The following is a 230,686-nucleotide window of genomic DNA, read 5'->3' as shown; positions in this document are numbered from 1 at the left end:
GGTGGCCGTCGGCGACAGTGTCGCGGTCGACCAGCCGGTCGCGGAGGTCGAGACGGCCAAGGCGGTCGTCGAGGTGCCCACTCCCTACGCCGGTGTCGTCACCCGGCTCTGCGGCGCGGAGGGCGACACGGTCGGGGTCGGTGCCCCGCTGGTGACCGTCGGCGACGGAACCCCGCCCAAGCCGCCCGCCCGCTCCGGCAACGTCCTCGTGGGGTACGGGACGTCACCCGCACCGCAGCGGCGCAGGGCACGGGTGACCGGCCCGCAGGCCCGTACGGAGAACGCCCCGGCCGAGACACCTCGGGTGATCTCCCCGGTGGTCCGCCGACTGGCCAGGGAACGCGGCGTCGACCTGAGTTCCGTTTCCGGCACGGGACCGCACGGGCTGATCCTGCGGGCGGACGTGGAGCGGGCATCCGAGGAGGGCGTTCGCATTCCGCTGACGGGCCTGCGCCGGACGGTCGCGGACAAGCTGGCCCACAGCCACCGGGAGATCCCCGCCGCGGCCTGCTGGGTCGACGTGGACGCCACGCGGCTCCTTGAGGCGCGGCGGCAGCTGTCCGACCGCGGGGCCGGCGCGCCGCGCATCCCCCTGTTCGCGTTCCTCGCCCGCATCTGCACCGTGGCGCTGCGTCAGTTCCCGGAACTGAACGCCACCGTCGACACCGAACGTCAGGACATCGTCCGGTTCTCCGCGGTCCACCTCGGGTTCGCGGCGCAGACGGACCGCGGCCTGGTGGTGCCCGTCATCAAGGACGCCCACCGGCTGACCCTGGTGGAACTCGCGGCGGAGGCCGGACGGCTCACCACCGCCGCGCGGGAGGGCCGGCTCACCCCGGACGAAGTCACCGGATCGACCTTCACCCTCAACAACTACGGGGTGTTCGGCGTCGACGGCGCGACGCCGCTCCTCAACCACCCCGAGGCGGGGATGCTCGGCGTGGGCCGGATCATCCCCCGGGTGTGGGCGGTCGAGGGCCGGCCGGAGGTCCGCCATGTGGGCCAGTTCTCCTGCACGTTCGACCACAGGGTCTGTGACGGCGGTGCCGCCGCGGGCTTCCTGCGTCGCGTGGCCGACCTGGTCGAAGAGCCGCTGACGCTGCTCGGACACGTATGACGGAAGTGATCCCCGAAGGAAAGGCGAAGCGATGACGACGAGGCTGCTCCTGGTCGGCGGGACCGACTTCGCGGGCCGCGCGGTGGCCGAGACCGCGCGGGACCGCGGTTGGGAGGTCACCGTCTTCCACCGGGGCGAGCACCCGCCGCCGCCCGGTGTGACGGTGCTGAACGGCGACCGCACGGCCGAGGGCGGCCTTGCCGCCCTGGCCGCCGGGGAGTGGGACGCCGCCGTCGACACCTGGTCGGGCGCCCCGGTCGCGGTCCGTGACGTCGCCCGTCTGCTCGCCGGGCGGGTCGGACGGTACGCCTATGTGTCGAGCCGTTCGGTGTACGCCTGGCCCGCTCCGGCGGGCCTCGACGAGGACGGACCCCTCGCCGACGGGGACCCGGACGCCGAGGCAACCGACTTCGCCGCCGGCAAACGCGGCGCCGAACGCGCCGTGCTCAGGGAGTTCGGCGCGCACCGGACACTCCTGGTGCGGCCCGGACTGATCCTCGGGCCGAGGGAGAACGCGGGCCGCCTGCCGTGGTGGCTGCGCCGCATCGCCCGCGGCGGCCCCGTCCTCGCCCCGGGCCCGCGGGACAACCCGCTGCAGTACGTCGACGCACGGGACCTGGCGGCCTGGATCGTCGACGCCCTGACGGCCGGGCTGCACGGCCCGTACAACACGGTGGGGCCGGCGGGCGGGACCACCATGGGCGAACTGCTCGACACCTGCGTCCGCTGCGTCGGCTCCGACGCACAGCTGCTGTGGACCGCCCCGGAGACGATCGCCGACGCGGGCATCGCCGCGTGGACGGATCTCCCGATCTGGGCACCGCCGGGCAGCGAACTGCACGGCGCGGTCCATGGCGGCGACGTGACCAAGGCCCTCGCCACGGGCCTGCGGTGCCGTCCGGTCACCGAGACGGTGGCCGACACCTGGGCCCATCTGCGGTCGCTTCCCGGCGCCGGGGACCCGCCCGAGTCCGGTCTCAGCCCCGAACGTGAGGCCAGAGCGCTGGACCTGCGGCCCCCTGAACCATCCGCGTAACCGACACACACCGCTTCACAAGGCCTTCCGGCCGGCACAGCTCCGTCTCCGCGGCCAAGAACGCGTGAGCGTCCGCTGCCACGGGAAGCGGCCTTCGGTAACCGTGACCGCGGCCACTGGCCCGCACCGAACCGGTGGCCCCGGCCGGACCCCACTGCGGCGACGGCCGGGAACGGTGCGGGCCCGGTCGGGAGGACGGACTTCGGCCTCGGCCGGGCCCCGGGGCAGCCCGGTGACGAAGACGTGCATCACATACTCACCCAGCGGCGTTCGTCGCCTGTGAGCGCGGTGGCTGTGTCGTCCTGCTCGCCATGTCGTCGGGCAGATCCCCTTCGGGGCGACGCACACCCGCAAGGTTCGTGTCGTTCCATGTGACCTCGGCCAGGTATGCGCCTTCCAGGTTCGCTCCGGCCATGTCCACCCCGCTCAAGTCCGCGCCGGTCAGGTCCGCGTCCCGGAGGTCGGCCTGTTCGACGTAGGCGTGCGCCAGATCCGCACCGGCCATGACGGCGTTCTTCAGGTCGGCTTTCGATGCGTTCGCGTGGGAGAGATCTGCCCCGGTCAGATTTGTTCCGTGCAGCACGGCCTGCTCCAGACGCGCACCGGAAAGAACGGCCTTCTCGGCGTTTCCGCCGGAGATGACCGTTTCTCTGAGGTCCGCGTTGGTCAGATTCATCCCTTCGAGCTTGGCCTCTTCGAGGCGGGCGCCTCTGAGGTCGATGACGGCGTTTCCGTCGTGGGAGGGGTTGCGGTTCCCGAGCGCGTAGAGGGCCGCCTGGATGTCCGGGGACTTCTCCGTGGTCTTCAGGTTCTTGGTGGCGCGGTCGCGGATGTACTTGGACAACATGTCGATGACCGCGGGCTGCATTCGAGGAGAGTCCGTCATGATGCTCTGCATGGAGTAGATGGCCCCCCTGCGCACATCCATGGAGTCGTCGACCAGCTTCTCCACGGCGGTGTCGTACCGTTCGGCTATCTGTCCCTGCTCGGATATGGTCAATTCATCCGATACCTGGGCGACGGAAATCCAGGTGAAGATCAGTGCGGCGACCGCTGCCAGTGCGGGGAGCGTCGTTGCGAAGAGGTTCACCCAGTGGTTCAGGCCCGCCGCTTGCTCGGCAGGAGCGCCGACGGCCCGGTGGCCGCTGGATCGTTCGGGCGCCCCCCGCCGGTGTCCCGGGCGATGTGCCCCGAGTGGTGGCCGGAGCCGACCGGGCCCGTCGCGGCGTCCCGACCGGCCTCGGCGGGCGACGATCCGGCGCAGCTGTCGGCTGCGTGCTCCCGCGCGGGGTGTGCCTCTGCTCATGGCTGCTATTTGAGCCGGTGCCCAGCGCAAAGCAAAAGGCGGCTTGCCGGAGCGCCGCCGCAAGCCCGGCCGCCGCTGCGCACATGTCACCGGTGACGGCGTCGGTACGGCCCGGCTCACGCAGGGACCTCAAGCCGCCGGCCGGCCCGAAAAGCTGCCTCTGTCGCGGGGCTTGACTTGAAACCGCCGGTCCCTCACAGTGCTCGTTAATGCGTATTACCTAATACGCATTAACAGCTATGAGGAGGAGCGGCGTGGCCAAGGAAGTCGCGGGACGTGCCCGGCCGGGGCGGGCCCCTGTGCCGCCGGGACGGCGCTCCCGTCCCCGGCAGGCCGAGGTGGCCCAACTGGCCGGTGTGTCGCAGGCGACGGTGTCCCTCGTGCTGTCGGGACGGGACGAGGCGACGGCGCGGCCGATCTCGGCGGAGACCCGCAGAAAGGTCCTCCAGGCCGCGCAGAGCCTCGGCTACGTGCCCGATCCGGCCGCCCGCCGGCTCGCCGCCGCCCGCAACAACCTGCTCGGCGTGTTCAGCTTCACCGCGACCTTCCCGACCGATGTCCGCCACTCGTACTACCCCTTCCTGGTGGGCGTGGAGCAGGAGGCCGCCGCACAGGGCTACGACCTGGTCCTGTTCACCGGCTCCAGCGCGGGCGGCGCCGACGCGGCCGGCGCGGGCGCGCTCAACCGGGTACGGCTGGCGGACGGTTGTCTCTTCCTGGGCCGGCACGCTCCCGCGCAGGAACTCGCGCGGCTCGTGCGGGACGGCTTCCCGGTCGTCCATCTCGGCCGCCGCGAGGACACCGACAAGGTGGCCTGGGTGGGAGCCGACTACGTGAGCGCCAGCCGGGACGTCGTCACCGCCCTCGCCGAGGCCGGCCATCGGCGCGTCGTGCTGGTGCGCGAGGACGACGACGCACCGGCCTCCGCCGACCGCGAGCGCGGCTTCCTGGACGGACTGCGGGCCGCGGGCCTGCCCGCCGGGCCGCGGACCGTCTTCCGCTCGGCCGATCCGGCCTCCGAGGTCACCGCCGCGCGGATTCGCGCCTGGCGCAAGGACGGGGTGACCGCGTTCGTCGCCGAGGAGACCGACACCGGTGACGCCTGGCGCGCCCTGCGCACCGCCGTCGCCGAGGCGGGCCTCAGCTGCCCCGGCGACGTGTCCCTGGCGGTCCTGGGCAGCCCGCCGCCGGACCTGGCGAGCGAGCCCGTACCGATGGGGTTCGACATCCCACGGGCGAGGCTGGGCGCCGAAGCCGTCCGGCTGCTGTCCGCCCTCATCGCGGGCGAGCCGACCGAAAGCACGCTCGTCGCCTGCACGTTCAGGGTCGGCGTCAGCGCCGGTCCGCCGGGCGCCGACTGAGTACCGCCGAGCCACCGAGCGAACCTCGCAACCGACCGGCCGCACCCGGGCCGGTCACCTCGAAGACCAGCAAGGAGAAGCGTGATACCGGAAGCCGACATCCTCATCGTGGGCGGTGGGCTCGGCGGCGTCGCCGCCGCGCTCGCGGCCTGCAGGGCCGGATGCAGCGTCGTGATGACCGAGGAGACGGACTGGATCGGGGGCCAGCTCACCAGCCAGGCCGTGCCCCCGGACGAGCATCCGTGGGTGGAGCAGTTCGGCGTCACCGCCACCTACCGGCAACTGCGCGAGGCGATCCGCGCCTACTACCGCCAGTGGTACCCGCTGCGCGCCGAGGCGCGGGCGGTGGCGGAACTCAACCCCGGTGCCGGTCGGGTGAGCAAGCTGTGCCACGAACCCCGGGTGGCGCTGGCCGTGTTGGAGGGCATGCTCGCCCCGCACCGGGCGGCCGGACGCCTGACCGTCCTGACCGAGCACCGGCCGGTCGCAGCCGAGTCCGACAACGATGTCGTACGGTCGGTCACCGTGCGGGACCTGCGCGACGGCACCCGCCGCACGCTGACCGCCCGTTACGTCCTGGACGCCACCGAGACCGGCGAACTGCTGCATCTCGCCGGCGTCGAACACGCCACCGGCGCCGAGTCACGAGCCGAGTTCGACGAGCCGCACGCTCCGGAGGCCGCGCAGCCCCTCAACCAGCAGGGCATCACCGTCTGCTTCGCGCTCTCCCACCACCAGGGCGAGGACCACACGATCGACCGGCCCGCCGACTACGACTTCTGGCGGGCGTACCGGCCCGAGTTCTGGCCCGGCCCGCTGCTCGGGTTCCAGGCACCCGATCCGCGCACCCTGGAACCCGTCGGACGCACCTTCCGGCCCAACCCCGACATCGACCCGCTCGCCGTCACCGCCGACCAGAGCGCAGACGCGGGCGACAAGGAGCTGTGGGGATTCCGCCGCATCCTGGCCCGGGGCCTGCACGCACCGGGCGCGTTCGAGTCGGACATCACGCTGGTGAACTGGCCGCTCAACGACTACTGGCTCAAGCCCTACATCGGCGAAGAGACCGAAGCCCTCCACGGGGCACGTGAGTTGTCGCTGTCGCTGCTGTACTGGCTGCAGACCGAGGCCCCCCGCCCCGACGGCGGCACCGGCTTCCCCGGGCTGCGGCTGCGCCCCGACGTCACCGGCACCACCGACGGCCTCGCCAAGGCCGCGTACGTGCGCGAGTCGCGGCGCATCAAGGCCGTCACCACCATCACCGAACACGACGTCGCCATCGACCTGGTCGGCCCCCGCGGGGGCACCCGCCACCGCGACTCCGTGGGCGTCGGCGGCTACCGCATCGACCTGCACCCCTCCACCGGCGGCGACTCCTACATCGACATCGGCTCGGTCCCCTTCGAGATCCCGCTCGGCGCGCTCCTGCCGCGCCGCATGCGCAACCTGCTGCCGGCCGGCAAGAACATCGGCACCACCCACATCACCAACGGCTGCTACCGACTGCACCCGGTGGAGTGGAACGTCGGCGAGGTCGCCGGCGCCCTGGCCGGCTACTGCGTCGCCGAGAACGTCGAGCCGCACCAAGTGCAGTCCGAGGACAAGCGGTTGGAGGACTTCGGCCGGCTGCTCGACCGCGCGGGCGTGCAACGTCACTGGCCCGACGTCAGAGGCTACTGAACCACCCCCGCGCGGCCCGGAGTCGGGCGGGGCAGCACCACCTGCCCCGCCCCGCCGCCCGCGTGGACCGACCCAGCACAAGGAGGTGCCCGGACATGACCACCCACCGCATCCGCGTCGGCATCGACGTGGGCGGAACCTTCACCGACGCCGTGGCCGTCGACGCCACGACGCTCCAACTCGTGGGCCAGGTGAAAGTGCCCACGAGTCACCACCACGAGGACGGCGTCGCCCACGGCATCGTCGAAGCGCTCGACCGGCTCCTGCGACAGACCGGCCACGCACCCGCCGATGTCACCTTCCTCGCGCACGGCACGACCCAGGCTACCAACGCCCTGCTGGAGGGCGACGTCGCCACCGTGGGCCTGCTCGGCATCGGTACGGGACCGGCGGCCTTCCTCACCCGCCGCCTCGCCTCCCTAGCCAAGCTCGAACTCACCCCCGGCAAACGGCTTCCCCTGCTGTACGCGCACGTGCCCGACCCCGACGACGAACACGCCGTACACGCGGCGGTCGAGCAGCTGAAGGACGTCGGCGCACAAGCACTCGTGGCCAGCGAGCCGTTCGGCGTGGATCGACCCGAGGGTGAGCAGGCCGTCGCCGCGGCCGGACGCGCCGCCGGGCTGCCGACGACGGCCGCGCACGACATCACCTCCCTGTACGGGCTGCGCAAGCGCACCCGCACCGCCGTCGTCAACGCCGCGATCCTGCCGCGCATGCTGGCCACCGCCGACCTCGTCGACTCCTCCATCACCAAAGCGGGCGTCACCGCGCCGCTGATGGTGATGCGCTGCGACGGGGGCGTGATGTCGCTCGACGAGATGCGCCGCCGCCCCCTGCTGACCGTGCTGTCGGGGCCGGCCGCGGGCGTCGCCGGCGCCCTGATGCAAGAACGCGTCAGCGAGGGCGTGTTCCTGGAGACCGGCGGCACCTCGACCGACATCAGCGTCGTCCGCCGCGGCAAGGTCGCCGTACGGCACGCCACCATCCTCGGCCGCACCTCCTACCTCAACGCCCTGGACGTGCGCACCGTAGGCATCGGAGGCGGCTCCATGGTCCGCCTCGGAGGCGGCCGGATCACCGGGGTCGGCCCGCGCAGTGCCCACATCGCGGGCCTGCCGTACGCCTGCTTCGCCACACCCGACGACCTGCGGGGCGCCACGCTGGCCACGGTGCGCCCGATGCCCGGCGACGCCGCCGACCACGCGGTGCTCGACGCCGCGGGCGGACGGTTCGCGATCACCATGACCTGCGCCGCCAACGCCCTCGGACGGGTACCGGAAGGCGACTTCGCGCACGCCGACCCCGAGGCGGCGTGCGCCGCCCTCGCCCCGCTCGCCGCCGCACTCGGCGTCGACGTGGCCACCGCCGCCACCCGGATCCTGGACGCGGGCACCGCCCAGGTGAAGACCGTGGTGGACACCCTGATGCGCGAGTACCGACTGGACGCGGACGCCGCGGTCCTGGTCGGCGGCGGGGGCGGCGCGGCCTCCGTCACCCCGCACCTGGCCGCGGTCACCGGCATGCGGGGCCGGATCGCCGCGCACAGCGAGGTCATCAGCCCGATCGGCGTCGCCCTCGCCCTGGTCCGCGAACAGGTGGAGCGGATCGTGCCCGGGGCGACCCAGGAACAGATCCTGGCCGTACGCGCGGAAGCCGAGCAGGCCGTCATCGCCCAGGGCGCCGCCGCCGACGGCGTGGAGGTCGAGGTCACCGTGGACGCGCAGACCCATGCCGTGCGCGCCGTCGCCACCGGAGCCACCGAACTGCGCACCCAGGACCGCGCCCACCGGGCCGACGAGAGCGAACGCCTGCGCCTGGCCGCGGCCAGCCTCAAGACCGAACCCTCCCGTGTCCAGGTCCTCGCCGGCACCCCCGCGCACACCGTCTACGGCGCCGACACCCCCCGCCGGTTCCGCCCCGACCGGCATCCGGTGCGGATCGTGGACGCCGACGGCGTCGTACGCCATCACGCCGCCGACGCCACGGTGGCCGCCACCACCGTCGGACAGGCACCCGAGGTCCTGGCCCGCCTGGTCGCCGAGTCGACCTCCTACGGCGACGGCGGAGTGCGCGCCCCCGCCGTCCGCCTGCTGCTGGGCTCGCGCATCGCCGACCTCTCCGGCGTGCTGGACCCGCAGCCGCTGCTCGCCCTCGCCCGCAGCGAACTGCGCTCCAGGGCCGCCGACGAACCCGTCGTCGCCGTCCTGGAGGCACGGGCATGACCGCCCCCGCAGCCGGCCCGGACCTCGCGCGGACCGACGACATCGAGTGGGCCGTACGACTGCTGGCCGCCACCCCCACCCACGAGGGCCGCGACCCCCTGCTGCTGCGCCGCTGGGCCCTGGCCGCCGACGCGTTCGGTTCCGCTCTCACCCCCGTCGCGTGCACCGCCCGCGTCGTCGAACGCGACGGCGGGCTCGCGCAGGGGCTGCTCGCCCGCTACCGCTCACGACCCCCGACGGTCGAGCTGTACACCGACACCCTCGCCCTCGCCGAGCGCGTCGTCGACGAACGCGGCTGGCGCGCCTGGTACCCGCCGGGCTCGGTGCGGGCCGCCGCCCTCGCCCACGAGGCCGTGCACGCCCACCTCCACCACGGCCCGGCACGGGCCGCCCTCAAACGCAGCCTCGGCCACACCGCGCTGCGGCTGGGCCGCTGGCAGGTGCCCGGCCATGTCGCCGGCGCCGAGGAGGTCGCCGCGCACGCCTACGCCCGCACCGTGTGCGGCCTCGGCCGCAGCCCCCTGCTCCTGACCGCCGCGCTGGCCGCCGTGACCGGCGACGACCGTGCCCGCCCCGCAAGAAGAGAGAACTGACCCATGGGTGTCGTCATCCTCGTCGTCATGGCGGCCGGTGTCGCCGCGATGCTCACCCGCAGAATTCCCACGGCCTTCGCCCTGGTGATCCTCGCCGTGGCCATCGCCTTCCTGGCCGGCGCGCCGCTCACCGGCAAGAACAGCGTCCTGGACACGGTGCTCCAGGAGGGCGCACCGGCGCTGGCCGCGACCATGGTCGCGATCATCCTCGGCTCCTGGCTCGGCCGGCTCCTCGACGAGACCGGCATCGCCGGGACCCTCGTCCGCAAGATCGTGGAGTTCGGCGGCGACCGGCCCACCGTCGTCGCCCTCGGCGTCCTCGCCGTCTCCGCGCTCGTCGGCACCGTGACGGGCTCGGCGCCCGCGGCCATGCTCGCCGGCATCATCGGCATCCCCGCGATGATCGCCGTGGGCGTGCCCAAGGTGACCGCCGCGGGCACCGTGCTGATGGGCATCGCCGTCGGCGCCCCCTTCGAACTGCCCGTGTGGCAGTTCTTCTCCACCGCGCTGAACCTGCCGATCCCCACCGTGCGCGGTTTTATGGTGAAACTGTTTCCGTTCGCGCTGGCCGCGGCCCTCGCCTACGTGGTGATCGAAACCCGTCGCCGCGGCACCGAGCACGCCTGGTCCCTGAAGTCGGTGCCTGCGCGCCCCCGTTCACGCCGGGAACAGCTCGGCGACGCCCCCTGGTACGCGCTGCTCGCCCCGCTGGTGCCGCTGGTCCTCGCCCTCGGTCTGGAGGTGGCCATCGTCCCCTCACTGCTGGCGGGCGTCGGCTACGCCCTGGTGACCACGACGAAACCGCAGGAGATGAACAAGCGGCTGCTGCGCACCCTGTACGGCGGCTTCGAGGTGGCCGCGCCGCCGATCACCCTGTTCGTCGCCATCGGCATCCTGCTCGCCGCGGTCAAACTCCCCGGCGCCGTCGACGCACTGCAACCCCTGGTCAAGGCGGTCAGCCCGGACAACCCCGTGCTGTTCGTGCTCGTCTTCACCCTGCTGGTGCCGCTGTGCCTGTACCGCGGACCGCTGAACGTCTTCGGCCTCGGCGCGGGCATCGCCGGCGTCCTCATCGCCACCGGCATCTACCCGGCCGCCGCCGTGCTCGGCATGGCCACCAGCTACAACCAGGTCTTCGGCGTCGCCGACCCGACCAGCACCCAGACCGTGTGGAGCGCCCAGTACGCCGGCGTCACCCCGCAACAGGTCATGCTCCGCACCCTGCCCTACGTATGGGCAGTCGCCCTCGGCGGTCTGTGCGTCACCGCCGCGCTGTACCTCTGACCCGATCCCTTCCGCACCCGATGGAGCCGACATGCACGAGCCGCACCTCGACCGCCGTCTCTTCCTGAAGGGCACCGTCGCCACGGGCGCCACCCTGGCCCTCGGCACCGCCGCCGCACCCACGGCGACGGCCGCACCCGCAGGCTTCCCCGACTACACCTACGTCCGCACCCTGCTGACGCCGTCGAAGCTCTCCTACAACCCCACCGGCGAGATCATCTTCCCCACCGTCCGCGGCGTCTACGACAAGCTGGCCACGCGGCTGGGCCGCTACTACCTCTACTACGCCCCGCACGACGCCCCGGGCGGCATCTGCCTCGCCTACGGCGACTCCCTCGAAGGCCCGTTCACCGAGTACCCGAACAATCCGATCGTCGCCAACAAGTGGCAGCCGCACTACTCCGTCAGCCATGTCTCCTCACCCCACGTGCTGTGGAACGCCGACGCGAAGGAACTGTGGCTGTACTTCCACGGCGAGAACACCACCACCCGCCTCGCCCGCTCGACCGACGGCATCCACTTCACCTACGACAAGGTGGTCCTGTCGACGTCGATGCTGCCCGCGGGCACCACGGAGACGTCGTACGCCCGTGTCTTCCGCCACGACCTGCCCTCCCGGGGCGCCCGCTACGTCATGGTCTTCATGCTCAACAACACCACCAACCACCGTGACATCCACTGGGGTTGGTCCCCCGACGGACGTAACTGGACTTTCGACCAGAAGCCGCTCATCCGGCACGGCGACGTCGGCGCGGTCAACGTCGGCGGCCCGCATCTGCTCCACCGCAACAACTCGACCTACGTCGTCTACAACAAGGACAAGCAGAGCGGCGGGGACATCATGATCACCGAGGTCGGCAACGACTTCACCCTCCGCAACCACCTCGGCGTCTTCTACAACTCCCGTTCCTCGGCCCCGGAGAACGGCCGCGCCGCCGCGCCCAGCTTCGGCACCGACCACGGAGTCCCCTACATGATCTACGAGGCAGGCGAACGCCTCGCCGGCTCCATAGCGCTGGCCCGCGCCTGAACGACCGTCCGGCGATTGCCTGCGCCGCCGACGGGGACGGCCCTCGACCGCGAGCCTGGACGAGGGCCGTCCGCAGGGCTATGGGGGCGCGATCGGGTCAGGGCCTGGCCAGGAAGACGTGCGCGGCGGTCCGCGTGGACAGTTCGGCGGCCCTTGTGCCGCTGCCGACCGTCACGCCGCCGGGCGACGGCGTCACGTTCACCGTCGCGCCGGGCCGCACCCCCGCGTGCCGCAGCGTGTACATCAGCCGGGAGTCGGTCTGGGCCGGCTCCCCGATGCGCCGTACGAACGCGGTCGCGCCGTTCGGACCGGGCCTGAGGTCGCTCACTTCGCGAGCCGGCGCTTGCGCATCACGCGCGTGGCGATGGGGGCGGCCCCGCTCCATCAGTTCAAGGTGCCGGTCGCCCGCGACGTGCAGCGGTCCGTCGCGCTCCGTGCGGGCGACGGTCTGACATGCGGTGCGTCAGGCGGGGGTTTCAGCGGTGGCGGTCAGGACCGCGCGGCCGAGGATGTGGCCGGCCATGGTGCGGCGCCGATGCAGCGGGCCGCGCGGGCGTCGTTGGGTAGTTGGAAGGCGCCCTCGGGCAGGCCCGAGCCGGTGTCGTCGCCGGTGTCCTCGGGCAGTGCGGTGACGGTGGCGGGGAGGTCGGCGACCGCCCAGTGCCAGAACCCGGACCCGGTGGGGGCGTCGGGGTCGTACACGGCGACGGACTCGCCGACCGGCTGCCCAACCGCGGCTTCGCCGTACCGGCCTTCTCCGACCGCCGCCGGCAGGAGGTCGCGGAGGCCCGCCGGACCGTCGAACCAGGCGGAGACCTTCGTCGACACCGTTGAGCACGGGGCGGTCGTCCCGGACGGCATGGGGGGTTACGTCGGCCACCATAGAAGTGGCCTCCTTTATAGGGTCCGCGCATATGCCGTGCCCCGCACCCTTTGCCTAACGTGTGCGCTGCGCGGAGCCAGCCCGGCACAAAACAGAACAAGACAGACAGGGCGGACATGGTGGACAAGGGAGTCCGGAACATGCGGCATGGACGAGGTCATATCGGCTGGTGGCGGCTGATGTTCGCCCTTCTGCTGGCGGTGGTGGCCGGACTACCGGCCGCCGCCGGCACCGCGTCCGCCGCCGCGCCGCCGTCCTACCTCACCCTTGAGGCGAGCTACGGGTCAGGCGTCGTCAAAGGCGGCTGGGAAAGCGTGGAGCGGTATCTCGACACCACCACGGGATTCCGCACCGAGGGCTACCCGTCGGACGGCCGCGGTGACCAGGACGGCCAGCGCGTCACGTACTTCGGCGGCGTCTCCCGCCCGTACTCCGGCCGCTTCCTGCTCTACTCGGCGCCCGGCTGGAACACCGGCACCAGCACCACGCCGATCCTCCTCGTGCACGGCGCGAACGACACCGCGGACCGTGCCTGGGCCAATCCGGGCGAGGCGGGCGGTTACGGCTGCGGCGCCGCCTCCTGCCCGTCCACCGGCCTGATGCAGTACCTGTCCGCGCGCGGCCACCGTGTGTTCGCCGTCGGCTTCGCGCACAAGCAGGGCGACAATCTGATGCAGGCGCAGATCGTCGGCGACGCGATCGCCGTCATCAAGGCGAAGCTGGGCGTCGGCAAGGTCGACCTCGTCGGCTGGAGCAAGGGCGAGATGTCGACCCGCGCATACGTGTCGTCGGTGAAGCCGAGCTGGGGCCGCGCCTACGCCGGTGACGTACGCAAGCTGATCACCGTCGGCGGTCCGAACGGCGGCTACGACTACCCGTACGCCCACGGCTGGGCGCACGACTTCTCCATCTGGCCCGAATGCGGCGGAAAGGTCAACGCCCCCTCCCCGCACTCCCACATGACGTGCTACGGCCTGTACACGGCGCACCCCGAATTCTCGATGACGCCCTCCGGCGGCTACGACAACTACCCCGGTCAACGTCAGATGCTGGCTCGCTGGGACGGGGTGTACGGAGTGGACGGCGCCGCGCAGGACTGGTACACGACGTACTACGGCGGCCAGGGCTTCTACACGGCGGGCAGCGGGATCCAGGCCGCCATCGACGCCGGCTCACTGATCAAGCCGCTGCAGGACGCCGGAGTACCCGCCTCCGTCACGACCTACCTGCTGGCCGGCGGATCCCCGAACGTCCTCGGCATCTTCAACGAGAACCGCGGCCCCAGCGATGGTGTCGTGTTCACCGCCAGCGCGCTCGACACCACCGGCATTCCCACGGTCGGCGGCACCGCCACCGTCGTCGGCGCCAACCACCTCGAACTGGGGTGGAACACCTCGGCCGCCGCCCAGATCGCCACCTGGCTGTCGTGACAAGGACGAAGGGCCGAGGAGACCAAGGACCGCACATGACCACGAGCAGCATCCGCTCCCGCCGCGTACCCACGGAGCGTCTCACCATCCAGATCGAGGAGGTCCGGGACGAGGGCGAACCGGTCGTCCTCGTCCACGGCAACGTCTCCGCCTCCGCGTTCTGGCGCCCCGTTCTCGCCCGGCTCCCGGACCGTTACCGGCCCATCGCGCCGGACCTGCGCGGCTTCGGCGGCACCGACCCGCTGCCCATCGACGCGACACGCGGACTGCGCGACCACACCGACGACCTCGGCGCGCTGCTGGCGGCCCTCGGGATCGACCGGGCGCACCTGGTGGGCTGGTCGATGGGCGGGGGCGTGGTACTGCAGTATCTGCGCGACCACCCGGCCGCGGTGCGCTCGGTGACGCTGGTCAACCCGGTCTCCCCGTACGGCTTCGGCGGCACACACGGGAAGGAGGGAATCCTCAACTCCCAGGACGGTGCGGGCTCCGGCGCGGGCACGGCGAATCCCGAGTTCGTCGCGCGCCTCGCCGAGGGCGACCGCGGCGAGGACTCCCCGCTCTCACCCCGCTCGGTCCTGGCGAACTGCTATGTGAACCCGCCGTGGCGTCCCGAGCACGAGGAGGAGTACGTCACGTCCATGCTGACCACGCGGACCGGCGACGACCACTATCCCGGCGACAGCACCGCGTCCCCCTCCTGGCCGGGTGTCGCACCGGGCACCCGCGGGGTGCTCAACTGCCTTTCCCCGCTTCGTTTCCGCATCGACGACATCCATCTGATCGAGCCCAAGCCGCCGGTGCTGTGGATCCGCGGCGAGAAGGACGTGATCGTCTCGGACACCTCGATGTTCGACCTGGCACACCTGGGCTCGATCGGCGCGGTGCCGGGCTGGGACGGGACCCCCGCCCAGCCGATGGTGACACAGACGCGCCACGTCCTGGACCGCTACGCGGCCGAGGGCGGCACGGTGCGCGAGGTCGCCGTGCCCGGCGCGGGGCACGCGGTGCATCTGGAACGGCCCGAGGAGTTCGGCGCCGCGCTGCTGGAGGTGTTGTCGGCATGACGGTGCGCGGGGCGTGTCCGTACGGCGGCGGACCCACCCGGCTGTGGTGACGCCGCCGCGCGGCCGCGACACCCTACTCGCTGTGCACGATCTGGATCAGGTTGCCGCAGGTGTCGTCGAAGACCGCGGTGGTGACCGTGCCCATTTCCAGCGGCTCCTGGGTGAAGCGCACCCCGAGTGCGCGCAGCCGGTCGTACTCCGCCGGTACGTCGTCCACGGCGAAGGAGGTGGCCGGGATGCCGTCCTGGACGAGAGCCGCCCGGTACGGCCGCACCGCGGGATGGCCGGAGGGCTCAAGCAGCAGTTCGGTCCCGGTGGGGTTTTCCGGTGAGACCACGGTCAGCCACCGGTCCTCGCCCAGCGGGACATCGTGCTTCTTTTCAAAGCCCAGCACGTCGGTGTAGAAACGCAGGGCCTTCTCCTGGTCATCGACGAAAACACTGGACAGGTGGATCTTCATGGGCTGTTCTCCGGTGTGTCGGGCCTGAGCCATCGGGTCACGATGCGCTCCAGCGGCTCGGTGTTCAGGTCGTGGAACTTGTAGCGGCCCTGGCGCCGTGACATGACCAGACCCGCGGATTCCAGTACGGCCAGATGCTGACTGATCGCTTGGCGTGACAGCCCCAAGCCGTGCTTGGCCGCCAGCCGAGCGCATATCTCGAAGAGGGTCTGGCCGTCCCGTTCCACCAGTTCATCAAGGATGCACCGACGGGTGGGGTCGGCCAACGCCTTGAAGACATCGTCCGCCACGACCACGAGCATAGGCAAGTGGTGACTTGCCTATCAAGCCCGTTGCCCCTCCGTGGCGCGGGAACGTGTGAACGGGCCGCGGACGAAGTCGATCAGCGAGGGGCCGCCCCGCAGACACCACAGGGCGATGACGGGATCGCAGATCGCACAGCCCAGGGAGGACGTGTGGGCGAACGGCACGATCGGGTTGCCCTTGAGATGGTGCAGCACGTCCCAGGCGGTGTGCATCAGCCAGGCGATGCCGATGAACGTCCAGGACTCCAGCCCGCGGTAGGCGACATACGTGGCGACGGCGGTGAAAAGGAACTCCCAGCCGCCGAAGCCGCCACCGCTGAGATACGCGGCGCCCGCTCCCGCCACCGTGATCGCGTTGAAGCGGCGCCGGTGCGGTTCACGGATCAGCGACATCAGCAGCGCGTACAGGAGGCCGATCAGGATCGGCATGACGTAGATCATGACTGGGTGGCCTTTTCCGGGTCTTGGCGGGTGGCGCCGGAGCGGTCGAGCAGACGCAGGGCGAGGAGACCGCCGATCCCGGGGATGACGGCGACGGCCTTGGCGGTGGTCGTGGCCTGCCTGAGGCGCCAGGCCGCGATCACGACGAACAGGTAGGCGCAGCCGTGGGTGGGGCCCATCAGGGAGGAGACGGGTTCGAGGTGGGCGGTGGCGATGTTGGCCAGCATGACGACCAGTGAGATCAGTTCCGTGCTTTCGCGGCAGAAATGGCCCGGAATCAGCCGGGATTGGTGGTCGCCAGTTGTGCGAGCAGCAGGACCAGACGGTATGCCTCGGCGAAGTCGGCGGCGGTGAAGGCGACCGTGCGGCCGCCGTCAGCGCGTGACACGCCTGGTACCAGCGTCGCCAGGTCCACCATGAACGGCGCGGACAGGTCGACCTCGACCTCAAGCGGTCCGGCGAGGACCAGCGGCGCCACCCGTGCGCGCCCGCCGACGGCTTCGGCGGCTGCACGGCGCAGCCGGTCCCGCGCCTCCGCGGGATGCAGGGCGACCGCGGCGCCCTGACCGAGGGCCTGCTTGACCGCGACGGTGACCGCGGAGGGAACCAGCGCGCCCAGTTCGGCGCAGGCGCTGTCGTCGCCGCTGAGCAGCACGACCGGCACGCCCAGATGCCCGGCCATGGCGGCGCCGAGACCGATCTCGCCCAGGGAACGCCCGGCCACCCGCACATCGAGGATGCCGTCGTTCATGGTGTGCGCCAGCACGGCCGGGCCGCGACCCGCACGGGCGTGATAGCCGACGAGGAGAAGCGCGTCGGTGTGCTCGTCGAGCCCACCCAGCATCCCCAGCGGTCGGGGCCTGCCGCGAACGAGATGTGCCCGCCGGTCGAGTTCCTCGGGCAGCAGGTTACGGAACGGCCCGTGCGCGTCGGCGACCCTCACCACGGCTGTGGGTTCGGCGTCCAGAACGCCGGCTATCACGCTGTTCGCCTCGGCGGTCATCAACGCGCGACTGCGTTCGTAGTCGTAGCGGTCCGGATTCGTCTCGGAGGGATGCACGATCCCCGAGATGCCTTCCATGTCAACAGAGATCAGCACCTTCATAACTCAGGGAGCCTACGTGCTGTACTGGGCGCCAGGGGCGAGTCGCGTCGTGGTCGGGGAGCGCGGCCGGGCCGGTTCGGGCTGTCGGGCGCACGGCCGGGATCAGTTCGCGGAAAATCTTCCGGTGACGATGTCAAGACCGCGGTGGTGGCTTCGACCATCGGGCGAGGAGGGCCCGGACCGGGCTCGCTGACCATGAGGAGTACGTCATGCAGTTTCTGATCAGCCTGCATATCAACCCTGCCGTGCTGGACGCGTTGACCGACGACGAGAAGGCCGCGATCGGCGAAGGACACGGCAGGTTCATCCAGGCGCTGAAGCAGTCCGGCGAGCTGATCAGCACGCAGGCCCTGGTCGACCCGTCCCAGGCCGCCGTGGTGACCGTGCGGGGCGGCCAGCCGGTGGTCACCGACGGCCCCTTCCTGGAGGCCAAGGAGCACCTGGGCGGCTTCTACCTGCTCGACTGCGAGAACAAGGACCGGGCGATCGAACTGGCCGCCCAGATCCCGGACGCCGCGATCGAAGGTCTGGGCGTCGAGGTGCGGCAGGTGATGTTCGCTGACGGACAATTGGAGGCATGACAGCACCGGACATCGAGGACCTGCTGCGTGAGCTGACGCCGCAGGTCCTCGGCGCGCTGGTACGACGGCACGGGCAGTTCGAGGACTGCGAGGACGCCGTGCAGGAGGCCGTCCTCGCCGCTACCGTGCAGTGGCCGGCCGAGGGAGTACCGAACAATCCGCGCGGCTGGCTGGTGACGGTCGCGTCCCGGCGGCTCATCGACCACGTGCGCAGCGAGCACGCCCGCCGCGAACGGGAGGCCGCGACCGCCACGCAGGCCGCACCCGCCGAGGTGCCGGACACCGACGACACGCTCGTCCTGCTGTTCCTGTGCTGCCATCCGACGCTGACCGCGGCCTCCCAGACCGCCCTGACGCTGCGGGCGGTCGGCGGCCTGAGCACCGCGGAGATCGCCCGCGCGTTCCTGGTGCCGGAGGCCACGATGGCGGCCAGGATCAGCCGGGCCAAGCAACGCATCAAGGCCGCCGGCAGCACGTTCGCCCTGCCGGACGGCGCGGAGCTTGAAGAGCGGTTGCACGTCGTCCTGCATGTGCTCTACCTGATCTTCAACGAGGGCTACACCGCCTCCTCGGGCAGTCGGCTGCACCGGGCCGACCTCGCGCACGAGGCGATCCGGCTGACCAGGACGGTGCATGCACAACTGCCCGAGGACAGCGAGGTGACCGGGCTGCTCGCGCTGATGCTGCTGACCCACGCCCGCCGGGAGGCGCGTACGACCGCGTCCGGCGACCTGGTGCCGCTGGAGGAGCAGGACCGTACGCGATGGGACACCGCGCTGATCGACGAGGGCACCGAACTGGTCAAGGCGGCGCTGGCCGGCCCGGCGCTCGGGCCCTACCAGGTGCAGGCCGCCATCGCCGCCACACACGCCGGCGCGGCCACCGCAGCGGAGACCAACTGGCAGCAGGTACACGCCCTTTACCTGATCCTGGAACGGATCGCGCCCAACCCGATGGTCACCCTCAACCGCGCGATCGCCCTCGCCGAGACCTCGGGCCCTGAGGCCGGGCTGGCCCTGCTGTCCACGTTGGACGGCGATGAGCGGATGGCCGGACACCACCGCCTGCTGGCCGTACGGGGGCATCTGCTGGAGAAGACCGGCGACGCGGCGGGGGCCTACGAGCACTACAGGCGCGCCGCGAAAGCCACCGCCAGCCTCGCCGAGCAACGCTACCTGGAGACCCGGGCAGGCCGGGTGAGACAGCGACGCCCGTGCTCACCCGCCGGCGGCCACGGAACCGAGTATCCCCCGGCTCCGTAGCTCCCCTCAGGCGGTGCGACGGTACGTTGCGATCAGGCCCGCTGCGAGGACCGGGTCCACCACCGGGACGCCGAGGCGCTGTTCCAGGCGTGGGCGGATGCCGATGGACGTCAGACCCGTGCAGGCCAGCAGGAGGGTGTCCGCACCCTGGGCGACCAGGTCCGCCGCCGCGGTCTCTGCGGCGGCGGCGCCCTCCGGCGTGCGCAGTTCCGTGGTGCTGTGCACGCCCTGGGGGCGGATCGAGGCCGTCAAGCGGGTGCCGAGCAGGGCGGCCACGGCGGGCGGGGTCTCGTCCCGAATGCCGAGGACACCGATCCGGCGGCCCAGGGACAGGGCCACGGCGGCCGCGGCCGAACCCGCGCCGATCACGGGGACGCGCACGGCGGCACGGGTGTCGTCCAGGGCCGGGTCGGCCGCACAACTGATGAGGACGGTGTCCACGCCGTCCTCCTCCAGTTCCCGGGCGAGGCGGACGATCTTCGGCTCGGCGCGGCGGTGCGTGGCGTCGTCGTGGATGCCGTGCGGCTGATCGGGGATGCAGCGGGACACCGTGTGCAGGCCGAAGCGCTCGCGGAGCAGATGACCGTGGTCCTCGACCACGGCGAGGTCTTCGCTGGTGAGGACGCGGATGATGCCGACGGTGGGGACGGACACGGGAGACCTCGGTTTCGCTTGGGGGAGTCAGGGGTGGGCGGCCACGACCTCGGCTGCGGCGCGGACGGCCAGCGACCGGGCGAGCAGTACGGGGCGGCCGGCGGCCCGCGCCGCCGTGCGACGCATCTGCTCGGTGTAGCCGATGCAGTCCAGCACCAGCCAGGCCGCTCCGCCGTCGGCCAGTTCCCGGGCCGCCTCGGCGATCTGCCGGTGGGCCTCCTCGGCCGGGGCGTAGGGGTCGGCTCCGGCGGCCGTGACGGATCCGGGAAGCAGTTCGGTCCAGCGCCGGGTGACGTCCGCGACCTGGTCCGGATGCGGGCACACGAGGCCGACCGGGGCGTCACCCACGATCGCGGTCACCGCCCGCTGCACCAGCGGCTCGGCGAAGAGCACCGGCCGTGCGCCGTGGATGGCGGGGAACCGCCCGGTGCACAGCAGCAGGGTCGCCACCGCGCCCTCCGCCTCCGCGCGGGCCACGGCCCGTTGCATCCGGAGGATCAGGGGGCGGTGGCCCAGCACCACCGAACCGCCGTCGCGCAGCCGGGAGACGAGCGGGGCCTCGCCGGGCTCGGGAGCGAGTTCCCGGCGGGTGGCGGCCTCGGTGCCGTGGGTGAAGTCGTCCTCGTCCAGGGCGCCGTGCTCCACGAGGTGTACGCCGGGCAGCAGCGGCTCGGCGTCGGGCCGCAGGTCGGAACGGGGGGCCTGGCCGATGGTGACCAGGCCGAGGGCGGGGCGGCCTGCGGACGGGGGGCCGGCCGGTGCGGCGGGGGCCGGGGGCTGGTTCGGGAACACGGTCACTCCAGCAGATCGGGGCGCACGGGTGCCGGGTGAGGGGCGCCCGAGCGCGGTGGGTGTGGTGGTGCCGGTGGGGCTGAGGGGCCGGCTCGGTGACGCCGGGGCCGGGTGTCACCGAGCCGGCGCCGGCAGCCGCGTGGGGTCAGAGCGCCTTCGTGAGCTTGCTGATGTCGTTGAGCGAGCTGCCCGCGATGAGACCGGCGCCCACCAGGGACATGTCGTTGTCGGACTGCTCGTCGCGGCGGATCCGCTCCGCGGCGGTGCGCACACCCCGGCGGCGCCACCGGGTGTAGCCGTAGCGGACGGCGAGGGCGCCCAGCACCATCCAGCCCGCGTTGGCGGTCGCCACCAGCAGACCCGTGGCGAGCAGGACACCGAGCTGGCGGGAGGAGCCGCCGATGAGCTGGATCAGGGCGCCGGGGATCGCCCACAGCAGCAGGGTGGCCATGGTGTGCGGGTCCAGTCCGGACGTGATGGTGGTGACGTACACCTTGGAGACCGGGGGCACCTTGCCGTCGGTGAAGAAGGTGTGCCAGGCCAGGGCCACCACGCCGAGCGCGACGGCGAAGCCCATCACCTGGGCGATGTACTGCTCACGGCGACCGGACATCTCGTAGGGCTGCCACGGCACGGCGTCCCGGCGCAGCAGCCAGCCCGCCTTGAAGTCGTAGCCGAGGTCGGCGAAGGCCGGTCCGGTGGAGGCGGTGTAGCCGACGAGAAGGGCCAGCGGCACCGTCGGGATGCTGAGGAAGAGGCCCACGATCAGGACGATGAGGGTCACCGCGAAGGCCGGGAACCAGCCCGAGTGCATCGCGGCGAGTCCGACGATCAGCTGATGCACCAGCGCGGCGGCCCCGGCCAGCAGCACCCAGCCGATCAGTCCGGGCACGGTCATCCCACCGATCAGACCGCCGGTGAGGGCGACCACCACCGCTCCCGCGGTGAACAGGACCACGCCCTCCAGCAGGCCGCGCCGCAGCCGGGTCGCGCCGACCGTGCGCGCGGGGGTGCCGTCGTCCTCCGCCTGCGTGGTGCCGGCCTCCTGCGCCGCCCCGGTCTTCCGCCCGCCGCCCCCGCGGCCGCGCATCAGCATCCCGGCCTGGCCCAGGGCGACGAGTCCCGCGCCGATCATCAGGCCGTGCGGGACGAAGGCGCCCGACAGGTCGACATCCAGCAGGGTCGGCGCGTACTGCGCCACCAGCAGACCGATGCCGAACATCAGCAGCGCCCAGACGTTGCCCAGGAAGGCGACCCCGGCCGCGCTGGTCGGGATCTTCATCAGGGCGCCGAGCAGACCGACCACGGCGCTTGCACCCAGGACCACGGCCTTCTTGCCACCGCTGTCGCCGGCCTTGATCGTCTCGGCCGCCGCGATGCCGGCGGGCCAGGCGTTGGTCGCCGGGAGCAGGGTGGAGTCGAAGACCCGGTAAAGGACCCAGCTGTCGACCGCCAGACCGATGGCCGCGCCGCCCAGCATCGGCCACACCAGGTCGGTGCGGCCCAGCGCGAAGGGCACGGCGATCGGCGTCATCAGCGAGTTGGCCGCGGCGAAGGTCGAGCCGGAGACGGCCGACTGTACGAGGTTCTGGCGGTGCAGCGACCGCATCCTGGCCAGGACACCGGCCGGGATGCGTCCGACGAGCATCGCCACCAGGGCGCCGATCACGGCGGTGTTCGGGGACACGCCGAGCGAGGTGATCAGGACGACGCCGATCAGCGCGCCGAGCACGGACAGCAGCACGATGAGGATCGCGGTGACCGGTTCCAGCGCACGGGGGTGCCGTGCGGCGGCCGGTGCGGTCGTGGCTGCGGCGGCGGTCGGCGGGCCGGGTGGACCGGTGGCGGGCGTACGGTGCACGGAGACTCCTGAGGCCGGTTCTCGGGGCGGCGGGAGAGCGGGGACGGACGCCTCGGCTGCCGCAGGGGAGGGGGACGGATGGGGGATGACCACGGACGAATACGGATGAGGGGAGCAGGGGGAGGGCGGTGGATCAGGCGGGCCGGCCCTGCAGGCGCGCCATGGACCCGTACAGCTCGACCAGACGGTCGAACTCCGCGGGGTCGAAGAAGCGGGCTCCGCCCCGGCCGAACTCCTTGGCCGTCTCCAGGGCGAACCGTGCGGCGGCCGCGATGTCGGTCTCGTGACTGGCCCCCGTGGCGCACCCGGCGACCGCCGTACCCGCGGTGATGGCCAGCCCGACCACCGGGGCGCCGGTGGCGACGGCGGGCTGGAGCAGGGAGTTGATGTGGTGGACGTCATTGCCGTACGGGGTGATGTCCTGGGTGGTCACGGGGATGACCCGGGCGGGCTCCCCGGTCACCGTCTCCAGGACCGACAGCAGGTCCTCGCTGACCCGCAGCACCCAGCCCTGCCGAATGGTCGGTGAAAGGGCGATGCCACGGTGGTTGAGCAGCCGGTTCCCCTTGGTCGTGTCGATGGAGACGATCGCGTCCATCTCCTCGCGGACCTCCTCGCGGTTGCACAGCGCGATGTCCACCGGTGAGTCCATGAACGGTACCGGGTCGTGCGGGCGGGTCGGCGCCCAGCCGCAGACATGGGTGGAGAACATCACATCGCCGTCGAGCACATCACCGCGCGCATGCATGTCGAGGAGCTTCGCGGCGGCTGCCAGCGCGGCGACGGCTCCGTCGGCGTCCGAGACCAGGCCGATCCGCTCCGGCCGGGCGCCCACTCCGCCGAGGCGGCCCAGGATGCCCAGGGTCGGGGCGTCACCGCCGGACAGCCGCCCGGACCGGCCGGGAACCGTCACGCTGACGAAGTCGGTGCTGCCCTTGTCGCCCGCGACGGTCCGCACCTCGATGGTGGGCCGGGGGGCTACGGCGTCGGCGTCGGCCGGTACGGCGGCCAGGACCCGCCGGAGGTGGTCGGCGAGCAGGTCGCCGCTGGTCTGCGGACGGTCGAGGAGTTCGATGACGTCGATCACGTGCTTGAGCAAGGGAGCGCCTCTCGGGGTGCCGGGCCGGGGCCGGGGGAACGGCGAACACAGTCGGCCGGGTGGAACGGGTCGTGCGGATACGCGCCGGGCGGGACCGCCGGGTCAGCCGGGTCCGCACGGCCGCGGCGCCCTGTGCCGCGGGCCTCGCCTGAGGCGAGGCCAGGTGGCCGGCGCGCGGGTGGCCTCGGGCCGCCGACGGTGGGGGTGGCCGTCGGTCCTGCCCGGGAACGCGGGCGCCGGATCCGGCGTCGCGGTGCCGGTGGAGTTCCGGCGGTCACAGAGTTCTTCGGAAAGTCGCTGAGCGCAATCATCTCCCGATATCAGAGAAGCGTTACCCTGTGTCTCATGACCGAACATGTTCCGGCAACCTCCGCGGAGACCGCGCGCCCCCCGCTGCAGACCGCGGACCGGCTGCTCAGCGTGCTGCAGTCCTTCGACCGCGAGCATCCCGAGTGGGGTGTCTCCGACATCGCCAAGGAGTTCGGCCTGGACAAGTCGGTGGCCCAGCGGCTGCTGGCCGCGCTCGCCTACCGGGGATTCCTCGTCTCGGACCCGCGCTCCCGCCGCTACCGGCTCGGGCCCGCGGTCTGGCACCTGGCCCATGGCTGGGAACGGGACGGCGGGCTGGCCCGGCTGGTCGGGCCACCGCTCCAGGCGCTGGCCGCCGACACGGGAGTGTCCACCTTGTTCGCGGTGCCCGACGGGATCCATATGCGGTGCGTGGCCTCCGCCGAGGGAGCCGAAGGCCCCCTGCGGGTGGACGGCCTTGCCGGGGAGCTGTACCCCGCGCACGCCGGAGCCACCTCCCGCGCCTACTTCGGCATGCTGACCCCCAGGGACCGCGCCGCGCTGCTCTACACGCGCCCGATGGCCCGCTTCAGCGAGCGGACCGTCGTCGAACCGGCCGCCCTGGAAGAGCGGTTCGCCGAAGTACGCCGCGACGGACACGCGTACTCGGAGGGGGAGTACGATCCTGACACCGCCGCGCTCGCCGTCCCGGTCGCGGTGGGCCGTCGCGCCGTCGGTACCCTCAGCCTCGTCGCTTCCACCGACGCACTGCGCTCCCGGCGCGCGGAACTCGTCGGCCCGCTGCTGCGCGGCGCCGTCGAACTGGGCAGGCTGCTCACCCCCCGCCGCCCCAGCCCGGCCGCCGGAGCCCACTGACCGCCGCCACAGCGGTACGACGTGCTGCCCGGCCGCGCCCGGACCCGGTCGCACCACCACCACCCTCGGAAGGAACCACCGTGAAGCTGCTGCTCCTGTCCAACTCCACCGCCCCCGGCCGCGGTTACCTTGAGCATGCGCTGGACGAGATCCTCGACGCCCTCGGCACGGTCCGCCGGCTGGTCTTCGTGCCGTACGCGCTCGCGGACCACGACGCGTACACCGGCAAAGTGGCCGCCGCCCTGGAACCCCTCGGCATCGAGGTGACGGGTGTCCACACCGCCGCGGATCCGGTGGCCGCCGTGCGCGAGGCCGACGCCGTGTTCGTCGGCGGCGGAAACAGCTTCCGGCTGCTCACGGCACTGCACACGCGCGGCCTCGTCACGGCGATACGGGACCGGGTGGCGGACGGGGCGGTGTATCTGGGCTCAAGCGCCGGGACGAACATGGCCTGCCCGACCGTGCGCACCACCAACGACATGCCGATCGTCCAGCCCCCGACCTTCGAGGCGCTGGGCCTGCTGCCCTTCCAGATCAACCCGCACTACCTGGACGCCTCGCCGGACTCGACACACATGGGCGAGACCCGCGCCGAGCGCCTTGAGCAGTTCCTGGAGGAGAACGACGTCCCTGTGGTCGGTCTGCGCGAGGGCACCTGGCTGCGCCGTGCGGACGACCGCCTCACCCTGGGCGGCACCTCGGCCGGCGCCGTGCTCTTCCGCCGCGGCGAAACCCCCGAGGAGTTGGCGGCGGGCCGCGACCTCAGCCACCTGCTCACCCTCCCCGCCCGCTTCGACCGCCGCTGACCCCTTCGGGGGTACGCCCGCCGCGCGACGGGTCCGGTCCCATTGACACTCTGGAAGCGGCTCACTTACTGTCTACCAGGAATTCGAACAGCATTCGATATATCGAACAGCCCGAAGAGTCGCCTCCCGTACGGCCTGCAAGGGCGCGGCCCGTGCCGCGCCGGCACCGCTCGTCGCACTCACGCACCCGCACCGCACGTATCTCCGGAATGTCATGGTCGCGTCCTCGGCCGGGAGACCGGCGGACCACCTAGCGCCTGTCCGCGGCGCCTGCGGCCGGAGCATCGTGGCTTCCGCTGTTGCCGAGGAGACCGTCATGTCCGAACTCCCGCGCCGCGACGCCCTGCGGCTGACCGCACTCGCCACCGCCATCCCCGCGTTCCAGGCCATGTTCCCGGCGACGGCCGGGGCGGCGACACCCCCGACCGCCGAGACGGCGGCCGGACTCTCCGCGGCCGACGCGGCACAGGCCACCCAACTCCCCACGCCCTCCTCCTGGATCGTCAAGCCGTTCGACAACACACGCGTGACGCTCGCACCGAGCCTCTTCGCCGACAACCGCGACCGGGTGCTGAACTTCCTGCGGGCCTACTCGGCCGACCGCATGCTCGCCGTCTTCCGCACCAACGCGGGACTCGACACCCACGGCGCCCAGCCACCCGGCGGCTGGGAGACCGCGGACGGCAACCTGAGGGGCCACTTCGCCGGGCACTTCCTCAGCGCCCTCAGCCTCGCGTACGCCGGATCCGGCGAGCGGGCCTACAAGGACAAGGCCGACTACATGGTGGGAGCGCTCGGCGAGTGCCAGGACGCACTGGCCGCGCTGGTCGGCACGGACGACCCGGCGGCGCCGAGCCGCGCCGGCTACCTGGCCGCATACCCGGAGACGCAGTACGTCCTGCTGGAGCAGTACGCCACCTATCCGAGCATCTGGGCGCCCTGGTACACCTGCCACATGATCATGCGGGGACTGCTCGACGCCTACCAACACGCGGGCAACGAACAGGCGTTGCGGATCGTCCTCGGGATGGGCGACTGGGCCCACAGCAGGCTCGGCCACCTGCCGAGGACACAGCTCGACCGGATGTGGAAGATCTACATCGCGGGCGAGTACAACGCGATGCCGGTGGTCATGGCCGACCTGTACGCCCTCACCGGCGAGGAGAAGTACCTGACGACCGCGAAGTGCTTCGACAACACCTACCTGTTCGAGGCCGCCGTGGCGAACGAGGACACCCTCGACGGGGAGCACGCCAACCAGCACATCCCGCAGTACCAGGGGTACTTGCAGATATACGAACAGACCGGGGAGCGGCAGTACCTCGCCGCGGCCAGGAACTTCTGGCACATGGTGGTGCCGCACCGCACCTACGTGGACGGCGGCATGGCCGGCTCGGGCGAGATCTTCGGCGCGCGGGACGTCATCGCCGCGACCATCCAGCGGGACAACGCCGAGACCTGCTGCGTCTACAACATGCTCAAACTGAGCCGGAGCCTGTTCTTCCACACCGCCGACCCGAAGTACATGCAGTACTACGAGCGGACCCTGTACGGCCAGATCCTCGGCTCACGGCGCAACACATCGAGCGACACCAACCCGTTGCTCACCTACTTCGTGCCCGTGAATCCGGGCGCCCACCGGTCGTACGGCAACATCGGCACCTGTTGCGGCGGTACCGGTCTCGAAACCCACGCCAAGTTCCAGGACTCCGTCTACTTCAGCTCCACGGACGGCTCGACCCTCTATGTGAACCTCTATCTCCCGTCCGCTCTCGACTGGCCGGAGCGCGGGCTGACCATCACCCAGTCCACCGACTATCCGACCGACCCGGCCGGTACCAGCACCCTGACCATCACCGGGAACGCACACCTCGACCTCAGGCTGCGCGTCCCCTACTGGGCCGAGCGCGGTTTCACCGTCCACGTCAACGGGGTCCGGCAGCGGGTGGCCGCCACGCCCGGCAGCTATGTCTCCCTGAGCCGACGCTGGCGGACGGGCGACCGGGTGGACATCGCCGCGCCGTTCACCCTGCGCATCGAACGTGCTCTGGATGACCCGGCCACCCAGGCGGTCGCCTACGGTCCCGTGCCCCTCGTGATCCGGAGTTCCGCGACGGACTACCAGAACCTGACCCTGTACCGGGATTACCCCCTCAGCCGTGATCTGAGCCGGGTGATCCGTCCGACGGGGGAGCCGATGACCTTCACCGTCGGCGGTCTGACCCTGGCGCCCTTCTACATCAACACCACCGACGGCTATCACATGTACTTCAAGCGCGCCGAACCCGAGATCGTCTTCGGCGCCACCGGCACCGGCATCGAGAACCGGGCCGATGCCGCGGGGCTGACGTTCCTCGACGAGGTCTGGGACCGGGGCCCGTTCCGGAACAGAGGCGATCTGGTGCGGGCGGTCGCCGAGGTCGCCGAAGACCGCACCGTCGCAGGGGACTTGACGCCCCGTCAGCGCCGGGTGCTGATCGAGGCGGCAGCCCGAGCAAAGCTGCCTTCCTGAGCCCTGACCGTGGCAAACGCCACGCACACCCACGCCGGGGACACATCGTCGTCGACGCCCCCGCCGCTGTGCTCCGCCGACGTTGTACGCGACGTCGGCGGAGCAGCCTCGGCGAGGCGTCCGGCGTCCGGCGTCCGGCGTCAGGCGTCGGGGCCCGACGGCAGGACCCGGGCGAGCCAGTCGGTGCGGGTCCGGCGGGCCGTCGCCGAGATGTCCGCCTGCGGGTACAGCGCGTCGAATCCGTGGAAGCCGCCCGCCCAGACGTGGAGTTCGGCCTGGCCGCCGGCCGCCCAGATACGGGTGGCGTAGTCGGTGTCCTCGTCGCGGAAGACCTCGGCGGAGCCGGTGTCGAGGTAGGTGGTCGGCAGGCCGGAGAGGTCGTCGGCCAGGGCGGGCGAGACATGGGCGGGCACCTCGTCGTCGGTGAGGTCGCCGAGCACGGCGCGCCATCCGAACGCGTTCATCTCGCGGGTCCACACGCCGGGCTCGCCGGAGTACTGCCGGCTGGAGGTGGTGGTGTTGCGGTGGTCGAGCATGGGGCAGATGAGCACCTGTGCGGCGAGCGCCGGGGCGCCGAGGTCGCGGGCCAGCAGGGTGACGCCGGCGGCGAGGCCGCCGCCCGCGCTGGCGCCCGCGACGACGATCCGGGAGGGGTCGATGCCCAGTTCGGCGGCGTGTTCGGCGACCCAGAGCAGCCCCTGGTAGCAGTCCTCGACCAGCGTGGTGCCGGTGACCTCGGGTGCGAGCCGGTAGTCGACGGAGACCACCACCGCGCCCAACTCGTCGAGCCACTCCAGCGGGATGTCGATCTGGGAGAAGCGGTCGCCCATGACCATCCCGCCGCCGTGCATCCAGTAGACGCAGGGCGCGGCCGCGGTACGGTCCTGGTCCGCAGGGCTGAAGACCGACAGGGGGATGGGGGTGCCGTCCTCGGCGGGCACGGTCACCTCGCGCCGGTCGACCCGCCGGTCGGCGAGCAAGGTGTCGACGGGCGTCGGCGGGAACGCGCGCAGCTGGGCGAGCACTTCCGGGCTGAGTTCGGACATGAGGGGCATGTCGGCCAGCAGCTCGCGCAGTTCGGGGTCGAGGGCGGGTCGCGGCGTGGTCATGATGGCTGCCTTTCGCGGGGTGGTGCCGTGGGGCGGGGAAGGGGCCGCCCCGCCAGGTGCGAGGCGGCGGGACGGTGGGCGCGTTCGGTGGGTCAGAAGGCGGCCTTGCCGCGGACCGGGACGTAGTCGGTGTACTCGGACTCCTTGGCCAGCAGCGGGTCGATCCGCGCCACGATGGCCTGGGCGGCTTCGCCGGCGAAGACGCGGTGGTGGTCCTCCTCGCTGGTCCAGCCTTCGGTGACGTGGACGACGTCCGGGTCGGAGGCGGAGCGGGAGACGAGGTAGACGAGGCAGTGTTCGCTCGCGCCGGGGCTGCCGTCGTCCAGACCGGTCAGCAGCAGGTCGACGAGCTGGTCGCCCAGTCCGGGCCAGGCGGTCAGCGTGGCGTTGAAGCCGTATCCGGCGATCATGGAATCCTTCTTCCCTGCGGTGGAGTGCGGTGATTCCATTCAACCGGTCTGACCTGCGAAAACATTAGAACGATGCTCGCTTGGGCTTGCACGATCCTCGCGGTCACGGGAGTCACGGCCGGGGGCGGTGGTGCAATGGACGCATGAGCCTCGACGAGTTCCGCACCCTGCTGACCCGGCATGCCCGGCCCAACTGGACCACCGCCATCGACGGCGTCCTCATCTCCAGGGTCGACCGTCCTGACCCGCCGGCACCTTCCATGTCCGGGACGGTCCTGGCGGTCATCGCCCAGGGCGCCAAACGCCTCGCCCTCGGCGACCGGGTCTACGAGTACGGGCCCGGGCAGTACCTGGTCGCATCCGTCGACCTGCCCGTGACCGGGCAGTTCACCCGGGCCGATGCCAAGGAGCCGGCGCTGGGATTCGGTCTCACGCTGGAACCGTCCGCCGTCGCCGAACTGCTGCTGCAGGCCGGTCCCGGCGACACCCCCCGCGCCGGCGGGGGCACGCCCTCGGGGATCGCCGTCAGCGACGCCTCGCCCGCCCTGCTCGACGCGGTGGTCCGGCTGCTGCGCCTGCTCGACGAGCCCCGCGACCGCGCCGTGCTCGCCCCCCTCGTCAAACGCGAGATCCTGTGGCGGGTGATCACCGGCGAGCAGGGTGCGACGGTGCGTCAGCTCGGACTCGCCGACAGCAGCCTCAGCCATGTCTCCCGGGCCGTGCGCTGGATCCGCGAGCACTACGCGCAGCCCTTCCGGGTCGAGGACGTGGCGCGGCGGTCCGGCATGAGCGTCTCCGCCTTCTATCGCAACTTCCAGGCGGTGACCGCGATGAGCCCCATCCAGTTCCAGAAGCAGATCCGGCTCCAGGAGGCCCGACTGCTGCTCGCCACCCACCCGGGCGACGTCACCGGAGTCGGCCATCGCGTCGGCTACGACAACCCGTCACAGTTCAGCCGCGAGTACCGCCGCCAGTTCGGCGCGCCCCCGAGCCGGGACGCCGCCCGGCTGCGCCAGGCCGTGCGCACCCCCACGGGTGTGCTGCCCTGAATGACGGCTGGAGGACGGAGGAGGATCGTGCAACAGCGAGCGAGGATACTGCGCACACCGTGTGCGGGCGTTCTGCCCGACTCGGACCGGATCCGCGTCGTCGGACTCGACGTGACCGATCCCGAGAGCATCACCTCCGCGTTCGAGGCGGCGGGGCCCATCGACGTCCTGGTCAACAACGCCGGCGTGCCGTCGATCGGCGTGATCCACGTCCGGGACTCCAGAAACATCATCATCCTTGGCCCGGGCCCCGGCGCGGGAGTGGCTCGGCACCTTCTACACCGACGCGGCCGGCTACTGGCAGGTCAGCGGCAACATCTACGACAACGTCAGATGGTCGAGCCCCGGCAGCGAGAACAACCCGGCCGGCCCCGACCCCCAGTCCAACACCACCGTCGGCATCCCCTACGCCTACAGCCTCGAACCGGCCGGCTGCGTGCCGGGCGTCGTGAGCGCCACGGCCGGCGCCGACAAGGGACTGAAGGTGTCGGACGGCAGCTGCTCCCCGCAGACTCCGTCGCCGACGCCGACGCCGACGCCGACCGGCTCCACGCCCACGCCCACACCGACCGGCCCGACGCCGACGCAGCCGAGCGGGACCAATCTCAGCCTGGGGGCGGGCTCGGACGGGTCGAGCAAGGCCTCCGGCACGAGTTACGGCAATGTCCTGGACGGCGACCCGAGCACCTACTGGTCGCCCGCCGGCTCGACCGGCTCCCTCTCGGTCAAGTGGGGCTCCGCCACCTCGGTGTCCATGATCAACATGCGCGAGACGGCGGGCAGTGCGGGCAGCATCGGCTCCTGGCGGGTCGTCAACCACGACACCGGAGCCGTCCTCACCTCCGGCAGCGGCGCGGGCGTCATCCGCTTCCCCCAGACCTCACTCCGCAAGATCACCTTCGAGATCACCGGCTCGACGGGCACCCCGCAGGTCGCCGAGTTCGAAACCTAGGCCTGATACGCAACGGCAGGGGCCCCGCCGCCCGGCGGAACCGGACACCCCGATCCCGCCGGACAGCGAGGGCCCCGGACCGCCCGTCAACTCGGGCGCCTTGCCGGCGATTCAACGGGTGTCTTCGGCACCGCCGTCTCACGCACCGCGAGGGTCCGGTTCCGGCTTGGTGACGACCGTGGTCACTCCTTGGCCGCGCAGATCCTCAAGGATGCCCGGGTCGGCGGTGTCGTCCGTGACCAGGGTCCAGCCCTCCGGGAGGGTGGTCCAGGCATGGAAGGGGCGCCGGCCCAGCTTGGCCGCGTGCGCGAGGACGTACACCTGGTCGGCCCGTCGGGCCATCAGCTCCTTGAGCCGGGTCTGGCGCAGATCGGCCTCGCAGATGCCGTGGTGCGGCGAGATGCCGTCCGTGCCGAGGAAGACCCGGTCGAACGTCATGCGTTCCAGGGCCGCTTCGGTGAGCGGTCCGACGAAGCCCTGGCTGAGCGGGCGCAGGGTGCCGCCGAGGCATTCGACGTGGATCGTCTCCACATCGGAGAGCGCCTGAAGCGTGGTCAGCCCGGTCGTGGCGACCGTGATGTCCTTGGCGGTGCGCAGTTCATGGGCGAGCGCCCCGACCGTCGAGCCGGCGTCCAGCAGCAGCGTCTCGCCCGGCCGTACCTGCCCCGCCGCCCAGCGCGCGATGGCCTGCTTGGCCTCGAACGCCTCGCCCGTCCGCTGCCGCAGCGATGCCTCGGGGTGCGCGGAGAGCGCCATCGCACCGCCGTAGGTACGGGCGAGCCGCCCGTCCGTGGTGAGCTTCGCCAGGTCACGGCGGATGGTGGACGCCGTCACGCCGAACAGCTGGGAGAGTTCGTCGACGCTTGCCAGACCGGTGGTGGTGGCGAGCCGGACGATCCGGTCGCGCCGGTCCTTGGAGCCGATCGCAGACATGTGTCCTCTGTCCTGTGGTGTCCAGTGGTGCCTGGAGTTGCCTGTGCTAGGGGCGGTTCGAGGTGCCGCGGGCGCGCACAGCCTGTGGTCAACGGGCGGCCGGAGCGGTCGACATCTCGGCGGCCTGGCGCAGGGCCTCGACCATGCTACCGGCCTCGGCCCGCCCGGTCCCCGCGATGTCGAAGGCGGTGCCGTGGTCGACGGAGGTGCGGATCACCGGCAGTCCGACGGTGAGATTGACGCCCGCCTCGATGCCCAGCACCTTCACCGGGCCGTGCCCCTGGTCGTGGTACATGGCCACGATCAGGTCGTAGTCGCCGCGCGAGGCGAGGAAGAACGCGGTGTCGGCGGGGAGCGGGCCCCGCGCGTCGATGCCGTCGGCGCGCAGCACCTCAAGAGCCGGGACGATCTTGGTTTCCTCTTCGCCGTGGCCGAACAGGCCGTTCTCACCCGCGTGCGGGTTGATGCCGCACACGCCGATGACTGGTGCGGCGACGCCGGCCCGCACCATCGCCTCGTGGCCGCGGCGCACGGTGCGCTCGACGAGTCCGGGCTCGATGCGGTGGACGGCGTCGATCAGCCCGATGTGGGTGGTCACATGGATGACCTTCACCTTGGGCGTGGACAGCATCATCGAAACCTCCTCGACGCCCGTGAAATGGGCGAGGAGTTCGGTGTGACCGGGGTAGAGGTGACCCGCCGCGTGCAGGGCCTCCTTGTTGAGCGGCGCCGTGCAGATGCCCTGCACGTCGCCGCGCAGGGCCAGATCGGCGGCGACGCGTACGTAGTGGTAGGCGGCGTCGCCCGCCACGGCGGACAGTTTGCCCCAGGGCAGGTCGGCCGGGAGCAGGCCGAGGTCGATGACGTTGATGCGGCCGGGCGTGAAGTCGGCCTGCGAGGGGTGCTTGACGGGCACCACCGTGCACTCGACGCCCAGGATGCGGGCCGCCTCGCGCAGTCGTGCGGCGTCGCCGACGACCACGGGGTGGCACACGCGCAGGGTGTCGGGGTGGAGCAGCGCCGGGACGACGACCTCGGGTCCGATGCCTGCTCCGTCGCCCATGGTCACCGCGATGACCGGGAGCGCACGGGTGGCGCCGGTCTGCTCGGCGAGGTGGGCGGCGGCGGGTGCTGCGTTCACGGGATTTCTCCTAGGGGGGTGGATGGCGGGAGCGGTGAAGTGGGTGAAGAGCCGGGGGCGCAGCGCGCGGGCGATGCGCAGCAGGGAGTCGGCCTCGCCGAAGCTGCCGGGCCGGGTGACGACGCGTCGGCCGTCGGGGGTGCGGGAGTGCACGGCGCCGTGCTGGATCTGCCCGACGGGGCACAGGAGGGTGACGCCGAGCGCGTCGAGGACGCGGCGCGCGGTCTCGCCTCCGGTGAGCACGAGATCGCTGTCGCGCGCGACCTCGGCGACCGCCCGAGCGAGCCCGGCGACCAGCCGGCGGCCCGAGCCGGGGGCGACGGGACCGTCGTCGGCGATGCTCACGACGGTGACGGAACCCGGTGCGAGGCCCGCGGGGAGCCACGCCGTGGGGTCGACCGGAGCGAGAGGGGCATCCGCGGGACGCCCCAGATGTGCCACGGGCAGGGCGACATGATGCGCGCCAACGGCCACGAGTTGCGCGATCTGCGCAATCGCTCCGGGCTCGGCGGTGCCGACGACGACCAGCAGCGGCCTGATCCCCGTGGGTCCTGGGCTTGGTGACGGAACGGGAGCCAGGTCCGCCGCGCATCCCGCACGGTCCGGTGGCCGAGCGTCGCCGGCGCGGAGCCCGCGCCCGAGGGCGGCGGCGAGGCCGCCCGCGCCCAACAGCCTCACCTGGGGCCCCAGTTCGAGGGCCGCTTCGGCTATCGCGTCGAGATCCGCGTCCGTTTCCGCGTCGCACACCGGATGCAGGCCGCTCGCGATCAGCTCGCGCAGCCGCCCGGGCAGCGCACCGCGTACCACGGCGAGGGGCACCGGGGCGGTCGGCACGTCCCCGAGCGCGGCGGCGACGGACCGGGGCGCGGCCCGTGACTCCGCCCGCCACGCCTGCGTCGCGTGCAGCGGCACACCGCGCAGGTGGACCACGCCGTTGCGCACGGTGCGCCCGGCGACCGGAAGCGCCGGTGCGATCACCACGCCCACGGCGCCGCCCGCATAGGCGGCGGTCTCGGCGGCGAGGTTGCCCCGCAGCAGCGAGTCGACCTTCTTGAACAGCACGCAGCCGTCGGCCGTCGACACCGCGGTCCGTACGGCCCGCGCCGCCGCGTCCGCCGGCAGGTGCCTGGTGTCGAGGTCGAGCACCGTCGCCTCGCCCGGCGCGGGCGCCGCCGCGGCGCCGGGGCGCAGCAGGATCCGGCCGGTCGGGCGCAGCGCCACCGCGGTCTCGGCGGCGCCGGACAGGTCGTCCGCGAGGGCGAGCACACGACGCGCCGGGCTGGGGCGGCTCAGGACCTGGCCGCCGCGGCTGGTGAGGGACACGGATACCTCCTCGGGCCGGCCCGGACGGGCGGCCTCGGGCACCGATGATGACATGGTGTGCGCGATCTGCGCGAGACCTCTTGCGCGAATTACGCAATCGTGCCACCTTTTCCGGCGCGACACCTGTTCGTCACCACCGGCCCGGTTCCCCGACCGGACCCGGTACGACAGCCGGACCTCCGTGAACCGGTCCGGGCGAGAACAGCCAGAGCCGGTCGCCACCCGGAACGCGAGAAGGTCGACGATGACCCCAACTCCTCACAGCGCACCCTCCGAAAGTCCCCCGCGCGGGCCCCTCAGCCGCCGCACCCTGCTGCGCTTCGGCGCCCTCGGCGGAGCCGCCATCGCCCTCAGCCCGCTGGCCGCCTGCGCGGGCCCCACCGGAGCCCCCGGCCCCGGGACCCTCACCCTCGGCCTGAACCGCTCCCTGGTCAGCCTGGACAACAAGCTCAACCAGTTCGACGCGGCGGTCACCGTGCAACGCGCGGTGCGCCAGGCCCTCACCCGCATCGGCCCGCGCATGCGGCCGCAACTCGTGCTCGCCGACCGCTTCGAGATGACCGAACCGACCGCCTGGACGGTCCGGCTGCGCGACGGCGTCCGGTACTCGGACGGCAGCCCGGTCACCGTCGAGGACGTCGCCACGGCCCTGCGCATGTACGGCCAGGTCACCGGCTCCTTCCTGCTGGGCCTCTTCCCGGAACTGCCCACGGTCGAGCCGACCGGCGAGCGCACCTTCCGGCTGCGCACCCAGCACCCGGTGCCCGTCCTTGACCGGCTGATGGCGAACATCCACATCACCCCGGCCGCCGCCAACCGCCCCGAGGAACTGCAGAGCGGCCTCGGCTCGGGCCCCTACCGGGTGCTGAAGGCGAACAGCGGGGCCGGTGAGTACACCCTGGCCCGCAACACCAGGTACTGGGGGCCGCGCCCGCACGTCGACACCGTCCGCGTGCGGTTCGTGCCCGAGGAGTCCAGCCGCGTCATCGCCCTGCGCAGCGGCGAACTGGACGTCGTCGACACCCTCACCCCCGACTCCGCCGACCAGCTCACCGGCCTGCCCGGCGTCACCGTGGAGCACACCTCGGGCGTACGCATGTGCCAGCTCTTCTACAACTTCCGCAAGCCCAAGGGGCATCCGCTCGCCGACGCCCGGGTACGAAAGGCCCTCACCCATGCGATCGACGGCGAGGCACTGATCCGGGACGTCCTGACCGACTCGGCCGACGAGGCCCGGGGAGTCGTTCCGCTCGCCCTCGACGGCGCGGTGCCCACCGGCGAGTACACCTACGACCCGCGCAAGGCGAAGGCGCTCCTCGCCTCGCTCGGCGCACACGACCTGCGGATCAAAATCATCTGGGAGTCGGGGGAGTTCGCCGCCGACACCTCCGTCATGGAGGCCGTCATCGACATGCTCCAGGCCGTCGGCGTACGCGCCTCACTCCAGCAGTTCGAACCCGGCGGAGACATCCTGAAATGGCGTCAGGGCCGGGCCGGCGACTGGGACGTCATCGGCAACGGCTACGGCAGCCCCACCGGACAGGCCCTCACCGTGCTCCAGGGCATGTACGGCGGCACGGCCGAGAAGGACCGCACCGGCGACGCCTTCATGGGATATGTCGTCCCCCCCATCGAACGCGCCCTGTCGGCCGCCGCGATGGAGGTCGACGCCACCCGGCGCAACGCACAACTGGCCGCCGTACAGCGCGACATCTGGAACACCTGGCCCAGCCTGTGGGCCTTCGCGCCCAAAACCCTGCTCGCCCGCCGCGACCGCGTCCGCGACCTGCGGCTGCTGACCATCAACTCCTACGACCTGTCCGCCGTACGGCTGGAGGGCTGAGCCGTGCCGACCTATCTCGCCCGCCGTATCGGCCAGAGCCTGCTGACCGTCTTCCTCACCCTGACCACCGTCTTCCTGCTGGTCCGCCTCGCCCCCGGTGATCCGGCCTCCGCCTACGCCTCGCCCAACGCGACCAGCGCCGATCTGGACGCCATCCGCGCCAAGTTCGGTCTCGACGAACCCCTGGTCAACCAGTACGGGATCTTCCTGCGCGACCTGTTCACCGGGAACCTCGGCACCAGCTATTCCTTCCACGAGCCCGCCTTCGACGTGGTGATGTCCCGGATGCCGTACACGATCACCCTCGCCGTCTCGGCCATCGCCGTGACCGCGCTGGTCGCGGTGCCGCTGGGCGTCTGGATGGCCCGCCGGGCCGACACCAAACGCGAGCTGGGCGCCAACGTGCTGACCATCGCCGGCCAGTCGATGCCGGACTTCTGGACCGGCGTGATGCTGCTGACCGTGTTCGCCGTGCTGCTGCCGGTGCTGCCCGCCTCCGGGTTCACCTCCTGGAGCGGCCTCGTACTGCCGACCGTCACCGTGGCCGTGCTCCAACTCGCCCTCGTCTCCCGCCTCGTACGCCGCGAGATGACCACCGCGCTCGCCGCCCCGTACACCACGGTGGCCCGCTCCCGCGGCGTCGCCGAACGGGCCCTGGCCTGGCGCTACGGCCTGCGGAACTCCGCCGTGCCGCTGCTCACCGCCCTCGGCACCCGCTTCGCGGCCCTCCTCAACGGCGTCGTCGTGGTCGAGGTCGTCTTCGGCTGGCCAGGCGTCGGCTCCCTCGTCGTACGCGCCCTCGCCACCCGCGACTACCCGCTCATCCAGGCCACCGTCCTGGTCACCGCGACCCTCGCGATCCTCGTCCAACTCCTCGTCGACCTCGCCTACCCGCTGCTCGACCCGCGGGTGCGTCTCGGAAAGGCGGCCTGAACCATGACCACTACGGTCGTCCCCGCCGAGCGGCCCAGCGCCGTCACCGCCCGCGACCTGGCCCGCGCCACCGCGACCCGGCAGCAGCGCAGCGCCCGCGTCAAACTGTGGGCCGGTGCCGTGTGCACGGCACTCGTCGTGCTGCCGGTGGCCCTCGCGGGACTGCTGCCGCTGCCCGGCGCCAATGAGCAGGACCTGTCCCGGCGCAGGCTGCCACCGCTGAGCGAGGGCCACCTCTTCGGCACCGACCAACTCGGCCGCGACCTGCTCTCCCGCATCCTGCACGGCGGCCAGGTGTCGCTGTCCGTCGGTGTGCTCGCCGTCCTGGTCTCCGGAGTCATCGGCATCGTCGCCGGTTCGGCGGCCGGGTTCTTCGGCGGCTGGATCGACGCACTCGTCTCCCGCTTCCTGGAAGCCCAGCTCGCGCTGCCGCTGCTGATGATGCTGCTCCTCGTGGTCGCCCTGTTCGGGCCCTCCGTCACCGTCATCACCTGCGTGATCGCCGTCGCCCAGTGGCCGGAGGTGGCCCGGCTGACCCGCTCACTGGTCCTGGTGGAACGGGAGAAACCGTACGTCGCCGCCGCCCGGGTCCTCGGACTGCGCGGCTGGGCGGTGCTCGTGCGCCATGTCATCCCCAACGTGGTCCGCCCGGCCAGCCTGGTCGTCCTGCTCCTGCTGGCACAGGCCGTGCTGCTGGAGAGCGCGCTGAGCTTCCTCGGCGCCGGACCGCAGCGGCCGTTCGCCACCTGGGGACGGATCATCTCCGACGGCCAGGCCTACATCACCACCTCCTGGTGGCTGGTCACCCTGCCGGGCCTGGTCATCGCCGTGCTGGTGGTCGGGGTCAACCTGCTGGGCGACGGGCTGCGGGACCGCACCCGCCGCCGGAAGGGAGCCTGAACCATGACCGAGCACAGCACACCGCTGCTCGACGTCACCGATCTGCAGGTCGAACTCATCACCGCACGCGGCGTCGTACGCGCCGTCGACGGGGTGAGCTTCACCGTCCACCGGGGCGAGACCGTCACCCTCATCGGGGAGTCCGGCTCCGGCAAGTCCACCACCGCCATGGGTGTCCTGCGACTGCTGCCGGACGGGCTCGCCGTGCTGTCGGGCAGTGTCCGCATCGCCGGGCGGGACGTCCTCGCCGACCCGGGCGCCGCGCACGCGGTACGCGGCCGCACGGTCTCCCTGATCCCGCAGGACCCCATGACCGCGCTCAGCCCGGTGCACACCATCGGCCGTCAACTCGGCGACGCGCTCCGGCTGCGCCACCCCGAACTGTCCCGGACCCAGGCCCGCGACCGGGGCGTGGAACTCCTCGCCCAGGTGCACATCAGCAAGCCGGAGACCCGCTGGCGGGCCTATCCGCACCAGTTCTCCGGCGGCATGCTCCAGCGCATCCTCATCGCCATCGCCCTGGCCGGCGAACCCGAACTCCTGGTCGCCGACGAGCCGACCTCCGCCCTCGACGCCACCGTTCAGGCCAGCATCCTCGACCTGCTCATGGAACTCCAGGAACGCACCGGCATCGGCATGCTGATGATCACCCACGACCTGGGGGTGGCGCGGCTCGTCTCCGACCGCATCCACGTCATGAAGGAAGGACGGTTCGTGGAGTCAGGACCGGCCGAGCAGATCGTCACGCGGCCCGTCGCACCGTACACCCGTGAACTCCTCGCCGCCGTCCCCCGGCTGGGCGCCTGGGACGAGGGCGAGCCCGTCATACAGGGAGCAGCCACATGAGCGACCACCCGCGTCCGGCCGCCGGCCGGACGTCCCGCGGCCCGGGCGGGCCGGCCCCGGCCCCCGGTCACCCGCTGCTGTCCGTCGAGGACCTGGTGGTCGAGTACCCGACCGCGGACGGACCGTTCCGCGCCGTCGACGGGGTGAACCTCCAACTGGCGCGCGGCGGCTGCCTCGCCGTCGTCGGGGAGTCCGGCTGCGGCAAGTCGACCCTGGCACGCGCGCTGGTACGGCTGCTCAAACCCCACTCGGGCCGCATCGTCCTGGACGGCACGGACATCGCGAGCCTGCCCGAGCGGCGGCTGCGTCCGCTGCGCCGCCGGGTGCAGATGGTCTTCCAGGACCCCTACGGCTCCCTCGACCCGCACCTCACGGCCCAGCAGATCGTCGCCGAACCGCTGCGCCTGGCCGGCGTCTTCGACCGGGCCGAACGGGCGCGGCGCGCCGCCGAGCTGATCGACCAGGTCGGACTGCCCTCCTCCGCCCTCGACCGCCGCCCCGCCGACTTCTCCGGCGGCCAGCGACAGCGCATCGGTATCGCCCGCGCGCTCGCCTCCCGTCCCGACGTCCTGGTCTGCGACGAGGCGACCAGCGCCCTCGACGTCTCCGTACAGGCCCAAGTCCTCACCCTGCTGAAGGAGTTGCAGGCCGAGACCGGGACCGCCTATCTCGTCATCGCGCACAACCTGGGCGTCGTCCGCGAGATCAGCACCGACGTGGTCGTGATGCGGGCCGGGCGGGTCGTCGAGACCGGCCGGACCGCCGCCGTCCTCGCCTCGCCCGCCGAGCCCTACACACGTGCCCTGCGCCGCGCCGCCCTCGACCCCTCCGTCATCCAGGGCGTCAAGCCCCGCCGGCTGGTCACCCCCGTGGCCGCCGCCCTGTCCGCCGCCACCTCCGCCACGGAAGGAACTTCTTCGTGACCTCCGGTACCGACCTGCCGAACATCCCCGTACCGCTCTCCCGGCTGGTGCTCGGCACCATGACGTTCGGCGACACCGTCGACCGCGAGGGCGCCGCGGCCATGCTCGACGCGGCGCTGGACGCGGGCCTCACCGGCGTCGACACGGCCAACGGCTACGCGGGCGGCGACAGCGAACGCCTGCTCGGCGAACTGCTGCCGGGCCGCCGCGACCGGATCGTGCTGGCCACCAAGGCCGGCATCCCCCACCCCGACCAGGGCGAGCACGCCCCGCTGTCCGCCGCCGGACTGCGCGCCGCCCTGGAGGGCAGCCTCAAGCGGCTCGGCACCGACCACGTCGACCTCTTCTACCTTCACCAGCCCGACCGCTCGACCCCGCTCGCCGAAACACTCGCCACCGTCGCCGAGTTCGCCGCCGAAGGGAAGATCCGCGCACTGGGCGTCTCCAACTACGCGGCCTGGCAGATCGCCGAACTCGTCCGCACCGCCGATGAGACGGGCGCCCCGCGCCCCGTCGTCGCCCAGCAGCTGCACAACCTCCTCGCACGCCGCATAGAAGAGGAGTACGTGGAGTACGCCGCCGTCAGCGGCCTGCGCACCATGGTCTACAACCCGCTCGGCGGCGGCCTGCTGACGGGCCGTCACCACTTCGGCCAGACCCCCGGGCAGGGCCGGTTCGGCGACTCGCGGCTGGCCGCCATGTACCGGCAGCGGTACTGGGACGAGCGGCTGTTCACCGCCGTCGACCGACTCACCGCCGTCGCCGACGGTGCGGGCATCCCGCTGACCGAACTCGCCCTGCGCTGGCTCCTGGACCGGCCCTCCACGGACGCGCTCCTGCTCGGCGGTTCGCGGACCGCCCACCTGCTCGCCAACATCGCCGCCGCCCAGGCCGGCCCGCTGCCCGCCGACGTGAGCGCGGCCTGCGACGAGGTCGGCGCGCGACTGCGCGGCCCGATGCCCGCCTACAACCGCTGACCACCCACCCCCGACACGTCCCGGATCCCTGACCGGAGCCCGCGACCACGTCCGCGACCACGCCCGTGACCCCGTCCGGAAGGAGCCCCCTTTCATGACCGCCGCTCCCGGTACGCCCGCCGCCTTCGCCGCCGCGCTGCGCGCCCGCGAACAACTCGTCGGCTACTGGTCCGTCCTCGACTCCCCGGTCTCCACCGAACGGATCGCCCGCCTCGGCTACGACTACGTCGCCCTCGACGCCCAGCACGGCCTCATCGAGTACTCGGGTGTCCTCGCCTCCCTCACCGCGATCGACACCAAGGGGTCGACGGCGGTCGGCCTGGTGCGCGTCGAGGCCAACGACCCCTCGCCGATCGGCAAGGCCCTCGACGCAGGCGCGGCCGGAGTGATCGTCCCGCTCATCGACACCGCCCAGGACGCGGCCGACGCGGTCGCGGCCGTACGCTACCCGCCGCTCGGCCGCCGCTCGTACGGTCCGATGCGCGCCGGGCTGCGCATCGGGCCCGACCCGGCCGACGCCCATGAGCAGACCGTGGTCCTCGCGATGATCGAAACCGCCGAAGGACTCGCCAACGTCACCGGCATCTGCGCCACCGACGGCCTCGACGGCGTCTACATCGGCCCCTCCGACCTGCGCATCGCCATCGGCGGCGCCACCTCGACGGACCCGGCGGTGACCGCGGAGTTCGAGGCCGCGCTGGTGACGGTGCGGCAGGCGGCGGCAGCGGCGGGCATCGCGGCGGGCATCCACAACGCGGACGGCGCGAGCGCCGCCAAGCGGCTCGCCGAGGGGTTCACCTTCGCGACCGTCTCCAGCGACCTGGTCCATCTGCAGCAGGCGGCGGCGGCACATCTGGCCGCGGCACGTGCGACGGAGGACAGCCGATGACGACCGGGGCACAGCGGGCGGCGGGGGAGGGGCACGGCGGGGCGCAGCCCGCTACCGATGTGTCCCGGCCCCGCCCGGCGGACCCCGGCGCCGCCGACGGCGTCCTGCGTCCCGCCCCCGGGCGGCCCGGCCGCGCCGAAGCCCATCTGGCCGCGCCCGCCGTGCAGAACCACGCAGCCAACCTCACCGTGCTGCCCGGCGGCGAACTGGGCTGCGTATGGTTCGCGGGCACACTGGAGGGCGTCGCCGACATCTCGGTGTGGTTCTCCCGGCTGGCCCCGGGGGCGGACACCTGGTCCACCCCGGTGCGGCTCTCCGACGACGCCGGACGCTCCGAGCAGAACCCGCTCCTGTTCCCCGCCCCGACCGGTGAGCTGTGGCTGCTGCACACCGCCCAACTCGGCGGCCGGCAGGAAACCGCCGAGGTCCGGCTGCGCGTCAGCGACGACGGCGGCGCGACCTGGGGGCCTCCGCGCACCCTCTTCGAGTCAGGCGTCTTCGTCCGCCAACCCGTCGTCGAACTCCCGGACAGCGGACGGCTGCTGCTGCCCGTCTTCCGCTGCACCACCCCACCGGGAACGCCCTGGACCGGTGACCGTGACACCAGCGCCGTGCTGATCAGCGACGACGGCGGGCGGACCTGGCACGAGCATCCGGTGCCGGGCTCCACCGGCCTCGTCCATATGAACATCCGGCCGCTGCCGGACGGTTCACTGCTCGCCCTCTTCCGCAGCCGGCGCGCCGACGCCGTGCACCGCAGCACGTCGTACGACGGCGGCCGGACCTGGAGCGTGCCCGAGCCGACGGACCTGCCGAACAACAACTCCTCGATCCAGTACGCCGTGCTGGCCGACGGACGGCTGGCCCTCGCGTACAACCACAGCAGCGCGGCGGACGCCACGGAGCGCCGCCGCTCGCTCTACGACGACATCGACGACGCGGAGCCGAGCGGTACCGGCCGAGCGGTACCGGCCGCGGCACCCTCGGGCGACGCCTTCTGGGGCGCGCCCCGTGCCCCGCTCAGCCTCGCCGTCTCCCGCGACGGCGGCCACACCTGGCCGTGGCGCCACGACCTGGAGACCGGCGACGGCCACTGCCTCACCAACAACTCCCGTGACGGCCTCAACCGCGAACTGTCCTACCCGAGCCTGGCCCAGACCCCCGACGGCGCCCTGCACATCGCGTACACCCACCATCGCCGCACCATCAAACACATCCGGCTGAGTCCGGGCTGGACCGCCGAAGCGTTCCCCGTGTGACCACGACACGACGACGGCCTGCGCAACCCCGACGGTGGTCGCACAGGCCGTGGCTACCACCAGGCAGGACAACACCCTGCCTGAAAACGGGCCACATGCGGAGTGGCAGGAAGACGTCACGACGCGCATGCGTGATGTCGATGGCCGAGGCCGTCGGATGATCCGATCCCGGGCTGTCCTTAATTCGACGGTTCCGGTTACATGCCTTCTGCCGGCGCGGAATCGACTACGAACCTCGGTGCCCGCGCCGATCCCGCGACCGGGCCGGAACGGGTTGGGTCACAGCAGGGCGTCCAAGGTGATCGGGAGTTCGCGGATGCGCTTTCCGGTCGCGTGGTACACGGCGTTGGCGATCGCGGGCGCGATGCCGACCAGGCCGACCTCGCCGACGCCCTTGGTGCCGGTCGGGGTGCCGCGGTCGGGCTCGCCGACGAAGACGACGTCCAGTTCCGGGACATCGGCGTTGACCGCGACCAGGTAGTCCCCGAACGTGCCGTTGGCGATGCGCCCGGTGCGCGGGTCGGTGACCGTGTCCTCGAACAGGGCCATGCCGATGCCGCCGACCGTCCCGCCGATGATCTGGCTGCGCGCCGTCTTCTCGTTGAGGATGCGGCCACCGTCGATCACGGAGACCACCCGCGCGACCCGGATGAGACCGAGGTCCGTGTCGACCCGGACCTCCACGAACTTCGCGCCGTACGCGCCGGCGAGGGACATGCCCAGCTCGCCGTCGGCCGGCGGGGCGCTGCTTCCGTTCGCCGTCAGCTCGGACAGCCCGTGCGCTGCGAGGATGTCCACGTAGGACTCCCCGAGGTCCGCCCGCCCCGCGGGATGGATGCGCCCCCCGCTGCACTCCACATCGCTCGGGCGGACGCCCCGCAGGGGCGAGGCGGCGTCGGTCGAGGCGAGTTCGGTGAAGGAGCGCACCAGCCGTCGGCAGGCGTCGTGCACGGCGTTGCCCAGTGCGCCGGTCAGACCGGAACCGCCCGCCATCGGCGAGTTGGGCATGTCGGAGTCGCCCAGGTCGAAGCGGACCCGGTCCAGGGGCAGGCCCAGTTCCTCGGCGGCCAGCTGGGCCATCACGGTGTAGGTACCGGTGCCGATGTCGGTCGCCGCGCTGCGCACCAGTGCGCTGCCGTCGCCGCGGACGGTGGCCTGCGCGGCGCAGGGCTGCGCGAAATAGGGGAAGAGCGCGCCGGCCATGCCGTAGCCGACGAGCCAGTTGCCGTCGCGCATGGAGCGCGGCTCGGGGTTCCGCTCGGCCCAGCCGAAGCGCCGCGCGCCGACCTCGTAACACTCCAGGAGCGCCTTGCCCGACCACGGCAGCCCGTTGCGCGGATCGACGTCGGTATGGTTGCGCAGCCGCAGCTCCAGCGGGTCCGTGCCCAGCAGGCAGGCCAGCTCGTCGAGCGCCGACTCCAGCGCGAAGTTGCCCTGCGCCTCGGCCGGGGCGCGCATCGACGTCGGAACGGCGATGTTGATCCGGGCCTGCCGGTCCCGTGTGATCACATGGGGGCACCGGTAGGCGAAGGCGGTCGCCGCGGCGAAGGGCTCGTAGTCGTTGTCCTCCATGCTCAGGGAGGTGAGGCTGCGGTGGTCGAGGGCGACCAGTTCGCCGTCGCGCCGGGCGCCGATCCTCAGCCGCTGCACCCCGCTGGGCCGGTGCCCGACGGAGGTGAACATCTGCGGCCTGGTCAGGACCAGCTTGACCGGCCGTTTGAGCACCCGGGCCGCCATGGCGGTCAGGATCACATGCGGCCACGCGCGCAGCCCGGCCCCGAAACCCCCGCCCACATAGGGGACCAGGACCCGCACGGAACTCTCGGGGATGCCGAAGGTCATCGCCAGGCTGGCGCGCACCATCGACGGCCACTGGCTGGTGTCGTGCACGGTGAGGGTGTCGCCCTCCCAGGCGGCCAGGGTGGCGAACAGCCCGAGCGGGTTGTTGGTGTTGTCCGCCGTGGTGTAGGTGGCCTGCAGGGTCACGTCGGCGGACTCCAGTGCCGCGCCGGTGTCGCCGCGTGAGGTGTCCATCCCCCACGGGTCGGCGAGCTGTTCGGCCCGCGGGTCCCGGAGGTCCAGCAGCGGCTCGGTGGCCTCGTAGTCGGCCTGTACCAGGCGTGCCGCCGCGCCGGCCTGCTCCGGGGTGTCAGCCACCACGAAGGCGATGTGCTGCCCGTGGTGGAGGATCCGGTCGTCCCGCAGCGGGACGGGCGGCGACGCCCCGAGCACCGTCACCGGTCCCGTCCTCACCCGCGGCGCGTTCTCGTGGGTGAGGACGCCGATCACTCCCGGGGCACGCTCGGCGGCCTCGGTGTGCATGCGGACGATCCGGCCCGCGGCGATGGTGCTCTGCACCAGGGCGCCGTAGGCCTGGCCGGGCACGCTGAAGTCCATCGGGTACGGGGCGGTGCCGGTGACCTTGCGCGGGCCGTCGACCCGGTTGACGCCCGCGCCGACCAGCGGCTTCCTCCTGCTCTCGACGGTGCTCATGCGGTCACTCCCGAAACTGTCTGCAACGCGCGCACCAAGGTGCGTCGGGCGAGCGGCACCTTGAACGCGGTGCCCGGGACGGTCCAGGCGTCGCGCATGGTCGCCTCGGCGGCCTCCCGGAACGTGTCCGTCGTGGCGGACGCGCCGGTCAGCACATGTTCGGCCTCATGGGCCCGCCACGGTTTCGTCCCCACACCCCCGAGGCCGACCCGGGCCGCACCGATCGTGCCGTCCGCCACGACGAGCAGCACCGCGGCCGAGGCGAGGGCGAACTCGTACGATGCGCGGTCGCGGACCTTGAGGTAGCCCGACCGGGCGGACGGTGGCGGCAGCGGGATCTCCACCTCGGTGATCAGCTCGGCGTGCTCCAGGACGTTCTCGCGCTGGGGGCTCTCGTCGGCGGTCAGGTAGAACTCCGTGAGCGGTACGGTGCGGGCGCGTGCGGGCCCCTGGATGTGCACGACCGCGTCGAGGGCCACCAGGGCGACGGCGAGGTCGGACGCGTGCAGTGCGATGCACCGCTCGCTCGCGCCGAGCACCGCGTGCATGCGTGCCGCGCCCCGCACCGCGGCGCAGCCGGAACCCGGCGTGCGTTTGTTGCATTCGGCGACGGTGGGGTCGCGGAAGTAGCGGCAGCGCGTGCGCTGCAGCAGATTGCCCCCGATGGTGGCCATGTTCCGCAGCTGCACCGAGGCGCCCCGCAGCAGGGCCTCGCGCACCAGGGGCAGCCGCGCGGCGACCGTGGTGTCGGCGGCCAGCTCCTCCATGGTGGTCAGGGCCCCCACATGGAGGGCATCGCCGCGGCGTTCGATGCGGTGCAGCGGGAGGCGGGTGATGTCGATCAGCCGCGGCGGCTCCAGGACCCCGTCCTTCATCAGGTCGAGCTGGGTGGTACCGCCCGCCAGGCAGGAGGCCGCCGGGTCGTCCGCGAGCAACCGCACCGCCTCACGGGTGTCGGTGGCCCGGACGTACTCAAACGTCCGCATCGTGACCTCCTCCGGACGCCGCCTCGCGTATCGCCGCCACGATGTTGGGATAGGCGCCGCACCGGCACAGATTGCCGCTCATGAACTCCCGGATCTCCTCGTCGGAGCCGGCCCGGCCCTCGGCCATGAGCGCCACCGCGGACATGATCTGGCCCGGCGTACAGAAGCCGCACTGGAACCCGTCGTGCTCCATGAACGCCCGCTGCACCGGATGTGTCCCCTCGGCGCCGGAGACACCCTCGATGGTGGTGATGGCGCGGCCCTCGGCCTGGGCGGCCAGGGTCAGGCAGGCCAGCACTCGCCTGCCGTCCAGATGGACCGTGCACGCGCCACAGGCGCCCTGGTCACAGCCCTTCTTCGTACCCACCAGGCCCAGCCGGTCACGCAGCGCGTCCAGCAAGGTGACCCGGGTGTCCAGACGCAGGGTGTGCGGGCGGCCGTTCACCGTGAGTGTCACGACCCGCTCGCAGATCACGGGACGCTCGTCCACGTCCCGCCTGCTCGCCATGTCCGTCATCGCGTCCTCCTCCGGACGGGTGAGGGCACAGGACTCAAGCCGCTCCTGGGACGGACCCAGCGAAGGCAATGATGCGCCAATGCGGCATTTTGCCCATGTTCGTCCCACTGTAAGGGAGTTCATCGTGAAGGCACCACGCAAGCAGACGGGACGCCGAGGCCCGCGGTGTTCGTCCTCGCCCGCGGGCGGCTGACCCGGGTGTAGCGCGGGCCACAGTGACGGCGATGGGGGAGCGGGGGGATCCTCAAGCATGCCGCGACGTTCTACGCGGCGTCCGGGGCGAGGTCCGTGGTGACGAGTGCGTATTTTTCCTCTGACGTATCTACCAATAGAACGTGGCATGTGACATGGTACTGCCCATGCAGAGCGCAGACGTCGTCATCGTGGGGGCCGGTATCGTCGGCGCCGCCGTAGCCCGGCGGCTGGCCCTGGGCGGGTTCCGGGTCACCGTGCTGGATCGTGGCGCCACCGCCGGAGGGACGTCGTCCAGCGGTGAGGGCAACATCCTCGTCTCCGACAAGGGCCCCGGTGCCGAACTCGACCTTGCGGTGCTCTCCGGCCGCCGCTGGACCGAACTCGCCCCCGAGCTTTCCGCGGAGCTGGGCCCCGGATTCCCCGATCTTGAGTTCGAGGCCAAGGGCGGCCTGGTGGTGGCGACGACCGCGACGGGCGCGGACGCGCTGGTCGCCTTCGCGTCCACGCAACGCGGCGCGGGTGTCGACGCCCGCCCGGTGAGCGCCGCGGAGGCCGCCGAACTGGAGCCCGACCTCACACCGCATGTCGCCGCGGCCGTGCTTTATCCCGACGACGCCCAGGTGCAGCCGGCCGTCGCGACGGAGGCCCTGCTCGCGTCGGCCCGCCGGCACGGCGCACGGGTGCGACAGGGCGTCACCGTGGTCGGCGGCATCGTCTCCAAAGGACGGATCGTCGGCGTGGAGACCACCGCCGGGACCTTCGGCGCCGAGCATACGGTCGTGGCCGCCGGACCCTGGTCGGCCGAGGTCGCCGGGAGCCTCGGTGTTCGTCTTCCGGTGCTGCCCAGACGGGGGACCGTGCTGGTCACCGCACGGATGCCGCACCGCATCCGGCACAAGGTGTACGACGCCGACTACGTCGGTGCCGTCGAGTCGGGGTCGGCCGCCCTGCAGACGTCCAGCGTCGTCGAGTCGACGGCGGCCGGCACCGTGCTCATCGGCTCGTCGCGAGAACGACGCGGCTTCGACGAGCGGATCGAGGCCGCGGTGGTCGGCGAACTGGCCGGCAAGGCCATGCATCTCTTTCCTTTCCTGGCCGGCGTTCCGGTCATGCGGGCCTACGGCGGGTTCCGGCCCTACGTGCCCGATCACCTCCCGGTCATCGGGCCCGATCCCCGACTGCCGGGCCTGTGGCACGCGACCGGGCACGAGGGGGCGGGCATCGGGCTGGCGCCGGGTACGGCGGACCTGCTCGCGGCGCTGATGACCGGGGCGGAGCCCGAGATCCCGGCCGCCCCCTACGCCGTGACCCGTCCATCCCTGAAGGAGGAAACGACCGGATGAAGATCTGCGTGACCGTGGACGGCGAACGGCTGCGCGCCACGCAAGGGCAGACCGTTGCCGGGCTGCTCCTATCGCGTGGCCGGGTCTCCTGGCGCACGACCGCCCAAAACGGCCGGCCTCGCGGCCTGTTCTGCGGCATCGGCGTCTGCTTCGACTGCCTGGTGACGGTGAACGGGCTCAGCGATGTGCGTGCCTGTCAGCGCCTGGTGGCCGACGGCGACGTCGTCGAGACAGCCGAGACGGGGGTGGCCGATGAGACGCGTTGACGTGCTGGTGATCGGAGCCGGACCGGCCGGGCTGGCCGCGGCTCGGGCCGCCCGGCGGGCCCACGCCCGGGTCGTACTGCTCGACGCGTCCGGCGTGCTGGGCGGTCAGTTCTGGCGCCATCCGCCGGCCGGGAGCCCGGACGCGGACAGCCACGCGCTCCAGCACAAGTGGGCCCGGTTCACCGCCCTGCGGCAGGCGCTGACGGATGATGCGGACTGCGAGATCATCACCGGCGCACAGGTCTGGGCGGTGGACCGCCGTGACAGCCTGCCGCCTGTCGTGCACGCGCTGGCCGGCCCGGCCGACGGCGGTGATCGTCGGCGCCTGGTCTTCGAGCCACGCGCCCTCGTGCTCGCCACCGGTGCGCACGAGCGCACGCTGCCGTTCCCGGGCTGGGACCTGCCGGGTGTCTACACGGCCGGCGCGGCACAGGCGATGGCCAAGGGCGAGCGTGTCGCCGTCGGCAAGCGCGTCCTGGTCGCCGGCACCGGGCCGTTCCTGCTTCCGGTCGCCGCCGGCCTGATCCACGTGGGCGCGACCGTGGTCGGTGTCGCGGAGGCGAGCGGCTGGGGGCGGATCGCCCGGGGCTGGCTGTCGCGCCCCCATCAGCTGAGGCCGCGGGACCTGATGCCCAAGTCGGCCGAACTCGGCGGGTATCTCCGTGTGTTGGCCGCGCGTCGGGTGCCCTTTCGCACCGGCGCGGCCGTGCTGGCCGCGCACGGCGAGGACCGGGTGACCGCGGTCACCGTGGCCCGGATCGACGGCGACTGGCGGCCCCTGGCGGGCACCGAGCGGCGGGTCGAGGTCGACGCGGTGTGCGTCGGTCACGGTTTCGTCCCGCGCACGGAGATCGCCATCTCCGCGGGCTGCGCGCTCGCCGCCGACGGGAGCGTGCGCGTCGACGACGAGCAGCGCACCTCGGTGCCCGGCGTCTACGCGGCCGGCGAGATCACCGGTATCGGCGGCGCCGACCTCGCCCTCGCCGAGGGTGAGGCAGCCGGCCGGGCCGCGGCGGGCCGGTCCGGTGGCACCGCCGAGGTGACCCGCCACCGTGCCTTCGCCGACCGTATGCACCGCGCGCACGGCATCAGGCCCGGCTGGAAGTCCTGGGTCGGCGACAGCACGATCGTGTGCCGCTGCGAGGAAGTGACCGCCGGGCAGCTGCGCGCAGCGCTCACCGCGACCGAGACATGCGGCCTGCGCTCCCTCAAGCTCAGCTCGCGCGCCGGTCTCGGCATCTGCCAGGGCCGCACCTGCGGCCGGAACGTAGAAGACCTTCTCCCCGACACCCCGTTGGATCCGGGACGCATGGCGAAACGCGCGATCGTCGTCCCGGTCCGGCTCGGTGAGATCGCCACGACCCCACTGAATGACACGTCCCCCACTGAATGAGAGGCAGATCATGACCAGCAAGCGATTCGATCTCGGCGGCGTCATCGTCGCGACGGCGCTGCCCTACAAGGCCGACAGCTCCGCCCCCGCAGGGCTCGCCGTCGACTACGACCGCTACGCCGAGCACTGCGACTGGCTGATCGCCAACGGCTGCCGTGGCGTCGGGCCGAACGGCTCGCTCGGCGAGTACTCGTCGCTGACCGACGAGGAGCGGCGCCGCGTGGTGCAGGTGGCCGTCGAGGCGGTGGGCGGGCGCGGCCTCGTGGTGGCCGGCGTGCACGGCGCGGGCTGGCACCAGGCCAAGCACTGGGCCGAGCTGGCCAAGGCGGACGGCGCCGACGGCGTGCTCGCCCTGCCGCCGACCCTCTACCGGGCCAGCGACGAGCAGGTGGTCGACCACTATCAACACATCGCCGAGGCCGGCCTGCCCATGATGATCTACAACAACCCGTTCGACACCAAGGTCGACCTTGCGCCGCGGCTGGTCGCGGAGCTTGCCGAGATCGAAGAGGTGGTGGCGATCAAGGAGTTCAGCGGGGACGTCCGGCGCGCCTTCGAGATCCGCGAGCTGTGCGACATCGACGTCATCGCGGGCGCCGACGATGTGCTCTTCGAGCTGATGGTGGACGGCGCGGTCGGCTGGTTCGCCGGTTTCCCCAACACGTTTCCGGCCGAGTCGGTCGCCATCTACGAGCACATGGTGGCCGGCCGGTACGAGCAGGCCCGTGAGCTGTACAAGCAGCTGGTCGCGGTGTTCCGCTGGGACTCGCGCACGGAGTTCGTACAGGCCATCAAGCTGGGCATGGACATGGTCGGCCGATACGGCGGTCCGTGCCGTCCGCCGCGCGGTCCGCTCACCCCGGCCCACGAGAAGCAGGTGCGCGCCGACATGGAACGCGCCATCTCCGGGGTCGCCGCGCTGTCCGCGGAAGCGGTCTGACATGCGGGCCGAGCGGCTGTTCTCGGCGGTCGACTCGCACACCGAGGGAATGCCCACCCGGGTGGTCACCGGCGGGATGGGCGTCATCCCCGGCGCGACGATGAACGAACGCCGGCTGTACTTCATGGAGCATCTGGACGATGTGCGCCGGCTGTTGATGAACGAGCCACGCGGGCACGCCGCGATGAGCGGGGCGATCCTTCAGCCGCCGACCCGGCCGGACGCCGATTTCGGCGTGCTGTTCATCGAGGTGTCCGGCTGTCTGCCGATGTGCGGTCATGGCACCATCGGCGTGGCCACGGTACTGGTCGAGACCGGCATGGTCGCGGTCAGCGAGCCGGTCACCACCATCCGGCTGGACACCCCGGCCGGGCTGGTGGTGGCGACGGTCCAGGTCAGCGACGGGCACGCCGACGCGGTGACGCTGGAGAACGTGCCGGCGTACAGCGACCGGCTGGACGCGGAGATCGAGGTGCCGGGGCTCGGGCGGGTGCCGTACAGCCTGGCCTTCGGCGGCAACTTCTACGCGATGGTCGACCTCGACGCGGTCGGGCTGCCCTTCGACCGGGCCCGCAAGAACGAGATCCTCACCGCGGGTCTTGCCATCATGGAGGCGATCAACACCCAGGCGCCGCCGAAGCACCCGGACATCGCCGGCCTTGACCACTGCCACCACGTGGAGTTCATCGCACCCGGTTCGACCGCCCGGCACTCCCGGCACGCCATGGCGATCTTCCCCGGCTGGTTCGACCGGTCGCCGTGCGGCACGGGAACCTCGGCGCGCATGGCCGAGCTGTGGGCCCGCGGCGAACTGGAGATCGGTGCCGACTTCGTCAACGAGTCGTTCATCGGCAGCCGGTTCACCGGGCGGCTGGTGGCGCAGACGACGGTGGGCCCGCACGCCGCCGTCGTGCCGACCATCACCGGCCGCGCCTGGGTCACCGGGCTCGGGCAGTACATGCTGGACCGCTCCGACCCGTACCCGGCCGGCTTCGAGTTCTGAGGACGACACATGGACCTGACCGAGACCTCGCCTGCCGAGCGGGCGGCCGTGCTCAATGCGATCGGGGACGAGCTGACCGCGGCGGCCGGGGAACTGATACCGCAGGCCATGGCGGAGACCGGGCTGGCCGAGCCACGGCTGGCCGGAGAGCTGAAACGCACGGTCGTCCAGCTGCGGATGTTCGCCGACGTCTGCGCCGAGGGCGAGTTCCTCGATGTGCGGATCGACGAGGCCGACCCGGAATTCGTCCTCGGCCCTCGTCCCGACCTGCGGCGGTTCAACCTGCCGGTGGGTCCGGTGCTGGTGTTCGCCGCGAGCAACTTCCCGTTCGCGTTCTCGGTCGCCGGCGGTGACACGGCCTCCGCGCTGGCCGCCGGCTGTCCGGTGATCCTCAAGGCGCACCCCGGCCATCCGCGCCTTTCGGCGCTGACCGCCGAGAAGGTGCGGTCCGCGCTGGTCAAGGCCGGCCGGCCCGCGGACACCTTCGAGGTGGTCTTCGACCAGGACGCCGCGGTACGGCTGCTGCGCGACGACCGGATCGCCGCGGCGGCGTTCACCGGCTCGTACACGGTGGGTCGCCTCCTCGCGGGGATCGCCGCCGCGCGCGAGCGCCCGATCCCGTTCTACGGCGAACTGGGCAGTGTGAACCCGGTCGTGGTGACGCCGGGCGCGCTGGCCGAACGGGCCGACGCGATCGCGTCCGGCTTCGTGGCCAGCGTGTCCGGTTCGGCCGGGCAACTGTGCACCAAGCCCGGCTTCCTGTTTCTGCCGGAGGGCCATGGCCTCGGCCCGGGGCTCGGCGCGGCGGCGGAGGCGGTGCCGGGCCATCCGCTGCTGCACGAGGGCATTGCCGCCGCCTACACCGGGCGCAGGGCCGCCGTGCTCGCCGCCCCGGGTGTGTCCGTGCTGGCCGAGGGGTTCGTCGAGGTCGGCCCGGACGGTTGGAGCCGGGCCGCACCGACCCTGGTGGAGGTGGGCCTGGACGATCTGCTGACACAGCGCGGCGCTCTGCTGGACGAAGCCTTCGGGCCGCTGTCCATCGTCGTGCGCTATGCCCCGGACCGGCCCGAGGCGTTGGTGGACGCCCTCGCCGAACTGTTCCCGGGCGCCCTGACGGCCACCGTGCACCGCGGCGCCGGGGAGCACCACGACTGGCTGCGCGGGCTCGTCGCGGTGCTGAGGGAACGCGTGGGCCGGTTGCTGTTCGACGGCTGGCCGACAGGTGTCGCGGTGACTCCCGCGATGCAGCACGGGGGGCCTTATCCGGCCACCACAGCCCCTGCGACGACCTCGGTGGGTACGGCTGCGATCCAACGCTTCCTACGCCCGGTGACCTTCCAGAACTGTCCGCCTGAGCTGCTGCCTGCGGCCTTGCGCGACGACAACCCCTGGCGCGTTCCCCAGCGCCGTGCCGCCGCCGGCGCATCGCTGAACTGGGGAAACCACTCCGCCTGACCCGGCTGGCCGAAACAGAGTTGTTACTGTCGGCCTCTTTCCCGATGAGTGCGGTGTGACATATTACTACGCCATAGCAATCAACCGGAGGCTCTCCTATGAACAGTTTGCGCATCTCCGGCACTGTGGCCCTGACCGCCACCGCCCTCCTGCTCACCGCCTGCGGAGCCGCCGACTCGGCCGGCTCCAACGGCGACACCCTCAAGGTCGCCGTGCTCGCGGCCTCCAGCCAGAACGGGTACAACCAAGCCGTCTACAAGGGCGTCCAGCAGGCCGCCGCCGCATCGGGCAAGAAGATCAGCCTGAAGCTCCTCGACGGCCAGTTCGACTCGAACACTCAGCTCTCGCAGCTCCAGAACGTCACCAGCACCGGCAACTACGACGGCGTCGTCGTGGTACCCAACGACGGTGTCGGCCTCGCGGCCGCGTTCCCGCTGTCCCGGAAGATCCCCGTCGCGACGGTGCTCAACCCCGTCGGACCGGACATCAACAAGATGGAACCGCAGGTCGACGGCGTGGTCACCACCGTCGGCGTGCCTCCCACCACGGCCGCGCAGAAGCAGGCCGAGGGCGTGGTCGGCTACTGCGCCCGCATCAATCCCTGCAAGGTCGTGCTGCTGGTCGGCAATCTGTCGACGCCGCTCGACGTGGCCCGCCGTGACGCCTACAAGAAGGTCCTCGGCCCCCACTCCAACATCAAGGTGGTCAGCACCGTCGAGGGCCAGTACGACCGGGACACCTCGCTCAAGGCGATCAGCAACGTGCTCCAGGCCCACAAGGACGTCAACGTCATCCTGTCCAACGCCGACCAGGAGGCCGCCGGCGCCCAGATCGCCCTGCAGAACGCGGGCATCAAGCCGAGCAGCATCTACCTGACCGGCGCCGGCGGCACCAAGGACGCCGTGGCCGCCGTCCGCGCCGGCACCTGGAAGGCGGCCTACGTCAACTTCCCGGTGAGCATGGGCAAGGCCGCGATGGAGCAGCTGATCAAGGCCATGGACGGGGGCACGGCGAAGGCCGTCGTCAACGCGGACGACGTCGGCGCGACCGAGCCGTACGCGACCAAGGAGACGCTGTCCAAGACCCCGGACTTCACCGGCGAGTGGAACGGCTGACGCCGATGGCCACCGCCCAGCCGGTCATCGAACTCACCGGCATCACGAAGCGATTCGGCGGAACAGTGGCCCTGGACGACATCGACCTGGCGGTGCACGCGGGCAGCGTGCACGCCCTGGTCGGGGAGAACGGGGCGGGGAAGTCCACCCTCGGCAAGATCGCAGCCGGCGTCTACACGCCCGACTCGGGGCGCATCCGCGTCGACGGGCAGCCGGCCGGGCGCTGGGACACGGTACGGGCACAGCGCCGCGGGATCGTGATGATCGCGCAGGAACTGTCGCTCGTACCGGACCTGACGGTGGCACAGAACGTGTTCCTCGGCATCGAGCAGAACAGGTTCGGCGTCCTGCGCCGCGACGGCGGCCGCCGGTTCGCCGAACTCGATGAGGTCGCGGGGTTCGGCCTCGACCCGGAGGCGCGGGTGGGCGATCTGCGCATCGCCGACCAGCAGAAGGTGGAGATCCTGCGCGCCCTGGCCCGACAGGCCAAGGTGATCGTGATGGACGAGCCGACGTCGTCGCTGACCGCGCACGAGACCCAGCGGCTGCACGAGGTGATCCGCCTGCTCACGCGGCAGGGCCGGGCCGTCGTCTACGTGTCGCACTTCCTCGACTCCGTGCTCGAAGTCAGCGACACCGTCACGGTGATGCGTGACGGCCGTAAGATCCGTACCGCGCCCGCGGCGGAGCAGACCAAGGCGTCCCTGGTGGAGGCGATGCTCGGCCGGGAGCTTGCCGTCTCGTTCCCGCCGCTGCCGCCCGCCCCCGGCCGGGACGTCGAACCACTGCTCAAGGTGGAGGCACTGGCCAGCGACGGGGGCGTGCAGCGGGCCTCGTTCGAGGTACGGCCGGGCGAGATCGTCGGGCTGCTGGGGCTGGTCGGCTCCGGGCGCACGGAGATCGCCCGCGCCTTGATCGGCGCGGACCGGGTCACCGCGGGAAGCGTCACGCTGGCCGGCCGCACGCTCGGCCGGATGACCCCACGGCACAGCCGCGACGCGGGCCTGGTGCTGGTCCCCGAGGACCGGCACGGGCAGGGCCTCGTCCTGCAGCGCAGCGTCACCGAGAACATGACGCTCGCCTCACTGGGCCGCTTCTCCCGGCTCGGCGTGATCGACCGAAGGGCGGTCGGCAAGCAGGTGGACGAGCTGGTCCGCCGCCTGGAGCTGCGCCCGGCCAGGCCGGAGCTGCCGGTCCAGAGTTTCTCCGGCGGCAACCAGCAGAAGGCACTGATCGCCAAGTGGCTGGTCGGCGACCCGAAGCTGGTGATTCTCGACGAGCCGACCCGTGGTGTCGACGTCGGCGCGAAGCTCGCCATCTATGAACTCATCGCCGACCTGGCGGCCCGCGGCATCGGAGTGCTGCTGATCTCCTCGGAACACGAGGAAGTGCTCGGTCTCGCCCACCGGGCCCACCTGGTCAGCCGAGGCGAGGTGCTCGACGAGGTGGACCCGCGCGGTCTGGCCGTCGAAGACGTCCTCCGGCGGCTGTTCGATGTCGCCGACACGGCCGGTACCGGCGAAGCAGGAAAGGCAAAGGAGTCCGTCCAATGACCGCCACCGAAACCGCGCCCGAGGCCGGCGCAGGTGCCGCCGTGCTCGGCGGCACCCCGATCGGCCCGCGCGTCATCGCCTTCGCCCGGGACTACGCCGCGCTGATCCTGCTGGTCGCGATCTTCGTGACACTGTCGATCATCTCGTCGTCGTTCCTGTCCTTCACCAACGTCATGAACATCCTCAACCAGAACGCGCCGCTCGCGATCATCGCCGTGGCCGGCACGTTCGTCATCGTCTCGGGGGCGTTCGACCTGTCCACGGCGGCGATGTACGCGGTGGCCAGCGTGGTCGCCGCGTCGATCGCCACATCGGCCGGCAGCACATGGCCGGCCCTGCTCTCCGCGCCGGTGCTCGGCCTGGTGATGGGCGCGCTCAACGGGCTCGCCGTGACCCGGCTGAGGGTGCACTCCTTCCTCGCCACACTCGCCTCCAGCCTCGTCTACAAGGCCATCGCCGTGCTGGTCACCGGCGGCTCCCTGATCACCGTGACCACGAGCGGCTTCTCCGATCTCGGACGCGGCCAGGTCGCCGGGATCTTCTACTCGGTGCTCATCCTGCTGGCCGTCTTCGCCCTCGCCTGGCTGCTGCTCAACGGCACGGTCTTCGGCCGGCATGTGTTCGCCGTCGGCGGCAACTCGGACGCGGCCCATCTCTCCGGTGTGCGCGTGGACCGGGTCAAGGTCATCGTGTTCGCGCTCAGCGGCCTGGCCGCCGGTATCGCCGCCGCGATCGGAGTCTCCCGCCTCGCGTCCGGTCAGCCGCAGGCCGGCAGCGGCCTCGAACTGCAGGCCATCGCGGCGATCATCCTCGGCGGCACCAGCATCTACGGAGGTGTCGGCGCGGTCTGGCGCTCGCTCGTCGGTGTCTATCTGATCGCCCTGATCGGCAACGGCTTCGACATCCTCAACGTCAATCCGCAGATGAAAGACCTGGTCACGGGCGTCATCATCCTCGCCGCGGTGGCGCTCGCCGCCGCCGACCGCCGTCGGCGCTGACCGGTCCCCTGAACGCAGAAAGGTTCGACATGGCTGAAGTACGCGTCGCCATCGATGTCGGCGGCACCTTCACCGATGTGGTGAAACTCGTCCCGCACACCGGGGAGTTGCGGTTCGAGAAGGTGGCCACCACCCCCGCCGAACCCACCAAGGGGGTACTGGCGGCCTTCGCCGCCGCCGAGGCCTCGCTGAGCGAGGTGACCACCTTCAACCATGGCTCCACGCTCGGCCTCAACTCGCTGCTGACGCGCACCGGAGCCAAGGTGGCGGTGGTGGCCACCGCGGGCTTCCGCGACGTGTATCTGCTCGGACGCACCGACCGGCGACCGATGTACGCGCTCACCTACCGCAAGCCGGAAGCCCTGCTGAAGCGGCGGGACACCTTCGAAGTGGTCGAGCGTTCGCTGTTCGACGGCGGCGTCGCGACACCGTTCGACGAGGCCGGCGCACGCTCGGTCGCCGCCGAGATCGCCGCCGGCGGCTATCAGGCGGTCGCGGTCGCCTTCCTGCACTCGTACGCGAACCCGGCACACGAACTCGCCATGCGCGAGGTGCTGCACGAGGTCGCACCCGGCGTCGAAGTGACTCTCTCGCACGAACTGTCCGGCGAATACCGGGAGTACGAGCGGACCTCGACGGCCGTACTGGACGCGTACATCAAACCGATCATGCGGACCTATCTCGAAGCCCTGACCAGGCGGCTGGACGAGGGCGGCTTCACCGGCCGGTTCCTCATGTCGCGTTCCGGCGGCGGCGCGATGACCGCGACCGCGGCGACCCGGCAGCCGGTCAACCTGATCCTGTCCGGACCGGCCGGCGGTGTCGTGGGCGCCGCCTCACTGGCCGAGGCGATCGGCATCCCCAACATGATCACCATCGACATGGGCGGCACCAGCCTGGACGCCTCGCTGGTGCTCGACGGCGAGCCGGTGCTGCACCAGGGCGCCGAGTTCGAGGGCCTGCCCATCAACACCACGTCCCTGAACATCCACACCATCGGCGCGGGCGGTGGCTCGATCGCCTGGCTGGACGCGGCCGGCGCGCTCCAGGTCGGCCCGCAGAGCGCCGGGGCCTCCCCGGGACCGGCCGCGTACGGGCGGGGCGGCATCCAGCCCACCTTCACCGACGCCGCCCTGGTCCTCGGCTACATGGGCAGCGATGTGCCGCTCGGCGGCTCGCTGGTGCTCGACCACGACCTCGCCGCCAAGTCGTTGCAGCCGATCGCCGACCGGCTCGGGATGAGCCTGCATACGGTGGCCCGCGGCATCGTGCGGATCTCGACCACCAAGATCGTCGGCGCGGTCCGGGCGATCACCGTCGAACTCGGCCGCGACCCCAAGGACTTCGCGCTGCTCTCGTTCGGCGGTGGCGGCGGCCTGGTCGCCGTGGACGTGGCCCGCGAACTCGGCATCCCGACCGTCATCGTGCCGCCCGGACAGGGCGCGTTCTCCGCGCTGGGCATGCTCATGGCCGACGTACAGCACGACTATGCGCGCACCGACGTGCTCCCCTTGGCCTCCACCCCGGACGCGTACTTCGAAGAGGCGTTCACCGCGATGGAGGCCGAGGCCGACACCGCCCTCGGCGAAGAGGGCTTCGCCCCCGAGAACCGCGCCCTGCACCGCTCGGTCGATCTGCGCTACGCCGGCCAGGAACACGCGGCGACCGTGCCCTACCCGGCCGAGAACGTCGCCGACGGCCTCGCGGAGAGCTTCCGCGCGCTGCACGAACGGCTCTACGGCCACGTCATGGACGACCCGGTCGAGATCGTGACGCTGCGGCTGCGCGCCGTCGGCCTGGTCGACAAGCCCGCCTGGCCCGTGCACCCCGAGCGCACCGCAGGCGAGCCGCCGGAGCTGGGCCGGCGCCAGGTCTTCGCCCACTCGGACACAGGTGTGCCCTACCGCCTGGTCACCCGGGAATCGCTGCTGGTCGGCGACGTGATCGACGGCCCCGCCGTGGTCGCCGAGCACACCGCCACCACCGTGTTGCACGCCGGCGACCGGCTGCGCGTGGCCGAACACGGCGAACTCGTCATCAGCGTCAAGGCCGAGGAGAAGGACCAGTGACCGACGCGATCACCCTTGAGGTCATCCGGCACGCCCTGCTCGCCACCGCCGAGGAGATGGCCCGCAACCTGTGCCGGACGGCGTACAACACCGTGGTCTACGAGATCCACGACTACGGCATCGGGGTGCACGACGCGAACGGCGACGTGGTCGCCGACGCCCCCGGCATCGCGATCTTCACTCGGGGCAACGACCACGGCATCCACCGGGCGATCGAGCACCTCGGCGCCGAGAACATGGCCCCCGGCGATGTGTTTCTGCTGAACTATCCCTACTGGTCGTCGGCGCACACCCTGGACACCCTCGTCTTCGCGCCGATCCACGCCGACGAGCAGCTGATCGGCTTCGCCTCGTGCCGTATCCATGTGCTCGACCTGAAGCAGAAGAACCCCGGGTACGTGCTCGACTCGACCGACATGTATGAGGAAGGCATGTTCTTCCCGGGCTCGCGCCTCTACCGCGCGGGCACGCCCAACCAGGAGATCTTCGACATCATCCGGTTCAACTCGCGGATGCCCGAGCGGACCATCGGAGACCTGCAGGCCCAGGTGTCGGCCTGTGTGACGGGAGTGCGGCGCACCCAGGAACTGGCCGCCAAGCACGGCGCCGACGTCCTGGTCTCCGCGATGCGGTCGATCAACGACCACGGCGAGCGGCTGGCCCGGCTGGCCCTCGCCCAACTGCCGCGCGGCACCTGGAGCGCCACCGACATCGTCGACTCCGACGGCGTCGACACCGACCGCGAGATTCTGCTCAAGGCCACGGTCACCATCACCGAGGACGAGTTCGTCGTCGACTGGACCGGAAGCGAACGCGACGTACGCGGCCCCATCAACCTGCCGGTGGGCCAGACGATCGCGCTCTCCAGCCTTGTGTTCAAGGCTCTGACCACGCCGGACACCCCGGTGGTGGCCGGCAACTTCGCCCCGCTGCGGGTGATCACCGACCCCGGCAGCGTCATGCACGCCGTGCCGCCCATGCCCACGTTCACCCTGTGGACCGGTCTGCTCGCCGGCGAAGTGATCCTCAAGGCGCTGGCCCAGGGCATGCCGGAGCGCATTCCGGCCTGCTCCGGCGGCGACGTCTCCTCCATGATGGGCCTCGGAACGAACCCGCGAACGGGCCGGTCCTGGCTCGAAGCGACCAACGAGGCCGTCGGCTTCGGCGGACACGCGGGCGGCGACGGAGAAGACGGCATCATGCACATGTCCGAACCGGGCTGCCGCAACAACCCGGTCGAGGTGCTGGAACAGAAGTCGCCCATGTTCATCGAACACTACGGATATGTGCCGGACACGGCAGGCCCGGGCAGGCATCGCGGCGGCGTCGGCGTCCAGCGCGTCTACCGGTTCACCGCGCCCTCCACCGGTATCGCGCTGGTCTACCGCACCAAGTCGGCACCCTGGCCGATCGCCGGCGGCGAACCCGCGACCCCCGCCCGCATCGTGCTCAACCCGGGCACCGACCGGGAGGTCGTCACCCGCGGCAGCTACAACTCGCTCGCGGCGGGGGACGTGCTCGCCAACGTCACCGGCGGCGGGGGCGGCTACGGGCCGGCCTTCGAACGCGAGCCCGCGAAGGTGCTGGAGGACGTGATCGACGGCCTCGTGTCCGTCGAGGCGGCCCGGTCCGCCTACGGCGTCGTGATCACCGAGCAGCCGTGGGCCGTCGACGAGCCGGCCACGGCACGGCTGCGGGCGGCCCGATGAGCACCGTCGACCTCGTCATCACCGACGCGTTGCTGCACGAGGGCGAGCCCGTCGAAGCCGACGTCGTCGTCCACGACGGGCGGATCGTGGCCGTCGGCCCCGGCGCGGGCCGTGGCCACACGGCCGCGCGGACCCTCGCCGCCGCCGGCGCGTCGCTCCTGCCGGGTCTCATCGACGCGCATTTCCACGCCTACGCGACCAGCCTCGACGCCTGGCGGCTGGAGAACGCACCCCTCAGCTTTGTGGCGCTGGCGGGCGCCCGCAGGCTGAGCCGGGCGCTGCGCCGCGGGTTCACCACGGTCCGTGACGTCGCCGGCGGCGACGCGGGCCTGGACCGGGCGATCACCGCGGGACTGATCGAGTCCCCCCGATACCTGTGGACCGGCCCGGCCATGAGCCAGACCGGCGGTCACGGCGACCCGCGCTCCGCCGACACCGACATCTGCTTCCACTCCGGGCCCATGAACCAGGTCGTCGACGGAGTGGACGACCTGCGGGTCGCGGCGCGCGACCGGTTCCGCCGCGGCGCGCACGCCCTCAAGATCATGACCTCCGGCGGTGTGGTGTCGCCCACCGACCCGATCCGGGTGCCCCAGTACTCGGCCGAGGAGATCGAGGCGGTCACCGGGGAGGCCCGGCGCCGCGGCAGCTACGTCGCCGCCCACGCCTACTCACCCGAGGCGATCCGGCACTCCATCGCGAACGGGGTGCGCTCCATCGAGCACGGCAACCTGCTGGACGAGGACACGGCCACCGCGATGGCCGAGGCGCGGGCCTTCCTGGTGCCGACCCTCGTGGCCTACGACGCGATGGCCCGGCGCTGGCAGGAAGTGGCCCTGAGCCCGGTGCAGCGCGCCAAGAACGCCGAGGTGCTGGACTCCGGCCTCAGGGCGGTGCAACGGGCCCAGGCGGCCGGGGTGCGCGTCGGATTCGGGACCGACCTGATGGCCGACCTGGAAGACGATCAACTGCGCGGACTGGAACTGCAGGCCGAAGCCATCGGCTGGCAGGCGGCCCTGCGCTCGGCGACCCGGGTGAACGCGGACCTGATCGACCGGCCCGACCTGGGCCGTGTCGAGGCGGGCGCGACCGCGGACCTGCTCCTGCTGGACGGCCCGCTCACCGACGACGAGAGGCTGCTGTGGGACGGGACAAGGAACCGCACCGTGATTCAGGCAGGTGTGCCGAAGTGACTGTTCCCGCACTGTCCTGTCTGATCCTGCCCGACCAGGCACCGGCGGAGTTCATCGCCCGGGTCCGCGACGCGGAGCAGGCTGGCGCGCGTACGGTCTGGACGTACGACCACCTGTCCTGGCGCGACCTGGCCGACGGCCCCTGGTTCGGCACGGTGCCGCTGCTCGCGGCGGCGGCCTCGGCGACCTCCACCGTGCGTCTCGGCGCACAGGTGGCGACGCCCAACTTCCGGCATCCGGTGCCCTTCGCGAAGGAGGTCTTGACCCTCGACCATGTCGCCGCGGGACGGCTGGACCTTGGCATAGGAGCGGGCGCGGAGGACGCGGACGCACGCGTGCTCGGCCGGCCGCCGGCGTCCCGCAAGGAGCGCGCCGACCGGTTCGAGGAGTGGGCGACGCTGCTCGCCACCCTGCTGGAGCAGGACCGCACGGATTTCCATGGCTCCTTCTACAGCGCCGAGGACGCCCGCATGATCCCCGGCTGTGTGCAACAGCCCCGGGTGCCGCTGACCGTCGCCGCGACGGGCCCGCGGAGCATGCGACTGGCGGCACGCCTGGGCGCGGCCTGGGTGACGTACGGGCCGTATCGCCAATCCCCCGCGCCGCGGGAGTGGCTGGCGGCGATCGCGGAGCAGAGCACGCATCTGGACGCGGCGATCGCCGCAGTGGCGCCGGGCAGAGGGATCCGCCGCATCGCGCAGGTGGCGCTCGACGAAGCCCGCCCGTTCCAGGACGCCGACACCTATCGGCAGTTCGCTAAGGACGTGGCGGCGGCGGGATTCGACGAACTCACCGTGCACTGGCCCCGCACCGACGGCCGGGGCGTGCCGGCCGCCGCCCTCGACATGGTGGTCGCCACCCATACCGGATCCCCGGTATGTCACGGAACGTGATGCCTCGGACACGCCGCCTCGCGGAAAAGGACAGGCCCCGACGGTGCAAGTGACGCGATCGGTAAGATGTGCCATTGCACTGGGGGACAGAGTTCGGCCGTTGATTGGTGATGGGGATATTCATGGTGACCGCGGACAGTGACTCTCTGGCTCCGCTCGCGCCCGCCAGCAGCCTGCGTGAGCGGGTCGAGGAGGCGATCGCCGCGGCCATCGTCTCGGGTCAGATGCCTGCCGGGGAGGTGTTCTCCGCCCCGACCCTGGCCGCGCGCTTCGGTGTCTCGGCCACACCGGTCCGAGAGGCGATGCTCAACCTGGCCAAGCGCGGCATGGTCGACATCGTCCGCAACAAGGGCTTCCGCATCACCGCGGTGAGCGAGGAGGAACTGCGCGCGATCGTCGACGTACGCCAACTGCTGGAAGCGCCGGCGGTCAGGCGGCTCGCGGGAGGACTCGCCGAGGCCGACCTGACCCGCCTGCGCGGCCTGGCCGAGGAGATCGTGCGGGGCGCCCGCGATGCCGACCTGACCCACTACCTTCAGGCCGACACGGCCTTCCACCTCACGCTGTTGAAACTGGCCGGCAACCCGAGGCTGCACGACATCGTTGCCGACCTGCGTGCCCAGACGCGTCTGACGGGTCTGGCGAATCTGGTGGCGACGGAGGAACTCCAGGCGTCGGCTCGCGAGCACCTGGACCTGCTGAACCTCCTGGAGGCGGGGGAAGCCGAGGAGTGCGAGCGGCTGATGGTCCGGCACATCGGCCACGTCCTGGGCTGGTGGGCCGGCCACAAGGAGGCGTGACATCCCGCCGTTCGACGCGCCGTCGCCGCAGCGCCGGTCGACCCGGCCTGCGGCGCCGCCCGTCGCCGCGGCGGGGCGCTCTGATGCCGCACTCGCCGCCCGCCAGGACGCACTGCGGCAGGTCGACGCGGACGCGCCGGCCGCGGCCTGCCGCGGGATGCTTCCCCCTTCCCGGTTCACCGGCGTCCTCGTCGGCCCCACCACCGCCCCGGACTCCGTCGGACCCTGGCGGCTGGAGCCGGGCCAAGGCGCGTCACCGGCCGGCGGGTTGTCGACACCTCAGACATAGCGCGGGATCAAGGTGCCGCGGTCCACAGCCGCGGACACACGGCGGGATCCGCGTAGCCGGGGGTGCCGCCGGGCCTGACCGGGCCGAACGACATGCGGTCACGCGATCGTTGCCCGGTCGCGTGGAGGGGCGGCGTGCACAGAGATCGTGACGTTACCGCCCCGGCGCAGGGTGTTGTAGATGGGGCAGCTGTCGGCGAAGAGCCCGGCCAGTGTCTCGGCCTCCTCCTGGGTCACTCCGCTCAGCCGGAGGCCGATGCGGATGGCCGCGTAGCGGGTGGGGTCCTGCGGGTCTCGTTCGTAGCTGACGTGGGCGTGCCCGTCGGTCAGGCCGGACCCACGCTCCTCGGCGTGGAGCTGGATGTTGCTGAGGGAACAGGAGGCCAGGGAGGACAGCAGCAGCTCTCCGGCCTGGACGGCCTCGGCCGGTCCGGTACGGGCGTCGGACACGAAGTGGTTGCTTCTGGCAGCCACCAGGAAACGGCCCACGGTGTCCGTGGTCCTGCCGGTGATGCTCACGGTGTCGACTGCGGTCGTCATCGGGTTGTCGTCCTCATGGTCGTCGGCGGCGGACGGACGGGCGCGGCGGTGTGCGGCCCCGGTCGGCGGGTGCTCAGGCACCGAAGCGGCGGCTGTGCCAGGCTCCGGCCTCCGGGCGTGCCAGGCCCAGGTTGTCGCGCAGGGTCGTGCCCTCGTACTCGGTGCGGAAGACACCGCGACGCTGCAACTCGGGAACCACCTGGCGGACGAAGTCCTCGAACGCACCCGGAGCGTGGACGGCGCCGATGGTGAATCCGTCGCAGGCGCCCTCCGAGTACCACCGCTCCATGCCGTCCGCCACCTCCGCGGCCGTGCCGACGAAGGCACCCTCGGTGCGGCCACCGTAGCGCTTTCCCAGCTCACGCAGGGTCAGTCCGTCGCGCCGCGTCATCTCCACGACCTCCTTGTAGTGGCCCTGTACGCCCGGCGCGTCCACGTCGGGCAGCGGCTCGTCGAGGGGGAGGCCGGCCAGGTCGACGTCCAGGTGATAGGCGAGCGTCGACAGGCCGGCCAGCGGCGGCACCAGGTCTTCCAGCCGCTTCTGGGTCTCGCGGGCCGCCTCGGTGGTCGGGCCGATGACGGGAGTCGCCATGGGCAGGATCCTGATGTCCTCGGCGCGGCGACCGTGACGCACGGCGCGGGCCTTGACGTCCCTGTAGAAGTCCCGGGCTGATTCCAGCGAGGCGTGGCTGCAGAAGATGACATCCGACCAGCGAGCGGCGAAGTCCCGCCCCTTGGGAGAGGCGCCGGCCTGGATGATCACCGGGTAGCCCTGAGGCGGACGGGAGACGTTCAGGGGGCCGCGGACACTGAACCACTCGCCCTCGTGGTCGATGCGGTGGACCCGTGCGGGGTCGGCGAAGAGGGGCACGGCCGGGTCCATGACCAGGGCGTCGTCCTCCCAGCTGTCCCAGAGCTTGCAGGCCACTTCGAGGAACTCGTCGGCCCGGTCGTAACGCTTGTCGCGGTCGATGTGCCGGTCGTTGCCGAAGTTGCGGGCCTCGGAGTCCTGGAAGGAGGTCACCACGTTCCAGGCCGCGCGGCCGTGGCTGAGGTGGTCGGTCGTGGCGAACGACCGGGCCACCGGGAAGGGCTCCAGGTAGCTGGTGGAGACCGTGGCGGCCACCCCGAGGTGATGGGTGACAGCCGCGACCGAGGCGAGGATGGGCGTCGGGTCGAGACGGAGGGAGCCGAGCGCGCCGTAGCGCAGTTGGCTGTCCGTGCTGTTGTCGAACCGGTCGGGTACGGACAGGATGTCGGCGAAGAACATCAGGTCGAATCTGCCCTGTTCGAGGACCCGTCCGATGTGCTGGTAGTAGGAGGCGGACAGCCAGTTCGGCTCGGCGCCCGGGTAGCGCCAGCCGCCGGGCCGGCCGGGCCCCGCGGTGACGAAGGCGGCGAGGTGCATCTGGTTCCGGGAAGTGCTCATCAAGGGGCTTTCTGCCGTGGCGGGTTGTGGGCGTCGGGGGCTTCCAGGGGTGCCGGTGCCGGTTCACCGCGCGAGTTCGGCGGCGACCGTCTTCCTGATCGAGTCGAACCGGGAGTCCCGCAGGAACCCGGCCACATCGATCTTCGACGGGTAGACGCCCAGGGCATGGAAGTTGTCGGCGAGGTCCTGGGTGCTGTCGATCGCCTTGGCGTCCACCGCCGCAAGCGTGTCGGCGTTGGAATCGGACAGGAGCTTCTTCCGGGTCAGTTCGAGGTAGACCTCGCGCTCCAGTTTCGCGGAGCCGAATCCGCCGATGCGGTCGAAGAACTCGACACTCTTCTCCGGGGAGCCGTTGACGCGACGCTGGACATCGCGGACGGCGCGCACGGCCTTCGCCACGGCCTCGGGGAATTCCTTCGCGAAGGACTCGCTCGCCACGTAGAAGCTGTAGTCGTACGTCTTGACGTTCGGCAGGCTGCGGGCCCGATGCCGGGCCTTGGCCAGGCCGATGGCGGGCTGCCAGCCGATCCAGGCGTCCACCTTGCCGTTGGCGAAGGCCGACTCCGCGTCGGCGGCCGGCAGATCGACGTACTCGATGTCGTCGAGCCGCAGGCCGGCGCTCTCCAGGTATTTGATGAGGCTGTAGGTGCCGGTCGTGCCCTTCTGGTCGGCGATCCGTTTGCCCTTCAGATCAGCCGCACCGCGGATGGAGGAGCCCCGCGGCACAAGGATCTCGACCTCTGTGCCGGGCAGGGGGTAAGCGGCGAGCGGCACGATGGGGACTCCGCCGCCGACCGCGTAGGCCACGGCGGTGGCGGTGGCGAACGAGAAGTCGACACTGCCGGCCTTGAACGCCTCCATGACGGGCAGGGAGGCGGTGAAACCCGAGGGCCAGGCGACCGACGTTCCGCCGAGTTCCTTGCCGATGTCCACGCCGTCGAACTTGTGGCGCAGAGCCGCCGGTACACCGGTCTTGCCGTTTCCGATGACCGCGAAGCGGAGCTTGGCGGGCACGCCCTCGGCGAGCTGTTCGGTCTTGGGCGCGGAGCTGCCTCGGCCGCAGGCGGCGAGGGCGGGAGCGAGCGCGGCGACGCCCCCCAGGGCGAGGAGGCGGCGGCGCGAGGGCCCGGCCGGCGATGTGACGGAGGGTCGGGAAGCGGTGATCGGGTATCTGGGCATGGTGAATTCCTTCGTTGCGCGAGGCGCGGGATGGCAAGGAGCGGTCAGCTGGGCCGCCGACAGGTTCGGCCCGGTCAGGTGACATTGGGGGGAACGGCATCCGGTTCGAGCAGCCCCCGCAGGATCTCCTCCTTCCAGGCGACGAGGCGCGGGTGGCCGCGCCTGTTCCCGCGCGGCAGGTCGATCCGCAGGTCGCGTCCGATCGAGCCGCCGGTCAGCACCAGAACGCGGTCGGAGAGCACCAGTGCCTCCTCCACGTCATGGGTGACCAGCAGCACGGTGCGTGGCTGTGCCAGCCAGAGGCGTTCCACGAGTTGCTGCATGGCGATCCGGGTCAGGGCGTCCAGGGCACCGAACGGTTCGTCCAGCAGCAGCACTTCGGGACGGTGCAGGAGCGCGCGGGCCAGGGCGACGCGCTGCCTCTGACCGCCGGACAGTTCGGCCGGCCAGGCATCCTCACGTCCGGCCAGTCCCACGGCCTCCAGCAGGGCACGGGCCTCGTCCCTGCGGCCCTTGACGCCCAGCAGCACGTTGTCCTCGACGCTGCGCCAGGGCAGCAGCCGGTCCTCCTGGAACATCATGCGCGCCGTGGCGGGCCCGGGTCCCGTCGGGTGAAAGTCGACGCTTCCCGCGCTGGGTTCCTCCAGGCCCGCGATGATCTGCAGCAAGGTGCTCTTGCCCGCGCCGCTGGGGCCGAGGAAGGAGACGAAGGAGCCGGGTTCGACCTCCAGGCCGAGGCCGTCGAGGACCCACCGGTCGCCGTACCGCTTGCCCACATTGCTCAGGAGGAGGCGGGCACCGGTGGCAGGGGGCGTCACGGGGCGGACGGACGACGGTAGTTGGGGTGCCACCGCAGGACCCTTCTTTCGATGAGCTTGGTGAGGAGGTCGGCGAGCAGACCGGCCAGTGCGTACAGCACGATGGCGAGCACGATCTGGTCGGTGCGCAGCATCTGGCGGGCGTCCTGGGCGAGGTAGCCGATGCCGTCGCTGGCGGAGATGGTCTCGGCGACGACGAGGGTCATCCAGGCGACGCCGAGGGAGTAGCGGATGCCCGCCAGGATCGTCGGCAGCGCACCGGGAACGGCGATGTCACGTACGAGGGCCCAGCGCCCCAGACCGTAGGAACGGCCGAGCTGGAGCAGTTTGGGGTCCACGCCGCGGATGCCGGTGACGGTGTTCAGATAGACGGGGAAGAAGGTGCCCAGCGCCACCAGCAGGATCTTGGGCTCCTCGCCGATGCCGAACCAGGCGATCATCAGCGGGACCAGGGCCAGGTGCGGGATGGTGCGGACCATCTGCAGCGAGCGGTCCAGCAGCACTTCGGCCGGTTTCGACATCCCCACGGTGAAACCGAGGACGAGGCCGGTGGCCGTGCCGAGGGCGAAGCCCTGCGCGATGCGGCGCAGGCTGGTGAGCAGGTACCGCTGGAGATCACCGGTGGCGGCGAGGTCGGTGCCTGCTCGTAGGACCGCCTCCGGGGCGGGGAGCACGGACGGGGAAAGGACCCCGGTCCGGGCGGTCGTCTGCCACACCACCAGGGCCAGCAGCGGAACGGCCCAGGGGCCGAGTGCCCGTCCGGTGTGCGGCAGCAGACGGGCGATCCGGCGGGTGGCGGGCGGTCCGGTCGGACGTGGCGCGGTGGCGCGACCCTGTTCGGAGACGGAGGGCGGATCTCCGTCCTTGGTGAGCAGTGGCTGCTCGGGCATGGGTCTCCCTTTCAGGAGTGGTGGTCCGGGCCCCGGCCGCCCGCGCCCACGGCCCGCGCACGGGCTATGGCCCCTGTGGGGCGGAGGAGGAACGCCGGCGTTCTCGGCGCGAGGGCGCTCGCGGGCACGATGGCCGGGTCAGGGGCCGAAGGGCATGGCAAGCGAAGCGGGACGAGCGGGAAGGATGCCGCGCGCGGACTGCGCAGTGGCAGCGCGCCGCTACGAAGACCGGATCATCAGCGACAGCTGGCGCTGGAGACCCGCATGAGATCGATGTGCCGACGGCATGTCAGCTCGCCCGCTCGCAGGAGTACGACCGCGACGGGCAGGTGGGTCAGATCCCACCGTGACTGCGCCTCGCGGAACATGCCGGAACTCCCGTAGCTGTGATCGCCGGCTGAACGGCCCGGCGTCCGGAGCTGCTTCGAACGTTGAGGCGACCCTAGCGACAGCTGCATTCAATTGCAAGCTAGTGTATACAGTTGTAGTCAGTGCGGGCGGCTGCGCCGTCCTGGACGACAGTTCGCGACGCGAGAGGACAAGGGAAGAAGGACGTGGCCCCTTCACAGGACGACGGGCGTACGGGCCGTCACTACACCCGTATCCGGCAGAGCATCCTCAGTGGGCAGGCGGGACCCGGCACCGTCCTGATCCCCACGACCCTCAGCGCGCAGTACAACGTCTCGCGCACCCCGGTGCGGGAAGCGTTGATCAGACTCGAACAGGACGGCCTGGTGGAGCAGGCGACCCGCGGCTATGTGGTCCGCACCCGCACACCGGAGGAGATCCTGGAGATCTGCGAGGCCCGCATCGCCCTGGAGTCGTCGGCCGCGCAGGCCGCCGCCCTCCGGCGGACCGAACTCGACCTCGCCCGGCTGGTGCACGTCCACGAGAGCACCGTGGCGGCCAACGAGGACCCCGCCGAACTGCGGGAACTGAACAAGCTGTGGCACGTGGCCCTGCGTGAGGCCGGGCACAACGCCACGATCGCCGGACTGATGGACCGGCTGGACGCCCAGCTGACGGTGTACGACACGCACACCGCCCCTGCCACGGACCTCCCCGGCAACCTCACCATGATTCTCGAAGAGCACGCCGCGATCCTGGGCGCGGTGCGTCGCCGCGATGCGGCCGCGGCCCGCGACCGCATGATCGCCCACCAGAGCCGCACCAGGGACCTGCGCATCAGCGCCCTGGCCCGGTCGCGAGGCGTCGGCTCCTGAAAAGCGGGCCCCAGGGCCGCTTCTGACCACGCCCCGGGTGTGTCGCCGGCCGGCGAATGACATGTGCTGCGCACCGGGCCCCGAGCCACGGGTATGACAGGCGCCGGTGCCGCCACGAGGGTGACCGTCCTCGCAGCGGCCCTGAACGAGCGGCTGTGACCAGCACATCCGATACACGCCCTGGGGGAAGAAGATGAGAGCTCCTGGAGGCGCGGGTCGACGTGATGGCGACGACCATGGTGCGCGCCTACCAAGGCGGAGATCAGCACCTACGGGAAGATCACCGATGAGTCGCTGCTCAGCGACATACGCGAGGTGTCCGTGGCCACGGTGCGCTGCTGCCTCGCAGCGATGAGGGCCGGGGAGATACGGGACGAGGAGTTGGTGCCCTTGACGGAGGGCGCCCGGCGTCGCGCCACGCAGGGCATAGACCGAGAGTCGGTGCTCCATGCCTACCGGATCGGGGCACGGGCGCTGTGCGAGGAGATCGTGGGCACACTCGCCGTCGGCGGCACCGTCGCGGAACGCGACACAGTGGCGATGGCGGCCTGGGTGCTGGAGTTCGCCGACCGGATCAGCGCCGCGTCCGCCGCGGCCTACTCCCACGAGGTCGCCCGCATGAACAGCGCCCCTGAACAGCAGCACCTTTCCCAGCTGTTCGACGCGGTGCTCGCCGGCACCTGGGCCGAACACCACCGGCGCACCGATGCCTTCGCCATCGCGCACTGCGTGGCCGTCGCCCGGGCGCGCGGAGTGTGACGTCGCTTGTGCAACCAAGTCGCGCATTGCCTCGGGGGCTGTTCAGCGGCCCGTAACCTCGTGGCGCGCGGCGACTCATCCGCGGTCCAGAGGCTTACGGCACGACCGGCGGTGCCCCGCCGCCCAGCTCCTGTGAGGAACACCGCATGTCACGCCACCTCCGCACCCATGCGCTCGCCGCCGCCGTCCTGCTGCCCATGGTGCTGACCGCCTGCGGCAGCAGCGCCGCGGACGACGCCTCGTCGTCGTCCGGCAAAGACAACCCGGGCACCCTGGCACTCGCGGTGGTTCCCTCCGAGGACGCCACATCGACGGCCCAGCACTACAAGCCGCTCATCGAACTGCTGGAAGACGAGACCGGCAAGAAGGTCGTGCTGCAGAAAGTGACGAACTACGCCGCCGTGATCGAGGCCCAGCGCGCGCACAAGGCCCAGATCGCCGTCTACGGCCCGCTGTCGTACATCGTCGCCAAGAACAGCGGTGTGGGTCTGGAGCCGATCGCCGCCACCATCCTCGCCAAGGGCGCCACCCCCGGCTACTGGTCGTACGGCTTCACGCGCAGCACGAACAAGGACGTCGGCGCTCTGTCCGACTTCAAGGGCCGCAAGGTGTGCTTCGTCGACGAGAACTCCACGTCCGGCTACCTGTACCCGCACGCCGGGCTGCTCAAGGCCGGCGTGCAGGACGACGCGTACACCAAGGTGATGGCGGGCGGCCACGACGCGTCCGTGCTCTCGGTGGTCCGCGGGAACTGCGACGTCGGCTTCTCGGACAGCACCATCCAGCAGCTGCTGATCAACCAGGGCAAGCTGCAGAAGGGGGACCTGAAGACGGTGTGGAAGTCGCCGGTCATCCCCGGCTCCCCGGTCGCCGTCTCCACCGACCTCAGTGCCGCTCTGCGCGGGCAGCTCTCCGACATCTTCACCAAGAAGGCCAACGCCGACTATCTGAAGTCCAAGGGATACTGCGACGGCGACGACTGCCGCATCTTCGGTTACTGGGGTTACGCCCCGGTCAAGGACTCCGACTACAAGAGCGTGCGCGATGTGTGCGCCGCCACCGGTGACGCCCAGTGCGAGGCCGGTTCGTGACGGCCGTCGGCACCGAGGCCGGTGCGCGAAACGGTCATGCCCAGCCGGTGATCCGGCTCACCGGCCTCACCAAGCGGTTCGGCACCGGCCCTGAGGCCCGGCTCGCCCTCGACCAGGTCTCCTTCGACGTCGCAGGCGGCGAGGTGGTGGCGCTCCTCGGCCTGTCCGGCTCCGGGAAGTCCACCCTGCTCGCCCAGCTCAACGGGTTGCAGCGCCCCACCTCCGGCACCGGCACCGTGCTCGGCACCGACCTGGCCGGCACCGGGGACGCCGGACTGCGGGAACTGCGCCGCCGTATCGGATTCGTCTTCCAGCAGTTCCATCTGGTGGGACGGCTCACGGTCCTGGAGAACGTCTGCACCGGGGCGCTCGGTTCGCTGCGCGGCCCCCGCCTGGGCCTGTTCAGCTACCCGCGCGCGATCCGCGAGCGCGCCCTGGACGGGCTGGAGCGGGTCGGTCTCGCCGAGCACGCCTTCCAGCGGGCGGACACCCTGTCCGGCGGACAGCAGCAGCGCGTCGCCGTGGCCAGATCCCTGATGCAGCATCCCGAACTGCTCCTCGCCGACGAACCCGTGGCCTCGCTCGACCCCGAGTCCTCCGCCCAGATCATGCGGCTGCTCAGGGACGTCGCAGGCCAAGGCCGCCTCACCGTCCTGTGCAGCCTGCACCAGGTGGACGTGGCCCTGTCCTGGGCCGACCGGATCATCGGCCTGCGCCGGGGCCGGGTGGTGATGGACGTCACCACCCGCGACATCGACCGCGCGGCCGTGATGCGGCTGTACACCGAGGTCGGCGCGGAACCGGCACCGCTTTCCGGTCCACCGGCACCAGTGTCCGGCGCGGTCGCACCCTCCACAGGACGGAGGTGAGACGTGTCCGCCATCGATCAGCGCCCCCCGCTCGCTCCCCTTCCTGGTCCGGGCGTCCCCGCGGCCCGGCGGACCCTGGCCCGCCCGGGCGGCGCGGGACTGGCCGCCGGGCTCGCCCTGCTGATCTGTCTGGGCGGCGGTGTCTGGGCCTTCATCGGCCTGCATCTGAACATCGCCACGCTCGTCGACAGCGCCGGCAACGCCGTCGATTTCACCGGCCGGATGCTCCCCCTGGACTTCCCGCCCGCGCCGGAGCTGTTCGGCCTGCTCTGGCAGACCCTGGCCGTCGTCATCACGGCCACGGTGCTCTCGGTCGTCCTGAGTGTTCCGGTCGCTCTGCTCGCCGCCCGTAACACCACCCTCAACGTACCCTGCCGTGCGGTGGCGCGTGCGGTCATCGTGCTGTGCCGCGCCGTGCCCGAGGTCGTCTTCGCCATCGCCGCCTTCCGGGTGTTCGGCCTGGGCGGCATGACCGGCGTGGTGGCCCTCGGCATGCACTCCGTCGGCATGGTCGGAAAGCTCACCGCGGACGCCGTCGAGCAGATCGACGAGGGTCCGCGCACCGCGCTCAAGGCGGTAGGGGCCGGCCGGCTCCAGCAGATCACCGGTGCGGTACTTCCCCAGGTGCTGCCCTCCCTGGTCGCCACCGCACTGCATCGCCTCGACATCAACCTGCGTGTTTCGGTGGTGCTCGGTTTCGTCGGCGTCGGCGGCATCGGCTACAGCCTCGCCAACGCCGTCGCGCGGCTCGACTACCGGCGTGCCATGGCACTGGCCCTCGTGGTGCTGCTGGCCTGCCTCGCGTTCGAGGCGGTCTCCGGTGCTGTCCGGCGCACCCTGCTGCCGGAGGTGACCGCCCGCTCCCGCCATGCGCGACGGCGCAGGTCCGCGGCGCCGAAGCGCACCGTGACGGCCTCGTCGACCGCTGCGGCGGCTCCGCCCCGGGGCGGAGCCGCAGACGGCACCGGCAGGACCGTCGGCCCGCGGACCAGCCCGCCGTGGACCGCGGCACGCGTGCGCCGCACGGTCTGGCTGGTCCTGACGGCGGCGCTCGTCGTCGCCTCCGCCGTGCGCTCCGGTGTCTCCTGGCAGTCCCTGGCCGGCGCCGCCGGCTCCTTCCTGCCCACCGTCGGCGACTTCCTGCCGCCCGGCACGGGCGGGATGGCCGGAACGCTGTTCGAAGACCTGTGGGCGACGTTGCAGATCTCGCTCGCCGGCACGCTGATCGGCCTGGTGCCCGCCGTGCTGCTGGGCGTGCTCGCGGCGGGGAACGTGATGGGCTCGCCCCGTGTGGCACGGTTCTTCAGGACCGTGATCCTGTGTGTGCGGGGCGTTCCGGAACTCGTCCTCGCGATCGTCTTCGTCGTGGTCACCGGCCTCGGTGCGGTCGCCGGAGCGCTGGCCCTGGGCATCGGTTCCATCGGGCTGCTCGGCAAGCTGGTGGCCGACTCCCTGGAGGAAGTGGAGCCAGGACCCGTCCGGGCCCTGCTGGCCACCGGCGCCCGGCGGCACCAGGTCTTCTTCGGCGCGATCCTGCCGCGCGCCTGGCCCGCCCTGCTGGGCCATCTGCTGTACCAGCTCGATGTCAACATCCGCTCGGCCACGCTGCTCGGCATCGTGGGCGCCGGCGGCATCGGCTACGACCTGCTCAACGCCGCCCGGGTGCTGGACTTCGGCGTGGTGACCACCGTGGTGCTGATGGTCCTCGCCGTCGTCCTCCTGGTGGAGGGCCTCGCGGTATGGGTGCGGAAGGTGTACGCCTGACGCCACGCGTGCGGGCCCGTGGAGTCCGTACCGGTGAACGGCCCGCTCTGTCCCGGACAGAGCGGGCCGTTCACCGTCGTCCGTCACCCACCACCGCGCTGCCGGAGCGCGGGCGGAAAGGCGCAACAAGTGTTCCTGTTGTTCACTTGCGCGCAGGCGACCGATGGTGTGGGGACACTTGTACGGACAACGGCGGGGTTCAGAGTCGAAGGCGTGGCCAAGAAGAGCAGGTACGCAGAAATAGCCGCCGTACTCGCGGCCGAGATCGCCGACCAGCCCGCCGGCACACGTGTCTCCAGCGAACACGAGATCGCCGCACGCTTCGCCGTCAGCCGTGCCGCGGCCCGCGCCGCTCTCCAGGAACTGGAGGGACGCCTGCTGGTGCGGCGGGTCCGCGGCGCCGGCACATTCGTCAACCGTCCCATCGATTATCTGCTGTCGCGGCGCCAACCCCCGTCGGGAAGCCGAACCGTCGAGGACGCGGGCGGCACGCATCGCCGCGTCGTGCGCGATGTACGCCGTGTCGGCCTCGGCGAGGAACACGCCGACCGGCTGCAGCGCAGCGAGGGCAGCCCTGCCCACCTGCTCGTCTCGCAGACCTACCTCAACGGCTTGGTCAGCGGCTGGAACCAGGCGTGGATCCCGGTGGACCTGCTGCCCGATCTCGGCTCAGCGGTGCGCGCCGTGGAATCCCTCGATGTGATTCTGCGGCAGATGTGCGGTGTCGTCCCGGTGCGCGCCTGGTGCCGGGTCAGCAGCGTGCCGGCCCCGCCGGAGGTGGCAGCGGAACTGGAGGCCGAGCACAGCCGGCCGGTGTGGCTGCTGGAGAGCATGAGCCGGGACTCCCGCACCGGAGCCCCCCTGATGTGCAGCGAGTCCTGGTCACGCCCCGACGGCCTGCGCATCGTCGTCGAACTCGACGACCGCGACTGACCGGCCGCCCGCGCCCGGGGACCCACACCCCGGCGGGCCCGGCCGCATCCCGTGCCGAACCCACGACCGCGACCGTGAGCGAAAGCTCGCACCCGCGGGCGACCCCTGCAAGGAAATCAAGGAGCACACGTGTCTTCGACACCGACTCGTGAACGGCGCTGCGAACTGCTCGCGGCCGCCGCGCACGAGGAGATCGTCCCGCTCGCCGAACGGCTCCTGGCCGACGGCAGCATTCCCGAACCCACCGTCCTGAAGGGCCCGGAGACCGGCATGGCGGTCCTCCAGGTACGCGAACCCGTCGAGGAAACCCGCTTCTACCTCGGTGAAGTACTGGTCACCGAGTGTTCGGTCGATGTCGCCGGCGTGCCCGGCTGGTGCATGCGCCCGGACGACGACCGGATCGCCGCCCTCGCCGGAGCGGTCCTCGACGCCCTCGCCGCGGCAGGCGGCCCCGCCACCGCCGAGATCGACGCCCTGTGCGCCGCCGTGGCCGAGCGGCGGGCCGCACAGGACGCCGCCGAGTGGGCCGACGTCACCACCACCACCGTCGTCTTCGAGGAGCTGACGTGACCGACCGAGCGGCCGGCACCGCCCCGGCCCCCGCCCACCGCGCACCCCTCGGCGCCCCGGACGCGCGGCGCGTCCGCGCTCTGCGCCGCGCACCCCAGCAGTCCCAGCGCGACTTCACCGCGCTGCTCGACGTCCTCGCCCGGCCCGGCCGCATCCGCCGGATCACCGTCCCCGACACGGCGCCGGCCGCCGCCGTCGCCGCCTGCGGACTGATCGACGTCGAGGTCCCGGTGCACGTACTGACCGGTCCCGACCCGGACTCGGCGGCCTGGGCGGAGGCGGTGTACGCCGCGACCGGCGCCCCGCGCGCGGAACTGCCCGACGCGCGAACCGTGATCGCGCTGCGCCCGCTCACCCCCGACGACATCGCCGCGCTGAACCCGGGCACCCCGCTCGCCCCGGAGACCGGCGCGCGGGTCTTCGCCCAGGTGGACGCGATCGGCACAGACGGCCCTCACACCACCGGACTCCTGCTGACCGGGCCGGGTGTGCCGGACGGCACCGAACGGCGCCTCGCCGTGCGCGGGCTCACCGCGGACACCGTCGTGGCGCTCGCCGCCGCCAACGCGGCGTTCCCCTGCGGCGTCGACCTCTTCCTCGCCGCCGTCGACGGCTCCGTGGCCGGGCTGCCCCGTACCACTCGGGTACGGCGCCCGGAGGAGGTCTGAGATGGGCTACGCCGGAGTACGCGGCGGCCAGGAGGCCATCGCCGCCGCCGAGCGGCTCATCCGCCGGGACCGGTTCGGCGGATCCAGTCGATGGCTGGAGCTGGACCAGATCACCGCACGGCTGGGACTGGCCGTGGACCGGGTGATGGGCGAGGCGGGACTGTGGGCTCCGGAACGCGCGGCACGCGCGATCCGGCAGTCACGCGGCGACCTGCTGGAGGCGGCGCAGCTGCTGCGCGCCCATCGCTCGACCCTGCCCCGGCTGGCCTATGGCTCGCCCGTCCCCGCCGCCGCGCTGCGCCCGGTGCGCCGGATCGCCCCGGCCCACCGCAATCCGCCGGGCGGCCAGGTCCTCGGCGCCACCGACGACTACACGCCCCGGATCCTCGACCTCACCGACGAGGACACGGCCCGCGCCACGGCGCCGCCACCGCGCAGGCCCGCCACCGCCGGGGCACCCGTCACCGCACCGGACCCGACGCTGCGCCCCGCCGCGCTGCCGCCCGCCGGGCTGCTGGCGGACCGCCGTGACCCCACCGACCCCGACCCCTTCGACATCACCCGGGCACCCGCCCGCCCCGGCGCCCCTCGCTCGGCCCGGCTGACCTCGATGGCCCGCGCCGAGACCGGCTCGCTGACCCATCTCTGGTACACCGTCACCCGCGCCCCGCACAACGACCAGCCGGAGATCCCCCTCGAACTGCGCCGCGGCCACCTGCCGCTGCGCGTCGAGCACCCCTTCACCGGTTCCCCGGTGACGGTCGCGGGCGTCCGGGTGACCGAGGCACGCACGGTCCGTTCCACCGACCGGCCCCGCCCGGACGGCAGCCGGTTCGACATCGGCTACGGACTGTGCCTCGGCGACAACGAGGCCAAGGCGCTCGCCATGGCGGGCCTGGACCTGCTGGTGCACCGCGACGGGGCCACCGACCGACTGGAGCAGAACGTGCTGACCGCCCTGGACGGCCCCGAGGCGTCCGGCTACCTCGAACACCTCAAACTCCCGCACTACGTCGACTTCCGCTCGACCATCGACCGGATCCGCGCGGTACGGGCGGCAGCCGAAGGGAAGCGCCCGTGAACACCACCGCATCCGCACCCCCCTCCGCATCCGCACCCCCCTTCGTATCCGGCTCCGAAGACCCGGCGTGGCTGGAGCTGGACCAGCTCACCGAGCGCCTGGACCTCGCCGTGGACCGGGCGATGGGCGAGGGCGGCCTATGGGCTCCCGAGCTGGCGGCCCGCGCCGTGCGCCAGGCCGAGGGCGACCCCGTTCAGGCCGCACACCTGCTGCGTGCCCACCGTGCCGCGCTGCCCCGCCTCGCGATGTCCGAACCGGTGCACACCTCCGAACTGCGGGTGGTGCGCCGGATCAGCTCCGCCTTCCGCAACCCGCCCGGCGGCCAGGTCCTCGGCCGCACCCTGGACTACGCCGGCCGCCTGCTCGACCTGCTCCCCGAGGACGAGGGCCGGGCCCGCCTCGCGGGCGAGTCCCCCGCTCCGGCCGACGCCGGGCCCACCCACCACGGCCACCACCGGCACACGCACGATCACCCACACGACCACGCGCACCACCATGCCCCGGACCCCGGCCCCGGGCGGGATCCCGGCCCCGACCACCCCGGCCCGGCCGCCGCCGAGCGCTCCCCCGGCCACGTCCTCGCCACCTTCCGCGAGATGGGCTTGGCTGCCCCGCTCCCCGAGAACCCCGACGACCCCGATCCCTACGACATCACCCGGCGCCCGGCCCGGCCCGGCGCCCCGCGGTCCGCGTGGCTGCAGACCATGGCGCGCGCCGACACCGGCTCGCTGCTGCACCTGTGGTACGTCAACGACTGGGCCCCCGATCACGAGGTCCCCGGCGAACTGCGCCACGGCACGTTGCCGGTCCGCGTGACACACCCGCACACCGGTCGCCCGGTCGCGGTCGCCGACGTACGGGTCAGCGAGGTCGAGTCCTTCTTCAACCTGCCCCGGGCCGGTGAACTGCCCGACCACCTCAACGTCGGCTACGGCATCTGCTTCGGCCACAACGAGCGCAAGGCCATCGCCATGGCCGGTCTCGACATGCTGATGGTCCACTACGACGACGCCGACGCCACCGCCCTCCACCACGATGTCCTGCTCACCCTGGACGGCCTGGACTCCACCGGCTACCTGCACCACCTGAAGCTGCCGCACCACGTGGAGTACCGCTCGGTGCTGGAACGCGCCGAGGCCGCCCGCCAGGACGCCCATTCCTCCGGAGACACCGCATGACCACCCTGCCCCTGACCCGTACCGGTGCCTCCCGCACCGGAGCCCTCGCCGGACCCGGCCCCCGTCCCGGCGTCTTCGACGAGCTGTCCAAGCGCGAACTGCGCCGCGCCATGCTCAGCGGCATCGCCGTCCCCGGCTACCAAGTCCCCTACGGCTCACGGGAGATGCCCGTCGCCCGCGGCTGGGGCTCGGGCGGCCTCCAGGCCACCCTCGCCCTGGTCGGCGAGGACTCCCGGCTGAAGGTCATCGACCAGGGGGAGGACGCCGGCGTCAACGCCTCCAATCTGCGTCGGCTGATCACCGAGCACACGGGCTGCGTGGAGGAGACCGACACCCGCGCCGCCGACATCATCCAGTCCCGGCACCGCATCCCCGAACAGCCCCTCACCGACGAACAGATACTGGTCCTCCAGGTGCCCAACCCCGAGCCGCTGTCCGGCATCGTCCGTGAGATGGACGAGCAGCGCCGCATGCACGCCGAGGCGGACTACGCCAAGATGTGGGTCCGGCTCTACGAGGACATCGTCCACAACGGGCTGATCACGGCGGCGGCCGGCTACCCCGTACTCGTCGGGGGCCGGTATGTGATGACGCCGAGCCCGATCCCGCGCTGGGACGTGCCCAAGATGGACCACTCCGAGGCGATCACCGTCCTGTCGGCGGGCCGGGAGAAGCGGCTGTTCGCGATCCCCCCGCACACCCGGGTCGAGCCCCTCACGTTCGACGACCGGCCCTTCGAGGTCGAGTACACCCCCGGTGCCGCCTGCCGGCTGTGCGGCTCCGACGACACCTACCTCATCCAGGAACCGGGCGAGGACGGCACATTCAGCGCCTGGGTGTGCTCGGAGACCGACTTCTGCACCCGGCGCCGCACCGGTGACGCCCCCGCCGACGTCGCCGGGCGGCCGGCCGAACTCGCCCGCGCGGTACTGCGGCGCAGCACCCGAGAACAGGAAGCAACCGCATGAGCACGTACACCCCCAAGACCCGTCCCTGGGCCCTGAAGGTGACCGGCCTCGGCCGCATCTACGGAGACCCGTCACCCGCCTCACTGACCGGCACCGGGCCTGAGCACGGCACCGCCGTCTCACCCGCGACCGGCGCGGTCGTGGCGGCCTGGGACGTCTCCTTCGACGTGGCACCCGGTGAAGCCCTCGGCATCATCGGCGAGTCCGGCTCCGGCAAGTCCACCGTGATGCGCTGCATCGCCGGCGACGAGGCCGCCACCACCGGCGCCATCGCCCTGCGCTCCGTCGCCGACGGCACCGTCGATCTGTGCGACCTCGAACCGTCGGCCCGGCGCCGGCTCCGCCTGAAGGACATCGCGGCCGTCTACCAGGACCCGGCCGCGGGCCTGAACCTGGAGGTGTCCGCGGGCGGTAACATCGCCGACCCGCTGACCGCGGTCGGCCGGCGCAGCTTCGGCGACATCCGGCGGCGCGCCGCCGAACTCCTGGACCGGGTCGAGGTCCCGCTCAGCCGCATGGACGACCTGGTGCGCACCTTCTCCGGCGGCATGCGCCAGCGTGTGCAGATCGCCAAGGCCCTCGCCAACGACCCGCCGGTACTGCTCCTGGACGAGCCGACCACGGGGCTCGACGCCTCGGTCGCGGCGGGCGTGCTGGATCTGCTGCGCGGGCTGCTGGAGGAGACCGGGGTGGCCGCCGTCGTCGTCTCCCACGACTTCGGCGTCATCGACATGCTCACCCGCCGGGTCCTCGTCATGAAGCACGGACGGGTGGTCGAGGCCGGCCTCACCGACCAGCTTCTGGAAGACCCCCAGCACCCCTACAGCCAGCAACTCGTCGCGGCGGCCCGAGGATGACCACGATGACAACCCCCGTCATGACCCCCGCCCGGCCCACCGCCCCCGCGGACGTGCCCGGCGACACCGTCCTGTCCGTGCGCGCACTGCGCAAGGACTTCACCCTGCACACCATCGACGGCCGCACCGTCGACGCCCTGCACGGCGTCGACCTCGATGTCAGGCCCGGTGAGCACGTCGCCCTTGCCGGCACCTCCGGCGCCGGCAAGTCCACCCTGCTGCGCTGCGTCTACCGCACCTATCTGCCCGGCTCGGGCCACATCTGGTTCCGTACCGCACACGGTGAACTCCTCGACGTGGCCGGCCTGCCGGACGCCGACGCCGCCGACCTGCGCGGCCAGGAGATCGGGTACGTCTCCCAGTTCCTGCGGCCCCAGCCGCGCCGCTCCGTCCTGTCCATCGTCGCCTCGGCCGGCGTCGCACGTGGCATGGACCGGGCCGCCGCCGAGGAAGCCGCCGCCGCCGCGCTGCGCCAGGTCGCCATCGCCGAACAGCTGTGGGACATGCACGCCACCGTCCTGTCCGGCGGGCAGAAGCAGCGCGTCAACATCGCCGCCGGCACCATCGCCCCGCCCCGGCTGCTGCTGCTCGACGAGCCCGTCTCCGCCCTCGACCCGGCCAACCGCGCCGCGGTCCTGGAGCTGATCGCCCGCCTGGAGGAGACCGGCACCGCCGTGCTGTCCGTCTTCCACGACCTCGACGCCATCGAATCCCTCGCCACCCGCGTGGTGGTGCTCGGCGGCGGCCGGGTGCTGGCCACCGGCGCCCCGGGCGACATCCTGCACGACCCGAACCTGCCGCTGGAGGTGGCCCGATGAGCCGCTACGTGTTCGCCCACGCCCGCGCCGTACTCCCGGACCGCACCCTCGACGACGCCCTCGTGGTGGTGGAGGACGGCAAGATCGCCGAGGCCGCTCCCATCACCCCGGGCGCGGTCCCGGGCGGCGCCCTCGACCTCGGCGGCGCCCTGCTCCTGCCGGGCATCATCGACACCCACAGCGACGCGCTGGAGAAGGAACAACGCCCCCGTCCCACCGTGGAGTTCGAGGCGGGCTTCGCCGTACGGAGCTTCGAGGGACGGGTCCGCGCCGCCGGTGTCACCACGATGCACCACGCGGTCAGCTACCAGACCAGGCTCGAAAAGGACCGCACCATCGAGCGCTCGATGGCGCTCACCGCCGCCGTACGGGAACGCGCCGCGGACGGCGTCGGCCTGGTCGACCACCGGGTGCTGCACCGCCTCGACGCCCGCGACGCCGACGCGCTGGCCGCCCTCAAGGGCGTCCTCGCGGCGCAGCCGCACACCGATGTGCCGCCGCTGGTCTCCTACGAGGACCACACACCCGGCCAGGGCCAGTACCGGAACCTGGAGGCGTACCGGGCGATCGTCCAGCAGCAGGAGAATGTGTCCGCCGAGGACGCCGACCGGTTCATACGCGAGCGCATCGAGGAGCGCACGGACGGCTTCCCACAGCGCGCCCGCACCCTCGCCCACCTCGGCCAGGAGGCGCGCGCTGGGCGGATCCGGCTGCTCGCCCACGATGTGGAGAGCGCCGAAGAAATCGCCCGGGTACGGGCGGCGGGTGCCGCCGTCGCCGAGTTCCCCACCACCCGCGAGGCGGCCCGCACCGCACAGGACGCCGGGATGCCGGTGGTCGCCGGTGCGCCCAACGTGCTGCGCGGCGGCTCGCACAGCGGCAACGTCGGTGCCGAGGCACTGATCACCGAAGGACTGGTGGACAACCTGTCCAGCGACTACATGCCCACCACACTGCTGGCCGCCGCCCTGAAACTGGCCGAGCGCGGGGTGGTTCCGCTGCACACCGCCGTGGCGCTCATCACCTCGGGCGCCGCGCGCACCGCGGGACTCGCCGACCGCGGCGCCCTCGTCCCCGGGCTGCGCGCCGACCTGGTCGTCGTCACCGCCGACGGCGGCCGGCCCACCGTACGGATGTCCCTGCTCGCCGAGGAAACCCGCGACGGCGACAACGCCCCGCTGTTCACGGCCCGACTGCTGCAGACCACAGGACGGTGACCATGACCACGACCGACCCCGGCACCCACCCGGCGCTCCTCGCCGCCGCCCGGGCCGCACTCGACACCTACCGGGACGCACGGGCCGCGTACGACCGGACCACACTGGCCGAGCCCGTGGCCACCGGCGCCGACGGCACCCCCACCATGTACATCGACCGGCTCGTCGAGGACGCCGTGATCGACGCACTGCGCCCCCACCGGGTCAACGTGCTGTCCGAGGAGAGCGGCTGGATCGACAACGGCAGCGCGGTGTCCCTGGTCATCGACCCGCTCGACGGCTCGGCCAACGGCGCCGCCGGTGTCCCGCTCACCGCGTTCGCCGCCGCCGTCGCCGTCGACGGGGAGTTCACCGAGGCACACACGGTCTGGCTCGACACCGGCCGAAGCTGGTCGGCCCACCGCGACCGGCCGGTGGCGTACCGCACCTCGGGACGCACGGCACTGTCCGGCGCCGCGCTGTCCCTGCTGCGCCCGCACACCGGCAGGCCCGGTCCGGCCGCCGCCTGGTGGGCCGCCGCCTCCCGCGCCGCCCGGGTCCGCATCCTGTCCACCACCTGCCTGGAAGCGGCCCTGGTCGCCGAGGGCGCCATCGACGCCTTCGCCGACGCCTGCTCCGACACCCACCGCCTGGTCGACCTCGCCGCGGCGGCCGTCATGGTGCCGCGCGCCGGGGGAGCGGTGCTCGACGTCCGTGGACGCCCGCTCGTCTTCGACACCGATCTGACCCGCCGCTGGTCCGGTGTCGTCGCCGCCACCCCCGAGCTGGCCGCCGAACTGGCCGACGTGCTGGCCCACGCAGCCGACGCGGCGACGTCCGCGCACTGAGCGGCCGTCGCGCCCCGGACACCGGAGTCCGGGAGGCCGGGAACGGGGCGCGACGGCAGCACACCTGTCCGGAGCCCCGGTAGGATTCCCGATGTGGAACTGCGGCGACTTGAGTACTTCCTGGTACTCGCCCGTGTGCTCCATTTCGGCCGGGCGGCCGAGGAGTTGCACATTTCGCAGCCGGGCCTGTCCCAGCAGATCAAGGTTCTGGAGCAGGAACTCGGCACACCTCTGATCCGCCGGGGTACCAAGGCGATCACGCTCACCACGGCCGGTGAGGTGCTGCGGGAGCAGGGCGAGCGGGTGCTCGCCGAGGCCAGGCTGTGTGTCGAGCGGGTGCGGGCGGCGGCGGAGCAGCCCGGCGGGGTGCTGCGGGTTGCCTACACCCGCTCCGGTGCCGATCTGACGATGCACGATCTCGTGGAACGTTTCCGGCTGCGCCATCCCACGGTTCGGCTGTCGCTGTCCACCGCGTGGACGAGCCGGAACCTGGAACTGCTTGAGGCGGACGAGGTGGACGTCGCCTTCGTGCGGTCGACGGTGCGCCACCGGGCCGTGGAGTCACTGGTCGTCGCGACCGAGGAACTGGTCGTGGCGATGCCCGACGACCATCCGCTGGCGGCCCGGGAGCACGTCTCGCCCGACGATGTGGTCGAGTTGCCGCTGGTGCACTGGCCCAGAGCGCAGGGACCGGGCTACCACGACGACATCCGGCGGCAGATCTGGGGCGAGCGACCCCAGCGGGTGGTCCTTGAGCAGCCCGATGCCGAGCACATCCTGCGTGAGGTGACCCGCCGCGTCGGCATCGCCGTCCTGGACGAGCACCGGGCGCGAAAGCTCTGTCCGCCCGGGGTGTGTGTGCGACGGTTCACCGAGCCGGTCCCGACCAGCACGCTGGTGGTGGCATGGCGGCCGAACGCCGCACAGGCGCCGGTGGACCGGTTCATCGAGCTGTGCCAAGAAACACCTGGGATGACGTCGTGAGCCCCCTGCCGAGTGTGCGGCCGTAACGGTCACCCACACCTGTGCGCAGCCGTCGAGAACGCCGATAACGAACGCTTATCGCCGGCGTGAAAACCTCTATTGGACCCCTCGCTTCGGCCCGTGCTGAACTCTCCGGCACCGCAGACGAAGCTCGATGGAGGAGTGACGATGGGACATACGGTCGCCGAAAATCTGGCGGCGGCGTTGCGACGCCACGGGGTCCGTGACGTGTTCGGACAGAGCCTGCCTTCGCTGTTCTTCTTGGCGACGCCGGAGCAGTCGATACGGCAGGTCGTCTACCGCACCGAGAACGCCGGCGGTGCCATGGCCGACGGCTATGCCCGGGTGACCGGCCGGGTCGGCGTGGTGGCGGCCCAGAACGGCCCCGCCGCGACCCTGCTGGTGCCGCCCCTGTCGGAGGCGTTCAAGGCGTCGGTGCCGGTGCTCGCCATCGTGCAGGAGGTACCGAGGCCGGCCCGCGACCGCAACGCCTTCCAGGAACTCGATCACGTCAAGCTGTTCAGTGCCTGCGCCAAGGCGATCCACCGGCTCGACGACCCGGCCAGGGTCGACGACTATGTCGACGCGGCGATGACGGAAGCGGCCTCCGGCCGTCCCGGTCCGGTCGTGCTGCTGGTGCCCAAGGACGTCCTCGCCGAGCCCGTTCCGGCCGCCTCCACCCGGCGAGCCCGGTACGGCCGGTTCCCGCTGGACCGGTACGCTCCCGGCCCGGAGCAGATCAAACAGGTGGCCGAACTGCTCGCGACGGCGCGGCGACCGCTGGTGGTCGCCGGGGGCGGGGTGCACGGGCGGGGCCGCGCCCGAACTGGCCGAACTCCAGCAGCTCGCCTCACTGCCCGTGGCCACGACCGCGATGGGCAAGGGCTCGGTCGACGAGACCCACCCCTTGTCCGTCGGCGTGATCGGCTACGCCATGGGTGTCAACGGGGCGACCCGGCACGCACGCCCGCTGGTGGCGGACGCCGACCTGATCCTGTTCGTGGGCACGAGGACCAACGAGAACGCCACGGACGGCTGGCGGCTGTTCCCGCCGTCGGCGACCTATGTCCACCTAGACGTGGACCCGGTCGAAGTGGGGCGCACCTACGAGGCGCTGCGGCTGGTCGGCGACGCCAAGATGACCCTGCGGGCGCTGCTCGACGAGCTGAGCGCCCGCTCGCTGGACGTCCGCACGGCCGCCCGCGAGCAGGTCGCCGCCCGGATCGAGGAGGCACGGCGCGCGCACCAGGCCCAGATCCTGCCGCTGGCCGGATCTCAGTCCTCCCCGATCCGGCCCGAGCGAATCATGCGCGAACTCGACGCCCAGCTGACCGCGGACACCATCGTGGTGGCCGACGCGAGCTACAGCTCCGTATGGATGAGCAACGGTCTGCGCGCCCGGCGTGCCGGTCAGCGGTTCCTGGCGCCCCGCGGCCTTGCGGGACTGGGCTGGGGCGTGCCCATGGCGCTGGGCGCGAAGGCCGCACACCCGGACCGCCCCGTGGTCGCGCTCGTCGGTGACGGTGGGTTCGGGCACTGCTGGGCCGAGATCGAGACGGCCGTCCGCATGGGTCTGCCGATCACCGTCGTGGTGCTGAACAACGCGATCCTCGGCTACCAGAAGCACTCCGAGCTGCACCAGTTCGCCACGCACACCGACGCCATCGACTTCGCACCGGTCGATCACGCGGCCATTGCCGCGGCGTGTGGGGCGCGCGGCGTTCGCGTGGAGTCGGCCGCCGAGCTGGCCGCGACCCTGCGCGCCGCGCTGGCCTCCCCGGTGGCCACGGTGCTCGATGTGATCACCGACCCGGACGCCTATCCGCCGATCTCCGCCTGGGACGGCGACCTCGTACTGAGCGAGCTGGCCGAACGAACGTGTCGATGACCGAGAGAACCTTCGCCCGCTCGGGGGCACACCTCGACCGGGCACGGCGGGTCATCCCGCCGACCCGGTGCGCGGCCACGCCGATGTGCCAGCCGGCCGGGGCGAGCCCCGGCGCGATCCGGCGCAGAGCCTGATCCGCGGCGGCAGCCACACCAGGGAGAGCCGGCCGTGGTACATCTCGGCGGCGCACACCGACGAGGACGTGGCCCGCGCGCCGGCAGCCGTCGACCGCACACCAGACCGACGTCACCGGCTGACCGGTCAGGCAGGCGCACCGCCCCGAGTCACCAGGGCGGACCGTCACCGGGCCGCCGCCGACGGCCGCCGTACCCGACGCTGCCGTACCCGGCGGTCGCCGTACCCGCGGCATCGGTGTCGCGCGCGGTCTCGCAGAACATCCGTGCCGGCCGCTCCACCCGCGGCCGGCACTCTCTCGATCGGGAAGGACTCAGCGAGTGAGAAAGACACAGCACCAGACGACCGCGGCAGGTCTCCGCGACACACGCGGGACAACGACGGGGGCACCCGGGCGTCCCTTCGGGCGCGGTCTGTGGAGCATGGCCCTCACCGAGATGTGGGAGCGCTACTCCTTCTACGGCCTTCAGGGCATCCTCTCGTTCTACCTGCTCTACGCACTGGCCGACGGCGGCCTGGCCATGGACCCGTCCGTCGCGGCGGGCATCGTCGGCGCCTATGGCGGCACCGTGTATCTGTGCCAGATTCTCGGTGCCTGGCTGGGCGACCGGCTCGTCAGCCCGCAGCACATGGTGCTCTACGGTGCCGTCGTCATCACGGCCGGACACCTCGTGCTCGCCTTCGCCCCCGGCCTTGTCGGCCTCGGCGCCGGACTGCTGTGCATCGTTGCCGGCACCGGTGCGCTGAAGACGAACATCACCTCGATCGTCGGGTTCGTGCTGGACCAGAACCCGGAGGGACGCCACCGGGACGCCGGCTTCTCCTACTTCTACATGGCCATCAACATCGGTGCGGTGGCCGGCCCGCTCACCACCGGCCTGGCCCAGAGCGAACTCGGCTTCCACTACGGGTTCGCGCTGGCGGCGGTCGGCATGGGCGCCGCGCTCGTCCAGTACGTCTCCTCGATGAAGCATCTGCCCGAACGCGCCCGGACCGTCAACAACCCCCTGCCCGCGGGCCGCCGTCCGCTCGTCGTCATGGCGGGCGTCGCCTTCCTCGCCGCCGTGGGCGCGGCCGTCGCCACCGGGGCGCTGCGGGCGGAGAACCTGTCCACCGTGGTGACCGTCGCCGCGCTGGTGGCCGCGGCCGGCTACTTCCTCACCATGACCACCTCGTCGGCCGTCAGCGGCGACGAGCGCCGACGCATCCTCGGCTATCTTCCCCTCTTCCTGGCATCCGGGGTCTACTTCGGCTTCCTGTTTCAGAAGTTCACCGCGATATCCATCCTCATCACCGAACGCATCGACCTGCACGTCGGCGGCTGGAGGTTCCCGGTCGCCTGGATCACGACCGTCAGCCCGCTCGCGCTCGTCCTCGTCATCCCGCTCGTCGCCCGGATGTGGAACACCTTGGGCGAGCGTCAGCCGGGTCCGGTGACCAAGGTCGCCATCGGACTGACCCAGATCGGCTGCGCCTATCTGTTCCTGCTCGTCATCTCCGAGGCCACCGGTCACGCCCGGATCCCGCTGGTGCTCATTCTCCTGTTCATGATGGCGGCCGGTTCCTCCGAGGTCTTCGTCGGGCCGATCGGACTGTCCCTGGCCACACGGATCGGCCCCGAGAAGTTCACGTCCCAGATGGTGGGCCTGAACTTCCTCACACTCGCCCTCGGCTCGTCCCTGGCGGGCCTGCTCGGCCAACTGTTCACCGCGATCGACAACGCCTCCTACTTCACCCTCACCGCGGTGTGCGGCATCGTGCTCGGCCTCGCACTGCTCGCCGCGCGAGGACCGGTGGAACGCCTGCTGAAAGCGGGGCTTGAGCGCTGAGCAGACCGGCGGCCCAGTCGACTCGGCGGCCCTGCGGAGCGCGGAAACCGCCCAGGTCAGATCTTGTGAAGCAGCGGCGGCGTCGACGGCACGATGGGGATCTCGGCCCAGATGGTCTTGCCGGTGGGGGTCTGGCGACTTCCCCAGCGCCGGGTCAGCTGCGCCACGATGAGCAGGCCACGGCCGCCCTCGTCGAACGTGCGGGCCCGGCGGAGGTGCGGGGCGGTGCTGCTGGTGTCACTCACCTCGCAGATGAGCACCGTGTCGCGGATCAAACGCAGTTGAACGGGCGGTTTCCCGTAACGGAGGGCATTGGTGACCAGCTCGCTGATGACCAGTTCGGTGACGAACTGCTGGTCCCGCAGGTTCCAGGCGGCGAGCACATCCATCGCTGACCGGCGGGCCTCGGCTACGCCGGAGGGGTCTTGGGTCAGCTGCCAGACGGCGACCTGGTCGTCGGTGAGGGCCTTGGTCCGTACGAGCAGGAGCGCCGCGTCATCGGAGCGGCGCCCGGCCGGCACGTGGCTCAGCAGTGCATCGCATGCCGACTCCAGCTCACGCCCGGGGACGGCGAGCGCCTCGCGGAACATACCCAGTTCGGCCTCGGGCTCCCCCCGGGCATCCCCCACCAGGCCATCGGTGTAGAAGGCGAGCACGCTGCCTTCCGGGGTGTCGAACTCCGCGACTTCGAACGGCAGCCCGCCCACACCCAGTGGCGGCCCGGCCGGCGGCTCCAGAAACCGCACGGAGCCGTCGGGCGTCACGAGCACCGGCAAGGGGTGACCCGCACGGGCCATCGCGCAGCGACCCGATACGGGGTCGTAGACCGCGTACAGACAGGTCGCGCCGACCTCCGCCAGCTCTGTCCCCGGCACCGCGCTCCCCTTCGCGGCGGCCTGTTCGTCAAGGCGCAGCACGAGGTCGTCGAGCTGGGTCAGGAGTTCGTCGGGGGTCACGTCGGCGTCGGCGAGCGTGCGCACCGCCGTGCACAGCCGTCCCATGGTCGCCGAGGCGTGGATGCCGTGGCCCACGACGTCGCCCACCACCAAGGCCACCCTCGCGCCCGACAGGGGAATCACATCGAACCAGTCGCCTCCGACGCCGATCGCCGCGGTGGCAGGCAGATAGCGGGAGGCGATGTCCACGGCCGCGGCCGACCGCAAGGGGACCCGCTCGGGCAGCAGAGTGCGCTGCAGGGCCAAAGACGTCAGACGCTCGCGGGTGTAGCGACGGGCATTGTCGATGTACACCGCGGCACGACTGGACAGTTCCCCTGCGAGCCGCAGGTCCTCGTCGTTGAAAGGATTCGGAGCGCTGTGCCGGAAGAAGGTGGCCAGACCGAGCATGACACCGCGGGCGTGCAGCGGCGCCGCCACAATGGAATGGATTCCGTGCTCCAGGGCCATGGACCGGGCGATGGTGGCCGGCAACCGTCCGCCGGCGTCGAGGTCGTCCGGTCGGCCCAGCACGGGCCGGACGGCCTTCAGCGCACGGGCGATCGACGCGCTGACCTCGGGAGTGTGCAGCTGACCGGGCTTGACCCCGGACTCCGGGCAACCGGGCAGGACAGAGCGTTGCGCGACTCTCCGGAACGCCACCGTCTCGCCCGGATCGACGCCGCCGCCCTCCTCTCCGCGGAGCACACCGTCCAGGATGTCGACGGTGACGAAGTCGGCGAAGTGCTCGGTGGCGACCTGGGCCAGTTCATCGGCGGTGCGGGCGAGGTCGAGCGTGGTGCCGACCCGTTCGCTCGCCTCGTTCAGGACATTCAGCCGCAGGCGCGCCTGGTACTGCGCCGTGCTGTCGGCGGCGGCCAGGGCCACGGCTTGGACCTGCCCCTCGGGATCCCTGACCGGATACACCCAGCTGAGCCAGGCGCGCGGAGCGGCGTCACGCGGCGTCTTGACCCGGGGCTCGAAGGCAATCGGCTCACCCGTGCGCAGGACCTGCTCGGCGGCTTCGGCGACTGCCTTCAGCGGCGGTGGCAGCGGCCCGCGCGCGTCCTCTCCCAGGCGGAATCCGACGAGTTCCTGTTCGGCTCTGCCCAGCCCGGTGGCCACGGCCGGGTTGACGGCGATACGGACGAGGCCGCGGTCGCAGAGCGTCACGGGCAGGGGCATCTGGTCGATGGCCCACTGCTTGAGGAGCGCGAGTTCACCTGCCCTGTCGCCACCCGTTGTGGCCCCCGTGGTGTCGATGAGCCAGACGGTGTCGCCCGCACCGTCCGACAACGGCCGCAGTCGGATGCCCGCCCGCTTCACATGGCCCTCACGATGCCGGAGAAGAACCACCCCGCTCCAGGTCTCGCGCCCCGCCCAGCACCGGCGGAGCGCCGACGGCGCGGGTTCGGAGAACAGGTCGAAGAAAGAGCGCCCCACCGTCTCCTCGGGGTCGAGACCCAGCAACCGGCGTCCGCCAGGCCCCCAGGCAGTGAGTTCGCCTGACATCCTCGCCACTCCGACACCGTCGCCCTGCCGGAAGGGCTCCGCAGATTCCTTGTGCATGGGGGTCCACTGTCTGACCGATGTTCCCGGTGTTCCCGGATCGACTGTGCGTGGAGGCCAGCGGCCCCCTTTCAGGGTGCTCCGCGGTCCCAGCCTGCGCAAAACAGTCCAGGTGGCCGAAGCCGCTCCACGTGCGGTGGTGACAGCGGCTACTCGGGTTAAGGCGGTTGGTCACGGTCCGGTGACGGCGGTGGCGGGGTCTTGTGCGGCGCATTGCGCCAGCGTACGGTCCGTATCACCCCAGCGAACAAAGTGTTCGCTGAAGTTGCATCAGGTGTTCGCCCATGACTGATCGTTCACTGCAGGAGCGCTCCGGCGGAGTCTCCGCCGACGCCGCTGACCAGGCTCTGGGAGCCCGGATCCGGGAGTACCGGAAGATGCGGCGGATGTCATTGCGTGCCCTGGGAGAGGCCGCCCAGGCCAGCCCCGGTTTCCTCAGCCAGTTGGAACGCGGGCAGGTGAACTCCTCCATCGGCATGCTGCGGCGGATCGCCGTGGCGCTCGGCGTCACCGTGGCCGATCTGTTCGACCAGGACAGCGCGCCCGGTCCGAAGGTGGTGCGACGGGCCGACCGTCCGATGCTGCACACCGCCCCGGGAAGCCGCAAGTTCCTCATTTCCCAGCGTCCGCTCGGTCATCTGGAGGTGTACTCGGGCGAGTTCGACCCAGGGGCCTCCACCGGTGACGACGCCTACACCCATGGCGACTCCCAGGAGATCCTCCTGGTGATCAGTGGAGCCGTGCGAGTCGAACTCGACGGCCGCACCCATGAACTGGAAGCCGGCGACAGCATCGAATACCGCTCCTCGGTGCCGCATCGCGTGGTCAACAGCCACGAAGCACCCGCCGAAATCCTCTGGATCATCAGCCCGCCGACGCCGGACTGACCACACCCCGACGCCTTCTTTCCAGCGCACCTTCCTCTCCCGTGGTGCGCCCCGCCCCCTCCCCACGGCGCACACCTCTTGCCCGACGCCCCCTCTCTCGGGTGCTCCGCGCACCCTGCGCCCGCGTCGTGCGCGCCGCGACCTCGCCGTCTCCGTGCGCCTTCACCGCTCATCCCTGGAGTCAGCAATGCCCGGAACATCACACAAAATCATGGGGTGTGCCGCTGCCGCCGGCGCCCTGCTCCTGACCCTCACCGGCTGCGTCGGCACCAGCCCTGCATCGGCCGATGTCGACCTCGGCCCCGGGCCGGCCCAGGCGGGCAAGGTCAAGAAGGGCGCGCTCGACGGTGTCACCCTGACCTTCACCTCCTACGGCGGCATCTTCCAGGACGGCCAGGAGGCCGCCGCGGTGCAACCGTTCGCCGCCGAGTCGGGGGCGAAGCTGCTCTCCGACGGCCCCACCGACTACACCAAGATCAAGGCCCAGGTCGACGCCAAGAACGTCACCTGGGACGTGGTGGACACCGACACCCTCTGGGCCGAGCGTCAGTGCGGCAAGCTGTTGATGCCGCTCGACACCACCGTCGTCGACACCTCCAAGCTGCCCAAGGGCATGCGCGGCAAGTGTTCCGTGCCGGCCATGAGCTACGGCGTGGTCCTGATGTACGACAAGAAGAAGTTCGGCAGCAAGCCGCCGAAGGACTGGGCGGACTTCTTCAACACCGCCGAATACCCCGGCAAGCGCGCGATACCCGGCATCCCGTCGGACGCGTCCCCGGGTGCGCTGGAAGCGGCACTGCTCTCCGACGGGGTCGCTCCCGACAAGCTGTTCCCGCTGGACGTCGACCGGGGGCTCAAGAAGCTGACGAGTGTCCGCTCCTCCCTGGTCTTCTGGGACACCGGTGCCCGCTCACAGCAGCTGCTGGAGTCCGGCGAGGTCTCCATGGCCATGGTGTGGTCGGGCCGCGCCTACTCGGCGGTCAAGAACGGCGCCCACTTCGCACCGCAGTGGAACCAGTTCATGCCGGTCTCCGACTCCCTCGCCGTCCCCGTCGGCGCCAAGAACCCCAAGGCGTCCATGGCACTGATCAACTACTACCTGGGCGCCGCCCAGCAGACCAAGCTCACCGAGCTGACCTCCTACTCGCCGATCAACTCCGACTCCCACCCCAAGCTGGACAGGCTCGCCTCGGAGTATGTGACCACCACCCCCGAGAGGCAGGCCCAGGCACTCAAGATCGACAACGCGTGGTGGGCGAAGAACCAGGCGCAGATCATCCAGAAGTGGTCCGACTGGCTGGCGCGGTGAGCGATGACAGCCTTGATCGACATCGCCTCCCCGGCCACGGGCAGCCGGCCCCGCAAGGGTGCCGAGGGCCGATGGGGATGGCTGCTGCTGCCCGCGGTGGTCCTGCTGGCCGTGCTCTTCCTGGTGCCGCTCGGCCTGATGGCCTGGCGCAGCGTCACCGAGCCGACGCCCGGCGCGGGCAACTACTCCTGGTTCTTCACCAGTGACGTCGCCCTCGCCACGCTGGTCCGCACGCTGACCATCGGTGCCGTCGTCACCCTGGTGACGCTGGTGCTCTCCTACCCGTACGCCTACCTGATGACCGTGGTCGGCGCCCGCGCGCGGATCTGGCTCACCCTGCTGGTGCTGCTGCCGTTCTGGACCAGCCTCATGGTGCGCACCTTCGCCTGGGTGGTGCTGCTCCAGGACAACGGCGTGGTCAACCAGCTCCTCGGCACCGTGGGCCTCGGACCACTGCAGTTGATCCGCACCCCCGCCGGGGTGGTGATCGGCATGTCCCAGGTACTGATGCCCTTCATGGTGCTGCCGCTGTTCGCCGTGATGAGCGGCATCGACCGCCGGCTTCTCGACGCCGCGCAGGGCATGGGCGCCCGCCCGGCCACCGCGTTCCTGCGGGTCTTCGTACCGCTGTCGCTGCCCGGCGTCGGCGCCGGCGCCCTGACCGTGTTCATCACCTCGCTCGGCTTCTACATCACCCCGGCGCTCCTGGGCTCGCCCGACCAGGCGCTGATCTCGCAACAGATCTTCACCCAGGTCAACGGGCTGCTCGCCTGGGGCCGCGGCGGAGCGATGGGCGTGGTGCTGCTGGCGGTGACGCTGGTCCTGCTCGCCCTGGTCGGCGTCGTCATGCGACTGACCCGTGCCCGGGGAGGAGCCCGATGAGAACCGGAATCACGCGGATCGCGCTCTGGGCGTTCAGCGCCCTGGTGGGCTGCTGGCTCATCGCGCCGACCCTGGTGGTGATCCCGCTCAGCTTCACCGACAAGGCCTCCCTGGTCTTCCCGCCGAGCGGCTGGTCCACCCGCTGGTACACCAACTTCTTCACCAACCGCCAGTGGACCGACGCCATGCTCGCCTCGCTCCAGATCGGCGCCCTCGTCGCCCTGGTGTCCACCGTCCTGGGCACCGCCGCCGCGATCGCGCTCACCCGGTCCGCGTCACGCTGGGTGAAGGCGTCGTACGGCCTGCTGCTGGCACCCATGATCGTGCCGACCGTGGTGGTCGGCATCGGCGTCTACGCCCTCTTCCTCCAGTACAACCTGCTGGGCACCCCGCTCGGCTTCGTCACCGCCCATACCGTGCTGGCCCTGCCGTTCGTGATCATCCCGGTGACGGCGAGCCTGCGCGGCTTCGACCGGCGCCTTGAGGACGCCGCGCTGATCTGCGGCGCCAACCGGTGGGCCGCCATCCGGCAGGTGACCCTGCCGCTGATCGCCCCCGGCATCGTCTCCGGTGCCCTGTTCGCCTTCGTCACCAGCTTCGACGAGGTCGTGGTCTCGCTGTTCATCCAGAGCCCCTACCTGCAGACCCTGCCGGTGCGGATGTTCGCCAGCGTGACCCGGGACACCGACCCCACCATCGCCGCGGCCGCCACCCTGATCATCGTCTTCACCACGGTGCTCGTGCTGGCCGCCACCTTCGCCACCGCCAGGAGGAACCGTGTCCGCTGAGACCCGCCTCATCAAGGCGCGCGGAGCCCGCATCGAACTGACGCGGGTGCGCAAGGAGTACGCGGACTCCGTCGCCGTCGACGACGTCTCCCTGGTCATCGAACCAGGGGAGTTCATGACCCTGCTGGGCCCCAGCGGCTCCGGCAAGACCACCACACTCAACATCATCGCCGGGTTCACCACCGCCACATCGGGCACGCTGACCATCGGCGGCAGGCAGATGCAGGACCTGCCACCGCACCGGCGCGACATCGGCATGGTCTTCCAGCACTACGCGCTCTTCCCGCACATGACCGTCGCCGAGAACGTCGCCTTCCCGCTCAAGCAGCGCAAGGTGCCCAAGGCCCGCCGCGCCGGCATGGTCGAAGCGGCCCTGGAGACGGTGCGGCTCGGCGGCTACGGCCACCGCAGACCGCGCGAACTCTCCGGCGGCCAGCAGCAACGGGTCGCCCTGGCCCGGGCCGTGGTGTACGAGCCGAGCGTCCTGCTGATGGACGAGCCGCTCGGCGCACTCGACAAGAAACTGCGTGAATCACTCCAGATGGAGATCAAGCGGGTCCATCAGGAGGTCGGCTCCACCTTCGTCTTCGTCACCCACGACCAGGACGAGGCACTGGTCCTCTCGGACCGCATCGCCGTCTTCGACGACGGCGGCATCCAGCAGATCGGCACCGCGAGCGAACTCTACGAACGGCCCCGCAGCCTCTTCGTGGCCGAGTTCCTCGGCGAGTCCTGCACCGTCCGGGGACACATCGAGCCGGACGGCGACGACTCCTGCCTGCGCGTCGGCGATCGCACGGTACGCGTCGCAGGCCGTCCGGCCGGCAGCGGCGGGGCCGCCGTCGTGGTCCGCCCCGAACACATGAGAGTGCAGCGGGCCGCGGCGCCGGTTGCCTCCGGGGTCAACGCACTGCCCGCCCGGGTCACCCAGGAGATATACCTGGGCTCCGGCCGCAAGCTCGAACTCACCCTGCCCGACGGCACGGTGCTGCACTCCCGCGAGCAGGCCGACCGGCTGTCCGGCGTCCGCCACGGCGACGAGGTCACCGTGGTCTGGGACATCGAGCGGGGCGTCCTGCTCGACGATCCCACCGGCACCACCCGCCCACCCACTTCCGGTGACCGGGTCCCGGTCACCACCGTGAAAGAGAGCGGACGATGAGCGTCACCCTCACCACCAGCCCCACCTTCGTCAACGGCGACGTCTCCTTCTGGTTCCGGGAAGGCGGCGTCCCCGCCCGCCGCCCCGCGCTGCCCGGCGACCTCGACGTCGACGTGGCACTCGTCGGCGGCGGCTTCACCTCCCTGTGGACCGCCTACTACCTCAAGCAGGCCCAGCCCGACCTGCGGATCGCCGTCCTGGAGAAGGAGTTCGCCGGTTTCGGCGCCTCCGGCCGCAACGGCGGCTGGCTCAGCGCCGAGCCGCCCGGACAGATGCGCCGCTACGCCAAGTCGCACGGTCGGGAGCCGGCCGTCGCCCTGCAGCGCGAGATGTTCTCCTCCGTCGACGAGGTCATCCGGGTCGCCGCCGAGGAAGGCATCGAGGCCGACATACAGAAGGACGGGCTGCTGCACGTCGCCACCAACGCCGCGCAGCAGCGACGGCTGCGCGAGAGCCTGCCGTCACTGCGCGCCGAAGGCTGGAGCAAGGACGACCTGGTCGAACTCGGCCCTGACCAACTCGCCGAGCGGGTCCGCATCGCGGGCGCCCGCAGCGCCCACTGGAGCCCGCACTGCGCCCGCATCCAGCCCGCCAAACTGGTGCGGGGCCTGGCCGACGTGGTGGAGCGGATGGGCGTCGCCGTCTACGAGGGCACCGAGGTCACCGAGATCCGCCCCCACGCGGCGGTCACCGCGCACGGCACGGTCCGGGCGACCCATGTCATCCGGGCGCTTGAGGGATTCACCGCCGGGCTGCGCGGCCACCGCCGGGTCTGGCTGCCCATGAACAGCAGCATGATCGTCACGGAGCCGCTGCCCGCCTCCGCATGGGAGGAGATCGGCTGGCGCGGCGCCGAGCTGATCGGCGACGAGGCCAACTCGTACTGCTACATCCAGCGCACCGTCGACGGCCGTATCGCCATCGGCGGGCGCGGCATCCCGTACATGTTCGGCTCCCACGTGGACCAGCGCGGCGAGAGCCGGGCCGCCACCCAGCTGCAGTTGCAGGCCATCCTCAGACAGCACTTCCCGGCCACCGAGGGCGTCGCCGTCGACCACAGCTGGTCCGGGGTGCTGGGGGTGCCGCGCGACTGGTGCGCCACCGTCCACCTGGACGAGCGGACCGGACTGGGCTGGGCCGGCGGCTATGTCGGGCACGGCGTGACCACGACCAACCTCGCCGGACGCACCCTGCGCGACCTGATCCTGCGTCACAGGACCGATCTCACCCGGCTGCCGTGGGTCGACCGCACGGTGCGCGGCTGGGAACCGGAGCCGCTGCGCTGGCTGGGTGTGCGCAGTCTCTACGTCGCCTACCGCGCCGCCGACCGGCACGAGAACTCCGGCCTGCGGCGCACCTCGTTCATCGCACGTGCCGCCAACGTCATCAGCGGCCGCTGAAAGGAGCCGAACCCGCATGGACACCACCGCCGGCGTTCCTTCCGTCGCCTTCCTCGACGACGCGGCGAGCGCCGACCTGCCTCCCGCACGCCCGAAGCCCACCAGCACCACCGGCCAGCGGGAGACCACCCGCACCCTGTGGCAGTCGCCCGACGGGCTGATGGAGGTCGGCGTGTGGGAGTGCGGCCCCGGCCACTTCACCGCCACCCGCGACGGCTACGACGAGATCTGCCAGGTGCTGACCGGGTCCGCGACCATCCGCACGGAGGACGGCGAGGCCGTTGAGCTGCGCCCCGGCTCCACCCTCGCGATGCCGGCCGGTTGGCGAGGCACCTGGCAGGTCCACGAAACCCTGCGCAAGGTGTATGTGCTGCGCCCGCACCGGACCGGCGCATGACCCTCGTCCTGCATGACACCCACGCGCGCCCCGGCGACCCGCGGCGCCCAGCCTTCGGGGCGGCCTGTCCATCCCGGCCGGGGCGCAGGGAGGTGGCCCGCACGGAGTGAACGCGGGTCGCCGGGGCTGTTCGCCGTAGTCCCGGATCCCCGCACGACAGTCCCGGATCCCCGCACGACCCCGCTGCGCCGGCTACGGGCGTGTTGCGGTGACCGCCGCTCCCGCCGGCTCGGCCGGCCAGTGACGGCCCTCGCCGATGGAACGGATCGGGTTGGCGTGCGCAAGGATGGCCGTGGTCAGCGCTTCCACGGGTTCGGCGGGAGCGTGCGGGTTGGTCAGCAGGACGAGGTCGATCTCGCCCAGCTCGGGCAGTCCGGCACCGGCGGGCAGCTCGACGAGGTCTCCCGGCAGCAGGCTGCGGGGAAAGATCGCGACGCCGAGGCCGGCGCGGGTGGCGGCGAGCACGGCGTTGACCCCGCGCGCCGTGCAGACCACACGGTGCCTGATGCCCGCCTGCTCCAGCGCCTGCACGGCCAGTGCCCTGCTGGGGCTGGGCGCCTGATACACGATGAGCGGCACCGGCCGTTGCTCGTCCCACAGCAGTCCTGTGCCCTCGACGGCGGCCCACACCAGCCGGTCCCGTCGCACCAGCCGGCCCCGTCCGTCCCCGGCAGTCGTCTTGAGGAACGCGACATCGACGTGGCCGGATTCCACGCGGCGTTGCAGCTGCACTCCTTGGGACACGGTGAGGTCCAGGGTGACGCCCGGGTTGAGGTGCCGGAAACCCCGCAGGATCCGCGGCACCCGGGTCAGCGCCAGATCGTCGGTGACTCCGAAGCGCAACCGGCCGCGCACGCCGGTCCCGCTGAAATAGTCCGTCGCCTGGGCGTGGGCCGCGAGGATCGAGCGGGCGAAGCCGACCATCGCCTCCCCGTCGACGGTCAACGTCACGCTGCGGGTGTCCCGGACCAGCAGGGGCCGGCCCACCGCCTGCTCCAGCTTGCGGATGTGCTGGCTCACCGTGGGCTGGCCGAGGCCCAGGGCCGCCGCTGCCTGAGTGAAGCTCAGGGATTGCGCCACTGCCAGAAACGTCCGTACCTGCTCCGGAGGAAACACCCTCCGAGGTTAGAGCCGACTCATTGTCATTCGCAATGGGAATTATTGGATCGATTTCCTTTCTCAATTGCCGTCGCCACCCCAACGATGGAAGCGCACACCCGGCCAACGAAGGAGGCATGCCGCGGTGACCAGGGCGGCCGACGGACCCGAACATCCCCCTATCCCATCGATACGATCCACCCCACGCACGACGGAAGTCTCCGGCGCGGGCAGCACCGAGCCTGCAACAGGCGGCAAGGAGACGAAGAATCCCGCACCCGGCAAGCGGGGCGCCGTCGTCGCGGCGCTCATGCTGGCCATGGCGCTGGCGGCGCTCGACTCCACCATCGTCTCCACCGCCGTCCCGCAGATCGTCGGCGACCTCGGCGGATTCTCCTCGTTCTCGTGGCTGTTCTCCGGCTACTTGCTCGCCGTGACCGTCTCCCTGCCCGTCTACGGGAAGCTGTCGGACATCTTCGGCCGCAAACCGGTGCTCGTCGTGGGCGCGGCCTGCTTCCTGCTCGGCTCCCTGCTGTGCGCGGCTGCCTGGAACATGGCGGCGCTGATCGCCTTCCGTGTCGTGCAAGGCCTCGGTGGCGGCGCCCTTCAGGGCACGGTCCAGACACTCGCCGCCGACCTGTACCCGGTGGCGGAGCGCCCCAGAATCCAGGCCAGGCTCTCCACCGTCTGGGCGGTGTCCGCGATCGCCGGTCCGCTGCTCGGCGGCCTCCTCGCCGGCTACGCCGACTGGCGCTGGATCTTCCTGGTCAACCTGCCGGTCGGCTCGCTGGCCCTGTGGCTGATCGTCCGTCACCTCCATGAGCCGGGCCGCCGACCGGGCAGGCGCCCGCCCATCGACTGGGCAGGCGCGCTCAGCGTGTTCGCCTGCGGCGGCGTGCTGCTCACCGCGCTGGTGCAGGGAGGGGTGGCCTGGCCGTGGCTGTCGGCACCTTCCCTCGCCCTGTTCGCCACCGGGCTCGCGCTCGTGGCGCTCGTGGTCGTCGTCGAACGGCGGGCCCCCGAGCCCATCATGCCCGGGTGGGTATGGCGCCGTCGCACGATCGCCAGCGTCAACCTGTCCCTCGGCGCGCTGGGCCTGCTGGTGGTCGCCCCCAGCCTGGTCCTTCCCCTCTACGCCCAGTCGGTGCTGGGTCTGAGCCCGGTGGCCGCCGGGTTCGTGCTGTCCGTCTGGACGCTCAGCTGGCCGATCTCCTCGGCCTTCAGCCAGCACGTCTACCGGCGCATCGGCATCCGCAGCACCGCCATGATCGGTATCGGCGCGGCCACCCTGATCCTCTTCGCGTTCCCCTTCCTGCCCTACCCGGGCCGGGCCTGGCAGCCGACGGCCCTGATGCTGCTGCTGGGCGCCGCGCTCGGCCTGTTCAGCCTCCCGCTCGTCGTCGGCGTCCAGTCGGCGGTGGGGTGGTCGCAGCGGGGCACGGCCACCGCCTCCATCTTCTTCTGCCGGCAGAGTGGCCAGACCATCGGCGCCCCCCTGTTCGGCGCGATCGTCAATGGCGTGCTGGCGGCGCGGCTCGGCGGCACGAGCGACCTCGACTCGGTGACGGAGACGATGCACGCCGGAACCGCGCCGGAGGCTACCCGGCAGGCCGTCGCGGACGCCGTGCACGCCGTGTACCTGGGCGCGGGAGGCGCCGCGGCACTGGCGTTCCTGGTCCTGCTGTTCCTGGCACCGCGCCGTTTCCCCGCCGTCACCGAGTGACCGACGACGATCTCGCCGGTCACTCGGCTGCCGTCTCCCGCGCCTCGTCGTGGGCCGCGCGGGAAGGCCCGGTCATGGGGCGCAGGCTCAGCGCATGGCTGATCCGTGAGGTGGCGACGAACCGCGCGGCCAGGTGGACGATCGCGACCGGGCCGCGGGCGTCCAGGTGTGCTCCGGCCGCGGCCAGGGCGGGCGTCGGAGGCGAGGCGAACACCATGGCCAGTGTCAGCCGGCGCACCGCCTCCTCGGCCGCGGTGAGGCCGGCGACGGCGCGGCCCTCGGCCGCGCCGGTGCACGCCTCGCTCACGCCGTGCGCGCGGGCCGCGTCCAGGTACTGGGCACGTTCGTACTCGTTGCCGAGCGCCTGGCGGGTGGCGAGGGCCGTGAACGTGTTGAACAGGGCCTGTTTCGCACCGTTGGTGACCAGCACCCTCGATCCGTCGAGGGGACCTGCGCCCCGTGGGGTGAGCAGGGGCTTATTGCTTGTTTCCCGAGTCGGCCTGCCCGCCGGAAGCGGCCGGTTCGGCAAGGCCCTGCTGCGCGGGAGCGCGGTGCCCGGGCGGCGTCCGTTGGTCCGATACACCGCCCACCAGGTAGGAGTGGTTCCCGGTCCGGCGCACGCCGACGGACGTGTCGCCGCGCCGGATCGTCCGTTCCTCCACGAGGAGTTCGTGGCCGTCGGCGGCATCGCGCAGCGATTCGGTCAGCACACGGCCGTCGATGTCGTCGGGCGGCGCTCCGGTGACGAGCGTGTACGCGGTGGCGGCGATGTCGGCCGGTCCCGCGGACTCGGTGCGCCGGGTCCGGGTCTTGAAGGCCGGCCCGTGCAGGATCAGCGGAATACGCATGTCGGCCGGGTGAACGGTGCCGTGCACGCCGCTGTACGGCCGGGTTCCGGAGGCCCGTGCGGACAGGGCACGGGCCGGCGGGTCCGCGGGCCCGCGCTGGTCGGCCGGTTCGGTGCGCATGGTGATGATCAGGTCCGGTGTGAACGGTGAGTCTCCGCTCACGGCCACCGACAGCGGGAACGCGTCGTCGGGGCAGTGGGAGTCCGCGCAGAAGACGGGTCCCGCCCAGGGTTCCTGGGCGATCCGGGCTGCCATGTCGGCCCGCAGGCGCGGTGCCGTGCCGGGCTCGAAGTAGCCGAAGACGGCGCCGCTGTTGAAGGTGGGCACGAATCCGTTCGGGGGCAGGCCGCAGCGTTCGGCGATCAGGTCCAGCGTCTCGGTCAGCTCCACTGACTCGCTCGTCTCGCAGAAGCCGTGGTCGGCGGTGACGACCAGATTGCACTCGCGGCCCGTGTCGAGCACGGCAGTGTGCAGCGCGCGTACGGCCCGGTCGGTTCGCCGGATCGCCTCCGTGCTGGTCGCCGACGTCAACCCGGTGGCGTGGTGGGCGGTGTCGGGTTGCCCGGACCAGAAGACCAGCAGGTCGGGAGCCTGTGTCGTGATCGAGACCACCCCTGCGGCGACCGCCCATTCCAGCGCCTCGTCGTCGGACGCGGGGCGCGGCCCCAGGGCCTCGATCGCGGCCTTGACGCCGACGGGAACGGAGCGGTGGACCTCGTGCTCGGGGCCGACCGAGGCGATCCTCGCTCCGTGTCCGGCGTCGCTGCCGGGATTGAGCAGATAGGTGCAGCCGGCCGAGCCGTTGCCGACGACCACGGTGCCGTGGCCCGACCTGCTGAGCCGCTCCGCGACGGACGCCTGCGGCATGGCCCCGGCGCCGCGCAACCGGCGCACATCATCGGCGACCGACGTGTCGATGTGCCCCAGCTCGGGATGCCACATCCGATTTCCGAAGACCCCCGTACGTCCGGGGTGGCATCCCGTCGCCAGCGTCGCGGCGTTGGTACGGGTCAACGCGGGGAAGGCGGCGACGGCGTGGTCGTAGGAGCAGCCCTCCTCGGCCAACCGTGACAGGAACGGGGTGGTGGAGGCGTTCAGAGCGGCCGGCCGGAGGCCGTCGATGACCGCGATCAGGGTGAGTGGTGTGGCAGGAATGGTTGTCTCCCTCCTCGGGGGCCACCGCGGGGCGCACCGCGCGGTGTGGCCGTCCGGCTCAGGGGCCGTCGGCACTGCTGCCGCCCCGTGCCGGCGGTGCCAGGCTCAGAGGCGGGGATGGCGTGCGGACCAAGCCGGGGTTACCGAGGGATGAACTATCCAGCTCATCCTAGCGTTCAGGATGGATTATCCATTCCGTGCTAGTCTCCTGCCGCATCGACAGTCGATCTGTGTTCACACGGCGAAATGAGGCCTCGTGGTTGCAGCCAAGTCGTCCCTGGTGAGGGGCGAATTCGTCACCCGTGCCCAAGCCGCGCTGCCCAGCCTGGGTGCCACGGACAAGCGGGTCATCGAGCTGATCCTCAGCGACCCCGAAGCGGTCGTACGCGGCTCGGTGACCGAACTGGCCCAGAAGGCGGGCGTCGCGCAGTCCTCCGCGGTCCGTGCCTGCCAGCGCATCGGCTACCGGGGCTACCAAGACGTCAAGCTCGCCATCACCCGCGATCTCGCCCAGCAGGGCGAGCAGGAGCAGGAACTCGCCCATGAAGAGGGGATAGACGGCCGGACCCCGGCCGGCGAGATGCTGGATCGCATCCTGCGCCGCAGCGGCCGGGCCCTGGTCGACGCGACACAGACCGTCGATCCCGAACTGCTGTCCCTCACCATCGACCGCATGGCGGTGGCCGGCCGCGTCCTCGTCGTCGGGAACGGGACCTCCGCCGCGCCGGCCCACGACGCCGCCTACCGGTTGTCCGCGCTCGGCCTCGTGACGTCGTACCCCACCGACGTGATGGCCCAGCACCTGGCCGCACGCCATCTCGACGACTCGTGTGTGTGCCTGGTCATCAGCCACACCGGTGCCAGCCGCGAGTCGCTGCTGGTCGCCGAGGCGGCCCGGGCGGCGGGCGCCTTCGTCGTCGCCATCACCAGCTTCACCAAGTCCCCCCTGACCCGCGTCGCGAACGCCGCGCTGATCGCGGGAGCGCCCGAGCACGGCTTCCGGCTCGAAGCCATGGCAAGCCGCCTCGCCCACCTGGGCATCGTCGACACGCTCTTCGTCGGCATCGCGGTCCGCCGCCCCAAAGCGTCCACCAAAGCACTCGACGTGATGGCCGACATCACGATCGAACACTCCCTGTAGAAGGAAGACCTGTGCCCCATCACGACAGCTCCCGAGCGATAGACCTGGCCGTCCTCGACATGGCCGGTACCACCATCGCGGACAACGGCACCGTCGAACGGGCCGTGGACGAGGCCCTGTCCCTCGCCGGCCTCGACGCGATCGCCCCGGAAACGCTCCGCCCCCTGCGCGGCATGGCGAAGACCGACATGTTCAACCGCCTGACGCCCGACCCCCACAAGGCCGCCGAAGCGCACCGCGCCTTCGTCGACCTCATGCTCAAGGCGGCGTCCGCCGGTGAACTGACCGCCAAGGACGGAGCCGAGGACGTCCTCGTCGGCCTGCGCGAACGCGGCGTGCGGACCTGCCTGATGACCGGCTTCGACGCCGCGGTCCAGGACGCACTCCTCGAAACCCTCGGCTGGCGCGACCTGATCGACCTCACCGTCGCCCAGTCCGGAACACTCCGGGGCCGCCCCTACCCCGATCTGATCCTGTCCGCGGTCATCCAGCTCCGCATCGACGCGGTCCAGCGCGTCCTCGTCGCCGGTGACACGGTCAACGACCTGCTCGCCGGCACGCGTGCCGGAGCCGGGCACGTCATCGGCGTGCTCGGCGGAGCGCACGACCGCGCACACCTGCGGACCGCACCGCACACGGCCATCGCGGCCGACCTGAAGGACGTGCTCCGCAGCCTTTCTTAGGGCAGGCACGGCGGCGGTCTCCGGCGCAGGCGCGCTCGTATGGCGGCGTTTTCCCGCGCAGGCGCGCTCCGGGCGAGCCACGCCGTCCGCCGGTGGGCAGCGGCCACGCAGCCGACCGATCACCACGCTGAAGATCCTCAACAACCGGGACACCCCATGCACTCGCCCTGCCGCCCGGCGCGGTACGACTCCGACGATCGCCGCGACGCCGACCCACCGGCGCCCGACGCAGGCGGCGCGCTGATGCACAAGGGGTGCTCACGGGCAAGGGAGCCGATGACGCCGGGGACGGAGGCCGCTCGGACGAGCCGGCTGTCCCTGCGTATCGCGCACTGGAACGCGCACCGGACGCACGACGACCACCGGGGCCGCCGGCACGGGTTCGTCGACGAACCCGGCCGCCATGACTTCGACGTGATCTGCCTTCAGGAATGCCGGACCGACGGCGACGACAGGCAGGCCGACCGTCTGCGGCCCCACCGCACGATCGTGAGACACCTTGAGTCCATCGAGAGCGAACCACCACCGCCGCTCGTCGGCGCGGACCACGACGCGGAACCCGACAGCGGCGAACTCCGCCGGCTGACCGGTGCCGACGCGGGAGCGGCCGGTGACACGAGCCGCGAGCCGTACCTCGCCGGCACAGGGCGGCGAGACGACTCCGCCGGGCACACGGTCGACGCGTCGGCCGACCCGCTGGTGAGGTTCGCCCGGGGACGCAGGCGCACCGACCACCTGCTCGCCGGTACCGCGCCCCGGGACCGCTGCTCCCACGGACGGACCGCCGAGGACTGCGGGCAGCCCGGCGCCGGGCCGGACAGGCCCTCATCCGACCACTACGGCCTGTGGTCCCAGCTGCCGGCCGTGCCGCCGCTGCCCACGGCGCCGGCCGCTGCCCGGCGGCCGGCCGACGAGCCACCGAGCGTGGGAAGGAACGGTCCCGAGGCATGAACAACGCACTCTCCTCGCCGCACAACGAGAGGCCCCGGCGCGCGGATGGCGAACGCCTCTCGGGCGGCTACCGGTTCCAGGACGCCCCGGGGTCGAAGTCCATCACGGCACGCGCGCTGTTCCTGGCCGCGGCGGCCCGAGGAACGACGGTGCTGCACAGACCGCTGGTCGCCGACGACACCGTGGGGTTCGCCGAGGGCCTTGCCGCGCTCGGCTACCGACTGGAGCGCACGCCGGGCCGGTGGACCGTCGAGGGCCGCCCGCAAGGACCGGCCGCCGAAGAGGCGGCGGCCTTCTGCCGGGACGGCGCCACCACCGCGCGATTCCTTCCGGTGCTGGCCGCGGCCGGTCACGGCGTCTTCCGTTTCGACGCGTCCGCCCAGATGCGCCGCCGCCCCCTCGGTCCGCTCACCCGGGCACTGCGCGCCCTCGGTGTCACCGTCATCCACGAGGAACGGGAGGGCCACCACCCGCTGACCGTTCATGCCGACGGGATCAGCGGAGGGCACATCACGCTGGACGCCGGACTGTCATCCCAGTTCCTCACCGCCCTGCTGCTGGTCGGTCCGCTCACCGAGCGCGGGCTCACCATCACCGTGACCGACCTGGTGTCCGCGCCCTACGTCGACATCACGCTGGCCATGATGGAGAGCTTCGGGGTACCTGTGCACCGCGACGGCGACACCTTCACCGTGCCCGCCCAGCCCTACACGGCCACCGACTACACGGTCGAGCCGGACGCCTCCACCGCCGGCTACTTCCTCGCGGCCGCCGCGCTCACCGGCCGCCGTGTCACCGTCCCCGGACTCGGCTCGGGCAGCCTGCAGGGCGACCTGCGCTTCGCCCGGGTGCTCGCCCGGATGGGCGCACAGGTCATGCTGACCGAGGACGAAGTGAGCGTCACCGGAGCCCCGGGCGGACGGCTTGCCGGCATCACCGTGAACATGCGTGACATCTCCGACACCATGCCCACGCTCGCCGCCCTCGCACCGTTCGCCGAGGGCCCGGTCCGGATCGAGGACGTCCACAACACCCGGATCAAAGAATGCGACCGGCTCGAAGCCTGCGCCGAGAACCTGCGTGCCCTCGGGGTCCCGGTCCTGCTCGGACGGGACTGGATCGAGATCCGGCCCCGCCGGCCCCGCCCGGCACACATCGCCTGCCACGGCGACCACCGCATCGCCATGGCCTTCAGCATCACCGGTCTGCGCACCCCCGGTATCACCTTGGACGATCCCGGATGTGTGAAGAAGACCTTCCCCGGCTTCCACCGAGCGCTGGACGACCTCCGCAATTCCTGAGCCAGACCGTTGTGTCAAGGTCGAGGCAGTTCGTAAGCTGACCATTCGTAGGGGGTTGAAACGATTCAATCCCTTGGGGGGAGGGACACCCCCTTCCGGCGCACATCGTCGTGCGCGTACGAAAGGACTCTCAGCCGTGGCCGAGGACAACAGAACCCCGCTGAGCCGCCGACACCTGCTCGGCATCGTGACGGCGGCAGCGGCGGGGGCCTCCCTCCCGCTCGCCGCCGCACCGAACGCCGTGGCGGCGAACGGCACGGCACCCGGCGGACGCGCTTTCCCACCCGCGGACCTTCAGGTCAACTCCCGCTCCCAGCCCCTCGGTACGCACACCACGCCGACGTTCAGCTGGGTGCCTCCGGTGGCCCGGCAGAGCGCGTACGAGATCGAGGTCGGCACCGGGCCCGGCAAGGCGGACGTCTGGCGCAGCGGAAAGGTGACGGGACCCGACAGTATCGAGGTGGCCTACCGAGGCGGCGCGCTGCGCTCCGAGCAGCCGTACTTCTGGCGCGTACGCACCTGGGACGAGCACGGCACACCCGGGGCCTGGAGCGCGCCCACCACATGGGAGACCGGCCTGCTCAACGGCGAGAAGGACTGGGCCGGGGCGCGCTGGATCGGGGGACGGCAGCCGCAGGACCACGACTGGCAGGATCTGACCGCGACGGTCGTCTTCCGCGGCGGTGCCGACCCGGCCGGCGGGCTGGCCCTGCTGCTGCGCGCCGAACCCATCGGCAAGACCTGGGGCGAGGGCCTGAACTGGACCATCCGGCTCAGCGGCGACGACATGCAGCTGGTCATGACGACCAGCCACTACGCCGGCAACACCTGGGTGGACGACGGCACCTCCGAACCGGACTGGGGCGTCAACCACTACGACCCGCAGAGCGAGACCAATCCCACCACCGCGGGCACCCGCGGTGTCCCGGTCGGCACGGTCACCCTGCCCGCGTCGGCCGGGCTGACCAAGGACACCTGGGCCGTGCGCGATCACACCGTGGTGGTGACGGTGCGCGGGCTCGCCGTGACCACCACGGTCAACGGCGTCGAGGTCGACCGCCGCACCCTGACCGGCGATCAGATCCGCCGTCACGGGAGCTTCGGCTTCGCCGGCGGCACCTCGGCCACCGTCCGCAGCGTCAAGGTCACCGGCACCGGTGCCCCCGACTTCTTCGCCGATCTCACCACGGGAGCCAACCCGTTCGAGGCCGGCATCGGCACCCTCGACGGACTGACCTTCCCGCCGAAGAACCCGTACATCCCCAGCAAGAACGCCGTTCTGCCCATCGCCAACCCGGCACCGTTGCTCCGCCGCGCCTTCACGCTGCCCCGCGGCCGGCACATCGCCCGAGCACGGCTGACCCTGAGCGCCGCGGGCAACGTGACCTGCACCGTCAACGGCGACCCGCTCACCGTCGACGGCCGGCGGGCAGCCCGGGACGGGACCAATGTGCCCCGGCTGCTCACCGACCAGAGCACCTACGACCGCACGGTCCTCTACGACACCTTCGACGTCACCGCGCTGCTCCGGGCGGGCCGCGAGAATGTCGTCGCCGCCGAACTCGGGCGCGGCTGGTACGGGGTGACGACACCGCAGGAGTGGTACTGGCAGCTCGCCCCCTACGCCGGAGCGCCCCGGCTGCGTGCCAAACTCGTGGTGACGTACACCGACGGCTCGGCCACCACGCTCGTCACGGACGAGGACTGGCGCACCGCCGACGGGCCCACCACCTTCGACTCCGTCTATTCCGGGGAGAAGTACGACGGCGGACGAGCCGAAGGACTGGGGCGGTGGCGCTCGGCCGGCTACCGCACGGGACGTGACTGGCGTCCGTGCACCGTGCTGATCCCACCGGGAAGCTGCTGTGGCCCCTCGCCGAAGCACCACGGCGCCCTGCCGGCCACCAAGGTCCCCGAGGGCTTCACACCGGCCGTCCTGCGGGCGCACGAGGCGGAGCCGGTGCTGGTCAACCAGACACTGCACCCCGTCTCGCTCACCGAGTCCGCACCCGGCTCCGGGACCTGGGTCCTGGACTACGGGCAGATCCTCACGGGTTTCGTCCGCCTGCGGCTCACCGGCGTACGCCCCGACAAGGAAGGCATCGCCCTCCGCATCCGCGGCGGCAACCGGATCACCGGCGGCGACGGCACGGCCGGCTCCCCGCTGTCCGTCGAGGAGGAGAACTTCCAGCACGACGCCGACCTCCAGACGCACTACTACATCCTCGGCAGGCGGCCGGAGCAGAGCTGGGAACAGCAGTTCAGCCACTTCGGCTTCCGCTACCTGGAGGTCCGCAATCTCGAAGCGGTCCTCGGCCGGAAACCCGACCTGAAACGCGACGCAGGCCTGCTGACCGTCGCCGTCGCCCGCTCCGGCTTCGCCCGCACGGGCATGTTCACCACCGACAACGCCCTGATCAACCGCATCCAGCGCAACCTGGAGTGGGCCGAGCAGAACAACCTGGTGCAGAAGCCCACCGACACCCCGTCGCGGGAGAAGAACGGCTGGACCGGCGACGCCATGGCCAGCTCCGAGTCCCAGTCGCTCACCTGGGACGTCAACGCGGTCCTGACCACCTACCTGCGTCACTTCCCCGACACCCAGATCTCCACCGGCCAGCTGCCCATGATCGTCCCCGTCGCCAAGGGCGGCTACGGCTACGACCGCACCCCCGGCTGGGACGCCGCGTGGAAGGCGGTGCCGGCCTGGGATTCCGCATACTTCGTCATCCCGGAGGAGCTGTACACCCACTACGGCAACAACAGTCTGTTCGCCGAGCTGTACGACCACCAGGACGCCCTTCTCACCTCCTACGAGAGGCTGTTCACCGCCGAGAACGACTACACGTTCGAAGCCTCCCTCGGCGCCTACTCCGGCGCGGAGAGCCCCGGCAGCAACGCCGTCATCAGCCTCGCCTTCTACATCCACTTCTGCGACTACATGGACCAGGTCGGCCGCCGCCTCGGCCGCACCGAACGCGCCGCCCACTACGCCCGCATGGCGCGCACCCTGCGCAGGGCGTTCATCGCGAACTACTGGGACGCGCGGCAGGGCCACTTCACCGAAGGCAGCATATCCAGCGAGAACACCCTGGCCATCGCCTTCGACCTGGTTCCCGGTTCGGACCTGGACCACGACGACCCGCGCCGTCTGGCGGGCACGAAGACACTCGCGGAGAACAAGAAGGCCCTCGCGAAACTGCTCGCCGACCGCATCGCGGGCGCGGACCACCACATCCAGAACGACATGTACGGCTCGCGCTACGAGTTCAACATCCTCAGCGAGTACGGCTACACGGACATCGCCCTCAAGGCCGTCACCCAGACCGGCGTGCCCGGCTACGCCTACCAGATCGCCAAGGGCGCCACCTCACTGTGGGAACAGTGGACCGACCGGCTCTCGGTCAACCACCACTACCGTTCCAACGTGGCCACCTGGTTCTACCAGAGCCTGGCCGGAATCAAGCCCACCTCGACCGCCTACGAAACGCTGCGTATTCGCCCGCACATCCCCTCGGTCCCGGTCAACAGCCGCGTTCCGAAGGACACCCAGGACACCGACCTGTCACCCGCCACCCTCGATCGGGTCAGCGCCTCCATCGACACCGTACGCGGCAAGGTCACCTCCCGGTGGCACCGCCGTTCGGACGGCAGGATCGAACTCGCGGTCACGATCCCGTACAACACCGAGGGTGAGATCTGGGTACCCACCCAGGGCAAGCCGGTCACGGCACCCAGGGAGGCCACCTTCGTCCGCGACGACACCTGCGGGGGAGCCGCCTACAAGGTCTACCGGGCCCTGGCGGGTTCCCACCGCTTCAACGCCCGCTGATCCGACCGGCCCGAGGCCCAGCCGGCCGGCTGGGCCTCGGACCGGTGTGCGCCGAGGCCCCTTCCTTGCCGTCGACCCTGGTCACCAGGTAGTCGTACGTGCCCGTGCCCTCCTTGAGCACCACCGGGCAGCCGCTCGGCACCTCGGCTGACCCATGGCTTCAGGACGGCGGGGGAGTACTACGAGATGGCCCGGAGCCGGCCGTGGGGCCGGCGGAGCCGGTCCAACTCCTCGGCCGTCCGGTCGTCCGCGGGGAGGAAGACGACCAACTGCTGTGCGTCCGTGGGAAGGTCCAGCGTCTCGCGGAGCAGCTGGAACTCCTGTCCCGCCGGGTGGTTGAGCCGGAGAACTCCACGCGGCGGGATCACATGGCCGTGCAGACGGCGCGTGAAGTCGGGGCCGGCCACCGGGGCGAGCTGTGCGGTGAGCCACTCGGCGCTTTCCACGGACGGTCCCCGCCACAGGTCGAAGGCCTGCTCGTCGGCGACCGCGTCCCAGTCGGCGAAGAACGTCCTGGCACGGGGGTCGGTGAAGACGTAACGGGTGAGGTTCGGGCCGTCGGCGTCGAGCAGCCCGGCTTCGCCGGTCAGCGACGCGAATCCGCTGGTGTGGGCGAGCACGTCGCCCAGCCGGTTGGTCACCATGGCGATGCCCGGTTCCAGGAGGTGGAGCATCTGCCGGACGGACGGTCGCACGTCCCGGCTCGGCGGGGCGGGCCGGCTGTGGGCGGAACACACACCCCCGGTGATCTTCGCGAGGTGGCGCAGATGGTCGCGCTCCGACGGGCCGAGGCCGAGCGCGTCGGCGAGCGCGTTCACCACCGCCACCGAGGGATTGCGGTCACGGCCCTGCTCGATGCGGGTCAGGTACTCGACGCTGATACCGGCCCGTGCGGCGAGGTCCACGCGGCGCAGCCCCGGCGACCGGCGGCGGCCGTGATCCGGCAGCCCCAGCGACTCCGGCTGGATGCTGTCGCGCTTGGCCCGGATGAAATCCCCCAGTGGCGTGCCCATGAGGCGAGGATACGGCGCCGTCGACGGGTCGTGGCGGGCCGAGGCCGGCCCTGTGAGGGCCAGCCTGAGCACGGTCTGGTTGCGGCCGGGCGACGGCCCGACCGTGGTGGGCATGAACAACACACACAAGCTGGTGATCATCGTCGGCAGCGTCCGCGAAGGCCGGTTCGGCCCGGTGGTGGCGGCGTGGGTCGCCGAACAGGCCCGTCTGCACGGTGGTTTCGATGTGGACGTCGTCGATCTCGCCGAGTTCGACGTCCCGTTGGCACTGCCCGCGGTGTCGCCGAAGGCCGCCGGCGCCGACTACCCGCGCCCTGCCGGCCTGGCGGGTCTGACATCGGCCCTGGCGGGCGCCGACGCGTTCATCGTGGTCACACCCGAGTACAACCACAGCTATCCCGCGTCCCTGAAGGCGGCCATCGACTGGCACTTCACCCAGTGGACGGCCAAGCCCGTCGCGTTCGTCAGCTACGGCGGAGCGGCGGGCGGCCGGCACGCGGTGCTGCATCTGGAGAACGTACTGACCGAGTTGCACGCCGTGACCGTCCGCGACGGTCTGGTCTTCCCGAACTACTACACCGCCTGGCAGGACGGCCGTCCGCTCGATCCCGCGGCCGCCGGATATGCCAAGACCCTGCTCGACCAGCTGACCTGGTGGGCGGGCGCACTCCACACGGCACGCGCGTCCGCCCCCTATCCGGCCTGAGCCGTCCGCCTGCGCGACCGCAACCTCATCTGCGAGGTCTCCGCGGTTCCAGCACCTCGCCACACCTGCCCGGGCGGCTACCACCGACGAGGGCGGCCGTGGCCTGGTCCTGATCGCCCAGTTCGCCCAGCGCTGGGGGACCCGCCACACGGCTCACGGCAAGATCATCTGGACCGAGCAGGCCACCGACGGCGGGGCCACGGCCCCCACCGCCGACCTGGCCGACGCGCTCCTCGATCAATGGGATGAAGGAGAACCCCCTTCGCCCCGCCCCGAACACCCCCGCCACCGTGACACCCTGGACCCGCCGGCCGTGGTTCCGGGGCGGCGCGTCAGACGTGTCCGCGGCGGATGAGGCCGAGGTCGGTGGCGGCGGCGACGGCGGCGGTGCGGGAGTCGACGCCGAGTTTCGTGTAGATGCGGGTGAGATGGGACTTGACGGTGCCCTCGGTGAGGTGAAGGCGGCGGCCGACGGCCTGGTTGGACAGGCCGTCGGCGACCAGAGCGAGGACTTCGGTCTCGCGCCGGGTCAGGGCGGCGCCGGGTGTACGAAGCCGGTTCATCAGCCTCTCGGCGACCGCGGGGGCCAGGGTGGTCCGGCCGACGGCGGCGGTACGCACCGCGGCGGCCAGATCCTCGGGAGGCGCGTCCTTGAGGAGATATCCGGTGGCACCCGCTTCGATGGCGGGCAGGGTGTCCGCGTCGGAGTCGTACGTGGTGACGACCAGAACACGGGGAGCGCCCGGTCGAGCGGTGATCCGAGCGGTGGCCTCGGCGCCCCCCATGCCTTTGCCGAACTGCAGGTCCATGAGCACGACGTCGATGTCGCCCGCGGTGGCGCGGGCCACGGCATCCTCGGCCGTGGCGGCTTCCGCCACGACGACGATCCCGGGTTCGGTCTCCAGGACGGCGCGCAGCCCGGCCCGCACCACGGGGTGGTCGTCGGCCAGGAGGAGGCGGATGGGAGTGTCGGTCACGGGCGGGCCTCGGGCTCGGGTTCGGCGGTTGGGGCGAAAGGCAGTCGGGCGGCCAGGGCCGTGCCCTGACCGGGGGCGGATTCGAGGGTCAGGGTGCCGCCGAGCGCGTGCATGCGGGCGCGCATGGCCGCCAGACCGAAGCCGCCGCTTCGCGGGTCGGGCGCGAGCACCTGCGCCGGATCAAAACCCGTACCGTCGTCGACGACGGACAGGGTGATGTGGTCGCCGCGGTAGGTGAGGGTGACCTCGGCGGTGCCGGCGAAGGCGTGGCGGACGGTGTTGGCCAGGGCGGACTGGGCGATGCGCAGCAGGGCGACCTCGTGCGCGGTCGGCAGCGGGGCCGGCGGGCCGGCGAGGTGGAAGCGTGCGGTGAGCCGGTGGCGGGCGCCGACGCCGGCGCACAGGCGTTCCAGGGCGTCGGCCAGGGTGCTGCCGTCCAGGGCGGGCGGGGTGAGGGCGGCGACGAAGCGGCGGGCCTCGGCGAGATTGTCCACGGCAGCCAGGCGGGCCGCCTGCACATGGCGGGCGGCGGCGTCGGGCCGGTCGGGCAGGGAGCGTTCGGCGGCCCGCAGGAGCAGTTGGATGCTCGACAGGCCCTGGGCGAGGGTGTCGTGGATCTCCCGGGCCAGTCGCTCACGTTCGGCCAGCACCCCGGCCGTGTGCTGCGCTTGAGCCAGATCGGCGCGGGTGGCGGTCAGCTCTTCGATCAGTCGCCTGCGGTGTTCGCTCTCCCGGTACAGGGCCCGGTATCCCCACACCACGACGACCGCTACGGCGGCGCCCAGGGCGGGACCGATCACCATGGCGACGCTGAAGGAGCCCTGATGGGCGGCGAAGGCGGTGATCGCGGCCAGAGCGGTTGCGGCCACGGCGGTGAGTCCGGCACGGCGGGGCAGCAGATGGAGCTGGAGGAAGTACAGCGGGAAGGCCACCCACACCCCGTCGGGGGACAGGGCCAGCAGCGCCAGCCAGCCGGCGCCCACGACGGCCAGCCACCCGGCGGCGGCCCGCCGGGAGCGGCGCACCGAGGGCAGGATCGGCCCGAGCATGTACACCACGGCACAGGCCGCCGTCATCGCGAGGATCCAGCCGGCGTGCGGCCGGCTGTCGGCCAGGGCGCGGGCGCCGGCCAGCACGAGCAGGCTGATGACCAGCAGGTGCAGGCACCAGGCCAGGGCACGGCTGGTCGGGGTCGGGGCAGGGGCAACAGGGTTCACAGCCCTCCCAGCCTAAGGAAAACAGCCTCCGTGCGGCCTCCATCGAAAGTCACAATCCGCCGGATGCCCATCGATCCGCGAAGTGCGGCCTCCTGCCAGAGGCCCACCCGCGGTGCCACGGGAGACGGTGGAGGCGTACCGCATCCATCACCGGAAAGGGCAGGCCGAGGCCGTGTTCGTCGCCTGGAGAGATCTCAGGTTCGCCAAGGGGCGCTTCGCCCTGATGGCAACCGTCATCGTGCTGATCACCCTGCTGGTCGGTCTGCTGTCCGGGCTGACCGCCGGGCTGGGCCGGCAGAACGTCTCCGCCATCACCGGCTTGCCCGTCGGCGAGATCGCCTTCGACGCTCCCGGGGACGGGCAGGCGTTGTCGTACGCCAACTCCACGGTCACCGAACAGCAGTGGCAGCGGTGGGCCAGGACGCCCGGCGTCACCCGGGCCGAGCCGCTGGGCATCACCACCACCAAGGCCACCGCGGGTCGCACGAGCGCCGGTGTCTGTGTCTTCGGCGTCCGGCCCGGCTCCCGCCTCGCACCGGACAGCGGCAAGATCAAGGAGGACGCGGTGGTGCTGTCGACCACGGCCGCCGACGACCTCGGTCTGGGCTCCGGCGACAGCCTCACCCTCGCCGGACAGCGGCTGACGGTGGCCGCCGTGCGGGGCGACGCCTCCTTCAGCCACACTCCGGTGATCTGGACCGACCTCGACGTCTGGCGGAAGATCGCGCCGCCCCTGGGCAGGAGCGGCAGTCCGACCGCGAGCGTGATCGCCCTGAACACGACCTCCGGCGTCGACGTGGCGGCGGCCGACCGTGCCGCGGGCACGAAAACGGTCGCCAGGGACGACTCGCTGTCCGCGATCGGTTCCTACACCGCCGAGAACGGCTCGCTGCAACTGATGCGCGGCTTCCTGTTCGTCATCTCCGCACTGGTCATCGGCGCCTTCTTCACCGTGTGGACGATCCAGCGCGGCGGCGATGTCGCCGTACTGAAGGCCCTCGGCGCCTCCACCGCTCATCTGCTGAAGGACGCCCTCGGCCAGGCCCTCGTCCTTCTCACCGGCGGAACCCTGATCGGCACCGGCATCGCCGTCGGCGTCGGCGCCGCCGTGGCCGGGTCCGCCGTGCCCTTCGTCCTCACCCCCGCCACGGTCCTCGTCCCGGCCGCGGTGATGATCCTGCTCGGCGTGCTCGGGGCCGCCCTGGCCGTCGGCCGCATCACCTCCGTCGACCCGCTGACCGCACTGGGGAGCGCCCGATGAGCCTGAACCTGGCCGGCATCACCCTCACCTACCCGGACGGCGACTCCCGTCTGACCGCCCTCGACCACCTCACCCTCGACGTCCCCGACGGCAGCCTGACCGCCGTGGTCGGTCCTTCCGGCTCCGGCAAATCCAGCCTGCTGGCCGTCGCCGCCACCCTCATCACCCCCGACGCCGGCACCGTCACCATCGACGGCACCCCCACCACCGGCATGACCCGCGGTGAACTCACCGACCTGCGCCGCCACCGGATCGGCATGGTCTTCCAGCAGCCCAATCTGCTGCCCTCCCTCACCGCGGCCGAACAACTCCAGGTCATGGCCCACATCGACGGCCGCCCACCGGCCGGGGCCCGCGGCCGGGCCATGGAACTCCTCGACGCGGTCGGCCTCGCGAGCCACGCGCACCGCCGCCCCCACCAGCTCTCCGGCGGCCAGCGTCAGCGCGTGAACATCGCCCGCGCGCTGATGAACGACCCCACCGTCCTGCTGGTCGACGAGCCCACCAGCGCGCTCGATCACGCGCGCGGGGCCGCCGTCGTCGATCTGATCATCCGCCTCACCCGCCAACGGGCCACCGCCACCGTCCTGGTCACCCACGACCGCGCCCACCTCACCGCCGTCGACCGGATCGCCGAGGTCCACGACGGACGACTCGACCTGGCACCGGCCTGTTGAACTCTCCGCTCAGGGCGCTCGGACCGAGAGGGGCGCGGCCGGGAGCGGCCCCCGCGGCGCCGACGGCATCCGAGCGCACACTCCGACGCGGCGAGGCGTGCCCTCCTCGGGGAGCAGCGCCCGCCGGCACGGCTCCCCCCGCCGATCCGCACACGTTGCACGCACAGCTCGACCTGTTTGATCCTGGAGGCGGCAGGCCGGCCGTTTCCTTGCCGGCCGCTCGTGCCGATCGTCCGGAGGTGGGTCCGTGACTGAGGCTACCGGCAGGGTGGCGCTGGTGACCGGGGCCAGCAGCGGAATCGGTGCGGCCACCGCGCGCCTGCTGGCCGCCCGGGGGATGCGGGTGGCGGTCGACTACCTCCACAACGGCACGGCGGCCGAGGAGGTCGTCGCCGGCATCGAGGCCGCAGGTGGTCACGCCATGGCCGTACGGGCCGACGTGCGCGATCCGGCGGCGGTCGAGAACATGGTCGAGCGGGTCCAGGCGGCCTGGGCCGGTATCGGTGTGCTCGTGAACAACACGCCCACCCCGTATGCGATCAAGTCGTTCAGGGACATGACCTGGGAAGAACTGGGCCGCAAACTCGACGACGAGATGCGCGCGGCGTTCACGGTCACCAAAGCCGTCCTGCCCGCCATGACCGAACAGCGCTGGGGACGCATCATCTATCTCGGTAACGGCCTCAGCCGCCGGCCCCGGGCCGGCATGATCGCCCTGGGCACGGCCAAGGCCGCACTGGCGCAGTTCGCCCGGTACCTCGCCCAGGAACTGGGCCCGCAGGGCATCACCGTCAACGTCGTCGAGCCCGGCCCGGTCGAGGACACCCGGATGACACACGTGCCGGACGAGGAGCACAGGCGGCGGCACACGGCCGCCACCCCGCTCGGCCGGCTGGCACACCCGGACGACGTCGCACACGCCGTCGCCTTCTACGCCGGAGAGGACAGCGCCTTCATGACCGGCACCACGGCCGCGGTCAACGGCGGGATGGCCATGTACTGACGCCCCGCCGGCCCCCGCGCAACGCCGACGCCACCGACGTCCAGGCACACAGCTCCCCATAATGTCCGTACACGCCATACGTGTGGAAAGAAGGCGAGTGTCATGAAGTTCGCAGTGATCGGCGGGACCGGTCTGATCGGGTCCCGTGTCGTGGAGAACCTGAACGCGGCCGGGCACCAAGCCGTCCCGCACTCCCCGTCCACGGGGGTGGACCTCATCACCGGCCAAGGGCTGGAGGCGGCCGTGGCGGACGCCGCTGTCGTCGTCAACCTGACGAATTCCCCGACCTTCGACGACGCGTCGCTCGCCTTCTTCCAGACCTCGATGGACAACCTTCTCGCCGTGAGCGAGAAGGCCGGGGTCGGGCACTTCGTGATCCTTTCGATCGTCGGCGTGGACCAAGTGCCCGAGCTGGCCTACTACCGGGCGAAGGTGCTTCAGGAAGACATCCTCAAGGCCGGGCCGATCCCGTATTCCATCGTCCGTGCCACGCAGTTCATGGAGTTCATGGACGCCACCCTGTCCATGACAGCCGACGGCGACACCGTCCGGCTGCCGCGCACGCCCCTTCAGCCGATCGCCGCAGCGGACGTCGCCGGTTGTGTCGCCGAGGTCGCCGCCGGCAGCCCCCTGAACGGAGTCGTCGACATCGCCGGTCCCGATGTGTACCCCCTCGACGAACTCGGCCGCCTCACCCTGACCGCGAAGAGGGACAGCCGCTCTGTCATCACGGATGACACCGCCGGCATGTTCGCGGCCGCCCACGGCGACGTCCTCACCGCTCCCAAGGACGCCCGTATCGCCCCCACCCACTACACCGACTGGCTCTCCTGACCACTGCCTCACCGGTCGCGCGCCAGGGAGAGGAGTTCCGCGAACAGGCCGCCGGCGTTCGCGAGGTCCTCGTACGTGCCCTGTTCGGTGACTCGGCCCTTTTCCATGACCAGGATGCGGTCGGCGAGCCGGGTGTTCTCCAGTTGGTGGGTGACGACGATCGTCATGCGCTCGGCGGCGATCCGCTTGATCTCCAGGAAGATGGCGTGCTCACCGCGGGCGTCCATCTGCGAGGTCGGCTCGTCGAGGATCAGGAGCGGGGTCTGCCGGTAGAGCGCGCGGCCGCACACGAGGCGCTGCCACTGCCCGCCGGACAGTTCGGCGCCGCCCCACAGCTCCTTGGCGAGGAGGGTGTCGAGCTGCCGGGGCAGCTTCTCGATCGCCTCGCGCATGCCGACGGCATCGACGACGTCCCACACCGGCCCGTCGTCGTACGTCTTCGGCTGGCCCAGGGTGATGTTCTCGCGGGCGCGCAGGGGCCAGCAGGCGAACCCCTGCGGGACCAGCGCGGTGCGTTTCCACAAGGCGTCGGTATCGACCTGGGCCAGATCGTTGTCGTCCCACAGGACGCGGCCCTTGTCGGGCAGCAGAATCCCGGTGATGAGTTTGGCCAGGGTCGACTTGCCCGAGCCGTTCTCGCCGACGACGGCCAGGATCTCGCCGCGGCGCAGCGAGAGCGAGACCCCCGCGACGGCCGGTTCCTCCTTGCCGGGGTACTGGTACACGACTTCGTCGAGGCGGATCTCGTCCACGTGTTCCGGGATGGTCGATGCGCCGCGTTTGCGGGCGCGTTCACCGGCCATGTCGAGGAAGGACCGCATGTCGGCCAGATAGAGCGAGGTGTGGAACATCGCGGCGCCATGGATGACGCATTGGGAGAGCGCGGCCAGGGTGGTCTGGACGGCGACGACGGCGGTGGCCGCGACCGGCAGGGCGACCCGGCCGGTGGTCGCCAGCCAGGCGAGGGTGGCCCAGGCGCACAGCAGGAAGATCCCGCCCAGGGCGCTGGTCGCCAGGACGATGCGGAGCATCCGTGGAGCCGCGGTCAAGGTGCGCCGGTCGATCCGGTCGGACAGGGCGCGGTACCAGTAGACGAGGTAGCCGGTCATGCCGTTGGCGCGGACCTCGTCGCCGTAGCGGGAGTAGGTGGCCCACCAGCGCATCATGGAACGCACGTTGCGGTCGCCCAGGTTGAGGTAGTGGGTCTCGTAGTCGACGCGTGCGGACAGTACGGCCCCGGTGCCGGCCGGGAGCACGGCCAGCAGGAGCAGGGGCAGCATCAGCGGGTGCAGCGCGGTGATGACTCCACTGGCGGCGATCATGCGGATCAGGGCGGACATGAACCGTTGGGCGTCCTGCACCATCATCCGGGTCCGGGTGACACCGACTTCGGCGGCCTCCTGCCGGTCGGCGAACCCGGCCTCCCCATAGGCGGAGGACTCCACGCGACACACGGCGTCGACGAGCGCGATGTCCGCTTCGGTCATCAGCAAAGGGGTGATTCGCCCGTCGGCGTACGAGGACAGGGCGCTGCTGACGCGGCCGATGGCCGCGGCCGTCGTCACGACGACCAGGGCGGGCAGTGCGGCGTGCAGCCGTTCGGACACCGGGCCGGCACCCAGGATGTGTGTCATCGCCTGTGTGGTGAAGGCAAGGACGACGGCGGCCGCGACACCGGTCAGCAACTGGCAGCCGAGGAGCAGCACGACGCCGGACCTGTCGACGGCCCATGCCATCCGGGCCGTGTGCCCGAGCACCGAGGGAAGGCGTCGGCACATCGCCCCGAAGCTGGCGTCCGCCAGCGGGTTCTTGCCGAATTTCCCCTCGAAGGTGAGGGTGGCCGGGGGCGGAGGGGGCGGCGTCTCCGCGTTGGCAGTCGAGGCGTCAGTCACAGTCACCCGCATCCCTTCGAGGGTCCGTGCCGCGCCTGGACGGCTCGGCGGTGCACGGCATAACGACCCGTCGTCGGAATCGAACGCGCTCGCTTTCGGACGTGCTGAGAGCCTTGGAACGCAAGGGCTCGAACGCGTGGACGCCGTGCTGGGGCCGTCGGGGGAGGGCGGTGCTTGGCCGAATCGCCGCTGCCGGAAACAGGAGTGGCCCATGAGGTCAGGGCAGGATCGCGTCGATGTATCCGCCGTCGACGCGCAGGGCGCCGCCCGTGGTGGCCGATGCCAGATCGGAACTCAGATAGACCACCATGTTGGCGATCTCCCTGGGTTCGATGAGGCGTTGCAGCAGGGACTGGGGCCGGTGCTGCTTCATGAAGGTGCGCTGCGCCTCGTCCCAGGGCAGGTCGCCGTCGACGAGTTGGTAGATGAAGTCCTCCACGCCCTCGGTGTGCGTGGGGCCGGCGATCACACAGTTCACCGTGACGCCGCTGCCGGCGGCCTGCTTGGCGAAGCCGCGGCCGACGGCGAGCAGAGCGGTCTTGGACATGCCGTAGTGGATCATCTCGGCGGGGATCACCACCGCCGAGTCGCTGGCGATGTACTGGATGCGTCCCCAGCCCCGTGCGCTCATCCCGGGCAGGTACCTGCGGGTGAGGCGGACCGCGGCCAACACGTTCACCTCGAAGTAGCGGCGCCATTCCGCGTCGGTGATCTCCAGAGGGTCCTTGGCGCCGAAGATCCCGAGGTTGTTCACGAGGATGTCCACCTCCGGCAGGACCGCCCCGACGCGGTCGGTGCCCTCCTCAGCGGCCACGTCGGCGGCGACGGGGGTGAACTCCCCGCCGGGCACGTCGTGCCGAAGGCGCTCGACGGCCTCCTGGACCCTGCTCCGATCCCGGCCGTTGACCCCCACTCGGGCGCCGGCCCGGGCCAGCTCCGCCGCGATCGCGGCTCCGATGCCCTGTGTGGAGCCGGTGACCAGAGCGGTCCGCCCGGACAGGTCGATACGCATGCCATCCCCTTTCGCACCGCGGACGCCACGTCCCCCCTCGGAGGCGGCTGGGGGAACGCAACGCCGTGACGGACCGCCGCCGCCCGCCACCGCCCGCCATCCTCGTGGACCCGTTCGACCGGAGGCGGCAGACACGCGGGGCACCGGCCGCCGTCACGGCCTCGCCACACCGGCAGGCGCACTCCTCAGCCCGCGTGCACGGTTCCCGCGTATCGCTGCGCGAACCGGGTGCCGCTCCCCGCGGTGACGGTGACGTCGTACCGTCCGTCGTCGGTACGCCACGTCAGCCGGACCCGGCCGCCCGCACGGACCCACACGGTCTGCTCCTTGCCGGCGAAGTCGTTCGGCGTGAGCGTGAAGGCCACCTCGGTGCCGCCGTCGTTACGGAGGTCGAAGTCCACCGTCGCGTTCTCCGGCCGCCCCAAGTGCCGCAGGGCCGCCGTGACCGCCGGTACCGCCACATCGTCCTGGTCCGCACGGACGACGGTGCCGGAGAAACGGCGGACGAACCCGTCGGCGCCGTACACGGAGAAGTCGTAGCGGCCGTCGGTGGCCGCCGCGTCCCAGACGTAGGTGCGTGACGAACGCGGCGGGACCGTGAACGGCGTGCCGGTGAAGGGCAGCGCGATGTTCGGCAGCACGGTGAAGTGGTAGCCGACGCTGCCGTCGTTGGTGAGGGTGCAGGTGACCTTGCCGGTGCCGCGGTCGACCTTCACATCGGCCCACGGCCGGTACGGCAGTGGCCGGTGCGGGCGCTCGCCCTGCTCCTGCCCCGGCATGGACTGCTCCGTGGGGACCTTGACGCCCGGCAGGGAGTTGCCGGCGTCCGCCTTCGCCATGAGCGCGACCGTGTCCGGCAGGGCGGGGATGCTGTAGTCGGCTTTGGTGAAGTCGAAGCAACTGGTCAGGTCGCCGCAGACGGTACGCCGCCAGTCGGAGATATTGGGCTCCTTCACACCGGTGACTCGTTCCAGGAACCGCAGCACCGATGTGTGGTCGAAGACCTGGGAGTTGACCCAGCCGCCGCGTGACCACGGCGACACGACCCACAGCGGCACCCGGCTGCCCAGGCCGATGGGCTTGCCGTTCGCGAACTCGTCCTTGGTGCCCGGCTCCGGGAACGGGGGGACGACGTGGTCGAAGTACCCGTCGTTCTCGTCGTACATGAGCAGGAAGACGGTGTGCTTCCACACCTCGGGGTTGGCGAACAGCGACTGGAGCGCGGTGTCGACCCAGTGGGCGCCGTAGTCGGGGCTGGCCGCGGGGTGTTCGCAGAACAGATACGGCGCCACCAGCCAGGAGACCGTGGGCAGGGTGCCGTCCTTGCAGTGCCGGTCGAACGCCGTGAGGTCGAACTTCGTCATGGCGTTGATGTAGCGCGGGTCGTCCTTGGGGAACTCGTGGAACTGCTTGAAGTACGACAGTGCGTTGTCGTCGTAGTCGCCGTAACGGTCGTCCGAGCCGTCGGGGTTGTGGTAGACGCGCCAGCTGATGCCGGCCTCTTCCAGGCGCTCGGCGTATGTGGTCCAGTCGGCCACCGGGTTGTTCGTGACCGGGGTGTTGTCGGTCCACGGGCCGGTGGTGCCGTCGACGCCGGGTCCCGCCGTGCCGGTCCACAGGTAGAGACGGTTGGGGTCGGTGGGACCGTTCAGCGAGCAGAAGTAGCCGTCGCAGAGGGTGAAGGCGTCGGCGAGCGCGTACTGGTAGGGGATGTCCTCACGGGTGAAGTAGCCCATGGTGCGCTCGCCCTTGGCGGAGACCCACTTGTCCATGGCGCCGCCGTTGACAGCCGTGTGCCCGGTGTCCCAGTCGTGCGGGAGCCCGCCCGCGTTCTGCGCGTTGTACTTCGTGGTGTCCATGCGGAAGGGCAGGAGGTGGCCGTCCTTGCGTCCGCGGTCCGGCTGGCGGAACACGGTGTCGCCGCTTGCGAGCACGCTCGCCTGCCGGTCGCCGAAGCCCCGAACGCCGTTCAGTGTGCCGAAGTAGTGGTCGAAGCTGCGGTTCTCCTGCATCAGGATCACCACGTGCTTGACGTCGGCGATGCTGCCCTGCCGGGTGTCGCGTCCGGCTGCCTCCGCGGTGCCGGGGAGTCCGGCCGCGACGGCGGCGCCGGCCGCGGTGGTGCCGATGAAGGTGCGGCGGCTGATCTCAGTCATGGGAGGAAGGTCCTTCAGGTCGTTTCGGTGGTCAGCCGCGGGCGGACAGGGAGAAGGTGACGACGGCGGCCGCGTGGTCGGAGGGCCAGCCGTTGGCGGAGTTGTCCGGCACCGGCCGGGGCCAGCCGGTGACCAGGCTGTGTGCTTCCAGGACCTTCAACCGGCCCGCGTACTGGATCTGGTCGATCCGGTCCTGGGGTTCCGCGCTGCCGTCGTCGCGTCGCGGCCGGACGGGGGACCAGGTGATACCGGGCGCCTTCACCGGGTTGGGGTGGGCGACGCGGTAGGCGTCGACGAGGCCGGCCTGCTCCAGGGTCTCGGTGACCGGCCAGCGGACCCGCCCCACTCCCGTGTGCGCGGACGCCGTCCGGCTCGTCCAGTCGTGGTGCGAGGGCGAGGCGAGACCTGCGGCCAGCACGACGGGGTTGCGGGAGGCGAGATCCGTCCGCATCGCGGCCACCAGCGCCTGTGCCTGCCGGTAGCGCGCCGTGCCCCGCTCCGCCGCCTCGACCTGAGCGGCCGTCCGTCCCGCCAGCAGCGCGTACGGGCCGTAGTCGGCCTCGTCCAGCTGGGCCGTCCACAGCCGCACCGTGCGGTCGCCGGGCAGGTGCAGCGTCGCCGCGGCGGCCGGGAGTGCCGCGGTCGGCGCGACGACGTCGGAGAGCGGGTAGTGGCTCACGATGCCGAGACCCCCGGCCTGGTGCACATGCCGGCCGAGCGCCCCGGCGAGCTTCGCGGCCGCGCCGTCACCGCATTCCTGGAGCGCGACGACGTCCAGGCCCTGGGTGAGCACCAGCCGCACCTGCTTCTCCAGGAAGCCGTCGACGTGGGTGCCCGCGTCCCACAGGTTCAGCGTGGCGACCTTCAGCCGGAGCCGGTCCCGCGAGGCGCGCACGGGCACCTGGACGGTGACGGTGTCGCCGCCCACGGCGCTGTCGCTGACGGCGGCCACCACCCGGCCGGGTGTCCGCGGCGCGAAGGCCGGGACCCTGCCGCTGACCGTGCCGTCCGCCGACAGCGACAACCACGGGTCGCCCGCGACCCGTTCGAAGGTGGCGCTGCCCGCGGCATTGCCCTCCGGCCTGACCCACAGGCCGCCCAGCTGCATCGAGAAGGACGTGCCCGTGGTCTGCGGGGCCGTGGTGACGGCGTCCACCACCGCGTGCGGACGGGGGATCACGGGGCGGACCGCGAAGCTGAACGCGGCGGTGCGGGCCAGGATTCCGTAGCCGTCCTTGGCCAGCAGGTAGGCGGTGTACGGGCCGCCGCTGAGTCCCGAGGTGTTGATCGTGATGTCGCCGACGGCCCCCGGGGTGTACTCCCAGGCGAGGGAGGCGCCGTGGCCGGGCTGCCGGTCGCCGTCGTAGACGCCGATCCAGTTCTTCGCATGGGGTGCGACGGTCGTCCAGTGGAAGGAGACCTTGTCGCCCTCGTACGGGGTGGGTGTCGTCAGCTTGATCGAGTCGCCGGTGGGTGCGCCGGCGAAGCTGAAGGGCTCGGTCCTCGCGAGGATGCCGTAGCCGTCCTTGGCCAGCAGATAAGCGGTGTACGGGCCGCCGTTCAGGCCGGAGGTGTCGAGGGTCGTCTGCCCCGAAGAGCCGGCGACATATGCCCAGACGAGGGAGCCGTTGCCGCTGCCGGGCAGCCGGTCGCCGTCGTAGACGCCGATCCAGTTCTTCGCGTCGGGCGCGTCCGTCGACCAGGTGAAGGTCAGCTTGTCGCCGCGCTGCGGGGACGTCGGGGAGCCGATCGTGATGCTGCTCCCGGACGCGGCGACCTCTGAGGGGGACGGCATGGTGGTGGGTCCTCTCCGCCCCGGACACCGGCGCGGCGGCACCCGGGTGAGCAAAGAAAGTTGTCTGTATAACTTCGCTCCCAGCAAGCAGTCCCGCGGCGACGGGACCGTGAACGACGGGTTGCCGAAATTCGGGAAACAGAAGGAAATCTGAAGATCCCGTGTGCGGGTCGGTGCCCTGACAGAGCTTCCCCGAAGGCGGTGTCCTTGGCCACGCGGTCACGGCAGGGATGCGGGGCTGCTCACTGGCGGCCGAAGAACTCCACCTCGGCGACGGCGACCCGGCGGTCGGCGCGGACACCGTAGGCGGCGTCCACCGTCAGCCTCACCCGAGTCACCTCCGAGCCGCCCACGTCGAAACTCTGCTGGCCGGGCGCGTCGTTGAGGTTGATCGCCCTGGTGGTGCGCTCACCCCCCGCGGACACCAGGGTGACGGTGATCTCCGACGGCCGTGCCTGGGTGAGGAATTCATCCCCCTTCGCCGAACTCCCCGACGTGATCAGCAGTTTCTGCAGCCGCACCGGCCGGTCGAACGCCGCGTCCAGATACTGGCCCGCGCCGGGTCCGCGGCCGGCGGGCGCCCAGTAGCGGTTGCTGAACCCGTCGAAGGCCGACTGCGCCCGATGGGCCGGCGACTCGCTGGACGCGCTCACCTTCACCGGGTGCAGCGGTTTCGGGTCACCGGCGCGGTCCTCGGTGAACGTGAGCACGTCGGACAGGTGGGACCGGACCAGCCATGCCACGGCGGCGAGCACGAGCAGCAGCACCGGCAGCGTCAGGCGCGGCCGGGGCCACCTGCGGCGCTTGGACGTGGGCCGGTCCCCGGCGGCCAGCGGACGCTCCCGGCGGCTCGGCACGAGCCGACGCCACCACGGCGGAGCGACATCCCGTGCCGGCGCCGGCGCGGGGTCGAGCAGATCGCCGCAGTGGACGCAGAGCCTACGGCCGTACGGGTTCTGCCGACCGCACGAGGGGCAGCGCCGCGTGGCCGGGGGCGGCGGGGTGCCGGGCCGGGGCGGTGCCCACGGCGCCGCGGACGAGGGCGTGGGCGCCGCGTCCGCAGGGTCCGGGCGGTGGTCCGGTCCGGTCCCGGAGTCGTCGGGCTGGGGGTCGCCCGGCCGCACCGGTGCCGCCGTGGGGACCTCGGGGTGCGCCGGGGCCGGGACGGGGGCGGGCGACGGCGATCCCACGGCCGGCGCAGCCGGGGGAGCCGGGGGAGCCGGCGCAGGCGGAACGGGCGGGGGAACGGCCGGCGCCGTGGCGTCGGGCGGCCGGTCGCCGGCCCGATCCGCCGTGGCCTCCGCTGTGCCGTCCGGCGGCTGCGCCTCGTCGTCCCAGCCGAGGAACGCCTGGCAGGAGCCGCAGAAGCGGGTACGCGCCGCATTGCGGTGACCGCACTCGGGGCAGATCATCACGCACCCGTCCCGTCCGACGCCACGACGACGTCCACCGCGTACGGAACATGCGCGGGCACCTCGGCGGTCATCAGCCGCTCCAGCCGTACCCGCGTCGGGGCGACGGCACCTTCGTCCGCCACCCGCAGCCGCACCCTCAGCCGGGGCCCCGCCGACCCGGGCAGCGCCGACCCCGGCTCGGCGGACCAGGACGTGGCGCCGCTCTCCTCGATCTCCGGTTCGACACCCGTCTCCATCCGGATCGCCGCCGCCAGCCCGTGCCGCGTACCGCGTGCGCGGTGCCGGGCCACCGCGCCGGACACCAGGGCGCGACGCTGGTGCACCGGCCGCTCCGGGTCCGCCTCCACCGCGACCCACCCGGCCAGCCACGCCAGCAGATCCTCGGGTGCGGTACGCGGATGCAGATGGGCGGGCAGGTTGTCCAGGGTGAGCAGCACCGGCGCCAGCACCTCGTCCAGCGCGCTCAGAAACCGTTCGACGAACGGCTGCTCCAGGTAGACCGCGGGCAGTTGATGCAGCAACGGGTGCGGCGTCGGCAGCCCGGGAAGTCCTTCGCGCACTCACGCCTCCCGTACCCGGAGCTGGTGTTCGTAGCTGAACACCAGCGCATGCCGGTCCAGTTCGATCCTCGCGGTGGCCTCGGCGCGCTGTCCGCTCACCGGGTCCGCCGGAAACAGCCGTACATCCTCGACCAGGTCGACACCGGGCACCCGTTGCAGCACCGCGAACACCTCCCCGGAGTGCACCGGCCGCCCGAACGGCCAGCCCCGCCCGTCCGGCCCGCCCGTCAGCGGGTTGAAGTAGCCGTACAGCGCGGTCAGGGCCGCGTTCCGCAGCCGGTCGGCCGCCGCGCCACGGGCCGCCACCACCGAGGCCACCACGGTGACGCCCTGGTAGTACGGCGGCTCCACGGCCAGCCGGGTGCCGATCGGGCGCCGCTCGTCCAGATACGAGGCGATCATCGCCAAGGTGTCCCGCGGCGGGACCAACTCCTCGAACCGGATCCGCCCCTGCACGTCTCCCCGCCCGGCCGGAACCACCAACAGCCGTACTCCGGCGGCCTGTTCGTCCCCCTGCTCGGCCGGCTCCCGGTCGTCCGCCGGGCCGGCCGGGACGCACGCCACCCGGGCGGCGTCCGGCGCCACCTCACGGGCCAGCAACTCGTAGTCGCGCGGCACCACGGCCCGGTGCAGGGTGCGCAGCGTCATCGGCCCCCGCACCCGCGCGTTCTGCACCGTTTCGCCGTCCACCCCGCCCAGCGCGGGCCGCCGGTTCTCCACCCGGGCCACGAACGGCAGCGAACTGCGCAGCACCCGCAGCGTGCCCCGCGCCACGTTGCCCCGGTGTCCGCCGCCCGTGCGGTAGGAGCGCACCCGCACCGGGGCGCCCTTCGGCGGCACCGCGCCGTACAGCCGGAGCGTGCCGTCAGCCTCCCGTACGGCGGGACCGAAGTCCACCTGACCCGAGTTGGGGTCCAGGGTGAAGTGGCGGTCGAACGGGGTGGAGTGCGCGAAGTCGTCCACCCGGGTCCACTCCACCCAGCCGGGCCCCTCCGCGACCTCCACCACGAACGGCTCCTCGCCCGCCACCACCGGCGGCCGGGCCAGCCGGAAACCCTGCCCCGCAATCCCCTCCGACAGGCCCAGCGCCTCTTCCGCCACGGGCTCGGCGTGGGCGGCCGCCACCGTGCCGCCGATGCTGAACGCGCTCGCCCGGCGCACCGTCGGAGACGCCACGTACGTCGGCTGGTCCGCCGCCGCCTCCATCAGCCGGCAGCGCAGCCAGCCACCGGATCGCCCGGCGACCATCGAGGCGGTGTGCCCGGCGGGCACATGCAGGATGACCTCGCCCGCCTTGTTGAACCCTCCGGTGTCGTCCTTCTCCACCTCGCACGCCACCCAGGCCGCGCCGTCCCACGCCTCCCACCGCAGCGGCGGGCGGCGCGGGTCGACACCGACGCCGTCCACCCGGCAGTCCAGCCGCAGCACCACCGCACAGCCCGGCACCGGGGCGGACAGCCCGAAACAGAGGCAGTCCCCGGCGGCGGGCGCGGCGCTGAAGCACGGCACATCACGGCCGAGCGCCAACTCCTCGGACCGGTCGGCGGCGTTGCCGTCGGCCGGCCAGGTGACGAGATGGGACAGCTCGCACGGCACCACCGACAGGTCCCGGCCGGTGGTGAACACCACCGCCTCCTCGGTCTCGGTGCGCACCGTGGCGACCTCCGTACCCGCCCGCACCCGCACCGTGTCGGGCTGCGGCGCGGACAGCCAGAACGTGACCTCGGTACGGGCGGCCGTCGGGGGGAACAGCCGTACGCCGATGAGGTCGAGGAAGGTCAGATAGTTCTTCTCCGGTACCCGGTTGAGCCGGTAGACGAGCTGGTCGACCATGGTGGCGAACGCCTCGATCAGAGTGACTCCCGGGTCCGACACATTGTGGTCGGTCCACTCGGGACAGCGCTGCTGCACCAGTCGTTTGGCCTCGTCCACCAGGCCCTGGAAACGCCGGTCGTCCAGATCGGGGCTGGGGAGCGTCACCGGGATCCCCCGCCCGTACTCTCGCCGTCCGGGATCACATAGAACGGGAAGACGAGGTTGCGCGGGTCGTTGGTGCCGCGTACCGCATAGCCGATGACGATGTACAGCACCCCGTTGTCCGCCTCGTCGAACCGTACGGCGACGTCCGCCACCTCGATCCGCGGCTCCCACCGCTCCAGCGCCAGTCGCACCTCGTAGGCGAGTTGCCCGGCCGTGCCGGCGTCCGCGGGCGCGAACACATAGTCGCCGAGCGCGCAGCCGAACTCGGGGCGCATCGGACGCTCGCCGGGCGAGGTGGCCAGGACCAGCCGGATCGACTCCTCGATCTCCCGTTCGTCCCTGACCAGCGCTATACCGCCGGTGGCGTCCGTGCGGGGCGGGAAGGCCCAGCCCGCACCGATGAATTGACGGCTCATCAGCCCTGTCCTCCGATCTGCACGGTCGGGCACCCGGCCGTGATCGGCGCGCCGCAGCCCGCCGTGTCACCCACCCGGGCCGCGGGCCGACCGCCGATCAGCACGCTGGAACTGCCGGGTGCGACGATCGCGGACGGGGCGTGCGCGGCGGGTGAGGCGCACTGGTGCGGGGTGCCCACGGTGGCCGCCAGCTGCCCGCCGATCAGCACGGTGGGCTCTCCGGGCGGGCCGACCACCCCGGGATGCCCGGTGGGGTCGCCGACGCGTGCGGCTGCTGGCATGTGCTGTGCCCCCTGCCTGGTTCGTCACGTTCCTGCGGTTCCTGACGGTGAGTTGCTTGCGGCGCGGTTCAGTTGATGCGTACGAGAGGCGCGTTCACGGACAGGGTGTTGCCGCCCCTGAGTTCGGTCCGGGTGGTGCTGCCCACCGCCACCTGGTTGCCCTGTACCTCCACCGTGCCGCCCGTGGCGAGCTTCAGCGGGCCGTTGCCGCCGTCCACTTGGACGCCGGTACGGGCGGTGAGCCGGACCGAGTCGCCGGTCAGCTCCAGCGTTCCGCCGCCCGCGTCCAGCGCGACCCCGCTGCCCGCGCTGATCGAGACCTGTTCCTTCGCCTCGATCTCCACCGTGCCGTCGCTGTGCACCACGACCGTGGTGCCCCGGCGGTCGAGGCTGATCCTCAGCTTTCCGTCGCCCGTCGACAGCCGTACGCCCTGCGGTCCGTTCGCGGCATCCAGCAGTTCCAGCCGGTCGCCGCTGCGGGCACCGAAGGCACGCTTGGTGACGGCTCCGCTGGTGGGGTCGACCGCCCCGGCACCCTCGTCCGCCTGCGGACCGGCGCCCCGCGCCGACCCGCCGCCGGTGCCGCCCGGCTTGTCCTGCCCGTTGTAGAGCCCGGCGAGGACGTAGGGACGGTCCAGATGGCCCTGTTCGAACCCGACCAGCACCTCGTCGCCGACCTCGGGGATGAACGCCTCCCCGCCGCCGGTGCCGCTCGCCTGCGCGGTGCGCGCCCAGTCGCTCGCGTACTCGTCGGACAGCCACGGGAACCGGACCTTCACCCGGCCCAGGCCCTCCGGGTCCTTGGTGTCCGTGACCGTGCCGTTCGCCAGCCCCGAACACCGGGCCCCCGCCCCCGTGCCGGTTCCCGTGCCGCCGGTCAGCCCGAACAGCGAGCGTTCCTGCTGACCGGAGACCGTCACCCAGGTCTCGTAGCCGCGCACCGGATCGAACACGTGCCGGGACGACGTCACGGTGTACCGGCCCTCGAAGGGGGCGCCGACCCCGGCCAGGGTGACCGCGCCACCCGCCCGCACCTCCGGGTTTCCCCGGATCACCGCCTCCAGTTCGGCGAACGACCCCGCGATCCGGGCGGCGAGCGCCTTCGCCGCCTGGTCCACCTGGGCCTGGTCCCCGTACGGCGCGTCCGACACCAGGAAGTCGGCCTCGCCGAACGGCCGTGCCACCTCGGCCGCCGTCACCCCCAGCTCCAGCGTCGCCGCGGAGCCCGCGTCGGCGCGGCCGATCAGCGGCTGCTTGGCCCGTACGTCCCAGCCGCGCACCTCCACCGCCGAGACCTGCTCGGCGGCGGACACCCCGGCCCGGCAGCGCAGCAGGTTGTCACCCATCTCCAGGACCAGCGGATTGCGGTCGGCGCGGGCGGAGGTGTCGGGGGCGCCGCCCGCCTCGGTCGGCCTCGACACATGGAGCCGGCCATCCCGCACAAAAACCTGGACACCCGCCTGATCGGCCAGCGAGCTGAGGAACTCCCAGTCACTGACGTTGGGTTGCGCCACGTGTTCCAGCACGGGGCCCGCCACGTCGATCGTGCCCGGTTTCAGCCCGGCCCGCCGTGCCACCTGGACACAGATGTCCGCCAACGTCATGTTCTGGTAGCCCGCCACCCGGCGGCCCCGGAAGAGACGATGGGACTCGTCAAGACCCCGCACCACGGTGTAGGTCCCGGTGTCATCGATCTCCACCTCCAGCGCCGTCACGCTCCCGGTCAGCAGCGGACGCGGCGACGGTCCGCCGTCGGCGCCGGCCAGCAGCCGCACCTGCGTACCGATCCGCACCCCCGTGTGGTCCAGCAGGACCCGGCTGGGGTCGCGGAACCGCAGCAGGAACAGGTCGGGCAGGGTACGGCTGTCGTCCACATACCCCTCGACCAGGGTGTTCGCCAGGGCCGTGGAAAGCGGACGGCCGCCGAACTCCACCACCAGGGACTTGGCGACGCTCTGATTGACCATGACGCTCGCCTCACCGATCCCTGTCGTGTCCGTCGCCGTGACCGCCGCCCGTGCCGTGCCGTCCCTGCGTCCGCTCCAGTTCGTCCAGCGCCGGGAGCAGCAGCTCACGGCCCTCGGGCAGGCGCATCGGATCGTCGATCCCGTTCGTCTCCGCGATCGCCCGCCAGGCGGCCGGGTCGCCGTACTCACGCCAGGCCAGCAGCGCCAGCGTGTCCCCGGTGCGCACCCGGTGCACACGCCGCGCGTGCAGGGCGCCCGAGGTCGGGTTCTGCCCCGGAGTCTCCCCGCTGATCTCCTCCATGGTCACCTGGCACACCGCCCGGATCGGCACGCCGGACGTGGTGAACAGGGTGTACTTCGCCTGCACTTGGCTGACGTAACCGGGGAAACCGGTGAGCCCGCCCCAGTGGAACACCACCCAGGGCGGTGAGGACCGCTGCTGCTGTCGTGTCTCGCTCGTCGGCACACAGCACGCGAACAGCTTCTCCACCGCGGTCACCACGCTGGTGTCCTGGGTGTCGCTCGCGTCGAAGAACATCTCCACCGTGAGCTTGCTGGGCTGCGGCCCCTGGTACTCCGGCGGCCCCGCGCTCTTCGCGCCCTTCGCCGGAGTGCGTTTCCAGGCCGCCGCCTTCGTCAGGGACAGCTCCTTGGGGTTGAACTGGAAGTCGATCCGCCCGCACGGCCCGCCGGGCGTCAGGCTCCCGCCCGGCGGCGGAGTACGCAGCTCCAGGTACGCGTGCTCCAGCTTGGGCCGGGCCCCGCCCCCCTGGGCGGCGGCCGCCCCCGCGCCCGCCGAGCTGAACGCCACCGGAGAACCCACGGGTCAGTCCTCCATCGTCACAAAGCCGTGATGGGCGATCTCGATCGTCTCCATGGCCACCTTGGGGGATTCCGGATTGAACGCCGGCCCCGTCCAGCGCACCGGCACCACCTCCAGCAGCCCCCACTTCGCCACCGGCCGTCCGTCCCCGGTGCGTGCCTCGATGTGCGCCGTCCTGCGTCTGATCCCGGTGGTCATGCTGGCGAACCACTTGGCCACCTTTTCGGTCTCCCGGGTCAGCGGCCTGGACAGCTTGATGTTCGGGTACTTCAGGCGGGTGGGCAGCTGCCACAGATGGATGTTGTTGCCGCCCTCCTCGCGCTGTTCGAGCACGACCTCGCAGCCCAGGCCCTCGCAGGTGTTGAACGAGCCGAGTTCGATGCCGTCCACGGTGACGACGAAGCAGACGCTGACCGCCGGATCGTCGGTCACGGCCATGCCGTCCCTCCTCTGTGTTCGGTCCGTGCTGTCCGCACACGGTCGGTGGCTTCTCGGAGCCTGGTCAGTGCCTGGTCAGTGCCTGGTCAGTGCCTGGTGTTGATCAGGTGTCCGGCCCGTTCCCGGTCCAGCCGCAGCTCCGCCTTGAGCAGCCGGCTGAGCGGGGCGAACAGGGCGCGGACCAGTGCGTCGTCCACCTTCGACGGGCCCCCGGGGCCGGGCTCGCCGGTCTGCTCCCCGGGGGCGGCCGGTGCGGTGGCCGAGTCGCCGGTGACGGGATCCGGTGACGACGGGGCGGGCGGATCGGGCAGGTCGGGCGGGACCGGCGGATCCAGGGGAGCGGGAGGATCCGGCGGGGTGGTCTCGACGTCGCGTTGCACGGACGGGACGAACCGGACAGACCGGATGGAGCGACCGGGTTCGGTGGATGCGGCGGCTCGGGCGCGCTGGACGGACGCAGTAGGCGGCATGGAGGCGTACGGCTGCGGGGACGCCGGCGCGGCGGCGGCAACCGGTGGCATGTGTGCGGCGGACGGCGGCCGGAAGACGACGGAACCGTCGGCCATGCGCTGTGCCACCCCGGCGGCGACGGCCACGGAGCCGGTGTCGACCGGCACCGGCGACCGGGGCACGGCGGCTGCGGCCGGGCGTGCGGCGGCCTGCCGGGGAGGGAGCGCGGCGGCCGGGGCGACGGACCGCTGGGCGGCCGGCACCGGCACGGACCGCACCGAGTCCACGGTAGTGCCGGCCGGTGCTCCCTGCGCGGGGGCGCCGGTGCCCTCGGTCCGGTACCCGTCAGCGGGCCGTGACCAGCGCACCGGTACGACGACCTGCTGCCCGGCTTCGCTCGACGCGTCGCCGGCGTCGGGTGGCCGCACACCGGAGAACAGCGGCACCGAGCGCTGCGCGACGAGCGGCGCCAGCGGCCCGCTCACCGGGCGGGGTCCGGGTGCCGCCGGTGTCCCGTCGGCGGCGGCCCGCTGAATCCGTACCGGGGTGCCGTCGGACCTCGGCTCCGGCAGCGGACGGGTGTCTGCCGTGCGCACGACGAGCGGGTCGTCGAAGAGCAGCGGCCCGGCGGTCGGGTCACCCGACGGACTGTCGGGCCACGGGCTGACGGCGCCGGGCTCGTCCGATGGCGGCGGGGCGCCGGCGGCGTCCTCCCGCCGGGCGGTGAACGGCAGTTCGGCCAGCGGCTCCCCGAGACCGAAGGTGTGTGGGCGGGTGCGGTCGGCCGCGGCGGCCCGCTGGACCGGTGCCGCCGACGGTGACGGCGATGGCCGGGCGGACGGCGGTGACGACGGCAGGGGCACGGGTGGGTCGGGGCGCGCGGCGTCGACGGGCACAGCGGTGAGCCGGCGTACCCGCATGTCCGGTGGGCGGGCCGCGACCAGCGGCGCGACCGAGGCCGCGGCCCCCGTGCCCGCGGTGCCCGATTCCGCCTCTCGCTGCACCGGCGGGTTCGACTGCCGTGCCCGGCGCGCGGTGTCGGCGCGGACCTCGCGGCCGACCGCCGGTGTCTCCTCCCGCGCGGCCGGTGTGGCCAGACCATGGCCAAGACCGGACGGAGCCTGAGGGCTGACCAGGTGACCGAGCGGGATGCGCAAGGACGCGTCCCGCCAGGTGTCCAGGGAACCACGGAACCCCACCGGATTCGTGACCAGGTCGGGAGCGCCCACCGTGCGCTGGAGCGGCGGCACCTCACGCCACTCGGCGGCCCGCACCGGCGCACGGCCCGTCTCCGGCGCCTGCGCGGCGGCGTGGCCCCGTGCACCGTCGCCGTGCCGGCCACGTCCGCGTCGGCCGGCCGGCCAGGACAGCCATCCCATCCGGGTCACCCTTCGCTGAGCCGGGCGACGTGCTGGACGTACCGCAGCCGGTCCGGGTGTTCAAGGTCGAGGATCTGGTCGAGTGACCAGTGGAAGTGATAGGCGAGGTACGCGACTTCCTCGTGGAGCCGGTCGGCCGCGTACGTCATGATTCCCCCAGGCGACCACCGCCGGACAGGTCCACAGCGAAGCTCTCCTGGCACGAGGGGCAGGTGACCGCGGCACGGGTGTGCCCCTCGGCGTTGATACGGCGGTAGAAGTCCTGGAGGAAGGCGAGATCGGAGGCGAACAGGTCCTCGACGATCCCCGGGTGGACGTCCTCGATCGAGCCGAGCCGCACGAGCACCCGGGAGATCAACACCACGGACAGATAAGCGGAGTTCTCCCGTACCCGGTCGTCCCGGAGCGGGACCAGCTCGTCGCGGGCGGTCGCGAGCCGCATGACCCCGGCCCGGTGCACGGTCCCCGAATCGTCCACGTAGCCGCGCGGCAGTTCGAAGGCGAACTCGGTGCGCAGGGTGTCGACATGCCCGGCCCGGTCCGCCGCCGCGGCCCCGGGCTCGGCGGCGGACGGCGTCGCGATCGTCCGCCGCATCAGTCGACTTCCACGCTCTCGTAGGTGATGGACAGCTTCTCGGTGAGAACGGAGGTGTCTCCGGCCTTGAGGGTGCTGATCTCCAACGACTTGGGCCACGCGTTGATCAGCTTGTAGCGCTTGATCGGGATGCCCTCGTAGTCGTAGACGATGATGGAGCCGTTACGGCGGGCGTTGGTCATCTTCCCGAACCGGGAATCCTTGACCCACTGCTCGAAGCTGTTGTCCTCCGTCAGACCGCGGGTGACGGTGACCTCACCGGCCTTGGGACGGCCCGGGAGTTTCTTGATGGCGTATTTGCCGTCGGCGGTGTTCTGCTTCAACTCGATGACGTCCTGCTCCATCTTCAGGCCGCTGACCTCGGTGATCTGCCTGATGAGAACGCTGTCGAATTCGAGGCCGAAGGAATGTCCTACGGAACTGTCGAGTTCGGGGAGCGGCATGCCAGCCTCCTAATGCTGCGGTCCGGTCGGTCCTGGCGGCCCCGCGGGCCGTGGCGTCACTCGTCGATCCCGCCCGACCCCGCCGAGAGCTGGGCGAGCCGGAACACCACGAACTCCGCCGGTTTGACCGGGGCCACCCCGACCTCACAGATGACCTGACCGGCCTCGATCGACTCCGGAGGATTGGTCTCGCGGTCGCACTTCACATAGAACGCCTCGTCCGGCGTCAGCCCGAACAGGGCGCCCTTGCGCCACTCGTTGACCAGGAACGCCGAGATGGTGCGCCGGATACGGGCCCACAACGCGTCGTCGTTCGGTTCGAAGACCACCCACTGGGTGCCCGCGAGGATCGACTCCTCCAGGTAGTTGAAGAGCCGCCGCACATTGAGGTAACGCCACGACGGATCGTCGGCGAGCGTGCGCGCGCCCCACACCCGGATGCCGCGGCCGGGAAAGGCACGGATGCAGTTGAGCCCGATGGGATTGAGCAGGTCGTGCTCCCCCTTGGTGATCTGCGTCTGCAGACCGACCGCGCCGCGCAGCACCTCGTTGGCCGGCGCCTTGTGCACCCCGCGGGTCTCGTCGTTGCGCGCCCACACGCCCGCGACGTGCCCGCTCGGAGGCACGAAGGCGTCACGGCCGACGGCCGGGTCGAACACCTTGATCCAGGGGTAGTAGAGCGTGGCGTACCGGGAGTCGAAACCGGTCGTCTCCTCCCGCCACGTCTTGATCTGGCGCGGGCTCAGGGCGGGCGGCGGATCGAGGATCGCGATCCGGTCGCCCATGGCCTCGCAGTGGGTGATCAGCCCGCGCTGCACGGAGATCACCGTCTCCAGGTCCAGCGCCCCCCGCTGGTACGCACTCATCAGATCCGGTGCGGCCACCATCGTGACCTCTTCGACCGCCTCCAGCCCGCCGAACCCGGTGCGCTGTTCGGGATCGCCGACGTAGGAGTCGGCGGACAGCGCGTCGGGCACCCCGACGACCCCGCCGCCCGGTCCGGCACCGGGCGCCGTCGCCAGCGTCACCGACTGAACCTCGGGCCGGGCCGGCGCGGCCCCCTTGCCGGGTTCCTCCAGCCGGATGAGCTGCGACCGGGCCCGGACCTGGGTGGCCACGTTGTCCTTGCTGCGCTTGGTGGTCACGGAAGGGTACGTCTCGACGACCTGTCCGTCCCGCTTAACGATCAAGGTGAAGACATCCTGGGGCGGATCCTCGCCCTCGGGTTCCGCCACCTCGACGGTGATCTCTCCCGTGACGCCGGGCAGCGCCCGCACGGAGTACGGGCCGAGCTGCGCGGTGGTCCCCACCCGCTCGGCGCTCGCCCGCGCCGGCCCCTCGGCCTTCCCCGCCGGACCCGCCTCAGCGCCGCCGATCCGGACGACATAGCAGATTCCGCCACCGTTGGCGAAGTACCCGTAGACGGCCGAGGCCAGGTAGGTCCCCTCGACGAAGTCGCCGAAGACGCCGGTGAACTGGGTCCAGTTGGTGATGAGGGTCGGCTCGTCGAACGGACCCTTCTGAGCGAAGCCGATGAAGGCGGCGACCGAGGTCCCGACCCCCTCGATCGGACGTGACCCGGATTCCACCTCTTCGACGTAGACGCCCGGGGACAGGTACGACGGCATACCACTCCTCTTGACCGGGTCTCCTCGACCAGGTCGACCAGTTGACCAGGTTGACCGGGGAAGCGAGAGCGATTGTTGCCGGGCACAGGAACCGCGGGACAGGGCATTCGGCCGCACCGGAGTACAGACGTCCTTGCCCCAAGGTGCAGCGGACCGGCCTCCCTATGGGGCAGCGATCTCTGCCCTCGGCACTACCCCGGCTTCCGGGGTGACCACCCCACCGGACCCCGCACTCTGACAGACATGTTGCGGACGTGCCGCGCGCCAGGGCCCCACGCCGTCGTCATCCGGCAGACCGGGTGATGCGGTGAAGGCCGCGTCGGAGAAGCCCGCCAAGCCCACGGCACCCGCCAGGTCCGCGGCGTCCGCCAGGTCCGCGAGCCCGGCGCCGGAACGGACACCGGTGCCCGCACCCGAGCAGGCGACGGCCCCGGCGCGGCCTTCGGGCGCCGGGGGCCTGACCCCACGGAGCCTGCAACGCCTTCAGGGCGCGGCGGGCAACGCGGCGGTCGCCCATCTGGTGGCCCAGCGCTACACGGCTCCGGTGAAGCCGCCACCGTCCCAGGCGCCGGGCATGCGCAAGGTGAACGCCGACATCGCCGCGAAGAAACAGAAGCTGGCCCGGCACAGGGCCGCGACCACCGAGTCCCGTTCCGCGCAGGGCGCGGCGAAGGCCCCGCCCGACGACAAGCAGGCACAGGGCAAGGTGGCCAACGCCGAGAAGATGAACGCGGCCGAGCCGGGGGAGTTCGACAAGGCGGCGTTCATCGCGGCGGTGAACGAGGCGATCGACAAACAGGCGCCGAAGAACCTGGACGAGGCAGACAAGTTCGCCGGCTCGGGCAAGGCGGACGAGATCAAGGGCGCGGTCGACGGCAAGGTCACCGACGGCAAGGAGTCCTCGGCCAAGGACATCGAGACCACGACGACAGCGGCTCCCGACACGTCCGAGGCCAAGGAGAAACAAGTAACCCCGATGCAGCCGGACCAGCCGCCGGCGAATCCGGGTGCCCCGAACGCGGCGGACGCGACACCGCGACCACAGCCGCCGGAGGTCACGGACTTCTCCGAGGGCCCGAAGCAGACCGACCGGCAGATGGCGGAAGCCGACGTCACCGAGGAGCAGCTGGCCAAGAGCAACGAGCCGCAGTTCACCGGGGCGCTGGGGGAGAAGAAGAAGGCCGAACAGCACTCGGCGACGGCCCCGGCACAGGCCCGCGCGGGCGAGAAGCAGCAGCTGTCGACGGCGAAGGCGGGCGCGGCGGCGGCCGGGGCGACGGCCATGGCGGCGCTGACCGCCAAGCGCGGCGCGGCGGGCAAGGAGGTGGACGGCGGCAAGGGCGAGACGAAGTCGAAGGACGAACAGAAGCGGGAGGAGGTCACGGCCAAGCTCCAGAAGGTCTTCGACGCGACGCAGAGGGATGTCAAGGAGATCCTGGACGGTCTGGACGGCAAGGTCGACAAGCAGTTCGAGGAGGGCGAGAAGAAGGCCCGGGACGCCTTCAACACGGACCAGAAGCGCCGGATGAAGGAGTACAAGGACAAGCGCTACGGCGGCTTCTGGGGCCCGGCCAAGTGGGCCAAGGACAAGATCGCGGGTATGCCGGAGGAGGCGAATCAGCTCTTCCAGGAGTCCCGCAAGCTGTACGTGGGTCTGATGCAGGGTGTCATCTCGTCCATCGCCGACACGATCGGCAAGGAGCTGGGCAGGGCCAAGGCCCGCATCTCCCAGGGCCGCGCGGACCTGAAGACGGAGGTGGACAGACTCCCGGCGGACCTGAAGCAGTTCGGCGAGGAGGCGGCGCAGGACTTCGCGGGCAAGTTCGACGACCTCGAATCGGAGGTCGACGACAAGTCGCAGGAACTGGTCCAGAGCCTGGCGCAGAAGTACACGCAGGCCCTGAACGCGGTGGACGAGGAGATCAAGAAACTCCAGGAGGCGAACAAGGGCCTGGTCCAGAAGGCGGTCGACGCGGTGGTGGGCGTCATCCAGACCATCAAGGAACTCAAGGACCTCCTGATGGGCGTCCTGGCCAAGGCCGCGAGCGCGATCACCAAGATCATCAAGGACCCGATCGGCTTCCTGGGGAACCTGGTCCGCTCGGTCGGCGCGGGCCTGCAGCAGTTCCTGTCGAACATCGCCACCCACCTCCAATCCGGCCTGGTGTCATGGCTGTTGGGCACATCGGTGAAGGCGGGCATAGAGATACCGTCGAGGTTCGACCTCAAGGGGATCATCCAGATCATCGCCTCCCTGCTGGGCCTGACCTGGGCGAACATCAGGGCCCGCATCACCCGCAAGGGCGTCCCCGACCAGGCGATGACGAAGGTCGAGCAGTCGGTGCCGGTCGCGAAGGCGCTGGCGACGGAGGGGCCGGCCGGAGCGACGAAGGAGATCCAGGCCGAGGTGGGCGACCTGAAGTCCACGATCCTGGAGGAACTCAAGTCCTACTTGATTCCGACGGTCATCGTCGCGGGCATCACATGGATTCTGTCTCTGCTGAACCCCGCGTCGGCCTTCGTCCGCGCCGTCAAGGCGATCATCGACATCGTCACGTTCATCGTCACGCAGGGCGCCCAGATCGTGGAGTTCGTGAACGCGGTCCTGGACGCGGTGATCGCCATCGCGGGCGGTGGCTCGGCGGGCGTCCCGAAGATGGTCGAGACGGCGCTGGCGGCAAGCATCCCCCTGTTGATCGGCCTGCTGGCCTCCCTGCTGGGCATCGGAGGCCTGGCCAACAAGATCAGACAGGTCTTCCAGAAGGTCTCACGCCCGGTCAACCGCGCCATCGACAAGATCGCCGCCAAGATTGCTCAATTCGGAAAGAAGCTCTGGAGCAAAACGAAAAAGAAGGACCAGAAAAAGAAAGGGGATGGGCGGCGTGAGAACGGCGAGAAGGGTGAGCAGGATGGGCTGATACGGTTGCCGAAGGCGAGGTTTCGGAACAAGGCGGGAGAAGGGCACCTTCTTGCCTTTTCCGAGAACAAGTCCGGGGCGAAACTCCTTCTGCACAGTGAACCTCGCGACGTGCGTGAGTTTCTCAGTGATACATGGCCTGCGGCAATCAAGAGCAGCGAGGAATCCAGCGAGCGTGAACAGCAGGAGCGGGCTCACGAGAACGCAGTCAGCAGCCATGCGGAGGTCACGGCTGCGCAATCCGCCCTGGACGGCAGTACCGGCGCGGCGAGGCAGCGGAATCTCGCGGACCTGGTCAACAAGCTCGACAGACTGTCACAAGCACTGGCGGACCATGATCCGAGTTCGATTGCCCCGATACCGGCTCCTGTGCTGCCGCCGTTCGTCGACAACGTGCGGGCGGAGAAATTCACGGCGCATTATATCAACAATAAATCGAGGGGCACCCCGTCCAGTGCACATGAAGGAGATCTCAGGGGCTGGGATCACGTGGACAGTGCCGGCCTCAACAAGGGCAGTAACAGAACCGCTTGGGTGAAAATGCATCTCCTTCCGGATTTCCTTGGAGGGCACGCCACCGATTCAAACCTCGTACCGGCCCGCGGGTTCACAAACAACCCGTTGTTCCTGCGCGCCGCCGAGAATCCGGCCAAGGTGGCGCTCCGAGGCGGTGATGAGAAGATCATCTGGTATCGAATCACGGATCTCACGTTTTATGAAAGCCCTAACGGAGAGTTTCCGGACGATGCATTCCCGCATTCCCTCGGAGTCGAGTGGGGTGGGTACGAGAGGCGGCAGGGGAAATGGGAGGAAAAGGCTGTAAGCGGTTCATTCTCCGACGATCAGGATCCGCCGACCGTGTCTCGCCTCCGGATAAATGTGGAAGGCGCTACGGCGGTGGCGACCTGGCTCGGCCTGCCGAAGAAGAGCCAGATTGCCCAGCTCGTCAAGGACGGAAGACCCTACGCCGGTATCACTGACCTGACTGGGAGATTTCCGAGCCTGGCAAGCAAGTTCATCGATTTGCAATCCCGAGGCCTGATTCGCTGGGACTGATGTGGACGAGCCTGTCACCCGAAGGAGATGTGAACCTGTGCTGTTGGCGTACGAAGCAAAGCTGCTCAACATGATCGACGAGATCGGAAACTGCCCTAACATTCGAGTTCTGGGGCAGGAACAGGGGCCGCTCGGGGAATTCCTGAACAACGCGGACGCGGCGTTCGATCTACTACGGCAGCTAAACGGGATCACGCTCGACCCGTCGCTGAAGCGGTCATTCCACCGCTATAACGGTCTGGGCCTCCATTGGCGAGGTTCAGGCGAATATGGATCCCTGGGTGGAGAGTTTTACCTGGTCCAGCTTCTGGACGCCATTGTGGGGGGTGCTCCGGCATGGCTGCAGCAGGACGGTTGGTCGGAGGATGAACTGGCGCTCCATTCGGAATTTCGCGTATTTGATAGCCAATTCAGTGGTGGAGTCGGCACGTTCTCCGCACTCCGATTGCAGGACGGAGTTCAGGATCCGGAGGTGTGGTATTTCAATGTCACCTATGGAAGCATCAAGTTGGACATCGGTTACAGTGATTATATGGACTTCCTTTTGCTGACTCGCGGAGTCTATTACTGGCAGTACCTTTTCGCCGAGGTGCCGCCTGAACACTACAATTTTGAAGCGATCGGTCTTGAGTTGCGAAAGGCGATTAATTTCCTGGAAGAGAATTTCCCGGAGAATGACTACAGTGAGTTGACGGTCCGGCTGGATGATCGACTTTCCCGGTGGGAGTCCGGCTGACTCGATCGGAAAGAGCGGCCCGTCGAGCCCGTGCGGCTGCTTGAGGGCTCAGCCCGTCAGCAGTGGCAGATACGGGCCGAACTCCGATGCCAGGGTCAGGCGGCCCAGTTTCTGGTACTCGCGTTGTACCGCGTGGATCAGGTCGGCCATCGTCACCGGGCTGCCCGACTCGGCGGCCAGGTAGGCGGCCGTCACCGCCACCGAGCGGATGTTGCCGCCCGACAGTTCGAAGGACTCCGCGCAGAAGTCCAGGTCCAGGTCCGTGGCGCCGGGGAGGATCGGGGCCAGACAGCGGTCCCACAGGGCGCGGCGGTGGGCGGTGTCGGGGAGCGGGAAGTCGATGACCAGGTCCAGGCGGCGGGTGAACGCGTCGTCCAGGTTGGCGCGGAGGTTGGTGGCGAGGACGGCAAGACCGTCGAAGGTCTCCATCCGCTGGAGGAGGTACGCGCTCTCGACGTTGGCGTAGCGGTCGTGCGCGTCCTTGACCTCCGAGCGCTTGCCGAAGATCGCGTCGGCCTCGTCGAAGAGGAGTACGCCGTTGATGCCGGCCGCCTCGGAGAAGATGCGTTCGAGGTTCTTCTCCGTTTCGCCCACGTACTTGTCGATGACCGTCGCCAGGTCGACCGTGTAGAGGTCGAGACCCAGATCCGCGGCGATCACTTCGGCCGACATCGTCTTGCCGGTGCCCGAGTCGCCCGCGAACAGGGCCGTCACGCCCCTGCCCCGGCCGCCGCCCGGTCGCATGCCCCATTCGCCCAGCACCTGGTCGCGATGGCGGGCTCGGGCCGTGAGTTCGCGGAGCTGGGCGTGCGTGTCGGCGGGCAGCACCAGGTCGGACCATGTCACCGCCGGTTCCGTGCGGCGGGCCAGCCGGTCCAGGCCCGCCGCGTTCTGGGAGCGGGCGCCGGCGCGTATGTGGTCCGGGCGGAGCGTGCCGCCGTCCAGCGTGGCGGTTTGGGCGGCCGCGCGGGCGGCGTGGGCGATCTGCTCCGGGGCGAGGAGGAAGGGGGAGAGGAGGTGCGTGAGGTTCAGGCCCGGCGGGACGGGCGCGGGGTACGCGTCTGTCCACAGTGCCGCCCGCGCCGTTGGTTCCACGCGTGGGGCGTGCAGGAGCAGGGGCGGGCGGGACGACCACGCCGCGTCCCACGGCACCCGGCCGATCAGGACGGCGGGGACCGGGACGTCTGTCACCAGGCGGCTGATCTCCGTCTTGTCCGGCTCCCGGGCCAGAGCGTCGAGCGGTGCGCACACCAACCCCGAGGCGGTGAGCCGGGCCTCGCGGGCCAGGACGCGTACCGCCTCGGTGGGGTTCGGGTCGCGGGTCAGGCGGTCGAGGTCGACGCCCAGCACGCCGTAGCCCGCGCGCATCAGGGCGCAGGCCGCCAGCGCCGTCCCCGCGCCGCCCTGTTCCTCGCGGAGGTACGCGAGCGGGACCCCGGCGGCGAGGGCACGGGTGAGTCCGGACGGGTCGCCGACATCGGGGACGTCCTGCCAGGGGACCAGAACGTCCACGACGCGCGGATCGGGGGTGTCGTCCCCCAGAAGGTGGGCCGTGACCCGGTCGGGGACGCGGAGCGCGCGGGCGAGGAAAGGGCGGTCTAGCTCCTCGACCAGGAGGAGACCGCCGGCCCGTAGCGGTGCCTGCGGCGACAGGCGTGCTCTGGCTCCCGCGTCGGCCGCGGGCAGGCCGCACAAGCCGAGGGCGAGACCGGTCGTGGGGCGACGGCGGGTGACGTCGTCGTTGAGGTAGCCGTAGAACTGCTCGAAACGGTCGTCCAGGTCCGGGACCAGCGCGATCAGCAGGATCTCGGTATCCAGGGCGGAGAGGCCGAAGTCGCGGGCAAGGGTGCGTAGCCGGGTGGGGTGGCCTGCCGCTTCGGCGGCGTCGGCGCGTGACTCCGCTTCGGCCAGGAAGGCCGTGTCTGTGTCGTCGGGGGCGGTGACCGTGAGGTGGCGGCCGTGTTCCAGGAGGCGGTGGATCGTCTCGTCGCTCAGGTACAGGCCGCGGAAGGCGTCGTCGGGGGCCGGATCGCCGAGCTGCCGGGCGTGGACCGCCCGCCGTACGCGTTGCTCGACGAGGATCGTGCGGTCGAGGAGGTGGCGCAGGCTCTCGTCCGTGGCGGCCGATTCCGCCGGCCCGGTGGGGGCCGTCATTCCGGGTGTTCTTCCGCCACACGCGACGCGATGCCGCCCCTTCGCGCCCCGTACACCGGCAGGTTCGCACCGCCCGGTGTCCGCTGGGCCGGGGCGGTGGGCGGCGGCTCGGCCGGGGGAGTCTCGCCGAAGCCGAGCCGCACCCCTTCCTCGCCCACCTGCGGGCCCGCCGGGTAGACCGGGGACTCGGTGACCGGCACGCTCACCACCAGGTCCAGCGACGGCTTGAGTTCTCCGCCCAACGCGCTCCACACGTCGGCGAACGACCGGTCCTCGGGCGGCGGCAGCGCGACCGTCATGGGGACGGACACACCGATCTCGGCCAGCGTGCCGGTGAGGCGTTCGGCGGGCAGCGCCTCGTACCTCAGGAGGCAGGACAGCAGCGACGAGAGCAGACGGTGTTCGTCCTCCGGGCGTTTGGTCCACGCGGTGATGAGATACGACAGCTTGAAGAACCGGGGCGGGCGGCGCCTGGCCACGATGGCGCCCTGCTCGTCGTACTCGTTGAGCAGGCCGCGCTCACGGCGGCGCATGTCCTCCCGGATGTCGTACAGATACAGGTTGACGGTGGGGGCGTTGACCTTGGCGGCCCAGTCGCGGGTGGGGGCGTCGAAGACCACCGTCACCTGGCCGCCCGCCAGGGCGTCGGTGCGGAACAGCGCGCGCAGTGCCTCGTCGACCTCGTGGATCACGGCGCGCCCCTCACCGTCGGCCCGCGAAGTCCGGCGGCTGGAGGCTGCGCCGCACGATCAGCACGTCCTCCTTCGGGCGGTGCAGCCGGTCCAGCGCCGGTACCCGGGCGCGGAGCACGCGCGGGCCCAGCTGGTCCTTGCGCAGGACCGGTACCTGCGCCTCGAAGGTGCCGTCCCGGCCGACCCGTACGGGAGACTGTGCCGCCGTGATGCCGCGGCTCCAGGTGAGGGCGACCGTGCGGCCGGGCGGGAAGTCCTCGCCGCGGGCGAGGACCACGTCGCCGGGCCGGGCCACCGCCGGGGTGACGGTCAGTCTGGGCTCCAGGACGCGGAGCGGCGCGGTGGCGGTGTTGTCCGCCCGCCGGGGGTCGCGCGGTGAGCCGGTGACCGATGCGTGCACCTCGCCGCGCAGGGCGGTGTCGTAGACGGCGGTCTGGGCGACGGTGACGCGGCTGCCCGGCGCGATGGTGCAGGGCCTGGCACGGGTGCAGTTCGAGAGCGATGACAGCGTGCGGTCGCCGGCGCCGTTCCCCTCGGGCCAGGCGGTGGTGAGGACGACGTTCCGCGCCGTCCTCGGCCCCGCGTTGGTGAGGACGAGGTCGGCGCGTGTGGTCAGGCCCGTGTAGGCGGTGGCGGGGGACACGAAGGCCCGGACGGCGATGTCCGCCTCGTTCGGCACGGGGGCCGCGGTGACCGTGAAAGTGGCCGTACCGGTGCCCGTGTTGCCGGACGAGTCGGTCGCTGTGCAGGTGACCTGGGTGGTGCCGACGGGGAAGAGCGAGCCGGACGCGGGGTCGCAGGTGACGGGCAGGGTGCCGTCGACCGCGTCCACGGCGGCGGCGGTGAAGTCGATGACCCTGCCGTCGGCGCCGGTGGCTGCCACGGTGCGGTCGACGACGGTGACGACGGGAGCGGTCACGTCGTTGACGGTGATGGTGATGTGCTGCTGGTAGTCCTCGGGGGCGGCTGCTCCGCCGACACCGCCGCTGTCGTCGCGACCGTCGCCCCCGTCATCGCTTCCGTCGTTTCCTCCGCCGTCCTGCCCACCGTGCCGACCGCCGTCCTGCTCGCCGCCCGCGCCGCCCGTTACGCCGTCGTCATCGCCGGCCCCACCGACCGTTCCGGTGACCGCCCCGCCGACGGCCCCGGCGGCCGATCCGCCGTCCGCCGTCCCGCCCTCGGACGAACCGCTCACCGACGAACCACTTACCGACGAACCGCCGTTCATCTCGCCGCCGCTCCCGTCGCTCGCGCCGTCGCCGCAGCCGGCGGAGCCGCCGACGAGGCCGCCGAACAGTCCGCCGATGAGCCCGCCACCGCCGGTGCCGAGGCCGCCGATGCCGCCGATCGCCGTCCCGGCCACGGCCCCACCGTCGCAGCCGTCGGATCCGCCGGTCACGGCACCGACCGTTGCTCCGACGAGCCCTCCGCTCCCGCCGCCGGTGCCACCGGCGGCGCCGCCGACGGTTCCTGAGGCCGAGGCGTCACCTCCGGAAGCGGATCCGCCGCCGGAGTCGTCGACACCGCCGGAGGCCGATGTGTCCGGGCCGGCCGGCTCGCCGAGCGCGTCTTCGCCGGGGGAGATCCGCTGGCCGTGGAATGCGCGGGCGGGTGGGACGTCGAGGGGCGGGTCCCCGCCCGGTGCCCTGCCGTCCAGCAGGAACTGGACGGTGCAGCTCAGGGTCATGCCCTGCGGAGCGTCGTCCGCCACCGTGATGGTCTCCTGGAAGGCGGCGGTCTGACCGCTCGTCACCTGTCGCACGGCAGGGCTCAGGGCGACGGTGAGCGCGGGATCGCAGCCGATCGTCTGGTGGCTGACGGTGGTGGGCAGATTGGTCAGGCCCGCGGCGATGGTGTCGGCCACCCGGTCCGGGTCGATGTCCTGGAAGAGACGGCCGCCGGTGGCCTCGACCACCCCGGTGGCCTGGTCGGGATCGTGGGTCGGCTCCCGGTTCTCGTCGGGGCCGTTGCCGTTGTCGCCGTTGCCGTTCAGACCGTCGCCCAGAACGGTCTCCACATCGACCGCGATGACCCGAGCGCCCACGTTCTGCAGGGCGTTGACGGCGTCGGCGAGCGTGTGGCCCATGCTGGGGTCGTGGCTGGACGCGTCGCCGACGAGGACCACGACCGGGCTCGCGCTGTCCCGGAAGCTGCCGGCCGCCCCGTTGCCGATCTGCCACAGCGCGTTGATCCAGTCCTCGGCGGGTCCCGGGCTGAAGCCACCGCGGGTGGCGTCGAGACGTCCGACCCCCGCCCGTACGGCCGTCAGATCGTCCGTGAGGTCCTGCAGCACCGTGAACACCCGGTCGCCGTCGACTTCTTGGTCGCCGTACGTCGCCACGGCGAAGCGGGAGTCGGGCTGCTCCTGGCGGACCCGGTCCGTGATGGTTGCGAGGTCCCGCTGGACCCCCTCGATGGTGGTGTCCATGCTGCCGGTGCCGTCCACCAGCAGCACGATGTCCGGCCGCGGCGGCACCACGGGCGTGCTGACCTCCTTGTCCACGGTGAGCGAGTCGCCGGGATCGAGCGGCTCGTCCACCACGGCGGGGGTCACCGCCGACCCCGGGACCGCGGCCGGCGCACCGCCCGCGACGCCCGTGACCCCGGTGACGGCCGTGCCGACCACCAGGAGCAGTACGGTGGTCAGCACGCCGACGGTGACGACGTGCGGCCGGGCGACGGCGGGCGGGCCCGGCAGGCCGAAGCGCCGGACTCCGTGGGCAGGGCGCAGTAACCCTCGTACGCCGCGCACGAACCCCCGTACAGAACCCACGGAACACCCCACGGTCACGATCGGCGACTCGGACTCCCACCATCGTGGGCCGGCCCTGTACCGCGCAGCGGGGCGCGAGCCAGTCCTTCGGGAAGGTCCGGCTGCCCCATGGGGCAGCGCGCGGTGCCGGGCGACGGGCAACGGCACCGCGGGCCCGTACTCAAATCAGCCCCTGGCGCAGGGCATACGCCACCGCATGGGAACGATTCCGCAGATTCAGCCGGGTCATGATGGAGTGCAGGACGTTTTTGATGGTCCGTTCCGAATAGGACAGTTTCACCGCGATGTCAGCGGTGTCGTACCCCTCCGCGACCAGTCGCAGAACCTCGATCTCGCGGGCGGTGAATCCGGTGAGGTTCAGCCCGTGGGGTGCGAGCACCTGGCCCTGGAGCCGGCCGACCTGCTGGAGCAGGCTTCCGAGCAGGTCGGGCGGGACCCGGCCCTCGCCCCTCGCGACCGAGCCGATCACCTTGACCAGGCGTTCCGGGGTCGCCTCGGCGCGGCGGACGACACCGACGAACCCGCACTCGGCCGCGTTCACCAGTTGCTGCTCGTCGATATGGGTGGTGACCAGTACCCCCCGCGCGGTACTGGTCCGCTGGATCTGGCGCAACACGCGTAGCGCGACATCGTCGAGGACGTCGAGGACGACGACCACCACCTGCGGTACATCCGTGTCGTCCCGTGCGTCCCAGTCGACGACCCTGACTTCCGGGCGAGCGCGTAACTGACTGGACACTCCGGCCTGCGACACCGGGTCCTGGGCGCGCAGCGCAACCGTGATGCGATCTCCGTTCATCTGTAGCACGTCGCTCTCTCCCCTCGGGCGACTGTGGGAGAGCTCCGTCGAAATATGGTCAGTTCATGGTTACGGGTCCACATTTCATTCACATGGGTCTCCCTTTACCGAGTAACCACAGTAATGCCCCTGATTCACCAAGGGAATTGGCGGTGACTCCATGGGCATCGCGATTGCCCGAAAGTGTTCCTGTGTGGCCGGTGACGGTATGTCACACCGGACATTACGGTGCGCCGCATGACTGTTTCGGCGAGCGTGGACGAGTCTTCCGTCAGCGTTGAGCCCGGGGGTGCGGCTGAACTTCCGGTGCGGGTGCTCAACTCCGGGACCACCGTTGAGGAGTGCAGGTTCGAAGTGGTGGGGCCGTGCGCCGACTGGACCACGGTGGAACCGGAGAGTCTGTCGCTCTACCCGGGTGCGTCCGGCACCGCCACCGTCACCTTGCGTCCGCCGCGCAGCTCACAGGTGAGCCCCGGAGAGACACCCCTCGGACTGCGGGTGGTGCCGACGAGCGAGCACAGTGAGCCGTCCGTCCTCGAACGGACCGTGACCATAGGGCCGTTCACCGAGGTCACCGCGGAGCTGGTGCCTCCCGGGTCGAACAGCCCCTGGCGCGGACGGCACAAAGTGGCCGTCGACAACAGGGGCAACACCCCCGTCACGGTCGACGTGACCGCCCGGTCCGCCACCGAACGCTCCCGGCTCGTCCTCAGCCCGCCCGAACTGGAAGTACCGCCGGGCCAGGCCAAGTTCACCACCCTGACGGTGCGTCCCGCCAAGCGTCTGTGGCGCGGCACGCCGATCACCCACCCGTTCCAGGCGGCGGTGACACCACGGGTGGCGGAGGGACAGGACCCGTACCAGCCGGTGGTCCTCGACGGCTCCTACGAGCAGCAGGCCGTCCTGCCCCGCTGGCTGCCCCGCGCCCTGGTCGTGGCGGTGCTGGTGGCCGCGGCCGTGGTCGGGCTCTGGTACTCGGTGCTGCGGCCCACGGTACGGTCGGCCGCTCGCGAGGCCCTCACTCCGCAGGCGGTCGAGTCCGCGCTGCGGGAAGGGAACCGGGATCCGGACAAAACGGGGGGCACCGGGGCCGACGGCCGGGGGCAGGGAGAGACCGGCGGCGGTGCGACGGCGGGGGCAGGAACGGGCGGCAACGCGTCGGCGTCACCGGGCAGTTCCGCGACCGGGGAGCCCGGCGGGAGCGGCGGGTCCGGGACACCGGAGAGCGCCCGGGTGCAGGTGCGGGACGCGGTGGGCGGCGGCGCCACCCGGCGCACCGCGTACGAGGTGCCGGCCGGCCGGACCTTCGAACTGACCGACATCGTGATCCAGAACCCGCAGGGCGACGCGGGCACCCTGGTCGTCTCCAGTGACGACGGACCGCTGCTCACGCTGGCGCTGGAGAACTTCCGGGACTCCGACTACCACTTCGTCACCCCCATCGAGGTGCGCTCCGCAGGGACGGTCACCGTCTCCGTCGACTGCCGGCGGGTGGGGCGGCCGGTCGGGGCCCCGGCGCCGTCCCGGTGCTCCGAATCGCTGTTCCTCGGCGGCAAGATCTCGGTGCCCGCGCAGGCCGCCGGCTGACCGCCGCCGGCTGACCGGTCCGCCCGGCCGGGCCGCGGCTCGCTCACCCCTCGGGCGCGGTCTCCTCCTCTTCCTCCGACGCGCCCTCCGTGGCCCGTTGCACGAACGACCCCTGCACGTCCGCCGGTTCCTCGTCCTCGTCCTCCGCCTGACGCTGCACCGGGGCGGCGGTGGCGGATGGCGTCGCAACGGCGGTCTGCGCGGACACCGGGGCGGACGAGTCGACGGCCGGAGCGGGTGGATCGGGGGACGGAGCCGGGGTGGACATGACGCGCTCCGCGTTGGCCGACGCCTCCCGCTCGAAGCGGTCCGACGGATCGCTCACCCGGATCCCGCCGGGAGCGTCCGTGCCGTCCACCGGACCGGAGCGCTGCTGGATGACATGGGTCAGCTCATGGGCGAGCGTGACCCGCCCCTGATGTGAGGACGGTTCGTAACTGTCCCGCTGGAACACGACGTTGTCGCCGACCGTGTAGGCGTGGGCGCCGACCTCCTTCGCCGACTCGTGCGCCGCCGAGCCCGTGTGCACCCGCACGGAGGAGAAGTCGGCACCGAGCCTGGCCTCCATGTCCGTACGGGTGTCGGTGTCCAGTGGCTGTCCGCCGCCCGACGCGATCACCTCGTGGACGCCGGAACGCGGCTCGCCCCGCTCCGCGGCCTCCGGTTCGGCCTCCTCGGCCTTCCGCTGGAGCGCCGAGCGGACGGCCGTGTTGCCGACCGTCCGTTGCAGGGTGGTCATTCCGGCGGGCCCGAGCACATCCGTACGGCCGGTGGCGGCTGCCGTCAGCACGTGGGCGAGCCCGGCCGGCGGCTGGACGGACGCGTCGGCGGACGACCCGATGGGTGCCTCGGAGAATGTGTCGGAGTTGCCCTTTCTGGTCGTCCTGAGCGATGCGTCGTGCTCGTGCTCGCCTTCGTCGCGTCCCTGCTCGTACATGCCCATTCGCCGCTCCCCGCGCAATAGCAGAATGCCGAACGTCCCCTCGATGACGCGTGGCGCCCCACGGAAGCCCCGGACGACAGTCCGGCGCCGCGCCGCATCCCCTTCCAGCGTCTTCGGGGGACCGGCCCGCGTCCAGGCCCGCAACCACCGGGAACGGGCAGTGCGGACTGCACCTTCGGGCAACACCTTCGGGTTTCGATCGCGGCGCCGGTGCAACACGTTCAGGTGTGCCCGGACGGCGGCGGACGGCGAGGAGTCCGCCGCCGGTGAGCCGCCGGCGGACCGTGACCGTTGCGCAGCGGTGTCGACCACGGGATCCTGCTCTCGGACGCGGCCGACCCGACGCTCGGGACGCTCCGCGTGGTGGCACGGGACTGACGAACGCGTACGACTCAGCTCTCGGCCGGCCTGCGGCAGCCGCGGACGCCGCCGCGGACGTCCGCCAACTCCCCGCCTTGGCTGGCTCGTTCCGCCTGGGTGATCACGCCACCCGCGTCGCGGACGACATGGGCCTCCCCGTCGTCCAGTGAACCCGCCCCGCGCCTCGGGGCCGGCAAGGACAGGAGCACGCATCCGTGCGCCCTGCCGCCGATGGCGGGCGCCGCAGGGGACCGCCTCCGCCGGGGCGACGGCATCGCCGCCATCCGCTCCGGTTCGCCGTTCGTCCACGGACTGACCAACCACGTCGCCGCCAACCTGAGCGCGAACGTGCTCCTGGCCGTCGTCGCCGGACCCGCCACCCCGAGGACGCCTCCCTGGTACTGCTCGCGCTGAGCGAGGAGTTCGCGGTGGCGCGCACGCCGGTTCGTGAGGCCCTGGCCCAGATGGAGCGCGACGCCCTGCTCGCCTCATCGGCCGCGGTACGGCGCAGCCCGGTCGGGGGCGAACCCCCGACGGATCGAGGGCCGCTCGCGGGAGCCGGGTCCGCCGGGCGTCGGGATCGGCGGTGACGCACGAGCTGTGACTCAGCGCACCGCCTCCTGAGCCGTCGGGGAGGTGGGGTGCCAGCCGAGGGCGGGGGCGATCAGGTGTCGTACGTCGTGCAGGATCTGCTCGTACTCCTCCCGGTGGAACTCGTACGGCAGCTCCAGGCGCAGCTCGGACACCTCGGCGAGCACCGGATCGGCGGTCAGCCGCTCCAGGATCTGCTCGGCCGTCCCCACGACGTCCGGGGCGAACAGGGTGCGCTTGGGGCCCTGGGGAGCGAGGGTGCGCCGGTGGCGGCTCGCCGCGTAGGCGCGGTAGCGGTCCCGGGTGGCCGCGTCGGCGCTGTCGAAAGGCACGATCACCCGGCCCAGCGCGACCCGCGTCGGACGGTCCGCGGACAGCGTGCGGCGGTACGCGGACAGCAGGTTCAGCTGGGCCGTGGTGAAGTCGTCGGTGTCCTCGCCGGTGACGATGTTCCCGGACAGCAGACCGAGGTCGTTCTCGGCCGCCCAGCGGACCGAGCGCAGGCTGCCGCCGCCGTACCAGATCCGCCGCGCCAGATCGGGATCGTGCGGTTGCAGGCGGGGGCGCTGGACGTTGCCGGGCGAGTGGATGACCGTGTCCGGGCCGCCGAGGTAGCCGCCGCGCAGATGGTCGACGACGCGGGCGATCCTGCCGTACGACAGGTCGAAGCCGCGCCAGTTTCCGTCGTACACCAGGTCGCCGAGCAGGTCCGCGTGCGGCATCCCGGTGCTGAAACCGACCTGGAGCCGGCCCCGGGACAGTACGTCGGCCAGCGCCAGGTCCTCGGCCAGGCGGAACGGACTCTCGTAGCCGATGGGGATGACCGCGGTCCCCAGTTCGATCCGCTCGGTGCGCTGGCCGGCCGCGGCGAGGAACACGGCGGCCGAGCCGACGCCGTGTTCGAGGTGGCGCTGTCTGATCCAGGCGCCGTCGAAGCCGAGCCGTTCGCCGTACTCGAACAGCCCGAGCGTCTCCTCCAGGCCGGTCCAGGCGTCGTCGTCGGCGAAGTTGCCGGGGGTGAGAAAGGCCAACGAGGTGATGGTGGGTGCACTCATGTGATGCCGGTCCTCAGCTTGTGGTGGTCTCGGCGGCGGAGGTGAGACGCCCGCCGGGGATCGCCGCCAGCAACTCGCGGGTGTACGCGTGCCGGGGGTCGGTGAACAGGTCGTCGGGCGGACCCGTCTCGACGACGCGGCCCGCGCGCATCACGGCGACCTGATGCGCGATCTGGCGTACGACGGCCAGATCGTGCGAGATGAACAGATAGGCCACGCCGGTGTCCGCCTGCAACTCCGCGAGCAGATCCAGGACTTGGGCCTGGACGGAGACGTCGAGCGCGGAGACCGGCTCGTCGCACACCACCAGGTCGGGGGAGAGGGCGAGCGCGCGGGCGATGGCCACGCGCTGGCGCTGTCCGCCCGACAGCTCGGCCGGGCGGCGCTCCAGGGTCGAGGCGGGCAGGGCGACCCGGTCGAGGAGTTCGCGGGCGCGGGCGAGCCGGGACGCGCCGTCGCCGACCTTGAAGGCCCGCAGCGGCTCGGTGATCACATCGCCGATGCAGAAGCGCGGGTCGAGCGAGGCGTACGGGTTCTGGTAGACCAGTTGGGCGCGGCGGCGCAGCTGTCTGGCCCCGGCGCCCTTGACGGTGGTGATGTCGGTGCCGTCGAACAGCACCTGTCCTGAGGTCACGTCGGCGAGGCGGAGCATCAGGCGGGCGGTGGTGGACTTGCCCGAGCCCGATTCCCCGACCAGGGCGAGGGTCTGCCCGCGCCGCACGGTGAGGCTGACGCCGTCGACCGCGCGCAGGGTCCGCGCCCCGCCCCCGGCGCGCGGCAGCCTGAACTCTTTGACCAAGTCGCGTGTTTCGACCAGCGGGGCGGCATCGGCGGTCGCGGCGGAGGCCGGGGTACGGGGCCGGGCCGTGGTCATGCTGGGGGCGCCGGCCAGCAGCCGCCGGGTGTAGGCGTGCCGGGGGCCGGTCAGGACGGCGCGGGTCTCGCCCGCCTCGACGACCTTGCCCTGCTCCATGACCACCAGGCGCTGGGCCCGGTCGGCCGCCACCCCGAGGTCATGGGTCACCAGCAGGATCGCGGTGCCCGACTCCTCGGTGAGGCGCTGGAGATGGTCGAGGATGACGCGCTGAACGGTGACGTCGAGCGCGCTGGTCGGTTCGTCGGCGATGATCAGCCGGGGCCGCGCGGCGATGGCGACGGCGATCAGGGCCCGTTGCCGCATGCCCCCGGACAGTTCGTGCGGGTACTGCCGGGCCCGGACGGCCGCGTCGGGCAGCCCGGCCCGGTCCAGCACGTCGACCGCCTCGGCGGCGGCCGAGCGGCGGGTCGCGAGACCGTGGATGCGCAGGACCTCGGCGACCTGTTCACCGATCCGCTTGACCGGGTTGAGCGAGACCGTCGGGTCCTGCGGGACCAGCCCGATCTGCGCGCCGCGCACGGTGCGCAGCTCCGCCTCCGACAGCGCGGTGAGGTCGTGCCGGCCGAAGCGGACGGTGCCCGCCTCGACGGTGCCGTTCGCCGCCAGGAGCCGGGTGACGGCGTGCGCGGTGGTGCTCTTGCCGGAGCCGGACTCGCCGACCACGGCGGTCACCTGCCCGGGCCATACGTCGAGGTCCACGCCTCGCACGGCCGGTACCGTACCGCCCCTGGTGCGGTACGACACGGACAGGCCGCGAATCTCCAGCAGTGGTGTGGTCACGTCCTCACCGTTCTCGTGTTCGTCGGTCATCGCTGCCGGGACCATTCGCCGTCCAGCGCCCGTGCGATGCGGTTGGTCGCCAGCACGGTCGCGGCGATCGCCAGACCGGGCAGCGCGGTCAGCCACCAGGCGTTGGCCAGGTAGTTGCGGCCGTCGGAGATCAACGTCCCCCATTCCGGGGCGGGCGGCGGCGCGCCGTAGCCGAGGAAGCTCAGCGCCGACACGGCCAGGATCGAGGAGCCGAAGTCCAGCGTGGCCAGGACGATCACCGGTCCTGCGGCGTTGGGCAGGACGTGCCGGCCCAGCACCGAGTACCAGCGGGCCCCGCAGGAGCGGGACGCCTCGACGAACACCGCCTGCCGCACCCGCAGGACCTCGGCGCGCGCCACCCGGGCGAAAGAGGCGACGCTCGCGATGCCGACCGCCACCGCCACCTTCACCGTCCCGTAGCCGAGCGCGGTGACGAGGGCCAGCGACAGGAACAGCGCGGGGATGGACAGCAGGACGTCGACGAAGCGCATCAGCACGTCGTCCACCCAGCGGCCCACGAACCCGGCGACCACCCCGAGCAGACCGCCGACCACGAACGCGACCAGGACCGCGATCAGCGTGGCCTTGAGGGACAGCTGGGCGCCGTGCACCACCCGGGAGAACACATCGCGTCCCAGTTCGTCCGTGCCGAACCAGTGACTGCCGCTCGGGCCGCTGAAGTTCTGCGACGGCACCCCCTTCAACGGGTCCTGCGAGGTGAACAGGTCCGGCCAGAACGAGGCCAGCACCACCAGGACCAGGACGGCGGCCGACAGCAGCAGCCCGGGGCGGCGCAGCAGGAACCGCAGCCCCCGCCGCACATCGCCGCGGCGGCCCGGTGGCGCAGGGGATGCCGACCGGACCGGCCGGGCGAGGCCGACCTCGGCCGGGTCGGCCGGATTGGCCGGGCCATCGACAAGGCTCTGACTCATGCGAAGTTCGCCCTCCTGTCCGAGGCCACCACGATCCGCGGATCCAGCAGCGGATAGACGAGGTCGACGACCAGATTCGTCGCCACGAAGATCAACGCCCCGAACACGACCACCCCTTGGACCAGCGGGATGTCCTGGGCGGTGACCGCCGCCGCGGTCACCCGGCCCAGGCCGTCACGGGAGAACACCGTCTCGACGACCACCGAACCCGCGATCAGCTGCCCGACCAGCAGGCCCACCACCGTGAGCGCGGGCAGCGACGCGTTGCGCAGCGCGTGCCGCAGATGGACCCGCCACCGGCCGGCGCCCTTGGCGCGGGCGGTCTCCACATAGGCCTGGTCCAGCGCGGTCAGCAGGCTCTTGGCCAGCACCTGGGCGATCTGCGCGCCGGTCGGCACCGCCAGCGTCAGCGCCGGCAGGACCAGGCCCCGCACCCCGTCGTTGCCGAACGCCGGGAACCAGTGCAGCCGGAAGGAGAAGGCCTCGACCAGCAGCAGCCCCACCCAGAACGTCGGGACCGACACCCCGAGCGGTGGCAACGACAGCAGCAACTGCCGCAGCCACCGCTTTTCGGTGTACGTCGCCACCACCGCGAGACCGCCGCCGAGCAGCACCGCGAGCAGCAGCGCGGCACCGGTCAACTGGAGTGTCTGCGGCAGCGCGTCGGCCAGGGTGGAGGTCACCGGGCGGCCCGTGGAGACCGCATCGCCGAAGTCCCCGCGCAGCGCCCGGCCGAGATGGTCGGCGTACTGCGCGAGCACCGGCTTGTCGAAGCCGTACTCGTGCCGCAGCGCGGCGAGTTGGGCGGGATCGACCTGCCCCGAGTCCATCCCGGCGCCGGCCATCGCGGTGACCGGGTCGCCGGGCAGATAGTCCAGCACCAGGAACGACACCGTGTAGGCCGCCCACAGGACGCCGACGGCCTGCGCCAGCCGTTTGATCACATAGCGGCGCATGCGCTAGCCGATCCAGGTGTCGTGCAGCTGGATCCGGCTGCCCGAGTCGAAGGCGAGGTCGTGCACCTTCGTCGACACGCCCAGCTGGGTCTGGAGCTCCACCACCGGCACGTAGTACGCGTTGCGCACGAGGAGTTTCTGCGCCTCGTCCACCAGTTGCCCGCGCTTCGCGGGGACCGTGGTCGCGGCCTGTGCGGACAGCGCCGTGTCCAGCGAACCGGGCGGCAGATGGTAGACGTTGGCCAGCCGGGTGGAGAAGGAGTTGCGCAGGATGTCCGGGTCGGAGCGGGTGACATTCCCCCACACCACGTCGAAGTCACCGGACTGCAGCGTCGTGGCGAACTGGCTGACCTGGAGCTGTTTGAGCACCACGTCGATCCCGACGGCCTTCAGCTGCTGCTGGACCAGTTCCAGCGCGGGCTGGTTGGTGGCCGCGTTGGGGAACCAGGTGATGGTCAGGCTCAGCTTCTTGCCGTCCTTGGTGCGGACCCCGTCACTGCCGGGCCGCCAACCGGCCGCGTCCAGCAGGGACTTCGCTCTTGCGGCGTCGAGGGCGAGATCCGCGGCGAGATTCGTGTAGTCGGGCGTGGTGTGCGCCAGAACGCTGGTCGCCGGCCGGGTACCGGTCGGGAACACGGTGTCGGCGATCTGCTGCCGGTCGACGGCGAACTGGATCGCCCGGCGCACCTTCGCGTCCTTCAGGAGGGGCCGCGCGTTGTTGAGCCCCAGGCCGAACACCAGGCCGGGGTTGGCCCGGCGCTGGAGGGCGACCTGGCCGCCCTTGAGCGCGGCCTCGTTGGCCTTTCCGACGCTGCTGACCGCGTCCACCTGCCCGGACTGGAGGCTGCCGGCCCTGACGCCCGCCTCGGGCACGACCTTGAACACCAGGGTGTCCAGATAGGCCTCGTCCTTCTTGGACCACAGCGAGGAACCCCAGGCGTACCCGGTGCGTCGGGCCAGAGTGATCGACTGGTTCTGCACATACCGCTTCAGCACGAACGGCCCGGACCCGATCACGCCGTCGCTGCACTTGTGCTGCGGTGTCTTCCTGACGCTCGCCGACGACTCGATGCCCAGCGAGTGGGTCGACGTCGCCTGGAGGAACTGGGCGTTGGGCTCCTTGAACGTCACCTTGACGGTGAGCGGATCGACCACGGTGGTGCTCCTGACGCCGCTGAGATAGCCCTGGGCGAGGGTTCCCAGAGCGCCGAGCTTCGGCACCGCGTCGAAGTTGTCCTTGACCACCTGCGCGGTCAGCTTGGACCCGTCGCTGAAGGTGACACCCGACCGCAGACGGAAGGTGAACGTCGTCGCGTCGGAGTTGATGTCCCAGCTCTTGGCCAGCCACGGCACGATCTTGCCGGTCCTTGGGTCCTGGTCGGTCAGGGAATCCACGACCTGGCGCACGGAGTAGATGGTGTCGTTGCTGCCGACCTGCTGCGGATCCACGCAGCCGGCGTCGGAACCCACCGCGAAGGTCAGGGTGCCGCCGGACTTCGGCCGGCCGCTTCCGCTGCCGGAACCGTCGCCGCCCGACCCGCAGGCGGTCAGCAGCACACTGGTGGTCAGAAGGGCGGCCAGGGGAGCCCGTCGGGAGAGTCTGAAATCCGGAAATGCTGTCACGGAGGGGGTTCTCCTACTCGTGTCACCAGGCACGGGGTGCCGTACGAGGCACGGCCGCGCATGGGCGTGCGGCCCCGGCCGGATCGACACCGGCAGCGGGGGAGCGCTGTACAGACAGGGGTCAGGGGGACGACACCGGGAGCCGGTGGCGAGGGGAAGGCACGGGGAAGCCGGGGCCGGCGACGGACGTCAGCCGGCGGCAGGCGAGCGCGTCAGGCCTGACACAGGCAGCTGGTCGAGCGCTTCAGATCGATGTGGCGTCGGCGTGCGAGCCGGGAGAACGCCGTGGCGTCGGCGAACGAGGCAACCGGGTCACCACTGTGCCGCATGCCGGTCCTCCCCGTCTCCTGCCCCGGTCCCGGGGCACGCGCTTGCGGGAATCATCGGTGATTCCGCCGGGCTTTCACCTGGAGCACCCCACCGCGCGGGAGGGTTGCCGGTCAGCGAGCCAGGGCTTGACGCTGACACTCAATGCCGGTCGCGATGCTACGGAGCGCTCTTGTCGTACGTCAATGCCGGGACCCGACGTCCTGTTCGAGAAGCGGGGGCCGTCTCATGTGCCGGGACGCGTGGTGGACGCTCCTGCGACGGTGTGCTTTGATCCGGCCATGGAGACCGCAGGTCAGGCACGCACCCTGCTGCTCGACCCGTTCTGGGCGGGCCGCCGCGCCGACCAGTTCGACCAGACCTGTCGCTGACCGCTCGCTGCCCTTCAGCCCGTTCTCCGCACGCGCTGCGCCCTCGTGGAGATCCGGACCGGCGTCACCGACCGCCGTCGCGGCGAGCCCGCCGTGCGTCCCTTCTCCCGCCCGCCCCGGCCGAGCCGCGGCCCGTGACGCGACGCGTCCGCCGGACGCAGCACCGTGGCCGACCCATCGGAAAGAGACGCATGGCCGTCACCGACACCGCCCCGGCAGGGGTGTTCGCCGCACTGCGCGTCCGTGACTACCGGATCTACTGGAGCACGGGTCTGGTGTCCAACATCGGCAGCGCCATGCAGGGCGTCGCGCTGGACTGGTTCGTCCTGACGCTCACCCACAGCGGGACCGCGCTCGGCTGGGTCGTGGGCCTTCAGTTCGCCCCGGTGCTGATGTTCGGCCTGTGGGGCGGGGTGATGGCCGACCGCTACGACCGGCGGACCCTGCTGCTGTGGACGCAAGGCCTGTACGCGGTGCAGGCGCTGCTGCTGACGGTGATCGTGCTCTCCGGGCATGCTCCGCTGTGGCTGCTGTACGTCCTGTCCTTCGCGCTGGGCTGCGTGTTCACGGTGGAGAACCCCGCACGCCTGTCCTTCGTCAGCGAACTGGTCGGCCGGGCGCTGATCCCGAAGGCGGCAGGCCTGAACATCCTGTCCCTGAACGCCGCGCGCCTGATCGGCCCGGCGATCGCCGGTGTGCTCATCGGGGCGATCGGCACGGGGTGGGTGTTCGCGCTCAACGCCGTGTCCTTCACCGTCGTCCTCGCGGGGCTGCTGGCGATCCGGCCACGTGCGCGGGAGACGCCGGGCCCGTCCCGGCCCCCGTGGACGGGGGCCGGGGCCGAGGGGCTGCGCTATGTGGCGGCCCGGCCCGAACTCGTCGGTGTGTTCACCGTCTTCGGCCTGGCCGCGACCTTCGCGGTGAACTTCCCGACCACACTGACCCTGTTCGCCGGGCGGGTCTTCGATGTCGGCTCCCTGGGGCTCGGCTTCATGAACACGGCGCTGGCCGTCGGCACGGTCGCCGGAACGGTGGTCGCGACGCGCGGGGTCACACCCCGGGTGCGGACCGTCGTCGTCGGCGCGCTGCTGTTCGGCGGGTTCGAGGCACTGGCGGCGCTCATGCCCACGTATCCCGCCTTCCTCGCCCTGCTGCTGCCCACCGGCTTCACGCTGATGACGCTCAACACGGCCGTCAGCGCCTTCGTCCAGTCGGAGGTCAGCGACGCCATGCGCGGCAGGGTGATGTCGGTCTACACGGTGATCTCCATGGGCGGCAGCCCGGTCGGCGGCCCCGTCATCGGCTGGATCTCCCAGCACGCCGGGGTGCGTTGGGGGCTGGCCGTCGGCGCCGTGACGGCCGTCGTGTCCGCCGTCGCCGTGGCGCTGTGGCTGACCCGCGGGTCGCCCTCGCGGCGACTCGCACGGGCCGCGCCGTCGCAGCGCCTGTCCACCGCGCCGTGCCGTGTGGGTGCGGCGTCGAGTGGGTTTCATGCCAGCGAGGGGTGTCCTTTTAAAGGGCGCGGCGAGGCGGCGTGCCCGGACCCGGGGCGTCGGCACACCGGTGAACGGCACTGAACCGTATGGGAGTTGAGGCCGAAGGGAGACAGGGCAGAGCCGGCGGACCGGCCATGGTGCAGGTGCTGCTCACCAGGGAGCGCTGCGTCGACCTCGTTCGCGTGTCCAGCGCACAGTGTTGACCCTGCCGCCCACTCTGCGCCACGCCGACGCTGTTCGTCCTTGTGCAGGGCCAGACCGCGCAGGTGCGGTCCGCCCGACTTGCCGCCGCCCTGCCCACCCCCTGACCCGCCCTGTTCCCCGGTGGTCCGGGTACCTGGCCACCCTGACCGGGCCGCCGCAACTGCTGCCGCAGTGGGCGTACGGCGTCTGGTACTCGGAGTACATCGACCGCACCGCCGCGGACTACAGGAACACGATTCTCCCGGCGTTCCGCTCCGAACACGTCCCGCTGGACGTGCTGGTGACCGACACGGACTACAAGGCCGTGAACGACTGGAGCGGCTGGGAGATGGACAAGGGCAGGTTCCCCGACCCGAAGGGGTTCTTCGACTGGTCGGCCGCGCAGGGGCTGCACAACACTCTCAACGTGCACCCGAGCATCGTCGCGTCCGACCCCCAGTTCGCCCAGGCGCAGGCCACGGCCAAGGGCAAGCTGAAGAAGGGCGGTTGCGGCGGGTCCGCCTCGGCCGGCAACAACTGCTACGTCTTCGACTTCGGCGACCCCGACCAGCTCAAGGCGTACCTGGATCTGCACCGGACCATGGATGAGCAGGGCAACGACTTCTGGTGGCTCGACTGGTGCTGCGACGCCTCGCAGTCGTCGCTGCCGGGCGTGACGCCGGACGCGTGGATCAACCAGCAGTACGCCGACCTCACCGGCGAAACCCTCGGCCGCGGCTTCGTCCTGTCACGCGCCTACGGCTCGCTCCAGGCCGGCGGGTACAGCGGCCAGCAGGCGGTGCCGACCGGACCGTGGGCGGACAAGCGCACCACCGTGCACTTCACCGGCGACACCTCCTCCACCTGGGGCACGCTGAAGCTGGAGGTCGGCTACACCCCGGGTGAGTCCGCGGCGACGGGAATGGCGGCCGTCACGCACGACATCGGCGGGCACAACGACACGACGGGGCTGACCGGTTCGGAGAAGTACACCGTCAATGGGCAGACCCGCACCACGCACAAGCTGCCCGACGACCTCTACGCGCGCTGGGTGCAGTTCGGCACCTTCCAGCCGATCGACCGGCTGCACAGCAACCACAGCGACCGGCTGCCCTGGCAGTACGGCACCGAGGCGCGGCAGTCGGCAAACACATTCCTCAACCTCCGCGAGAACCTGGTCCCGTACACGTACTCGCTGGCCGAGGAGGCGAACCGGACCGGTGTGCCGATCGTCCGTCCCGCCTACCTGGAGTACCCGGACGAGGCGCAGGCGTACGCGACCGCCGGCAGCGAGTACTTCTACGGCCCGGACGTCCTGGTCGCCCCGGTGACGACACCGGGGACGACGGCGACCACCAAGGTATGGTTCCCGCCCGGCCGGTGGACCGACTACTTCACCGGCAAGACCTACCAGGGCGGCACCACCCAGGACATCACCACCGGCCTGGACACCATGCCGGTGTTCGTCAAGGCCGGCGGCATCCTGCCGACCCGCACCCATGACGTCACCGACGACGACCGCAACCCGCTGACCGACGTCACCCTGACCGTCGCCACCGGCGCGCCGGGGACGTACCGCCTGTACGAGGACGACGGGAGCGCCGCGCGGCAGGGACACAGCGCCACGACGACCGTCCGGTACGAGCGCCACGGCTCGCGCCACACGGTGTCGATCGGCGCGGCGCGGGGCTCCTTCCACGGCCAGGTCAAGAACCGCACGTGGACACTGTCCCTGCTGGGGATGACCCACGCACCCACCGAGGTCACCGCCACCGGTGTCCGGCTGACCCCCCGTGACTACCGCTTGGACAGCTCCACCGGGACGTTCACGATCACCCTGCCCCGGCACACCGTGCACGGCCCGATCACCGTCACCTACCAGTAGCAGGACGCACAGGGTCTGACCGGTGATCCAGGCGCCGTCGTCCGACACGAGGAAGGAGACCGCCGCGGCGATGTCGCCCGGCTCGCCCAGCCGCCCGAGTGGCGTCTGGGCGCGGGTGGCCGCGAGCTGTTCCGCCGGGACGGTCGCCGTCAGCCCGCCCCGCCACCGGCCTGTATGCCGCGAGCAAGGCGGCGGGTGACCAGCTCGTACGCACGGCGGCGAAGGAACTCGGACCGCGCGGCATCACGGTCAACAGCATGCTGCCCGGCGCGACCCGCACCGATACGCCTCCGCCCGTACCGCCGTCGCCTACCCGCCCGAGGCGTGCACCGCGGCCACGACTTCGGCCGCGGCGGCCTCGCTCATGCGGTAGTTCACCACCGGTCCCGGGGCCACGCGCTTGCAGGACGGTGGGTGGTCCTGCGGGCTTTCACCTGGAGCACCCCACCGCGTGGGAGGGTTGCCGGTCAGCGAGCCAGGGCTTGACGCTGACACTCAATGCCGGACGTGATCGTACGGAGCGGTGTTGTCGTACGGCAATCCCGGATGACGGCCACAACCGGGTGCGGTGCGCATCGAAGTCAGGAGCCGCCGCGCTCGTGCGGGATCTTCTGGCCGGTCTCGATCGCCACCGGAAGCCGGTTCTCGGCCGGTGGCAGCGGGCAGGTGGCCAGGTCCGTGTAGGCGCACGGCAGGTTGGCGGCGCGGTTGAAGTCCAGTACGACCCTGCCGTCGGCGGCGGGCGGGTCCACGGCCAGGACCCGGTTGGCGGCATAGGTGGTGACCCCGGAGGTCGCGTCGGTGAACAGCACCATGAGCCGGCCCGCACCGCGACCGGGGAAGGCGGTCAGGGACAACCGGCGCCCGTCCAGCTCGAATTCGATCCTGCCCGGGGCGTCGTACACATGCTCAAGACCCTCCACAGCGGCGCCCACGGTGGTCGGCCGCGGCTTGTCGAAGGGGAGGTAACGGCCCGTCACGACCCAGCGCGGATGGGGCGCGTAGGCGGGTGTCCCGGTGAAGGCGGCCCGCAGCGGCGCGTCCGGGTGCCGGGGACGCACGATGTCGTGTCCGCCGCGCCTGGCGACCTCGATCACGGCGTCCTTCCAGACCGCGTCGACACCGCCGCGCTCGGGAAGCACGCCGAAGCGGTGCTCGCCCTGCACCGGTGTTCCCTGGACGAGCAGTTCCTCTCCGTCGTCCAAGGAGACGACGACCCCGTCGTGGCCGGTGCGCCAGACACCGGGGGCGTCGGGGAAGCGCTGCGGCCGGTCGTCGAGCCAGTGCAGGCCGGTGATCGCCAGAAAACCGTGCGGATCGGCGAGCCGGGCCTCCTGGGCGCGGTACCAGTCCAGCCATTCCTCGGTGAAGGCCTGGAGATCCGTCGGGGTGACGTCGGTGGTCATGGGTGCTCCTTCGTTCCGCGAGGCCCGGCCTCGCCATGATGTGCGGGCAGATGTCCGGCGGGCGGCCCGCCGTTGCGCACTCAGCCGGCCAGTTCGCCGAGGAGTGCCCAGGTGCGGTGCCGGTCTGCCTCTCCGGCGATCTCGGTGCCGGAGAAGACGACCTCGGTGGCCCCGGCGTCCCGGTACCGCCGTACCTCGGCGGCGACCGTCTTCTCGTCGCCGATCACGGCCACGTCGGCGGCTCGCCGGCCGCCGGAGAGTTCGATGACCCGTGCGTAGGACGGGAACTGTTCGTAGAACGCCATCTGCTCGGTGGCCTTCGTCCGTACCGCCTCCACGTCGTCCGTGACCACGCCGGGCACCAGGGCCACGATCCGGGGTGCGGGACGGCCGGCGGCCTCGGCCGCGGCGGTCAGGGCGGGCACGATGTGTTCGGCCAGGGCGCGCGGTCCGGCCAGAAAGGGGAGGATCCCGTCCGCCAGCTCACCGCTGACGCGCAGCGCCTGCGGGCCCATCGCGGCGACCAGCAGGGGAACGCCGTTCTCGGCGCCCGGTACACGCGCGGGGATCGGCGGGGCCGCGGTGAGCAGTTCACCGTGGAAGTCGGCCGTACCGGTGTCCGTCAACTGCCGCAGGGCGGTGAGGAATTCACGCAGGCGGGCGATGGGCCGGGTGAAGGGCAGTCCGAAGCCGGTCTCCGTCAGCAGCTTGGTGCCCAGGGCCAGCCCGAGGTGGTAGCGGCCGTGTGTCGCGGCCTGGGCGGTCTGGGCCTGGCTGGAGACGAGCAGCGGGTGCCGGCCGAAGACGGGGATCGCGGAGGTCCCCACGTGCAGTCCGGGCACCTCGCGCCCGGCGATCGCCGCGAGCTGGGGTGAATCCGCGCCGAAGGTCTGCCCGAACCAGGCCGACCGCAGACCGGCCGCCGCGGCCTCGCGCGCCAGCTCCACGGTGGTGTCGACCTGGTTGTCCGCATCGGACGCGTTGAGTGCTACTCCTACCGTCATGCCAGTCAGAACGGTCGGCGGCCGGACCCGCATTCCGGTCCATGTGTTTCAGGTTCTTGTCAATCATGTGTACGGGGCCGCTCACACCGGGCCGGCACCGGTGACCGCCATGCCGTCGATGGTCGTGGTCGTACGGCTGGAGTATTAGGTGATCGAAAAAAGTGAATGCGGACAGCCGCAATCCACGGCTGAAGAGCCGATTAGCTCCTAAACATTTATCATGTGCTCTATTGGAGGTGGTTCCACAGCGCCGGGAGCTGAACGGTATGAACGCTGACACCAGGAGCCGTGACGACGTGCTCGTGGACGCCGCGTGCCGTACGCTGCGCGATCTGCACGCTTCCTCGGTGGCCGTGTTCCTTCCCGTGCGGGGTGAGCCCGTCCTGGGCGCGGTGGTCGCCGCCGTTGAACCGCTTGGCGTCGGACTGATGGAGCGGCTGCCCATGGACGACGAGGTTTTCCCGTCCGTCGCCGCCTATAAAACCGGTAGGCCCAAGGTTGCGCACTCCATTGACACGCTCGGCAAGTATCCGGAATTCGCCGTCTTCGGTCCCTACCCTCTCACCATTGCATCGGCGCCATTGGAATCGGCGGGTAAGCGGTTCGGTGCCATCGCCGCCTTCTGGCCTGGAATTTTCCGTCATATCCGTTCGGATGAACTGGACCTTCTTACCGCTGTGGGCCGGGAGGTGGCCCGCGAGCTGATTCCGCTGGCGGCAGCGGGCGTCTCGATGCAAGCCGGTGAGATTCCGCTGGTGACTGCGATGTGTGCGGTGTCTGCGGCCGTCGGGGACGACACTGTCCGGGACGCGGAGATAGCTCCCTTCCTGTATCACATTCAGCAACTGGCCCGGAGGCTGCCCAGGGCGCGCAGCCTTGAGGATGTCGTCCACGAGGTCGACCAACGAGTCGTCGCCGGACTGAAGGCCCGGGCGACCGCCGTCACTTCGCTGGAGAACGGGCGGCTGCGGGTGGTCGGCGCCTCCGGTTGTTCCGAGGGGTTCCTGCGGCGGCTGGAAGCCTCCTCGTCCTGTAGCGGCATGCCCGAGGAACGCGCGATGACCGAGAAGAGACAGCTCTTCTTCGACACGGCGCATCCGGAGACGAGAGACCGAGTCGAATCGGCGGCGGCGGACGACGGCGCCGCGGAATACGTGTGGATAGTCAGTCCCCTCATGGCGGGTACGCGCGTGCTCGGTACGTGTTCCATCAGTTTCACGGCCGACGGCCGTCACTTTGCTGCCGAGCGGGCCGCTCTCCATGCCCTGGTACCTCTTCTCGGCCAGGCGTTTGAGCGGATCCGCGCCGAGGAAGCCTCGCACGCGCTGGCACGGCAGTTGCAGCAGGCACTCCTGCCGAGAATGCTGCCGAGTATCCCCGGACTCGTCTCCACCAGCCGTTATGTGCCCGCCAGTGGTGGCCTTGAGCTGGGCGGCGACTGGTATGACCTGATCCCTGTCCCGGCCGGCGGTGTCACGGCTGTCATCGGAGACGTACAAGGTCACAGCACGGCCGCGACGGTGGTGATGGGACAGCTCCGTAGCGCCGTCCGGGCCTATGCCACCGACGGGGTCGGCCCCGGGCCACTGCTGCGGCGTACCAATCGTCTGCTGGGGGAACTGAAGACGGACCTCTTCGCCACCTGCTGCTGTGCCTTGCTGGACCCGGAAACGGGATGCATGCGCGTGGCGACGGCGGGTCACCCGTTCCCCTTGATCAGACAGGCGTCCGGTGACTATCTCGATCCCCAACCGGATGTGGGCCCGCCGCTCGGAGTCGACGCCGAATACGAGTACACCGATGTCGGCGTTCATCTGGAGCCGGGAGCACTTGTCGCCTTCTACACCGACGGCTTCCTTCGCGCCGGCCCCGGGCATGAGATGGGCCGTGCGGTCATCGACAGCGCCTACGCCGTCTCCCACGGCCAGTTGGAGGCCATCGGCGACGAGGTGGTGAAACGCACGACCGTCTTTCCGCGCGCCGCGGACGATGCGGCGCTGCTGCTTCTGCGTTACGAGGAACCCTCTGCGCAGGCACGTCATTATGTACAGCGTCTGGAGATCGCCCGACGTGATCTGCGGGGAGTGCAGCGCGCCCGCCTGTTTCTGCGGGCGTGGTTGTCCGCGTGGTCGCTCAAGGCGCTCGACGACGAGGCGCAGCTCCTGCTGTCGGAAGTCGTGACGAATGCGCTTGTCCATGCCGACAGTGACGTGGACCTCAGGGTTCGGCGGTATCCGCACCATCTGCGCGTGGAGGTCAGGGACAGCGACCCCCACCCCGCCATCAACGTCGGACGTCCTGGCGAGGCCCAGGCCGAAGGCGGCCGGGGGATGATGATCGTCTCGGCTCTCGCCTCGGCGTGGGGGAACTCGCCCAGCGGTCGCGGAAAAACCGTGTGGTTCGAGCTTCCTTTCTGACGCGCGACGGACTTCCTCGCTGTCGCTTCCTCGCTGTCGCTTCCTCGCTGTGCGCGAGCGGCCACTGGGCCTCCAGGGCGACACGAGTGTCGATCACCACCGGCTGACACGGATGGCATCACTTGGGCCATTGCCCAGACCAGTCAGACCACAGTAGTATTCGTGGCGTAACTGGTTCGCCCGAGTCTTTGGCTGGCTGAGAAGGAGTTCATTCTGTGCGGGTTTCGCCGATCGTCTTCCCGGACCCAGAGACACTGGGGCGCAGACTTGCCGCGGAGATCGCAGACGAGATCGAGGACGCCGCGCGGGCAGGACGGATGTATGTGCTCGGCTGTCCGGGGGGCCGCAGTGCCGCCAGCACCTACCGCGCCCTGGCGCAGGAGGTGGCGGCACGCCGGATGGACCTCGGACATGTCGTGATCGTGATGATGGACGAGTACGTCGAGGCCGAGGCGTCGGACGCGCACGGCTCACGGTACCGGGTGATCGATCCCGAGTTGCCCCACAGTTGCCTCCGCTTCGGGCGGACGGAGATAGTGGAGCCGTTGAACGCGGCCGCGGGGCCGGGCCGGGGAATCACCCCGGAGCGGCTGTGGGTGCCCGACCCGAGTGATCCGGAGGCGTACGACCGCCGGATCGCCGAGGCCGGCGGCATCGATCTCTTCCTGCTCGCCTCGGGGGCGGGGGACGGGCACGTCGCATTCAACCCCGTGGGCAGCGCAGCGGACTCCCGGACCAGGGTGGTCCCGCTGGGGGAGCAGACCCGGATCGACAACCTGTCGACCTTCCCGACCTTCCGCGGGGTGGAGGACGTGCCCCGGTACGGGGTCACCGTCGGTCTCGACACCATCCGTTCGCAGTCCCGGCGCGTGGTCATGGTGGTGCACGGCCCGGACAAGGGCCAGGCGGCCCGGCGCCTCACGCTGGCCGCGGCGTACGAGGCCGACTGGCCGGCCACCGTGTTCGCCGACTGCGCACATCCACAGCTCTACCTGGACCAGGCGGCGGTCGCCGCGTCCGCGTCGTTCGCCTCGCTCTGACGTCGCACCTCATATCGCAATCCGAAGTTGATTCACCAACAGATCCTGGAGGATCGATGGCTCGCGTAAAGATCGCCTACCTCGGCGGTGGCTCCTCGCGTGCGGCGGGGACGATGGCCTCGTTCATGCACCACGGCAAGGAGTTCGACGGCTCCGAGTTCGTGCTGATCGACCTGGAGCAGGACCGGCTCGACGTGGTCCAGAAGCTCACGCAGAACATGGCCCGCAACCAGGGTCTTGACATCACCATCACCACGTCGACGAACCAGCGCGAAGCCCTGCGCGATGTCGACGCCGTGCTCAGCAGCTTCCGTCCGGGCGGCTTCGAGGCCCGCGCGCTGGACGAGCGGATCCCCCTCAAGTACGGCGTCATCGGCCAGGAGACCCAGGGTCCGGGCGGCATGATGATGGCGCTGCGCTCGATCCAGATCATCAAGAGCCTCTGTGCCGACCTCGTCGATGTCGCTCCCGGCGCCCGGATCTTCAACTACACCAACCCGGTCAACATCGTCTCCCAGGCGGTGTCCGACTACACCGACATCCCGATCGTCTCCTTCTGCGAGGGCCCGATCGTCTTCCCGCCGGTGGTCGCCAAGGCCGCCGGTCTCGACCCGGACAAGCTCAAGGCCAACCTGGTCGGCATCAACCACAACTGCTGGTCCAACGAGGCCACCTACGACGGGCAGGACGCGTTCCCGATCCTGCGCGAGCGTTACGAGGCGCTGAAGGGCAAGCCGACCGACGACATCAACGGTCTGCGGGCGCTGCACCTGGCGGTGGCGATGGAGTCCATCCCCTCGGACTACTTCAACTACTACTACTTCCGGGACGAGATCCTGCGTGAGCGGCAGCTGGCCGAGAAGACCCGCTCCGAGATCATCATGGATGCGCTGCCCGGCTACTGGCAGCACTACCGCGAGCAGGCGGACTCCGACGCCCCGCAGCTGCAGCAGGACCGTTCCCGCGGTGGCATCCACGAGCTGGAGCTGGCCATCGACGCGATCAGCGCGTACTACAACGACGCTCCGATCCGCCAGCCCTTCAACATCACCAACACCGAGGGCTGGCTGCCCGGATTCGAGGAGTCGACCGTCGTCGAGCTGTGGGGCACGGTGGACGGCAAGGGCTTCCACCCCGAGAAGCAGAAGCCGCTGCCGCACTCCGTGCTGGGCATCACCCAGCAGCTGGCGGAGTACCAGATCCTGACCGCCAAGGCCGGCTGGGAGGGCAACGTCGCGGACGCGGTCCGCGCCATGATGGCCAACCCGCTCGTGCCGTCGCTGTCGGTGGCCGAGGCGCTGTACGCCGAGATGGCCCACGCTCAGCGCGCCTGGCTGCCGGAGCGTCTGCTGCCGTGAGCAAGGCGCAGACGGCAGGTTCCGCGTCCGCTCTCTTCCTGGGTGTGGACGCGGGCAACAGCAAGACCGCCGCTCTGGTGTCCACCGCCTCCGGTGAGGTGGTGGGCGCCGGGCGTTCGGGCTGCGGGGACATCTACGGGGCGCCGACCCCCGAGGCGGCCGTGGCCGAGGTGCTGGCAGCCGTGCGTACGGCGCTGGCCCAGGCCGGGGCGGACATCGGCGACATCGCCGGCGCGGCCTTCCGGCTGGCCGGCGTCGACTGGCCCGAGGACCGGGACTACTGGGACGAGGCCCTGACCCGGCACTGCCCCGGTGCGCTGAGCGCGCGGACCATCCTGAACGACGGCTATGCCGCGATCCGGTGCGGTGATCCCTCGGGTGTGGGTATTTCGGTGACCGGGGGCACGGCGGCGGCGATCGCCGCCCGCGGGCCCGGCGGTGAGCTGTGGGACATGGGCTGGTGGAGCCAGCACGCCATGGGCGCCGTAGGACTCGCGAACGAGGCATTCCGGGCGGTCTTCCTGGCCGAGCTGGGCCTCGGACCGCAGACCGCGCTGACCGAGGCCCTGCTCACGCACTACGGCAAACCCTCGGTGGCGGCCCTCAACCACTGGCTGACTCGACGTCATGACCATGCCACCGGGCGTGAGCGGAACAGCTGCGCCCGGGTGGTCACGGCGGTGGCCGCGGCGGGCGATCCGGTGGCGGTGGACATCGTCCGCGCTCAGGGCGCCCGCTTCGCCCAGTACGCCGGAGTGGCGGCGCGGCGCACCGGGCTCGCCCAGGCCGAGCGGCCCGTGAGCATCGTGCTGTCCGGCTCGGTGCTGACGGCACCGGGCTCCCCGGTCGCCGAGGCGCTGCTCGCGGAGCTGCCCGCCCACGTACCCGGAGCGGTGCTGCTGCGCGGCTCGCTGCCACCGGTGGCGGGAGCGCTGCTGGACGCGCTCGGCGAGGCGGGCATAGCGCTGCACGAGCCGGAGGCGGCCCACGCCGTGCTGGAAAGCGTCACGGGGAGCATGCCTCCCCAGGAGTTCCTGGCGACCTGAGGCCTACGGCCCGGCCGGCGGCGGCAGCGACCGCCGGCCCCGCCCCGGCCGCCCTCAGCCCGATGCGATCGGGCGGAACAGGTCGGCCTGGAAGCGGTAGGCGTCGCTGCGGTAGACCATCCGACCGGCCAGTACCGGGGAGCCGGCGTCGGTGTAGGTCAGCTCCTCGCCGATCAGCACCGGATCCCCGGGCGGGACGTCCAGCAGTTCGGCGGTGGTCTGGTCGGCCGCCGCCGCGCGGACCGTGTAGGAGCTGCGGGCGATACGCAGCCCGCAGATCTGCTCCAGGGTCTCGTACAGCGAGCGGTCGGTGAGGTCGATCTCCGCCAGCTCGGGGGCCAGGGACAGCGCCACCACGCTGGTGTCCACGCACACCGGCACACCGTCGAGGCTGCGCAGCCTCTGCAGGTCGAGGACGCGGGAGGCGGGGGCGATGGCCAGCTGCTCGGCCTCTTCGAAGGTGGCGGACCGGGCGCGCTGGTGCAGTACCTTGGACTCCGGTCGCAGCCCGCGGGCGTGTGCCATCTCCGTGAAGCTCTGCAGCGTGCTCGGCGGTTCGCCGACGACATTGCGGCGGACGAACCAGCCGCGCTGCGAAGAGCGCTCCAGCTTGTTCTCCTCGGCCAAGCGGCTCAGGGCCAGGCGCAGAGTGGAACGGCTGACTCCGAGGGCCACGGCAAGGTCGCGCTCCCCGGGCAGCCGGCTTCCGGCCTGGTAGACCCCGCGGCGCAGTGCGTCACTGAGCCGACGGTAGGTCTGGTCAACGGCGGCCCCCGCCCTGGTGTCTTCCACGCTCGTCATACCTCCAACGCTACCAAAACTGGTCTGACAAATGGAATGAACAAACCAGCTTCATGAATCTGGACTAAGTGGTATGCCCTGACTTAGGCTCGGTCCACCCGGGCTCTCGGGCACTCATCGAGGACAGGAGACACCGTGGTCTCGCGTAGGAGAACCCGACGGATCACCGGCGTGTTCGTATGTTTCGTGGCGGCCGGGCTGCTCGCCGGCTGTGTGCCGGGCACCAGCGGAGCCGGCTCGTCCAACACCGCGGGGAAAGACGCGGTCGTCACCGATCCGGCCGCCATGGGCAAGGTCACGTTGAAGGTGCTGGACACCTTCTCCGGCGGCACGGACAACGCCTGGATGACATCCGTCGTCAACGCCTTCGAGAAGAAGTACCCCAACATCACGATCAAGCGGACCTCGATGGCCTGGGGTGACGCGATGGCCGCCCTGCCGCTCAAGCTGAAGTCCAGCAACCCGCCGGACATCGTCCCGCCCAACAACGGCTGGCAGTCCATGGGGACCCTGGTCCGCGGCGGGCTGCTGCTCAACCTGGACAACTACGCCGACGCCTACGGATGGAAGAAGTCCTTCCCGCAGTCCATCCTCAGCGAGCACGAGTTCAGCACCGACGGCAAGCAGATGGGCACCGGCTCGGTGTTCGGCACACCCGTCGCCCGAGCCTCCCTGATCGAGGTCTACTACAACCGCTCGCTCCTCAAGAAGATCGGAGCGAAGGTCCCGACCACCTACGCCGAGTTCCAGGCTGCCCTGGACAAGGCCAAGTCGGCCGGCCTCACCCCCATCACCCTCGGCAACTCCGATCAGAACGGGATCACCCAGCCGCTCTTCTCGCTGATGAACGCCTTCGGCGCGCAGAGCAAGATCTCCGACTTCATCTACTCGAAGGGCGATGTGGGCATCGCCCAGACCGGGTTCCCCAAGGCGGTGTCCACGTTCAAGCAGTGGTCCGACAAGGGATATCTGACCAAGGACTACGCCGGCCTCGCCTCCGCGGACGCCGCCCAGTCCTTCGTCAACGGCAAGGGACTCTTCCATTTCGATTACTCGGGCTCCCTCCCCCTGAAGACGGGCCAGTCCAAGGGCTTCGGCTCGTTCGTGCTGCCCCGCGAGGGCGGCGGCGAGCCGGTGGCCACCGCATCCGCCGCGGCCAACCTCTCCATCTCCTCGAAGACCAAGCACGCCGATGCCGCCGCCGCCTTCCTGAATTTCGCTGCCGGTGAGCAGGCGGCCGAGCTGGCCGTCGAGCACGGGACGATGCCGCTGCTGCACTCGGACGTCAAGGCGACCGGTGGGGACCCGCTCCTCGCGGACGACGTGGCCATCGCCCAGAGCATCTCGGCCAACGGCACCTCCGTGCCCTACCTGGACTGGACCACCCCGACGCTCTACAACACCATCAACACCACCATGCAGAGCATGCTGGCCGGCAAGTCCACCGAGAAGGCGGTGGTCACCGCGGCCGACCGGGATGCCGCCGCCTACGGGAAGACCCTGGGGAAGTAGGGATGGCCACACTCAAGGAAGGAACCCGCTCGAAGGCCGCCATCCCCGACGCCGCCGCGGCCGGCCGGCTTCCGCGCGGCGCGCGGAGCACCCGGCTCGCCTCTCCCCGGAGCCGCAGACGTCTGCTGGGGCTCGCCTATCTCGCCCCCGCGTTGGTGATCTACGCGTTCGTCGTGCTGATGCCCGCCGGCCAGGGACTGCAGCTGTCCTTCTACCACTGGGACGGGGTCACCTCCGCCACCTGGGCCGGGTTCGGCAACTACACCGGCTTCCTCACCGACGACACGCTGCGCCAGGCGGTCACCCACACGCTGTTCTTCATCCTGTTCTTCTCCGTCCTGCCGATCATCCTGGGCATGGTCAGCGCCGCGCTGACCTCACGCAGGGACGTGCGCGGGGCCGGCGTCTACCGTTCGATCATCTTCCTTCCCCAGGTGCTCACCCCGGCCGTGACCGCCGTGGTGTGGAAGCAGATCTACGCACCGGAGGGTCCCCTCAACTCCGTGCTCACCGCGTTCGGCCTTGGCGGGCTGACCCGCGGGTGGCTGGGTGACTTCACCTGGGCGCTGCCCGCTCTCGGCCTGGCCGGAACCTGGGCGGCGTACGGGCTGTGCATGGTGCTGTTCGTCGCCGGAACCCAGAACATCCCCGGTGAGCTGTACGACGCCGCACGCATGGACGGGGCCGGTCCGGTCCGGGAGTTCTTCACCGTCACCCTGCCGGGCCTGCGCGGACAGCTCGCGGTGGTGCTCACCCTCACCCTGCTGGGCGCCATCCGGGTCTTCGACATCGTCTGGCTCACCACCAAGGGTGGCCCGGGGACGTCCACGATCACCCCGACCGTGGTCCTCTACCAGCGAGCTTTCACCAACCCGGACGTCGGGGCCGCCTGCGCCATCGGTGTCGTCCTGGCGCTGGTCTCGCTGATCGTGTCGCTCGTCGTAGTCAAGCTGTCCGAAGGAGACGACTGATGATCTCGAAGCGGGAGAAGGTCTTCAACTACACCTTCCTCACCCTGCTCGCCGTCGGCGTCCTCTTTCCGGTGGTCTGGATCCTCGGTGTCGCGGTGAGTCCCGACATCGCGGGGACACTCGACCTCGGCCATATGCAATGGTCCAACTTCACCGAGGCCTGGCGGGAAGCCGGCTTCACCGAGTACCTGAAGTCGAGCGTGATCATCACCGGGACGGCGGTGTCCATCTCGACCGTGCTGGCGGTCCTCAGTGGTTATGCGTTCGGTGTGCTGGGCGTGGTGGGGGAGAAGGTCCTCTTCCCGGTGCTGCTGTTCGGGATCATGATCCCGATGGAAGCGATCATCGTCCCCCTCTACTACGACTTCCAGGCCCAGGGACTGACCGACACCTACCAGGGCATCATCCTCGCCCATGTGGGCACCGGCGTGAGCTTCGGCGCGTTCTGGATGCGCGCGGCCTTCCGTGCGGTGCCGGTGAGCATCGGCGAGTCGGCCCAGATGGACGGCGCCAACAGCTGGACCATGCTGTGGCGCGTCTACCTGCCGATCGCCCGGCCCGCGATCCTCACCTTCGTGCTCCTCAGCTTCATGTGGACCTGGAACGACTACTTCCTCTCCCTGATCCTCGTGTCCGATCCGGCCCACCAGCCCATGACCCTGGGACTGGGTGCCTTCTCCGGCCGCTATCTCGTCCACGTCAACCTGCTGGCGGCGGCAGCGGTCCTGATCTGCCTTCCCGTGGTGATCCTCTACCTCTTCTTCCAGAGGCAGTTCATCCGCGGCATGCTCTCCGGCGCCGTCAAGGGATGAGGCACGGCGGCGGAGAGCCCTCGCGCACACCGCCGCACACCATCCGCGCGCACACCGCACGACCCACACCCCATTCACTGCTCTGTACGGAATGACTTCTGCATGAACACGGCCAACGACTTTCCCCGAGGAGAAGCCGCTGTGACACAGGCACCCGGTGCAACAAAAGCGGCTGTCGAGACGGCTCTCGCCCACCTCGACCTGGACACGAAGACCCGGCTGCTGGCCGGACAGGATCGGTGGTCGTTGCCTGCCGTCCCCGAGATCGGGCTGAAGTCCCTGGTCATGTCGGACGGCCCGATCGGTGTGCGGGGGGTGCGCTGGAGCGCGGACGACCCGTCCATCGCGCTGCCCTCGCCGACCGCGCTCGCCGCCACCTGGGATGCCGAACTGGCCCGCCGCGCCGGTGTGCTGCTCGCCCAGGAGGCCCGCCGCAAGGGCGTCCACGTCCTGCTCGCCCCCACGGTCAACCTGCACCGCTCGCCGCTCGGCGGGCGGCACTTCGAGTGCTACAGCGAGGACCCGTATCTCACCGGGGTGATCGGCTCCGGCTATGTGAGCGGTGTGCAGTCCGGGGGTGTCGGCACCACGGTCAAACACTTCGTGGCCAACGATGCCGAAACCGACCGCTTCACGGTCGACAACCTCATCTCCGCACGCGCCCTGCGCGAGCTGTACCTGGCCCCCTTCGAGGCGATCGTCGAGAACGCCCACCCGTGGGGCATCATGACCGCCTACAACTCGGTCAACGGCACGACGATGAGCGAACACCACTACCTGGTCAACGAGGTCCTGCGCGGCGCATGGGGCTTCGACGGTTTCAACGTCTCCGACTGGACGGCGGCCCGGTCGACGGTCGACGCCATCAACGGCGGCCTCGACGTGGCCATGCCCGGACCGCGGACCGTCTACGGCGCGGCCCTCGCCCAGGCGGTCAGGGACGGCAAGGTCGACGAGGCCACGGTCGACGAGGCCGTACGCAATGTCCTGCGGCTGGCCGTGCGCGTCGGCGCCCTGGAGAGCGCCGAGCCGGCCGTCACCGAACTGCCGAAGACCGTCGACGGCGTCGAACTGGCACGGGAGATCGCCCGGCGCTCCTTCGTCCTCGTCAAGAACGACAACGACGCCCTTCCCCTGAAGCCGGGCGGCACGGTCGCCCTGATCGGGGCCGCGGCCCGCGACGCCCGTGTCCTCGGCGGCGGCTCCGCCACCGTCTTCCCGGACCGGATCGTCTCCCCGCTCGACGGTCTCACCGAAGCCCTCCCCGAGGGCACGGTCGGCTATGCGGTCGGAGCGGACCCGAACACGGAACTGGTCACCGCCGGCCGGGGGTTCACCCTCCGCGCCGTGTGCCGCGGCGCCGACGGCACGGTCCTCGCCACCACGGACATCCCCAACGGCCAGATCCACTGGTCCTTCGCGGACCTCCCCGAGGGTGTCTCGTTCGGCAACCTCCACAGTGTCGAGCTGGCCGGGACCTTCACGCCGCGCCACACCGGCCTGCACACCCTCGGCATCAAGGGGACCGGCGCCTTCCAGCTCGCCGTCGACGGGGTCACGTACTACGACGGTGTCCAGGCGCACGACACGGGCGACCCCTTCGAGGGCTTCTTCAGCTCTCCCGTGCCCCGCGCCCAGGTGGAACTCACCGCGGGAGAACCCGTCGACGTCGGTCTTACGCACGTCGTCGCGCTCGACGATGACTCCCTCCGGGAGGACATCACGATCACCCTTGCGTACCAGGAGCCGCAGCGTGACCCCGACGAGCTGATCGCCGAGGCGGTCGAAGCGGCCCGCGCCGCCGACACCGCCGTCGTCGTGGTCGCCACCACCGATCGCGTCGAGTCGGAGGGCTTCGACCGTACCGACCTGGCGCTGCCGGGCCGCCAGGACGACCTGGTCCGTGCGGTCGTGGCCGCCAACCCCAACACGGTCGTGGTCGTCAACTCCGGCTCCCCGGTGGAAATGCCCTGGCGGGACGAGGTCGCCGCCGTCCTGCTCAGCTGGTTCCCGGGCCAGGAGGGCGGCGCCGCCCTCGCCGACGTCCTCATCGGCACCCATGAGCCCGGCGGGCGCCTCCCCACCACCTGGGGCTCCCTCACCGATGCCCCGGTCTCCCAGGTCGTCCCCGAGAACGGCGAACTGCCGTACAGCGAGGGTGTGTTCATCGGCTACCGGGCATGGGACAAGGCGGGCCGCGCCCCCTCCTACCCCTTTGGCCACGGCCTTGGCTACACCGACTGGTCCTACAAGTCGGTAGAGGTGTACGGCACCGTCGCCACGGTCCGCGTGCACAACAGCGGCGACCGGCCGGGCCGGGAGACCGTGCAGCTCTATCTCGCCCCGGCCGAGCGCGCATCCGACCGCCCCACGCGATGGCTCGCCGGCTTCGCGGTGGTGGAGGCGGGGCCGGGCGAGACCGTCGAGGCCGTCATCGACATCCCCCGCCGGGCCTTCGAGGTCTGGGACGAGGCGACCGACTCGTGGGCCTTCGTGAAGGGTGCGTACAACCTCCATGTCGGCCGCTCGATCGCCGACCGCAGGATCACCGTCGCGGTCCACGTCTGACCCGGGCGATACTCCCGCGGGCCCCGGTTCGGTACCTGACACCCGGACCGGGGCCCGCGGGTTCCACCAGAGCGTGGGCGTGATGACTCGTCGTGTTGCGTGCGGCGCGCCGCGGGCGTCGGGGGACGCGGGTGCGGAGGCCGCCGCTGCGACGCTCCGGTGTCCCGCGCGTTGTCACTCCGCCGCGGATGCGGCCCGGAGGCTGCTCTCGTCCACGGCGGCCAGGACGGCGGCCTCTGCTTCCGGGCAGCCCACCGTGACGCGTACGCCCTCGCCGGCGAAGGCACGCACGGATACGCCGCGCCGCACACAGGCCGCCTGAAGGGCCTCGGCCCGGTCCCCGACGGGAAGCCAGACGAAGTTCGCACGGGAGTCGGGGGTGAACAGGCCCCGGTCGCCGAGCGCCTGGCGGAACGTCTCGCGGCACTCGGTCACCGTGTTCACGATGTGCCGGGTGTGTTCCCGGTCCGACCAGGCCGCGAGGGCCGCTGCCTCGGCCACGGCGCTCAGACCGAACGGCGGCGCGGTCGCCCGCACCACCCGCATCACCTCGGGCGAGCCGATGGCGTAGCCGGCGCGCAGGCCCGCCAGCCCGTAGGCCTTGGAGAAGGTCCGGAAGACGATCACGTTGGGGCGCTCCGCGACCAGGGCCGCCACGTCCGGCTCCGTCTGGTCGAACTCCTGATAGGCCCGGTCCAGCAGGACGAGCACATGGCTGGGGACCGCATCGAGCAGGGCCCGCAGCCGCTGCGGCGGCAGCGCCGTCCCGGTGGGGTTGTTCGGATCGCAGATCAACATCGCGGAGGTCTGCGGGGTGAGGGCGGCGAGCATGGCCTGGCTGTCGTGACGGTACTCGTGGTCCAGGGCCACGGGGACGGCTTGCGCGTCGGCGATGCCGATGAGGATCGGGTACGCCTCGTAGCTGCGCCAGGCGTGGATCACCTCGGTGCCGGGTCCGGTGAACGCGGTCAGTGCCAGTTGCAGCAGGGCGAGCGAACCGCCGCCCACGACGACCTGGTCCTCGTGCACCCCCATACGCTCGCTTATCGCGGCGATCAGGTCGTCGCCCGCCAGTGACGGGTACAGATGGGCGTGCGCCGCGGCCCGCGCGACGGCCGCACGGATGGCCGGTGAGGGAGCCACGGTCGACTCGTTGGAAGAGGCACGCCAGCGTACCGAGGCGCTGCCGGCGGCGCGGGAGTACACCGGCAGGGCGGCGATGCGGGGACGCGGGGTGGGCATGGCCGCCGTCGGTCGGGTGTTCACTGCAGTTCTCCAGAGACGTTCTGCGCGGCGGCCAACAGGTCCCCGCCGGCTGCCAGTGCCACCGTCTGCTCGATCTCCGGTGACAGGAAACGATCGGGGCCGGGACCGGGCACCCGGGTACGGATGAGGTCGCGAACGGCCGCGGTGGCCGGCGCCGGTTGCAGCGGAGCGCGCAGGTCAAGGGCCCGGGCCGCGGTGAGCACTTCGATGGCCAGGACCCGCGTCAGCCCGTCGACGGCCCGGCGCAGCTTCCGGGCGGCCGACCATCCCATGGACACGTGGTCCTCCTGCATCGCCGAGGAGGGGATCGAGTCCACGCCGGCGGGCACCGCGAGGCGTTTGAGTTCGGCGACGACGGCGGCCTGGGTGTACTGGGCGATCATGTGGCCGGAGTCCACGCCGGGGTCGTCGGCCAGGAAGGGCGGCAGGCCGTGGCTGCGGGCGGTGTCGAGCATCCGGTCGGTGCGGCGCTCGCTGATGCCGGCGAGGTCCGCGACGGCGATCGCGGCGAAGTCCAGGACGTAGGCCACCGGGGCGCCGTGGAAGTTGCCGTTGGACTCCACCCGTCCGTCGGGGGTCACCACGGGGTTGTCGATGGCGGACGCCAACTCCCGCTCGGCAACGGCACGGGCGTGCGCGAGCGTGTCGCGGACGGCTCCTGCGACCTGCGGGGCACAGCGCAGCGAGTAGGCGTCCTGGACGATCGTGCAGGTGTCCGTGCGATGGCTGGCCACGATGCCGGAACCGGCGAGCAGGGCCAGCATGTTGGCCGCCGATGCCGCCTGCCCGGGATGCGGGCGCAGTGCCTGCAGGTCCGCGGCGAAGACCCGGTCGGTGCCCAGCAGCGCCTCCACGCTCATCGCCGCGGCGATGTCGGCCAGACGCACCAGGGCGTCCAAGTCCTCCAGCGCCAGTACGAGTTGACCGAGCATCCCGTCGGTGCCGTTGATGAGGGCCAGGCCCTCCTTCTCGCGCAGGTGCAGCGGGCGCAGCCCGGCTGCTTCCAGTGCCTGCGCGGCCGGTATGCGCCGGCCGCTGTGGTCGTTGACGACTCCTTCGCCGGTGAGCGCGAGGGCGACGTGTGCCAGCGGGGCCAGGTCTCCGGAACACCCCAGGCTGCCGTACTCGTGGACGACGGGGGTGATCTGCGCGCAGAGCATGTCCGCATACGCCTCGGCGACCTCGACGCGCACCCCCGTGCGGCCGGTGGCCAGGGTGGACAGGCGCAGCAGCATCAGCGCGCGCACCACCTCCTGTTCCACCTCCGGACCCGAACCGGCCGCATGCGAGCGGATCAGGCTGCTCTGCAACTGTCCCCGCAGGGTTGCGGGGATGTGCCGGGTGGCCAGTGCCCCGAACCCCGTGGAGACCCCGTAGACCGGCTCGGTGGAGTTCGCGAGGTCTTCGATGCGCTGCCTGCTGGCGCCCATCGCGTCCCTGGCCTCCTGCGACAGGCGGACGGCGGCACCTGCTCGGGCCACGGCCAGCACCTCGGAAGCGGACACCGGCCCCACACCCACGACCACGGTGGGCACGTCCGTTTGCACCGGGCCGGTCGTCATCTCGGCTGTACTCATCACACCTTTTCCATCGGTCTCGTATCTCAGATTCAAGTCTCGAAAGTGGTGCAGGCGTCGCCCGGGGGTCCGAGGTCAGGCCTCGTGACGTCCGGGCGGTGCGGCGCCGGCCGGTCCGGGCGGGTGTCAGTCCCGCATGATCAGAGAGCGCCCTTCGTGGCGCAGCTGGTCGACCGAGGTCACGCCCAGCAGCTGCATCGTGCGGCGCAGCTGGTCGGTGAGGAGCCGCAGAAGCCGGGTGACCCCTTCCTGTCCGCCGGCCGCGAGGGCCCACAGGTAGGGACGCCCGATGAAGCAGGCATCGGCGCCCAGGGCCAGTGCGGTGGCGATGTCCGCGCCGTGCCGGACACCCGAGTCGACCAGGACGGAGAAGTCCTCACCCACCGCCGAGCGGACCGGGGAGACCAGGTCGATGGGGGCGACGGCACGGTCGAGCTGGCGCCCGCCGTGGTTGGACAGGTGGACGCCGTCCACCCCGAGGTCCTTGGCCCGCACTGCGTCCTGCGCGCTGATGGGGCCCTTGATGACCAGTTTGCCCGGCCACTGGTCGCGGATACGCGCCACGTCGTCCCAGGTGACCGCCGGGTCGAACTGGCTGGTGATGTTCTCGATGGTGTAGCCGGACGAACCGTCCGCGCCGTCGGAGCCGACATTGGCGAACCGCAGGGCAGGATGGCGCAGCATGCTCGTCCAGTAGCGCGGACGCGTGCCGATGTCCAGGAGACTGGACAGGGTGAGGGCCGGCGGGATGGTGAGCCCGTTGCGCACATCGCGTACCCGGAAACCGGACACGGCGGTGTCCACCGCGATCGCGAGAACCGAGTAGCCGGCCTGTGCGGCCCGCTGCACCAGCAGCTCGGTCAGCCTGCGGTCCTTCCACACGTACAGCTGGAACCAGCGCTCCGCCTCGGGTGCCGCTGCCGCGACGTCCTCCAGCGATGTGGTCGCCATGGTGGACAGCACATAGGGAAGGCCCGCCGAAGCCGCCGCGGCGACCACCGCGGGTTCTCCGAGGGCGGAGATCATACGGGTGTATCCGGTCGGCGCAAGACCGAGCGGTGCCGCGACCGCCAGGCCGAGGATCTTCGTGCTGAGGTCGGGGTCCGAGACGTCGGTCAGTGAGCGCGGCACGAACCGCCAGCGGCGGAACGCGTCCACGTTCGCGCGCAGACTCGTCTCCTCGTCGGCGCCTCCGTCGACGTAGTCGAAGACGGAGCGCGGCAGCGCCCTGCGCGCCAGCAGCCGGAAGTCCTCCGTGGTGTGCGCGGCCGCCAGTCGGCTACGGCGCCGGTTGAGATCGATCGGCTTGAGCTGGATGAGCTGGCGCACTTCATGGATTCGCACTAGCTGTTCGCCTCACCTTGCACGGACTCGATCACGCTCATACCGCCGTCGAAGCGGCCGTGGTCCGCCCCGGCGCGCACCGGCGCGTCCCGTTCGGTGGCGATGTGGCCGCGCCGCACGGGTGCCGCCTTCATGATGAGCAGATAGAGACCGCCGCTGACGAAGATGCCCACGATCCAGGAGACGTCCGCTCCGCCCAGCGGCGCGACGAGGGGACCGACGTAGAAGGCGGAGCTGACGAAGGGCAGTTCTATGGCGATGCCCGCGACATAGGCGGTCATCGCCCGCCAGTCCACGCCGCCGTAGCGGCCGTCGCGTTCGAAGATGTCGTCGATCGCGTACCGCTCCCTGCGGACCAGGTAGAAGTCGACCAGGTTGATCGACGTCCAGGGGATGAGGAAGTATGCCAGCAGCAGGATGAAGTTGGTGAAGTTGTCCAGGAAGTTGCTGCGGCCCGTGATGGCGAGGACCGTGCCGACGGCCGCGGAGCAAAGGATGATCAGCGTACGCGCGGCGACATTGATCGGGCCCTTCACGAAGACGGTGAACGTGGTCGTGGCCGACATGAACATGCCGTACAGATTCAGGGCGTTCACGACGATGTTGCCCACGATGATGATCAGGAAGAACGCCCAGGTGGCGGTGCCCGCCTGACCGACGATGAAGTCAACCGAGCCACCGGCGAACGCCTTCGCGGCGGCGGCGGTGGCGACGGCACCGAACGCGAACATCCAGCTGGAGGCCAGGACCGTACCCGCGTAGGTGTACCAGAACGAGGCGCGCACAGGTGTGTCGGCCGGCAGGTACCGGGAGTAGTCCGCGACGTACGGGGCGTACGTCAGCTGCCAGGTGGCGGCGATGGACGTCGCCAGCAGGAACGTTCCCCAGCTGAATCCGCTCCCGCTCCAGTCACCGAGGCCCACATGTCGTACGAGCTGCACGGACAGGATGAGAAAGGCGATACCGCTGAGTACGGACAGCCATTTCTCGGTCGCGTGCAGCAGGCGGTAGCCGTACAGGGCCAGCACGGCGGTGACCGCGTTGGCCGCGACGATGCTGAGATCCACCGGCAGGCCCAGCCAGCTGCTGATGGCCTGCCCGGTCAGTACGGCGCTGCCGGCGAAGTACCCGACGTACATCAGCAGGACGAGCAGGAGCGGCAGGACGGCGCCCAGGTAGCCGAACTGGGCACGGCTCTGGATCATCTGGGGGATGCCGAGCCGGGGGCCCTGGGCGGAGTGCAGCGCCATGAACACGGCACCGACGAGATTGCCGACGACGATCGCCAGCAGGGCCCAGGGCAGCGGAAGGCCGACCGCCACCGTGATGGCGCCGGCGGCGATCGCCGTCACCTGGAGGTTGCCGCCGAACCAGAGCGTGAACAGGCTTCGGACGCTGCCGTAACGCTCACTGTGGGGGATGAAGTCGATGGAGCGTTGCTCGACGCTCGTGATGGAGTTTGCGCTCATGTCGGTGTCTCCCGGGGCTGCGCCAGGGTGTGAGGCAGGGGATCGGTGCGTGGATGCGGCGAGCCGCGGGACCGGATACGAACAGGTGCGAGGTGCCCGGCGGCCCTTCGCATGCGCTGTACCTCGGTGCTGAACGCAGTCATCGGTCGGCAGGTGCTCACCCGGGGCACGCCGAACGTGCTGACTGTGTAGTGTGCCAGCTGCCTCAGTCGGCCAAGGACATCAGTTCTGCAGACGCGCTCGCACCGAGTTGGCGTGGGCGGGGAAGCCCTCGTGCTCACAGAACGCGAAGACCGTCTGTGAGGTGGCCGCAAGAGCCCTCCGGTCGGCCTTGGCGACGGCCGTCCACTTGCGGAAGGCATTGGCGGTGACACCGCTGGTGACCTTCGCGTATCCGCTGGTCGGCAGGGCCGCCGGACAGCCGATCACGAAGTTGGCCATGGAAACCGTGGTGTTCTGTCCCAGAAGGATCTCGCCGGCGTCGACGACCTGGTCCAGCACCTCCTGCTCGTCGCGGGCGACGATCTGCATGTGCTCCGGTGCGAAGGCGTTGGCCACCTCGGCCGCCTCGGCGAGATCCCGGGTGAGCACCACACCACCGTTGCGCCCCAGAGCGGTGCGGGCGTAGCCGCGCCGCGGCTCGGGCAGCTCCCGCAGCTGAGCGGCCAGCTCGACCTGGACCTTCTCCAGCAGCTCGGGACTGTCGGTGACCAGGACGCTGGTGGAGTCAGGGCCGTGCTCCGCCTCGTTGAGCAGGTCCGCGGCCAGCAGCCGCGGGTCCGCGGAATCGTCGGACAGGACCAGGCTCTCGCTGGGACCGAGCAGCATGACACCGGCGGTCCCGAACCGCTGCACCTCGATCTGCGCGCATGTGACGGGCGGGCTGCCCGGACCGCAGAGCTTGCGCACGGCCGGGACCGTCTCGGTCCCGAAGGCGAGGGCGGCGACGCCCGCCGGGCCGTTGGCGCGGAAGACCTGGTGGATGCCCAGTTCGTCGGCGGCCACCAGCACGGCCGAGTCCACCTTGCCGCCCGAGCCGGGCACCGGCGGGACGATCACGGCGATCTGGGGCACACCCGCGACGACGGCCGGCACCGCGAGCTGGATGAGCACCGAGGGGTAGGAACCCTTGCCACTGGGGACGAAGAGCCCAGCGCTGGCGATCGGACTGACCTTCTCGCCGACAGTCAGTCCCGGAGCGGTCTCGAAACTCCAGTCCCCGTGCGCCGTCAACTGCTCGTTGAAGCGACGGACGTGGGCGATGCTGTCCCGGATCGCGGCGAGCAGTTCGCCGCTCACCTCCTCGCGGGCGGCGGCGAACTCGGCCTCGGTGACCTTGATCTGGTCCGCGGTGATGGTGCACTTGTCGAACTTCTCCAGGGCACGCAGCAGAGCGGCGTCACCGTTCGCACGCACATCCTCGATGATCTCCAGGACGCCCTCACGCAGGGACGGATCGAAGATCGCGGCGGTGCCGCGGGTCAGCAGGTCGGCACGGGCCCCGGCGTCGAGCGTGTGCCAGTACCCGCGTTCGCGCAGGACCTTGGTCTGGGTGTCCGACATCGCATCCACTCCTTGTCTCGGTCTGTCTGGGTCTGTCTGGGTCTGTTTTGGCTGCGTGTATGCCGTGGCTGTCTTGGCTCTTGGCTGTCTCATCCTCAAGACAGCTGTCTCGCTTGAGAGTTACGGGCTGCCACTCCCCATGAGAAGCGGCGGATGACTCGGGGATGACGTCGGCGGGCGGCTACAGGGATCGGCCGCCGTCGAGGGTGACGACCGCGCCGGTCATGAAGGAGGCATGCGGACTGAGCAGGAACTCCACCGTGGCACCGACTTCCCCCAGGTTCCCGAAGCGCCCTGCGGGGATGTGCTTCAGCAGTTCGGCGGCCGTCTGTTCATCGCTCAGGTACTGATCCGTCATGCGGGAGGGGAAATACCCCGGGCACAGGGCGATCACGGACAGGCCCTCGCCGCTCCATTCCAGCGCCAGCGACTTGGCGAGGGCCACGGCCGCGGCCTTGCTGACGTTGTAGTCGGTGAAGCCGGCCTCAGGACGCTGTGCGTTGACCGAGGCGTTGATGACGAGGGTTCCGGGGCGTGCCAGGTACCGGTAGGCGGCACGGCACACCCTGAAGGCGCCGAGCGTATTGACGTCGAGAACCTGCTGAAAGTGCCGGGTGCTGAGTTCCGCGGCGGGCTTTCCTTCGCCGTCGATGCCCGCATTGGCGAACACCCCGTCCAGCCCGCCCAGGGACTCCACCGCTTCGAAGACCGCCGCGTTCACGGCGGCTTCATCGCGTACGTCACACATGCTGCCGCCGGCGGCAACACCGGCTTCGACGGCGGCGGTGACGTTTGCCTGGCTGGTTCCCGTGATCCACACGGCCGCGCCCGCAGCCGTCAGGTGCTCGGCGCAGGCCCGCCCGATGCCGCTGGTGCCGCCGGTGATCACATACCGTCGTCCCTGGGTCATGTCAGGACCTCCGCCGCTCTGCGGACGGTGTTCGCTGCGGGTCCGGGTCCGGGTCCGGGTCCGGGTGCGCGGGTGCGTGCGGGTCGCAGGAGACGATGACCTTTCCGGCGGTGCGCTGGACGCCTTCGGCGAGGAACGCCGGCAGGTCGGCCAGCGGGACGCGGTGAGTGACGAGCGTGCTGTACGGGCCGGGCTCTGCGGCCAAGGCGTCCAGGGCACGGTGCAGGTGTTCGGTGTCGAACCCGACGCTACCGGTGATGCTGACCGACCGCTCGACGATCGCGGACGGGGTGACGGGCGTGGGCTTCGAGGAGAGCGCCACGAGCAGAACCGTTCCGCCGGAGGTGACCGAGGACAGCGCGTCCGACAGGCTTCCTGGGTAGCCGGCGGCGTCGATGACCAGGTCGAACCTGGGCGGCCCGCCGTCCTTCCCCGGCAGGTCGGACAGGGCTGCCGCGGCCGGGACCCGTCGTGCGGCGGCGAGGCGGGAGCGCGCCGGCGAGGGCTCCACGACGCCGACGGGCACCTCGGGCCAGCGGCGCGTGACCTCGGTGTGGCAGAACGCGCCGATCGGGCCGTACCCGACGATCAGAACCGACCGCGGAGACTGGTGAACACGGTCCAGCGCGGACATGGTCACGGCCAGCGGCTCGGCCAGCACGGCCACGGACAGGTCGAGTCCCGCGGGAACGGGATGAATCATGTGGGCGGGCACCGTCAGACGATCGGCATAACCCCCGGGCCTGCGCTCCCCGAGCCAGGCCATGGCGGTACACAATCGCGCGGCACGACCGCAGCCGTCACACACACCGCACGGGATACGCGAGTCCACCACCACGGGCATGCCTTCGTCCAGCCCGGGAGCCCGGGAGGTCACGATCCAGCCGGCCACCTCGTGGCCGAGCGTGGCCGGCCAGTACTCGACCCAGTCCCCGGTCTGCATGACGTGCAAGTCCGATCCGCAGACACCCGCCCAGGCGACCTGAACGACCACGTCGCCCGGATCGGGGGCGAGCGGAGGCTGCTCGGCGACTGTCAGCGCGAGATGTTGATCCATCAGCAATGCTCGTGCCATTGCAGGTACCCTTGCCCTGTCTCGTATCTAAGACTAGAGTCTCGACTTGTCCGGAACCATACGACAGGGTGCGCCTGTACGGAAGACCTTGGCTGTCGGTTGTCCGGCCCGACACATGCCGGACGCCGGCTGTCCGTAGCGGGCCGCGATGAGTGAGGTGGTGCTTGGTGTCGAGCAGCAAAGTGAAGTCCGCCGAGCGTGTCATGGCGGTCCTGGATCTGCTGAGCCGGCGGGTCACGCCGCTTTCCGCGCTGGAGATCGCCGCGGCGCTCGACCTGCCGAAGAGCACCACGCATCATCTGCTCAACGTCATGCGCGACATGAGCTATGTGGCCTACTGGCCCGATCGCCGGGTGTGGTCCCTCGGGATCAGCGCGCTTGAGATCGGTGCCGCTTATCTGCGCACCGGACACCTTCAGTACGAAGGACAGCGTCACCTCAGCGCGTTGACGGCACGGACCGGGCAGACCAGCCATCTGGCGGTCCTTCAGGGAACCGATGTGCTCTACCTGGACAAGCGGGAACCACAGGGATCGGGCATACGTCTCGTCACCGACGTGGGGACGCGGCTGCCGGCCCACCTCACCGCTGTCGGGCGCTCCATTTTGGCCTTCCTGGACCACAGCGAGCTGCGTGCACGGTTTGCCGAGTACAGCTGGCCGCAGCGTACGGACGTCAGAGTCGACTCCTTCGAGCAGTTGACCTCTTTGCTCGCCGACGTACGGACAGCGGGCTACGCCGTGGAGGTCGGCTCCACCACATCGGGCATCGAGTGCGTCGCGGCGCCCGTGCGGACCGGCGACGGAAGTGCGGTCGCGGCCATCGGTGTTGCCACGGTGGCCGGCACCCAGAACCTTTCGCTCGACCAACTCGCCGCCGAGGTCCGGGCGGTGGCACACCGCTTCTCCGTCGAACTGGGACACACTTCGGGGGAGTGAACCAAGGACACGGCCGACGCTCCCGGCAGCGGCTCGGGTGCCGGCCTGGCCGGTGAAGGCGGCTCTGCCGAAGACCTGCCACCAGGCGTTGCATCCGGTCGCCGCCGCGGCTCGGCACCGACCGAGCCGCGGCGCCGACCGGATGGTCGGCGCGCCTGCGGGGTGACCTGGCGTTGTCGGGACGGATGGGTCCGCGGACAAAGGGCTCGGGTCCGCGGACGGAGGTCTCGGGTGGCACGACGGCCGGTGATCCGACGTCGGCGGTCGTGCCGCCGGACGCACGCATGCGGCGGGCGCCCGGAGGCGGGTGTCCGGAACCCCTGAACGGGCCGGCGCGGTCAGCCCGTGATCGCGTTCAGCAACGCCAGGTATCCGTCGTGGTGCCCGGCCTTGTTGGGGTGGTAGGACTCGTTGATCTTGTCCCACTCCAGGTTCGTCACCCAGACCGGGCCGTTGGAGCAGATGGTGTGCGGGTCGAACGCGGAACGCGGGTCGAGGAAGACGAAACCGGCCTTCGCGGCCTCGGCCGCCGTGACCGAGGCCAGGGTGTCGGCGGCCGAGTTGAGTGCCGCCCGCTCCCGGTCGCTCAGCCCGAGAATGCCGCAGTTGCCGCCGATCGTGTACAGCCGGGGGTAACCCACCACCACGACCGTGGCGTTGGGTGCCTTCGCCCGGATCGCCGCGTACGTGCTCGCCAGGCCGCCCGGCAGACTGCTGGTCGCGACGGCCTTCGCGGCCTCCACCCCGGCGATGCAGTCCTTGTCGTCGATGGTGAGGACGCAGTTCGTCAGCACGTCGACGAAACCGACGTCGTTGCCGCCCACGTGCACCGTCACCAGTGTGGTGTCCGTGGTGAGTTGCGGCACCTGTTGGCTGGTCAGGTCCGCGGTGGTCGCCCCGGAGCAGGACGCCTCCACGAAAGAGTACGAGGGGTGCTGCTGGGCCCATAACCGGGAGTATGTGGACGGGCCGCGACGGCATGGGTCGTCAGGGTTGTCGTATTCGCGTGTGCCGGGCGCGACGGCGTACGAGTCGCCGAGTGCCACATACTTGCCGGCGGCCGCCGGACCGACGTCCGCGGCGTACGCACTCGGGGCGGCCGTGACCGCAAGGCAGGCGGCGGCCACCGCAAGGGAAAGCGACATGAGACGTCTGCGTGCTCTTGACGAGCGCATGTTTCACTCCTGGAGCTGTGAGGGTGCTGGAAGACCTGCCGGCGCAGGCGGAGAGCCGGTGGCACCTGGCCCGCATGAAATGTCCTGGGAATCGCCATCGCGCCTTTTCGGGCGGGCTGCGCATGGAAATGTCTCCTTCTGGCTTCTGCCGTAAAGCCGCCGAAGCGGAAGCCGTTTCCGTGGGGGTTGCGCGCCAATTCCGTGGGCCGAATCTCGACTGGCGTGTGCGCGTCAAGCGAATGGTTACGCCGCTGACGCCTTCATCGGTATGGGTGTGCCAGCCAGGGGTGACGGTATTCATGTGGTGCCCGCATCTATGGTGCGCCAGGCGTCAAGCGGTTATCCCGCGTGTTGCAGGGAGTTTGAATGGGTGAATGATGAATGCTTATTCATGTGGATCGCGCGATCCGTCGATGTCAAGTTGTAACCGGGAAGGCCGAGAGGATTGTTGTACTCCGTAGTACGATCGCCGCTGCCCGCCCTCGAACGCCTTACCCCCCACCCTTCTGAGGCGCTTGATTCGCGGCAGCTCGCTCCTCTTCCCGGGGTCGGGTCAGACCCCGGGGCGCCTTCGTGCGCTCGGTGAAGAGAGTGACTGGCGTCGTTTCTGGATAGTGGATTTCGCGCCTCCTCGTCGTCTGGAGTGTTTTCATGCACACGCCCTGTGCCGGCCCTGGTGATGGCATGTCCACGACATCAGATCTCGTCCTCGTAGTGCATCCCTTCGGTGTCGCGTCGGCACGGTTCACCGCGGTCGCCGCACGAGCGGGCGGGCTGGGAGTACTCGACCTGACGGGCGATGCCCGGGCCGGCCGTGAGCAGTTGGGCCTGGCCGCCGAGTGGTCACGCTCCGGGTTCGGCGTACGGCTGGGCGAAGGGCGCGACATCCCCGCGCCGGACCTTCCCGCCTGCGTCCACACCGTGGTCCTCGCCGCCGGGGCCACGGCGGCCGCCGCCGACTTCCCTGGACGGCGCGTGCTGGCCGAAGTGACCTCTGGCGCGCAGGCGCGAGCCGCCGCGGCGGCCGGGGCGCACGGCCTGATCGCCCGCGGTCATGAAGCCGGCGGCAGAGTAGGCGAGTTGAGCACGTTCGTGCTGCTGCAGCAGTTGCTCGCGGACGACGCCCACGGGCTGCCGGTATGGGCCTGCGGCGGAATCGGCGCGTACACCGCGGCGGCAGCGGTCGCCGGAGGCGCCGCCGGTGTGGTCCTCGACACCCAGACCGCGCTGCTCGCCGAGGCGGAACTTCCCGCGGAGATCACCAGCGCGCTCAGCGGACTCGACGGCTCGGAGACCGTGGTCGACGACGGTCTGCGCGTGCTGCGGCGACGTGCTCCCGGCCCGGACGGCGCCGCCGCCCCCCTGGAGATCGGCCAGGACGCGTTCCTGCCGGTCCGCTTCCAACGGTGCTGGGGCACGCTGGGAGCAGCGATACGCGGCATACGCGCGGCGGTGAGTGACGCGCTCGCCGGCGACATGCCCGCACTCGGCCCGGACAGCACGGGCAGCCGCGCTCTCGGCACTCGACTCCCGGTCGCTCAGGGGCCGATGACCCGGGTGAGCGACCAGGCGGCGTTCGCCGCCGCCGTGGCAGCCGAGGGCGCCCTGCCGTTCATCGCGCTTGCCGTTTCCGGCGCGGAGCGGACCCGCGCGGTGCTGGAAGAGACCCGTGACACCCTGGGCGGCGCGCCCTGGGGCGTCGGCGTCCTCGGCTTCGCCGACGAGGAGGTCAAGCAGGCCCAGCTGGAGGTCATCCGGGACATCCGTCCCTCGCACGCCATCATCGCCGGCGGCCGCCCGGCGCAGGCCGTGGCGCTCGAAGAGGCCGGCATCTCGACCTTTCTGCATGTGCCTTCGCCCGGGTTGCTGCGCCAGTACCTCGAATCGGGTGCGCGCAAGTTCGTCTTCGAAGGCTCCGAGTGCGGCGGCCACGTCGGCCCCCGCGCCGGCTTCGCGCTGTGGCAGGCGCAGCTCGACGTGGTGGACGACTTCCTCGCAGCCGCCGGTGAGAGCGCCGCGGCCGAACTCCAACTGCTGTTCGCCGGCGGCGTGCACGACGAGCGGTCCGCGGCCATGGTCGCCGCCATGGCCGCCCCCCTGGCCGTGCGGGGCGCCGCGACCGGAGTCCTCATGGGTACCGCCTACCTCTTCACGGAGGAGGCCGTCACGGCAGGCGCGATCCAGCCGCTCTTCCAGCAGCAGATGATCGACGCCGAGCGCACCGAACTGCTGGAGACCGCCCCCGGCCACGCCACCCGCTGTGTGCGCAGCCCCTTCACCGACGAGTTCGCGGCCGTCAAGGAGCAGCTGCGTGCCGATGACGTACCCCGTCGCGAGGCATGGGAGCGGCTGGAGCAACTCAACGTCGGCCGACTGCGGGTGGCGAGCAAGGGCATCGAACGTGTCGGTGACGAACTGCGCGAGGTCGACGAGGACCGGCAGCTCTCCGAGGGCATGTTCATGGCCGGGCAAGTCGCCGTCCTGCGGTCGAAGGTCACCACCGTCGCGGCCCTGCACGCCTCGGTCACCACCGGCGCGCAGACCTTCCTCGACCGACGCAGGGCTGCCCTCGGCACCGGACCGAGCGAGCCGGCCGCCGCCTGCGCGCCGCTGGACATCGCCATCGTCGGGATGGCCTGCGTCTTCCCCAAGGCGCCCGATCTGGCGTCCTTCTGGGGGAACGTCCTGTCCGGCACCGATGCCGTCACCGAGGTGCCCGCCACCCGCTGGGACCCCTCCGTCTACTACGCCGAGAACGGGGCGGGGGAACACACCCCCTCGCGCTGGGGCGGCTTCCTGCCCGAGATCCCCTTCGAACCCCTGGACTACGGCATCCCGCCCGCCTCCTTGCCGAGTATCGAACCCGTCCAGCTGCTGGCCCTCGACGTGGCGCGACGCGCGCTCGCCGACGCCGGCTACGCCGACCGTCCCTTTCAACGGGACCGAGCCTCCGTGGTCTTCGGGGCCGAGGCGGGAAGCGACCTCTCGAACGGCATGACGCTCCGCACGGTCCTGCCTTCCTACATCGGACAGCTTCCGCCCGAGCTGGACGCCCAGTTACCGCACCTGACCGAGGACTCCTTCCCCGGCATCCTCGCCAATGTCATCGCCGGGCGGATCGCCAACCGCCTCGATCTGGGAGGGGCCAACTATACGGTCGATGCCGCCTGCGCCTCCTCTCTCGCCGCGGTCGACGTGGCCTGCAAAGAACTGACGGCCGGCACCAGCGACCTGGTGCTGTGCGGCGGGGCCGACCTGCACAACGGCATCAACGACTACCTGCTCTTCGCCTCGGCGCACGCCCTGTCCCCCTCCGGCCGTTCCGCGCCCTTCGACCGTTCCGGCGACGGCATCGCGCTCGGCGAGGGCGTGGCCTGTGTGGTCCTCAAGCGGCTCGCCGACGCCGAACGGGACGGCGACCGGATCTACGCCGTCGTCAAGGGCGTCGGCAGCTCCAGCGACGGCCGGGCCCTCGGCCTCACCGCGCCGAACGCCGACGGCCAGCGCAGGGCACTCACCCGGGCCTACCGAAACGCCGGGATCTCACCGGCCGAGGTCGGCATGGTCGAGGCCCACGGCACCGGTACCGTCGTCGGCGACCGCACCGAACTCAGCGCCCTGACCGAGATCTTCACCCAGGCCGGGGCAGACCCCGGCGGCTGTGCTCTGGGCTCGGTGAAGTCCCAGATCGGCCACACCAAGTGCGCGGCGGGACTCGCCGGACTGATCAAGACGACGCTCGCGCTGCATCACGGCGTCAGGCCCCCCACGCTGCACCTGCGGCAGCCCAACCCCGCCTGGGACGAACACACCAGCCCCTTCGCGTTCCACACCCGTGCCAGGCCCTGGCCCGTGTCGCCCGCCGAACGCGTTGCCGGCGTCAGCGCCTTCGGCTTCGGTGGCACCAATTTCCATGTCGTCCTGCGCGCCCACGACGACGACGCCCCGTCCGTCCACGCCCGCGACGAGTGGCCCGTCGAACTGTTCACCTTCCGCGGCGCCGGCCGAGAGGCCGCCGCCGAGACCGCCCGGGAGATCCTCGCCCTCGCCGAGGCCGACCACACGGCGCACCGGCCACCCCGGCTGCGGGACCTCGCCCTGGCCGCCTCCCTACGCGCCGACCTCGCTGCCGTGCGCGGCCTGCCCACCCATATCGCCGTACTGGCCTCCTCCGTACCGGAGTTGACGGCAGCGCTGCGCCGGGCCCTCGTCGGCGATCACGCCCCCGACGACGGCATCCATCTCGCGGACAGCACCGAACCGGGCGAGATCGCCTTCCTCTTCCCCGGGCAGGGCAGCCAGCGTCCCGGCATGTTCGCCGACCTGTTCGTGTCCTTTCCGGAACTCCAGCGGTTCCTGCGCCTCGACGAATCTTCCGCAGCGGCCCTCTTCCCACCCGCCTGCTTCGACGAGGCCGGACGCCAGGCCCAGGCCGACCGCGTCACCGACACCCGCGTCGCCCAGCCCGCGCTCGGCATCACCGCACTCGCCGCCCACCAGCTGTTCGGCCGGGTCGGTATCCGCCCGGCGATGACGGCCGGACACAGCTACGGCGAACTCGCCGCCCTCGCCGCGGCCGGCGCCCTCGGTCCCGAGGAACTGCTGTGGTGCAGCAGGGCACGCGCCGACTCCGTCGTGGCCGCCGCCGGTGACGACCCCGGCACCATGGCCGCGGTCACCGCCTCGGCAGTGCAGGTCAGCGCCGCCCTTGAGAAGGCGGGCGCGGCCGATTCCGTCGTCGTCGCCAACCACAACTCACCCCGCCAGACGGTGATATCCGGTCCCACCGACGACGTGGAGACGGCCGTCGAGCGACTGCGCGAGCAGGGACTGAAGGCGAAACGGATCCCTGTGGCCTGCGCCTTCCACAGCAACGTGGTCGCCGCCGCGGGCGAGACCTTCGCGGCGACCCTGGCATCTGTGCCGCTGAAGACGCCGTCGGTCCCGGTGTGGTCCAACCGCACCGCCGCGGTCTACGCCGGCACCCCCGAGGCGATTCGCGCGGAACTGGCCGCCCAGATCGGGTCGCCGGTCCGTTTCGTCGAGCAGATCGAGGCCATGTACGAGGCAGGGGCCCGGATCTTCGTCGAGGCGGGCCCCGGCGCGGTGCTGACCCGGCAGGTCACCGAGACCCTCGGCGACCGCCCGCACCGCACCGTCACCCTGGAGGCCCGGCGCGGCACGGGCCTGACCGGTTTCCTCGCCGCGCTCGCCGAACTCGCCGTCGCCGGAGCCGACGTCCGCACCGGTTGGCTGTTCCAGGGCCGCGACGCGGTCGACGCCGCTCGGACCCCCCGCCGCAGGCGCGCAGGCTGGACCGTCGACGGCCACCTCGTACGCACCGCCGACGGCGCCATCCCCGCCACCGCCCTGCACGCCGCCCAGCGCATCCCGGAGGCCCTGGTGACCACCCGTCCCGGCAGACACGAAGACCATGCACACTCGCTCGACACCGGCTTTGCCCACGATGCGGTGGGAACCGGAGGCGAAGCGCTCATCAGTGAATTCCTGCGCACCAGCCGGGAGATGCTGGCCGCTCAGCGCGACGTCCTGCTGGGCTACCTCGGTGCCGACCCCGGTGTCCGGCCCGGCCCGGTGCCCGCGCGGTACGCGTCCGGTGAGCCGACCGCGACGGTGCTCCCCGTGCCTGCGGCACCCGTCGAGGCGGCGGACCCGGAGCCCGCCGCCGCGCAACCCGCACCGGACCCGGCGCCGACCGAGCTGACCGCGGAGGCGATCCTGGCGGCCGTCCTGGAGGTGATCGGCGAACGAACCGGTTACCCGGCTGACATGATCGAACCCGATCTGGATCTGGAGGCCGACCTGAGCGTCGACTCCATCAAGCGTGCCGAGATCGCCGGGCAGCTCGCTCGACGGCTCCGCCTGCCCGCCGCCGACGGCGTCGACATGGAGGAACTGGCCAGGGCGCGCACGGCGGCGGGCATCGCCGAACTGATCGCCGCCGCGCGGCAGGACGACACCTCACCGGCGCAGCCCGCCGCCGCCGGGCCCGCCGCGGTCGAGCCGGCCGCACCGCCCGCTGACGCCGAAGCGGTCGTCACGGCGCCCCAACGGCTGGTGATGACAGAGTGCGACCTCGCGCCCGCCGTCCTGGAGCCCGCCGAACTCACCGGACGCACTTTCCTGGTGATCGGCGAAGGCGCGCTCGCGCAGGCCGTCGCCGAGCGGCTCGACGCCTGTGGTGCCTGGGCGGTGACCGCCACCGGGATACCCGATGCCGTCCGCTTCGACGGCCTGATCCACCTCGCCTCCCCGGACGGCGGCCCGGCCCACGAGCCGGTGCTGCCCGGCGCCGTCCCCCTCTACCAGGCCGCCCTGGCCGCCGGCCCGCGCTGGATGCTGGCCGCCGGCGCCGCCGAGGGACTGCGCGGGCTGTTCCGCTCGCTGTCCAGGGAATACCCGCAGACCATCGTCCGCGTCGTAGAACAGCCTGCCGGAACAGACCCGTCCGCCGCGGCCGACGCGATCGTGGGGGAGTTGACCTCCGCGGACCGTGACCCGGTCGTGCTGCGTACGGGAGACACCCGCCGCGGGCTGCGGATGACCGAGACCGACCGTGCCGTCCTGGGCAGCGCAGGAGCCGGGCCCGGCGACGACGGTGCCGCCGAGGCAGCGGCTCTCGGACTCGGCCACGAGTCGGTGGTGCTCCTCGTCGGCGGGGCACGGGGCATCACCGCACGGTGCGCCGCCGCGCTCGCCGCCGCCGCCCGCTGCCGCCTGGAACTCTTCGGCCGCACGCCGTCGCCCTCCCCGGACGAAGTCCCCGCAACGGCCGCCACCACCGACGCCGAACTGCGCGCCGAACTCATCGCGGGCGGCCTGAAGGCCCCGGCCCAGATCGAGCAGGAGATCGGACGGATCCAGGCCGAGCGCGAGGTCCGCGACACCGTCAACCGACTCACCCGGCTGGGCAGCCGCGTGCGCTACCACTGCGTGGACGTGCTCGACACCGAGGCCGTGCACCGTGCCGTGAAGAACGTGCATGCCGAACACGGCAGACTCGACGCGGTCGTCTACGCGGCCGGTGTGATCGAGGACAAGCTGTTCGCCGAGAAGTCCCCGCACTCCTTCCACCGGGTCTTCAGCACCAAGGCCGACGGTGCGAGGACCGTGCTCGACGCCGTCGGCTCACTCCCGAACGGCCCCCGTCTCGCGGTGCTGTTCGGCAGCATCGCGGCCACTGCGGGCAACCGCGGCCAGAGCGACTACGCCGCCGCCAACGACGCCCTCGAAGCCATCGGCCGCGCCTGGGGCGAGGAGACCGGTCGTCGCGGGCTGACCGTCCACTGGGGCCCGTGGGCGCCCACCGGCACCAACAACGGCATGGTCACCCCGGAACTGATGCGCACCTATGCGGCACGCGGGATCCGCCTCATCGACCCCGACGAGGGCGCCATCAGCCTGCTGCGCGAGCTGGCCTGGGGCCCGCGGGAGAGCACCGCCGTCGTCTACACCGCGTCGGGCTGGTGACCGCCGCGATGCCCGGAACGTGCCCGATCGCCATCGTCGGCATGGCGGCGCTCTTCCCGGGAGCGCCCGACCTCGACACGTACTGGCACAACCTCGTCCACGGCGTCGATGCGATCACCGAGGTCCCCGCGGCCCGCTGGGACGCCGAGTACTACGCCCCGGACGCCGGACGCCGTGCCGACCGTGTCTATTGCCGTCGCGGAGGTTTCGTCGACGATCTGGCCGAGGTGGACGTCACGGCCTTCGGCGTCATGCCCGCCTCCGTACAGGCCACCGAGCCCGACCAACTGATCGTGCTGCGGGTGGCGTCCCAGGCGGTCCAGGACGCGGGCGGCGCCGACCGGCTCTTCGCCGACCGCCGCCGCACCGGAGTGATCCTGGGCCGCGGCGGATATCTCACCCCCGGCCTGGTCCGCCTCGACCAGCGGGTGCGCACCGCAGGCCAGCTGGTGCGCACGCTGCGGGACCTCCTGCCGGACCTCGCTGAAGAACGCCTTGAGGAGGTACGCCGCGCCTTCACCTCCCAACTGGGCCCCGAGGCACCGGAGTCGGCCATCGGCCTCGTTCCCAACCTGGCCGCCTCCCGGCTGGCCAACCGGCTGGACCTGCGGGGGCCCGCCTACACGGTGGACGCCGCGTGTGCCTCCTCACTCATCGCTGTCGACCAGGCGGCCCGCGAGCTGGAGAGGGGCCGGTGCGACGTCGTCCTGGCCGGGGGAGTCCACCACTGCCACGACATCACGCTGTGGAGCGTGTTCTCCCAGCTCGGTGCCCTGTCCCGCAGCGAACGCATCCGGCCGTTCCACCGGGACGCCGATGGCGTGCTCATCGGCGAGGGCACCGGTGTGGTGGTGCTGAAACGGCTCGCCGACGCCGAGCGCGACGGCGACCGGATCTACGCCGTCGTCACCGGCACCGGCGTCGCGGGCGACGGCCGCACCGGCAGTCTGTTCAACCCGGACTCCGCGGGTCAGGCCGAAGCGATCCGCGAAGCGTGGCGCGGCGCCGGCCGGGACCCGGCCGAGCCCGGCTCCCTCGGGCTGCTCGAAGCCCACGGCACGGCCACCCCGGCGGGCGACAGCGCCGAACTGGAGACCATCGCCGCGGTCTTCGGCCCGCCGGGCGACGCTCCCCGAGGCGTGATCGGCTCGGTGAAGTCCATGATCGGCCACACCATGCCGGCCGCGGGGATCGCCGGGCTGATCAAGGCCGCGCTCGCCGTGCACCATGGCGTCCTCCCGCCGACCCTGCACTGCGACGACCCACACCCGGCGCTCGCCCGCACCCGTTTCACCACCGTGGCCGCCGCCGTTCCGTGGGAGACCGACACCCACGGCCCCGTACGCCGTGCCGCGGTCAACGCCTTCGGATTCGGCGGCATCAACGCGCATGTCGTCCTGGAACAGTCCGCCTCGGCCGCCGCCGTGTCCGGCACCGGTGGCGGCCGAGCCGTGGTGCGCGAGCCCGAACGGGTGCTGCGGTTGGCAGCCGCGGCACCCGCCGAACTGGCCCGCATGCTGGACCGCGATGACGGCGACCTGCTCGCCGCGGCGCCGGACGTGACCGGTCCCGGGCCCACCGGCCCGGTCCGGCTCGGCGTGGTGGACCCGACGGCCAGACGACTGGCGCTGGCCCGCAAGGCGGTCGACCGGGGGCGGCCGTGGCGCGGCAGGAACGACCTGTGGTTCGTCCCCGAACCGCTGCTGGGCGACGCCGGTGGCCGTCTCGCCTTCGTCTTTCCCGGGCTTGAAGCCGACTTCGACGTCAACTGCGAGGATGTCGCACGCCGCTTCGGCCTGTCGTGGTCGCTCTCCGGCACCGATGTCACGGTCGGTGACATCGGCCGTCAGGGTACGGGCGTGTTCCAGCTCGGCCGCCTCCTGCACGCCGCACTGGAGCGGATGGACGTGGTGCCCGACGCACTCGCCGGACACAGCCTCGGCGAGTGGACCGCCATGACCGTCGCCGGGATCCACGCCCAGGAGGAGGTCGACGCCTTCCTGGCCGCATTCGATCCGGACGCGCTGCGTGTGCCGGGCCTCGCCTTCGCCGTGATCGGTGCGCCCGCCGATCGCGTCATGGAAACCCTGCGGGGGCAGAGGGAGGTCGTGCTCTCGCACGACAACGCCCCCCACCAGTCCATGATCTGCGGCCCGTCGGCCGTGGTCGGCGCATTCGTCGAGCGCTTCCGCGCCGTGGGCGCGATCTCTCAGGTCCTGCCGTTCCGGTCAGGCTTCCACACACCCATGCTCCAGCCCTATCTGGACCCGATCCGGAAGGCGGCGGACACCTTCACCCTGCACTCCGCGCGGCTGCCGGTCTGGTCCGCCACCACGGTGCGGGAGTACCCCTCGCGACCGGAGGACATACGTGAGTTGTTCGTGCGGCACCTCCTGGAACCGGTCCGCTTCCGCCTGCTGATCGAGGCCATGTACGCGGCCGGGTTCCGCGCCTTCGTCCAACTCGGAGCCGGCCAGGTCGGCTCGCTGATCGCGGACACCCTGCGCGGCCTCGACCACCTCGTGGTCGCCGCCCATTCCCCGCACCGCTCAGGTCTTCCCCAACTACTGCGCGTGGCCACCGCCTTGTGGGCCGAGGGAGCCGAACCGGACACGGCCGCGCTGCGCCCCAGCGCGGCGCGCAAGATCGCGCACCGCCCGGTCCGGCTCGACCTCGGCAGCGCGCTGATCTCCCTCGACAAGCCCACGCGCACGGCGGTCGGTGCCGCCCTGGCCGTGCCGCGCCGGGCCGCGGACGGCGCGCGGCCCTCCGCCCTCGCCGCCCTCGCCACCGACAACCCGCTGGCCGCCGAGTTCTCCGCGCTGATCGACGACGCTGCGGCGTTCGCGGCGGACGTCCTCACCGCGAGCCGTCACGGCGGCCCGGCAGCCACCGCCCCTCGCGCTGCCGCGTCAGCTCCCGTACCCCGGCCGGCCGGACCGCCCACCGGCCCGCCATCGGCCGTCCCGGGCGAACTGCGGACCTCGCTGCGGGTCTCGATCGACACCATGCCGTATCTGCTCGACCACTGCTTCTTCAGGCAACCGCCGCAGGCCGCTCCAGAGGACCGCTGGCCCGTCGTACCCGGTGCCACCGTCATCGGGCACCTGATGGCCTTCGCCGAGCGGGCGGCACCCGGGCTGCGCGCGGTGGCCGTCCACGACGTGACGCTCAGCCGGTGGATCACCGCCGTCCCCGCCGTGGACATTCCCGTCCACGTCACCCCGCAGCCCGCCCACCCGTCGGGTGCGACCCGGGTGGCGGCCACCCTCGGCCCGTACGCCCGGGCCACCGTCGAACTCGCCCGGGACCACGACGCCGGGCCCGCCACCGCCTGGACCTTTCCCAAGGACAAGGAACGGCCCTGCGGCCTGACGGCCCGTGAGCTGTACACCGGCCGCTGGATGTTCCACGGACCGCGCTTCCAGGGCGTCACCGAACTGACCGCGATCGGCGACGCACATGTCCGAGGAGTCATCACCACCCCTCCCGCCCCGGGAGCCCTGCTGGACAACGTCGGGCAACTCCTCGGCTACTGGATCATGTCCCAACTGCCCACCCGCACCACCGTCTTCCCCGTCGGCGTGCGCGAGATCCGCTTCCATGGCGCGCACCCTGCGCCGGGCGAACGGTTGGACTGCCTGATCCGCATCGTCTCGATCACCGACACCACACTCGAAGCCGACATGCAACTGGTCCGACGGGGCCGGGTCTGGGCCGAGTTCCATGGCTGGCGCGACCGCCGCTTCGACAACGATCCGCAGATCCGCCGGGTGGACCGCGAACCGGAACACCACACCCTGTCCGAGCCGCAGCCCGGCGGCTGGGTCCTCGTTCATGAACGCTGGCCCGACCTGGCCTCCCGCGAGCTGATCATGCGGAACATGCTGGCAGGCGAGGAACGTACCGCCTACGACGCGCACGCCCCCCGCGGCCGGCGCCAGTGGCTGCTCGGCCGGATCGCGGTCAAGGACGCGGTACGCCGGCGGCTGTGGGACGCCGGAAGCGGCGGGATATTCCCCTCGGAACTACGGGTCGCCAACGACCCCGCCGGCCGCCCGTACCTCACCGGCGCGTACGGCCGCACCCTCCCCGACCTGCACGTCTCCCTCGCGCACCGGGCAGAGGCCGCGGTCGCGATCGCCCGGCGCGGCCCCTGTGGCATCGACATCGAGGAGGTCCTCGGGCGTCCGGACGCAACCCTGGAGGTGGCGCTCGGCGCCCGGGAGCGGGACCTGCTCGCGTCACTCGTCCGCGAGACCGGCGAACCCGAGGCCCTGTGGTTCACCCGCTTCTGGACCGCCAAGGAGGCCGTCGGCAAGGCCCGCGGCACCGGTCTGGCCGGAGCCCCGAAGAACTTCGAGATCGACGCCGCCACCGGCACGGCACTGACCGTCCGCACCGGCGGCGAGACCTACCGGGTCCAGCACCGGACGGTCGGCAACCCGCCAGGACTGCCCCCGAGGAAGTACGTCGTCGGCTGGACGACCGCCCCCGATGAGGAGAGCGACGATGACCGCTGAGGACCACGGCGCCGCAGCGCCCGCCCCGACCGAACCGACCGTGCTGGAGGAGGTGACCGGCATGCTGCGCGAGGTGCTCGGCGAGTACGAGTTCACCGACGCCGCGATCACCATGAACACCCGGTTCCACGACGACCTCGACATGGAGAGCATCGACCTGGTCACGCTCTCCACGGCGCTGCGCGAACACTACGGCGACACCGTCAACTTCGCCGCCTTCATCGCGGACCGCGGGCTTGAGGAGATCATCGCACTGACCGTGGGTGACCTGGTGCGCCACGTCCTGGCCTCCCTGCCCGCCGCACCCACCGCCGAGGCGGTCCGGACATGACGACGATCCGCGTCGGCGAACTCGACGTCCACGTGCAGCGGTTGTCCGCGGCCGGTCCGCCGGCCGAAGGCCCGCCGCCCCTCGTGGTGCTGGTGCACGGTCTGCTCATCGACAGCCTGGCGAGTTACTACTTCTCGCTCGGCCCCGCCTTCGCCGAACGGGGCATGGACGTCCTCATGTACGACCTGCGGGGGCACGGACGGACCAGCCGGCCCGCCGCGGGCTACCGCCTGGAGGACTTCGTCTCGGACCTCGACGGACTCCTCGACGTCCTCGGGGAGGTCCGCCCGGCGCACATCGTGGGCAACTCCTTCGGCGGCGCCATCGCCTACGGACTGGCCGCCGCCCGGCCCGACCGCGTCCGGTCCGTCATCGCGATCGAGTCCGAGCCGCCGGTGAAGTCGTGGGCCGAGAAGATGGCCGAGGGTCTTACCGGTGAAGAGGGCGGCCTGGTGGTCAGGGAGGTCCGCACCTGGCTCGCCGAGGACCCCGAGCGCAACGCGCGCCCCTTCCAACTCGCCGGACGGATCCTGGACAGCACCACGCTGGGCGAGGACATCCCGCGCAGCCGCGTCCTGGGCGACGAACTCGCCGACATCCGCTGCCCCGTCTTCGCCCTGTACGGCGCCGACTCCAAACTCTGCGGCCAGGCAGCCCACTTGGCCGCCACCTTGGCGTACTGCCGTACCGTCGTCCTGCCCGACCAGGGGCACTCGGTGCTCGTGGAACGCACGAAAGAGACGGCCGACCTGATTCTGGGCTGGCTTGAGGACGACATCCACACACCTGTGAAGGCGGGCTAGATGAGCCGGTTCCTCTTCGTGGTGCCGCCGCTGGTCGGCCACGTCAACCCGGCGGTCGGCACCGCGGCCGTGCTCGCCGCGCGGGGCCACGACATCGCCTGGGCCGGACCCGCCGACCTGGTACGCCGCCTGGCCGGACCGGACGCACATGTGTTTCCCTGTGTGCCGTCCGAACCGGAGCCCGACGACGCCGGGGAGGTCGCGGGCCGGACCGCCGACCTGAAGGGCCCCGCGGCCTTCCAGTTCCTGTGGGAGCGCTTCCTGATCCCGCTCGCCGACCACATGGCCCCCCGCATACGGACGGCCATCGAGGAGTTCGGTCCGGACGTCGTGATCGCCGACCAGCAGACCGTCGCGGGCGGCATCGTCGCCGAGTCGCTGGGGCTGACCTGGGTCACCTCCGCGACCACCTCGGCCGAACTGGTCGACCCGCTCGCGGGCATGCCCAAGGTGGCGGCCTGGCTGGACGGACTCCTTGAGGCGCTGCGCGGCCGGATCGCGGACGGGAAGGGCACGGCCGACCCGAGGATGTCCCCGCACGGCGTCCTCGCCTACACGACCGGCGCCCTGCTCGGCCCGGTCAAACTGCCCGAGCACGTGTGGCTGGTGGGCCCGTCCGTCACCGACCGTCCGGCGCCGGCCGGCTTTCCCTGGGGATGGCTCGAAGGGGCCGAGCGCACTGTCCTCGTCAGCCTGGGCACCGCCAACGCGGACGCGAGCGGGCCGTTCCTGAACGCCGCGGTCCAGGCGCTGTCGGGCCTGCCCGCGGTACGCGCCGTCGTCGCCGACCCCGCCGGGAGCGTGACCGGGGCGGGCGAGAACATCCTGCTGCTCCCGTGCGTGCCCCAACTGCCGTTGCTCGCCCGCGTGGACGCCGTGGTCTGTCACGCCGGGCACAACACCGTCTGCGAGGCACTGTGGCACGGCGTCCCCCTGGTGGTAGCCCCGATCAGGGACGACCAGCCCATCGTCGCGGGCCAGGTCACCGCGGCGGGCGCGGGCGTCCGGTTGCGCTTCGGCCGTGCCGACGCGCGGCGGATCGCCGATGCCGTCGGCACGGTCCTGGACGAGACGGCCGGATATCGCGGCGCGGCGCGTGCGATCGGCCGCTCGTTCCGGGCGGCGGGCGGAAGCCGGGCCGCGGCCGACCGTCTCGAAGGTCTTCTGCCGCGGCCCGAATCACCGCCCAGCGGCCACGGCCGGGAGCAGGAGCGATCAGGCACCCGATGACGGGTCGGCCGGTGTTTTCGGAACCCCCTGCCGGCTGGAGTGCGTGGGACATCCTGGGCCGGCCGGTGGCGCCTGTCAGGTCCGGGAGATGAGCTTCGTACGGCCGCCGTCGCCGAGTTCCTCGGAGTCCTCCCGCTCGGCCCGGGTACGCGGCGAGCGGGCCAGCACGAGGGCCAGCAACGTCAGGGCCTGGCAGGCCACGACGAAGGCGACGACCAGCCAGGGGCCGTCGGCCGCCGCCACGAGCGCGGTGGCGATGAAGGGGGTTGTGCCGCCCAGCACCATGACGTTCAGCTCGCGGGAGAAGGCGATCGCCGTGAACCGGTAACGCGTCTCGAAGAGTTCTGACAGGAAGGCCGATTGCGCGCCGAGCATCGCGCTCTGCCCGACGCCGTAGCCGACCGTCATCGCGATGACGATGAGTACCGGCTGTTCGGTTTGCAGCAGAAGGAAGTACGGCGGAATGTACAGCGCGGTGAAGAGGGCGCCCCCGGCGAGGACCGGCATCCGCCCGACCCGGTCCGAGAGCCGGCCGAACAGGGGCACGGTGAAGACGCTGCTGCCCAGGGCGACCACCACGCCGACGGTGGCCACCGTCGCGGAGACACCCAGGGTGCTCTTGAGATAGCTGAGCGAGAACGTGTTGATGAGGTAGCCCGCCACGTTCAGACCGGAACCGCACAGCAGACCGACCACGAGGTGCCGGGGGCGTTCCCGCAGTGCCTGCACGACGGGGATCTTGCGGGGCGGTGACGCCTTCCCCGCCTGGTCCTGGATGGACTTCCTGGCCTCCACGAAGTCCGGTGTCTCCTCGATGCGGCGCCGGATGAACAGGGCCACGGCGAAGATGACGATGCTGGCCAGGAAGGGGATGCGCCAGGCCCAGCCGAGGAGGACGTCCTCGGGGATGGTGGCCAGGATCGAGAAGAAACCGGTGGAGAGCACGAACGCGGCGCCGACCGAGGCCTGGGCGAAGGAGGTGTAGAAGCCGCGCTGCCGGGCCGGCGCGTACTCGGCGACGGTGGTGACGGCTCCGGCGAACTCCGCGCCCGCGCCCAGGCCCTGGAGGATACGGGTGATCAGCAGCAGGACCGGAGCCCAGGCTCCCACGGTCTGGTAGGTGGGTAGCAGGCCGACCGCCACGGTGGCCGCTCCCATGAGGGTGATGGTGAAGACCAGGACGGGCTTGCGTCCGACACGGTCACCGACGTGCGCGGCGATGAGACCGCCGAGGGGCCGGACGAAGAACGCCACGGCGAACACGGCGAACGATGCCAGGGTGCCGGCCACCGAGCTTTGGCTGGGGAAGAACAGCGGTCCGAAGACCAGCGCGGACGCCACGCCGTACAGGGCGAAGTCGTACCACTCGATGACGGTGCCGATGGAGCTTGCCACGACGACGCGTCTGATGGCCTTGGGGTCGACTTCGGGTGAGGAGGGTGTGTGTGCCATGGGGACTCTCTTCAGGATCGCCTTGCGGATTTCGTCGTTGAAGTGCAGTGCGACGCCGCTGTACGGGTGTGCGGCTCGGGGACGCGTACCGGGGGGTGTTCCGGAACGGCGGAGTGGTGTCGGCGGAGCGGCCCGGCACACGTGTGGCGGGCCGGCGCGCCCATGCCGGCGGGAGCGGACGGGCGGGGCGTGAAGCGGCTGTTGTTCCGCCGCCGGGCGCAGGGGATGGGCCCGGTGATGAGGTGTGCTGCGGTCGGACCGCCTCGGGCGTGACCCGACCGGGGCGAGGCGGTGGTGTCCGCGGCCCGGGAGCAGGGCCTGCACGCGTGCAGGCATGGTGTGTGACGAGCGGAGCGGATGCTGTGGTACGGGGTCTCAGCGCACGGGGCTCACCGCCTTTCGCAGCTGAGGCAGGGCGGCGGGGTCGGCCAGTGCCGAGCCCACGGCGACGGCGGCGCATCCGGCCGACAGGAATGCAGCGGCGTTGTCGGCGCTGATTCCGCCGGTGGCGACGAAGCGGGCGTCGGGGAAGGGCGCGAGCTGAGCGGTGATCCAGTCCGATCCGAGCTGCCGGGCGGGGAACGCCTTGAGCCAGGTGTGGCCCATGGCCAGAGCGGCCGCGATGTCGGTGGCGGTGGCGACGCCCGGCAGATGGGGAAGGCCGGCCTGCGCCGAGGCTTCGATGACTTCGGGGTGCAGGCCCGGGGCCACGGTGAAGGCCGCACCGATGTCCACGACCGCCCGCACCCGTTCGGCGCTGGTGACCGTACCGGCTCCGACGTGCTTGCCGCGGGCGCGGGCGGCTTCGACCGCTGCCCGCAGCGACGGCAGGGCGGCAGGGGACTGGACGGGGATCTCGACGAGGTCCACGCCGAAATCCCAGGCGCGGTGGCACAGTTCTACGGTGGTGGTGGGATCCTGGCCGCGGAATATGCCGATGACGGGCGTCGCGGCCAGGTGGTGGGCGAAGAAGGTGTCACTGCGGTGGGCGGCGGTCATGGAGTGTTTCCTTTCCAGCCCAGTTTGGAGCTGATCTGTCCGGCGGCCTTGCGGAATTCGTCGAGATGGGCGCGGAGTTCGGCGAGCGGAGCGACGGCGGACAGCGCGGTGACGGAGATGCCGTGGGTGGCCTTTCCACGGGCGTCGAAGACGGGAACGGCGATGCAGTTGATGTAGCCCTCGTGTTCGCCGGCGTCCTCTGCCCAGCCGCGGTCGCGGGTCTGGCGCAGATCCTCGTCGAGGGACTCACGGCTGGTGTGCGTGGTGTCGGTGAAGCGTTCGAACGTGGCCTGGCCGAGGATGCGTTCTCGGGTCGCCGGATCCTGGTAGGCGGTGATCACCTTGGCCACGGCCGCCGTGTGGATCTGTGCCTGAAGGCCGATGCGGGAGCCCATGGCGACGCTGCCCCTGCCGTCGATCTTGTCGACGTAGATGATGCGGTCGCCGACGAGTTCGCCGAGGTGGACGGTGTGGCCGTGGCGGTCGGCCAGCTCCTGCAGCACGGGGTGGGCGAGCGACCGGGCCTCGACCTGGTCGAGAGCGAGCTGACCGTACGCGATCAGCTGGAAGCCCATCGCGTAGTGGCCGCCGGCGTCCTTGCGGACGAATCCTGCCTCCTCCAGGGTCTGCAGGAGCCGCAGAGCCGTCGACTTGTGCACACCGACATGTTCGGCCACCTCGTTGAGGGAGCGCGGCTGCCGGGAGACGAAGCCGATGATGTCGATGGCGCGGGCGACTGTTTGCGACATGGATGCAAGTCCTTAATTGCTGTCCTGGGATACGCGGTCGGCCTCATCCTCCAGCAAGGCGATCACTTCCTGCGCTGGTGGGAGCGGCGCCAGATCGGACGTGGAGGCGAGGACCTGTGCGGCGGCGTAATGTCCGAGCCGCAGACGCAGGGGTTCATGCCGCCCGCTCAGCCATCCACTCAGCCAGCCGGCGGCGAAGGCGTCCCCGGCCCCGACGGGGTCGACGACGTCGACCCGCCGGGAGGGCACCCGGGCGGTGCTGGTCCCGGTGAAGGAAACCGCCTCGACGGCGGCGTCCTTCACGACGAGATGCGCCGGCTTGTCGATCAGGGCCCGTACGCTCTCCGCGTCGGTGGTCCCCCAGAGCGCGGCAGCCTCGTCACGTCCGACGAAGACGACGTCGCTGTGCTGGGCGAGACCGAGCAGTGTCTCGGCGGCCTGCTCACGGGGCTCCGCGGCCTCGCTCGCACGCTCCCACAACACCGGTCGGTGGTTGACGTCGAAGCTGATCGGGACGTCCCCCCAGGGACGGTCGATCACGATCCGGCGAGTGAGTTCTGCGCAGGTCGGGGACAGTGCGGGCAGCACTCCGGACAGATGCACGAGACGCGGGTTCACCCGGTACCAGGCCGCGGAGTCGGCGATGGTCATGCCGGCGGCCGCCGAGCCGTTGCGGTAGTAGGCGACTTGCGTGCCGTGCGGTGTGGGGTCCTTGAAGTAGACGGCGGTGGGCCGGTCGGGGTCACGGCGTACGAGCGATGTGTCCACTTTGTGTCCGGACAGCACGCTGATGACGATGTCGCCCAGCCGGTCGGCGCCCAGCGCGCCGGCCCAGTGCGTGCGGTGGCCCAGTTCGGCCAGGAGCGCGGCGACATTGGATTCGGCGCCGCCGGGCCGCAGGACGAAGCTGGACTCTGCGTCGAGACGGCCGCCTTCCTGCGGGGTGACCATCACCATGGTCTCGCCGATGGTGAGGACATCGGTGGCGATCTGGTGGGTGCGGTTCATCCGTGGGTCCCCGTTCCTCCCGTGCGGACCACGTTGCGCAGCGGCAGCCGCGCGGCCAGGCGGTTGAGGTTGTCCGCGACGTCCACGGCCCGGTCGCGGTAGGTGTCCTCGGCGGTGGCGGAGAAGTGCGGTGTCATGATCACGTTGGTGAGTTCATGGAAGGGCAGGGGTGAGGCGGGGGTGGGACGAGCGTCGGCCGGTGTCGTCCATACGTCGAGCGCTGCCGCTCTCAGGCGCCGGCTGCTCAGCGCGTCGTAGAGGCTCTGCTCCTGGACCAGTGCTCCGCGGCCGACGTTGACCAGGACGCCGTCGGGGCCGAGGAGGTCGAGTTCGGGGGCGCCGATCATATGGCGCGTCGAGTCGTCCAGGGGACAGGCCAGTACCAGAACGTCGGCCTCTCGCAGGAGTTCATGCAGGGCGTGCGGCCCGTCCACCCAGCCGAAGTCCGGGTCGTCGGTGCTGCGTTGCGCGGCCGAGCGCCGGATTCCGATGGGACGCATACCGACCGCCGCGCACAGCTGCGCGATGGACCGCCCTATGTGGCCGGCTCCCACGACGCCGACGGTGGCGCCGGGAAGGTTGCGGAACGACGGCGCATGCGGGTCGACCAGCCGGGTGTGCCGGTGCCCCTGACGCAGCCGCGCATCGCGCCACAACAGGTCTCGGCGGCCGGCGAGCAGCGTCATCAGGACGTGTTCGGCGACGGAGCGTCCGTGGCCGAAGGAGTTGGCGACGGTGACGGTGGCGGGCAGATGCGGCCAGGCGATGTGATCGGTGCCGGCCGCGGTGACCTGGAGCAGCCGCAGTCGGCCGGCGCTCCGAGCCAGGTCTGCCGGGAAGAAGACGCTGACGCAGGCGTCGGCGGTGGCCAGTCGGCGGCTCAGTCGCTCGGCATCGGCCAGCGGGACGAAGCACATGTCAACGCCGTGGTCCGTCAGCGTGGTGTCGTCACGCAGCCAGGGCCAGACATTGTCGTCGGTGACCACGGCCGTCAGATGGGCGGTCATGCTCAGGCCTCCTGGGGAGGGTAGGCACTGGTGTCGACGTACATGCGGTTGTGCACGGGGGTGAGGACGAGTTCGTTGACACACACCTTGGCGCGCAGGCCGGCCAGCCAGCTGACCGCTTCGGCGACATCGCCGGGGTCCAGCATGCGCGCCATCTCGTCCTCGGGCGGGGGGACGGGCCGGGTGCGCAGGATGTCGGTGACGACCTCGCCCGGGCACAGGTGGGTGGCCCGGATGCCGGAGCGTCCTTCCTGGTCGTTGAGGGTCTGCACGAGGGCACCGAGGGCGGTCTTGCTGGACCCGTAGGCGGCTCCGGCGGCGGACATGTACTGCCATCCGGCCCAGGACGAGACGACGACGACCTGCCCGAAGCCCGCTCGCCGGAAGCCGGGGAGCACCGTGAGGACACAGCGGGTGACCGCGTTGAGGTTGGTGTCCACGACCTGGTCGAAGCCGGCGGGAGTGAGGTCGGACCACCACCGGTTGCGGACGTTGGTTCCGGCGGAGCAGACCAGGAGTTCGAGAGGGCCGTCGAGCGCGGCGGTGACGCGGGCATGGGCGGCCTCGACGGAGGCTGCGTCGGTGACGTCGACGGGGACGGTGTGCGCTCGGCCGCCCTGGGCCGTGATGCCTTCGACCACCTCGTCGAGGAGTGCTGTGCGGCGCCCGGAGACGGCGACGACGTATCCGTCGCGGGCCAGGCGTTCGGCCGTGGCGCGGCCGATCCCGCTGGAGGCTCCTACGATCCAGGCGCCCGGTGCGCGGGTGGCGGCGGAAGGGGCGGGTGCGGGCATGGGGGATCAGCTTCCGTCGTGGTTCGGGTCGATGAGAATCTTGACGCTTCCTTCGCCCTGACCTGCGGCCTCGAAGGCCGCTTCGCTCCGGGAGAGCGGGAAGGTCGTCGTGGGCAGGGCCGACAGCCCGAGTTCGTCCTTCTCCAGCAGGGCGATGGCGGCCAGGAAGTCCTCGCGTGCGTAGACGCGGGTGCCGATCAGGCGCTGTTCGGCGAAGTTGATGCCGCGCAGGTCGACGGCCGGTGGCCGCTTGTGGACTCCGGCGACGACGACGGTGCCCTGGATCCGCGCCGCATCGGTGACCTGGAGGGCGACCGAACTGTGGCCGGCGGAGTCGAAGACGATGTCGGCGCCGTCACCGCCGGTCAACCCCCTCACCTGCCGGGGTGCTTCGGGTCCCGCCGGCAGCACGGTGAAGCCGCGCTGCTCAGCGGTGCGCCGACGCCATGCGTTGGGTTCCACGAGGACGACCTGGTGGGCTCCGCGGTGCCTGGCGACCAGCGCCGTGAGCAGCCCGATCGGTCCGGCACCGAAGACCGCGACGGTGTCGCCGGGCCGCAGGCCGGAACGGATGACAGCGTGAACGGCGACGGCGAGCGGTTCGGCCAGCACGGCGAGGTCGTCGGGCACATTGCTGTGCACGGGATGGGCGGCATCCGCGCGCACCTGGACGTACTGGGCCAGGCCGCCCGGTTCGTCGACGCCGTAGAGGCCGAGCCGGGCGCAGACATGGGAATTCCCGGAGGCACACGGTCGGCACGGTGGTGTGGTGCCCCGGTCGTGGCAGGCGATGAGCGGGCGGATGGCGACATGTGTGCCGACGGCGAGTGCGGTGCTGCCCGGGGCGTCGGCGACGACGCCGGCGAACTCGTGGCCGATGATGACTCCGGGCTGGGCGCGGGCGTGCTCGCCGTGCCAGATGGCGAGGTCCGAACCGCAGATACCGACCCGGTTCACCTTGACCAGCACCCAGCCCGGCTCGGGCGAGGGTACGCGGACGGTGTCCAGTGCCAGTTCGCCGGGTCCGGTCCATCTGATGGCCTGCATGGTCTGTGTGTTCACTGCCAACCGCCTTCTCGGTGCCTGCCGCGACCGGTTCTGGTGAACTCCCATTCGGTGATCTTGTTGCAATATTTGCAACGCTGTCGCAGCATATGCAAAAACTAGGTGGCTTCTGCTTACCATGTCAACGGCCCGGCCCCGTGAATCCGGCTCATGCCCGCATCGGCGGCCCGCCTCGCACCACCAGCACCAGCCACCTAGCAACGAGGTTCCACATGGAGATCGTCAGCGTCGAAGCGCGCCATGTCCCCCGCTCGATGTGGGGGAACTTCTGGCAGCAGCAGAAGAGCGTCCGCGGGCCGAGCCCGATGAACGAGTTCCCCCGCCGGGGCGACGGCTGGTCCTGGTACACATGGCCGCAGGGTGTGGTCGTCGTCCGTGTCACACTGGCGGACGGCACCACCGGGCTCGGCTACTCCGAGGACGGCATCGGAGCCGCCACCTTGATGGTCAACGCCCACCTGGGCCGGATCGCCACCGGCCTGGACGCCCATGCCACCGAGCAGATCTGGGAGCAGATGTACCGCTCCTCGATCGTCTACGGCCGCAAAGGCGCCGCCATCGAGGCCATGAGCGCCATCGACATCGCCGTCTGGGACGCACTCGGCAAGTCGGCGGGCCGGCCCGTGTACCAGCTCCTGGGCGGGCCCTCCGGAAAGCCGGTCCGTGCCTACGCCAGCAAGGTGCAGCCCGACGACGACCTGCGCGAAGTGCGCCGCATGGCACGCGACTACGCCGAGCGCGGATACACCGGCGTCAAGGCCAACTTCCCCTACGGGCCCGCCGACGGACGCACCGGACTGCTCGCCAACCTGCGCTACATCGAAGCGATCCGGGACGAACTCGACGACCACATCGAGCTGATGAGCGACGCCTACATGGGATGGGACCGGCCGTTCGCCACGGCAATGGTGCGCGGGATGGCCGGCCTCGGGCTGCGCTGGGTGGAAGAACCCCTCATTCCCGATGACATCTCCGGCCATGCGATGCTGCGCGACCTCGGCCTGGTGCCGATTGCGACGGGCGAGCACGAGTTCACCCGGCACGGCTTCCAGCAACTCCTGGACGCGGGCGCGGCCGACGTCCTCCAGCCGGACGTGCACCGCGTCGGGGGCATCACCGAACTGAGCCGGGTCTGTCAGCTGGCTTCCGGGGCGAACATCGAGGTCATTCCCCACGTGTACTCGGCGGCCACTTTGCACGTGGTGCTCTCCCAGCCCAACTGCGGCTGGATCGAGCACCTCACCAACCCGTCGTACTGGGGGGCCGGGGAGCGCGTCGACGCCCTCTTCCTCGGTGAGAGCGAAGTCCGCAACGGCACGCCCGAATTGCCCACGGCCCCAGGTGTCGGCCTGAGGATCAACGCGGAAGCCCTGCCGGAGCTGGCCGACTGGCAGGAGTGATCATCTCTGACGAGCCGGCAGGCGCCCCGGGCAACTCACCCGGGGCGTCCGTGGGTAAGAAGAGATCAGTGCGGTCAGCGCTTTTCTCGACCGGTCGCCGTGCGGGACCACCGGCCCAGCACGGGGACACAGTGCTCGGCGAAGTACTCGTAATCGGCGGCGGTGTTGTACACGTGGGTGGACAGCCGGAGGTAGCCGACGCCGGCAAAACTGGTGAAAGCCGCCGCGACGCCCAGTTCGCGGGCGACCCGGTCGCGTAGCCCGTCGGCCTGAAGACGGGTGGTGGCGAGGCCGTCCGGCAGCCGGATCAGCCGCATCGCATCGACCGGCATGCCGACGTCCACCGGCTCCTCCTGGCCGGTCAGTTCGGCGAGCGCGGCGCCGACGACGTGCTCCGCGTAGTCGGCGAGTTCGCGCATATATGTGCGCGCGGTCCGCCAGCCCCAGGTGTCCTCGATGAAGTGCAGCGCCGCGGGTGTCGCGAGGTAGCTCGTGGCGTCCAGGGTGCCCTGGGTGTCGAACCGCTCGGGAAACGGCTCCTCGGCACCCCAGGAGTCGATCAGCGGGTACAGCTCGTCGCGCAAGGGCGTGCGGGCCACCAGCACCGATGAACCGCGCGGAGCACAGCCGAACTTGTGGATGTTGCCGATCCAGAAGTCGCAGTCCAGGCCGCGCAGCGGGTCCTCCAGCAGACCGGGCACATGTGCCCCGTCGACCAGGAGCGGGATGCCTCGGCGCCGTGCCTCGGCCCCGATCCGCTCCACCGGCATACGGCGGGCCGTGGCGGAGGTGATGTGGTCCACCACGATCAGCCCCGTCCGATCGCCGGCCTGGCTCATCACGGCCTCGTAGGCATCGTCCTCGCCGGCAGCGAGCGGCACGTGAACCGTCCGCACCCTGCCGCCCCAGCGGCGGGCCAGCCGCTCGGCGCCCATGCTCACGGCGCCGTAGCCGTGATCGGTGACCAGGATCTCCCCGCCGGGCCGGGTGGGCACGCTGTGGTAGACGGCACTCGCGCCGCCGCTCGCGTTCGGCACCAGCGCCAGGTCCGCGGCCGCAACCCGCAGGAACTCGGCGATGGCGACGCGGGCCTCGGCGACCCGCGCGGCGAGGTGCGGGAACCAGGTGCCGGGATTGCCGTCCATCTCCCTGCGCAGGTCGTCCTGCACGTTCTGGGCCGCGATCGGCACGGCTCCGAACGACCCGTGGTTGAGGTGTCTGACCTGCCGGTCCAGAGACCAGGCGGTCGCCGCGGGCCTGCCGTCCTTGAGCAGAAGGGGAGGGGGCGCGGTGATGAGAGGGGACTTGCTCACGTCGCTCCAGGCGCATGTCATCGGACATGGATCGAAAGAGGTCTGATGTATTGCGGCATGCTGGCATGGAAGCCGCGAGAAATACAAGATTTCACGAGGTTCCACGAGCAAATTGTCTGATGACTCCTCGGCGTATTGCGAAGAGGTCGGACAATGCGTGCGTTTCGACGGTAGGGTAGGCGCGGGTGTCGGCGGTGCCGCCGAGGCATGAGGGAGGATGGGATGTCCGCACTCGACAAGGCGGTCCATGGCCTACGGCGCATGGTCTCCAGTGGCCGCCTCGGTGCCGGGGACCGCCTTCCGCCGGAGGGCGAGCTGTGTGAGGAGCTAGGTGTCTCGCGCGGCTCCCTGCGTGAGGCCGTACGCATGCTTGCCGCGCTCGGTGTCGTCGAGTCCCGGCACGGATCGGGTACGTTCGTCTCGCACTTGCGGCCCGCCGACATGATCGGCAGCCTGTCGCTGACGGTCGAACTGCTGCCGTTGGACGGCGTTCTGGAACTGTTCGAGGCCCGGCGCGTCCTGGAGGCCCATGTCGCGGCGCAGGCGGCGGCGAGGATCACCCCCGAAGAGCTGAAGGCACTCATCGCGACCATGGAGGCGCTTCAGGCCACGGACGATCCGGACGAGGGAAGCGAACTCAATCACCGGTTCCACGCCGAGATCGCCCGTATCGCGGGCAACCCCTCCATCGAGTCACTGCTGGCGGTCCTCAGCGATCGTTCGCGCGCCTACCAGGTGTATCTGCTTCCGGAAGGGCCGGCGATGAAACGTGAGAGCGACGCGGGCCACCGTGCCATCGCCGACGCACTCACCCAACGTGACCCGGCCGCTGCCGCCGCCGCAGCCGCCGCTCATATCGCCTGCTCGGCGCGGTGGCTGGAAGCCTGCCGGCCACCACTGACCGATCGCGCATCGACCGCTGGGTAGCGCGGCACCGCGCCCCGCTACCGGCTCGCCGGTCCGCCGGGCAGCGGGACCCGGGCGGCCGTCCGGACGGGGCCCTGTCTCGCGCGCCAGGCCCCCTCTCCGTGTGGAGGGCCACAGGTCCTCGCCCCCCATGCTGGGGGACCCCACATGGTGCAATGCGGACAGGTCACCGACCCTGAGGTGTACGCCACGCCCCCTCGGCCGAGCTGTCGCTCGCCCCCTGTCTTGAGGGAGACACTGTGGACTGGCACAGTCACCTCATGAGGACCCCCGCCACCGACGGCCACACCGATCTCAGGACCTGGCTCGGTGCCATCGCGGACCTCGCCGAGGCCGTGAACGGCACGGGAAGCGTGCACTCGCTGCTGGACCTCGTGGCCAGGACGGCCTGCCGGCTGATGAGCTACGACTTCTGCGCCGTGCTGCTGCCGGACCGAACGCACCAGGTCCTCACCATCGAGGGTGCCTGCGGGCTGTCGGCCACCTACATCAAGGGCGTGAACATCAAGCACCCGGTGCGCATCGGGGCCGGGGAGCGCGGGGAAGCGCCGTCCAGCCGGGCGTTCCGCACGGGCCGGGCCGTCGCACTCAGCGATGTGACCAAAGAGGCCGACTACGCATGGGGCGGGGGCGCCGAGCAACAGGGCTATCGGTCGATCATCGCTGTGCCCCTCATGGCGTCGGGGTCCTGCCTCGGCACGCTGACCTGTTACCGCGCGAACGTCCACGAGTTCTTGGACGACGAACAGGAACTCCTCACCACCCTGGCGAACCAGGCCGCCATCGCCATCGAGACGGCCCGCTTGAGGGAGCGGGAACAGCAGACGATCGGCGAGCTACGCGGACTCAATGAGTCGCTGCGCGAGCAGCATGCCCTGTTGCAGCGCAGCGAGGACATCCACCGGCAGCTGACCGAGGTCGCGTTGCGCGGCGAGGGCGTCCAGGGAGTCGCCCAGGCGCTTGCGACGCTGCTCGAACGCCCCGTTCTGTTCGAGGACGCGTACGGGAGCACGCTGGCCGCGGCAGAACCCGACGGCCCGGTGCCGGGCGACCGATTCGACGGGGCGGACCGCATCTCCGCCCTGCGTCAGTCGCTCACGGAATCGTCGGCGACCGGGGTTGTCGAGATACGGGCGAACGACACCCGGACGCCGTGGGCGACGTCCGCGGTCGTTCTCGCCAGGGAAGTCGTCGCCCGGATATGGATCCCCGGAGACCTGACCGGCCTGGGACCGCTCGGCCGGCGCGCCATCGAACACGCGGCGGTGGTGGCCGCCCTGGAGATTCTGCGCGAACGCACCGCCGTCGACGTGGAGTGGCGGCTCCGCGGCGAGCTGCTGAGCGATCTGCTCGCCCAGCAACCCGCCGCGCTGGCGACGGTCGTGGCGCGGGCCGCCCGCCTCGGCCACGACCTGCACCGAGCACACACCGTGCTCGTCGTGCGGGCAGATGGCGAGACGGTGCCATCGGGCACAGCCCGGGGGATCGACGCACCGCGCCGGGTCCTGTCAGCCGTCCACACCTTGGTGATGCGGCAGACGCCCCGGCCCCTGGTGGCCCGTCACGGTGACGATGTGGTCCTGCTGTGGCCATCGGACGCCGGCCGAGAGAACGGTTCCGCAGGGGAACCGACGACCGCGGCGGTCGACGTCGCGCCGGAGGCGGTGGCCGCGGCCGACACCATCCGCCGGTCCCTCGCGCGCGCCCTGCCGATGACGGTGACGGTCGCGGTATCACGGCCGTGCACCGACCTGGCCGACTACCCGGCCGCCTTCCGTACGACACGAGGCGTGCTGACCATCACGCAGCTGCGTGGTCGCCGCGACCGTACGGTGGAACTCGGCGATCTGGGCGTACAGGGGCTGCTCCTGCAACTCGATCACCCCGGTGAGCTGTTGCGGTTCGCCGACCGGGTGCTGGCACCGGTCCTCGACTACGACAGGCGCCGCAACACCCGGCTGCTGCACACCCTGCGCACCTACTTCGCCCATGGTCTCAGCACGGCTCGAACGGCCGATGTCCTGTTTGTGCACCCGAACACGGTCGGCCTACGGCTGAAGCGCATCGAAGACCTGCTCGACGTGAGCCTCACGCAACCCGACGCGCTCCTGCAGGTCACCGCCGCACTCGCGGCGATGGAGATCGACGGTGTGGACGCCGGCCAGGGGTGACGTGCCGGCGCTCCGTGCGGGCGCCCGGCCGGCCCGTCGGCTCGGCCCGGTCCACTGATCCGACGTCGCCCCGCGGCATGACCGCCGCACCGGACTCCGCGGCGGCTGCCTGACCAGGCAGGCCGAGCCCCGCGGGCACTGCGCTTCGATGCGCCGCGGGCCCTGTTCACCCTGCGGGAACGGACATCCGCGGGAGGCGGGAGCGGACATCCGCGGGAACTGCCGGCACCGACCCCACCGACCCCGGCGACCGCTACACCCGGACATCGTGTCCGCGCCGCCGGGCGACGACCCGAGCATCCCCCGGTGCGGCACGTCCGGCGACTGTTCTCACCGACATAGAACTCCTCCGACTGTGTGTGCCCACACATCGAAACGGGCCCCCGCAGACCCAATACTCAACCGCAGTTCACCCACCGGGCCTTACGCGTCCGGCTCCCCACCCTCGTGCTGTCGCGCCGAGCAGCGGAAGTCCGGCCACGCCGGCACCGCGCGGACGCACACTCCCGCTTCGTTCGAAGCGCGAACTTCAAGGAGGCGATCACCCTGGTCACCCAGATCCCCGTTCCCGCGTCACATGAGGCCCCCGGGCCCCGCGACCGGGCCATCGTGAACCCCGCCACCGCAGAGGTGATCCGCTCCGTACCGGACAGCACGCCGAGCGAAGTGGACGAGGCGGTGAGGGCGGCGAAGGCGGCCTTCGAGTCCGGCCCGTGGCCACGCCTGCCGCGCAGTGAGCGGGCCCGGCACCTGCTGCGGTTCGCCGACGCGATCGAGGCGAGCAGTGACACGTTGTTCCAGTTGGAGACGCGGAACAACGGTCGGCCCATCACCGAGACCAAGGCACAACTCTCCCGCGTTCCGGAATGGTTCCGTTACAACGCGGGACTGCTGGCCGCCCAGCGGGACGCGGTCCTGCCCGGCGACGGCCCCTACCTCACCTACCAGCGGCGTTCCCCGCTCGGCGTCTGTGGCATCATCACGCCGTTCAACCACCCGCTGCTGATCCTGGCCCGCAGCCTGTCCGCGGCCCTCGCCACCGGGAACACCGTAGTGGTCAAGCCCTCGGAGCTGACGCCGCTGACCACGCTGGCGCTGGTCGACGTGCTGCGCAAAGCCGGGCTGCCCGAGGGGGTGGTCCACGTCGTGACCGGCGGACGTGAGGTCGGGGAGCAGCTGACCGGGCACCCGGACATCGCCAAGATCACGCTGACCGGCGGCACCGAGGCCGGGCGTGCCGCCGCGGTCGCCACCGCGGCCCGATTCGCCCGCGTCACCGCGGAACTCGGCGGCAAGACCCCGATCGTCGTCTTCGACGACATCGATCCACGCGTGGCCGCAGAAGGCGCGGCGTTCGCCGCCTTCGTCGCGGCCGGCCAGTCCTGTGTCGCCGGGTCGCGGTTCCTCGTCCAGCGCGGCATCTACGACGCGTTCGTCGCGGCGCTCAGCGCCCGCGCCTCGACGATCCGGATCGGCGACCCGGCGCAGCCGGGGACCCAGCTGGGTCCGCTGATCAGCGGGGTGCAGCGCGAGAAGGTGCTGCGGCTGATCGACACCGGTGTCCAGGAGGGAGTCCGCGTCGCCGCCGGCGGAGGCGTTCCCGATCTGCCGGCCCACCTGCGCGACGGCTACTTCGTGCAACCCACCGTCCTGGCCGACGCGACCATGGCGATGACGGTCGCGCAGCAGGAGATCTTCGGCCCCGTCGCGGTCGTCGTGCCCTTCGACGACGAGGAGGACGCGGTCGCCATGGCCAACGACAACCGGTTCGGGCTCGGGGCCGGGGTGTGGACGCGGGACATCGCACGCGGCCACCGTGTCGCGGACCGCGTCGTCGCCGGAATGGTGTGGGTGAACGACCACCACCGGCTGGAGCCGTCCCTCCCATGGGGCGGCGTCAAGGAATCGGGCACCGGCAGGGACGCAGGCCAGGAGTCCTTCGACGACTTCACCTGGGTCAAGACCGTCGTGGTGCGCACCGCCGCCGCCGACGTCGACTGGTACGGAAGTTCCGAGCCGGGCCGCCTCAACTGAGCACCCGGGCACCTGACTTCATACCCCCGCTGGTTGCGAGGACAGCTGCCCCGTCATCTCCAACGAAGGACCGCACATGTCGAAAGCAGTCAACGACCTCGACGTCGGCGTGCGACGGCCGAGGGACATCACCCGCACGCAATGGCTCGTTCTGGCGGGGACGACGATGGGCTGGGCCATGGACGGTTTCTCCGGAAGCCTCTACGCCCTGGTCCTCGGCCCCGCCATGAGCGAATTGCTCCCGCACAGCGGCATCCGGGCGGACGCGAGCGGTATCGGCTTGTACGGGGGCCTGACGGTGGCCCTCTTCCTCGCCGGCTGGGCGGTCGGCGGCATCCTGTTCGGCGTACTGGCCGACTACTTCGGACGGGTCCGGGTGCTGTCGGTCGGTGTGGTCGCCTACGCGGTGTTCACCGCGCTGGCGGCGGTCACCGACACCTGGTGGCAGCTGGGCGTGCTGCGGTTCCTCGCCGGACTCGGCTCTGGTGTCGAGGCTCCGGTGGGGGCCGCGCTGGTGGCCGAGGTATGGCGCAATCAGTACCGGGCGCGTGCCTGCGGCGTGATGATGTCCGGCTACGCCGGCGGCTTCTTCGTCGCCGCGCTCGCCTACGAGTTCCTGGGCGGCCACGGCTGGCGTGTGATGCTGGCCCTCGCGGTGATCCCCGCGTTCCTGGTCTGGTTCATCCGCCGCTACGTTCCCGAGCCCCCGGAGATCAAGACCGTCATCGCCGCCCGCCGAACCCGGAAGGCACAGGGCCAGGCCGTCCCGGAGGATCGATTCGTCCTGCGCAGGCTGCTTGCCCCGCCCTTCCTGAACCGGACACTCGTCGCGACGACGCTGGCCACCGGCTCCCTGATCGCCTTCTGGAGCGTGTCGACCTGGTACCCCCAGATCATCCGCCACGCCGCCGACGTCGGCGGGCTGCCGTCGCACACCGCCGACAGCCGTGTCGCGGTCGCCTCCATGCTGTTCAACGCGGGCGGCGTCCTCGGGTACGCCTCGTGGGGGTTCCTCGCTGACGCTGTCGGGCGGCGCAAGGCGTTCGCCACCAGCTTTGTGATCTCCACCGTGGGCGTCGCCTACCTCTTTCCCTTCCAGCACGGCTATACCGAGTTCCTGATCGCTCTGCCGGTCGTCGGATTCGGCCTGTTCGGGGCGTTGTCCGGCACGTTCGTCTACGGCCCCGAACTGTTCCCGCCCAGCGTGCGGGCGACCGGCATGGCGCTGTCCAACAGCCTCGGCCGTCTGATCACCGCGTCGGGCCCGCTGGTGGCCGGAGTCATCGCCGCCTCCTGGTTCGGCGGCGACCTCGGGCTGGCGACCACATGCGTCGCGGCGGTCGGCCTGGCAGCGGCCGTCGGGCTCGCCTTCGCGCCCGAGACCAGAGGAGCGGGCCTCCCGCGCGACCCCCTACCCGACCGTCCGGAGCAGACATCTGCATCGGCCGAATCGCACACAGGCAAGGAGATACATTCATGAACGCGTACGACGGCGCCACCGCAGCAGTCGTCGGCGGATCGATCGGGGGGCTCACCACCGCCCTCCTCCTGCGCGACCTCGGTTTCTCGGTCGACGTCTTCGAACGGACCCCCACCGCCCTGGACGGCCGCGGGAGCGGCATCGTGCTCCAGCCGGACACCCTGCGCTGGTTCACCGAGCGCAGCGAGCAGCACCCGCAGGACCTGAGCACGTCCACCGAATGGGTGCAGTACCTCGGCGCCGACAACCATGTCGTCCACCGCGAGCGCACGACATGGAGCTACACGTCATGGGGCACGTTCTACCGCGCTCTGCTCGCTGACTTCGGGACGGACCACTACCACCTGGGCGAGTACGCGTGCGGGTTCGACCAGGGCGAACACCAGGTCACCGTCCGGTTCGTGAGCGGACGCGAGACAACTGCGGACCTGGTGGTGTTCGCCGACGGGATCACCTCGACGGCCCGGCAGCGTTTCGACCCCGCCGCGTCCTTGAAGTACTCCGGCTATGTCGGGTGGCGCGGAACCGTCCCCGAGAAGGACCTGTCCGACGACACCCGCGAGGTGCTGCGGAACTCCATCACCTACACGGTGGTGCCGCACTCGCACATCACGCTCTACCCGATCCCCGGGGAGCGCGGAACCGGCCCCCAGGACCGGCTCATCAACTACGTCTGGTACCGGAACGTGCCCGAGGGCCCCGAGCTGACCGAGATGCTCATCGACAAACGAGGCATCCCCGGCACCGTGTCGGTCCATCCGTCCCAGGTGCAGGACCGGTACGTCGACGAGATGCGACGGGCCGCGCGACGGATGCTGTCGCCCGCGGCGGCCGAGGTGGTGACGTCGACCAAGACCCCGTACGTCCAGGTCGTCTCGGATGTACGGGCCTCCCGGATGGCCGAGGGGCGGGTGGCCCTGATCGGGGACGCGGCGTGTGCGGCCCGGCCGCACGCGGCGGCGGGCACCGCCAAGGCGGCGGCCGACGCCTGGGCACTGAGCGCCGCGCTGAAGGAGGCGGCCGGAGACATCGCCGCCGCCCTGCGCAAGTGGGAGCCGGCACAGCTCGACATCAGCGCCCGACTGCTCGAACGGGTCGTCGCCATGGGGAGCCGTTCCCAGTTCTCCAACACCTGGACGCCCGGCGACCCCAGCCTGCGGTTCGGTCTCTACGGCCCCGGGCGATGACACCGCCCCACGGCGCGGACGCACCCCGACAACCACCGGCGAAGACGGAGGAACGATGACGGACAACAGCTTTCTCATGGACCTGCCCCTTGCGGGCCGGCTCGTGGCCACCGGGTTCGAGGGCTGGTCGCCGGCCCTGCGACAGGAGTTCGAGGAGCACTCCCACGACGGCCGGGTCGGTTCCCGGCTGCTGAGCGAGACGGCACGGGTACGGGTGTGGGAGATCCGGCTCGCGCCCGGCGAGCGCTGGCACGCCCACCGGCACGTCCTCGACTACTTCTGGACCGCGGTGAACGCGGGACACAGCCGCCAGCACACCCACGACGGCACCGTGCGGGAGGTCTCCTACTCCGCCGGGGAGACCCGGCACTTCACCTTCGGCACGGGCGAATACCTCCTGCACGACATCGAGAACATCGGCGACACCGACCTCGTGTTCACCACCGTCGAACACCTGGACAGCGCCAACCCGCCCCTCGACATCCACGAAGGCACCGACGACCGGCCGGAGCAGCAGGCGTGATCAGTGCACCCATCGCCGACGGCGTGATCGACGTCCACGCCCACTGGCTGCCCGCGGAGCTGTTCCACCTACCCCCGGGGGCACCGTACGGGCCGATGCAGGACCGTGACGGTGCCCTGTATCTCGGCGACATTCCGCTGTCCGTCCCGGCCCGCGCCATGAGCGACGTCGGGGACATCCTCACCGACATGCGCACCGCAGGTGTGGGCGTGCGCGTCCTGTCAGCGCCACCGTTCGCGTTTCCGGTCGGAGCAGCGGCAGGGACGGACGCGTATGTGGCGGCGTTCAACGAGGCGCTCTCCGCCGTGGTGTCCGACGCCGACGGCAGGCTCGTGGGGCTCGGCATGGTCAGCCTCGACGATCCCGCCGAGGCCCGCGCCCAGATGGAGCAGTTGGCAGGGACCGACGGCATGGCGGGGATCGCGATTCCGCCCCTGCTCGCCGGCCGGTCCCTGGACCAGGGCCCCCTGCGGCGCATCCTGACCGACGCCGAAGACCTCCGCCTCGCCGTGCTCGTGCATCCGATGCAACTGTCCCGGCCGGAGTGGTCGCACCACTACCTGGCCAACCTCATCGGCAACCCCGTCGAGACCGCCACCGCCGTCGCCGCCCTGCTCCTCGGGGGTGTCAAGGAGCAACTGCCCAGGCTGAGAATCTGCTTCGTGCACGGCGGAGGATGCGCGCCGGGGCTGCTCGGCCGGTGGACCCACGGCTGGCACACCCGAGCCGATGTGCGCCGCCACTCGACCCGGCCGCCCGACGAGGTGTTCGGCGAACTCTACTTCGACACCGTCACCCACGACCCTCATCTGCTGCGGCTGCTGACGGCGCACGCGTCCGAGGACGCGGTCGTCTGCGGCAGCGACTACCCCTTCGACATGGCCCAGAGCGCCCCGGTCCGTTTCGCCACCGGCCACGGACCGGCCGCCGAAGCACTCACCTCCAACGCACGTGCCTTTCTCGGCCTATGACGACACCTCGACAGCTCTGCGAAGGACCCCCTGTGACAGACACCTCACCGGTCGAGCGCCGGGCCCTGAGAAAGGCCGCCGCACGACTCGTCCCCTTGGTTCTCCTGCTGTACACCGCCGGCTATCTCGACCGGGTCAACCTCGGGACCGCCGCGCTCACCATGAACGCCGACCTCGGCATCAGCGCCGCGGCCTTCGGCTTCGCCACCGGAATCTTCTCGGCGGGATACATCGCCCTGCAGATTCCCGGCAACCTGGCACTCAACAGGCTCGGCCCGCGGCGATGGCTCGGCCTTCTGACCATCTCCTGGGGCGTGGTCGCCATGCTGACCAGCCTGGTCGAGGGCGAGAAGAGCCTCGTCGTGGTCCGGATCGCCCTGGGCGCCGTCGAGGCGGGACTCCTGCCCGGCATGTTCATGTACCTGACGATCTGGTTCCCGCCGAGGATGCGGGGACGGATCACCGCCCTGGTCTGCCTCCCGTTCTACGCGATTCTCGGCACCCCGCTGTCCGCGTACATCATCCAGTACGCCGACGGCATGGCCGGAGTGGCCGGATGGCGGTGGATGTTCCTCCTCGAAGGGGCGCCGACGATCGTGATCGGCCTGGTGCTCCTGCGGTTCCTGACCGATTCCCCCGCGAAGGCCGCCTGGCTGTCCGACGAGGAGAAGGAGGCACTGCTGCGGATCACCATGGCGGAGAGGACCGACGAGAAGCCGAGGATCGGCGCACGCGACGTCCTCGACCGACTTCGTGACCTGCGCCTGGTCACCCTCTCGGTGGCCGTCAGCCTTCTGTGGGTCGGTTTCGCCGCCATCACCTCGTTCCTGCCCCTGATCGTCGCCGGCTTCGCCGAGCACACCCATACGAAACTGAGCCTGGTGCAGACAGGACTGCTGTCCGGTCTTGTCTACGTCCCCGCGACCTTCGTCGCCCTCGCCTGGGTCGCCAGCTCCGACCGGCGCAACGAACGTGTGAAACATGTGGCCTGGGGAGCACTGCTGGCCGCCGCCGGCACCGTACTGGCCGTCAACGCCTCCGGTCTGTGGGTGACGCTGCTCGGCACGGTCCTGCTCACCTCCGGCATCTACGCCGCCCTCTTCCTCGTCTGGCAGATCCCGGTGGGGCATCTGCGAGGACCGGTGGCCCTGTCGGTCGGCATCGCCATGACCACGATGCTCGGCAACGTCGGCAGTTTCATGGCGCCCTACGTCGTGGGATGGCTGCGGGACAGCACCGGGAACTTCGACAGCGGTCTGTACTTCATCGCTGTGTCACTCGTCGCCTGCGCGGCGGTCACCGTGGCGGGCAACCGGATAAGGGCACACCCGGCGCACTCCGACACGCCCACCACCCACCCCGGCGATCTCGAAGAAACCCTCGCCCACTGACAGGAGACACACACCTGTGCTCAGCATCGACCACATCTCCCTCGGCTGCCGCAACATCTACGAGGGCACCGAACGGCTCTGCGAGGAGACCGGGTTCGGGCAGTACGAAGGCGGCTGGTTCCCCCACCTCGGCATCGCCAACCGCATCGTGCCGCTGGGACCGGACCAGTACATCGAGGTCGAGAGCGTCATCGACGCCCACGCACCGCGGACCAACCCGAGTGCCCGCTGGTTCTACGACCAGATCGAAGGAGGCGACGTCTTCATCGGCTGGTGCCTGCGGGTCGACTCGCGCGACGAACTGACGCGGATGGCGAAGCACTTCGGCACGGAGATCATCGACAAGCCGTTGCGCAGACGGACCGATGGGGTGCAGCGCAACGCGATACGCGTCCCGGAGACGATTCCCTGCTGGCAGCGGGGGCTGCCGAACGTCTTCCTGGTCGACGACCTCTCCGAGCACCCGGCTGCCCAGCCACGCTCCGGGGAGAAGAGCGTCCCCGGGGGAATCGCCTGGATGGAGGTCGGCGGTACCGAGAAGGACATGCGCGCATGGCTGGGCGACGGGGCCGCCGGCCTGCCCCTGAAGTACAACGGTGAACGCCCCGGTGTGTACGCCGTGGCAGTCGCCACCGACCAGGGCGAGGCAATCATCCGCCGCACGGCCGTCACCCAGCCGAAATAGCCCGCTGAGCGGGTCAGCCGGTCGGGTCAGGGTTCTGGGCGAGCGGGGGGAGGCCGTGGGCGGCGAGGACGCGGTCGGCGAAGCCGGAGTCGGCGAGCGGGACACCGTGGGCGGCGAGGAGCGTGAACAGGTCCGCGAGCCGGCGCGGTTCGGTGCCCCGCAGCCGATGGCCGGGGGCGAGGCCGAGGACGCCGACCAAGGGGCCACGGCCGTGAGAGGGGGTGGTGGTCAGACGCAGACGCATCGTGAGGCGGGCCGTGTCCGAATCGGGGTCCTCGTCGAAGGTCATGTCCAGGCCCGTGAGGTCGTGCCAGCGGTAGCGGCGGCGCAGCAGTGCTCTGCAGAGGGTGAGGCCCTCGCTGTCGGCCCGCACCCAGAAGCTGCTGGGTGCGGGCAGCGCCACGACGGGGACGACCGCGGCGACGATCAGCAGGCTGAAACCGACGCCCAGCCGGTCCACCGCGCCGCTCGCGCCGAGGACGACGGCCACCACAAGGCCCAGGAGACAGCCCGGCCCCACGCCTGAGAAACGCCACAGAAAGCCCAGCCGTACGGCCCGGAACGGGTTCGTCGTGTCCACGGGCTCAATCCTGGAGCCTCGACGTCACCGTTCCCCCACGCTTCCAGGGCTGTTGTGTCACAGATCCACACCAGCCGTGCGGCCCGCCCCCGCCGTGCCCGGCTCGGGTCATGGGCGGCCGACGGCGGTGCGTGTGTCGCCGTGCGCCAGGTTCAGGCGCCGGGTGGCTTCCTCGGCGGTGCAGTGGGCGAGCAGCATGACGATGGCCGTTTTGGCGTGCCCGTCGGCAGCCCGCAGGGCCTCGGCGGCGGTGTCGGCGTCGGCTCCGGTGGCTTCGACGACGATGCGGCGGGCCCGGTCGACGAGCTTTTCGTTGCTGGCCCTGACGTCGACCATGAGGTTTCCGTAGACCTTGCCGACCTGCACCATCGACGCGGTCGAGAGCATGTTGCAGACCATCTTCTCGGCGGTGCCGCCCTTGAGCCGGGTCGATCCGGTGAGGACCTCGGGGCCGGTGGGGACCTCGATGGGGATGTCGGCGTAGCGGCTGACCACCGCGTCGCGGTTGCAGGCGACCGATACGGTGACGGCGCCCTTGGCGGCGGCGTGCTTCAGGCCCCCGACGACGTAGGGGGTACGGCCGCTGGCGGCGAGCCCGACGACCGTGTCGCCGTCGTTCACACCGATCTTTTCGAGGTCGTCGACCGCCCTCGCGGGTTCGTCCTCGGCTCCCTCGACCGCCACGATGAAGGCGCCCGGACCACCGGAGAGCAGGCCCACGACCTGCTCGGGGGAGGTGCCGAAGGTCGGGGGGCACTCGACGGCGTCCAGCAGTCCGATACGGCCGCTGGTGCCGGCGCCGAGGTAGATGAGCCGTCCGCCCCGCCGCAGGGACTCGGTGACCGCCTCGACGGCGGCCCCGATCTGCGGGAGGGCGTCGCGGACGGCGAGGGCGACGGTCTGGTCCTCGGCGTTCATGACCGAGAGCAGTTCGGAGACCGGCATGCGGTCCAGTTCGGTGGTCCGCTCGTTGCGAGCCTCGGTGCCGAGTGTGCTCAGGTCCACGGCGCGGGCATCCTTTCGGGGGTGGTGTCGGCTGGGCGGAAACAGGGGTCAGGGGATCATTCGTCGGCCGGTGTGCGGCGCTGTGCCTGTGGGCGGCGGCGACGCTGGACGGCCCCGTAGGTCTTCTCAAGTGCCGCGGTCGTGGTGTCGAAGGACCGCTGGGCCACACCCACGAACAGGCAGTCGATCAGGGCGAGTTGGGCGATGCGGCTGACGGTGGCCCCGGAGCGGAAGGGTGTCTCGCGGGCGCAGGTCGTCAGGACGAGTTCCGCGTTCTGCGCGAGGGTGGAACGCGGCACGTTGGTGAGGGCGATGGTGGTGGCCCCGCGTTCGGCTGCGGCCCGGAGGGGTTCGACGGTGTCCTCGGTCTCCCCGGAGTGGGAGATGGCCAAGGCGACGTCGCCGGGCCCGAGGAGGGCGGTGGCGGTCAGGGCGGCGTGCCGGTCGGTCCAGACGAAGGCCATGTGGCCGATGCGGTGCAGCTTCTGGTGCAGGTCCTGGCCGACGAACGCGCTGGCGCCGACGCCGAATATGTCGATGCGGCGGGCCCCGGCCACAGCGGTGACGGCGCGTCCCAGTGCCTCGGTGTCGAGTCCGGCCCCGGTGTCCTCCAGGGCGCGCACCTCGTTGTAGATGATCTTGCGGACGATGTCGCCGAGTGTGTCCGTGGCGCTGATGTCGGTGCCCGGTACGGGGCGCCGGCCGCCGAGTGCGTGCTCGCGGGCCGCTGCGGCGGCCAGCGCGAGGCGCAGCTGCGGGTAGTTGGGGATCCCCACGGCCCGGCAGAAGCGCATCACCGTGGCCACCGAGGTGTCGGCCTGCTTGCCGAGCGCGCTGATGGACAGCTCCGCCGCCTGGGCCGGGTCGGCCAGGACGATGTCGGCCACTCGCCGTTCGGCAGGGGCCAGGGACGGCAGTGCCCCGCGGATGCGCGCCAGGGTCTCGGCGGGGGAGGTGTCCTCCGCGGGCTGGGCGGCGGTGCGGGGTGTTTCCCGGCGGGCCATGGTCGTTCCCTCCTGAGTGGCTGGGCCACACGCTAACCGGGCCCCACCAGCAACGTCAAAAAGTTACGGAGAAAATCTCGCAAGGTTAGTTATTGACATGTGGAGGCCGACCTTCTGATACTCGCTGGACCGCGATCCGCGCCGGTCACCGACCCCCGTCCGTTCCGTGACCGTCCGATGCGATGGATCCCCACTGACCGAAGGCATGGCGTATGACAGCAGCAGTAGCGGTAGATCTGGGCAAGACCGGCTGTCGTGCCGCCCTGTGGGCCGACGGTACAGGTCGCGCCGGTACCGCCGAGGAGGTTCCCGGGGCTCCCGGGCTCGCCGCCGAGAACGGAGTGGCGCTGGCCCGTGCCGCCGTGCGCGCCGCCGTCCTGCCGCTGCTGGAACGGAAGCCCTCGCTCCGGCCTGCCACGGTCTGCGTCGGTGCGGCGGGGGCGGCCACCGCACCGGAGGCGGCCCGCGCCCTGGCCGTCCGCCTCCTTGAGGACCTGCCCGTGAACGAGGTGGCCGTCACCAGCGACGCGATCACCGCCCACGCGGGCGCCCTGGGCGGTCGCACCGGTGTGGTGCTCGCGATCGGCACCGGATCCGTCGCCGTCGGCATCGGGGGCGACGGATCGTACGCCCGTGTCGACGGCTGGGGCCCCTGGATCGGTGACGAGGGCGGCGGTGCCTGGATCGGTGCCGCCGGGCTGCGGGCCGCGCTGCGCGCCCACGACGGGCGCGGAGCGGACACCGCGTTGCTGGCCGCCGCCGTCGAGCGCTTCGGCGCCGCGGACCGGCTGCCCTCGGCCATCAGCTGGGACGGCAACCAGGCCCGTACCATCGCGGCCTTCGCCCCGGACGTGGCACGGGCGGCCGCCGCGGGTGACGCGACGGCATCCGCGATCCTCCGGGACGCCGCCGGAGCGCTCGCCGAGACCGTACTCGCCGCCACCCGCCGAACCGATGGCGACGCCGTCACCGTCACCGGTGGGCTCACCGGCCTCGGTGAACCGCTCCTCGGTCCGCTGCGGTCGGCGCTCGCCGACTCCCCGCGCCCCCTCCGGTTCCAGGCCCCGCTCGGGGACCCGCTGGACGGCGCAGGGCTGCTGGCGCTGGACGCGTCGGCACCCCACGAACCCCACGTCGCCCGTGTACGGCGGGCGACACCCCTCGTCCCCACCCTGCCGTCGACACCGTCGGCCGCTGTTTAGGAGTGAGCGTGCGCCAACTCGACCTCGTGGTCATCGTCGTCTATCTGGTCGCCATCGCGGTGATCGGACTGCGGCTGGCCGGCCGGCAGAAGACGGCGAAGGACTATTTCGTCGGTGAGAGCCACATGCCGTGGTGGACGGTGTCGTTCTCCGTGGTGGCCACCGAGACCAGCGTGCTCACGGTCATCAGCGTGCCCGGCGGTGCCTACAGCGGCCAGGCCTTCGGCAACGTCGAACTCGCCCTGGGCTACGTCATCGGCCGCGTCGTCGTGGCCACCGTGCTCATCCCCCTCTACAAGCGCGGCGGGTTCGTCAGCGCCTACCAGTACCTGCGGGACAGATTCGGGCTCAAGATGCAGGGGCTCGCCTCGGTGACCTTCGTCTTCACCCGGCTGCTGGCCGAGGGGGTGCGGCTGTTCGCCTCCGCGATCCCGATCAAGCTGCTGCTCGACGAGTTCGGAGTGCACGCCGGCTACCGGGTCATCATCGTCGTCCTCACGCTGATCACCGTCGTCTACACCTACCTCGGCGGCATCAAGGCCGTCATCTGGACCGACGCCATCCAGATGGGTCTGTACCTGGGTGGGGCCATCCTCGCCATCGCGGTGCTGTCCAGCCACGTCGGCGGTGCCGGCTTCGCGGACGCCCTGCACGCCGGCCACTTCCGGCTGTTCGACACCGACTTCGGGCTCGCCCACATCCTCACCAGCCCGTTCGCCCTGCCGACCGCGATCATCGGCGGTGCCATCTTCGCGATGGCCAGCCACGGCTCCGACCAGCTGATCGTCCAGCGCATCCTGGCCACCCGGACCCTGCGCGACGGCCAGAAGGCCATGATCGCCTCCGGTATCTTCGTCACCGTACAGTTCGCCGCGTTCTCCCTGGTCGGCGCCCTGCTGTGGTCGTACAACCAGGGCAAGAGCTTCAAGGACCTGGGCCTGGCCAGCTCCGACAACCTGTACCCGGACTTCATCCTCCACGGCCTGCCCGTCGTGGTCTCCGGCCTGCTCGTGGCCGGAATCCTCGGCGCGGCGATGGGCTCGCTGTCCTCGGCGCTGAACTCGATGTCGAACTCGACGGTCGCCGACATCATCCACAGTTTCTTCCGCAGCACGCCGTCCGAGGAGTTCCTGCTCAGACTCGCCCGGGTGATGACCCTGGTCTGGGCGGTGCTGATGGCCGTGTTCGCCTGCGCCTTCAGCACCAGCACCGGCAACGTCTACCTCACGGGCCTGACCATCGCCGGCTACACCTACGGCGCGCTCCTCGGGGCGTTCCTGCTCGGACGGCTCGTCCGCCGCGCCAACGAGGTCGACTCCGTCGTGGCGTTCGTGGTGACGATCGCGGTCATGACCTACATCGTGCGCGAGGTGAAGATCGACGTCACCGTGGCCGGGGCCACCGTACCCACCGCGATCGCCGCGCAGTGGCTGGTCCCGATCGGTGTGGTGATCACCCTGGTCGTCGGCGGTCTGATGAGCCTGTTCCACCGCGCCCCCGAGGCCGCAGAGGCCCGAGAGGGCGACGACGGGTCCGGACCCGACCGTGCGACGGCGGCCGTCGGCACCGAGTGACGAGGCACGCAGCCGACCCGGTGGGGGGGGGGCCCCCCCCCCCCCCCCCCCCCCCCCCCCCCCCCCCCCCGGGCGGCCCCCCCCCCCCCGCCCCGCCCCCCCCCCCCGGGGCCCCGGGCCCGGGCCCCCCCCCCCGCCCCCCCCGCCCCCCCCCCCCCCCCCCGCCGC

At 71.2% G+C, this 230,686-nt stretch carries 183 protein-coding genes, 10 pseudogenes and 2 riboswitches (1 of these 195 cut by a window edge); of the genes and pseudogenes, 112 read left to right on the top strand and 81 right to left on the bottom strand.

Annotated features, from left to right (window positions below):
- On the top strand, positions 1-1,117 hold the 3' portion of the coding sequence (locus ACFYTE_RS16215; RefSeq protein ID WP_388710014.1) for a dihydrolipoamide acetyltransferase family protein. 101 nt of this gene lie to the left of the window's left edge; only the last 1,117 of its 1,218 coding nucleotides appear in the window; its start codon lies off the left edge, out of view; its stop codon occupies positions 1,115-1,117.
- A 31-nt stretch (positions 1,118-1,148) separates the two neighbouring features.
- Positions 1,149-2,153, top strand: a complete 1,005-nt coding sequence (locus ACFYTE_RS16210; protein WP_388710012.1) for an NAD-dependent epimerase/dehydratase family protein — start codon at positions 1,149-1,151, stop codon at positions 2,151-2,153.
- Between the two features lie 256 nt (positions 2,154-2,409).
- Here the strand turns inward: ACFYTE_RS16210 and ACFYTE_RS16205 are convergent, their stop codons facing one another.
- A complete protein-coding gene (locus ACFYTE_RS16205; protein WP_388710010.1) occupies positions 2,410-3,243 on the bottom strand; it encodes a pentapeptide repeat-containing protein in 834 nt (277 codons plus the stop codon).
- A 470-nt stretch (positions 3,244-3,713) separates the two neighbouring features.
- Here ACFYTE_RS16205 and ACFYTE_RS16200 point away from each other — a divergent pair, with 470 nt between their 5' ends.
- From ACFYTE_RS16200 to ACFYTE_RS16175, 6 genes are all read left to right on the top strand, one after another.
- Positions 3,714-4,820 (top strand): LacI family DNA-binding transcriptional regulator, encoded by a 1,107-nt coding sequence (locus ACFYTE_RS16200; protein ID WP_388710008.1) that lies wholly within the window; start codon positions 3,714-3,716, stop codon positions 4,818-4,820.
- 81 nt (positions 4,821-4,901) lie between these two features.
- Positions 4,902-6,500 carry an FAD-dependent oxidoreductase gene (locus tag ACFYTE_RS16195; RefSeq protein WP_388710006.1) on the top strand — a complete coding sequence of 533 codons (1,599 nt, stop codon included), beginning with the start codon at positions 4,902-4,904 and terminating at the stop codon, positions 6,498-6,500.
- A 95-nt stretch (positions 6,501-6,595) separates the two neighbouring features.
- Entirely contained in the window at positions 6,596-8,725 is a 2,130-nt protein-coding gene (locus ACFYTE_RS16190; RefSeq protein WP_388710004.1) for a hydantoinase/oxoprolinase family protein, read from the top strand.
- Positions 8,722-9,318 (top strand): hypothetical protein, encoded by a 597-nt coding sequence (locus ACFYTE_RS16185; protein WP_388710002.1) that lies wholly within the window; start codon positions 8,722-8,724, stop codon positions 9,316-9,318. Before ACFYTE_RS16190 ends, ACFYTE_RS16185 begins: the two co-directional genes overlap by 4 nt.
- A 3-nt stretch (positions 9,319-9,321) precedes the next feature.
- Entirely contained in the window at positions 9,322-10,602 is a 1,281-nt protein-coding gene (locus tag ACFYTE_RS16180) for a transporter (RefSeq protein WP_388710001.1), read from the top strand.
- Positions 10,603-10,633: 31 nt separating this feature from the next.
- Complete coding sequence (locus tag ACFYTE_RS16175; protein WP_388710000.1) at positions 10,634-11,632, top strand: hypothetical protein; 999 nt, start codon at positions 10,634-10,636, stop codon at positions 11,630-11,632.
- Positions 11,633-11,729: 97 nt separating this feature from the next.
- Here ACFYTE_RS16175 and ACFYTE_RS16170 read toward each other — a convergent pair.
- Both ACFYTE_RS16170 and ACFYTE_RS16165 read right to left on the bottom strand, forming a co-directional pair.
- Positions 11,730-11,951, bottom strand: a pseudogene (locus ACFYTE_RS16170) (FeoA domain-containing protein); the annotation flags it as partial.
- Between the two features lie 144 nt (positions 11,952-12,095).
- Positions 12,096-12,361: pseudogene (locus tag ACFYTE_RS16165) on the bottom strand (YbhB/YbcL family Raf kinase inhibitor-like protein); the annotation flags it as partial.
- Here ACFYTE_RS16165 and ACFYTE_RS16160 point away from each other — a divergent pair.
- The 3 genes and pseudogenes from ACFYTE_RS16160 to ACFYTE_RS16150 form a co-directional block, all read left to right on the top strand.
- Positions 12,329-12,439, top strand: a pseudogene (locus ACFYTE_RS16160) (GntR family transcriptional regulator); the annotation flags it as partial. The pseudogenes ACFYTE_RS16165 and ACFYTE_RS16160 overlap by 33 nt on opposite strands.
- A 216-nt stretch (positions 12,440-12,655) precedes the next feature.
- Positions 12,656-13,945: an esterase/lipase family protein gene (locus ACFYTE_RS16155; protein WP_388709998.1), complete on the top strand. Its 1,290-nt coding sequence runs from the start codon at positions 12,656-12,658 to the stop codon at positions 13,943-13,945.
- Between the two features lie 35 nt (positions 13,946-13,980).
- Positions 13,981-15,012 carry an alpha/beta fold hydrolase gene (locus tag ACFYTE_RS16150; RefSeq protein WP_388709997.1) on the top strand — a complete coding sequence of 344 codons (1,032 nt, stop codon included), beginning with the start codon at positions 13,981-13,983 and terminating at the stop codon, positions 15,010-15,012.
- Between the two features lie 73 nt (positions 15,013-15,085).
- Here ACFYTE_RS16150 and ACFYTE_RS16145 read toward each other — a convergent pair whose 3' ends face one another.
- From ACFYTE_RS16145 to ACFYTE_RS16125, 5 genes are read right to left on the bottom strand one after another with little or no spacing between them, the layout of a single operon-like run.
- A complete protein-coding gene (locus tag ACFYTE_RS16145; protein ID WP_388710167.1) occupies positions 15,086-15,472 on the bottom strand; it encodes a VOC family protein in 387 nt (128 codons plus the stop codon).
- Positions 15,469-15,762, bottom strand: coding sequence for an ArsR/SmtB family transcription factor (locus tag ACFYTE_RS16140; protein WP_388709995.1), 294 nt, complete (start codon positions 15,760-15,762; stop codon positions 15,469-15,471). The genes ACFYTE_RS16145 and ACFYTE_RS16140 overlap by 4 nt, the downstream gene beginning before the upstream one ends.
- Positions 15,763-15,795: 33 nt before the next feature.
- Positions 15,796-16,218, bottom strand: a complete 423-nt coding sequence (locus tag ACFYTE_RS16135) for a DUF6010 family protein (protein ID WP_388709993.1) — start codon at positions 16,216-16,218, stop codon at positions 15,796-15,798.
- The gene (locus ACFYTE_RS16130; RefSeq protein WP_388709991.1) at positions 16,215-16,445 is read right to left on the bottom strand and encodes a DUF3817 domain-containing protein; all 231 of its coding nucleotides are present in this window, start codon (positions 16,443-16,445) and stop codon (positions 16,215-16,217) included. Before ACFYTE_RS16130 ends, ACFYTE_RS16135 begins: the two co-directional genes overlap by 4 nt.
- A gap of 50 nt (positions 16,446-16,495) precedes the next feature.
- Positions 16,496-17,323, bottom strand: coding sequence for a M55 family metallopeptidase (locus tag ACFYTE_RS16125; RefSeq protein WP_388709989.1), 828 nt, complete (start codon positions 17,321-17,323; stop codon positions 16,496-16,498).
- Positions 17,324-17,532: 209 nt separating this feature from the next.
- On the opposite strand from ACFYTE_RS16125, the gene ACFYTE_RS16120 reads away from it, so the two are divergent.
- Together ACFYTE_RS16120 and ACFYTE_RS16115 are read left to right on the top strand one after the other, a co-directional pair.
- On the top strand, positions 17,533-17,904 hold the full coding sequence (locus ACFYTE_RS16120; RefSeq protein WP_388709988.1) for a YciI family protein: 372 nt from the start codon (positions 17,533-17,535) through the stop codon (positions 17,902-17,904).
- On the top strand, positions 17,901-19,166 hold the full coding sequence (locus ACFYTE_RS16115) for an RNA polymerase sigma factor (RefSeq protein WP_388709986.1): 1,266 nt from the start codon (positions 17,901-17,903) through the stop codon (positions 19,164-19,166). Before ACFYTE_RS16120 ends, ACFYTE_RS16115 begins: the two co-directional genes overlap by 4 nt.
- A gap of 6 nt (positions 19,167-19,172) precedes the next feature.
- Here the strand turns inward: ACFYTE_RS16115 and ACFYTE_RS16110 are convergent, their stop codons facing one another.
- From ACFYTE_RS16110 to ACFYTE_RS16095, 4 genes are all read right to left on the bottom strand, one after another.
- The gene (locus ACFYTE_RS16110; RefSeq protein ID WP_388709984.1) at positions 19,173-19,820 is read right to left on the bottom strand and encodes an aspartate/glutamate racemase family protein; all 648 of its coding nucleotides are present in this window, start codon (positions 19,818-19,820) and stop codon (positions 19,173-19,175) included.
- A 27-nt stretch (positions 19,821-19,847) separates the two neighbouring features.
- Positions 19,848-20,612, bottom strand: a complete 765-nt coding sequence (locus ACFYTE_RS16105) for an AroM family protein (RefSeq protein ID WP_388709983.1) — start codon at positions 20,610-20,612, stop codon at positions 19,848-19,850.
- A gap of 145 nt (positions 20,613-20,757) precedes the next feature.
- Positions 20,758-22,473, bottom strand: a complete 1,716-nt coding sequence (locus tag ACFYTE_RS16100) for an OPT family oligopeptide transporter (RefSeq protein ID WP_388709981.1) — start codon at positions 22,471-22,473, stop codon at positions 20,758-20,760.
- Positions 22,474-22,606: 133 nt separating this feature from the next.
- A complete protein-coding gene (locus ACFYTE_RS16095) occupies positions 22,607-23,572 on the bottom strand; it encodes a DUF1177 domain-containing protein (protein WP_388709980.1) in 966 nt (321 codons plus the stop codon).
- Positions 23,573-23,917: 345 nt separating this feature from the next.
- On the opposite strand from ACFYTE_RS16095, the gene ACFYTE_RS16090 reads away from it, so the two are divergent.
- The 3 genes from ACFYTE_RS16090 to ACFYTE_RS16080 all read left to right on the top strand — a co-directional run bounded on the left by ACFYTE_RS16090 (position 23,918) and on the right by ACFYTE_RS16080 (position 28,054).
- A complete protein-coding gene (locus ACFYTE_RS16090; protein ID WP_388709978.1) occupies positions 23,918-24,736 on the top strand; it encodes an IclR family transcriptional regulator in 819 nt (272 codons plus the stop codon).
- Between the two features lie 80 nt (positions 24,737-24,816).
- Positions 24,817-25,542: a dipeptidase PepE gene (pepE, locus tag ACFYTE_RS16085; RefSeq protein ID WP_388709976.1), complete on the top strand. Its 726-nt coding sequence runs from the start codon at positions 24,817-24,819 to the stop codon at positions 25,540-25,542.
- Between the two features lie 316 nt (positions 25,543-25,858).
- On the top strand, positions 25,859-28,054 hold the full coding sequence (locus ACFYTE_RS16080) for a beta-L-arabinofuranosidase domain-containing protein (protein WP_388709975.1): 2,196 nt from the start codon (positions 25,859-25,861) through the stop codon (positions 28,052-28,054).
- A gap of 140 nt (positions 28,055-28,194) precedes the next feature.
- Here the strand turns inward: ACFYTE_RS16080 and ACFYTE_RS16075 are convergent, their stop codons facing one another.
- A complete protein-coding gene (locus tag ACFYTE_RS16075) occupies positions 28,195-29,163 on the bottom strand; it encodes an alpha/beta hydrolase (protein ID WP_388709973.1) in 969 nt (322 codons plus the stop codon).
- Positions 29,164-29,255: 92 nt separating this feature from the next.
- On the bottom strand, positions 29,256-29,573 hold the full coding sequence (locus ACFYTE_RS16070) for a putative quinol monooxygenase (RefSeq protein WP_388709972.1): 318 nt from the start codon (positions 29,571-29,573) through the stop codon (positions 29,256-29,258).
- 143 nt (positions 29,574-29,716) lie between these two features.
- Here ACFYTE_RS16070 and ACFYTE_RS16065 point away from each other — a divergent pair, with 143 nt between their 5' ends.
- Together ACFYTE_RS16065 and ACFYTE_RS16060 are read left to right on the top strand one after the other, a co-directional pair.
- Positions 29,717-30,622 (top strand): AraC family transcriptional regulator N-terminal domain-containing protein, encoded by a 906-nt coding sequence (locus ACFYTE_RS16065; protein ID WP_388709970.1) that lies wholly within the window; start codon positions 29,717-29,719, stop codon positions 30,620-30,622.
- Between the two features lie 253 nt (positions 30,623-30,875).
- Positions 30,876-31,574: pseudogene (locus ACFYTE_RS16060) on the top strand (pectate lyase); the annotation flags it as partial.
- Between the two features lie 138 nt (positions 31,575-31,712).
- Here ACFYTE_RS16060 and ACFYTE_RS16055 read toward each other — a convergent pair.
- A complete protein-coding gene (locus ACFYTE_RS16055) occupies positions 31,713-32,507 on the bottom strand; it encodes a DeoR/GlpR family DNA-binding transcription regulator (RefSeq protein WP_388709968.1) in 795 nt (264 codons plus the stop codon).
- An 88-nt stretch (positions 32,508-32,595) separates the two neighbouring features.
- Positions 32,596-34,971: a 4-hydroxythreonine-4-phosphate dehydrogenase PdxA gene (pdxA, locus tag ACFYTE_RS16050; protein ID WP_388709966.1), complete on the bottom strand. Its 2,376-nt coding sequence runs from the start codon at positions 34,969-34,971 to the stop codon at positions 32,596-32,598.
- Positions 34,972-35,215: 244 nt separating this feature from the next.
- Between pdxA and ACFYTE_RS16045 the strand changes: the two genes are divergently transcribed.
- The 8 genes from ACFYTE_RS16045 (at position 35,216) to ACFYTE_RS16010 (ending at position 43,541) form a co-directional block, all read left to right on the top strand.
- A complete protein-coding gene (locus ACFYTE_RS16045) occupies positions 35,216-36,814 on the top strand; it encodes an ABC transporter substrate-binding protein (RefSeq protein ID WP_388709964.1) in 1,599 nt (532 codons plus the stop codon).
- Between the two features lie 3 nt (positions 36,815-36,817).
- Positions 36,818-37,747 carry an ABC transporter permease gene (locus tag ACFYTE_RS16040; protein WP_388709962.1) on the top strand — a complete coding sequence of 310 codons (930 nt, stop codon included), beginning with the start codon at positions 36,818-36,820 and terminating at the stop codon, positions 37,745-37,747.
- A 3-nt stretch (positions 37,748-37,750) separates the two neighbouring features.
- A complete protein-coding gene (locus ACFYTE_RS16035; RefSeq protein ID WP_388709960.1) occupies positions 37,751-38,647 on the top strand; it encodes an ABC transporter permease in 897 nt (298 codons plus the stop codon).
- A gap of 3 nt (positions 38,648-38,650) precedes the next feature.
- Entirely contained in the window at positions 38,651-39,493 is an 843-nt protein-coding gene (locus ACFYTE_RS16030) for an ABC transporter ATP-binding protein (protein WP_388709958.1), read from the top strand.
- Positions 39,490-40,416: an ATP-binding cassette domain-containing protein gene (locus tag ACFYTE_RS16025; protein ID WP_388709957.1), complete on the top strand. Its 927-nt coding sequence runs from the start codon at positions 39,490-39,492 to the stop codon at positions 40,414-40,416. Before ACFYTE_RS16030 ends, ACFYTE_RS16025 begins: the two co-directional genes overlap by 4 nt.
- A complete protein-coding gene (locus ACFYTE_RS16020; RefSeq protein WP_388709955.1) occupies positions 40,413-41,393 on the top strand; it encodes an aldo/keto reductase in 981 nt (326 codons plus the stop codon). The genes ACFYTE_RS16025 and ACFYTE_RS16020 overlap by 4 nt, the downstream gene beginning before the upstream one ends.
- A 94-nt stretch (positions 41,394-41,487) precedes the next feature.
- Positions 41,488-42,282 carry an HpcH/HpaI aldolase/citrate lyase family protein gene (locus ACFYTE_RS16015; RefSeq protein WP_388709953.1) on the top strand — a complete coding sequence of 265 codons (795 nt, stop codon included), beginning with the start codon at positions 41,488-41,490 and terminating at the stop codon, positions 42,280-42,282.
- A complete protein-coding gene (locus ACFYTE_RS16010; RefSeq protein WP_388709951.1) occupies positions 42,279-43,541 on the top strand; it encodes an exo-alpha-sialidase in 1,263 nt (420 codons plus the stop codon). Before ACFYTE_RS16015 ends, ACFYTE_RS16010 begins: the two co-directional genes overlap by 4 nt.
- Positions 43,542-43,820: 279 nt before the next feature.
- Here ACFYTE_RS16010 and ACFYTE_RS16005 read toward each other — a convergent pair whose 3' ends face one another.
- From ACFYTE_RS16005 to ACFYTE_RS15995, 3 genes are read right to left on the bottom strand one after another with little or no spacing between them, the layout of a single operon-like run.
- Entirely contained in the window at positions 43,821-46,034 is a 2,214-nt protein-coding gene (locus ACFYTE_RS16005) for a xanthine dehydrogenase family protein molybdopterin-binding subunit (RefSeq protein ID WP_388709949.1), read from the bottom strand.
- Positions 46,031-47,020 (bottom strand): FAD binding domain-containing protein, encoded by a 990-nt coding sequence (locus ACFYTE_RS16000; RefSeq protein WP_388709947.1) that lies wholly within the window; start codon positions 47,018-47,020, stop codon positions 46,031-46,033. The genes ACFYTE_RS16005 and ACFYTE_RS16000 overlap by 4 nt, the downstream gene beginning before the upstream one ends.
- On the bottom strand, positions 47,007-47,537 hold the full coding sequence (locus ACFYTE_RS15995; protein WP_388709945.1) for a (2Fe-2S)-binding protein: 531 nt from the start codon (positions 47,535-47,537) through the stop codon (positions 47,007-47,009). The genes ACFYTE_RS16000 and ACFYTE_RS15995 overlap by 14 nt, the downstream gene beginning before the upstream one ends.
- Positions 47,538-47,896: 359 nt before the next feature.
- On the opposite strand from ACFYTE_RS15995, the gene ACFYTE_RS15990 reads away from it, so the two are divergent.
- From ACFYTE_RS15990 to ACFYTE_RS15925, 14 genes are all read left to right on the top strand, one after another.
- On the top strand, positions 47,897-49,075 hold the full coding sequence (locus ACFYTE_RS15990; protein WP_388709943.1) for an NAD(P)/FAD-dependent oxidoreductase: 1,179 nt from the start codon (positions 47,897-47,899) through the stop codon (positions 49,073-49,075).
- Entirely contained in the window at positions 49,072-49,341 is a 270-nt protein-coding gene (locus ACFYTE_RS15985; RefSeq protein ID WP_388709941.1) for a (2Fe-2S)-binding protein, read from the top strand. Before ACFYTE_RS15990 ends, ACFYTE_RS15985 begins: the two co-directional genes overlap by 4 nt.
- A complete protein-coding gene (locus tag ACFYTE_RS15980; RefSeq protein WP_388709939.1) occupies positions 49,328-50,734 on the top strand; it encodes an FAD-dependent oxidoreductase in 1,407 nt (468 codons plus the stop codon). The genes ACFYTE_RS15985 and ACFYTE_RS15980 overlap by 14 nt, the downstream gene beginning before the upstream one ends.
- Positions 50,735-50,744: 10 nt before the next feature.
- Positions 50,745-51,674, top strand: a complete 930-nt coding sequence (locus ACFYTE_RS15975) for a dihydrodipicolinate synthase family protein (RefSeq protein ID WP_388709937.1) — start codon at positions 50,745-50,747, stop codon at positions 51,672-51,674.
- Position 51,675: 1 nt separating this feature from the next.
- Positions 51,676-52,677 carry a proline racemase family protein gene (locus tag ACFYTE_RS15970; protein WP_388709935.1) on the top strand — a complete coding sequence of 334 codons (1,002 nt, stop codon included), beginning with the start codon at positions 51,676-51,678 and terminating at the stop codon, positions 52,675-52,677.
- Positions 52,678-52,686: 9 nt separating this feature from the next.
- A complete protein-coding gene (locus ACFYTE_RS15965) occupies positions 52,687-54,132 on the top strand; it encodes an aldehyde dehydrogenase (NADP(+)) (protein WP_388709934.1) in 1,446 nt (481 codons plus the stop codon).
- A gap of 98 nt (positions 54,133-54,230) precedes the next feature.
- Positions 54,231-55,247 (top strand): sugar ABC transporter substrate-binding protein, encoded by a 1,017-nt coding sequence (locus tag ACFYTE_RS15960; protein ID WP_388709932.1) that lies wholly within the window; start codon positions 54,231-54,233, stop codon positions 55,245-55,247.
- Between the two features lie 5 nt (positions 55,248-55,252).
- On the top strand, positions 55,253-56,800 hold the full coding sequence (locus ACFYTE_RS15955) for a sugar ABC transporter ATP-binding protein (RefSeq protein ID WP_388709930.1): 1,548 nt from the start codon (positions 55,253-55,255) through the stop codon (positions 56,798-56,800).
- Positions 56,797-57,798 (top strand): ABC transporter permease, encoded by a 1,002-nt coding sequence (locus ACFYTE_RS15950; RefSeq protein WP_388709928.1) that lies wholly within the window; start codon positions 56,797-56,799, stop codon positions 57,796-57,798. The genes ACFYTE_RS15955 and ACFYTE_RS15950 overlap by 4 nt, the downstream gene beginning before the upstream one ends.
- Before the next feature lie 29 nt (positions 57,799-57,827).
- Positions 57,828-59,867, top strand: coding sequence for a hydantoinase/oxoprolinase family protein (locus ACFYTE_RS15945; protein WP_388709926.1), 2,040 nt, complete (start codon positions 57,828-57,830; stop codon positions 59,865-59,867).
- Positions 59,864-61,576, top strand: a complete 1,713-nt coding sequence (locus ACFYTE_RS15940) for a hydantoinase B/oxoprolinase family protein (RefSeq protein WP_388709925.1) — start codon at positions 59,864-59,866, stop codon at positions 61,574-61,576. Before ACFYTE_RS15945 ends, ACFYTE_RS15940 begins: the two co-directional genes overlap by 4 nt.
- Positions 61,573-62,769: an amidohydrolase family protein gene (locus ACFYTE_RS15935; protein ID WP_388709923.1), complete on the top strand. Its 1,197-nt coding sequence runs from the start codon at positions 61,573-61,575 to the stop codon at positions 62,767-62,769. The genes ACFYTE_RS15940 and ACFYTE_RS15935 overlap by 4 nt, the downstream gene beginning before the upstream one ends.
- Entirely contained in the window at positions 62,766-63,662 is an 897-nt protein-coding gene (locus ACFYTE_RS15930) for an LLM class flavin-dependent oxidoreductase (protein WP_388709921.1), read from the top strand. Before ACFYTE_RS15935 ends, ACFYTE_RS15930 begins: the two co-directional genes overlap by 4 nt.
- 122 nt (positions 63,663-63,784) lie before the next feature.
- Positions 63,785-64,462, top strand: a complete 678-nt coding sequence (locus ACFYTE_RS15925; RefSeq protein WP_388709919.1) for a GntR family transcriptional regulator — start codon at positions 63,785-63,787, stop codon at positions 64,460-64,462.
- 387 nt (positions 64,463-64,849) lie between these two features.
- On the opposite strand, the gene ACFYTE_RS15920 is transcribed toward ACFYTE_RS15925, so the two are convergent.
- From ACFYTE_RS15920 to ACFYTE_RS15900, 5 genes are all read right to left on the bottom strand, one after another.
- Positions 64,850-65,290, bottom strand: a complete 441-nt coding sequence (locus ACFYTE_RS15920; protein WP_388709918.1) for an OsmC family protein — start codon at positions 65,288-65,290, stop codon at positions 64,850-64,852.
- Between the two features lie 73 nt (positions 65,291-65,363).
- Complete coding sequence (locus ACFYTE_RS15915; RefSeq protein ID WP_388709916.1) at positions 65,364-66,719, bottom strand: LLM class flavin-dependent oxidoreductase; 1,356 nt, start codon at positions 66,717-66,719, stop codon at positions 65,364-65,366.
- 63 nt (positions 66,720-66,782) lie between these two features.
- The gene (locus ACFYTE_RS15910) at positions 66,783-67,898 is read right to left on the bottom strand and encodes an NrtA/SsuA/CpmA family ABC transporter substrate-binding protein (RefSeq protein ID WP_388709914.1); all 1,116 of its coding nucleotides are present in this window, start codon (positions 67,896-67,898) and stop codon (positions 66,783-66,785) included.
- A 74-nt stretch (positions 67,899-67,972) separates the two neighbouring features.
- Complete coding sequence (locus tag ACFYTE_RS15905; RefSeq protein WP_388709912.1) at positions 67,973-68,716, bottom strand: ABC transporter ATP-binding protein; 744 nt, start codon at positions 68,714-68,716, stop codon at positions 67,973-67,975.
- Positions 68,713-69,606 (bottom strand): ABC transporter permease, encoded by an 894-nt coding sequence (locus ACFYTE_RS15900; RefSeq protein ID WP_388709910.1) that lies wholly within the window; start codon positions 69,604-69,606, stop codon positions 68,713-68,715. The genes ACFYTE_RS15905 and ACFYTE_RS15900 overlap by 4 nt, the downstream gene beginning before the upstream one ends.
- A gap of 554 nt (positions 69,607-70,160) precedes the next feature.
- On the opposite strand from ACFYTE_RS15900, the gene ACFYTE_RS15895 reads away from it, so the two are divergent.
- From ACFYTE_RS15895 to ACFYTE_RS15800, 20 genes and pseudogenes are all read left to right on the top strand, one after another.
- Complete coding sequence (locus ACFYTE_RS15895; RefSeq protein ID WP_388709908.1) at positions 70,161-70,829, top strand: GntR family transcriptional regulator; 669 nt, start codon at positions 70,161-70,163, stop codon at positions 70,827-70,829.
- 315 nt (positions 70,830-71,144) lie between these two features.
- The gene (locus tag ACFYTE_RS15890; RefSeq protein ID WP_388709906.1) at positions 71,145-71,588 is read left to right on the top strand and encodes a hypothetical protein; all 444 of its coding nucleotides are present in this window, start codon (positions 71,145-71,147) and stop codon (positions 71,586-71,588) included.
- 146 nt (positions 71,589-71,734) lie between these two features.
- Complete coding sequence (locus tag ACFYTE_RS15885) at positions 71,735-72,679, top strand: phosphate/phosphite/phosphonate ABC transporter substrate-binding protein (protein WP_388709905.1); 945 nt, start codon at positions 71,735-71,737, stop codon at positions 72,677-72,679.
- Positions 72,676-73,548, top strand: a complete 873-nt coding sequence (gene phnC / locus ACFYTE_RS15880) for a phosphonate ABC transporter ATP-binding protein (RefSeq protein ID WP_388709903.1) — start codon at positions 72,676-72,678, stop codon at positions 73,546-73,548. Before ACFYTE_RS15885 ends, phnC begins: the two co-directional genes overlap by 4 nt.
- Before the next feature lie 3 nt (positions 73,549-73,551).
- On the top strand, positions 73,552-75,312 hold the full coding sequence (gene phnE, locus ACFYTE_RS15875) for a phosphonate ABC transporter, permease protein PhnE (RefSeq protein ID WP_388709901.1): 1,761 nt from the start codon (positions 73,552-73,554) through the stop codon (positions 75,310-75,312).
- Between the two features lie 213 nt (positions 75,313-75,525).
- Entirely contained in the window at positions 75,526-76,245 is a 720-nt protein-coding gene (locus tag ACFYTE_RS15870) for a GntR family transcriptional regulator (protein WP_388709899.1), read from the top strand.
- Between the two features lie 129 nt (positions 76,246-76,374).
- Entirely contained in the window at positions 76,375-76,815 is a 441-nt protein-coding gene (phnG, locus tag ACFYTE_RS15865) for a phosphonate C-P lyase system protein PhnG (protein WP_388709897.1), read from the top strand.
- Complete coding sequence (gene phnH, locus ACFYTE_RS15860) at positions 76,812-77,483, top strand: phosphonate C-P lyase system protein PhnH (protein ID WP_388709895.1); 672 nt, start codon at positions 76,812-76,814, stop codon at positions 77,481-77,483. The genes phnG and phnH overlap by 4 nt, the downstream gene beginning before the upstream one ends.
- 1 nt (position 77,484) lies before the next feature.
- Entirely contained in the window at positions 77,485-78,564 is a 1,080-nt protein-coding gene (locus ACFYTE_RS15855) for a carbon-phosphorus lyase complex subunit PhnI (RefSeq protein ID WP_388709893.1), read from the top strand.
- Entirely contained in the window at positions 78,561-79,742 is a 1,182-nt protein-coding gene (locus tag ACFYTE_RS15850) for a carbon-phosphorus lyase complex subunit PhnI (RefSeq protein ID WP_388709891.1), read from the top strand. Before ACFYTE_RS15855 ends, ACFYTE_RS15850 begins: the two co-directional genes overlap by 4 nt.
- Positions 79,739-80,710 carry an alpha-D-ribose 1-methylphosphonate 5-phosphate C-P-lyase PhnJ gene (locus ACFYTE_RS15845; RefSeq protein WP_388709889.1) on the top strand — a complete coding sequence of 324 codons (972 nt, stop codon included), beginning with the start codon at positions 79,739-79,741 and terminating at the stop codon, positions 80,708-80,710. The genes ACFYTE_RS15850 and ACFYTE_RS15845 overlap by 4 nt, the downstream gene beginning before the upstream one ends.
- Positions 80,707-81,567, top strand: coding sequence for an ATP-binding cassette domain-containing protein (locus tag ACFYTE_RS15840; protein ID WP_388709887.1), 861 nt, complete (start codon positions 80,707-80,709; stop codon positions 81,565-81,567). Before ACFYTE_RS15845 ends, ACFYTE_RS15840 begins: the two co-directional genes overlap by 4 nt.
- 5 nt (positions 81,568-81,572) lie before the next feature.
- Positions 81,573-82,385 (top strand): ATP-binding cassette domain-containing protein, encoded by an 813-nt coding sequence (locus ACFYTE_RS15835; RefSeq protein ID WP_388709885.1) that lies wholly within the window; start codon positions 81,573-81,575, stop codon positions 82,383-82,385.
- Positions 82,382-83,602, top strand: coding sequence for an alpha-D-ribose 1-methylphosphonate 5-triphosphate diphosphatase (locus tag ACFYTE_RS15830; protein WP_388709883.1), 1,221 nt, complete (start codon positions 82,382-82,384; stop codon positions 83,600-83,602). Before ACFYTE_RS15835 ends, ACFYTE_RS15830 begins: the two co-directional genes overlap by 4 nt.
- 2 nt (positions 83,603-83,604) lie before the next feature.
- A complete protein-coding gene (locus ACFYTE_RS15825) occupies positions 83,605-84,429 on the top strand; it encodes an inositol monophosphatase family protein (protein WP_388709881.1) in 825 nt (274 codons plus the stop codon).
- A gap of 93 nt (positions 84,430-84,522) precedes the next feature.
- Positions 84,523-85,413 carry a LysR family transcriptional regulator gene (locus tag ACFYTE_RS15820; RefSeq protein WP_388709879.1) on the top strand — a complete coding sequence of 297 codons (891 nt, stop codon included), beginning with the start codon at positions 84,523-84,525 and terminating at the stop codon, positions 85,411-85,413.
- A gap of 168 nt (positions 85,414-85,581) precedes the next feature.
- Positions 85,582-85,917 (top strand): annotated as a pseudogene (locus ACFYTE_RS15815) (thiamine pyrophosphate-binding protein); the annotation flags it as partial.
- A gap of 301 nt (positions 85,918-86,218) precedes the next feature.
- Positions 86,219-86,557: pseudogene (locus tag ACFYTE_RS15810) on the top strand (acetolactate synthase large subunit); the annotation flags it as partial.
- Positions 86,552-87,301 carry a thiamine pyrophosphate-dependent enzyme gene (locus ACFYTE_RS15805; RefSeq protein ID WP_388710165.1) on the top strand — a complete coding sequence of 250 codons (750 nt, stop codon included), beginning with the start codon at positions 86,552-86,554 and terminating at the stop codon, positions 87,299-87,301. The pseudogene ACFYTE_RS15810 and the gene ACFYTE_RS15805, both read left to right, overlap by 6 nt.
- A gap of 557 nt (positions 87,302-87,858) precedes the next feature.
- Positions 87,859-89,265 carry a peptide MFS transporter gene (locus ACFYTE_RS15800; protein ID WP_388709877.1) on the top strand — a complete coding sequence of 469 codons (1,407 nt, stop codon included), beginning with the start codon at positions 87,859-87,861 and terminating at the stop codon, positions 89,263-89,265.
- Between the two features lie 56 nt (positions 89,266-89,321).
- Here ACFYTE_RS15800 and ACFYTE_RS15795 read toward each other — a convergent pair whose 3' ends face one another.
- On the bottom strand, positions 89,322-91,769 hold the full coding sequence (locus ACFYTE_RS15795) for a SpoIIE family protein phosphatase (RefSeq protein WP_388709875.1): 2,448 nt from the start codon (positions 91,767-91,769) through the stop codon (positions 89,322-89,324).
- A 284-nt stretch (positions 91,770-92,053) separates the two neighbouring features.
- Here ACFYTE_RS15795 and ACFYTE_RS15790 point away from each other — a divergent pair, with 284 nt between their 5' ends.
- The 7 genes from ACFYTE_RS15790 (at position 92,054) to ACFYTE_RS15760 (ending at position 98,594) form a co-directional block, all read left to right on the top strand.
- On the top strand, positions 92,054-92,656 hold the full coding sequence (locus tag ACFYTE_RS15790; protein ID WP_388709874.1) for a helix-turn-helix domain-containing protein: 603 nt from the start codon (positions 92,054-92,056) through the stop codon (positions 92,654-92,656).
- A gap of 211 nt (positions 92,657-92,867) precedes the next feature.
- Positions 92,868-93,965 carry an ABC transporter substrate-binding protein gene (locus ACFYTE_RS15785; RefSeq protein WP_388709872.1) on the top strand — a complete coding sequence of 366 codons (1,098 nt, stop codon included), beginning with the start codon at positions 92,868-92,870 and terminating at the stop codon, positions 93,963-93,965.
- Positions 93,966-93,968: 3 nt separating this feature from the next.
- A complete protein-coding gene (locus ACFYTE_RS15780; protein WP_388709870.1) occupies positions 93,969-94,847 on the top strand; it encodes an ABC transporter permease in 879 nt (292 codons plus the stop codon).
- On the top strand, positions 94,844-95,635 hold the full coding sequence (locus tag ACFYTE_RS15775; RefSeq protein ID WP_388709868.1) for an ABC transporter permease: 792 nt from the start codon (positions 94,844-94,846) through the stop codon (positions 95,633-95,635). Before ACFYTE_RS15780 ends, ACFYTE_RS15775 begins: the two co-directional genes overlap by 4 nt.
- Entirely contained in the window at positions 95,625-96,797 is a 1,173-nt protein-coding gene (locus ACFYTE_RS15770) for an ABC transporter ATP-binding protein (protein ID WP_388709866.1), read from the top strand. Before ACFYTE_RS15775 ends, ACFYTE_RS15770 begins: the two co-directional genes overlap by 11 nt.
- Positions 96,794-98,197, top strand: coding sequence for an NAD(P)/FAD-dependent oxidoreductase (locus ACFYTE_RS15765; protein ID WP_388709864.1), 1,404 nt, complete (start codon positions 96,794-96,796; stop codon positions 98,195-98,197). The genes ACFYTE_RS15770 and ACFYTE_RS15765 overlap by 4 nt, the downstream gene beginning before the upstream one ends.
- Before the next feature lie 16 nt (positions 98,198-98,213).
- Positions 98,214-98,594 carry a cupin domain-containing protein gene (locus tag ACFYTE_RS15760; protein WP_388709862.1) on the top strand — a complete coding sequence of 127 codons (381 nt, stop codon included), beginning with the start codon at positions 98,214-98,216 and terminating at the stop codon, positions 98,592-98,594.
- Positions 98,595-98,786: 192 nt separating this feature from the next.
- On the opposite strand, the gene ACFYTE_RS15755 is transcribed toward ACFYTE_RS15760, so the two are convergent.
- Complete coding sequence (locus ACFYTE_RS15755) at positions 98,787-99,674, bottom strand: LysR substrate-binding domain-containing protein (RefSeq protein WP_388709860.1); 888 nt, start codon at positions 99,672-99,674, stop codon at positions 98,787-98,789.
- A gap of 208 nt (positions 99,675-99,882) precedes the next feature.
- Between ACFYTE_RS15755 and ACFYTE_RS15750 the strand changes: the two genes are divergently transcribed.
- Positions 99,883-101,415: an MFS transporter gene (locus ACFYTE_RS15750; protein ID WP_388710163.1), complete on the top strand. Its 1,533-nt coding sequence runs from the start codon at positions 99,883-99,885 to the stop codon at positions 101,413-101,415.
- Positions 101,416-101,434: 19 nt separating this feature from the next.
- On the opposite strand, the gene ACFYTE_RS15745 is transcribed toward ACFYTE_RS15750, so the two are convergent.
- Entirely contained in the window at positions 101,435-101,845 is a 411-nt protein-coding gene (locus ACFYTE_RS15745; RefSeq protein WP_388709858.1) for a hypothetical protein, read from the bottom strand.
- 46 nt (positions 101,846-101,891) lie between these two features.
- Positions 101,892-103,493, bottom strand: coding sequence for an alkaline phosphatase family protein (locus ACFYTE_RS15740; RefSeq protein WP_388709856.1), 1,602 nt, complete (start codon positions 103,491-103,493; stop codon positions 101,892-101,894).
- Between the two features lie 181 nt (positions 103,494-103,674).
- Between ACFYTE_RS15740 and ACFYTE_RS15735 the strand changes: the two genes are divergently transcribed.
- From ACFYTE_RS15735 to ACFYTE_RS15715, 5 genes are all read left to right on the top strand, one after another.
- Positions 103,675-104,559 carry a MurR/RpiR family transcriptional regulator gene (locus ACFYTE_RS15735; protein WP_388709854.1) on the top strand — a complete coding sequence of 295 codons (885 nt, stop codon included), beginning with the start codon at positions 103,675-103,677 and terminating at the stop codon, positions 104,557-104,559.
- 11 nt (positions 104,560-104,570) lie between these two features.
- Complete coding sequence (locus ACFYTE_RS15730) at positions 104,571-105,242, top strand: HAD family hydrolase (RefSeq protein ID WP_388709852.1); 672 nt, start codon at positions 104,571-104,573, stop codon at positions 105,240-105,242.
- 276 nt (positions 105,243-105,518) lie between these two features.
- The gene (locus ACFYTE_RS15725) at positions 105,519-106,193 is read left to right on the top strand and encodes a hypothetical protein (RefSeq protein ID WP_388709850.1); all 675 of its coding nucleotides are present in this window, start codon (positions 105,519-105,521) and stop codon (positions 106,191-106,193) included.
- Complete coding sequence (gene aroA, locus ACFYTE_RS15720; protein WP_388709848.1) at positions 106,190-107,494, top strand: 3-phosphoshikimate 1-carboxyvinyltransferase; 1,305 nt, start codon at positions 106,190-106,192, stop codon at positions 107,492-107,494. The genes ACFYTE_RS15725 and aroA overlap by 4 nt, the downstream gene beginning before the upstream one ends.
- Before the next feature lie 136 nt (positions 107,495-107,630).
- Positions 107,631-111,326, top strand: coding sequence for a family 78 glycoside hydrolase catalytic domain (locus ACFYTE_RS15715; RefSeq protein ID WP_388709846.1), 3,696 nt, complete (start codon positions 107,631-107,633; stop codon positions 111,324-111,326).
- A 179-nt stretch (positions 111,327-111,505) separates the two neighbouring features.
- Here the strand turns inward: ACFYTE_RS15715 and ACFYTE_RS15710 are convergent, their stop codons facing one another.
- Positions 111,506-112,339: a helix-turn-helix transcriptional regulator gene (locus ACFYTE_RS15710; RefSeq protein WP_388709844.1), complete on the bottom strand. Its 834-nt coding sequence runs from the start codon at positions 112,337-112,339 to the stop codon at positions 111,506-111,508.
- Between the two features lie 112 nt (positions 112,340-112,451).
- Between ACFYTE_RS15710 and ACFYTE_RS15705 the strand changes: the two genes are divergently transcribed.
- Positions 112,452-113,045, top strand: a complete 594-nt coding sequence (locus ACFYTE_RS15705; RefSeq protein ID WP_388709842.1) for an NADPH-dependent FMN reductase — start codon at positions 112,452-112,454, stop codon at positions 113,043-113,045.
- 9 nt (positions 113,046-113,054) lie between these two features.
- Positions 113,055-113,295, top strand: a pseudogene (locus tag ACFYTE_RS15700) (ATP-binding protein); the annotation flags it as partial.
- Between the two features lie 82 nt (positions 113,296-113,377).
- Here ACFYTE_RS15700 and ACFYTE_RS15695 read toward each other — a convergent pair.
- Positions 113,378-114,022 carry a response regulator gene (locus tag ACFYTE_RS15695; protein ID WP_388709840.1) on the bottom strand — a complete coding sequence of 215 codons (645 nt, stop codon included), beginning with the start codon at positions 114,020-114,022 and terminating at the stop codon, positions 113,378-113,380.
- Positions 114,019-115,239, bottom strand: coding sequence for a sensor histidine kinase (locus tag ACFYTE_RS15690; RefSeq protein ID WP_388709838.1), 1,221 nt, complete (start codon positions 115,237-115,239; stop codon positions 114,019-114,021). Before ACFYTE_RS15690 ends, ACFYTE_RS15695 begins: the two co-directional genes overlap by 4 nt.
- 172 nt (positions 115,240-115,411) lie before the next feature.
- On the opposite strand from ACFYTE_RS15690, the gene ACFYTE_RS15685 reads away from it, so the two are divergent.
- The 4 genes from ACFYTE_RS15685 (at position 115,412) to ACFYTE_RS15670 (ending at position 119,014) form a co-directional block, all read left to right on the top strand.
- Positions 115,412-116,500: an ABC transporter permease gene (locus ACFYTE_RS15685; RefSeq protein ID WP_388710161.1), complete on the top strand. Its 1,089-nt coding sequence runs from the start codon at positions 115,412-115,414 to the stop codon at positions 116,498-116,500.
- Positions 116,497-117,177, top strand: coding sequence for an ABC transporter ATP-binding protein (locus ACFYTE_RS15680; RefSeq protein ID WP_388709837.1), 681 nt, complete (start codon positions 116,497-116,499; stop codon positions 117,175-117,177). The genes ACFYTE_RS15685 and ACFYTE_RS15680 overlap by 4 nt, the downstream gene beginning before the upstream one ends.
- Before the next feature lie 247 nt (positions 117,178-117,424).
- Entirely contained in the window at positions 117,425-118,180 is a 756-nt protein-coding gene (locus tag ACFYTE_RS15675) for an SDR family NAD(P)-dependent oxidoreductase (RefSeq protein WP_388709835.1), read from the top strand.
- A gap of 102 nt (positions 118,181-118,282) precedes the next feature.
- Complete coding sequence (locus ACFYTE_RS15670; protein WP_388709833.1) at positions 118,283-119,014, top strand: SDR family oxidoreductase; 732 nt, start codon at positions 118,283-118,285, stop codon at positions 119,012-119,014.
- 8 nt (positions 119,015-119,022) lie between these two features.
- Here ACFYTE_RS15670 and ACFYTE_RS15665 read toward each other — a convergent pair whose 3' ends face one another.
- The 17 genes from ACFYTE_RS15665 to ACFYTE_RS15585 all read right to left on the bottom strand — a co-directional run bounded on the left by ACFYTE_RS15665 (position 119,023) and on the right by ACFYTE_RS15585 (position 138,244).
- Positions 119,023-120,918, bottom strand: coding sequence for an ATP-binding cassette domain-containing protein (locus ACFYTE_RS15665; protein WP_388709831.1), 1,896 nt, complete (start codon positions 120,916-120,918; stop codon positions 119,023-119,025).
- Between the two features lie 205 nt (positions 120,919-121,123).
- Positions 121,124-121,918: an SDR family NAD(P)-dependent oxidoreductase gene (locus ACFYTE_RS15660; RefSeq protein WP_388709829.1), complete on the bottom strand. Its 795-nt coding sequence runs from the start codon at positions 121,916-121,918 to the stop codon at positions 121,124-121,126.
- A 185-nt stretch (positions 121,919-122,103) separates the two neighbouring features.
- Positions 122,104-124,074, bottom strand: coding sequence for a phosphocholine-specific phospholipase C (locus tag ACFYTE_RS15655; protein WP_388709828.1), 1,971 nt, complete (start codon positions 124,072-124,074; stop codon positions 122,104-122,106).
- A 31-nt stretch (positions 124,075-124,105) separates the two neighbouring features.
- Positions 124,106-125,869, bottom strand: coding sequence for a hypothetical protein (locus ACFYTE_RS15650; RefSeq protein WP_388709826.1), 1,764 nt, complete (start codon positions 125,867-125,869; stop codon positions 124,106-124,108).
- A 242-nt stretch (positions 125,870-126,111) separates the two neighbouring features.
- The gene (locus tag ACFYTE_RS15645) at positions 126,112-126,726 is read right to left on the bottom strand and encodes an NADase-type glycan-binding domain-containing protein (RefSeq protein ID WP_388709824.1); all 615 of its coding nucleotides are present in this window, start codon (positions 126,724-126,726) and stop codon (positions 126,112-126,114) included.
- 554 nt (positions 126,727-127,280) lie between these two features.
- Positions 127,281-127,844: a phage tail protein gene (locus ACFYTE_RS15640; protein ID WP_388709822.1), complete on the bottom strand. Its 564-nt coding sequence runs from the start codon at positions 127,842-127,844 to the stop codon at positions 127,281-127,283.
- Positions 127,845-129,824: a putative baseplate assembly protein gene (locus tag ACFYTE_RS15635; RefSeq protein WP_388709820.1), complete on the bottom strand. Its 1,980-nt coding sequence runs from the start codon at positions 129,822-129,824 to the stop codon at positions 127,845-127,847.
- A complete protein-coding gene (locus ACFYTE_RS15630; protein ID WP_351740965.1) occupies positions 129,821-130,240 on the bottom strand; it encodes a GPW/gp25 family protein in 420 nt (139 codons plus the stop codon). The genes ACFYTE_RS15635 and ACFYTE_RS15630 overlap by 4 nt, the downstream gene beginning before the upstream one ends.
- The gene (locus ACFYTE_RS15625) at positions 130,240-130,521 is read right to left on the bottom strand and encodes a PAAR domain-containing protein (RefSeq protein ID WP_388709817.1); all 282 of its coding nucleotides are present in this window, start codon (positions 130,519-130,521) and stop codon (positions 130,240-130,242) included. Before ACFYTE_RS15625 ends, ACFYTE_RS15630 begins: the two co-directional genes overlap by 1 nt.
- Positions 130,522-130,589: 68 nt before the next feature.
- A complete protein-coding gene (locus ACFYTE_RS15620; RefSeq protein ID WP_388709815.1) occupies positions 130,590-132,488 on the bottom strand; it encodes a VgrG-related protein in 1,899 nt (632 codons plus the stop codon).
- Positions 132,489-132,498: 10 nt separating this feature from the next.
- Positions 132,499-133,311: a peptidase M23 gene (locus ACFYTE_RS15615; RefSeq protein ID WP_388709814.1), complete on the bottom strand. Its 813-nt coding sequence runs from the start codon at positions 133,309-133,311 to the stop codon at positions 132,499-132,501.
- A 3-nt stretch (positions 133,312-133,314) separates the two neighbouring features.
- Positions 133,315-133,749 (bottom strand): phage tail protein, encoded by a 435-nt coding sequence (locus ACFYTE_RS15610; protein ID WP_121890064.1) that lies wholly within the window; start codon positions 133,747-133,749, stop codon positions 133,315-133,317.
- 86 nt (positions 133,750-133,835) lie between these two features.
- The gene (locus ACFYTE_RS15605; protein WP_388709812.1) at positions 133,836-135,578 is read right to left on the bottom strand and encodes a hypothetical protein; all 1,743 of its coding nucleotides are present in this window, start codon (positions 135,576-135,578) and stop codon (positions 133,836-133,838) included.
- Between the two features lie 5 nt (positions 135,579-135,583).
- Positions 135,584-135,727 (bottom strand): DUF6760 family protein, encoded by a 144-nt coding sequence (locus ACFYTE_RS15600; protein ID WP_388709810.1) that lies wholly within the window; start codon positions 135,725-135,727, stop codon positions 135,584-135,586.
- Complete coding sequence (locus tag ACFYTE_RS15595; RefSeq protein ID WP_388709808.1) at positions 135,724-136,173, bottom strand: hypothetical protein; 450 nt, start codon at positions 136,171-136,173, stop codon at positions 135,724-135,726. The genes ACFYTE_RS15600 and ACFYTE_RS15595 overlap by 4 nt, the downstream gene beginning before the upstream one ends.
- Complete coding sequence (locus ACFYTE_RS15590) at positions 136,173-136,616, bottom strand: phage tail protein (RefSeq protein ID WP_121890068.1); 444 nt, start codon at positions 136,614-136,616, stop codon at positions 136,173-136,175. Before ACFYTE_RS15590 ends, ACFYTE_RS15595 begins: the two co-directional genes overlap by 1 nt.
- Positions 136,617-136,672: 56 nt before the next feature.
- On the bottom strand, positions 136,673-138,244 hold the full coding sequence (locus ACFYTE_RS15585) for a phage tail sheath family protein (RefSeq protein ID WP_388709806.1): 1,572 nt from the start codon (positions 138,242-138,244) through the stop codon (positions 136,673-136,675).
- Positions 138,245-138,818: 574 nt separating this feature from the next.
- Between ACFYTE_RS15585 and ACFYTE_RS15580 the strand changes: the two genes are divergently transcribed.
- Both ACFYTE_RS15580 and ACFYTE_RS15575 read left to right on the top strand, forming a co-directional pair.
- Complete coding sequence (locus ACFYTE_RS15580) at positions 138,819-142,217, top strand: hypothetical protein (RefSeq protein ID WP_388710159.1); 3,399 nt, start codon at positions 138,819-138,821, stop codon at positions 142,215-142,217.
- A 37-nt stretch (positions 142,218-142,254) separates the two neighbouring features.
- Positions 142,255-142,953: a hypothetical protein gene (locus ACFYTE_RS15575; RefSeq protein WP_388709804.1), complete on the top strand. Its 699-nt coding sequence runs from the start codon at positions 142,255-142,257 to the stop codon at positions 142,951-142,953.
- Between the two features lie 48 nt (positions 142,954-143,001).
- Here the strand turns inward: ACFYTE_RS15575 and ACFYTE_RS15570 are convergent, their stop codons facing one another.
- The 4 genes from ACFYTE_RS15570 to ACFYTE_RS15555 form a co-directional block, all read right to left on the bottom strand.
- Complete coding sequence (locus tag ACFYTE_RS15570) at positions 143,002-145,107, bottom strand: ATP-binding protein (RefSeq protein ID WP_388709802.1); 2,106 nt, start codon at positions 145,105-145,107, stop codon at positions 143,002-143,004.
- Entirely contained in the window at positions 145,104-145,799 is a 696-nt protein-coding gene (locus tag ACFYTE_RS15565) for a DUF4255 domain-containing protein (RefSeq protein ID WP_388709800.1), read from the bottom strand. The genes ACFYTE_RS15570 and ACFYTE_RS15565 overlap by 4 nt, the downstream gene beginning before the upstream one ends.
- Before the next feature lie 10 nt (positions 145,800-145,809).
- Positions 145,810-148,572 (bottom strand): HYR domain-containing protein, encoded by a 2,763-nt coding sequence (locus tag ACFYTE_RS15560; protein WP_388709798.1) that lies wholly within the window; start codon positions 148,570-148,572, stop codon positions 145,810-145,812.
- A 160-nt stretch (positions 148,573-148,732) separates the two neighbouring features.
- Entirely contained in the window at positions 148,733-149,371 is a 639-nt protein-coding gene (locus ACFYTE_RS15555; RefSeq protein ID WP_388709796.1) for a LuxR C-terminal-related transcriptional regulator, read from the bottom strand.
- 237 nt (positions 149,372-149,608) lie between these two features.
- On the opposite strand from ACFYTE_RS15555, the gene ACFYTE_RS15550 reads away from it, so the two are divergent.
- Entirely contained in the window at positions 149,609-150,958 is a 1,350-nt protein-coding gene (locus ACFYTE_RS15550) for a hypothetical protein (protein WP_388709794.1), read from the top strand.
- A gap of 43 nt (positions 150,959-151,001) precedes the next feature.
- Here ACFYTE_RS15550 and ACFYTE_RS15545 read toward each other — a convergent pair whose 3' ends face one another.
- Positions 151,002-151,901, bottom strand: a complete 900-nt coding sequence (locus tag ACFYTE_RS15545; protein ID WP_388709792.1) for a DUF4157 domain-containing protein — start codon at positions 151,899-151,901, stop codon at positions 151,002-151,004.
- A 591-nt stretch (positions 151,902-152,492) separates the two neighbouring features.
- Here ACFYTE_RS15545 and ACFYTE_RS15540 point away from each other — a divergent pair.
- Positions 152,493-152,675 carry a hydroxyethylthiazole kinase gene (locus ACFYTE_RS15540; protein WP_388709790.1) on the top strand — a complete coding sequence of 61 codons (183 nt, stop codon included), beginning with the start codon at positions 152,493-152,495 and terminating at the stop codon, positions 152,673-152,675.
- Positions 152,676-152,866: 191 nt separating this feature from the next.
- Here the strand turns inward: ACFYTE_RS15540 and ACFYTE_RS15535 are convergent, their stop codons facing one another.
- The 5 genes from ACFYTE_RS15535 to ACFYTE_RS15515 are packed head-to-tail and all read right to left on the bottom strand — an operon-like array spanning position 152,867 to position 159,105.
- On the bottom strand, positions 152,867-153,907 hold the full coding sequence (locus tag ACFYTE_RS15535) for an LLM class flavin-dependent oxidoreductase (protein ID WP_388709789.1): 1,041 nt from the start codon (positions 153,905-153,907) through the stop codon (positions 152,867-152,869).
- A 13-nt stretch (positions 153,908-153,920) separates the two neighbouring features.
- A complete protein-coding gene (locus ACFYTE_RS15530) occupies positions 153,921-155,594 on the bottom strand; it encodes a dipeptide ABC transporter ATP-binding protein (RefSeq protein ID WP_388709787.1) in 1,674 nt (557 codons plus the stop codon).
- Positions 155,591-156,526 carry an ABC transporter permease gene (locus tag ACFYTE_RS15525; RefSeq protein ID WP_388709785.1) on the bottom strand — a complete coding sequence of 312 codons (936 nt, stop codon included), beginning with the start codon at positions 156,524-156,526 and terminating at the stop codon, positions 155,591-155,593. The genes ACFYTE_RS15530 and ACFYTE_RS15525 overlap by 4 nt, the downstream gene beginning before the upstream one ends.
- Positions 156,523-157,482: an ABC transporter permease gene (locus tag ACFYTE_RS15520; RefSeq protein WP_388709783.1), complete on the bottom strand. Its 960-nt coding sequence runs from the start codon at positions 157,480-157,482 to the stop codon at positions 156,523-156,525. The genes ACFYTE_RS15525 and ACFYTE_RS15520 overlap by 4 nt, the downstream gene beginning before the upstream one ends.
- A gap of 3 nt (positions 157,483-157,485) precedes the next feature.
- Entirely contained in the window at positions 157,486-159,105 is a 1,620-nt protein-coding gene (locus ACFYTE_RS15515; protein ID WP_388709781.1) for an ABC transporter substrate-binding protein, read from the bottom strand.
- A gap of 362 nt (positions 159,106-159,467) precedes the next feature.
- A riboswitch (SAM riboswitch) is annotated at positions 159,468-159,581 on the bottom strand.
- A 413-nt stretch (positions 159,582-159,994) separates the two neighbouring features.
- Here ACFYTE_RS15515 and ACFYTE_RS15510 point away from each other — a divergent pair.
- Both ACFYTE_RS15510 and ACFYTE_RS15505 read left to right on the top strand, forming a co-directional pair.
- Entirely contained in the window at positions 159,995-161,380 is a 1,386-nt protein-coding gene (locus tag ACFYTE_RS15510) for an MFS transporter (protein ID WP_388709779.1), read from the top strand.
- Positions 161,381-161,621: 241 nt separating this feature from the next.
- A pseudogene (locus ACFYTE_RS15505) lies at positions 161,622-163,367 on the top strand (TIM-barrel domain-containing protein); the annotation flags it as partial.
- A 15-nt stretch (positions 163,368-163,382) separates the two neighbouring features.
- On the opposite strand, the pseudogene ACFYTE_RS15500 reads toward ACFYTE_RS15505, so the two are convergent.
- A pseudogene (locus ACFYTE_RS15500) lies at positions 163,383-163,520 on the bottom strand (SDR family oxidoreductase); the annotation flags it as partial.
- On the opposite strand from ACFYTE_RS15500, the pseudogene ACFYTE_RS15495 reads away from it, so the two are divergent.
- Positions 163,466-163,642 (top strand): annotated as a pseudogene (locus tag ACFYTE_RS15495) (SDR family NAD(P)-dependent oxidoreductase); the annotation flags it as partial. The pseudogenes ACFYTE_RS15500 and ACFYTE_RS15495 overlap by 55 nt on opposite strands.
- A 116-nt stretch (positions 163,643-163,758) precedes the next feature.
- Positions 163,759-163,870, bottom strand: a riboswitch (SAM riboswitch).
- 78 nt (positions 163,871-163,948) lie between these two features.
- On the opposite strand, the gene ACFYTE_RS15490 reads toward ACFYTE_RS15495, so the two are convergent.
- Both ACFYTE_RS15490 and ACFYTE_RS15485 read right to left on the bottom strand, forming a co-directional pair.
- Positions 163,949-164,773: a DUF1684 domain-containing protein gene (locus ACFYTE_RS15490; protein ID WP_388709778.1), complete on the bottom strand. Its 825-nt coding sequence runs from the start codon at positions 164,771-164,773 to the stop codon at positions 163,949-163,951.
- An 80-nt stretch (positions 164,774-164,853) separates the two neighbouring features.
- On the bottom strand, positions 164,854-165,777 hold the full coding sequence (locus ACFYTE_RS15485; RefSeq protein WP_388709776.1) for an LLM class F420-dependent oxidoreductase: 924 nt from the start codon (positions 165,775-165,777) through the stop codon (positions 164,854-164,856).
- Between the two features lie 266 nt (positions 165,778-166,043).
- On the opposite strand from ACFYTE_RS15485, the gene ACFYTE_RS15480 reads away from it, so the two are divergent.
- From ACFYTE_RS15480 to ACFYTE_RS15465, 4 genes are all read left to right on the top strand, one after another.
- Complete coding sequence (locus tag ACFYTE_RS15480) at positions 166,044-168,194, top strand: SpoIIE family protein phosphatase (RefSeq protein WP_388709774.1); 2,151 nt, start codon at positions 166,044-166,046, stop codon at positions 168,192-168,194.
- Between the two features lie 215 nt (positions 168,195-168,409).
- Positions 168,410-169,234, top strand: coding sequence for a 6-phosphogluconolactonase (locus tag ACFYTE_RS15475; protein ID WP_388709772.1), 825 nt, complete (start codon positions 168,410-168,412; stop codon positions 169,232-169,234).
- A 56-nt stretch (positions 169,235-169,290) separates the two neighbouring features.
- On the top strand, positions 169,291-170,592 hold the full coding sequence (locus ACFYTE_RS15470; protein ID WP_388709770.1) for a hypothetical protein: 1,302 nt from the start codon (positions 169,291-169,293) through the stop codon (positions 170,590-170,592).
- Positions 170,589-171,638, top strand: a complete 1,050-nt coding sequence (locus ACFYTE_RS15465) for a BadF/BadG/BcrA/BcrD ATPase family protein (RefSeq protein WP_388709769.1) — start codon at positions 170,589-170,591, stop codon at positions 171,636-171,638. The genes ACFYTE_RS15470 and ACFYTE_RS15465 overlap by 4 nt, the downstream gene beginning before the upstream one ends.
- A gap of 54 nt (positions 171,639-171,692) precedes the next feature.
- Here ACFYTE_RS15465 and ACFYTE_RS15460 read toward each other — a convergent pair whose 3' ends face one another.
- The gene (locus ACFYTE_RS15460) at positions 171,693-172,439 is read right to left on the bottom strand and encodes a GntR family transcriptional regulator (RefSeq protein WP_388709767.1); all 747 of its coding nucleotides are present in this window, start codon (positions 172,437-172,439) and stop codon (positions 171,693-171,695) included.
- 171 nt (positions 172,440-172,610) lie between these two features.
- Between ACFYTE_RS15460 and ACFYTE_RS15455 the strand changes: the two genes are divergently transcribed.
- From ACFYTE_RS15455 to ACFYTE_RS15440, 4 genes are all read left to right on the top strand, one after another.
- Positions 172,611-173,951, top strand: a complete 1,341-nt coding sequence (locus ACFYTE_RS15455) for an ABC transporter substrate-binding protein (RefSeq protein ID WP_388709765.1) — start codon at positions 172,611-172,613, stop codon at positions 173,949-173,951.
- 2 nt (positions 173,952-173,953) lie between these two features.
- Positions 173,954-174,922 (top strand): carbohydrate ABC transporter permease, encoded by a 969-nt coding sequence (locus ACFYTE_RS15450; RefSeq protein WP_388709764.1) that lies wholly within the window; start codon positions 173,954-173,956, stop codon positions 174,920-174,922.
- A complete protein-coding gene (locus tag ACFYTE_RS15445) occupies positions 174,922-175,734 on the top strand; it encodes a carbohydrate ABC transporter permease (RefSeq protein ID WP_388709762.1) in 813 nt (270 codons plus the stop codon). The genes ACFYTE_RS15450 and ACFYTE_RS15445 overlap by 1 nt, the downstream gene beginning before the upstream one ends.
- A 102-nt stretch (positions 175,735-175,836) precedes the next feature.
- Positions 175,837-178,302, top strand: a complete 2,466-nt coding sequence (locus ACFYTE_RS15440; protein ID WP_388709760.1) for a glycoside hydrolase family 3 C-terminal domain-containing protein — start codon at positions 175,837-175,839, stop codon at positions 178,300-178,302.
- Positions 178,303-178,476: 174 nt separating this feature from the next.
- On the opposite strand, the gene ACFYTE_RS15435 is transcribed toward ACFYTE_RS15440, so the two are convergent.
- From ACFYTE_RS15435 to ACFYTE_RS15405, 7 genes are all read right to left on the bottom strand, one after another.
- Positions 178,477-179,568, bottom strand: a complete 1,092-nt coding sequence (locus ACFYTE_RS15435; protein ID WP_388709758.1) for an aminotransferase class I/II-fold pyridoxal phosphate-dependent enzyme — start codon at positions 179,566-179,568, stop codon at positions 178,477-178,479.
- Positions 179,565-181,103 (bottom strand): histidine ammonia-lyase, encoded by a 1,539-nt coding sequence (gene hutH / locus ACFYTE_RS15430; protein WP_388710157.1) that lies wholly within the window; start codon positions 181,101-181,103, stop codon positions 179,565-179,567. Before hutH ends, ACFYTE_RS15435 begins: the two co-directional genes overlap by 4 nt.
- 168 nt (positions 181,104-181,271) lie before the next feature.
- On the bottom strand, positions 181,272-182,489 hold the full coding sequence (locus tag ACFYTE_RS15425; protein ID WP_388709756.1) for an alpha-hydroxy acid oxidase: 1,218 nt from the start codon (positions 182,487-182,489) through the stop codon (positions 181,272-181,274).
- A complete protein-coding gene (locus ACFYTE_RS15420; protein ID WP_388709754.1) occupies positions 182,489-183,958 on the bottom strand; it encodes a purine-cytosine permease family protein in 1,470 nt (489 codons plus the stop codon). The genes ACFYTE_RS15425 and ACFYTE_RS15420 overlap by 1 nt, the downstream gene beginning before the upstream one ends.
- Before the next feature lie 222 nt (positions 183,959-184,180).
- A complete protein-coding gene (gene hisD / locus ACFYTE_RS15415; protein ID WP_388709752.1) occupies positions 184,181-185,521 on the bottom strand; it encodes a histidinol dehydrogenase in 1,341 nt (446 codons plus the stop codon).
- A gap of 181 nt (positions 185,522-185,702) precedes the next feature.
- On the bottom strand, positions 185,703-186,431 hold the full coding sequence (locus ACFYTE_RS15410; protein ID WP_388709750.1) for an SDR family NAD(P)-dependent oxidoreductase: 729 nt from the start codon (positions 186,429-186,431) through the stop codon (positions 185,703-185,705).
- Between the two features lies 1 nt (position 186,432).
- A complete protein-coding gene (locus ACFYTE_RS15405) occupies positions 186,433-187,488 on the bottom strand; it encodes a zinc-binding dehydrogenase (RefSeq protein ID WP_388709748.1) in 1,056 nt (351 codons plus the stop codon).
- 185 nt (positions 187,489-187,673) lie between these two features.
- On the opposite strand from ACFYTE_RS15405, the gene ACFYTE_RS15400 reads away from it, so the two are divergent.
- The gene (locus ACFYTE_RS15400; protein ID WP_388709746.1) at positions 187,674-188,444 is read left to right on the top strand and encodes an IclR family transcriptional regulator; all 771 of its coding nucleotides are present in this window, start codon (positions 187,674-187,676) and stop codon (positions 188,442-188,444) included.
- A gap of 338 nt (positions 188,445-188,782) precedes the next feature.
- Here the strand turns inward: ACFYTE_RS15400 and ACFYTE_RS15395 are convergent, their stop codons facing one another.
- Positions 188,783-189,589: an SGNH/GDSL hydrolase family protein gene (locus ACFYTE_RS15395; RefSeq protein ID WP_388709744.1), complete on the bottom strand. Its 807-nt coding sequence runs from the start codon at positions 189,587-189,589 to the stop codon at positions 188,783-188,785.
- A 714-nt stretch (positions 189,590-190,303) separates the two neighbouring features.
- On the opposite strand from ACFYTE_RS15395, the gene ACFYTE_RS15390 reads away from it, so the two are divergent.
- Genes ACFYTE_RS15390 through ACFYTE_RS15370 form a run of 5 tightly spaced genes read left to right on the top strand, consistent with a single transcriptional unit; the run spans position 190,304 to position 203,997 of the window.
- Entirely contained in the window at positions 190,304-197,110 is a 6,807-nt protein-coding gene (locus tag ACFYTE_RS15390; RefSeq protein WP_388709742.1) for an SDR family oxidoreductase, read from the top strand.
- An 8-nt stretch (positions 197,111-197,118) separates the two neighbouring features.
- Positions 197,119-201,633: a beta-ketoacyl synthase N-terminal-like domain-containing protein gene (locus ACFYTE_RS15385; protein ID WP_388709740.1), complete on the top strand. Its 4,515-nt coding sequence runs from the start codon at positions 197,119-197,121 to the stop codon at positions 201,631-201,633.
- A complete protein-coding gene (locus ACFYTE_RS15380; protein WP_388709738.1) occupies positions 201,623-201,964 on the top strand; it encodes an acyl carrier protein in 342 nt (113 codons plus the stop codon). The genes ACFYTE_RS15385 and ACFYTE_RS15380 overlap by 11 nt, the downstream gene beginning before the upstream one ends.
- Positions 201,961-202,767 (top strand): alpha/beta fold hydrolase, encoded by an 807-nt coding sequence (locus ACFYTE_RS15375; protein ID WP_388709736.1) that lies wholly within the window; start codon positions 201,961-201,963, stop codon positions 202,765-202,767. Before ACFYTE_RS15380 ends, ACFYTE_RS15375 begins: the two co-directional genes overlap by 4 nt.
- Complete coding sequence (locus tag ACFYTE_RS15370; RefSeq protein ID WP_388709734.1) at positions 202,768-203,997, top strand: glycosyltransferase; 1,230 nt, start codon at positions 202,768-202,770, stop codon at positions 203,995-203,997.
- Positions 203,998-204,072: 75 nt separating this feature from the next.
- On the opposite strand, the gene ACFYTE_RS15365 is transcribed toward ACFYTE_RS15370, so the two are convergent.
- From ACFYTE_RS15365 to ACFYTE_RS15335, 7 genes are all read right to left on the bottom strand, one after another.
- The gene (locus ACFYTE_RS15365; protein WP_388709732.1) at positions 204,073-205,449 is read right to left on the bottom strand and encodes an MFS transporter; all 1,377 of its coding nucleotides are present in this window, start codon (positions 205,447-205,449) and stop codon (positions 204,073-204,075) included.
- A 375-nt stretch (positions 205,450-205,824) separates the two neighbouring features.
- A complete protein-coding gene (locus ACFYTE_RS15360) occupies positions 205,825-206,448 on the bottom strand; it encodes a bifunctional 4-hydroxy-2-oxoglutarate aldolase/2-dehydro-3-deoxy-phosphogluconate aldolase (RefSeq protein ID WP_388709730.1) in 624 nt (207 codons plus the stop codon).
- Entirely contained in the window at positions 206,445-207,197 is a 753-nt protein-coding gene (locus ACFYTE_RS15355; RefSeq protein ID WP_388709728.1) for an IclR family transcriptional regulator, read from the bottom strand. Before ACFYTE_RS15355 ends, ACFYTE_RS15360 begins: the two co-directional genes overlap by 4 nt.
- 12 nt (positions 207,198-207,209) lie before the next feature.
- The gene (locus ACFYTE_RS15350) at positions 207,210-208,205 is read right to left on the bottom strand and encodes a sugar kinase (RefSeq protein ID WP_388709726.1); all 996 of its coding nucleotides are present in this window, start codon (positions 208,203-208,205) and stop codon (positions 207,210-207,212) included.
- Positions 208,202-209,212: a 2-hydroxyacid dehydrogenase gene (locus ACFYTE_RS15345; protein ID WP_388709724.1), complete on the bottom strand. Its 1,011-nt coding sequence runs from the start codon at positions 209,210-209,212 to the stop codon at positions 208,202-208,204. Before ACFYTE_RS15345 ends, ACFYTE_RS15350 begins: the two co-directional genes overlap by 4 nt.
- A gap of 2 nt (positions 209,213-209,214) precedes the next feature.
- A complete protein-coding gene (locus tag ACFYTE_RS15340) occupies positions 209,215-210,006 on the bottom strand; it encodes an SDR family oxidoreductase (protein WP_388709722.1) in 792 nt (263 codons plus the stop codon).
- A gap of 6 nt (positions 210,007-210,012) precedes the next feature.
- Positions 210,013-211,068 (bottom strand): zinc-binding dehydrogenase, encoded by a 1,056-nt coding sequence (locus ACFYTE_RS15335; RefSeq protein WP_388709720.1) that lies wholly within the window; start codon positions 211,066-211,068, stop codon positions 210,013-210,015.
- A gap of 215 nt (positions 211,069-211,283) precedes the next feature.
- Here ACFYTE_RS15335 and ACFYTE_RS15330 point away from each other — a divergent pair, with 215 nt between their 5' ends.
- The gene (locus tag ACFYTE_RS15330) at positions 211,284-212,471 is read left to right on the top strand and encodes an enolase C-terminal domain-like protein (RefSeq protein WP_388709718.1); all 1,188 of its coding nucleotides are present in this window, start codon (positions 211,284-211,286) and stop codon (positions 212,469-212,471) included.
- 74 nt (positions 212,472-212,545) lie between these two features.
- Here ACFYTE_RS15330 and ACFYTE_RS15325 read toward each other — a convergent pair whose 3' ends face one another.
- Complete coding sequence (locus tag ACFYTE_RS15325; protein ID WP_388709716.1) at positions 212,546-213,784, bottom strand: aminotransferase class V-fold PLP-dependent enzyme; 1,239 nt, start codon at positions 213,782-213,784, stop codon at positions 212,546-212,548.
- 222 nt (positions 213,785-214,006) lie between these two features.
- Here ACFYTE_RS15325 and ACFYTE_RS15320 point away from each other — a divergent pair, with 222 nt between their 5' ends.
- The 9 genes from ACFYTE_RS15320 (at position 214,007) to ACFYTE_RS15280 (ending at position 225,153) form a co-directional block, all read left to right on the top strand.
- Positions 214,007-214,711, top strand: coding sequence for a FadR/GntR family transcriptional regulator (locus ACFYTE_RS15320; RefSeq protein ID WP_388709714.1), 705 nt, complete (start codon positions 214,007-214,009; stop codon positions 214,709-214,711).
- A 260-nt stretch (positions 214,712-214,971) separates the two neighbouring features.
- A complete protein-coding gene (locus ACFYTE_RS15315) occupies positions 214,972-216,882 on the top strand; it encodes a helix-turn-helix domain-containing protein (RefSeq protein ID WP_388709712.1) in 1,911 nt (636 codons plus the stop codon).
- Positions 216,883-217,491: 609 nt separating this feature from the next.
- Positions 217,492-218,916 carry an aldehyde dehydrogenase gene (locus ACFYTE_RS15310; RefSeq protein WP_388709710.1) on the top strand — a complete coding sequence of 475 codons (1,425 nt, stop codon included), beginning with the start codon at positions 217,492-217,494 and terminating at the stop codon, positions 218,914-218,916.
- Positions 218,917-218,992: 76 nt separating this feature from the next.
- The gene (locus ACFYTE_RS15305) at positions 218,993-220,396 is read left to right on the top strand and encodes an MFS transporter (protein ID WP_388709708.1); all 1,404 of its coding nucleotides are present in this window, start codon (positions 218,993-218,995) and stop codon (positions 220,394-220,396) included.
- Positions 220,393-221,583: an FAD-dependent monooxygenase gene (locus ACFYTE_RS15300; RefSeq protein ID WP_388709706.1), complete on the top strand. Its 1,191-nt coding sequence runs from the start codon at positions 220,393-220,395 to the stop codon at positions 221,581-221,583. Before ACFYTE_RS15305 ends, ACFYTE_RS15300 begins: the two co-directional genes overlap by 4 nt.
- A gap of 55 nt (positions 221,584-221,638) precedes the next feature.
- Positions 221,639-222,106 carry a hypothetical protein gene (locus tag ACFYTE_RS15295; RefSeq protein WP_388709704.1) on the top strand — a complete coding sequence of 156 codons (468 nt, stop codon included), beginning with the start codon at positions 221,639-221,641 and terminating at the stop codon, positions 222,104-222,106.
- Positions 222,103-223,077: an amidohydrolase family protein gene (locus tag ACFYTE_RS15290; protein ID WP_388709703.1), complete on the top strand. Its 975-nt coding sequence runs from the start codon at positions 222,103-222,105 to the stop codon at positions 223,075-223,077. The genes ACFYTE_RS15295 and ACFYTE_RS15290 overlap by 4 nt, the downstream gene beginning before the upstream one ends.
- A 32-nt stretch (positions 223,078-223,109) precedes the next feature.
- A complete protein-coding gene (locus tag ACFYTE_RS15285; RefSeq protein WP_388709702.1) occupies positions 223,110-224,468 on the top strand; it encodes an MFS transporter in 1,359 nt (452 codons plus the stop codon).
- Between the two features lie 16 nt (positions 224,469-224,484).
- On the top strand, positions 224,485-225,153 hold the full coding sequence (locus ACFYTE_RS15280; RefSeq protein WP_388709700.1) for a VOC family protein: 669 nt from the start codon (positions 224,485-224,487) through the stop codon (positions 225,151-225,153).
- 13 nt (positions 225,154-225,166) lie between these two features.
- On the opposite strand, the gene ACFYTE_RS15275 is transcribed toward ACFYTE_RS15280, so the two are convergent.
- From ACFYTE_RS15275 to ACFYTE_RS15265, 3 genes are all read right to left on the bottom strand, one after another.
- Positions 225,167-225,733, bottom strand: coding sequence for a hypothetical protein (locus tag ACFYTE_RS15275; protein WP_388709698.1), 567 nt, complete (start codon positions 225,731-225,733; stop codon positions 225,167-225,169).
- 108 nt (positions 225,734-225,841) lie between these two features.
- Positions 225,842-226,738: an N-acetylmuramic acid 6-phosphate etherase gene (gene murQ, locus ACFYTE_RS15270; RefSeq protein ID WP_388709696.1), complete on the bottom strand. Its 897-nt coding sequence runs from the start codon at positions 226,736-226,738 to the stop codon at positions 225,842-225,844.
- A gap of 56 nt (positions 226,739-226,794) precedes the next feature.
- Positions 226,795-227,742 (bottom strand): MurR/RpiR family transcriptional regulator, encoded by a 948-nt coding sequence (locus ACFYTE_RS15265; RefSeq protein ID WP_388709694.1) that lies wholly within the window; start codon positions 227,740-227,742, stop codon positions 226,795-226,797.
- 212 nt (positions 227,743-227,954) lie between these two features.
- On the opposite strand from ACFYTE_RS15265, the gene ACFYTE_RS15260 reads away from it, so the two are divergent.
- On the top strand, positions 227,955-228,944 hold the full coding sequence (locus ACFYTE_RS15260; protein ID WP_388709692.1) for a BadF/BadG/BcrA/BcrD ATPase family protein: 990 nt from the start codon (positions 227,955-227,957) through the stop codon (positions 228,942-228,944).
- Between the two features lie 8 nt (positions 228,945-228,952).
- Positions 228,953-230,518, top strand: coding sequence for a sodium:solute symporter (locus ACFYTE_RS15255; RefSeq protein ID WP_388709690.1), 1,566 nt, complete (start codon positions 228,953-228,955; stop codon positions 230,516-230,518).
- Positions 230,519-230,686: the final 168 nt, after the last annotated feature.

The organism is Streptomyces sp. NPDC004629, from assembly GCF_042873595.1.
Taxonomy (GTDB): Bacteria; Actinomycetota; Actinomycetes; order Streptomycetales; family Streptomycetaceae; genus Streptomyces.
This window is presented reverse-complemented; position numbering and strand designations above follow the sequence as displayed.

Excerpts from the sequence above, each read along its gene's own strand:
- ACFYTE_RS16210 (WP_388710012.1), top strand. The coding sequence starts at position 1,149 with ATGACGACGAGGCTGCTCCTGGTCGGCGGGACCGACTTCGCGGGCCGC.
- ACFYTE_RS16190 (WP_388710004.1), top strand. The coding sequence starts at position 6,596 with ATGACCACCCACCGCATCCGCGTCGGCATCGACGTGGGCGGAACCTTC.
- ACFYTE_RS16185 (WP_388710002.1), top strand. The coding sequence starts at position 8,722 with ATGACCGCCCCCGCAGCCGGCCCGGACCTCGCGCGGACCGACGACATC.
- ACFYTE_RS16180 (WP_388710001.1), top strand. The coding sequence starts at position 9,322 with ATGGGTGTCGTCATCCTCGTCGTCATGGCGGCCGGTGTCGCCGCGATG.
- ACFYTE_RS16175 (WP_388710000.1), top strand. The coding sequence starts at position 10,634 with ATGCACGAGCCGCACCTCGACCGCCGTCTCTTCCTGAAGGGCACCGTC.
- ACFYTE_RS16155 (WP_388709998.1), top strand. The coding sequence starts at position 12,656 with ATGCGGCATGGACGAGGTCATATCGGCTGGTGGCGGCTGATGTTCGCC.
- ACFYTE_RS16150 (WP_388709997.1), top strand. The coding sequence starts at position 13,981 with ATGACCACGAGCAGCATCCGCTCCCGCCGCGTACCCACGGAGCGTCTC.
- ACFYTE_RS16145 (WP_388710167.1), bottom strand. The coding sequence starts at position 15,472 with ATGAAGATCCACCTGTCCAGTGTTTTCGTCGATGACCAGGAGAAGGCC.
- ACFYTE_RS16135 (WP_388709993.1), bottom strand. The coding sequence starts at position 16,218 with ATGATCTACGTCATGCCGATCCTGATCGGCCTCCTGTACGCGCTGCTG.
- ACFYTE_RS16130 (WP_388709991.1), bottom strand. The coding sequence starts at position 16,445 with ATGCTGGCCAACATCGCCACCGCCCACCTCGAACCCGTCTCCTCCCTG.
- ACFYTE_RS16125 (WP_388709989.1), bottom strand. The coding sequence starts at position 17,323 with ATGAAGGTGCTGATCTCTGTTGACATGGAAGGCATCTCGGGGATCGTG.
- ACFYTE_RS16120 (WP_388709988.1), top strand. The coding sequence starts at position 17,533 with ATGCAGTTTCTGATCAGCCTGCATATCAACCCTGCCGTGCTGGACGCG.
- ACFYTE_RS16115 (WP_388709986.1), top strand. The coding sequence starts at position 17,901 with ATGACAGCACCGGACATCGAGGACCTGCTGCGTGAGCTGACGCCGCAG.
- ACFYTE_RS16090 (WP_388709978.1), top strand. The coding sequence starts at position 23,918 with ATGACCGAACATGTTCCGGCAACCTCCGCGGAGACCGCGCGCCCCCCG.
- ACFYTE_RS16080 (WP_388709975.1), top strand. The coding sequence starts at position 25,859 with ATGTCCGAACTCCCGCGCCGCGACGCCCTGCGGCTGACCGCACTCGCC.
- ACFYTE_RS16075 (WP_388709973.1), bottom strand. The coding sequence starts at position 29,163 with ATGACCACGCCGCGACCCGCCCTCGACCCCGAACTGCGCGAGCTGCTG.
- ACFYTE_RS16070 (WP_388709972.1), bottom strand. The coding sequence starts at position 29,573 with ATGATCGCCGGATACGGCTTCAACGCCACGCTGACCGCCTGGCCCGGA.
- ACFYTE_RS16065 (WP_388709970.1), top strand. The coding sequence starts at position 29,717 with ATGAGCCTCGACGAGTTCCGCACCCTGCTGACCCGGCATGCCCGGCCC.
- ACFYTE_RS16055 (WP_388709968.1), bottom strand. The coding sequence starts at position 32,507 with ATGTCTGCGATCGGCTCCAAGGACCGGCGCGACCGGATCGTCCGGCTC.
- ACFYTE_RS16045 (WP_388709964.1), top strand. The coding sequence starts at position 35,216 with ATGACCCCAACTCCTCACAGCGCACCCTCCGAAAGTCCCCCGCGCGGG.
- ACFYTE_RS16035 (WP_388709960.1), top strand. The coding sequence starts at position 37,751 with ATGACCACTACGGTCGTCCCCGCCGAGCGGCCCAGCGCCGTCACCGCC.
- ACFYTE_RS16030 (WP_388709958.1), top strand. The coding sequence starts at position 38,651 with ATGACCGAGCACAGCACACCGCTGCTCGACGTCACCGATCTGCAGGTC.
- ACFYTE_RS16025 (WP_388709957.1), top strand. The coding sequence starts at position 39,490 with ATGAGCGACCACCCGCGTCCGGCCGCCGGCCGGACGTCCCGCGGCCCG.
- ACFYTE_RS16015 (WP_388709953.1), top strand. The coding sequence starts at position 41,488 with ATGACCGCCGCTCCCGGTACGCCCGCCGCCTTCGCCGCCGCGCTGCGC.
- ACFYTE_RS16010 (WP_388709951.1), top strand. The coding sequence starts at position 42,279 with ATGACGACCGGGGCACAGCGGGCGGCGGGGGAGGGGCACGGCGGGGCG.
- ACFYTE_RS16005 (WP_388709949.1), bottom strand. The coding sequence starts at position 46,034 with ATGAGCACCGTCGAGAGCAGGAGGAAGCCGCTGGTCGGCGCGGGCGTC.
- ACFYTE_RS16000 (WP_388709947.1), bottom strand. The coding sequence starts at position 47,020 with ATGCGGACGTTTGAGTACGTCCGGGCCACCGACACCCGTGAGGCGGTG.
- ACFYTE_RS15995 (WP_388709945.1), bottom strand. The coding sequence starts at position 47,537 with ATGACGGACATGGCGAGCAGGCGGGACGTGGACGAGCGTCCCGTGATC.
- ACFYTE_RS15990 (WP_388709943.1), top strand. The coding sequence starts at position 47,897 with ATGCAGAGCGCAGACGTCGTCATCGTGGGGGCCGGTATCGTCGGCGCC.
- ACFYTE_RS15985 (WP_388709941.1), top strand. The coding sequence starts at position 49,072 with ATGAAGATCTGCGTGACCGTGGACGGCGAACGGCTGCGCGCCACGCAA.
- ACFYTE_RS15980 (WP_388709939.1), top strand. The coding sequence starts at position 49,328 with ATGAGACGCGTTGACGTGCTGGTGATCGGAGCCGGACCGGCCGGGCTG.
- ACFYTE_RS15975 (WP_388709937.1), top strand. The coding sequence starts at position 50,745 with ATGACCAGCAAGCGATTCGATCTCGGCGGCGTCATCGTCGCGACGGCG.
- ACFYTE_RS15970 (WP_388709935.1), top strand. The coding sequence starts at position 51,676 with ATGCGGGCCGAGCGGCTGTTCTCGGCGGTCGACTCGCACACCGAGGGA.
- ACFYTE_RS15965 (WP_388709934.1), top strand. The coding sequence starts at position 52,687 with ATGGACCTGACCGAGACCTCGCCTGCCGAGCGGGCGGCCGTGCTCAAT.
- ACFYTE_RS15960 (WP_388709932.1), top strand. The coding sequence starts at position 54,231 with ATGAACAGTTTGCGCATCTCCGGCACTGTGGCCCTGACCGCCACCGCC.
- ACFYTE_RS15955 (WP_388709930.1), top strand. The coding sequence starts at position 55,253 with ATGGCCACCGCCCAGCCGGTCATCGAACTCACCGGCATCACGAAGCGA.
- ACFYTE_RS15950 (WP_388709928.1), top strand. The coding sequence starts at position 56,797 with ATGACCGCCACCGAAACCGCGCCCGAGGCCGGCGCAGGTGCCGCCGTG.
- ACFYTE_RS15945 (WP_388709926.1), top strand. The coding sequence starts at position 57,828 with ATGGCTGAAGTACGCGTCGCCATCGATGTCGGCGGCACCTTCACCGAT.
- ACFYTE_RS15935 (WP_388709923.1), top strand. The coding sequence starts at position 61,573 with ATGAGCACCGTCGACCTCGTCATCACCGACGCGTTGCTGCACGAGGGC.
- ACFYTE_RS15925 (WP_388709919.1), top strand. The coding sequence starts at position 63,785 with ATGGTGACCGCGGACAGTGACTCTCTGGCTCCGCTCGCGCCCGCCAGC.
- ACFYTE_RS15920 (WP_388709918.1), bottom strand. The coding sequence starts at position 65,290 with ATGACGACCGCAGTCGACACCGTGAGCATCACCGGCAGGACCACGGAC.
- ACFYTE_RS15915 (WP_388709916.1), bottom strand. The coding sequence starts at position 66,719 with ATGAGCACTTCCCGGAACCAGATGCACCTCGCCGCCTTCGTCACCGCG.
- ACFYTE_RS15910 (WP_388709914.1), bottom strand. The coding sequence starts at position 67,898 with ATGCCCAGATACCCGATCACCGCTTCCCGACCCTCCGTCACATCGCCG.
- ACFYTE_RS15900 (WP_388709910.1), bottom strand. The coding sequence starts at position 69,606 with ATGCCCGAGCAGCCACTGCTCACCAAGGACGGAGATCCGCCCTCCGTC.
- ACFYTE_RS15885 (WP_388709905.1), top strand. The coding sequence starts at position 71,735 with ATGTCACGCCACCTCCGCACCCATGCGCTCGCCGCCGCCGTCCTGCTG.
- ACFYTE_RS15855 (WP_388709893.1), top strand. The coding sequence starts at position 77,485 with ATGGGCTACGCCGGAGTACGCGGCGGCCAGGAGGCCATCGCCGCCGCC.
- ACFYTE_RS15845 (WP_388709889.1), top strand. The coding sequence starts at position 79,739 with ATGACCACCCTGCCCCTGACCCGTACCGGTGCCTCCCGCACCGGAGCC.
- ACFYTE_RS15840 (WP_388709887.1), top strand. The coding sequence starts at position 80,707 with ATGAGCACGTACACCCCCAAGACCCGTCCCTGGGCCCTGAAGGTGACC.
- ACFYTE_RS15835 (WP_388709885.1), top strand. The coding sequence starts at position 81,573 with ATGACAACCCCCGTCATGACCCCCGCCCGGCCCACCGCCCCCGCGGAC.
- ACFYTE_RS15830 (WP_388709883.1), top strand. The coding sequence starts at position 82,382 with ATGAGCCGCTACGTGTTCGCCCACGCCCGCGCCGTACTCCCGGACCGC.
- ACFYTE_RS15825 (WP_388709881.1), top strand. The coding sequence starts at position 83,605 with ATGACCACGACCGACCCCGGCACCCACCCGGCGCTCCTCGCCGCCGCC.
- ACFYTE_RS15805 (WP_388710165.1), top strand. The coding sequence starts at position 86,552 with ATGACCCTGCGGGCGCTGCTCGACGAGCTGAGCGCCCGCTCGCTGGAC.
- ACFYTE_RS15800 (WP_388709877.1), top strand. The coding sequence starts at position 87,859 with ATGGCCCTCACCGAGATGTGGGAGCGCTACTCCTTCTACGGCCTTCAG.
- ACFYTE_RS15795 (WP_388709875.1), bottom strand. The coding sequence starts at position 91,769 with ATGCACAAGGAATCTGCGGAGCCCTTCCGGCAGGGCGACGGTGTCGGA.
- ACFYTE_RS15790 (WP_388709874.1), top strand. The coding sequence starts at position 92,054 with ATGACTGATCGTTCACTGCAGGAGCGCTCCGGCGGAGTCTCCGCCGAC.
- ACFYTE_RS15785 (WP_388709872.1), top strand. The coding sequence starts at position 92,868 with ATGGGGTGTGCCGCTGCCGCCGGCGCCCTGCTCCTGACCCTCACCGGC.
- ACFYTE_RS15780 (WP_388709870.1), top strand. The coding sequence starts at position 93,969 with ATGACAGCCTTGATCGACATCGCCTCCCCGGCCACGGGCAGCCGGCCC.
- ACFYTE_RS15775 (WP_388709868.1), top strand. The coding sequence starts at position 94,844 with ATGAGAACCGGAATCACGCGGATCGCGCTCTGGGCGTTCAGCGCCCTG.
- ACFYTE_RS15765 (WP_388709864.1), top strand. The coding sequence starts at position 96,794 with ATGAGCGTCACCCTCACCACCAGCCCCACCTTCGTCAACGGCGACGTC.
- ACFYTE_RS15760 (WP_388709862.1), top strand. The coding sequence starts at position 98,214 with ATGGACACCACCGCCGGCGTTCCTTCCGTCGCCTTCCTCGACGACGCG.
- ACFYTE_RS15725 (WP_388709850.1), top strand. The coding sequence starts at position 105,519 with ATGACGCCGGGGACGGAGGCCGCTCGGACGAGCCGGCTGTCCCTGCGT.
- aroA (WP_388709848.1), top strand. The coding sequence starts at position 106,190 with ATGAACAACGCACTCTCCTCGCCGCACAACGAGAGGCCCCGGCGCGCG.
- ACFYTE_RS15710 (WP_388709844.1), bottom strand. The coding sequence starts at position 112,339 with ATGGGCACGCCACTGGGGGATTTCATCCGGGCCAAGCGCGACAGCATC.
- ACFYTE_RS15705 (WP_388709842.1), top strand. The coding sequence starts at position 112,452 with ATGAACAACACACACAAGCTGGTGATCATCGTCGGCAGCGTCCGCGAA.
- ACFYTE_RS15680 (WP_388709837.1), top strand. The coding sequence starts at position 116,497 with ATGAGCCTGAACCTGGCCGGCATCACCCTCACCTACCCGGACGGCGAC.
- ACFYTE_RS15670 (WP_388709833.1), top strand. The coding sequence starts at position 118,283 with ATGAAGTTCGCAGTGATCGGCGGGACCGGTCTGATCGGGTCCCGTGTC.
- ACFYTE_RS15665 (WP_388709831.1), bottom strand. The coding sequence starts at position 120,918 with ATGCGGGTGACTGTGACTGACGCCTCGACTGCCAACGCGGAGACGCCG.
- ACFYTE_RS15660 (WP_388709829.1), bottom strand. The coding sequence starts at position 121,918 with ATGCGTATCGACCTGTCCGGGCGGACCGCTCTGGTCACCGGCTCCACA.
- ACFYTE_RS15655 (WP_388709828.1), bottom strand. The coding sequence starts at position 124,074 with ATGACTGAGATCAGCCGCCGCACCTTCATCGGCACCACCGCGGCCGGC.
- ACFYTE_RS15650 (WP_388709826.1), bottom strand. The coding sequence starts at position 125,869 with ATGCCGTCCCCCTCAGAGGTCGCCGCGTCCGGGAGCAGCATCACGATC.
- ACFYTE_RS15630 (WP_351740965.1), bottom strand. The coding sequence starts at position 130,240 with ATGAGCCGTCAATTCATCGGTGCGGGCTGGGCCTTCCCGCCCCGCACG.
- ACFYTE_RS15625 (WP_388709817.1), bottom strand. The coding sequence starts at position 130,521 with ATGCCAGCAGCCGCACGCGTCGGCGACCCCACCGGGCATCCCGGGGTG.
- ACFYTE_RS15620 (WP_388709815.1), bottom strand. The coding sequence starts at position 132,488 with ATGGTCAATCAGAGCGTCGCCAAGTCCCTGGTGGTGGAGTTCGGCGGC.
- ACFYTE_RS15610 (WP_121890064.1), bottom strand. The coding sequence starts at position 133,749 with ATGGCCGTGACCGACGATCCGGCGGTCAGCGTCTGCTTCGTCGTCACC.
- ACFYTE_RS15605 (WP_388709812.1), bottom strand. The coding sequence starts at position 135,578 with ATGGGATGGCTGTCCTGGCCGGCCGGCCGACGCGGACGTGGCCGGCAC.
- ACFYTE_RS15600 (WP_388709810.1), bottom strand. The coding sequence starts at position 135,727 with ATGACGTACGCGGCCGACCGGCTCCACGAGGAAGTCGCGTACCTCGCC.
- ACFYTE_RS15595 (WP_388709808.1), bottom strand. The coding sequence starts at position 136,173 with ATGCGGCGGACGATCGCGACGCCGTCCGCCGCCGAGCCCGGGGCCGCG.
- ACFYTE_RS15590 (WP_121890068.1), bottom strand. The coding sequence starts at position 136,616 with ATGCCGCTCCCCGAACTCGACAGTTCCGTAGGACATTCCTTCGGCCTC.
- ACFYTE_RS15585 (WP_388709806.1), bottom strand. The coding sequence starts at position 138,244 with ATGCCGTCGTACCTGTCCCCGGGCGTCTACGTCGAAGAGGTGGAATCC.
- ACFYTE_RS15580 (WP_388710159.1), top strand. The coding sequence starts at position 138,819 with ATGCGCAAGGTGAACGCCGACATCGCCGCGAAGAAACAGAAGCTGGCC.
- ACFYTE_RS15570 (WP_388709802.1), bottom strand. The coding sequence starts at position 145,107 with ATGACGGCCCCCACCGGGCCGGCGGAATCGGCCGCCACGGACGAGAGC.
- ACFYTE_RS15555 (WP_388709796.1), bottom strand. The coding sequence starts at position 149,371 with ATGAACGGAGATCGCATCACGGTTGCGCTGCGCGCCCAGGACCCGGTG.
- ACFYTE_RS15550 (WP_388709794.1), top strand. The coding sequence starts at position 149,609 with ATGACTGTTTCGGCGAGCGTGGACGAGTCTTCCGTCAGCGTTGAGCCC.
- ACFYTE_RS15545 (WP_388709792.1), bottom strand. The coding sequence starts at position 151,901 with ATGGGCATGTACGAGCAGGGACGCGACGAAGGCGAGCACGAGCACGAC.
- ACFYTE_RS15540 (WP_388709790.1), top strand. The coding sequence starts at position 152,493 with ATGGCGGGCGCCGCAGGGGACCGCCTCCGCCGGGGCGACGGCATCGCC.
- ACFYTE_RS15535 (WP_388709789.1), bottom strand. The coding sequence starts at position 153,907 with ATGAGTGCACCCACCATCACCTCGTTGGCCTTTCTCACCCCCGGCAAC.
- ACFYTE_RS15530 (WP_388709787.1), bottom strand. The coding sequence starts at position 155,594 with ATGACCGACGAACACGAGAACGGTGAGGACGTGACCACACCACTGCTG.
- ACFYTE_RS15525 (WP_388709785.1), bottom strand. The coding sequence starts at position 156,526 with ATGAGTCAGAGCCTTGTCGATGGCCCGGCCAATCCGGCCGACCCGGCC.
- ACFYTE_RS15520 (WP_388709783.1), bottom strand. The coding sequence starts at position 157,482 with ATGCGCCGCTATGTGATCAAACGGCTGGCGCAGGCCGTCGGCGTCCTG.
- ACFYTE_RS15510 (WP_388709779.1), top strand. The coding sequence starts at position 159,995 with ATGGCCGTCACCGACACCGCCCCGGCAGGGGTGTTCGCCGCACTGCGC.
- ACFYTE_RS15490 (WP_388709778.1), bottom strand. The coding sequence starts at position 164,773 with ATGACCACCGACGTCACCCCGACGGATCTCCAGGCCTTCACCGAGGAA.
- ACFYTE_RS15485 (WP_388709776.1), bottom strand. The coding sequence starts at position 165,777 with ATGACGGTAGGAGTAGCACTCAACGCGTCCGATGCGGACAACCAGGTC.
- ACFYTE_RS15480 (WP_388709774.1), top strand. The coding sequence starts at position 166,044 with ATGAACGCTGACACCAGGAGCCGTGACGACGTGCTCGTGGACGCCGCG.
- ACFYTE_RS15470 (WP_388709770.1), top strand. The coding sequence starts at position 169,291 with ATGGCTCGCGTAAAGATCGCCTACCTCGGCGGTGGCTCCTCGCGTGCG.
- ACFYTE_RS15460 (WP_388709767.1), bottom strand. The coding sequence starts at position 172,439 with ATGACGAGCGTGGAAGACACCAGGGCGGGGGCCGCCGTTGACCAGACC.
- ACFYTE_RS15450 (WP_388709764.1), top strand. The coding sequence starts at position 173,954 with ATGGCCACACTCAAGGAAGGAACCCGCTCGAAGGCCGCCATCCCCGAC.
- ACFYTE_RS15445 (WP_388709762.1), top strand. The coding sequence starts at position 174,922 with ATGATCTCGAAGCGGGAGAAGGTCTTCAACTACACCTTCCTCACCCTG.
- ACFYTE_RS15440 (WP_388709760.1), top strand. The coding sequence starts at position 175,837 with ATGAACACGGCCAACGACTTTCCCCGAGGAGAAGCCGCTGTGACACAG.
- ACFYTE_RS15420 (WP_388709754.1), bottom strand. The coding sequence starts at position 183,958 with ATGAGCGCAAACTCCATCACGAGCGTCGAGCAACGCTCCATCGACTTC.
- hisD (WP_388709752.1), bottom strand. The coding sequence starts at position 185,521 with ATGTCGGACACCCAGACCAAGGTCCTGCGCGAACGCGGGTACTGGCAC.
- ACFYTE_RS15410 (WP_388709750.1), bottom strand. The coding sequence starts at position 186,431 with ATGACCCAGGGACGACGGTATGTGATCACCGGCGGCACCAGCGGCATC.
- ACFYTE_RS15405 (WP_388709748.1), bottom strand. The coding sequence starts at position 187,488 with ATGGATCAACATCTCGCGCTGACAGTCGCCGAGCAGCCTCCGCTCGCC.
- ACFYTE_RS15395 (WP_388709744.1), bottom strand. The coding sequence starts at position 189,589 with ATGTCGCTTTCCCTTGCGGTGGCCGCCGCCTGCCTTGCGGTCACGGCC.
- ACFYTE_RS15390 (WP_388709742.1), top strand. The coding sequence starts at position 190,304 with ATGTCCACGACATCAGATCTCGTCCTCGTAGTGCATCCCTTCGGTGTC.
- ACFYTE_RS15385 (WP_388709740.1), top strand. The coding sequence starts at position 197,119 with ATGCCCGGAACGTGCCCGATCGCCATCGTCGGCATGGCGGCGCTCTTC.
- ACFYTE_RS15380 (WP_388709738.1), top strand. The coding sequence starts at position 201,623 with ATGACCGCTGAGGACCACGGCGCCGCAGCGCCCGCCCCGACCGAACCG.
- ACFYTE_RS15375 (WP_388709736.1), top strand. The coding sequence starts at position 201,961 with ATGACGACGATCCGCGTCGGCGAACTCGACGTCCACGTGCAGCGGTTG.
- ACFYTE_RS15370 (WP_388709734.1), top strand. The coding sequence starts at position 202,768 with ATGAGCCGGTTCCTCTTCGTGGTGCCGCCGCTGGTCGGCCACGTCAAC.
- ACFYTE_RS15365 (WP_388709732.1), bottom strand. The coding sequence starts at position 205,449 with ATGGCACACACACCCTCCTCACCCGAAGTCGACCCCAAGGCCATCAGA.
- ACFYTE_RS15360 (WP_388709730.1), bottom strand. The coding sequence starts at position 206,448 with ATGACCGCCGCCCACCGCAGTGACACCTTCTTCGCCCACCACCTGGCC.
- ACFYTE_RS15355 (WP_388709728.1), bottom strand. The coding sequence starts at position 207,197 with ATGTCGCAAACAGTCGCCCGCGCCATCGACATCATCGGCTTCGTCTCC.
- ACFYTE_RS15350 (WP_388709726.1), bottom strand. The coding sequence starts at position 208,205 with ATGAACCGCACCCACCAGATCGCCACCGATGTCCTCACCATCGGCGAG.
- ACFYTE_RS15345 (WP_388709724.1), bottom strand. The coding sequence starts at position 209,212 with ATGACCGCCCATCTGACGGCCGTGGTCACCGACGACAATGTCTGGCCC.
- ACFYTE_RS15340 (WP_388709722.1), bottom strand. The coding sequence starts at position 210,006 with ATGCCCGCACCCGCCCCTTCCGCCGCCACCCGCGCACCGGGCGCCTGG.
- ACFYTE_RS15330 (WP_388709718.1), top strand. The coding sequence starts at position 211,284 with ATGGAGATCGTCAGCGTCGAAGCGCGCCATGTCCCCCGCTCGATGTGG.
- ACFYTE_RS15320 (WP_388709714.1), top strand. The coding sequence starts at position 214,007 with ATGTCCGCACTCGACAAGGCGGTCCATGGCCTACGGCGCATGGTCTCC.
- ACFYTE_RS15315 (WP_388709712.1), top strand. The coding sequence starts at position 214,972 with ATGAGGACCCCCGCCACCGACGGCCACACCGATCTCAGGACCTGGCTC.
- ACFYTE_RS15305 (WP_388709708.1), top strand. The coding sequence starts at position 218,993 with ATGTCGAAAGCAGTCAACGACCTCGACGTCGGCGTGCGACGGCCGAGG.
- ACFYTE_RS15300 (WP_388709706.1), top strand. The coding sequence starts at position 220,393 with ATGAACGCGTACGACGGCGCCACCGCAGCAGTCGTCGGCGGATCGATC.
- ACFYTE_RS15295 (WP_388709704.1), top strand. The coding sequence starts at position 221,639 with ATGACGGACAACAGCTTTCTCATGGACCTGCCCCTTGCGGGCCGGCTC.
- ACFYTE_RS15265 (WP_388709694.1), bottom strand. The coding sequence starts at position 227,742 with ATGGCCCGCCGGGAAACACCCCGCACCGCCGCCCAGCCCGCGGAGGAC.
- ACFYTE_RS15260 (WP_388709692.1), top strand. The coding sequence starts at position 227,955 with ATGACAGCAGCAGTAGCGGTAGATCTGGGCAAGACCGGCTGTCGTGCC.